This is a genomic window from Streptomyces sp. P9(2023) (assembly GCF_032436795.1).
Taxonomy (GTDB): Bacteria; Actinomycetota; Actinomycetes; order Streptomycetales; family Streptomycetaceae; genus Streptomyces.
In genome coordinates, this window is record NZ_JAUPWM010000008.1 from 53,602 (window position 1) to 280,391 (window position 226,790).

The window sequence follows — 226,790 nt, forward strand, 5'->3', positions numbered from 1 at the left end:
AAGCGCATGGTGGACGCCCAGGAGACCCGCCGCATCCTCGACCGGCTGTACGGCTACGAGGTCTCGCCGGTCCTGTGGAAGAAGGTCATGCGCGGCCTCTCCGCCGGCCGCGTCCAGTCCGTCGCCACCCGGCTCGTCGTCGAGCGCGAGCGCGAGCGCATCGCCTTCCGCTCCGCCGAGTACTGGGACCTCACCGGCACCTTCTCCACCGGCCGCGCCGGCGACCCGTCCGACCCGTCGTCGCTGGTCGCCCGCCTGAACACGGTCGACGGCAAGCGCGTCGCCCAGGGCCGGGACTTCGGCTCCGACGGCCAGCTGAAGACCGCGAACATCCTCCACCTCGACGAGGAGAAGGCGCGGGCGCTCGCCGCCTCGCTCGCCGACACCTCGTTCAGCGTCCGGTCGGTCGAGTCGAAGCCGTACCGCCGCTCCCCGTACGCCCCGTTCCGTACGACGACCCTCCAGCAGGAGGCGAGCCGGAAGCTGGGCTTCGGCGCGAAGGCGACCATGCAGGTCGCCCAGAAGCTGTACGAGAACGGCTTCATCACGTACATGCGTACGGACTCCACCGTCCTCTCCGACACCGCCGTCTCGGCGGCCCGCGCGCAGGTCACGCAGCTGTACGGCGCCGACTACCTGCCGGAGAAGCCCCGCGTCTACGCGGGCAAGGTCAAGAACGCGCAGGAGGCGCACGAGGCGATTCGCCCTTCGGGTGATCGTTTCCGCACCCCGGCGCAGACCGGTCTGACCGGCGACCAGTTCCGGCTCTACGAGCTGATCTGGAAGCGGACCGTCGCCTCCCAGATGAAGGACGCGACCGGAAACTCGGTCACGGTGAAGATCGGCGGCCGGTCGGCCGACGGCCGCGACGTCGAGTTCAGCGCCTCCGGCAAGACGATCACCTTCCACGGCTTCATGAAGGCCTATGTGGAGGGGGCCGACGACCCGAACGCCGAGCTGGACGACCGTGAGCGTCGGCTGCCGCAGGTCGCCGAGGGCGACGCGCTGTCCGCCGACGAGATCACGGTCGACGGCCACGCGACCAAGCCGCCGGCCCGCTACACCGAGGCCTCGCTGGTCAAGGAGCTGGAAGAGCGCGAGATCGGCCGCCCGTCGACGTACGCGTCGATCATCGGCACGATCCTGGACCGCGGCTACGTCTTCAAGAAGGGGACGGCGCTCGTCCCGTCGTTCCTCTCCTTCGCCGTGGTCAACCTGCTTGAGACGCACTTCGGCCGGCTCGTCGACTACTCCTTCACCGCCAAGATGGAGGACGACCTCGACCGCATCGCCCGGGGCGAGGCCCAGGCCGTGCCGTGGCTGAAGCGGTTCTACTTCGGTGAGGGCGAGGGCTCCGGCGCCAGCGGCGGCGCGGCGGACGCCGGGAACGGCGACGGCGACCACCTCGGCGGTCTCAAGGAGCTGGTGACCGACCTCGGCGCGATCGACGCCCGTGAGATCTCCTCCTTCCCGGTCGGCGACGGCATCATGCTGCGCGTCGGGCGGTACGGCCCGTACGTCGAGCGGGGCGAGAAGGACACCGAGGAGCACCAGCGGGCGGACGTGCCCGAGGAGCTCGCGCCCGACGAGCTGACGGTGGCGTACGCCGAGGAGCTGTTCGCCAAGCCGAGCGGCGACTTCGAGCTGGGCGTGGACCCGGTCAGCGGCAACCAGATCGTCGCGAAGGACGGCCGGTACGGCCCGTACGTCACCGAGATCCTGCCCGAGGACACCCCGAAGACCGGCAAGAACGCGGTGAAGCCGCGCACCGCCTCGCTCTTCAAGTCCATGGCGCTCGACACGGTCACGCTGGCGGACGCGCTCAAGCTGATGTCCCTGCCGCGCGTGGTCGGCGTGGACGCGGATGGCGTCGAGATCACGGCGCAGAACGGCCGCTACGGCCCGTACCTGAAGAAGGGCACGGACTCGCGCTCGCTGACGGACGAGGAGCAGCTCTTCACGATCACGCTGGAGGAGGCGCTCGCGATCTACGCGCAGCCCAAGCAGCGTGGCCGGGCGGCCGCGAAGCCGCCGCTGAAGGAGCTGGGCACCGACCCGGTCAGCGAGAAGCCGGTGGTCGTCAAGGACGGCCGCTTCGGCCCGTACGTGACCGACGGCGAGACGAACGCGACCCTGCGGACCGACGACAGCGTCGAGACGATCACGCCGGAGCGCGGCTACGAGCTGCTCGCCGAGAAGCGGGCCAAGGGGCCCGCGAAGAAGACGGCCAAGAAGGCGCCCGCGAAGAAGACGGCCGCCAAGAAGGCCGCGCCGGCGAAGAAGACGGCGGCCAAGAAGACGGCCGCGAAGAAGACGACGACGGCGAAGACGGCCGCGGCGAAGAAGACGACGGCCGCGAAGAAGACGGCGGCGAAGTCGGAGTAGTCCGCTTGTGCGGTGTGTAAGGGGCGGGGGTCATGGACCCCCGCCCCTTACGCGTTCTGTCACAGCCCGACGTTTGTTCGGATGGAGGCCTCGGGGAGTCAGAGGGTCCGGATAGGGTGGACGGATGACGCGAGCAGAGCAGCCAGACTCCGACGTCGCGCTTGTCGCAGACTCCCGGGAGCGCGCCGTACGGGCGCTTTTGCGCCATCAACCGTTGCGACGGTTGTGGAGCGCCCAGTTCGTCGGAGGGACGGCCGACGCACTTGCCGTGCTCGTCCTGGTGCTGCTGGGCTATCAGGTCGCCGTCTCCGAGGGAGCCCTCGGCGGTGGGGCCAGAGGTGCCGCGTTGGCCGTGGCCGCCGTGATCGGCGCTCGATTGCTGGCCTCCGTGGTGTTCGGGGCCGTTCTGCTCGGCCCGCTCACCCAGCTGACCGGGCCCGACGGACCTCTCGACCGGCGCTGGACCATGATCGGGGCCGACGCCCTGCGAATCGCGCTCCTCGTGATCGCGCCCCTGTGGATCGACTGGACCCCGTCCAGCGCCCTGTGGTTCCTGCTCGGCACCGTCTTCGTCGCGGGCGCCGCCGAACGGCTGTCGACCGTCGCCCGCGAGGGCGCGGCCCCCGCGCTGCTGCCCGCGCCGCCCCTGGAGGGCGCCGCCGTGCGCCCGCTGCCGGACCACCTCGACGCGCTGCGCCGGCTGTCGCTGCGTACGGGCTTCCTGTCCGTACCGGCCGCCGCCGCCGCGCTCCTCGGGGCCACCCTGCTGAGCAACCTGCTCGGCGCCGGCATCGACTGGTTCACGCTGCACCAGGCCGCCCTCGGCTCGTACGTCGCCGCAGGCCTGTTCGCCGCCTCCGTCTCCGTCCTCTACTTCATCGAGCTGCCCGGCGGGCAGACGCCGAGGCCGCGCTCGCCGCTTGAGGGCCTGCGCCGCCCCACCGCCGAGAAGGGCCGCACGGGCGCGGTCGGACTGCTCGTGATCGCCTGCGCCACGGTCGCCGGAGCGATCGCCGCCGCGGCCGCGGTCTCCGTCCTGCACGCGTACGACCTCGGCGGCGGCCCGGTCACCTTCGCGCTGCTGATCCTGGCGCTGAGCGGGGCCACCGCCGTCGGCATCCGGACCGCCCCCGCCGTCCTCACCGTGCTCTCCCGCCGCCGGCTCCTCGCCCTCGCGATCGCCCTCACCGGTGTCGCGCTGCTCGCGATGGGCCTCGTGCCGGACACGGCCACGGTGCTGCTGCTCGCCGTCCTCGCCGGGTACGCGGCCGGGGTCGCCGCCAACACCGGCCACACGCTCGTCGACCAGGAGACCGAGGAGGCCCGGCGCCCCCGGGTCACCGAGCACCTGCAGGCCGTCGTCCGGGTCGGCATGGCCGTCGGCGCGCTCGGCGCGCCGCTGCTCGCCGCCGCGATCGGGCCGCACCGGATGGCCTCCGGCTCCTTCGTCTTCGCCCACGGCGGCGCCGCGTTCACGCTGATGCTGGTCGGCGCGCTGCTGCTGCCCGTCGCGGCCCTCGTCCTGGCCAAGACCGACGACCGGGCCGGCGTACCGCTGCGGCGTGACCTGCGGGACGCGCTGCGCGGCGCCGACCCGGCGCAGGCGCCCGCCCCGACCGGCTTCTTCATCGCCCTGGAGGGCGGCGACGGCGCCGGCAAGTCCACCCAGGCCGAGGCGCTCGCCGAGTGGATCCGCGCCAAGGGCCACGAGGTCGTCGTCACCCGCGAACCGGGCGCCACCCCGATCGGCAAGCGGCTCCGCTCGATCCTGCTGGACGTCTCCAGCGCCGGGCTCTCGAACCGCGCCGAGGCGCTGCTGTACGCGGCCGACCGCGCCGAGCACGTCGACTCGCTGGTCAAGCCCGCCCTGGAGCGGGGCGCCGTGGTGATCTCGGACCGGTACATCGACTCGTCCGTGGCCTACCAGGGCGCCGGGCGCGACCTGTCGCCGACCGAGATCGCCCGGATCAACCGCTGGGCGACCGGCGGGCTCGTCCCGCACCTGACCGTGCTGCTCGACGTCTCGCCGGAGGCGGCGCGGGAGCGGTTCACCGAGGCACCGGACCGGCTGGAGTCCGAGCCGCCGGAGTTCCACGCGCGCGTGCGGGCCGGTTTCCTCGCCCTCGCCGCCGGTGACCCCGGCCGCTACCTCGTCGTCGACGCCGCCCAGGAGCCGGAGGCGGTCACCACCGTCGTACGGCACCGGCTCGACCGGATGCTGCCGCTCTCCGAGGCCGAGGTGAAGGCCCAGGAGGAGGCGCGCCGGAAGGCCGAGGAGGAGGCCAGGCGCAAGGCGGAGGAAGAGGCCGCGCGCAAGGCCGAGGAGGAGCGCCTGGAGCGTGAGCGCCAGGCACAGCTCGCCAAGCTCCGTGCCGAGGAGGAGGAGCGCAAGCGCCAGGAGGAGGAAGAGGCGCGCCGCCGCGAGGCCGAGCGCCAGGCCGAGGAGGCCCGCCGCCGCGCGGAGGAGGCCCGGCTCGCCGCCGAGGAGGAGCGCAAGCGGCGCGAGGCCGAGGAGAAGGCCCGCCGCGCCGAGGAGGAACGCCGCCGCAAGCAGGCCGAGGAAGAGGCCCGGCTGCGCGCGGAGGCGGAGGAACGCCGCCTGGAGAAGCAGCGCAAGGCCGAGGAGGCCCTGCTGCGCGCCGAGGAGGCCCGACGTCTGGCCGAGGCCGCCGCCGCGAAGGCGGCGGAGGAAGCGGCACGGAAGGCCGCGGCGGAGGCCGCGGCTGCTGCCGAGGCGGAACGGGCCGCGCAGGCGGCGGCTGCCGCTGAGGCGGCGAAGGTCGCCGAGGCCGAGAGGGCCGCGCAGGCGGCTGCGGCGGCGAAGGCCGCGGAGGCGCGCAAGGCGGCTGAGGCGAAGGCGGCGGAGGCCCGTCGTCTGGCCGAGACCGAGAGGGCGGCGCGTGAGGCGCAGGCCGCTCGGGAGTCGGCTCGGGCCGCCGAGGAGTCGGCGCGTGAGGCGCGGGCCGCTCGCGAGTCGGCTCGGGCCGCCCAGGAGTCGGCGAACGAGATCACCGTCCCGACCCCGGTCGTGAAGCCCGAGGCGCGGCGCGACGAGGACGCCGAGGTGACGCGGACCGTGCCCGTCGTGTCGCCCAACGAGGTCACCGTCCCCACGCCGATCGTGCGGCCGGACGCTCCTCGGCCCGAGGAGCAGACCACGGTTCTCCGCCCGGTGCGCGACGCGGAGGAGACGACGGTTCTGCCGCAGATGCCGGCGGCCGAGGAGCCGGCCGCGGACGAGACGACGGTGCTGCCGAAGGTGCCCGCCGCCGACGAGACGGCCGTTCTGCCTCCCGTACGGGACACGAACCCGGCCGACCGGGTTCCGCCGGGCATCTTCCGTGACGAGCCGGACGCCGGGTCGAACGACCGGACGCGCGAGCTGCCCCAGCTCGACGAGCAGGGCCGCCCGAAGCGCCGTTCCGACTGGGCGGAGGAGACCCCGCTCGACGACCTCCCGTCCCTGGCGGACGAACTCCTCGGCCCGCACGACGACGAGAACGACGGCCGCAGGCGGGGCAGGGGCCGCTGACGGGAGGGCAGGCGCCTTCCTGCGGACCGGTGTGTCAGAGGGGTGCCCCACAATGGAGGGCGTACCTGGGCACCTGGGGCGTACCGGAGGAGGGCACATGGCCGTATGGGACGACCTCGTCGGGCAGACGCGGGTCGAGGAGCAGTTGGCCGCCGCCGCGCGGGACGCCGACGCGTTCGTGACCGCCCATGCCGTCGGCGCACCCGAGCCCGGGGCGTCCAAGATGACCCACGCCTGGCTCTTCACCGGGCCCCCGGGCTCCGGCCGGGCGACGGCCGCGCGGGCCTTCGCCGCCGCGCTGCAGTGCGTGAGCCCGGACCGGGCGCTGGGCGGGGCGCCCGGGTGCGGATTCTGCGACGGCTGCCACACCGCGCTCGTCGGGACCCACGCCGACGTGGAGGTCGTCCGCACGGACCTGCTCTCCATCGGTGTGAAGGAGACCCGTGAGCTCGTCCGGCGCGCCCAGCTCTCCCCGGCGGGCGGCCGCTGGCAGGTGATCGTCCTGGAGGACGCCGACCGGCTCACCGAGGGCGCGGGCAACGTGCTCCTGAAGGCGGTCGAGGAGCCCGCGCCGCGCACGGTCTGGCTGCTCTGCGCGCCGTCCCTGGAGGACGTGCTGCCCACCATCCGCTCCCGCTGCCGCCACCTGACCCTGCGGACGCCTCCGGTGGACGCGGTCGCCGACGTGCTCGTACGCCGGGACGGCATCGAGCCCCAGGTCGCGGCGGCCGCCGCCCGCGCCACCCAGGGCCACATCGACCGCGCCCGCCGGCTGGCCACCGACGAGCGCGCCCGGGCCCGCCGGGCCGTCGTCCTCAAGCTGCCGCAGCGGGTCGGCGACGTCGGCGGCTGCCTCAAGGCGGCCCAGGAGCTGATCGACGCGGCCGGCGAGGACGCCAAGCAGGTCGCCGAGGAGATCGACACCAAGGAGACCGAGGAGATGAGGACCGCGCTCGGCGGTGGCCAGGGCGGCCGGATGCCGCGCGGCACGGCGGGCGCGATGAAGGAGCTGGAGGAGCGCCAGAAGCGCAGAAAGACGCGTACGCAGCGCGACAGCCTGGACCTCGCGCTCACCGACCTCACCGGCTTCTACCGCGATGTGCTGACCCTCCAGCTCCGGGCGCGGACCCCGATCGCCAACGAGGACGTACGGGACGCGGTGGAGCGGATCGCCCGCGACACGGCGCCCGAGCGGACCCTGCGCCGCATCGAGGCGGTGCTCGCCTGCCGCGACGCACTGGACCGGAACGTGTCCCCGCTGCTCGCGGTGGAGGCGATGACGATGTCGCTGCGCGACTGAGCGGGGGCGATGGCCAGGGCGCTGCGCGACCGAGCGAGGGGGGACGACGACGGCGCTGCGCGACCGAGCTCTCGGCGGCCGGGCGCGATTGGACACGGTCCGTACTCGTACGGATACGCTCCGGGAATGGACTCCAGGCGTTTGCTCCGTATGTCCGCCACGGCCCTCGCGGCAGCCGGACTGATCCTCTCGGGTTGCACCGGCGGAAGCGATGCCGCCGCACCCGCGGGCCCGTCGTCGGCCACGTCGGCGGCCACACCGGACCCGGCCCTGCGGAGTTTCTACGCGCAGAAGCTCAGCTGGCGCGACTGCGGTGTGCCGAGTTTCCAGTGCGCGACGCTCCGGGCCCCGCTCGACTACGCGAAGCCGGCGGCGGGTGAGATCAAGCTCGCCGTCTCCCGGATCGCGGCCACCGGCCCCGGGAAGCGCCTCGGCTCGCTCCTGGCCAACCCGGGCGGCCCCGGCGGCTCAGCGGTCGGGTACCTCCAGGGGTACGCGGGCATCGGCTACCCCGCCCCGGTCCGCGCCCGGTACGACATGGTCGCCGTCGACCCGCGCGGGGTGGCCCGCAGCGAACCCGTCGAGTGTCTGACGGGCCCGCAGATGGACACGTACACCCAGGTCGACCAGACCCCCGACGACACGACCGAGACCACCACCCTGACGACGTCGTTCAAGGGTTTCGCGGCGGGCTGCGCGAAGCGTTCGGGGGCGGTCCTGCCGCATGTCTCCACGGTCGAGACGGCCCGTGACATGGACATCCTGCGCGCCGTGCTCGGCGACCAGAAACTGAACTACGTCGGCGCCTCGTACGGCACCTTCCTGGGCGCCACGTACGCCGAACTCTTCCCCGGTCGCGTCGGACGGCTGGTCCTGGACGGGGCGATGGACCCGTCACTGCCCGCGATCGACCTCAACCGCGACCAGACGGCCGGCTTCGAGACCGCGTTCCGCGCCTTCGCGGCCGACTGCGTCCAGAAGCCGGACTGCCCGCTGGGCACGGACTCCGTCGACGCGGCCTCCGACAACCTGAAGGCCTTCTTCCGTACGGTCGACGCCGAACCGCTGCCGACCAACGAGAGCCGGAAGCTCGGCGAGTCCCTGGCCACCACCGGGGTGATCGCGGCGATGTACGACGAGGGCGCGTGGCCGCAGCTGCGCGAGGCGCTGACGCGGGCGATGGGCGGCGAGGGCTCGGGTCTGCTGGCCCTGGCCGACGCGTACTACGAGCGCGAGGCGGACGGCACGTACGCGAACCTGATGTTCGCCAACGCCGCCGTGAACTGCCTGGACCTGCCGGCGGCCTTCACCGGCCCGGCGGACGTCGAGAAGGCGGTCCCGTCCTTCGAGAAGGCGTCCCCGGTCTTCGGCGAGGGCCTCGCCTGGGCGGCCCTGAACTGCGCCTACTGGCCCGTCCCGCCGACCGGCAACCCGCACCGCATCACCGCCGAGGGCGCGGCCCCGATCGTCGTCGTCGGAACCACCCGCGACCCGGCGACCCCGTACAAGTGGGCCCGTTCCCTCGCGGACCAGCTCTCCTCCGGCACCCTCCTCACGTACGAGGGCGACGGCCACACGGCGTACGGCCGCGGCAGCGACTGCATCGACTCCGCGATCAACACCTACCTCCTCGCCGGCACACCCCCGAAGGACGGCAAGCGCTGCACGTGAGGGGTGGCGTGGACCACGTGGAGGGTGGTCGGGAGCACCCCTGGAAACTGTGTAGACTTGGCGAGGCCGCTGCGCCCAACATGGGAACGCACGGCATGCCGCCTTAGCTCAGTTGGCCAGAGCAACGCACTCGTAATGCGTAGGTCTCGGGTTCGAATCCCGAAGGCGGCTCTGTAGAAGCCTCAGGACTCACTCGCCGTGACCTGGGGCTTTTGCTTTTCCTTGACCGAGGAAGGCCCCTCCGAGTTGATCTCGGAGGGGCCTTCCTCATGGTCTGCGTGAGCGATGGGAACGCCCTGGGAACATGCCGTCAGGCGGCGTCCTGGTCGGGAACATCCCGGTGTTCACCGGCGTCCCCTCCGTCCTGCTCCTCCTCGTTCTCCGCTTCCGCTGCCGCGGGCTCGTTCTCCGCCTCGGGCTGCGGGATCACGCGCTTGCGTGCGCGAGGCACAACGGAGACGGTCGCTTCGGCGGCCTCGCGCTCGACCTCTGCCAGGACGGTGGTGTAGATGTCCGAGGTGACGCGGATCGAGGAGTGCCCGAGCCTGCGCTGCACGGCGACCATGGCAACACCAGCGCGCAGGGCGAGCGTTGCTGAGCCGTGCCGGAGGTCATGCAGCCGGATCGGCGGAAGATCGGTCTTCTTGTAGAGGCGTTCGAAGCGGTCGGAGAAGTACTGCGGGTGGTACTCCGTACCGTCCTCAAGAGTGAAAACCCGGCCGCTGTCGGTCCATTCGCCCGTGGTTTCGAGCCACTCGTTCTTCTCGGCTTCCTGGCGGGCGCGCCACCAGCGCAGAAGGGCGATCGTGTCCTCGTCCAGAGCGATGTCGCGGATGTTGTCGGACTTGGGGGTGTCCTCGTGCGGCTCGTACGCGACAGTGACGATCTCCTCCGTGATGTGGATCACGCCGGCGTCGAGGTCCACTTCCGCCCAGGACAGGGCGCAGGCTTCACCGCGGCGCAGGCCGAGGAAGGCGATGACGACCCACAGCGGGTAGAGCCGGTCGTAGACCACGGAGTCGAGGAACGTGCCGGTCTGCTCTGGCGTCCAAACCATGACGGGGGAGGGCTTCTTGCCTGTCTTGCGCCACGCTTCGACGCGGGCGGGGGTCCACTCCAGGGCCTTGGCCTTGCGTATGCGAGGCGTCTGGACCAGGGCTGCCCAGTTGTCGGTGATCATCCGGCGCTTGCGGGCGTCTTCGAGGGCTGAGCTGAGCGCCATCTTGATGCGGTGCTGTGTCGCGGGACCGGTTTCGCGGCGCGGGAGCGCGAGGGCGGCCTTCAACGCTGCCTTGGCTTCGATCCAGGTTTTCCTGAGCTGCGGGTCGCGAGGGGCGATGGCGTCGCGCCAGGCTGCGTGCGCCTTCTGCTCGGCCTCGCGGCCCAGTTGGGCCGCCTCCTGGTTCTTCTCCTTCACCTTGTTCTCGGCCTGGATGGCGGCGAACATCTCTTCTATGTGGCGGGGGCGCAGCTCGCGGAGCTTGATGTGCCCGAGGTGCGGCGTGAAGTACAGGCGCAGGTAGTCCTCGTAGCCGTTCCTGGTGGTGGCCTTGAGGTCGTGCTGGTTGTCGAGCCAGCGGCGCAGATACTCACTGACGGTCTCGTCGGACAGGACGTCGACTCCCGCCTGTGCGTCCCGGTAGACCTTGGCTGCTTCGGCGGCTGCCTTCTCCTGGGTCTTGAACCCGCCCTTCTTGGCTCGGCGACGCTTGCCGCCGGGGCCCGCGGGAATCTCGATGGAGTAGTACCAGGAACCGTGGTCACGCCGCTTGAGCTTGGGGCACCGCTTCTCCAGGTAACCGATCTTGGGGGAGCCATCCTCGTTGAGGATCGGTTTGCCTGCCTTGTCGATGAGTGGGCCCTTGCAAGCGCACCGCTGGTAGGTCTTGTCCTTGAACACGGGTCTCCCCTGGGCGGCTGGCTGGCTGCCAGCGATCGTGCGGATGGTGTGGATCTCGGCGTGCAAGATCGTTCTCCATCTTGCTGGGGCTGTCGGACACTGTTGTAAAGTCAGCTTCAAGTTGGCGCGGGGGAGATTGCGACCAACGAAATGACTGCTCAGGAAGCGGGCGGGCAGGCTTCGGCCGGAGCGATGGGTCTGGAGGAGCTGTTGGCTCTCCCGGCCACGGTCAACGTGACAACTGCCGCGCGTGCTCTGGGAATCGGCCGCGACAAGGCGTACGAGTTGATCCGCACAGAGGGCTTCCCTGTCCGGACGCTCGCGCTGGGCGGCACGGTCCGGGTGCCGACGGCGGAGCTGTGGAAGGTCCTCGGCGTGGAGCAGCGGCGGCGGGGTACCGGGGTGAGTGCGTGATCGGCATGTGCGATGTTGAGGTGTTCGTTTGTTTCTACAACCGTGTGACCTATCTCGGGTAAATTAGTACGAGCCAGGGGGTCGGCAGAGGGGCGAGAGATGGCAAGGCTGTACGGCTTTGAGGACATGGCGTACCGACGGGTGCGCGAGAGTGAGGCGGAGGTCCTGCGGGCCGCCGCCTCCCGGCGTCTGCTCCAGCAGAGTTACGACGCCATCGTGGAGTGGATGAACGCCGAGGGGCATCGCACCACGCGCGGCGGTCTGTGGAGGCCGGCGGTGCTCGCATCCGTCCTCGATCACCCGGCCATCGCCGGTTGCGAGGAGGACGAGAACGGCAACCTCATCGAGACGGGCGGCCCCGCGATCATCCCTTTGGCGGACTTCAAGGCCATCCGCGCCATGCGCCGCACAGGGCGGGCCGAGCAGCGTGAGTACCTGGTCCCTGGTGCGCTCGGCGTCTGCGGCCTGTGCGCCTGCGCGCTGGGGGCCTCGCCCACGGCCGCAGGCACTCGCGGCTACCGGTGCTCACCCAGTACGGCACAGCACCCAGGAGGGTGCGGCAGGGTGCGCATCATGGCCGACCTGCTGGAGACGTACCTGGCGGAGCACGTGCTGGCGGAGTTGGCCAAGCCGGAGGTCAGCGCGCTGATCAGCCAGGCGCGAGACGAAGTGCTGGCCCAGGCAGCTGCCCTGCGCAAGGAAGCAGCCGCCGCGCGCAGTCGGCAGAACAAGCTGGGAGAGGACTACGCGAGGTCGCCGGACATCACGCTCAAGACGTTCCGGTCGGCTGACCAGGAACTCAAGCAGATGGTCCGCGAGAGCGAAGCGCAGGCGCGTTTCCTGGAGCAGGTCAAGCACGTGCCTGTGGGTGATGTCCCGAACCTCGTGCGGTGGTGGAAGCACGCGCCGATGAACGCGAAGACGGGTGTCCTGGTCCTCATGCTGGAGCAGGTGGCGGTGTACCCGGCCGCGTCCAGGGGCTCGCGCACCGTGGACGCTGACCGGGTGGCACTGCGGTGGCGTCAGTGGGGGGTTGCAGAAGAGAGCAAGGAGTCTGCTTAGACCTTGCTGCCCGCGTTCCGTTGGCTGAGCTTGACGCTGACCGTGGCCATGGTGAGGCCGATGGCCACGCACCCGATGCATAGCCCCGCCAAGGCGGGGCTGATGGCGTTTTCCCAACTGAGGGGCCAGGCGTGGCCGTTTTCGTACGCGAGCAGGTAACTGCCCCGGCTGATGGTGTAGGCGACGCCGAATGCGGCCCCTGCCGACGCGATGGCGAGTCCGTTAGCAGCGGGGCGTCCCTGGCGCCGGATTTCGCGGGCGAGCTTGCTGGAGCGGAAGGTGACCTCCGCGCCTGCGGCGGCTGAGGCCCCGAGGTATGTCAGGAGATAGAGCCGCACATCGCTGCTTTCCGCGTACGCGGTGGACAGGTCCTGGTGCACGGTGTCGGCGCGGTGGAACTGCCAGATCATGAGCCCGACGACCGCGCACGCGAACCCGAGGCGCAGGGCGATGCCGGCGTGGTGTGCCGTGGAGTACTCCCAGTCGATGATCATGATTTGGAGGCTCGCGCAGAAGATGACCGCCGCCACGTCTGACACGAGGGAGGACACCTCGTTGGAGGCGGCGATGCGGTCAACTGCGTCGGCGATTGTGGGGATCGCCAGTAGCGAGCCGAGGAAGCAGGCCGTCAGGGCAGCCAGGTGGGCCCGGCGGGCTATGCGGTAGGTGGACTTGTGGCGGCGTTCGTATGCGCAGCGCAGGGATATGGCGGTACTGAGCGATGTGAGCACCACGCAGAGGCCGAAGATCGGGCCTTCCAAGAGGTTCAGCGTCCTTCCAAGTAGTCCGCTGCCCGCTCAGCGGCTTCTTCCAGGCTCAGTCGGCGACGCGGTCGCCCCTCGCGGGGCTGGTCGACGCCGGGGGGAGGTGGGGGGATCGCGGGGACATCTTCAGACAGTCCCGCGCGACGACGACTCTCCCGGAGCATCGTCATGATTTCTAGAATGTCCTGCACCTCAAGGCCCTGCATTAAACGTATGACTTCGCGGGCTTCGGGCCGCTCCACGAACACGGTGAGCGCCGCGAGGTCGTCCCACTCCCGTCCGGGCAGCAGGAAGGCGGCCGGGGCGTCGAGTGCCTGGGCGAGAGCGGCGACCGTAGACGACGTGGGGTTGCTACTGGTGCCGTTCAGCAGGCTGTTGACCTGACCGTGTGAGAGACGAGGTTTGCGCTGGCCTGCCTGTGCGCTCGCATCTGCAACGTCGCGGGCGCTGGGGGTGAACCCGTCGGGGTCGCGGCGCAGGCGCAGCAGGGCGAGCAACTTCGCGCTCAGGCTCAGCGGTTGGGGCCGGTCAGGGGTGTCTGCCATATCCGTCTTCTCTGGCCGTGTCGTATGCTCGCCGCAGGTGACTGGCCGGTAACAATCGTCCTTGGCTCTACAGTACCCCCTGGTCGGAGGGGTTATAGGGTTCATCGGACAGTTTCTCGGGGAGCGGCCGGCTGTTGTGTGGCGGGCACCGGCGCGCTCCCGCGCCTGACTTGGGCGGGCGCGCCGAGGGAGTCGTATCTGGGCGGGCGAAGGCGGCGCGCACGCCGTTCACGGGAGGAATCGCATGTCCGAGCTTGATGAGCAGTGGATCGCCGAGTTGGCGAAGAAACCCTCGCAGATGCTCCGGGGTGGAGCAGGTCCGGGGGCGCTCAACGAAGCGCGCAAGGTGCTGGAGTGGCAGGCCCTGATGCATCGACGGAAACAGGGCCCGAGCGCGCAGGAGGATGACGGCTGATGAGCTGTCGGGCGACGCCGCGCCCGTCTCCATCGAGATAGATGACATTCTCTAGGTCGTGTTGTAAGTTCTGACGTGCCGGTGCGGGCACAGCAGCCGCAGGACCCCGCATCTGGCAGCGTCGTGATGAGCGACGTCCTTCCCTGCTCCTCGCGGGTGGCCGACCCCCCGCGCCCCGCCCGCGAGGAGCTGGCCGTATCGGTGCGGTCGTTGGGGTGCGTGATGGGAGTGGAGCCCGTCGTGGTCGTGAGGCCATGGCGGGCTCGCTTCATGTCCGGGCTCAGCCCTCTTCGCACCCCCCCCGCCCGAGGTGCGCGCGGCATCCGCCGGCGCGCGGCCCGCAATTCAAGGAATTGAATTCCTGAAATTAAAAGGAATTCCCTCTTGAATTGGCGGTAATTGGGATTAAGATATAAGTGTAAGAACAAAGGGAAAACCCCAAAGGAATGGTTTTCCGGAATGAGAAAGGCGCGGGAATAATGTTCGCAGACCTCCAGATTGACCAGATCGCCGCCAACCCCGGGCAGCCCCGCAAGTTCTTCGACGAGGACAAGCACAAGGAGCTGAAGGGCAGCATCGAGGAGAACGGCCTCCTTCAGCCGGTCGTCGTCCGGCCCGTCGAGGACGGCGACACCCCCTACATGCTGATCGCGGGCGAGCGCCGGTGGCGGGCCTGCAAGGCCGCCGGCCTGACCGTCATCCCGGCGAACGTCCTTGAAGACACCGACGACGAGAAGGCGTACGTCCTCGGCATCGCCGAGAACGTCGGCCGCGCCGACATGACGATCATGGAAGAGGCCGGAGCGTACGCCGACCTCAAGGCCGCAGGCTGGGAGCCCCTGAAGATCGCCAAGCAGTTCGGCAAGACCGAGACGGCCATCAAGTGGCGGCTGGGCCTGCTCACCCTGCGCAAGGAGGTCGCCGAGATGGTCGACCGGGGCGAGATCAAGAACAACCTTGCCTGGCACATCGCCCAGCTCAACCCCGGCAATCAGATGGTCGCCGCCAGCCGCTACGTGCGCGGCGACTTCGACTCCGAGGCCGAGGCCCAGCACTTCGCCAACGCGCTCAAGATGATGGAGCAGCAGACCTCCTTGACCAACGAGAAGGCTCCGAGCGCCGAGGAGACGGAGAAGCGCAAGAAGCAGAAGGCCAAGGCCAAGGACGGGCTGGGCAAGGCAGAAGAGGTCCTGCTCCCCCTGCTGGAGGAGCTGGCGGAGAAGAAGCCGGAGGACCTGGCCGTCATCCTCGGCGACGACCTGTCCCGCCACATCAAGGTGGTCGGCAAGCTCTACAGCCAGGTCCAGCTGGTCCGGAACCTCCTCAGCAAGGCTCAGGGCATCCAGCGGGCCATGGCTGAGGAGTTCAACAAGAAGGCGCTGGAGGTCCAGCAGGAAGCGGCCAAGGAGAAGCGGGAGGCCAAGAGCGACCCGAAGCCGGAGGCCCAGCCGAAGCCGGTCGCGAAGAAGGCGGCGGCCAAGCCCGCGGCCAAGCCTTCAGGGGCTGCGCGCACACAGAACCGCCCGGCGGCCGGGACGGCAAGCAAGACCACCCCGGCGCGCAAGGTCCCCGCTCAGAAGAAGGTGGAGCCCACCGCCGAGGTGGCCAAGAAGGCGGAGCCCGCGACGGCGAAGTGAGACGGAGGGGGCCCGGCACGGGCCCCCTCCCTTCTTCTCTCCACAGCGGAGGGCGCGGCCTGGGGGACACCCGGCCGCGCCCTCCGCCTGCCGCTCCTCCGGAGCAAGCATTCAAGGCACCTAATTCCCGCCACCGGAATTCGATGAAATCAATTCCGGTGGAATATGTACCAGGTTGCTGAATTCCAATAAGATATAAGCAAGGAAAGGGAAATTCCCTCACAGGTTAGGGGTAAGAAATGACGGAAAAGGCAACACTGGACTCCGTTGGAATTCACCAGGTCAGGCCGGAGTACGTGGACTGGAAATCAAAGTCGGCCCACCCCGGGATCCGTCAGATCGCCGCCCACCTCTCGCGCCTCCTGGCGGAGTCGAGGGAACTCGTATCGGGCCCGGCCTCGGAACTGGTCCTGGACGTGGAGGAAACCACGGCATCGCAGTACTCCAACGAGACCAACCGGGTCCTCCGCGTCACGGCCGACTGCGAGGGCGGACCGGTGGCCTTCGATGTCGTCATGCAGCTCGCGGCCCCCACCTCCTTCACGTCCCCCTACAGGTAAGTGGCGTAGCCGGTCTGGCGTACCAGCCAGACCGGCCAGCGTCGTCGGTCAAGCCGGGCCCGCAGGGGGAGTCCTCCCTGCGGGCCCGGTGCCGCTCGGGCCCGCTCGGGTCCGAGCGGATGGCGCCGAAGGAATCCGGGCCCGCCGGCACCGCCGCGCACGCCCGGTCGCTGAGCAGCACGAAAGGAACAGCTGCGTGCTAACCCTGTTCACCAACCGCTATCAGGCGTACCAGCCCCCGCAGGGGGTGCCGGTGCGCATCACGCTGGGCGCTCCCCGCTTCAAACTCCCCTACTCCCTCACCCATGCGGTGCGGGAGCTCGCGCCACGTAGGGACTACCTCTCCTTGCCCGAGCCGGAGTTCACCAAGTCGTACCGAGCGGACCTTGACCGGCTCGGCCCCGCACGGATCGCGGAGCGGCTGAAGGAGATCGCAGAAGCGGAGAGTGATCACAGGCTGGTCCTGCTCTGCTTCGAAGACCTGTCCAAGCCGGCTCTGTGGTGTCACCGGCGAACCTTCGCCTCCTGGTGGAAAGACCTCACGGGTGACGAGGTGCGGGAGCTGTCCCCCATGGTCGACCAAGGCACCTTGATGTGAGCGGTGGAACCGTACTCGCTAGATAGATGACATTATTTCAAGGGGCTCTGTGCTCCTTGTGTTAGGTTCCAGCACAGCGCCCGGCCCGGCACCCCCCAGGCCGGGCGTTGCCGTTTCGTGCCAGCCGCCCAGGAGGCGAGAGATGTTCCAGGGCACCATCCCAGGCCCCATGCGCGCCATCGTGCGCGAGACCGCAGACAGGTGGCCGCGCGGTGAGGTCTACGTCCCGTGCTGCGGGAACTTCACCATCGAACGGTCCCTGGCCGGCATGGGGTTCGCGCTCCACTCCTCGGACGTGTCCATCTACACCACCGCCATCGGCCGGTGGCTCACCGGACAGCCGGTCGGCATCCAGCTCCGCGAGGAGAGCACGGATCAACTCGGCTGGCTCGCAGACTCCTTGGACGACGGCGTGGGCACGGTGGCCGCGATGATGCTGGGCACGCGCTTCCTCGCCAGCGTCGGCCGCGAGGGGCTGTGGCATCAGCGGGTGGTGCGCTCCTACCGGGACCAGTGGAAGGCCAAGCACGCCGAGACTGTCGAGCGGCTGTCGGGCTCGGATGTGGCTCTGGCCTCCTATGAGGTGGAGGACGTGCGCAGCTGGTTGAAGAAGGTTCCGGCGGACGCTCCGGTGTGCTCCTTCCCTCCCTTCTACGGTGGCGGGTACGAGAAGCTGTACGAGCCGCTGAACGAGCACTTCACCTGGGATGCGCCTCAGTACGAGCCGCTGTCGGATGCCGATGTGGTGGATGTCCTCGGCGTGATCACCGACCGGCCGTACTGGCTCACCGCCTCGAACCACGACGTGCCGGAGTTGCAACCGTTCTTGCGCGGGGTCATCAAGGCCACCCCGCGTGCCGCTCCCTTCTACGTCTACGCCTCCGAGGCCCCGACGCGGGTCGTCTCGCCCCGACAGCCGATCGAGCCGGTCACCGCTCCTCGGCTGCGGGGTGGTGAGGAACTGGGCGGGCCGCTGTCGCTGGCGTTGCTCAAGCCGGGCCAGTTCAACGCGCTGCGCTCCCGGTACCTCAACCCGCGCATCGCGCCCGGTGCAGCGAACCTCGCGGTCGCGGTGAAGGACGGCGGCGGCCGGATCTTGGGCGTTTTCGCGATGGCTCCGAGCACCTTCGTTCCCGACGAGGCGTATGTGCTGTCCGACTTCGCTGTCGCGCCGACCGACTACGCCCGGCTGTCGAAACTCATCGTCCTCGCCGCCACCAGTAGCGAGGCGCAGCGCCTGTGCCAGCGGGCGTTCTCCCGGCGGATCAGGACGGTGGCCACGACGGCGTTCAGCAACAACCCGGTCTCGATGAAGTACCGCGGGCTGCTGCGGCTGACGAAGCGCGGCCCGTCGAACGAGGAGGGCTGGAAGTACCAACTCCAGTACCGGGGCGCGATCGGTGAACACAGTCTCGCCGAGGCCCTGGAGCAGTGGGCGAAGCGGTGGGGCGCCCGTGACACGACGACGCAGACAGGAGTCTGATCATGGAGCAGTCCACGCCGCTCGCCCCGCCGCAGATGGTGGAGGGCGATCCGCGCGCGCTGACGCTGCTGGACATCAACGCGCGGTTTCTGCCGCACGAGCAGTTCCGGCAGTTGGTCGCGAACGTCAAGAGGGATGGCCACCTGACCTCGACGCCGCTGGTGTGGAACGACACCGAGAGCGGGCGGCTGATCGTGCTGTCCGGGAATCACCGGACGCTTGCGGCGATCGAGGCCGGCCTGTCCACGATCTGGTGGATGCAGATAGACGAGCCCCTGCCCCGCCAGCGGCAGATCGCACTCCAGCTCTCCCACAACGCGATTGCGGGCCAGGACGATCCGGCGATCCTCAAGGAGCTGTACGACGAGCTGGAGAACGTGGAGTGGCGGCAGTACACGGGCCTGGACGACAAGACACTGGACCTGCTGGAGAAGGTGGACGTCTCCAGCCTTGGTGAAGCGAACCTCGACTTCGCGTCCGTGCAGTTCATGTTCCTGCCCGATGAGCTGGAGCGCGCTGAGGCAGCCTTCGATGCCGCACGGGCCACGGGCTCGGCGGATCAGCGGTGGGTGGCGGCTCTGGAGCAGTACGAACCGGTCCTCGATGCGCTGGAGACGTCACGGGCCGCGTACAAGATCGGCAACTCGGCCACCGCCCTCGGCGTGATCCTCGCCGTGTTCGAGCGGCACCTTGGCGAACTGGCCGAGGGCTGGTTCCACGCCGCCTCCGGTGAGCCGAACCGGAAAGGAACCGCGCCGCTGGAGACGGTGTTCGGCGTGCGGGAGATCCCCGTGGAGACCGCGGCCATCGTGCGGGCCGCGATCGACCGGTTGGTGAAGGACGGCAGCGTGCCGGCGTCCGAGCCGTGGCGTGCCCTGGAAAACCTTGCTGGCCAGGGGTGCTAGTAGGGCCGTTGGCCAGGAGGTGAGCGGTGGCTGAGGGCCCCGTTGAGCCCTGGGAGCGGCAGAGCGGTGAGTCCCCCCAGGCGTTCGAGGCGTTCGCCGCATACCGCGATCTCGGCCCCGTACGGAGTCTGACGAAAGCGGCACGCGAGTTGGATAAGTCCCGGACCCTGCTGGGCCGCTGGTCGCGGCAGTACGCGTGGGTGATGCGGGCGAGTGCGTACGACCGCGAGCAGGACCGAGTGTTCCTGGCGGAACAGCAGCAGGCGCGTCGTGATATCGCCCGTCGGCACGCCAAGTTGGCGCAGGCGTTTCTGGGTAAGGCGGTCGCCCGGCTTCAGGGTCTGGACCCGCGCGAGCTGTCGCCGGGCGAGCTGCTGCGGTACTTCCAGGTCGCCGCCGAGATCGAACGTCGGGCGGCTGGCGAGGAACCGGCGGGCGCGGTGGCGCAGGACAGCGCCGATGGACCTGACCTTGGGTCGCTGAGCGATGAGGACCGCAGGAGTCGCATGGATCTGCTGCGCCGTGAGCTGGAGCGGCGCCTGGCGGAGGACTGTCGATGAGCCGCGGGTGGGCGAAGCGGCGTGCGATCGAAGGTCTGTCTGATCCGGGCGTCATGAGCCTGGACCAACTCAAGTCCGAGGTCACCGCGCTGCTCCGCGCCGACGAGCTGTCGGCGCGCAGGTGGGCATGCGAGGTACCGGACTGCGACGGACTCCCGCACGAGGGATGGCGGCACCATCACGCCCGCGCGGCGCAGCGCCAGCCGTCCTGGTTGTGGACGGTGTGGATGCTGCTCACCGGCCGTGGCTGGGGCAAGAGTCGGACGGCGGCGGAGGCGGTACGGGCGTGGGCGCAGACGCCGGGATTGCAGATCGCGGTGGTAGCGAAGAACGCCACACTGGTGCGCGACATCTGCTTCGACTCCCCGAAGTCCGGTCTGCTGTCGGTGTTCCCGCCCGACGAGGTGGCGAAGTACAACTCGTCGCTGGGCGAGACGACGCTCAGGTTGAAGAACGGCACGCTGATACGCGGCTTCGGCGCGGAGACGCCGGACAACCTGCGTGGCTGGGCTTTCGACAAGGCGTGGTGCGACGAGTACGCGGCCTGGTCGCGGCACACCGCGCAAGAGGTCTACGACATGCTGTGGTTCTGCCTGCGTGAGGCGGATACCCCGCAGGTGGTCATCTCCACGACGCCGAAGCCGCTGCCACATGTGAAGCGGCTGGTCGAGCGCGGCCGGGCGCAGGAGAAGAAGGCGCGCACGGGCGGGGAGCCGCCGCGGGTGGTGCTGACGCGCGGGCACATGCGGGAGAACGACGCGAACCTGTCGCAGGCGGCCCGCGCGGAACTGGAGGAGGAGTACGCCGGCACCAGGCTGGGGCGCCAGGAGCTGTCGGGCGAGCTACTCGAGGACGTGGAGGGCGCGCTGTGGAAGGGCTGGATGCTGGAGGTCGAAGGCTTCCGCCCCCGGCCGGAGCACCTGCCGGACATGCAGCGCCTGGTGGTGGCGGTGGACCCGGCGACCAAGAGCCACGAGAACGCGGACATGACGGCCTTCACCGTGGCGGGGCGCGGGTATCCGATTGAGTCGATGTTCGGGGACGACCGGCCTCGCGGGTATCTGCTGCACGCGGAGCAGGACCGGCACACGCCGACGCAGGCCATGAAGCGGGCGGCGAAGCTGTACCACGAGCATCGGGCCGACTGCGTGGTGATCGAGGCGAACAACGGTGGCGACTACCTGCCTGCGTTGCTGGAGCAAGTCGACCCGACGGTGAACTGGCGAATCGTTCATGCGACACGGGGGAAGCGGGCGCGTGCTGCTCCGGCGGCGCAGCTGTACGAGCAGGCGCGGGTACATCACGTCGGTTCGGCTCGGGTCTTCGCGGAGCTGGAGGAGCAGATGACGACGTTCGTCGGGCAGGGCGAGACGGAGGACTCCCCGGACCTGCTCGATAGCGCCGTGTGGGCACTGTGGGACCTGTTCCTCGACCCGACGATGCCGCCACCGCGGGGCAGCGACGACCAGCGTCTCAGTGGACGCAGGTAACAGCCTTCGCGTGATTGAAGCCGACTGGAAATCTCCGGCGCCGAGAGAGGTTGACCATTGCCCGGGACGCGGACCGTGAAGGGAGATCAACTACATTCAACCTGATACCTAGTCCTTCGTGGCGAGCCGCCCTGTGACAAAGACGACGACAATAGACGCTGCGCCGGACGTAATAATGGTCACACCCTCTGCTGTAGCCCCCTGATCAACGAATGCAAGGGCCACCCAGGTGAGAATTCCCAAAGCGATGAGTCCGCTGAGCATTCCGATTAGCGGGTAAATGGTGGGAAGGGTGTGATGCCAGCGCCGGTGTCGCTGGTCCTTTTTCTTTTCCTTCATCAGGTCTTTGTAGACATCGGGCGAACTCTGTTGGATCAGGAGTAGGTCGTTCGGGTCCAAGGCGTCAACCCGGAGTGCGTTGGGCTCATCAGCGGCTGTCAATCTGGCTCCCCCAATTTGGGTCTAGGCTCCTCTTTCACTCCCGCTGGGCCCGGGGAATCTCTCAGAGTGGACGCCAGTCGGCGAGCATCCTCGGCCAGCGTAGCCTCGAAGGGTGGAAAGTCCCCGCGCGCCTTACTAAGATTTCCACTGAATATGTCAAGTGTCGACCCGAGGACCTTGGCAATTCCATGAAAGAATCCTCTGCGAATTGCTGTGACCGGTTCCCCAGCGGTCCGATTGGGGGACTCTACCCCTACAGGCTCCCCCATCTCCCGTTCGCCCATTGGGGTCATTCCAGATTCTTCCGCCATAGTTTCCCCCCTAATGACCGCACCACGTGCGGCTAGTGACCGCACCACGGGCGGCCGAACAGTCCGCATTGCATCCTCGTATGAGGGAAACTCCATTATCTCGACGTATGGGCTGCCGGGCTCATCCTCGCCAATCACTGAGACCACCACATGGGCCTTGTGGACGTTCGGATCTCTCGCTGCGTGTTCACGACCTGCCTCAACGACCAATTTAATCGTGTCGGCAATGCTCTTCGCCGACGTACCTGGGGGAGCCTGCGCTCGGCGTCGGCGGTCACTACCAATGAGCCATCGGGGCGGGGGCGTTTGCGCGCGTACGGTTCTTTTGACGAGGTCCCGCTCGGCGGGCGGTCGGCGGTGCGTTCGAGACTTCATGGTGCATGCTCCCTGAGTGCCCCCTGGCCACGAGTATGCGCTGAAAGAGGGGAAGAGGCTCGCGCCGGTCAGCCATCTGGGTGTGCTGCGCCGCACGCCATGCCAGTGGTCCACCGGGTGGGGAGACCTCCTCGCAGGTACGCTGATCACACGGCGCGGGGCCGTCTACGGGAGGTACCGCCCCCGATGGGCCTGCGCCATTTCATGATCGACGCGTGGTCATGGCTGAACTACAAGCCGGTGATGGCCGATGCCGGCCGCCCAGGAAACCGGGCCTTCCCTGAGCTGGCAGCGACGTGGCTGCCGCCGCACGAGCTGCGCAGGCTCGCGGCGTACAAGGTGTTGGCGGCGTACGACAACAACCAGGCCGGTCAGCTCGCGGCGGCGTCGGGGGATGAAGCGGCGCTGGAGCGGCGCGAGCTGGGCGATGCGGCGAATTTGGTCGATACGGCGCTGGGCTACCTGCTCGGATCGGATCAGCAGATCGTGGTGGAGGGGGCGGAGCACGCCGACGAGGAGGCCCCGAAGCCGGGTGCGACGGAGGCTGCTGCTGCGCAGGAGCGGATGCGGAAGTGGGCTGAGAAGGAGCTGCTGACGCTTCGGATTCAGCAGGCGGAGCGCAACGCGGTGCTGCTGGGCGACAGCGTGTACGTGCTGGCGTGGAATCAGGAGAAGCAGCGGCCGACGCTGAGGGTCTACGATCCGGGGTTCTTCTTCCCGCAGTGGGACGAGGAGCAGGACCAGGACTTCCCTACGCGCGTGCATCTGGCGTGGGAGCTGCCGGAGGACCCGGATGCGGGGTTGAAGGCGCGGGTGCGGCGGGTGACGTACGAGCTGGGCCCGATCTCCGAGGATGACGAGAGCGTGGTGCGGCTTTACCCGTGGGAGCCGGGGCGGCCGTCGAACGTGACGTGCTTCTTGACGGATGCGGAGTGGTTGCTGGAGGACCTGAAGCGCGGGGAGACGCTGGACCGGCTGCCGATGGACAAGGCGGCGTTTCGGGTGCGGCCGGACGGCACGGAGCTGAACCGGTTGGATCTGATGATCGATTTCGTGCCGGTCATCCACATCACGAACACGATCCCCGACGGCGGGGAGCACTGGGGCCGCTCGGCTATCGCCCGCGTGCTTCAGGGGCTGGACGAGCTGGCGGCCACCGACTCGGACAGCTCGGCTGCCTCGGCGACGACGGGCACGCCGATCATCGGGCTCGCGGGTGCGCGGCTGCCGGTGGACCGGGCGACGGGCAGGCCCGAGCAGTTGAAGGTGGAGGCCGGCGCGGTGTGGCAGCTCGGCGACAGCGGGCGCATGGACGCGCTGGATACGTCGCCGCAACTGGCCGAGCTGCGCTCGCGGGTGGAGCACCTGTTGGACCGGATCGCGTCGAACTCTCGTGTCACGGCTGCCGGGTTGGGGACGCTGGACGCGTCGGAGGTGCCGTCGGGGTATGCGCTCAAGCTGGCGCTGGGGCCGTTGGACGCGCTGGTGGGGGCGATGCGGCTGGCCCGGGAGCACAAGTACCGGCTGCTGTTCAAGATGGTGCAGAGGTTGTTCCAGGCCGGGCGCGCTGAGGGGTGGGTGGCCGGGGAGTCGTTCTCGGCGCGGTTGTCGTGGGCGCCGCATACGCCGACGGACCGGGCCGCGGTGCTGGAGGAGGTCGTCCAGGCGTACGGGGCCGGGGTGCTGTCCCTGGAGACGGCGGTGGCGATGCTGATGGACGCGGGTTACCCGATCAAGGATGCGTCGCAGGAGGCGGCGCTCATCCGGGCGAAGGCCGAGCAGGAGGCGGCGGTGCGGATGGCGGAGGCCGCTGCGCGTCGCGGGGAGCCGGACGACGAGGAGGAGCAGGAGGACGGGCGCGATCCCGCGGCCAGGCGCGGCGGTGCTGTGGAGAAGAGGGAGCGGGAGCCGGTGTCGGCGGGCCGTTGACGGGTGCGGTCGCCGGGGTGCGTGTGGGAGCGGGGGGTCAGGCCCAGGTGCCTCGGTCGCGCATCAGGGCGATCTGCGGTTCGGTGACGTGCTTGCGGTACTCGGCGTGGTTGTACGGGGCGCGGTCGGCGTAGAGGTTCGCCGGGTAGATGGGCTGTTCGTACAGGGTGGCGAACAGCTCGGTGCGCAGGTCCTTGGCCCAGTTCGTCCAGGCGGCGGTGGTGCGCTGGCGGCGGAGGGAGGGCAGGTCGATGGTGGCGGTGACGAAGGTGGCGACGCCGCCGTGGTCGAGGTGGCCGATGGTGCGGCCGGTGTGGTCGGTGATGGTGGAGTGGCCGCCGAAGAAGTCGACGCGTTGCCCGTCGGCGCCGGTGTAGGAGGCCGGGTTGGGGGCGAGGACGTACATGGTGTTGTCGAGGGCGCGGGCTCGGTTTTGGATGTCGAAGGCGTTGGAGGCGACGCCGGGCAGTGGGTAGCTGGTGCGGTAGGCGATCTCGCATCCGCCGAGGGCGAGGCCGCGGGCGTTCTCCGGGTAGGACGCCTCGTTGGCCATCATGACGCCGAGGCGGCCGATGGGGGTGTCGGCGACGGGCCAGAACGCGTCGGGGCCGCGCCCGTAGAGTCGAGTCCACTCGTCGAGGACGTCATGCGGGCTGAGGCTGTGTTCCATGGGCGGCAGCGGGGCGAGCTTGTAGTGCCGCAGGACGATCTCGCCGTCGGGGTTGATGACGAAGCCGACGTTGAAGTACCGGTCGGGGAAGGCCGGGTGGAGGGCCTTGGCCTGGGCCATGATGTGCGTGTTGAACTCGCGGGCCCAACGGCCGAGTTCTTCGGTCTCTGCGCCGGGAAGGCTGATGGCGCAGGTACGGGCGTAGGTGGCGTGGTCGAGGTCGTGGATCTCGTCGGTGAAGCCCTGGAGCGCGCCTTCGGGCAGGACGACCAGCCGGACGGGGTGGTCGAGGCCGCCGAGGGAGACGGCGGTGCGGGTGAGGGCGTACAGGTGGTCGAGGTTGATGGCGATGTCGTCGCGCTGCTGGATCTCGGTGATCTCCGGGATCAGGCCGACTGCGGTGTACGGGTCGAGGGTCATGCTCAATGCCTCCTGACTGGTTCGCATCGCCATCCTCGCGCGGTGGTCGGACACGGCCTTGGTGGCGCTGTCGGCGCAGGTGGCTACACTGATCGGCAGCGCGGGGGCGCGCACCAGGAGGAGTTGTATGCTCCGGCCCCTGCCGACTCGCAGCCCTGTCGGCTATCGCCGTGATGGGCGGCCGATCTTCCCCATTCTCGGGGCCTCGTCGGAGGACGAGACGAACGAGCACCTGGACGACGCCGACGACGGCGGCGGCCAGGAGCAGCAGGTCACCGTGACCCAGGATCGCCTGGGGAAGATGCTGACCAAGGAGAAGGCCCAGGGTGAACGAGCCGCCATCAAGCGCCTGTTGTCGACGCTCGGATTCGATACGCCGAAGGCGCTGACCGAGTTCGTCGCCGTACAGCGCGAGGCCGAGCAGGCCGCGCTGACGGAAGTTGAGCGACGCGAACAGGCCGCCTCTGAGAGGGAGTTGCAGGCCGCGCGGCGAGAGGAACTGGCGGCTGAACGTGAGCGTGCCGCTCTTCGCCGGGCCGCGCTGGTGTCGCTCGGCGCGGAGGGCGACGACCTCGTGGACGCAGAGCGGCTGCTTGCCGTCGATGACGAGGACGCGGACGAGTCGCAGATATCGGCCGCGGCGGAGGCGCTGCGGTCGCGGCGCCCGGAGCTGTTCGGCGAGGTACGCAGGCAGGTACCGGCGGCTCCGGACGGAGCTCCGGCCGGACGGGGCCCGCAGCGCACGACGCCGGTGAGACGACCGGGTTCAGCCGGTCTGGAGATGGCGCGTCGGCGCGGGCTCGTACCGGCCGCCGAGTTCAGCGACGCCCGCTGATACCAAGGCAGTTGGGGGACCACGCCCCCAGAACTTCGTGGACGGCACCGCCCCCATGGGCGGTGTGCGGACAGTTACCGCATTCGTCCATGGAGACACAGCGTGACCATTCAGCCTGTTACGACGTCCGAGTACGTGACCGCCAACCGCGAGTGGCTGGCGGCACTGCACGGCACGGACTCGACCGACACGATCACCCTCGACCTTTCGCTGTTCACCGAAGGCGTGCACTACCAGTGCGGTGACGGTTGCGACCCGTACGGCCGGGTCTTCTCCGGCGTACCGGTCGGCAAGGTCGCCGAGTCGAAGCTGTGGGGACCGTACGACCCGGAGGCGCACTGCGGCCGTCAGGTGCTGCGCGGCTTCGTGGTCGCCGAGGCACCGTTCGCTCCGGGCCAGACCCGGGTACCGGCCGCGCTGCTGTGGCACGGCGCGGTGAAGGCGTCGAAGGTGCCGGGCGGCATCGACCTGTCGCAGCTGACGTGGCACCCGCGGGCCGCGCAGATCCGCTTCGTCTGAGCGGGGCCTGAGCTATGACGATTCAGGACCTGTTGAAGGACGTCGCGGTCGCGGACCTGACGACGTTCGCCCGTGCGATCCCGTCGCCGAAGGACTTCCTGCTCACCCGGACGATCTTCCCGACGCTGGAACTGCGGGAAGTCAAGTGGCGCACGCGAGACTCGGGCCGGTACGTGAACGTGGCGAAGTACCGGGCGTTCAACGCGTCGGTGCCGTTTGCCACACGTGAGGCGTGGCAGACCTCCCGTGAGGGTGCGCTGCCCGCGCTGGGCCAGAAGCTCGTGGTCTCCGAGCAGGAGCAGATCCTGCTGGAGGCGTCGCACGGCTCGGACCAGGACCGGCTGATCGAGCTGCTGTATGACGATGTCGAACGGCATGTGGAGGCGATCCGCTCCCGGCTGGAGCTGGCCGCCGGCGACGTCCTGGCCGACGGGAAGTTCGAACTGGTGCAGGAGAACGGCCTGACGCTGGAGGTGGACTGGAACGTCCCGGCGGAGAACATGCCGGTCGCCGCCCGCCCGTGGTCCGATCCGGCGTCCGATCCGATCGCTGATGAGCTGCGGTGGATCCAGCACCTGGACGACATCGGCGCTCCGGAGCCGGAGATGGTCGTGTCCTCGCGGAAGGCGTTCAGCTATCTCGCGGCGAACAATGCCTACAGGGCGGCGTACTACGGGTCTGTGAATCCGTCGACGACGCCGACGGCGACGCTCACCCCGCAGCAGATCAACGTGGTGCGCGGCAACTACAGCCTGCCGCCGATCACCTTCTACAAGGCCCAGGTGCGCGTCGACGGCAAGCCCCGCAAGGTGCTGCCCGAAGACCTGTGGATTCTGGTGCCGCCGGATCGCGAGAAGTGGGGACAGACGCAGCTCGGTGTGACGGCCGAGGCCCTGGTCCTGTCGCGCGGCACGAACCCGGAGATCATCCGGGAGGAGGCCCCGGGCCTGATCATCACCCGCGGTGTCCAGGATGACCCGGTGCAGATCTACACCAAGGGCGCCGCGGTCGGCATGCCGGTGCTGCACACCCCGGACGCACACATCGTCGCGAAGGTGCTGTGATGCCGCGTCTTGTTGCTGCCGTGTACGTACAGGACCCATCCACGCGGGAGGAGCTGATCCTTCTGCCCGGAGAATGCCCTGATCCGGAGCTCGCCGCGCTGGTGACGAACCCAGACGCCTGGGACGTGCCACCCGACGACTGCGAGCCAGAACCGGAGCCGATCGCGGTGGGGGAGCCCGACCCCACCGCGGGGAAGGGCGAGCAGGAGTCGGAGCAGGCGGAGGCCGGCGGGGGTGGCGGCGCGAAGAAGTCGCCACCGCGGCGGGCTCGCTCGTCGGCGTCGTCGTGATCGTTCGTACGGCCCGGTACCAGGGAGGCTCCCCGGTGCCGGGCAGTACTTCGTGTGGAGAAGGAGGACGAGGACCTGGTGGACGAGTTCCAGCGGTCGTGGCTGCTGGCGCAGCTCGGGCCGGACACTGACCCGGCCGACCTGGAGCGCCGGTTCTTCCGGCTGCGGTCGGTGAGGGCGGTCACCCTGGAGGTGCTGGGCGAGCGGCGCGCGAAGCTCCTCGCCGACCCGCTGAAGGTCACCGTTGACGGCGTGGTAACCATGGACATGCAGGAGAACCTGCGCGGCATCGAGCGGCAGATCGAAGTCGTACGACAGGTGCCTGCGCCGGACGATCCGCAGGACGAAGGCGAGGCGAGCGAGGCACTGGCGGCGACGTGGCTAGTGCCGACCCGCCGCTACAGATAGTGCCCGGCGTGGGGCCATTTCGTGCAACGCACCGAGAACATGCTGAGGCTGCCCGCGGTGTTGTCGGCCACCGCCAAGCCCAGCATTCGCTTGAGCGCCGAGCCGATCGCTCAGCGCGCCTTCGGGACTGGACGGAGGAGGAGTTGCTGCCGCTGTGCATACCAGCCGCCTAGCGGCTGGTATGCACAGCTCGGTTATGGGCAGCCGAGTGATTCCTCGGCGACCTACGGACCACTGGCACGGCACACCGGTCTGTACCGTCCAGTCACCATTCCATGGCCGCGAGGGCAGTTGCCCCGCATCCGGTCTTGGCTCAGGCTCCCACTACCAAGGCCAGTAGCCCCAGCCCACCAGCCCGAACAGGAGAGATACACCCGCCGCGATCACCGGCGAGACGTACACCGCCAAAACGGTGCGCCCGCCGATCTGAACGTGCACGCCCTCACGCGGCACGACCGAGGCCGCTCCGGCCGGAACGTCCGGGATCAGACCGTTGGCAGCCGGAATCCCGGGGGATGACTCCCCACTAGAAGGTGTGCCATGGTAGGCGGTCACGAGATGTCCCTTCCTCGAAGCGCAGCCACCGTCTCCCCGGCCTAGGAACCTGAAGACGGCGGCGCGCGACACTCGAGTCCCCCCGGATCCGGGAGGACGCAAAAAGGGCCCCACCATTGGCATGGTGGGGCCCTCATTGCTGCGGTGACGCTATCGGAGGTGGAGGGCAAGAGCAAGTTCGGCTTCCGCGTATGTCGGTCCGTCACATCGCGGCGCTGAACGGCGGGTTGTCCCCAGCAAGGATCGTCTGGGGAACCCCTGGACCGTCGCATCGTTCGTGATCAACCTCGCCCCTGCAGCAGAAACGCCATCAGCGCGCCGGCCACGTCGGGGCCGAAGCCGTGGCCGCGCGCCTCGGGGATGAGAAGAACGTCGATGCCGCCATCCCTTCCACCCTCGCACGAGTACTGCGCGTACCCCACTGGTCCGCTGGCGGCCAGCACAAGGAACGACTCCACCTCAGGCCGGAGGCGCCCCACGTACTTGGCAGCTACTTCCTCACGGGCCAATGGCGCACCGCCCCAGTGCTTAACGAAGGCGGAGTCGGCGAACCAGCCCGCCAGCAGGTCGAGGTCCTGCTCGCCCACGGGGACGAGGCGTGTCAGCTCCCCTTCGATTGACATCGCGGTGGGCATCCGGCGACTCCTGGTTTCGAGAACACGATGGGACCACCCCACCGTAGGCGCCTCAGCGGTCGCGACCGTCCCGTTAGGAGGTCCTTAGCCGAGGACGATCCCCTACTATCGAACACATGTTCTTTTGGGAGTCGCCCGCTCACCACCCTGTCATCGCTCCAGTCGAGGTTCCGCCTCGCGCCGAGCACGAAACCGTCGGCGTACGGACCGACGTGTACCCGGACAGGCACGAGCCAGCGGTATGGATCTGGGTCGACTCCGCGTGGACCCTGGCGACCATTCGCGCGCAGCACCGATACCCGGACGGTGTCCTCGAACTCCAGGTGTGCCTGCCCAACGACATTCCCGCTCGTGAGCGCACCTACAGGTGGGGGCCTGGCGTACTCCTCGCCCATCCTGGCCATCGAGCTACCCGGCTGCCCGGCCTATCTGGAGCGGGGGCTGGGTGCGTCTGATGGCCGGGGCAGGCGCACGTGGATGACGGGCAGCTCGCCAGGGTCAGGGAGTACATGGCTGGCTGGAGGCACCGAGATGGCCAGTTGATCGGGATCTTCGCCATGCAGCGCGAAGACGTGCTGCCGTTCACCGGGTCCTAGCCAGGGTCAGCGACGAGCAGCTTCCGGAAGTCCAGCCGTAGCGCGCTTTCGGCGACGGAGAAGGGTCAGGGCTGCTACCGCTGCGAGGGTCATCCACGCCTTGCCGAGGATCTGTCCCGGCAGGTACTCGAAGGAGTCGAATGCAAGCTTGAGGAACAACAAGCTGTCCGAAAGCAAACCGACCGCGTTCGAGGCGAGCATCGCGATCAGCAGGCCACGTTCCCGCAGAGGCTCATAGACGGCGAAGTCCATGCTTTCGGCGACCACGAAGGCCGCAGCTGATGCCATCGCGAGTGCGGGGTCAGCAAGGAAGTACGACAAGACGGTGCCGATGGCTATCGCCGCGAGGACCGCCCTGCGGCCGGCCGCCTCCCGTGCAAGGTCACGGAGGACGAGGGCTAGTCCGACCATGTAAACCCCGGCTGGGGCCGCGTAGCCGAAGCCCACTGGGACGGCTCCGAAGTGTGTAACAGCAAGATTGGCCGCGGGAATGGTGGCCACGTAGGCAACCAGCGTCGCGATACCGGCAGGAGCGGGGACGTTCACGATCTTCTCTCTGTCTGGTGAAGCAGGAGTTGCACCCAGTCCCCTCCGTGAGCGGACGGCGGGGCAGGCGCCCAGACAGTACAGCCCATGCCACTGACAACAGGAGTGAGCCCAGCCCTCAGGACTCTGGCCAGGAATCGCTCCCACGCCGAGGTCGCACACAGACCGTGTAGGCCACCGGATCGGCCTGCTGCAGCAGACGGACGGCGGGAAGACTGATGAAACGCTGCAGTTCACCCAGCTCTCGCTATCTCGCTGCGGCGACCGGCCAGAGCGGCTGCCGGAATCTGACGGCCTCCTGCACCTGGCCCGCCCGGCTCTAACGCAGGTGTTCTTTCGGCCGTCTTCAATCGCCGCCTACGACTTCAGACAAGATCAGGCGTGCCGCGTTTGCCTGACATTGTCCCTGTACTTCACGCGAGCGGTAGCTCCAAGGAGCCCCTCCCTGCGCCAATTTCGAATGTGTATACGAATATCGCTATTAGTCCGTTGACCTTGTTGTCAGTGGTTCCCTCTAAGCTCATCGACGTTGGTATACGAGCAGGTGGGGGCGAGAAGAAGGATGTCTTCAGGCTTCGCGATAGGGCACCTCGTCGAGTTCACAGCGGCTCCGGGGGTTGGCCGAGTAGGAGCCATAGACGGCGACATGCTGCGTATCGACTTCTTCGAATCAGTAGCGGAGGAGGTCGTCCACTCCCAGCATGTGCCGGCCAAGAGTTGCTGGCGCGCCCGGCTCGAACCCGAGACACGGGTCTACTGGCGCGAACCGAGCACCGGAGACTGGCTGGCGGGCCGGGTGACGGGAGAACACCTCCCGGAATACTTCATCCAAGTTCCCAACAAGATGTGGAACGAGCGGGCGAGCGAGCGCGACCTCCGGGTGCGCTGGGACCGCCCCGTCCGCGACCCCCTCCAAGTCCTAACGAGCGGCGGCAACGAGTCGGGGTACTTTCGCGACGCTCGGCTGCCCTTCCTGCAAGATCTCGTAGCCCAACGAGCCGCCTGCGCGAACATGGCGGCGCTGCTGTCCTCAGCTGCCGAGATTTTTCCGCATCAGGTCCGGGCAGCCATGACCGTGCTCTCCGATCCGGTACAGCGATACCTCATCGCCGATGAGGTCGGCCTGGGGAAGACCATCGAGGCCGGCTTCGTCATCCGCCAGACGCTTCTCGATGATCCGCAGGCACAGGTAACCGTCATCGCCCCTGAACCGCTTCGGCGCCAGTGGGACAAGGAACTCCGCAATAAGTTCTTCATCGACGACTTTCCGTCAGCCCGGATCGTGATCACCTCGCACGAGACGCCGGAGAAGTGGTCCGCCTACCACGACAGTGCCCTTGTCGTCGTGGACGAGGCGCATGCGCTGGTCCAGGACAGCGGCGAAAACCTCACGCCCTACCGTGAACTGGCCGCCTTGGCGCACGCTGCTCCCAGGCTTCTACTGCTGTCCGCGACCCCTGTGACTTCTCGCTACACCACTCACCTCGGGCTGCTGCACTTGCTCGACCCCAACCTCTACAGCTGGGACGATCGCGAAGCCTTCGAACACCGCTATGCCCTGCGCGCCGAGTTGGCGGACAGCGTCTATGCCCTGGACGCCACCTTCACCTTCCTGCTGAGGTCTACGCTTGACGACATCCGACGGCTCCTCCCCCAGGACCCCGGATTCGAGAATCTTGCAGCTCGGGTCGTCGAGTGCCTCACCGAGGACGATGACCTCCGTGACGGAGTGGAAGCCGACGGTCTTTCCCTGCGCGTAGAGGAGCTACGAGGGCACATCAGTGAGACGTACCGCCTGCATCGCCGGGTGATCCGGCACCGGCGCGACCAAGTGGCGCTTCCAGACGACGAAGACGAAGAGAGCGAGCCCTACGCCGTCCGCGGCCGGGAACGCCCGCAAGTTCTCACCCTGCCCTCCACCTTCGACGCCGTCGAAACCGCCCTCGTGGAGTGGCGCACCGGCGTGTCGGATCACTTGCTCGATGCCGGCCTCGAAGGCGAGACCACCGTCTACGGACGCATCCTCAGCGTCCTCGCCTCCCGAGCAGGCGGGCCCTTCGATGACTTCGCCGACACTTTGCGCTGGCGCGTAAACGGAGACGCTCAAGCGGCACAACGAGCCGGTCTCAGTCCTCAAGAACGAGCCATGCTCGCCGCCCCCACCCTCATTCCTGCAGAGGGGCAAGCACTCCTCGAACTTGAAGGGCAACTCAACGACACAGAAGGAAAGCAGCGGGTGAAGGCGGCGGTCAACGCCCTCATCCCGACGCTGAATCGCGGTGGGCGGATCGTCGTCTTCTGTGGTCCGGGGGCACTGGCGCACCAACTCGCAGCGCGCCTAGGCGGTTTGTCCCGGAACGCGCAGGTTGAGGAGCACACCCGCCGGATCGGCGCAGCAGCTTCCGAGGACGCGGTCACAAAATGGCGCACAGCGGCGGGCACGTCGGTCCTCGTCGTCGACGACACCGCCGAAGACGGACTGAACCTTCAGGTCGCGAATGCCATCGTCCATGTGCGCCTGCCGTGGCACCCAAACCAGCTTGAGCAACGAATCGGACGAGTAGACCGCTATCGCAGCGCCGAGTCCGTCAGCCAGTCTGATGCCGCCAGCCAGTACGTGCTCAGCGTAAGCGCCGAGCACGAAGCTCTCGGCACAGCGTGGCTGGACCTGCTGCTCGACGGCTACAACATCTTCTCGAAATCGGCGTCGACACTGCAGGACGCCATCGCAGAAGGCCTCGACGCCGTCTGGGCCGACGCACTGCAAAACGGCCCTGCCGGGCTCGCATCCGCACAGCAGCGCGTACAGGATCAGCTCCTCGAAGCACGCCAGCAGATCGAGAAGATGGACATGCTCGAGGCCATCTACCTCGACGCCGATGGCCAGGACAACACGGCCAAGGCCCTCAGGGATCTGGAAGTGAACTGGAAGGACATCCAACGCGCTGCCTTCCAGTACACGAGCGAAGGATCCGGCGGCATCAACATCCGACGCTCCGCTCACAACGTCGGCGAAACCGTCTTCGACCTCGTGGAGTCCCGGCCGCATGTGCCACCGCGTCTGTACCTGGCACAGACTGCCGCGCTGACTCCGGCCGTGACGCGGGGAACGTTCAACCGGTCAAAGGCTCTGCGCTCCCCAGGCACCCGGGTGTTCCGCATCGGCAACCCCTTCATCGACATGCTCTCCTCGCTGAGCGCCATCGACGAACGCGGCCAAGCCACAGCCTTCCAACGCGTTGACCCCAGCCACGCAGGGGATCCAGAACCCTACTTCGGCTTCGACTTCCTTGTTGAGGCCGATATTTCGGCAGCAGCAGAGACGATGACCAACCCGGAAGAGGTGAGCCGGACGTTGCAGCGACAGGCTGACCTTCTTCTTCCACCGTTCACTCGCCGAGTGTGGGTGCGGGCAGGGAGCACCGAGGCGTTGACGCTCGCCACGGCGCTCGAGTGGCTGAACAGCCCTTACGACAACCGGAAGTGCCGGAACTTCAACAACCAGCGGGTTCGTGAGCTTGTCGGCATCTTCGGCGGCTGGTCGGAGTTCCAGCACTCTGCTGAAACCGCCGAGAAGGTCGCGCGCAACGAACTCTTCCGCGTCACCGACCTGGCGGCGCTCTGCACCGAAGCCCAGGAACGGGCTCGCCGGCGACTTGCCGTGACCCGGGCCCAGGCAGAGGCACGGAGGGCTGCTGGACGTCTCCTGCGCGATACCGAGAGCCAACTGGCCGACGTGAACACCGCCAGTCTGCTCATCGACGGACTCACGCAGCCGAACGTACAGCTCATGTCCGCTACGTGCATTGTCCGCGGGGGAAAGGGAGCCCAGCGTCATGCGTGACAGTTGGACCGGGGCTCAAGAACTCTTTGACACCTGGCCGTTGGTTCCCCCGACGTCCGAGGACACGGAATACCGCGGAACTCTGCGACGCCTCAAGGACACCCTCGAAGGACTAATGGAACGCCGGTCTTCATGGCGTGACGTGGCAGCACTGACACGACAGATCCTCCTTGAAGCCCAAGCACACGGAAACAACTTTGGCCTCGAAGTCCCGCTCGGCGCACCGCTGCCCACACGGCTGCAGTGGGAACAACTCCACTGCCACGCCCTCCCAGCTGGTCGTCGCGTCCTGGTCACAGCCCGACCATGGCACCCCGACGTATCAGACCAGAAGGCCACCGAGGCCGCTGAGCACGACTTCCAGCAGATTCACCTCGGAGAGAGCCTCCATCAACATCTTGCATTGGAGCCCTGCCCAGCCGACCCCTTCTGGATCCAGGCTCTCGGCGAGGACTACGCCGAGTACAAGTCGATCGGCCAACGCCAAGCAGCACGTGCCGTAGCACTCGCAGAACCGGGCAGCACTGTGATCGCCTGCCTGCCGACCGGCCACGGAAAGACTGCACTCGTGCAGGCTCCCGCGCTCCTCTCAAGCAAGCGCAGCGGCGTGACCCTGGTTGTTGTGCCAACGGTTGTGCTCGCCCTGGACATGGAACGCCGCGCCCAAGAGTTGCTGAGCGCCCGCGGCCGGCAGAGCCCTACTGGCCGCTACGCCTACATCGGCAACCTGGACGAGAACCTCAAGCAGCAGTTGCGAGAAGACATCCGGTCTGGCAACCAGCGGCTGGTCTTTACGAATCCTGAATCGCTCGTGTCCGGCCTGAAGTCCGCTCTCGAAGACGCTGCCGAGGCAGGCCACCTGCAGTACTTCGTCGTCGACGAGGCGCATCTTGTCGAGCAGTGGGGCGAGGGATTCCGGCCTGAGTTCCAAACCATGTCCGTCCACCGTCGTACCTGGTTGAGCACCGCCCCTGCAGGGCGTGAACCCGTCACCGTCTGTATGAGCGCGACACTGACCGAACAGCAAGTGACCACGCTCGAGAAACTCTTCGCAGGGTCCAAGCCCGCTGAGATCGTCTGGGGCGCCCAGCTGCGCCACGAGCCTAGCTACTACATCGACGACTTCACGGAAGAAGAGGAACGCACGGAGGCAGTCCTTCGTGCCGTCGACCGGCTACCGAAGCCACTGGCTCTGTACGTGACAGAACGGAAAGACGCCCGGGCATGGGCAGATCGCCTACGCACAGCTGGCTACAGGCGAGTCGCCGATGTCGCCGGCTATTCAAGCCCCGACGAACGTCGACAAGCCGTAGAAGGATGGGGCGGCCGCTCCGCCTTGGGGCCCATCCCCACCCAGTACGACATCGTCGTAGGAACCTCAGCCTTCGGCCTCGGTGTTGACCTCCCCGACGTCCGCAGCGTGGTGCACGCATGCCTGCCGGAAACCGTTGACCGCTACTACCAAGAGGTAGGGCGGACCGGCCGGGACGGAAGCCCGTCCGTGGCCTACCTGGCATCGGCCCCCCGAGACCTCCCCGTCGCCGAGGGCATCAACCGGCAGGCGATCATCAGGGCCGACACTGCCTGGTCAAGATGGCGGTGGATGTGGGACGTCCGGGATAAGACGTATCCGCGTCCGCGGCACTACCTCATCAACCTCGACTCGATCCCGGACAACGTCCATGACATCTCCGAGGCCAACCGGGACTGGAACATTCGCACCCTGAACCTCATGCTGCGCGCAGGGCTCATCGAACTCCATGTCCCTGAACCACCCCAGCGGAACGAAGGCGAACCGCGTGCCGTCTTCCAGGAACGCCTCAAACACTTCTACGAGTTGGCGTCCACACATGTCGACGTCTCCATCGCGGACACTCAGACCAACGACGAGGGACACTTCCAGGCTCGCTTCGAAACTGAGCGCCGGCGCTCGATCACTGCTCAGAGGACGGCACTTACTGATCTCCGGACCTTGCTGCGCGGCGATCGGTGCACAGGCGAGGTACTCAGCACCTACTACCGGGTGCAACGAGGCGTAGCCCCGCTGCTGTCGGGCATCAACTGCCGAGGCTGCCCTAGCTGCAGATCGACAGGTCTTCCTACAGACAACGGCTTCTACAAGCTGGCAGGAGACCCCCATCCGCTAGTTCCTGCCCCGACCAGGGCTGGTCGGGATCCTCTCCGGAGTATGCGCGGCACCGCTCCATGCCTCAGCTTGTGGTGGGGAACCGAATCCGAGCGCCAGGTTAATGTGCCCCGGCTTCTGGAGATGTTGGCCCTTCGCGGCATGAACGTGATCGGCGGACCAGGGATCACCTCCCGCCTAGCCGAGACCCTCCAGGAGGATGTGGCACCCCGCCCGATCATCCGTGACACCGACGCAGACCTGCTGCGCTTTTACGACGGCCCCATCGTGTGGGTTCTGGACGATGATCCGTCGTCCCTCGACAGCGTGCTCAGGTCACGCCTTGGTTCACCAGACGTGACGTACCTGATCCACCCACGGGGCATGCCGCATCCAGAGCGGCCCGCCCTGCCCTTCACCGCTCTTCATCCTCAAAACTTCCCCGTCCGGAATGCGTTGGAGTCGTTCTGATGGCCCTGATCAACGTCGACGCTTCGCGCCCTGACCCCATGTGGGCAGTCGTCCGTCTACTGGCCCACTCGAAGAAGCCTGTATCGCTCAACAGCGCACGTGCCCTGTTGAGTCCGCCCACGCTAGCTTCCCGAGAGAAGGACGATGCGTCGGAGATGTTCAGCAAGGCCATCAAGACGCTGCGGGAACTCGGGTTGCTTCACGTTTACGACTCCACCAGTGAGCTGAAGCTTGTCGGACCCGCCGCACCTCTCGACGGCCGCGACTGGGATGCCTTCTCCGCTGCTCTGCGCACCGCCGTGCTCGCGCCTGAACGCAACAGCGGTTTGGGAGACAACGAGGAACAGAAGGAATCCCGAGACCTCACTCGGGCCCTGGCCTGGTTTCTCACCCTGGATCCTATGGAGGCTCCGGTGGCTTGGGAGCAAGCGCAGAAGCTCAGGCAGAACGCTTTGAAGCCGGAGGCCGGCCCCGCCATCGTGAACGCTGAGCGTTGGCGGCCGTTCGGAGACTGGGCTCCCGCGTTGGGGCTCGCTGCCCGCCCCCTCCTCTCTGGGGAAGGCAGTAGTCCATTGACTCCGGACTGCACCGCCGCTGTCAGGTACGTCGCTCAGAGCCTGTGGCGGCCTGGCCAGCAGATTAACGCCGTAGCAGCCGTCCGAAGCATCCGTGAGCACTTGCCAGTGCTGCCGGGCGGCGAATACTCGCGGGCTCTTCAACTCGACAACCCCGGCGACCGTGTGGCCGGCGCTGCCCTCTCCTTTGCACTGCTGCGTGGTAGCGACGAGAAATGGCTCCGTCTGGAACTCGATTCCGATGCCCCTCTAGTACTGCAGGTAGCCGACCCAGAGCAGCCTTCGAGCCCGCGCTACGTAAGCGACATCACGATGCAGGAGGTCCCAAGTGCCTGACTTCCGCGGAAAGGTCTGTTGGGACCCCGCGACTGCCGCCAACACCATCGGCGTCGAGGCCATCTCTCCTTCTCCTGCCGTCTTCCGGGCCACGCACGCTCCTCTGCGGATCCAGCGAGCGCGACTCGATGGCCGCCAACTTGTGCGCGAGGGGCAGCCGGTCGATGAACGGGCGGTCCTTCATGACTTCCTGAATCATGAGTCCAACACCGGCGCGCTGCTCATGCCCATCGTCGGCGAGTCTGGTTCTGGAAAGTCGCACCTCGTCCGGTGGGTGCGCGAGCATCTTGATCTGGTCGACGATCAGCCTGCATCTCGTGAGGTCATCTACCTTGAGAAGCACAGAACAAGCCTGAAGGCAGTAGTGCAAAGCCTGATCGCCCAGGCTGACAGCGATGAACTGAAGCAGTTGAAGGCGGAGATCGACAAGTTCACCGCTGACATCGACGCGTCAGTGCTCGCTCGGCGCCTCATCCATTCTCTCAACGAGACTCTTGTAGCCGAGGCAGGGCGCGGGGTCTCGGGGCCGGCGCGGCAACTCTTCGGCCCTCAAGGACTCGGGGCACTTCTTGACGATCCGCACGTCAGTGAATTCATGCTCAGGCCGGAGAAGTTTGTTCCTCAACTGGCCACCTACCTCCTGCGGGACCGTACCAAGGGGGAAGGAGATCGCCCTCCGAAGTTCACCGTTCATGATCTCCCGCTGGACATCACTGGCGTCAGCAAGGCATCAGCCCTAGCGAAGAAGTGGGTTCAGGTCCTCAGTTCCAAGGCCGAACTTCAGGAGGTCGCGATCGACCTCCTGAACGAGCACTTGGAGACTGCGATTAACCGGAGTTTCAACCTGGGCATGGGGCGCCTGCTAGAAGCTATGACCCTTGTGCGGGAGGAGTACCACCGGCAGGACAAGGAGATCATTCTTCTCATCGAGGACTTTGCCCTCATCCAGGGTGTTCAGAAGGACCTGCTCGACGCCATCGTGGAAGCGGCCCACCGCGAAGGCTCCACCCGCCTGGCCCCCATCCGCACCCTCATGGCGGTAACCACCGGCTACTTCCGTGACTTGCCGGAAACAGCCCTCACACGCGTACGGGCGAATCTTGGCTACGCCTACGACCTGGATGTGCCGTTCAGCCAGGAAGACACCGGCGAAGAGGCGATCGCCGCATTCGTGGGCCGCTACCTCAACGCCGCCCGTGTCGGCAAGGATCGACTGGACCAAGAAGGCGACGCAGAGCCGACGAACGCATGCGACGAGTGCCCCCTGCAGGCTCGTTGCCACGATGCGTTCGGGGCATCCGCTGACGGTTACGGGCTGTACCCCTTCAACAGGTCGGCCCTGACCCGCGCGGTCCACTCGACTGCTTCGAAGGACGAGCCGTGGGCGTTCGTTCCTCGAACCGTTTTGGGAAGCGTGGTACGGCCAGTCCTTATTCAGCACGCTAGCTCGCTGCGGAAGGGAGAGTTCCCGGACTCTTCCTTCTCCGAAGGATTCCCTACTGCTGAGATCGATCAGCCCCTCAGCACAGCCGTGCAGCAACTCGTCGAGCGCAGCGATCCTGTTGCCGCCGACCGGCGCAAGCGGGTACTTGAGTTCTGGGAAGATGCAGCCGCTCGGGGCATTGAAATCGACCCCACGGTGCTGGAGGCGTTCGCCCTCAGCCCTATGGCGGCCGAGTCTCCGGTGCTTCCTGAGCAGCCGCGACGTACTGCAGAGCCTTCCCGGCAATCCAGCACCTCGTCGAGCACCGCCAAGACGGAGGACAAGACCTATCCACCGTCGGTGCAGCGGAGCCTTCAGAACATCGAGGAATGGGTAACCCGCGGCGACGACCTCAAGCAGGATCATGCTCGGACGATCCGCACAGTCGTTGCCACTGCGGTGGCCCAGCGGTACCGGTGGAATACACCGCTCATGCAGGCGCAAGCCAGTGTGAAGGACAAGGGTTGGCCGAACAATGCCACCGTCGTCAGCATCGAAGGCTCCGCGGTCGCAGGCATCAGCGGTGCTGACAGCGCCCCCATCCAGTTCAAGCGGAGCGCGACGAACAGTAGGTTCTTCCAAAGCCTGATCCGTGCGCAATACGGGCTGGATCAGGTCCGTGGGGAGGACGTCCGGAGGCTGGCCACCGTCGCCGAAGAGCACTCCCGTGCGTTGGCAACCAGAGTTCAGCGCAACTTGGAGGTCACAGACGACGACCTCGTGGTCGGCCTGCGCGCATCCCTTCTGGGAGCGGTTCTTGCGGGCCGCGCCTGGCCTGGCATGAGCATCGAGGAGTTGCTGGCATCTGCAGTGGACGACGGCGAGAGCTGGAAGGGCGCCGGCACTATGTCGAGGCCTGAGCGGTGGACTGTTGCACTCAACCAGCACCTCGCTGCGCGCAGCGCCCTGGTTAAGCGCATCCGCACCGGGGTCGGCATCTCGCAGGGCAGCAGAGGAGCCGTGGGCATGATCGATGCTGCCCGGGCAGTCCCTCTGCTGGAGCAGGCAGCCGCCAACTGGTCATGGGAAACACCAGTGAGCACCGTCCCGGAATGGATCAAGCCTGCAGTCAAACCGTTCGTTTCATGGCCCGCCCTGATCGACGGACAGATCACGATGCTCAACGATCTGCTCCGCGACATCCGACTGCGGCAACCGCGCAGCACCCCAGGGAAGAACACCCTCGCCAGCATCAAGTCTGCCGTTGACCGGGCCAGGGAGGTCAGCTTGTCGCTGTCTACTCAGCGAGCGCGCGATCTTGATTCGCTCCTTGAGCAGGCAAGTGCCGTGGAGTGGTCCACGATCTCCGCGCTGGAGGATGAACTGGGGCGTTGCCACGACGACGACCGTCCAGAGGCGTCCCTTTTCACTGCACGCATCCGCACGGCCGCCCAGGACCGGGGATCCTCCATCGAGGTGGTTCGGAACCTGCTGTATGTCGCTGATGAGTGGCTCGACGAAGCCCTGAAGGGTGCTGAGATGCGGGCAAGTTCTTCGGCCGCCAAGAGCGCCGCCGATGGCGTACAGGAACTCGTTGCCGAATGGCGTTCTCTGGTAGCCGAAGGGGTTGATGGCCAGTGACCCAGATGTCCGTGTACGAGAAGGCAAAGCTGCTTGAAGATCACGCCTCGCGCATCGCGGATGGCGAAGAGTCCCAGCGTCAGGCAACCCGGGTTTCAACTCGGTTGATGGAGCTTCGGTCCCAGCTCAATCAACTGCGCTCCCAGTTGGCCGTCACTCAAGCTCTGCAGGCCCGTGGCGCGGGCCTGGACATCGACCTGTCCGGCATCGATGACGGGAGAGCGGGCTTTGAGCGCAGCTTGGGGCCCAGCGGTCTGCCCTCCAATCAGGTGTTCAACACGGCGAAGAAGAAAGCACAGGTAGTTGCTGATCGTCTTGGGGAAGCGAATCAAGCCGCTTGGTCCGTGTGGACGGGACAGCTACTCGAGGAGCTGCCCGTAGCGCGGATCTCGATGCTTCTCGATCCAGGGGCCGAGAAGCAGGCATCCGCCCGCCATGCCGAACTTGAGCGCGTGGCAAGGGGCAAGGCATCCAAGGACGCCATCACCACCTTTGCCGTCACGCATGCCGGCTTGGCTGAACTACTTCAGGACGCTCAAGACCCGCCTCAGGCACTAGCCGTTCTGCTGGATCGGCTGCGCGAGCAGTCCGGTCTCACGCTACGCGACATCACTGACGAAGAGATCGCGCTCATCCGTGAATACGGGATGGATGCCCACATCAGCCTGAAGAGGAAGGGCTCGTGAACCAGCGCAGCATGGACCAGGACTTCACCAATGAGCTCCTCAACCGCTTGGAAGACCTTGAACTGCCATTGCTCTCGTGGGGCGTGACGGAGGGTGCGCTCTCTGAGGACGACGTGGTCGAATGTATCGAGTCTGTTCTCAGCGAACATCCGAAAGCCCCGGAGAACGTCTCACCTCATGACGTACTCCAGGAGATGCGCGGCCTCGCCCTGGTCTGGAAGGTGCCCTGGCCGAATGACGGGCCAGCGCGCTATCGCACTCGATTCGCCGAGTCGCTTCGGCTCACAGCCGGACTTCGCCAGCTCTTCCGTCCTCGGGGCGACTGGGCAGACGAGGCACCGAGTGGATGGTGGCGTCAAGGAAGGCGCCTTGTTGCCGATTATCGGCTGCACACGCGCTACCGGCGCTACCCCAAACGTGACATCTCCGCCTCAGCGGCGCTCAAGGAGTTGGGGACTTCGCCTAGTTGGGGAGGCCTCCAGGACCAGGTAGCAAAGGCCTATCTGGGCGGAAAGAGCTTGGCAGGCTTCCAATTGGAAGCGACCCAGGCCGTCTATGAATCACTTGCCCACCAGGACAAGTCCAGCGGAATCATTGTCGGGGCCGGCACCGGCAGCGGCAAGACACTCTCGTTCTACCTGCCCGCGTTCGCCGCGATGGCAGCACACGCTCCGGGCAGCGTCCACACTCTGGCCCTGTACCCGCGTACTGAACTGTTGCGCGACCAACTCAAAGACGCCGTCACCGAAGCCAGCAAGGTTGAACAGGCGCTTGCGCAACAGGGGAGGCGCTACCTTCGCATTGGCGCTCTCTATGGAAGCACCCCGAACGACTCCAACGATCCCCGACGGCTAGCCGCGGGCAGGGGATCAGGTCGTTGGAAGCGGTTCCAAGACGGGTTCATTTGCCCCTTCCTTCCGTGCCCCAACGACGAATGCGAGAACGGTGAGTTGGTGTGGTCCGATCAGGACCGCGCGGCCGACATCGAGCGGCTCGTCTGCTGGCGCTGCCAGCATGAGGTGCCGGACGGGCGGCTTGCCCTCACTCGTAAATCCCTGCGGAGCAGTCCACCCGATCTGCTGTTCACGACGACCGAAATGCTGAACAACTGCAGCGCGGACAGCTTCCTCGAAGGCCTTCTAGGCTGGAGAGGCGGGCAGGTTCCTTCGCTGATGCTCCTCGACGAGGTTCACACCTATTCCGGCGTGCATGGTGCCCAAGTCGCCTACCTGCTTCGCAGGTGGCGTGAGGCAGCCCGCAAACCTGTCACGTTCGTTGGCCTGAGTGCCACGCTTCGCGACGCCAAAGAGTTCTTCGCCCAACTCGTCGGCCTACGCCTCGCCGACATCGACTCCATCGCTCCGTCCGAGGACAGCATGGTGGAGGAGGGCCGCGAGTACGCGCTGGCCCTGCGCGGCGATCCGGTGGCAGGGGCCAGCCTGCTGTCGACGTCCATCCAGACCGCGATGCTCTTCGGCCGAGTGCTCGACCCAAGTGACGAGACCTTTCTGTACGGATCCACCGGATTCCTGTTCACCGACGACCTGGACGTCACCAACCGCTTCTATAAGTACCTACGCGACGCGGAAGGCGACCAGGACCACTTCGGTCGCATGAGCCGACGTGGTGAAGTACTTGCCGGGCTCCGCTCACGCGCACGGCCTGAGCCCGAGGCCCGGTACAACGAGGGCCAGTCATGGGATCTCGTGGAGAAGATTGGGAACGAACTCGCTCCCGACCTGCGCATGCACCACTTGATCATTGGTCGCACGTCTTCGCAGGACGCCGGCGTTAACCACAACGCCAGGCTGACTATCGCCACCGCCTCCCTGGAGGTGGGGTTCAACGACCCCCGAGTTGGCTTCGTGCTTCAGCACAAGGCACCTCGCAATGCCGCCTCCTTCATCCAGCGCCGCGGACGTGCTGGTCGTGCTCGGGGGACGCGGCCAGTGACCGTCGTGACCCTCTCTGACTACGGTCGTGATCGCCTCGCCTACCAGGGCTACGAGACGCTCTTCGCACCAGAGGTCGCGGCGATCAAACTGCCTCTGCGGAACCGGTATGTCCTCAAGATCCAAGGAGCCCAGGCTCTTCTCGATTGGGCAGGGCGCCGACTGCGCAGCAAGGGTGTCCGGAATGCAGACCCGCGCAAACTCCTGAAAGCACCGGCGGCGGGAGCAGTGAATCCCCGCTATGAGGCAGAGCACAAGGCCCTCATCCAGGTTTTCGATGAGTTGCTGAACGACAGCCGTGTTCAGGACCAGTTCGCAAAGCACCTCACCAGGGCGCTGCAACTCCCTGCCGACGAAGCGCAGGCCGTGTTGTGGGAACAGCCACGGTCGCTGCTACTAGCCGTGGCGCCCACCGCACTACGACGGCTCAACTCCGGTTGGAAACCACTGGTGACTGACGCTGGCGCCGTGAACGGCGCCATGCTGCCCGAGTACATCACTCGAGCTCTGTTTGAGCCCTTGAATCTTCCAGAGGTCGATCTGGAACTCCCCTTTGACGACGGAGATGGAGCCGTCGAGCCGATGCCGATCGGGAGAGCCCTGACGGAGGCAGTACCCGGCCGAGTCAGCCGACGATTCGGGTACTTGAGCGATGACCATCGCACGTGGCTTCCTCTCCCTTCCGAAGGCAGTGACGTTCTGAATCTCACCCAGTTCGTGAGGGATGGGATGCCCGAGGGCCCTTGGCGGCCCCATGAGCACGGCGGGGCGGAATTCGAGGTCGTCAGGCCGAAGCGGATAGGGCTGGTCGAGCCAGATGGCGACATCATTGACCAGTCGCAGGGCGTCCCGGTGTGGGGTACACAGGTTGTTGTCCCTAACGATGTTCCGTTCGACGAAGGGATGGTGCCGAAACCGTCCCCATGGCAGCGGCGGATCGACGCCGTCAGCTTCGCGGCACACGCCGCTGGGAACCCCGTCGAGGTGCGGCGCATGACGATCGGTGCCGAGTGCACGGTCCGCCGTGAACGCCAGGACAGCGAGAACCAGTCCGTCCGCTACGAACTCCGCGGTAAGCCAGCTGCCCTCGGTTTCCGCCTCGGCGTCGATGCTGCCTGCTTTAGGTTGCGTCCTTTGAACGTCGAAGACCCGGCGGTCAAGCAGTACCTGGCCCAGCCGCAATGGCGGGCCCTTGCGTTCTCACACGCGGTTCAAGAAGATCCAGAACTCGCCGATATCTCGAACTTCTTCCAGCGGGAGCGACTCGCTCAGATCTACCTGACGGCGTTCGCGTTGGCTGGTCTGGCTGCCGAGCGCACGAACGAGGAGATCCGCACGCTCCTCGCGAGTGGTGGCTGGAGCAGGGACCTGGCAAGAATCTTCCAGGTGCTCTATCGCGATGCCGACTTGTCCGAGGAGCACATGGACAATGACCGCCTTGTTGCGGAACTGAGCACACTGGTCACCCACGGCACGGTCATCGCGGCTCTTAACCGAGCAGCTAACCTCCTTGTGATCGAGGACGTGTCCGCTGACACGGCTGACTTGGCGCGGCGGGCCTACCGCGACACCATGGCCGCCGGGATCCGGGCTGCCGCCCAGCGTGCTTGCCCGAACGCGCAAGACGGCGACCTCATCGTCGATGTACTGCCAGCCGACGAACCGGACGGGCTGACGACCATCTGGCTCAGCGAGACCTCCGTCGGGGGCCTCGGCGTGATCGAGCAGCTGATCGACTACTACTCGGCGGATCCTCGACGGTTCTGGGGACTTGTGACGAACAGCCTTGCGCCCAGTGAATTTGAGTATGTGGATGCCACTTTGACGCGTCTCCTCGAGCACGTCACTGAGGAACCAGGCGGTGCCGCCGCACGTGCCATGGCGACACTTCGCGCTAACGTGCCGGCGCAGCAAGCCCAGGACGCACTCGGTGATCTGCGGGAGGCATGGGCTCGATTGGACGGCCCGCCTCGGCATGCGGCAGTCGCGGCCTTGTCCACACGCTTGCTGCGCCCGGGCTCCGGGCCCGACATCGACGCCGCGGCTCTCGCTCTCGTAAGAGCCTGGGCTGCACTCGAAGAGCGTCTGGGGATTGAAGTCGACGCACGCGTCGTGGCCTACGCCGTGGGATCGAAGCAACTCGAACTGCCCGGAGTCCGTTCGCTCAGCGCCGACCAGGTCTTCAGCCTCCTGTGGCCTCGGGGTCACCAGGCTCGTACCCAGGACTTGAAGCACTACCAGCCGTACGCCAAGTCCCCGGTACTGGAACGGCTTCTGGTCCAGGCCGCCCACGATGACCGGCTGCCCGAGGTCGATGTGACGCAGCCTGCCTGGGTTGAGTCCTACTGCAAGCGTCTCGCAGAGACCTCTGCCGTCGATCTGATCTGCCCGGCGGGCAAGGAGCAGTCAATGGCGCAAGCCTTGAAGCAGATTCCTGTCACCCACATTGACCGGGACGTACTGCGCGTCTACGGAGAGGTTTGCGGAATCCTCCGTCAGCAGCACGAACTCCGGGTCCGCATCGAGTTGCGGGAGGCCTCGCAGTGAAGTCCCAGGAACGCACGATCCGCACCGGGCTACACACCACTGTGCGCGTCGACACCATGCTGACCTCGGCTCTGATCGCGGAGTTTATTGCTCCTAGCGATCACTTGTGGCTGGTGTCACCGTGGATCACCGATGTCCAGGTCCTCGACAACAGCCACGGTTCGTACGATGCGCTGTTCGGCGATGTTCCACCACAGAGTTGTCGCCTATCCGATGCCATCGCCCGCATCGCCCACGGTGGCGCGAAGGTCCACGTGGTTACACGCCCCGACGCACACAACGACGACTTCCTGCGCCGCCTCACGAAGGCAGCAGCGCCGGAGCGTGTCCACTTGGCGCAGGATCCGAACATCCACGAGAAGACCTTGTGCGGCAACGACTGGATGCTCAGCGGCTCGATGAACTTCACCGTTCGCGGCATGGCGAAGAACGACGAGAGAGTGACCTACACGGCAGGTAGTGACGCCGCTGCCCAGGCACGCCTGGACCTGGCCGAGCGGTGGGGAGATGCCGCATGACTCAGCCCAAACACTGGACGTCGGAACGTATCCAGGCCTTCCTCAGAGCATTCTTTGGAGCAGGAAACGACGCCTGGCCGGACATGCGCCCGGACTACACTCACAAGGAGCGCACCGAGCCCTTCGTCAGCGTTTTGCTGAACGGCGGCGATGCACCTATCGTCCTGCCGCGGTGGGACGCCGACAGCCAACAATTCGCCATGTACGCCATTGCACGCGACCAGGCTGACGTAACGAAGACAGCTGAGTTGATCGAAGCCTTCGCAGGGCCGACGTACATCTATTGCGACATGGAGCGTGGCGGGCTGCGCCCAGCCCGGCTCAACCCGGATGACCCGGTAGAGCGTGCCATCTTGGACTTCGCCGGCGAGCGCGTGACCTTCAGGCTGACAACCGCGCAGCCCTCGCGTTACCGACAGAGCCTCACCGACGCATTGCTCTTGATGCAGAAGACCTACACAAGCCGCCCTCCTCGCCTGTGGCGTGCAGTCAAACCCATCGGTCGTCTCATTGCGGAGTTCGATGCTGCTCTCGCGGCGGGCGGTGAAGCAGCTTCCCAGGATCTACTCGAGCAGCTGGCGGCGGCCGGTGGACTCACCGCCACGAACCTGGCGCATCTCAGGCTCAAGCGCCTGGATCGCCTCGGAGTGAGCAACAAGGTTCTCGCATTTCCGAACCTGCCGGACATCGTGCACCAGGATCCACCCGCTGCGGTGAAGGCCGCCATTCTCAACGCTGTTTACACGGTGGCCCTCGAGGAGCCTCTCGCTACGCGAGACCTCGACGCGGCTAGAGAGGGTCTCATCGCCCACGGCAGGGTGGTCCCTGAACTGCTTGGCGGCGATCCCCGGTCGTATGGTCCTCAGGCGATGACCGTCGTCTTGCTTGCGGCCGTGATTCTCGATGATGTGACAGTTGCTCGCCGGGCATTGGCGGCCGTCGAGGAACTGGATCAGGCGCCCCAGATCGCGGCGCTCGTTCTGAGTGAGGCCGAGCGTCTGGCGGCTATGCCGGTTCCTGATGCGAGGGACGAAGCATCCTCGAAGGTACCCCCTGACGCTAATGCAGGCGTGCCCGTCGAGTCTTGGCCAGAGTTGTTCTCTGCGCTTGCTGATGGAAGCCCGGTGGGCAAGCAGGCCGTCGAAGACGAAGTGTGGGCGCTGTGGCCCTCCCCGGCGCAGAACGATGACGTTCTGGCGGAGTTCTTGGACGGGTTGAGCGATGGCGCGGCGGGTGAACTGTGGCGTGCTGTTGGTTCGTTCCTCGATGCCGTGGGTTACGACGAGCCGGCGCCGAAGAGCGCGCATGCCTTCATCCGCAATGCCGTGGCCTTCGGCCGCTACGGCCCGGGTGATCTGGCTGTGCTGCAAGCTCTGATGGACATCGCTCTCCGGGCCTCGCCCGCCGCCGACACCTACGGAGAGATCCTCAAGGACGTTAGCTCGGAGTGCAGTCGGTGGATCGCTCCCGAACGGGCCTCGGCCGCCTTGGACTTCGTTGACCGCCTATTTCTTGCTGCGTGCCCTGACGTAGACGCCCGTGAGAGATTGTGTGTCGATCTCCTCGCACCGTTGTCCGTTCACCGGCACCGCCTTGCGGAAGCTGACCTGGCCTTCGCGCAGCGGCTCACTCATGAACTTGGCCTGGACGGTCTCGATTGGGCTGTCCCCGCAGAGGAGGGTGTGCAGGATGACCCCCTGGCGTCGATGCCACCTTCGACGCTGCTCCTGTACTCCCTGGACGAGGCGGTACTTACCCGGTGCCGGGAGGAGTTGCAGAAGATCGCTCCTGCTGTGAAGGTCGCGACTGCCTATGACCACGTTGGCACGCCGCAGTTGCGAGAGAAGGCTCGCAGGGCGGACGTGGTCGTTCTAGCGACGCGTTGCGCCAAGCACGCCGCCACCGGCTTCATCACTCAGCACACTGGCAATGACGTGCCGATCGAGTACGCGAATGGCAGTGGCTCGGCGTCTCTCCTGCGCGCAGCAGAGCGAGGTCTACGGCGCACGATCGCCGAGAGGGTCTGACGCACTGGTGGTCTCCCCGAGCTGTTCGGGGAGACCACCAGATGATGCCGCAGAACTTGGCTACTTGCTGACTAGGGCCTGCAGGTGGGTGCTGAGCAGCCGCACGTCGTTGGCCGTGTTCTGGAGACCGTTCCAGCTGCGTTCCTGGCCATCCGAGAACTTCCACGTGCCGGAAGTCCAGGCCACGTGCTTCTCGAGTCGGCGCAGGGTGATGCGGGTCTTGTCCCAGTTGACCTTGTCGAAGGGGACGCCTGTGGTGAGTCGGTCCATGACATAGCCCATGGCCTGGATGCCCACACCATGGGTCAACCTCGACTCCTTGGGAGGCTTGTTCCACGCATCCTCGAAGAGGTTCTCCACTGCCGTCCAGAAGGACAGAAGGTGCGCCAGCATCGCGTCCTCGTCCCCGGTGCCGTCCTCAGCGTTCCGGTACTGGTACAAGGCGCCCTCGTAGATGCTGTGCTCCAGCATCCTCAGAATGCTGTTGTCCTTGATATTGCCGGTAGGCGATGTGGGGCTGCTGATCCTTCCGCAGAACGGACCGTCCCCCATATTCAGCAGGACCATGATCTTCGCAGCGAGCTGGCGGCGCGCGTACGAGCGCGGCAACTTGCCAGTGGTTTCCGGCAGCAGTTCGTACACGAGCCCCTTGGGCAGTGGCTTAGTCGAGTTGACCAAGATGAACTGCGACCGCTGCTCTTCCTGAGAGGCGATGAAGCCCACAGCTGCGACGGGGAACTCTGCGAGGTCAGCATCCCTGATGGCCGCACTGCGCTGCTGACCGTCCACGAGCCAGGCCGGCTTCTCTTCGTCAGGCAGCGACTCGTCGACCGGGATGATCAATTCGCCGGGGATGGAGTAGCTCACACTGCCGCCGCGGACCGCGGGTTCGAACGTGACGCGATCATCGAAACCGAGAACCAGGGCGTTGGGAAGCATCGCCCCCTCGGACTCAAGGTAGCGCCGGATCGAGCGGATGTGGCTTTGGACCTCAGGCCGCTGATACCCCTGCAGCTTCTTCTGGCTGTCGCGGCGGATGCGCGAGACGGCGGCAAAGTCTTCCAGCTTCTTGCCGTCGACAGCGAAGCAGTAGATCTCCTTGTCGCCTTGGAGCACCTTGAGGGCGGGAACCTTCAGAACGTAGCGGTCGGCCACATCATCTCCTGTTTAAGTTGCTTTGAGTGCTATGCGCGATCTGGGCGATTATGTGAGCGGCAGCTTGCGCATCTTGGCTTCGAGTACCGTCATGTTATGGAACCCGCGACGCTTATTTCGCTCTGTTCCACGGAAGATAACCATGTCGATCTTGTGCTTCTTGCAGAGTTCGCATCGACAGTGCTCCCAAGGGCGGTCGACAAGGGTTTCCCTGTAGTGCTCGACCTTCTTCAGTTTCTTGTCGTCACCGAGGAGGGCTTGATAGGCGTACAAGGCATCCATGACCTCCTGCACGTCGAAGTTCTCGTCGGCTTCATACTGGCGCAGCAGTTTGAGGCATTCACGTTCGGCCTTAATGGCCGCCGACTGCGACACCACTCCTGCCAAGATCAGCCGCTTAAGAGTGGGGTTCCCGTCCACCTGGGGAACTCTGATAGCCAGGTATGACCGGTCGGCGGCGTGGTAGTTGTTCTTCTCGTCCATAAAGGCTTGCCGGAATGCTGATGTACTGTCGAAGCTGGTGACGTGATACTTTACGAAGCGTTCCATGCTGTCGATACGGGTGATTCCAAGGAGGTGGAACCCGACGCCACTCTTGCGAACTTCAGAGATCCCCTCGAGGCAAGCGAGGATTTCCGGCGTCTTTAGCGGAACCATGCCACCCAGGGCGATCCGCTTGTAGCCCATTTTCTGGAGTTGGGCGACACTGTCCGCGTAGCTGGCCGGACTCCATCCCTGCGCCGCACCAACCGGTTCCAGATGCTGCTTCCTGTCAGTGACCAGGCGATTGTGACTCTTGGTGGCTTCGATGAATTGCTCTGCCAACTCGAGCGAAATCTCGCGACGCTTCACCCATGTCGGATCAACGTCCTTTTCAGAGGCATCAGGTCGATAGCCGAAGATCACATGGTCGATACTGATTCCTGAGTTGAATCGGCACTCCGTGTAGTAGTGGAGAACGTCCTCAACTCTGTACGGGGGGCGCTCTTCATTGATGTAGTTGAAGGATCCGCAGTCGCCGAGGCTTTCCATCGTGTCAGGCAGCCCGAAAAAGGTTCTCACTCCGTCTCGGTAGAGCCGGTCCCTCTGAGGGGCGCTGTACTTCCCAGCCCCCTTAACCGACCCATCCACGATGGCCTTGCTGACCAGTATCCCGTCGTAGGGCGCGGGCTTTACTGCCTGATGGGCATACAGATCGTCCCTCTGCCGATGCCGCTGATCCGGGTACTCATCGTTGATGAAGTCATACCTGGGATAGATCTGATCTTGGCTATCAGGGAAGTAGAACTTCACGAAGCACTCATCCTCGAATCGCGATAAACGCGAATCAGAAAGTTTGACAGGATACTGATATGGCGGGGAGTGTTTTGCAACTCGTTCCAAGGGGTGTTGATTTCAGGCCAGCGCCCCTTGGTCCAATGACAGTGCGGCTTAATGAGCGCCAGTTCAGCCATGACCCTGTCGCTAATATCCGGCGAGTCGATATCGGCATCAAACAGAACTCGCTCCATGACCCGGTCCATGAGACGGCCCAGCGACCTGATTCCGACACCATGCATAAGGCGACTCTTGGCTGGAGGGAGCCCCCAGGCTTCAGGGAAAGTCTCCCTTACTGCAGTCCAGTAGACCACGAGAATCTTCCTAATGGCCGCGGTGTCAGTAGTTCCGTTGGACAGATTCTTGTACGAGAAGAGGACACCGGAAGGTGACAATGATTCAGTGATCGCAGTAATGAGACTGTTGTCCTTGACGACCGTGTCCGACTTCTTATCGGGAGTCGTCGACGCCTGCTTCACGAGCCCCTTGAAAGGCGAGTCACTATCCTGGTTGAGCGCGTTAACGAGGATCGCGGGGAGCTTCCGGGCGGACAGCCTGGTCGGCAGTTGGGTGTTAACTTCCGGGAGGAGTTCGGATACCAAATTGCTCGGAAGTGGAGACACCGTATTGACGCGCAGGAACTGATCGCGCTGGATGTCAAGATCTTCGGTCACGAACCCCGCAACCGTGATCGGCAAGGTGGATCGCCGAGTGAGTGCAAGCGCGCGGCTTCGCTGCTGACCATCAACGATCAGAGCCGGACGAGGCGCGTCCCGCGACTCCGGCAGCGGAATCTCAAGAGTTCCGATGGTTGCCAGTCCGTCGCTTGGGTTGGGGCCGCGACTACCTTTAAACCGCACCGTGGTGGGCAGGGCGAGGATGAGCCCATTCGGGAACAGCACATCCTCACCGTCGAGGTATTCCAAAATTTGCTTAACGTGCTGCTTCTTTTCGGGACGTTGATAGCCGAAGAGCTTGCCAGCCTCATCCCGGGAGATCCGTGCAACATCGGCTACGAGATCGACTTCTCGCGCTTCCAGGGCAAACAGATACAGGGGAATGTTCGGGTTCTGCTCAATGCGCAGGGCTCTGCGCTTGATGAGGTTCTCTGTCACCGTTCCCCCATAGCTCGGATGTACAAGTTGGCGAACCTGCTCTGCTCGCATGCCTGGTTGCCGTCACGCAGAACACGCAGGAGTCGCGACCGCGAGATGCCCGGATGTGACGCGTTCTCTCGCTTGATGAATGCCATGACGTCCTCGTCGGACATCGGCTTCCGGTCGTACCGCTCAGGCTCAGCTACGCCGGAAGCCCACTGCTGCCACGAGTCACGGGTGGCAGTCGAGGTCAGCCTGCCGTCCTCGCAGTGCTCAAGCCATGAGGCGGCCATGCGCACGTTCAGGCTCGTCAAAGTGCCGCCGAGCGTGCGTCGCAGACCCGCGTTGGAGGCGACTCTCTGGATGCCGGGGACCTCCTCGACGCCTCCAACCAGCAGGACCTCGCCCCCAACGCTGGCCAGCGCGTGGATCTCGGCCTTCATGGCGTTTGCGTACACCTCGGACAGGACCATGAGGACCGGACCCTGTCGCCCCAGCTCCTCCAGGGTCTTGCGGCCAGTTCCTTCCTGAAGGTGCCCCCACCACTGGGCGCTGTCAGCCGTAGAGGCGGCGACGGAGTCGGCATGTCGCGTACTGAAGGTCGCCGCGTAGGCAGGCGCCGCCGCCGATACTGACCGGAGGCCGAGGCCAGCCGACGCCACCCACAGTTCCGCTTCAAATCCGACCTTCTTGGCCGTTGCAGTTAGCCGACGGGACTGTGTCCAGTGATCGCCCCGGTAGAGCTCGCTTAGAGGCTTCGCGTTCGAAGCCGTCTCGACGCGCTCTCTCCACGCTGCGGAGCGTTCCTTCACGCTGCCGGCCGGTAGCGATCTTGCATGGAGCGTGGCCTCCGGCACAGCGGCCTTACGGTCCGTGCAAGTGACCACCAACGATAGTTGCCTCACGCAGCTCGACTCCCGACGGCCTTAACTAGTAACTTATCGCGGTTACTCTACCCGTCAGTTTTGGCGCTAGGGTGCACCAGTACACGCAGAGCTAACTAGGGAGCAAGGCATGGGACGTCCCGCGATCGTTCTACTGAGCGGCGGCCTGGACTCGACGACAGTTCTGGCCATCGCCAAGGACCAGGGCTACACGCCGTACGCGCTCAGCTTCCGGTACGGCCAGCGGCACAGTGTGGAACTGGAAGCCGCCAAGCGCGTGGCAGAGACTCAGGGCGTAGCCCGCCACGTCATCGCAGACATCGACCTGCGAGTTTTCGGTGGCTCCGCCCTTACTGCTGATATCGACGTCCCGAAGCACGACTCGCTCGACGATGCCAGCAACAGTGACGCAGACAGCAGCGTGCCCATCACCTACGTGCCGGCACGTAACACGATCTTCCTGTCATTCGCCCTGGCCTACGCGGAGACCGTTGGTGCGAGCGACATCTTCACCGGCGTGACCGCCGTCGACTACAGCGGCTACCCCGACTGCCGTCCTGAGTACATGGACGCCTACGCCAGGATGGCGAACCTTGCGACCAGGGCTGGCCTTGAGGGAACTCAGGAGCTCAAGCTCCATTCCCCCCTCATCGCGATGTCCAAGGCCGACATCGTTCGCGAGGGCCTGCGCCTGGGCGTGGACTACTCCCAGACCTCTAGCTGCTATGACCCGGACGAGCAGGGTCGGGCCTGCGGCCGTTGCGAGACTTGCCTGCTCCGCCTGAAGGGCTTCGCTGAGGCTGGTACCACTGACCCCGTGCAGTACCAGGGCGTCTGAGAATGACCTATCTGGTCAAGGAGATCTTCTACACCTTGCAGGGCGAAGGGAGCCATGCGGGCCGGCCCGCTGTCTTCTGCCGCTTCTCGCGGTGCAATCTCTGGACAGGACTTGAGAAGGATCGGCATCGGGCGATCTGCCAGTTCTGCGATACCGATTTCGTTGGAACTGACGGCGAAGGTGGCGGCCGGTTCGCGTCCCCTGATGACCTTGCCCGAGCCGTCGAGCAGGCGTGGCCTTCAACCTCCGCGGAACACCGCTTTGTGGTGTGCACCGGCGGCGAGCCGCTCCTGCAGCTTGACGAGGCAGCCATCGAAGCTCTGCACGCCAGGGGCTTCGAAGTTGCGGTGGAGACGAACGGCACCCGCGTACCGCCACAGGGCATCGACTGGCTCTGCGTCAGCCCGAAGATCGGCTCTGACCTGGTCGTCACAAGCGGCGACGAGTTGAAGCTCGTCTACCCGCAGTTGGGCGGAGACCCGGGCCAGTTCGAGCACCTCGACTTCCAATTCTTCCGCCTCCAGCCCATGGACGGGCCCGACGCAGAAGCCAACACCCGGGCCACAGTCGACTACTGCATGAAGAACCCGCGCTGGATCCTCTCTCTCCAGACGCACAAGTATCTGGGAATTCAGTAATGGAAATCTTTCGCGAGTTCACGTTCGAAGCAGCGCACCGCCTGCCCAAGGTTCCAGAGGGCCACAAGTGCGCGCGCCTGCACGGCCACTCTTACAAGGTCATCGTCCATGTAGAGGCTCCCGTCGACCCCGAGGCTGGCTGGGTCATGGACTTCGGCGACGTCAAGCGAGCCTTCAAGCCGCTCGAAGCTCAACTGGACCACTACTACCTCAATGAGATCGAGGGCCTTGAGAACCCGACCAGCGAGGTTCTCGCGCGCTGGATCTGGGAGCGGCTGCAGCCGACGCTGCCCGCCCTCTCAGCCCTCACCGTCCGCGAGACGTGCACATCCGGTTGCACTTATCGGGGCGAGTGAGCATGCACGACATTCAGAATGAGACTGACTCTCGGGGCATCGAACTCGATCAGGTCGGCATCAGTGGCCTTCGCTATCCCGTGTACTTCGAGGACGGCTACCTCCGTCAGGACGGCATCGCGGACATCGCAATCACCGTGCGGCTCCAACACGACCGCCGTGGCACGCACATGAGCCGCATGGTCGCCCTCGCGCACGACCACCTTCAGAGGTTCGACCCCCGGCAGTTGCCGCAGGTCCTCAAGGCCGGAGCGGATCTGCTGGATGCGCCCGCGGTTACTGTGACGGTGGCCATGCCTATCAGCACGACCGTTGTAGCGCCAGCCAGCGGCCGTGAGTCGAAACAGGTTCACGACGTCCGTATCGAAGGGCACTGGGACAACGGTGACGTGACCGTGGTAACGGCAGTGACCAGTGAGGTCACCAGCCTCTGTCCATGTTCGAAGGCAATCTCCGACTACGGTGCGCACAATCAGCGCAGCCGGATCACGCTCAACGTGACGGGCCAGGGAGACTCCCCATACCCCCTGCCGGTCCAGAGCGCCGTGCGGTTGTTGACGTCCTCCGCTTCGGCGCCTGTAGTGCCTTTGGTCAAGCGCGCAGACGAACGTGTCCTCACCATGCAGGCGTACGACCACCCTGTATTCGTTGAGGACATGGCCCGCGACGTCAGCCTTGCGTGCCGGGATCGAGGCCTTCGCCACTCGGTGCGCATCCGCAACCTCGAAAGCATCCATAGCCACGATGCTGTCGCATACGTCGCTGGATAAGACCGATCCACCACCGCTCGTCGGTGTCGGGAACTCGGGAACTGCGAGAGAGACCACCTGCGGACGAGGAGCACGGCAGGGCTACCAGGGGGAGGCGCCGTTGCGGAGGTAGCGTGGCCGACCGTCTGAGAGGGCGGCGAGAGCTGCTTCGAAGCGGCGGGTAAGCCGTGGCCGCAACAGTGTTCCGGCTTCCGTGGGGGAGAAGAACGCGAGCTCGGCAAGCTCTTCGTCCTGCGGCCGCAGCGCGCCAGCCGCTTCTTCGTCGATGATGCCGCCGTCGAAGATGAACGCCAGCTGGTCGTCCCACGGCCCGTGCGGCCCCACCCAGTCCACGACCAACTCCCCCCGCAGAGTGACGTGGAGTCCCAGCTCCTCCTTCAGCTCTCGGACTGCTGCCTCCTCGGGAGGTTCGTTGGCCTCGACCATGCCGCCGGGCAGATCCCATGCGGGCTTGTACGTGGGGTTCACCAGCAGAACGTGGCCTTGGCCATTGCGCAGCAGGACATCGGCGGAGACGCGCTTGCGGGCCTGGGTGGCGTTGCCCTCGGCCAGGTAGGCGTTCCAGGCGGCTGGGTCTGCGGGTGTGGGCCTCATGGAAGGGTGCCTCCGCTGTGGGGCGTGATGATGTCGGCCAGCAACAGCATTCTGGCCCGTGCCGCGTCATCGAATCGAGCCAGGAAGTCACGCACGGGTGGGTAATCCCGGTGGAGCTCCAGCATGGCGCGCAGTTCGTCGAGTTGGTGGACGACTCGGATGGAGCTGAGGTTGGGGCTCATCGTCAGCAGCGTGAGCCCGAAGTGGACGGCGGCGTCGAGGTCGGCGCGGTGGACGTGGATGCCGACGAGGGTGATGCGGCTCAGTGCCAGTGACCGTGCCCGGCCGTTCTCCCGGAGACTGATTGCCTGCTCCGCATGGGCGAGAGCCTCGGCGTACCTTTCCAGGTCCCGCATGACCAGGGCGGCTTCACTCGCGAGCGCGGCGGCGTCGAACGGGCTGATCCACGGATGTTCTGCCTCCACCGATGTTCCGAGAACCGTGTGGGCCGTGTCGAGTGCGCGCACCGCGGAGTCGTGCTGCTGCGTGGCGGCGAGGGCCCGGGCATGCATGGTGTGCAGCCTTGCGGTCAGCGACGGGATCCGCCGACCGTGGGCCAAATTTTCGAGGCCGGTCCGAGCCAAGTGCGCCGCCTGGGCCGGATCACCTGTCTGGAGGGCGAGATGGCTGCTGCTCGCCGCGATGTTGGCCGCCAAGGTCAGGTCGCCCGAGGTCCGGGCGAGGGGCAGGGAACGGTCGAAGTGCTGCTGGGCGAGTTCATCGCGTCCTGTGTCATGGGCCATCCAGCCGGCCATTTCGGTGAAGGCCGCGGCGGCCGCGAAGATCTGAAGCCCAGAGCGGGCATCGACGAGCCGCGGTCCAACGTCGTTGTGCAGATGGCGGACGACGGCTCCGTACAGCCGGCCGCCGCCCGCTTGCCGGTCTGCATCGCGGAACGCATCCATGGCGGCCAGGTCGTCACCGTTCGGCGGTATCTCCACAGACTTCTGCGGTGTCGGGGCTTGGGGTTCCCATGAGCGGCGCGCGAGCCCGAGCAGGTGGCCGGGAATCTGGAGGGCGTCGGCGATCTGCTCGAAGACCGAGAGCTTCTCCACTCGGCTCTTGCCGTTCATGTAGTCGTAGAGTCGCCCCTGCGTGATGTCCACCGCTGCCGCGATGCGGCGGGTGCTGACGCCGCGGTGGTTGAGCAGCCGGAACAGGGCCCCCATGTCGCGCTCCGCACACGCGGCAAGCAGGCGTGGATCACCGAGCAGCCCGGCGACGACCTCGCGTAGATCCTGCTGCTGTCGGCCCTTCAAAAGTGCCCCCTCTTAGTGTATTTCGAGGTTATGACCCATGAGGACGCGGTGACTCCATCTTGGAGTCACTGGCTGGAGTCACATGGGGCCCGGGTCACGGCGTTGACTTATGTTCTGCCGGCCCGGAGCGAGAGAACCGCAGCGTTTCTGCTCCGGTTGGCTGCCAGATCGGCGGTCCCGCCCCCGTGTCCCCCGTCGGGGACGGGGCCGCCCTCGTCCCTTTCGGAGGCGTCCGCCATGCCCGCCATGCCTACGCTCGTCACCCGCTTCGACATCACGGGCACCAGCAGCGAGGTTCCTGCTGCCCGGCGCGCGATCGTTGAGAAGACCCGGGCGTGGGGCGTCCCCCTGGACGACGACACTGCCTGCACTGTCGGTGTTGTGGCATCCGAACTGGTCACCAACGCGGTCGTCCACACCACCGGGGCGGTAACTGTCTCGCTGTATCACCAGCCCGGTCGCCTCCTGATCGAGGTCCTCGATACCAGCAGTGATGCCCCGCTGGCACACGAGGCAGGTGTCGGGGAGGAGCACGGCCGTGGCATGGAACTCGTCGGCGCTCTCGCCGCCAGTACTGGCTGGCAGCACGTCGAGCGCGGCAAGCGCGTGTGGGCCGAGATCGCGGTACCGAAGCCGCCCCCACTCTTGCGTGCTGCCGTCTTGCGCCGGTACTTCACAGCGCGATCAGGACCGTGCGTCCACCGCGTGCTGCAGCCGTTTCTTCCCAGCCATCGGGCCGAGACGACGTACCGGCCGCAGCCCAGCGGCCTTGACTGGGCGGGGTATGACCCGTCGCCCGGGTCGGGCCGCTGGCGGCGGAGGGCAGTTCCTCAGCCCTCCGTCGCCTAACCGGTGAGGGTCTGTCTGCACCACGGCACCACGGATGCGCCCGGCTCCGCATCCACCCATTGCGCAATTCCGACGCACCGCGTCTGCGGAGCCTGATGCGCAGACGGTCGAGCTCGACTCGCCTATGAGGAAGTCGTGCTGTCCGCTGCCGTGTGAACGAAGTCATTGTGGATTCGCTCGAGTACGCCGTGCAGTGACTTCCACGGGAAGGGATCCGATTGATCGGCTGGCAGTATGCGCACACCCCACTCGAGCAGGGACTGCAGGGAAGGTTCGTACAGCGGATGTCCCGCCAGGCTGGAGTTCGTCCACGGCACCGCGACCACCGGGACCTGAGCCCCTACAGCCTCGGCAGTCACCGCGAGGGCCAGAGTGTCAGCGATCCCCGCGGCGAGCTTGGTGATCGTGTTGAACGTTGCCGGCGCGACAACGACCGCGTCTGCCTGCGGTAGTGCCACAGGGTCATCTGGGTCGAAGTCCCAGCGCACCGCCTGCCCCGAGCACTGTTCGGCATGGCCAATGTCCAGGAATCGACGCCCCACCGGACTGGGGACGATGCACGGATCCCATCCGGCCGCCCGCAGCGCGGACGCGAAGTCGGGGAGATCCCCGGTAGGGCGTGTTCCACAACCCACAAGATGCACCACTGGACGCATACGAAACCTCTCCCTGTCGGCGTTGATCTTGCCATCCGGACCGCCTCAAACTCCGGCATAGGGGAGCATCACAGCGGCCTATGGTGTGTGGCATCTGACGCGTACATGTATCACTGCGCGGTACGAGAAGGAGACCTGCGTGCCAGAGACCAACGAGACGCTGCACAACCGTTTCATAGAACTGTCCGGGCTTCCGGAACGGGGCCGGGTGGTTGACCTGGGCTGTGGCGCGGGCCCGGCCCTGGCAGCCTTCGCGAGACGCTTTCCGCAGGCGCACCTCACAGGTCTCGACCGCTCTGAGCAGGCGTTGGACACGGCCCGCGAGCGGCTGCAACACCGTTCAGGCATCGTGGAGTTAGCTTCCGTAGATCTGCGAGAGAAGCTGCCGCTTGCCGAGGCGAGCGTGGATGCGGTGATCTCGTCCAACCTTCTGGAGTGCCTGCCCGACCCGGCGCAACTACTGAAAGAGATCTGGCGAGTGCTGTGGCCAGGCGGCCGGGCGGTCTTGTCCCATTCGGACTTCGACGCGATCGTGATCTCCGGTGTCCCTGTCGACCTGGACCGCAGGGTCGGCCACGCCTTCGCCGACGACGCTCCACCGTGGATGGATAGCTCTGACGGCAGGATCGGTCGCAAGCTGCCCGGCTTGGTCCACGCATCACCGCTTGTCCGGACGCATGTGGAGACCGTGGTGACGTCCTCGACTGAATTGACCGGCCACGCAGCCCGGCGTGTCGGTGATATCCGGGGAGCGTTGCGGTCCACCGCCAGACGAGGACACGGCACGGTGGGGCTGGACGAGATCGACAAGTGGTACGACGCGGTTCAACAGGCGGCCGATGCTGGGGACTTCTTCTTCGCCGAGACGGCAGTGGTTGTCGCAGCTCATGCCGTCTGACGAGCTGCGGGCTGCTCGTCCACGGCGTCCAGGAGTGTAACCAGCGGCTGGTTGTCACTGCGGAGCTCCGCATCCCAGTCGGTCAGAACCTCTTCAAGCGCATCGGTGTAGTACCGAATGGCCGCGGTGATGCCGTAGCGGTTGTACGGGGCAGGTGCTGAGGTGAGTCTTGTGGCCCATGCATCCCAGCGGCTTCCGCCGAAGCGGTGGTGGTCCGTGCCGGTGTCGCGGTCGCGTAGGAGCATGGCAGCCACGAGCACGTGCCGGGCGAGCTGCAGCGTGAGGTGGGCACCCGTTTTGGCGGCCGACCCGTGCGCACATCGGGCATGGCGCACGACGCTCACCCGAGCGATTGAACAAACCTCATGCGTGACGCGTCCTGGATACCGATAGTGGCTGCATGGATCCGGTTGTCGTTGCCCGCGCCGTTGTAGAGGAACGTCATCCTGCCGCTCTAGCGGCGTTTCTGGGGGGCAGCGTGCTGACGGAGCACCGCACGGCCTTGTCCGACTTGGACATCGTGGTGTTGTTGCACGGTCTGCCGGCTCCGTACAGAGAGAGCCTTCAGTACGGGGACTGGCCCGTGGAGCTCTTCGTGCACACCGAAGAGACCTGGCACGCATTCGTGGACCGGGAAATTCGCAAGCGCCGGTCCCCACTGCTGTGGATGTGCGCGGACGGCAAGCTGCTCTTCGACGTGGATGGGCTCGGTGAGCGTCTGGCTGCCGAAGCCAGGAAGCTGGCCCTCGCGGGTCCACCTGCGGCGACAGCGGAGGAGATCGAGGACTTCCGCTATTCGATCACGGATCTCCTGGACGATCTCGCTGGGTGTACCGATCAGGGTGAGCGGCTGTTCATCGCCTCAGAGCTGGCGAGACGGACAGGCGAACTGGCGCTGGCACTCGGCGGGTCATGGGGTGGTGGCGGGAAGTGGCTGGCACGTCGCCTCGATGACACGGCACCTGGCCTCAATGCGCGCCTGCACCACGCTGTCCGTGAGGCGTTGAACGGGCAGACCGAAGCCCTTGCTGGCGTCGTTGAAGACGTCCTGGCCCCTGCTGGCGGACGACTGTGGATCGGGTATCGGCGCAGTGGAACTCCATGACTGGCGGGGACGGCTGCGGTGACCCCGATCGACACCGTAGGCGGCTCGTCGGCTCTACCGTGGAGCGATGGCTGAAGCTGTGCAGGGTCGCGCTCCGTTCCAGGTGGTGGTGCTGCCGTACCGGCAGACTGAGGGAGAGCTGCTCTACGCCTTGTTCCGTCGCCTGGACGGCGCCTCCTGGCAGGGTGTGGCTGGTGGTGGTGAAGCGGGAGAAGCACCATTGCAGGCTGCCAGGCGAGAGTTGTCCGAGGAGACAGGCCTGCGGCGCCCGAGATTCATCTCGCTTGACTCGCAGGCGACAGCCCCGGTGCTGCACGTCACGGGTGGGTTCACATGGGGGCCTGACGTCCTGGTGATTCCCGAGTACGCGTTCGGTGTCCGAGCCGACTCAATGGAGTTGGTGTTGTCCAGCGAGCACACCGAGTACGGCTGGTTCTCCCTCGACTCGGCCATGTCGGCGGTGCGTTGGGATTCCAACCGCACCGCGTTGTGGGAACCTGACCACCGTCTCCGCCACGGCGGGGTGCCCCGAGAGCCGTGAGGGCCATGGGGACGGCGAAGCTGCTTCGCCGTCCCCATGGCCCTGACGGCTGTGGCCCCACCGCCCGATGAAGCCGATCCTGTGATCTTCAGGCGGGCGAGTGGCCCACGGCCTGTCTGATCGCGGTGTCGATGCGGGTCAGTGCCCGTTCGCGGCCAAGGACCGCGACTGACTCGAACAGTGGCAGTCCGACGGTTCGGCCTGTCACCGCGACTCGCACTGGGGCTTGCGCCTTACCGAGCTTGAGCCCGTGCTCAGCGGCAGTCTCCTCCAGCCCTGCTTTCAGCGCGTCTGCGGTCCACTCCGTGTCGGCCCAGCGGTCCCGGGCCGAGCGCAGGATCGAGTCCGCACCCGGCTTCATGGCCTTCGCCAAGGACGCCTCGTCATACGGCGGCTGATCGAGGAACAGCCAGTCCACGTACTTGGTGATCTCGCCCAGCACTGTCAGCCGGGTGTGCGCCAGGCCGGCCACCGACCGGAATACCGTCTCGTCGAAGTCGCCCATGTCCCAGGGGGCGTGCGGAGCCTGCAGCCATGGCCTGCATGCGGTGATGAAGTCTTCCGCGGTGAGGTTGCGAAGGTACTCGCCGTTGAACGCGGCGAGTTTCTTCACGTCGAAGAACGCGGAGGACTTGGTGACGTCCTCAAGCCGGAACAGGGCTTCGAGTTCCTCATAGGGGAGGATCTCGACGTTGTCGCCTGGCCCCCAGCCGAGCAGCATCAGATAGTTGACCATCGCTTCGGGCAGGTAGCCCTCAGCCAGGTAGTCCTCGAGCGCGACCTTGTCGCGGCGCTTGGACAGCTTCTGCCGCTTCTCGTTCACGATCACCGGCAAATGCCCCCACACAGGCGGCGCGGCACCGAGTGCCTCCCACAGCAGCTGCTGCTTCGGGGTATTCGACAGGTGTTCCTCGCCGCGGATGACGTGGGTGATGCGCTCCTGGATGTCGTCCACGGTGTTGGCCAAGATGAACACGGGGGTTCCGTCACCGCGGGCGATCACGAAGTCCTCAATGGCGTGATTGGGGAACTCGGTGCGTCCCCGGACAACATCGTCGACGACCGTCATGCCTTCGTCTGGGGTCTGGAAGCGCAGGGCTCGTCCTGGTTCGAGAGCCATGCCACGGTTGCGGCAGAACCCGTCGTACCCCAGGTGCTGCGAGCCGGTGCGTGCGATGACCTGGTCTCGGGTGCAGTCGCAGTAGTATGCGCGGCCGACATCACGGATGCGGCTGGCCGCTTCCCGGTGGGCATCGGCGTTACGTGACTGGAAGTACGGGCCTTCGAAGGCGGGATCCTTGTCGCTGATGCCGATTGCTGTGAGCGCGCTGATGATGCCGTCTACCCATTCGGGCCGGTTGCGTTCGGTGTCGGTGTCCTCGATGCGCAGGACGAAGCGGCCCCCCTGCTGCTGTCGTGCCAGTACCCAGTTGTAGAGGGCGGAGCGGGCACCGCCAACGTGGAACATACCGGTCGGCGAGGGGGCGAAGCGCACACGCAGGGGGCTGGACATGCCCGGCAGCGTAATTGGGTTATTCGTCGGCTCGCTCCTGATTTTTGCGGCGCTTCACGTCGCGGCAGCGCCGCGGGCCATGCGTATGTTCGGCAATCTTCCTTTCCAGAGCTCTTGCTCGCCGGTGGGCGTGAAGCCGTAGCGTTCGTAGAAGCGGATGGCCCGCTCGTTGTAGGCCGTCACCCACAGGCGTATGGGTGCGTCCTCTGCCCAGTCGAGGAACTCGCTCATCAGCTGGCTTCCGGTGCCGTGGCCTTGCGCTTCGTTCAGGAGGTACATGGGTCCGAGAGTGACCCACTCGTCTCTGCGGCCGCACATGAGCCCGACGATCTCTACCGTGGAGCGAACGGTACGGCAGAAGAGCCGATCTGGCTGGTTATTCGCTTCCTGAATGAACTCCCGCCACTGGGCAATGCCCTCAGCGGTGGTCGTGGAGCCACGGTGGTCTCTGATCCACGCTTCGTCGATCCCGGCCTCTTTGTTGGGGTATGTCTGGAGCCAGGCTTTCAGCTGGATCTGGCTGATCGCTGCGGCGTCACCGGTGTGGGGTGATTCGATCAGGTGAGTCATGGACCTCTGCCTCTCTTCGGACGGGACCAGGAGGGGCCCTTCGAGCATCCAGCAGCCTTGAGAGATCGGTTGGCGGGGGGAGCTGACAACCTGGGCTCGGCGGTTGTTGTCAGCGAACGTCTTCCGATCAGAGCTTCCAGTCGCGCCGGGTTGCCAGCCAGCGCATAGTGACCTCGCCGCACCAGGTCTGGTGCTGGCGAATGTGGGGCGACCAGTCCGCCGGGGGCTGTGCGCCGGAGACGATGAAGAAGCCCGCGAGGGCGGCCAGAGCCGCGTCGAGCTGCTCGCCATCGACTCCGTGGGCGGTGGGGTGCTCTGCGAAGAGAGTGGTGGCGTCGTGGCCGTCGGCGCGTGCGGTGGCCAGGAGTAGTACGAGGTCAAACCAACTCGCTCCGAGGCAGGGCCAGTTCCAGTCGCAGATCCAGGCAGCGCCTCCCGTGTCGATCAGGACGTTGTCCTGACGTAGGTCATGGTGGAGGACTGCATCGCCGGCCACGGCTTGTCGCCAGTGGGATTCCAGTTCGGCCAGGGCGTCGAGCCTGTCGGTCGGCACCCATTCCGGCAGGATGCTCGGGCTCGTGGCGCCGCCGGTGAGGTCACGCCAGTGCGCGAAGTCAGTGCCGTCACCAATCGCCTTGAGCCCGACCTTCTGGAGTGCCGCCGAGGGCGCGGAGAGCGCCTCGGCCTTGATCGTGCAGGCGTCGAGGGTCGAGGCAAGCTCGTCAGGCTTCCAGGGAGCGGCGGGCATGCGTCCGCCATCGACCGCGTCGAAGCCAAGGACGATCCATCCGTCTTCCGTCTCCTGGGTCCACCGCAGGCGGGGGGCCGGAACCTTGATCGGCAGGGCCTGGTTGATCAATGCCTCGCGCTGGTAGCAGTCGGCGATCACCGCGTTGTCGTTGGCGTTGACCGCCTTGACGAACTCGGACTCGCCAGGTCCACGGAGCACGGCGGCGAAGCCGCTGGTGAACCCGCTTCCGGCGCTCGGCCCTGCGTCCACCACACCGCCCAGGCGTCGCGAGATGAGCCTGCGGATGTGCTGTGGAAGATCGTCCCAGCGTGGGCGCACGGCCGTGGCGCTGTACTGAAGGCGCGGGGTGATGATGTTCGGCATTCGGTCAGGGTGAGGGAAGTACGTGGGTCTGCGCGACGGATTTCTGGCGCGCATCTGGCAAGGTCCACCCGGTGGTGGCTAGTACCTCGCTTGCGATCTGGAGGACGGATCGGCCGTCGGTCATCACCCGCACGGTGTCCGCCGGTGCGTGCTCGTCAAGGAGCCGCGCCTTGTAGGCGCTGCGTTCGCGCTCCTTCTCGAGCTCCGAGCCGAGTTCCCGGCCAGCCAGGCGTTCGTGGGCTGTGGTGTCGGATGCGGTGAGCAGGACCCGTACGAGCCTCGGTTCTGTTCCCATGACGCGCTTGAACATGGTGGCTGCCTCGGGCAGCACGCTGGCGGTGTGCGTGTAGATGAGCCGGCGATAGCCGAGCTCCTCGTAGTTGCCCCAGATGGAAGCGAGGTTGCGTTCGACGATGGCCGAGCGGTGTGGGTCGCCTTCAGGTGCTGGGTGTACATGGCCGAGGAAGTCTCCTTCCAGGACCACGTGGGCGACCTTCGCAGTGCGTAGCTGCGCAGAGATCTCCCATCCCACCGTCGTCTTTCCGACGCCGGCGCGTCCTCCGATCAGCAGCACCTCGCATTGCTTCATGCGGGAAGAGTGCCAGAAGCGGCGCGTCGAGCCCCGCCTTCAGGCCGATATTCATTCGACAGTCGTGTCCTCAACCCGCTTTCCTGGCCGGGAACTTGTCCCCATGGCAAAGGGTAGACATGTCCAGCAGAGTGCTTTCCTCAACACAGGTGGAAGAGTTTCTCGGGAATGGCTTCACGCGGGTGGAGGGAGCGTTTTCTACTGAGGTGGCGGCCGAGTGCCGTGCGATCTGCTGGCAGGAGACGGGCTGTGACCCCAACGATCCCGCGACGTGGACGGAGCCGGTGATCCGGCTGGGTTCCTGCGCTCAGGAGCCCTTCCGTACTGCTGCGAACACTCCCCGGCTCCTGGGGGCATTCGACCAGCTTGTGGGGGCGGGCAGGTGGCTACCGCGCAAGAGCATCGGGTCCATTCCGATTCGGTTCCCCCACCCTCGGAGCCCCGGTGACGACGGTTGGCACATCGATGGCAGCTACCACCCCGAGGAGCCGAAGAGTGGCCCTCCATGGGTGAATGTCCGCTCGCGCGGCCGTGCGCTGCTCATGCTGTTCCTGTTCTCCGACACCGCGGAGAACGACGCTCCCACTCGGATCCGTGTGGGCTCGCACCTGGACGTCCCCTCACGTCTGGAGGCCGCCGGGGAGGATGGGATGAGCACTGGCGATCTTGCGGCTACCGGCTTGTTCGAGGCGACCGCAGACCTGCCGCAGGTCCTGGCCACGGGCGAGGCGGGCGACGTCTATCTGTGTCATCCGTTTCTGGTGCACGCTGCCCAGCCGCACTGCGGGACATCCCCGCGATTCCTTGCCCAGCCGCCGCTGTACCCCGCGGCTCCGTTCCAGTTGGAGCGTGCCAACGGCGGCTACTCGCCCGTGGAACTCGCCATCCGAAGGGGGATGGCAGGTAGGGCTGCCGGCAGATAGACGTGCCGCAGGCCAAGCGGCGGCGGGCGTCGATGCTGGTTCCCGACGCCGCTTCTGCCTCGGGCCCACTGCTCAGTTCGTCAGTGGTGTGCGTCGCCCAAGTCTTGGGCTCCGCATTCTGAGGTGCCGGGGTCAGGAGACTGCTTGGAGAGGCAGGGCCGGCGCGAGCTGGGCAGGAAGAAGCATCGGTCCTGTGAGTTCGGCGGGTGCGTCCAGGCCGTCCAGGAGCTCGATGATCCGGTCGATGTTGGTGAGGCGCCGCTGCCCGGACTCCAGCATCGACAGGAAGGGCTGGCTCAGCCTCGTCAGGAGGGCCATGTCCTCCTGACGGAGGTGGCCGCGTTCTCGTACCAGTTGGCAGAGCCTGCCGAAGTTCCGCTGAAGTAGGGCGTCTTTAACGTCTTGGTGGGTCCAGACCTCGGCGGGGACAGAGGGGTGCGCTGGCAGAGCTGCTGTCTTGCTGCGGTTGCAGCCGGAACAGACGGTGTCGCTGTTGTACCGGCTCAGGCGGCACCGGCACGTCGTGCACCGGCGATGACCCCACGTTGTTGCAGCTACCTCGGTGGTTCGCGGCCCCGACACTGTGATCGTCTCCCTTGCCGAGTGTTCAACTTTGGCTCCGGCCAGTGCTCCGCCGGTGTGGGTCCCATCACATCTGCGATCGGTGCCGCGGAGTATCACTGGTGCTTGGTGAAGCCGCTCATCATCCGGCGACGTGACTTTTCAACATCCGCTTACACATGGGTTCGCACGGGGCAGACTTAGAGTCCCGATCATGGTGAGTAATGGGCAGGCGGTAGTCGTGGCGAAGAGGCGCGCGGGGTGGCGTCCGGACCAGCTTCGCGCCATGCGCGAAGCTCATGGTCTGACGCTTGAGGGTGCCGGTGAGCGGCTACGTGAAGTGGCCCGCGCTGCCGGGCTCACTGTGCCGGCAGCGAACTTTCAGACGCTGTGGCAACACGAACAGGGCGAGGTCTACCCAGGTCCTCATTACCGTCGGGCTTACTGCCTTCTCTACCGGGCCACCGAACCCGAGTTGGGGTTCCGGAAGGCGCTGCCGGGTGAGCAGACTCAGCTGAAGCTCACCCCGGCCGGGGTGGAGCCACTCGGCGACCACGTCCTGGCCGTCGAGCGCGCGGTGTTGCAGATCGCTCCGGGTGACAGCACCAACAGCAATGGTCAGGAAGTTCAGCAGCGGATCATTGATGCATGGAAGCGTCGTCACACTGGCGGTGACCCGAATCGGCCCACGCTGTTGATGGTGGGGGGATTCGCCGGAAGCGGGAAGTCGGAGTTCTCGCGGTTCATTTCCCGGCTCACCGGGTGGCCGGTCCTCGACAAAGACCCCATCACCCGTCCGCTCGTTGAGCGTCTACTGGTCGAGATGGGAAGCGACCCCAATGACCGCCACTCCCCGGTATATCGGGAGAAGGTGCGGCCCTTGGAGTACCAGTGCTTGCTGGAGACCGCCTACGCCAACGTCGACTGCTCGATCAGCACGGTGCTCACCGCGCCATTCGTCGCTGAAGTGAGCGACGTGCAGTGGATGCGCCGGCTGATCAACCGCTGCGAGGCGCGGGGCGTGACTGTGGCGGTCATCTGGATCCAGTGCGACCTGGAGACCATGCACGAGTACATCAGCTTTCGTTCCGCGGCCCGCGACAGCTGGAAGTTGCAGAACTGGGACGAGTACGCCTCCACGCTCGATCCGGAACTACGCCCAGCGGTGCCGCATTTGGTTGTCGATAACCGTCTCGGAGCGGCAATATCGCTCACTGATCAGGTGCGGCAAATCTTCGGGACGGTGTTCGCATGAACCAGGGCATCCTGCTGTACGGTCCACCCACATCGGGGAAGGACACGATCACTGCGGCGCTGTGCGAACTCAACCCTGCCTATGGCGCATTCGAGCGTTTGAAGATCGGTAGCGGCCGTACCCGTGGCTATCGGATGGGTTCCGCCGATCAGCTCACAGAGATTGAGGAACGCGGGGACGTCATCTACCGTAATGACAGGTACGGCAACATCTACCTCGTGGACCGTCCGGGCCTGGTCGAGGCCATGCAGGACGGGCGCATTCCTATCCTGCATCTCGGCCAGGTTGCCGGCCTTGAGGCGGTGGTGGACGGATTTCTGGCCTCGTGGACGAGTGTGTTGCTGTGGTGTTCGCGGGAGAGCACCGAGGTCCGCTCCAAGGGGCGCGACGACAGCGACACTCAGGCCCGTCTGGCCGCCTGGGACGCTACGGCCAAGGACATCAAGGCCAGCCCGGAGTTCTCGTGGGACCTGCGGCTCGATACCGACACAGTTTCTCCCACAGAGGCGGCGAAAGAGATTGATCTTCTGATTCGCCGCAGCCTTTGACGGCGGGCGAACCGCCGGGAGGCGCTACGGTTCGTCGTGCTCTCCGAAGTCGTGGTCGACGTGCAGGAGTGAGAGTGCCTCGGCGATGGTGAGTTCGCGCTCTCGGGCGTCCGACCACTGGCTGAGGACTTGGCTGGCTGCACGCATCAGGTCATCTGGCAGCCCGACTTCCCTCAACAGGGCTGCGGCATCGTCGAGTTCCGGGCCCCAGCGCCAGGCCCGGGATGCTGTCTTGGGAATGTAGCCGGTCTCCGTCAGGTAGCTGCCGCCCCGTTTCCCGGCGATCTCGAGGAGTTCGTCGGCAACGCCGCTGGCATCGGCGACGCCGTAGGCGAGCGCCGCCAGGACGCGGGAGGCCTTCTGGTAGCTGGAGTACGCCAGCTTCAGTGCGGATGCCGCTCCCGCCTCGGCGCCCAGCACTTTGGTCTTCACGTCAGTCGCGGCGAACAGTTCCGTGGCCTTGTCGCAGCCGTGGGGGTCTCCGGACAGATACAACGTGGGCTGCTTGCCTCCCACCGGCGGGGAGCCGACCACCGCGCCGTCAACGACAACGGCGCCGGGAAGCAGTTCTGCGATAGTCCTGACGCGGTGTGGCGTGATCGCATTCGCTTCGATGTACAACCGGCCATCGAACCCGCCGGCTGCGACGTGCTGTGCGACATCCACCGCGGCAGCGGGCGGACACAGAGACAGCAGGACATCGGCGCGCGCCACCAGTTGCCCGAGGTCCTGCACTCCTTCGAGACCGGCGCTGTCGGCGCGGGCCCGGGACCGACTGCTGCGGCCGTCCGTGCACCACAGCACTCGCACGTTCTGTCCGACTAGCTGGGCGCCGAAAGCGGCGCCCATGCTGCCAGGGTGCAGCAGCCCAACAGTGATCGATTCAGAAGCCATCACGATGTCCTCTCAGCTCACGGTGGTGAGCAGCAGATCGATCGCCTGCCGTACGTGGGTGGTGAAGTGGTCCGGGGCTATGTCGCCACCGGGCCATGACCTACCGCCGCTGATCCAGATAGTGCGTAGTCCGGCCGCGTTACCGCCGCGGATGTCGGTGTCCACTCCGTCGCCCACCATCCAGCCACCGTGGGCAAGATCGGCACCGCAGGCAGCCGCTGCCTTTTCGAAGATCGCTATTCCTGGCTTGCGTACACCAGCGGTCTCGGAGGTGCACACCGCGTCAACGTGATCGGTGATACCCGCGCCGGCCACCTTCGCGGTCTGGATGTCGCTCGCACCGTTCGTGGCGATGACGATCTTCCAACCGGCGCGTCGAAGTATGGACAGCCCTTCGAGCACGTGAGCGGGGCAGGTGGCCGAGCAAGCCATGTGGCCCAAGTAGTCGCGCCACAGCGCCGCAGCCGAAGGGGCGAGACCGTACTGGTTGCGGATCGCTTCGAAGGTCTCAGGGCAGGCACGCTCTCGCACGAAATGGAGCAAATGCAGTCGGGCATCGTCGTCCAGGGCGTACTGCGCGGAGAAGGCCGAAACCCAGTCTGACAAGGGGCCTTGGCGATCAACTAGTGTGTTGTCAAGGTCGAAGATCACCAGCCGCTGCATGGAAGCAGACCCTACGGGATCCATGAGCACGCGAGACAGGCGACCGTGTCGCACGGTCTCCGGAGTACCGGACATTGTTCGTCAAGCCCTGCCCAGCAAAGGCAGCCCGTCAGCCGGGAAATGGTGAGGGCACGGGCTTGCCTTCCAGTAGGACGCAATGCTTGAGCAACTAAAGTTGAAACTTTTCGGTGAGGGCACTTTGCAACCCTGCCGTGGCGGGATCTAGTGGCCACTGCCGATCGACGTCGCGATTATGTGCAATCGAAGAAAACTCGGGACGACCACGGGAATCTACGCGAGCAATAACGGGACGCTGGTGGGCAGAGTTGGTGGCGTGACTCTTCGCCAGGACCGCTGGGTCCAGATCACCTAGCGAGAATCCTTTCGCCGCTATCCGGCATTCGAGATCTCGAATGGTAGGTCCTGGGTTCGCGCAGAGTTCGTCATAGCTCACGGCTACAGTTCTTTCGCTGGGGAGCTCCAGTGCTTTCCCATAGAAGCGGCGCCAGATATTTACCCTTGCGGCTTCGTCCTCACCAGCCCACGGGCGACCACCATCGAACGAACGCCGCAAGCTCTCCACGACTCCACGCGGGTGTCGTAGCATAAGAACAAATAGCGCGTCCGGAACATCACCTGCCAGGTCTTTGCCAAGCAGCAGGTTCCACGGAGAATGGTCCAGATAGAATTCGCAACTTTCCTTTACGGCCACCGACTGAGCGAATTCGAGCGCATGTGTTCGCAAATCGTCAAGGTAGTCGTTCAAGAAGCGTCCGGGAAATCCCTCAAATTCGCGCGGCGCGATCTTGCGCGCAAAATAGAAGGCATTGAATTCGCCCAAGTCGCAGACTCTTTTCGAGCTCCCCAGATATCTACCCATCATCGTTGTTCCACTACGAGGGCTCCCCAGGACGAGGACTGCGCGTGGCGTTCCAACTGCCGGCATCATCGAACTCCTCTCAGCAGGTGAGGCCGCGAAGCCTCCAGGGCGCGCCTGATCCCGCATGGCCGTGGCCTGCGAGAGTGACCTTCCAACTCACAGCCAATCACAGCAAGCTCGTGCGGTGATATCACGGTGGTGATTTGGTTTCGTAGCGACCAACGCGCACCCTAAGGGCACCCGGCGGAAGGAATGGGGGTCGTCTCCTCCACCGCTCGACAACCACTGATTCCGTGTTGCTCCGGCGCAGCGGTCATGGCGAACTGTGCACAGGGCCGGGAAACACATGATTCCTCTGCCGGACTCGCCGGCCGCATCTCAGATATTCGATCCCGAAGAAGGTCTGCTGCATGCTCATACTTTCGGCCAACATGGAGGTTCAGAATCGTGGCTAGTCGACGTGAGGCGGTAGTCGCGCCAATCCCCTCAAGCGATGACATTCCGTTCGCATACCAGGTTATCGCTCGCGTGGCGCCCCGGCTGGGCATTGAGTTGGAGCTTGAGCCGTGGGGCGGCGAAGCTGCCCGGCTCGGGTTCCCAAATGGGCAGATCGCCTACTTTCGCCATGGCAACCTCGATATCAACCGCTCAGGTAGTGCCGACCTCGCTCGGGACAAGTACGCATGCGCGCACTTCCTCGCTAACGCTGGTATCCCAGTTCCATCGAGCTTCCCGATCCGCGCACTTGACGAGGTAACGAACGAGAGGCTAGAGAGCTTTGTTGCGCAGCACTCTTGGCCCTTCGTCGTGAAGCCCAATAGCCGCTACGGCGGCCAGGGAGTCGAGAAGGTCGACAACATGCCGGCCTTGCGTTACGCCGTGAAACAGGCGTTGCACATAGACAAGATCGCGCTGGTTCAACCTTTCGTTCGGGGCCAAGATGTCAGAGTCGTGGTGCTCGATGGTTCACCGATCGCAGCGTACAGCCGTATCCCGCCGGTGCTGATTGGTGACGGCAGACGTGCGATTCAGCTACTCCTCGAAGACTTGTATGCCGATGCCGATGGTGAGCCTGCCGGGCTGGCAAAGCGGCTCCCAGATCACGATGAAGCCTCAGCCCGGCTGGCGAGACGGGAGGGTGGGCTGCATCGTGTACCTGGCAGCGGCGAGCACGTTCCCCTCACGGACGCCGCCAATGTCGCGACCGGGGCGGACGTAGTCGACCTGTCTCAGGAACTCCCGGCGGATGTGCTGGCCTTGGCGGTCAGCGCGGCCCAGGCTGCGGGACTGCGCCTGGCCGGGGTGGACCTCCTGGTCGACCTCGGGATGGAACAGTCCGACCTCGCCCACTCCCGGGCCCACCGCAATGTGACGGACGATGGCCTCGGCGACGGACAGTGCGTCGTCTTGGAGATCAACAGTGCCCCTGAGCTCGACGGCTTCGCCTCGCTCGGCGACAGCCAAGCCGCTCTCGTTGAGCATCTGTACGAAACGATCCTGCTGGAAATAGGCAGATAGGCGACATCCAATTCCAGAACTGCCCGCCTGGTGAACTCCAGGCCCCGCCCGGCCTGTTGCGCGCTACCCTCCCTGTCCATGGCGGACCGATCCGGAGCCTGCATCAGCGGCTGGTGGGGGCCGAGGCGTCGAGGGTGGCTGCCTGACGCCGGGCAGTAACCGTCGACGTCGCCGGGCACTGGATCTCCGAAATTGGTGCCACCAAGGGTGCACAACGACCGCCGGTCGCAACAATCTCACCGCAGCCGTGCCAAGTGGCTTCCACAGGGCGGAAGATCCTACGAGCTCACCCCCCGACCGGTTTGCGCAGGGCGAGCGGTCGGGGGCATCTGCCCCCGCGGCTAGTTGTCCAGGCTGACCGGCATCAGCATCGAGAACGTGTTCTCGGTGTCGGATCGGCGAATCGCCAGGGGCGCGGTGGGAGCGCCGAACTCCAGAATCAGTTGGTCTCGGGCCCCGGCAGCGAGCGCGTGCAGCAGGAACTCGCGGTTGACGGCGACGTTATTCGGGTCGTCGTCACCGTCCTCGCAGACAGTCACCGAGCCGTCGGTCGCCACCTTGAGCACGCTGAGGTCGCAGGGCACGCAGTCCTGCTTGCGTACCTCGCTTGCCCGGACAGGGCCAGTCTCCAGCGCCTCACGGAAAGCCGGCACATCGACGAGTGACCGGCGCCCTGCTGGCAGGCGGACGAGGCGACGGTAATCGGGGAAGTCGTGATCGAGGCACTGCCCGGCCGCCTGCCGGTCACCGGTCTCCAACGTCATCCGGGCACCGTCCACGGCGAGTTGGAGGGGCTCCTCGCCATTCAGCAGCGCGCGCATCGCGTCGGCAAGCGGGATGGGCACGGTGACCTGCACGCGGGACCCGCCGTGCCCGGCGGTAGCGGCATGCGCGACAGCCATCCGGTACCGGTCGGTGGCCACGACTTGGAGTGATTCGCCCTCGATGTCGAACAGGACACCGCCGAGCATGGGCAGTTCCGGGTCGGTACTGGCGGCGAACCGGACCGCGTCCAGGGCGGCGGCCAGCTCGGGTGCGGAGACGGCCATCCGGACTGCGTCGGTGTGGAGCAAAGCCATGGGATTCTCCCTGCGTTCGAGTATTGCTCGGACCGCGGAGAACTCAATGCGGGCATCGGACAGCCCCAGTTCAAGACGGCACAGGTGCGCCTGAAGCAGCTTGCGCACCAGGTCAGTGTCCGCACTGGACCAGCCCGCCAGTACCAGGCGAATGTCCGCCAGCGGCATACCGGCCCGGCGCAGCCGGGCCAGCAGCTGGGCCTCTTCCAGCTGTTCGGGGCCATACCAGCAATAGCCGCTCACCGGATCCACCCAGGCCGGGGCCAGCACACCGGCACCGTCGTAGAACCGCAGCGCGCTCACGCTCAGTCCGCTGTCCTGGGCCATCTCACCGATACTGCGCATCTCGCTCTCCACGCCCAGAACTCTGAGCTCTCGACCAGGTCGAGAGTCAACCTCAGTCGGCCAACTCGAACACCGAGAACAGTGTGCGGGTTCGGAGACCGCCAAGGGGGACTAGGAGGCCGCGAGCTCCTCACTTCCAGTTGTGCTGCAAATGGCCCCTGCGTCGGCTTCACGCAGGGGCCACATGAACTGGAGCGCCGGGGACGAGTCAGCTGGGCTTCACCAGAGGGAACAGGATGGTTTCGCGGATATTCTTGCCTGTGAAGGCCATGATCAGGCGGTCGATACCCATGCCCATGCCGCCCGTGGGGGGCATGCCGTATTCCAGGGCGCGGAGGAAGTCCTCGTCGAGTTGCATAGCTTCCGGATCGCCGCCCGCGGCGAGCAGGGATTGCTCCGTGAGGCGTCGGCGCTGCTCGATGGGGTCGACCAGCTCCGAGTAGGCGGTGCCCAGTTCGGCGCCGAAGCCGATCAGGTCCCACTTCTCCGCCAGGAGCGGCTCGGAGCGGTGCTGACGGGTCAGCGGCGAGGTTTCGACCGGGTAGTCCATGACGAACGTGGGCTGCATGATCGTGTGCTCGACGAGTTCCTCGAACACTTCCTGAACGAGCTTGCCCTGCCCCCACTTGGCGTCCCAGGCGACGTCACGGGCGTCAGCGAGCTTGCGGACGTCCTCGATTGGGGTGTGCGGCGTGATCTCCTCACCGAGGGCGTCCGAGACCAGCCCATAGACGGTTTTGCGCGGCCACTCAGCGAGGCCCAGGTCGTACTCCGCGTTGTCGTGGACGACCGTGGTCGTGCCCAGGGCGGCCACGACGGCCTGCTGGATCGACCGCTGGGTGAGGTCGGCCATGTCGTTGTAGTCGAGATAGGTGCCGTAGGTCTCGAGCATCGTGAACTCGGGGTTGTGCGTGGAGTCCGCACCCTCGTTCCGGAAGTTCCGGTTGATCTCGAAGACCTTCTCGATGCCGCCGACGACGAGCCGCTTCAGGTACAGCTCGATCGCAATCCGGAGGTACATCTCCATGTTGTAGGCGTTGATGTGGGTCTTGAACGGTCGCGCCGCCGCGCCGCCGTGGATCCGCTGGAGCATGGGCGTCTCGACCTCGAGGTAGCCCTCGGAGTGCCAGAAGTCCCGGATCGCCCGCACGGTGTCGCTACGCAGGTGGGCCATCTTGCGGGACTCGTCGTTGACGATGAGGTCGAGATACCGGTAACGGACACGCGCCTCGGGATCGGTGAGGCCGGCGTGCTTCTCCGGTAGGGGGCGGAGGCACTTCGACGTGATCGCCCAGCTCTCCGCCATGATCGACAGTTCGCCACGCTTGGACGAGATGACCTCGCCGGTCACGCCGATGTGGTCGCCGAGATCTACGTCGTGCTTCCATGCGTTGAGCGCCTCCTCTCCGACGCCCGCGAGGGAGATCATCACCTGGATGTCGGCGGTTCCGTCACGAAGAGTGGCGAAGCAGAGTTTGCCGCCGATCCGCGACAGCATGACCCGTCCCGTGATCCCGACCTTCTCCCCGGTCACGGTGTCGGCTTCCAGCTGGGGGTATTTCCCCCGGACTTCGCCGATGGTGTGCGTGCGCGGGTAGGTCACCGGGTACGGTTCGATGCCGTTCTCACGGAGTCGCGCCACCTTCTCCAGACGGACACGCATCTGCTCCGGGGCGTCCTCGTAGATCTCGTCACTCATGGCACAAGGATAGGCGGAAACGCTCTGCGTCTTCGCCGTGGTTAACGGTCTCCTGCACGGCCAAGACCAGCTTCTGGACAGCATGTTGGCCACCGCTTTGACTGCTCGGAGCCTCCGCACGGTTTGTCACCGTCGAAGCTTCGGCGTCTTCCAGCAAGCCGAAACGGCTCACCCGTGGGTCGAGTGAGGTGGCGCGAGAGATCAAGACTGGCTCTGAACAGGTCAAGCGGCACTTCCCGCGTAGCTATTCAACAATTCCATGAGTTCAGGTGCCTGCGACGAGACGTCGTTGATTCGTTCGAGGAGCCCGTCAATCTGCTCGCTGGTGTGCATGGCTGACACAGTGAGACGGATACGGCATGTCTCCGGGGAGACCGCTGGCGGGGTGACGGCGACGCACCAGTACCCCTTGTCGAGCATCAGCTCCTCGAACTTTGCCGCTGCGTGTGGTGTCCCCATGTACAGGGGGACGATGGGCCCGTCGCCGGATGGGTGGATACCCATGCGGGCCAGGCCAGTTCGCAGTCGACGCACGTTGGCCCAGAGGGCTTCGCGGACTCCCGGTTCGCTTCGAAGGATGCGCAGGGCCGCTATGGTCGCTGCCGCCTGCTCTGCCGGCAGACTTGAGGTGAAGCGGTAGCCTGAGCTGAAGGTGCGGAGCATTGCGATCGTCCGCTCATCACCCAGAACCGCTCCTCCCATGCCCCCGAAGGCTTTGCTGAGGGTGGCAACTTGGACGGGGATGCGGCCGGTGAGGCCGAAGTGGTTGGCGGTACCAGATCCGTCGGCACCGTATACGCCCGTGCCGTGAGCGTCGTCCACCAAGAGGACCGCTCCGTGCGCATCGCACAGTTCGACGAGGCGGGGGAGATCCGCCAGGTCGCCGTCCATGCTGAATACCCCCTCTGTGACGACGAGGATGGCGCGGCCCCGGTATGCGGCGAGGATGTCGGCCAGGTGGTCGGCATCGTTGTGCCGGAATCGAACCCGTTCTCCAGAGGATTCTCGTGCGCCCATCTGGATGCTGCGGTGACACATCTCATCGTAAATCACCACTGGTCGGCTGCTGGGCGACGGGGATCCATACCAGCGGCGCGCTAGTTCACCGGCATCGAGGATGCCGTGGACAGCTGCGATGTTGGCCAGCAGTCCGGTTGCGGTGATGAGAGCCGACGGCTGCTTCTTGAACTCGGCGAGCTGGTCTTCGAGTTGTTCGAGTAGGCCGAGGTTGCCGCCGAGGCGGCGGGATTCGCTGGTGGCGTGGGTGTGCTCGTGCAGTGCTTGGGTGGCTGCGGCCTTCACTTCGGGTCGGTGGTTGAGGCCAAGGTAGTTGTTCGAGCAGAAGGAGACCACGGTGCTGCCGTCGTGGAGGCGTACGTGCGGTGTGGGCAGAGTCTCGCTCCGGCGCTCTGGCGGGAGAAGTCCGCGGCCGGCCAGCCAGTCATGGGCGGTGTGAAGGTCGGAGAACAGCGGTGGTGTGTTCATATGGCGAGCCTCAGGCTGGAGGTCACGGTGAGCAGGGGCGCGGCAAGGAAGCCGTCTTGATGACGGGCGGCGAGGTCAGTGGTCCAGCGAAGGAGCTCGTCGTCCTCGACTCGGAAGCTGTCCTCTCCATGGCGTGCTAGGACTCCGCGCGTGGACAGGTCTGCTAGCGCCTTTCGGCAATGAGGGGCTTCGAGTTCTGTGAACCTGCGATAGCCGGGATGGACGCCGAAGCCACCGCTGGGGTGGTCCTTGTCAAGGATGCGGGCCATGACGTCGTCGGCGTCGAAGTCCCGGCCACTGAGGTCGGGCAGGCAAAGGGCCACGATGGTGGACCATGCTTGCCTACGCAGTCCCGCGAGGACGTCTCTGTTGCCGGCTACGTGTCGGCTGAAGGCCAAGGCGCCCATCCAGGCCAGGTACCAGGTGTCCTCGCTGCTGTTCCAATAGGAGTCGCCCAACTGCTGGGGAAGCAGCGGTTCTCCGTTGATCACTGGGATGCCGCGGCCTGCTGCTGCGTCGTGTGCCTGGTCGACGGTGAAGTATTCGCCGGGGTACCGGAAGTCGGGGCGCATCCCATGCTGGTGATGCAGGCTGCGGTAGTCGTCGATGAAGCTGCTCAGGCGGTCAAAGAGCGCGTCGTCAGGCCTCGTGCCAGCGGGGAGGATGACGTTGACGTCGATGTCGCTGTCTCCACGGACGGCGGCCCCGAAGGGCAGGCTTCCGCTGGTGAATGCCACTGCCGCCTCGGGCAGGTGGAGTTCGACCAGCTTGCCGAGTTGCTCGTGGATCCTGTCGGCCTCTTCCACATCGATGATCTCGTGGTGCATCACAGGTCCCCCACCGCATTGTTGACGAACAGCGTCTCGACGCAGGCCTGCGGAGGAAGCTGAATTGCCGCGACTGTCAGTTCAGCGATGGACTCAGGATCCATGAACTCCTTCTTCTCTTCGGGCTGCAGATGGTCGTACGAAGGTGTATCGACCGAGCCTGGCTGGACACTCGTCACCCTGATGCGGCGTGGCCGGAGCTCGTCGCGCATGCTTGCGGCGAAGCCCTCCAGCGCGTGTTTGGAGGCGCAGTACAGGGACCAGTCGGCGAAGCCCCTGCGGCCTGCGATGGAGGAGACGAAGGTGACCACTGCCTTGCCGTCACGCAGCAGAGGCGTGAACGCCTGGGTGGAGAAGATCGACCCGGCGACGTTGGTGTCGAAGAGTTCGTCGTACTGGGCGCGGCTGGCGGAGCGAAGTGGGGTCGGGTAGCCGACTCCTGCGCACAGGATCAGCGCATCCACGTGTTCAGCGGAGGTTGCCACAGCGTGAGCCGACTCGTTGACGGCGTCGAGATCACGAACATCGACATCGTGCGTACGGCAGCCATCGTGATCGGCGTGGACGTAGTTACTGGCCCGCCTGGCAAGGATGTGGACGTTCCAGCCGAGGTTGAGTAGCTGGGTGCTGATTGCCTCGCCGATTCCGAGGCTGCCTCCTGTGATAACCGCGACACGCTTGGTGGTTTGGTTCATCACTAGCCTCCGGTCAGGTCCTCTTGGATGGACTGGCATAGGTCGTCTACGGCAGAAGCGATCCGCTCCGGAGTGCTGGTGAACACATCACCGTGGCGGTTGTGATCCGAGATGACGAGCAGGCATCGCACCTGGTGGCCGGCGAGAGCGGCGGCGGAGAACAGGTGGGCACTCTCCATGTCGACGCAGTCAGCCGCACCCGTGAGCTGCTCGTGGAGAAGCGTGGAGTCGGCCAAGCATCCGACCGTTGCGGCAACTGCACCGGGCGCCAGCGGCTTGGCCGGATGGCTACGGCTGTGGAGCGATAAGTCCGAGGGGCAGGGCTGCTGGCCGGACACTCCGCTAGAGGGGTCTGCGATAAAGGCAGACACCGGATCCACGGTGGCCCCGATCGGTTGGTTCCGCAGACCGCCTGCCAGGCCGACGAACGTGATCCGCGTCGTTTGGGGAAGGGCGAAAACGATGTCCTTGGCCGCAGTTCCTTGAGGAACGTGTACGACGGCAGCATCCCCGAGCAGGGAAGTACGCCACCACCCGTCACGCTCCGTTCCACCACGGGCTAAGGCTGTGTGGATGGTACGGATGGGGGTCAAGACCACTTCGGGACCGAGCCAATCGCAGCCGAGCAGCGTCATACGTGCCCGCCGCCGCCACTGCTCGTCCGGCACCTGCACCGTGCTGACGACGAGTCCTCCCTGTCCGGTCATGACGAGATCACCGGCAGTGAGAGCATCGGAAGCGGGCAGGCTGTGGCCAATTCCCGGACAGGGCTCATCATGGCTTCCACACCCGCGCACAACTTGGTGAAGGACGCTTCCTCCAGGTTTCCCAGACGGAACCGGTCCGGGTCCAGCTTGTAGAGCCATGAGCACGTGGACAGGTCCCCGTTCGGCGCCACGAAGAACACCGACTTTCCCGCTGGGCACCCCTCGACATCGCTGGGCTGCGGCTTTCCGAGGCTGTGATCGATCTGCATCCCGAGCTGCTCGTACTTCGCCTGGAGTTCCGTGAGCTCATCGAACAGTTTCTGCTTGCGCCCGGCGGGCAGCGCCAGCTCCGGGTGACGCGCCGCTCGCCCCGCGGGGAACACCGAGTTGATCACCAGCGCCTCAACGCCCATACGGGCCATCTCGGCGCAAAATTCAGCTATGTGATCGACGTTCCCGGGGTGGACAACATGGGATACCCGAACGGGAACTCCAGCAGCGAGGAGTCGTTCAACAGCAGCTATAGCCCTGTCGAATGATGCCGGCTTAAGGCGCACGAGCGCCTGAGACTCCCGGTTGTGTCCGTCTACGCTCACGGTTATTCGACGCAGCGCCGTCCCGGACAGAGCATTGGCGACTTCCTGGGTGATGAAGTAGCCGTTCGTGTTGGCATAGACTTCGGCCACTTTCGGGTCGATGGCGCCGATGATGTCAACGAGATCGTCCCGGGCGAACGGTTCGCCTCCGGTCAGGTAGATCTCGGTCACTCCGGAAGAGGTCATCTCCCGTACGGTGTCGAGAAAGCGGGGGGTGCTGAGATCGTCCGTGCGGGAGATCTCCGGTGAAGAGTCTGACAGGCAGTGCTTGCACGCCAGGTTGCAGTAGTTGGTGGCTTCCCAAACAACCGTGGCACCCGCGGCAGGGGGGCGGAATCGGCAACGATCCCCGGCTGTCTTAGTCATACTTCTCCCCTTTCAACTGCTTCGATCCCAAGGGCCGCGTTACTGAGCACGGCTTGTTCGAACCCATCCGTTTCCGGGCGCTGACGGTGATGCCATGCCGCGCACTGGACCGCCCATAGGGCGATGGCGCCGGCCATGCGGTCAGCCAGGAGCATCCCTGTTCTCTCTTCCATCATCAGCCGCCCCTGCCGCAGTAATCCCAGGCGCATGGTTTCTGGCAGTCGCACGGAAGGCGTCAGGCATAGGGCCGCGAGATCATGCAGTGGATCTCCGGGCCCGTAGAACTCGTAGTCCAACAGCCACGCCCGTGGCTGCCCAGGATCGACAAGTACGTTGGGCGGGGTGGCGTCCCCATGGCAAGGAACTCGCACCGGGTTCTGTATCGCCCTGCGAAGTGCTGGGGTACTGGCTGGCGCGTGAGAGGCGAGAGCTTTGCCCAACTCGGCTTGCAATTCACTGATTTGAGGTGGCGGGTCATCCGGCCACGGGCCAGGGAGGCCTACGGAGGAAACCATCACCTCCAGCACTACTTGCATCCATCTGGCAGGGTCGCCGGCCGCTGGGTCGTCGAGCCTCACGCCGGGGAGCTCCTCCATTACCAATGTCGGCGGATTGCGGCGATGCCCCAATACGCGCGGAGCAAGACCGTCCGGCATCTGTTGCAACGCGCGCAGCTCCCGCTCATACGGGCCCGAAGCGGCGTACCGCTTGACGTACCTTGCAGCCTTCGTCCCCGCACTGCTCGCTCCGGGTACGCGCCAGAGCGAACGTCCCGACCGGTCAACACGGACGGGTATCCATCCTGCGGCGCACTCGTCCTCGCTCGAGATTTCCACCGAGCCCATGTCCACAGGAAACTCCTCGACTACACATTTGATGCATGAAGGAAAATTCCACTGGCGCTATAACGGCTCCAGGCGGCCGTGCGGTTCACCGTGCTGCGGCAACTCTGCTTGACCTAGGGTGAGTTGGCACATCACACCCGTGATATCACTCTGGCAATGCGCCGCACCGAGAAGGCGTACGCCAGCTCGGCGAGCTGAGGTCGACGCCCGTTCCGCAGGCCAGAGTCGCGTTAGCTCGTGGCTGCAAGATCAAGCTGGTGAGCTCGGGTGGGGCCTGTAGGCCGTCGAGCATGCAGACGATCTTGTCGATGTTCGTGAGGCGACGCGTACCTGATTCCAGCATCGACAGGAATCCCTGACTCAGTCCGGTTAGCGTGACCATGTCATCTTGGCGGAAGTTGCCGATCTCCCGTACGAGGGTGCAGAGAGCCCCGAAGTCCCGAGTCTCTAGCGCCTCCTGGACGCGCCCATCCGCCCACACTTCCGGCGGCACGCAAAGTGGCACCAGGGGCGAGTCGCCAGGGGCTCGAAGGCATCCACTGCAGCGGGTCTCACGGTTGTAGCGGCTGAGGCGGCAGCCGCACCGAGAGCATCGACGGTCGCGCTCGGCGATCACGTCGGTCCTGGCAGTGAGCTCTCTCGGCACATTCGGCATCCCCTCGTCGCTGTCAACCAGGCAGGCTTTGCGTTGAGCCGGAAGCGTTCACTCCCCCTGCAGCCGCGAGCTCAGGCCGGGGACGAACACCCCCTCTCGATCGACACTCTGTAGCCGGACGGTTACCTTCAAAAGGGCGGACACGGGGGCACTCTGTGTGCCCCCTCTCTGTCCTCACGGTCTGCAGGCGTGGCGCGAGGCATGCGTGCAAGACTCGGCAGGAAGGGACGTCTGACGGCTTCGTGGAGGGCACAACATGATCGACGACCGTCCCCGCTGGGCGCAGCGCATGGAGTCTGAGCGTGCCGCCCGCGGCTGGAGCCCTCTCGACGCCGCCCGCGCCATGCGCGCCCATTCGGACCATGAGCTGCCGGACGAACGGACGCTCGCGCGATCGTGGCGCCGCTGGGAAGCCGGAACGGTCGAGCCCCGAGACCACAAAGCTCTGATCTCGGCTGTCTTCGGCACAACCACCCACGCGTTCTTTCCGATGGACCATCGCCGGGATGGAAACATCGAGGTGCTGGATGTCTCAGGCATGGACACCGTCGAGATCGTGGCCCGGTTGCGGGCTTCGGATATCGACGAGGCCACCCTGGACGCGCTCCGCATCACGGTCGAACAGGCTTTGCACGGAGTACGCCTACATGCCTGGCGACCAGCTGTTGATCGAAGGCAGAGCATGGCTCAACCGCGTGGTCAGCATGCAGCACCAGCGGCTCACACTCGGACAGCACCGTGATGTCCTGTCCCTCGCAGGAATGCTTACCTTGCTCGTGGGCTGCGTGGAGTACGACAGCGGGGGCGCAGCCCGCACCCATGCGGAGGCCACCCGGCAAGCAGCCCTGACTATCGGACGCGAGGTCGGACACGCCGGTATCCAAGGGTGGGCACATGAGATGCGAGCATGGTTCGCGCTCACGACCGGAGACATGCGCGGCGTCATATCCGCAGCCGATGCTGGCCTCGCCGTCGCGCCCGCTGAGTCCGTCGCCGTCCAGTTGCTGGCGCAGAAGGCCAAGGCGTGGGCCAGGCTCGGCGACAGGCGCCAGACTGAAGTCGCGCTCGACGCCGGCCGCACCCTCCTGGAATCCATGCCTTATCCGGAGAATGTCCAGAACCATTTCGTAGTTGATCCCGGAAAGTGGGACTTCTACTCCATGGACTGCTATCGAAAGGTCGGCGACAATCAGATCTCTGAGACCTTGGCACGTGAAGTTCTGCGAGCCGGGGTGGACTTTGACGGGGCCGAGCGTTCCCCGATGCGCAACGCCGAAGCGCGGATCACCCTGGGCGTCGTCGCTGCTCGGGAAGGCGACCTAGAAGTAGCCCTCGCCTATGGTGATCAGGCGTTGCGGGGTGACCGACAGTCCCTTCCTTCGCTGGCCATGGTCGCCAGTGACTTGGGTGCAGTTCTCACCCAGCGATACGGCAGCGACCCTCAAGCGCGAGAGTTCATCCAACATATGCGTTCTCTGGGTTCACGCTGATTAGACGTAAACTCAATGTCGTCGCATTCGCCTCAGATGGCAGAGGCGCTCGCTGCGCTGCCGATTGCGGAATCCTCGAGAGTCTTTCGAGCCGTTTCTGCCTCGCTCCACGAGAAGTCGTACAACGCGAAGTCGCTGACCGGACGGTACCCAATCCGTTGGTACAGGCCGTTGCTGGTGGGGTTGGCCAAGTCCGCGAACAGAACGACCTCTGCCGCGCCCGCAGCCAGCGCGGCCCGGCTCACTTCGACTACCACGGCTCCCGCGTATCCACGGCCGCGTAGGTGGGCCGGGGTGTAGACAGGGGCCACCCTGATCTGGCCAGCGACCATCGGGGTCGCGCCTGCCATTGAGACGAGAGTGCCGTCCGGGGTCTGCCAGAGCATGACCCGCCCGGAAGCGATGCGCGTGTCGGCCCAGGAACTCGAGTCCGAGGAAGCGACTCCCCCGATGGCGTCGACGAACTCCTGGTGCCAACACATGAGTTGCTCACGATCCTGTTCGCCGGCAACTCGCCCCCAGCCCGCCGGGGGCGGCCCCGGCAACGTAAGGACACCGAGCCGGTACAGGCGCTGCCGCTCGTGGAGCAGTGGCGTCATGCCCATGTGTCGCTGCCATGCCTCGGCGAAGGAGGTGGCGGTGTCGTGGTCCGCGCTGACCCCGGGGAGGAGGTGGCCAGAGTTCGCCAGGTGAGCGGCGAGGGCGTCGGCCTCATCAGGGGTGAGCGGGGTGAGCACCAGGCGGCGAGGTGGGGTGCGGAAGAACGCCGCGCGGACCTCGCCCTCTCGTTCCAGCCAGCCGAAAATGGGAGCCTCGGCACCGTACGCGTCCATTCCACGCTCACGCAGGGACTCGGTCACCGTCAGCGGAATGGTGTGGAGCGCAGGGCGTGACTGCAGGAAGTCTCCGGCTTGGTCGAGAAAGCCGTCGATATCTTCGGTGAGGTGCCACTGCCCCGGACCCATACCTCACGATCGCTCGCGCTGTCGACATGCGCCCGCCGGATTCCGCCGGTCAGGTGACAGGGCCCAGCAGACGCGCCGGAGCCGCTCCCACAAGCTGTGGCGGCTCCGCCGGCCGCAATATCGGGCCAGTGAGTTCGAGAGGGACCTTCAGGCCAGCAAGAAGTTGAACAATTCTGTCTATATTCGTGAGGCGGCGCGCGCCCGTTTCAAGCATTGACAGGAACGACTGACTCAGGCCGGTCAGCGTGACCATGTCATCCTGTCGCAGGTGCCCGAGGGTCCGCACCAGGGTGCAAAGCCTCCCGAAGTCTCGCTCTGCCAGGGCTAACCGGACTTCTGGCACGTTCCAGACTTGCTCAGGCACGCGGAGGGTTACCGGTGCAGTCGCGTGCCGCCCTCGGAGGCAGGAGCTGCAGTAGACCTCCTGGTTGTATCTGCTCAGTTGGCAGTCGCACTCCTTGCAGCGGCGCGTGCGCGCGGTAGTCCCGAGCCCCTCGGCGGTGCGCAGTCCTGACACAGGTATCCACTCCTTGGTGACCTGGTGCGATGCCGTGCGCTGCGACGGCCACAGGAGCCGGTCAGCGTCTGACCGTTCCCATTCGTGGCCGTACGGTGGTTCACGAGCGCAGTTGGTGGTGCACCAAGGCTGGGCCCAGTCAAAGCGAAGGACCCGGACAGTCTGTCCGGGTCCGATTTCCCGTGTCCTGAAGGTTATTGATTAATCGTCAGCTAGTGCTTCTCTCCACCTCGGCCAGCACGGCTTCCCACGGGTACCGGCGCCCCGGCATCCCGGCACGCGGCTCGGCGAGTGGCCACACCTCGTCCCCGTAGATCAACCGAACTCCCGCATCATGCAGGGCCTTCACGTGCCTCTCCCATGCGGGGTGCCGGGCGTGGGCGGCGTTCACCCGCGGCCAGACGACAACTGGCAGATCAAGGGTCCCGATAGCCTCGTTCAGCTGAGTCAACGCCTGGTTGTCCGAGATTCCCAAGGCGAGCTTGGCGATGGTGTTCGCGCTCGCGGGGGCAACGACGTAGCAGTCCACCGGAGGATGCGGGCGCGTGTCCCCAGGCAGTCGCGGCTCGGTCCGTACGGGCAGGCCCGTCGACTTCTCGATCCTGGCGGCCTCTCCACTAGAACGGAGCCATTCGCCTGCGGTCGGCGTGAGTGTAACCGCGACAGTCCAGCCGCGTTCGAGGGCGGGAACCACGAGCCCCGTCCTCAGTTCCTCGACTCCGCCGGCACCCGACCCCACAACTCCCAGCACCTTGCCCTGCATCAACCTCACTGCACCGCCCTGCACCGTTGGGCCATGGCCAGCAACTCGGACGAACGGCTGCCGCCAGTGACCGGGGATTGCTTCCTCAAATCACGAAGAGTCTCCCGCACCCGCGGATTGTTCCGCACGAGCTGCGGCGAGGTGCGCTCGGCCTCACGCAACTCGCTCAAGGCGTCGTCGACACGTCCGCTGAGACACAGGGCCCGGGCATAGTCGATGCGGTGGGACACCACGCGTTCCGGCGGCATGTGATCGACGTCGATGTTCCCGTTGTCGATGACGTACGGGATGTTGTCCAGGTCCAGCTCGATCGAGACTCGGTGCAGTTCGACGTTCGTCGGGCCGAAGCAGGTCTGCCAGTAGTTCTCGTCGGAGCCGAGCCGATCAGCCAGCCCTGCCGCTCGTTCAAGCAGGGAGCCGGCCGTGGTCCTGTCCTGGTGGCGCGCCGCGGCCACCGCCGCCCGTAGGTGAATCATGCCAAGCAGGCTCAGTGCGGCGGGGTCGTCCTCGTCGACTTGGCGCACGAGCCAGGCCGCCGCGGTGTCGCCCAGCTCGAGTGCGTCCTCATAACGTCCGTTGGCCAAGAGCGCGTGGGTACCGGAGCGCGCGGCAGAGACTAGTGACAGCGGATCTTCGGACTCGTCGGCAGCGCGCATGGCGCGCTCGGCCGCGAGCCATGACAGGTCGGACTCACCGATCTTGGCGAGGGTGGTTGCCGCCAGATGGTGCGTACGGGCGGAGACGACGAGGCCGCGGCGCCGCTGATCTCCGTGCGGGAGGTCTTCGAGCTCCTGGGCCGTCCGGAGCAGACCCGGGAGCGCGGCGATGACGTCCCCGAGTACGCCTGCTTGGTAGTCACCCCAGCTGCGTTCCACGACTGTCTGCGCTTGCTCCGGCCTGGGCAACTGCCTGTCGGCTGTCGGCCCGAACAGCAGCTTCGAGAGACGGCGGGGGCTCATGAGCGCATCACGAACAGCCGGCACGTCGTCCATGTGCTTCTGATCGTCCTCCATGAGGAGGGGCTGCCCCATCAGGTCGCCGAGTGGGACGCGCAGTACGCGGGCAAGCTCGGCGAGCTTGTCGATCCTGGGGGCCTTCCGCACGCCTCGCTCGATTTTCGACAGCCAATCGGTACTGCGCCCAACGAGCCCTGCGAGCACGGGCTGTGTATAGCCTCGGCGCTCGCGGTAGAACGCGATCCGCTCTCCGATGCTGAGGTGATCCCCAAGACCCCGCATGTGGCCTGCCTCCCCGACTCTCGGTCTGCAATTCACGGTAGCGGCCGACCAGATCCCGGGATCAGGGAGTGATTCGGGTTGGTGGTGCCGGGCTCAGCATCCGCTTGCGCGTCAGGGGCAGGCCGGACACTCTGTCCGGCTTCGAGAGGTTCGGTGGATATCTGCTCGTACGCGAGACCTAGTTTCGGGACCGTGAGGGTTCGCCAAGTGCACTGGTTCCGCAGCGGTTTTGGCCACGATGGTGTTGTACCGGAGCCGAGGGTATTTCGGTGGTTGCTGTCGTGCCGAACCGCCACAGTGTGAGGATGACCGTCTTCTATCTGGTGCAGCATGCGGAAAAGGAACGCCTGCCCGGTGACCCAGGGCTGACCAAGCTGGGACGACAACAGGCTGCCATGACTGCCAACTGGCTACAGCGTGCTGGTGTGCACGCGATCGTCAGCAGCCCGTTGCGGCGCGCTCGCGAGACTGCATCGTTCATTGCCTCCAGCACCGGCCTGCGTGTTCAAGAGGACGCCCGCTTGCGCGAGAGGATGAGCTGGGACGGAACCCAACCCCTGGATAGCTTCCTGGCGGACTGGGCCACCTCGGTGAAGGACCGGAATTTCATGCCTGTTTCCGGTGACTCCTCTTACGCTGCCGCAGAGAGAATGCGCGCCTGCCTGGTCAACTTAGCCGGGGAGCCGGGACCCATTGTCATCGTGACCCATGGCGGAGTCACGGTGGATTTGTTGCGCACCTTGATCGGTGACCTCGCTGTGCCAGCCGAGTTGATGCAGAACGGCGTCCCCTCCTGCGCGATCACCACGCTGGATCACCTCTCGGTGGTGAGTATCGCCTCGGTCGCGCACCTGGAATGACCAGGTTGCCGGTTCCGCCGCGTGACTCGCCAACGTCGGCGAACAGCACGGGGTAACTGCAGCAGGTGGCGCCAGGCTCGCCAGGCCCCGTCTTGAGATGGTGGCCGCATCAGCAGATGCCGCTTTCACCCCGGTTGCCGTCTGTCTTACCCTGCCCGAACCGTCAGCTTCTCAATGGACGTTCGAAGTTTCGAGACGTCTTCCAGGCTGTCGATGGTGATGTCAGCCCCTGCGGCTGCAAGTTCGTCTCCCGTGGTCTTGCCCGAGGCCACGCCGATGACCGAGGCGCCGCCCTCAATGCCTGTGCGGACGTCCTCGAGGGAGTCTCCGATGATCACGGTGTTGGCGTGGGTGAAGGCCGTCCCGTGCTTGGCCTGGGCACGCTTCTGCGCGATGCCGACGAGCGCGGGCCGGTGGTGGTCGTCGGAGGCGAACCCGCCGATGTCGGTGTCGAGGTAGACGTCGAGGTTGAAGGCCGCGAGCTTCAGCAGCGCGTTCGGCTTCAGGTTGCCGGTGACGGCCGTCGGCACCCAGTGCTCGTGCTCGTGCACGGCTCGGAGTGCGGCCTGCGCGCCGGGCATGAGGATGCCTTGGCTGCAGAGGTCTTCTGTATGGGCTGCGAGCCGTTCGGGCAGCAGTTCCACCATGCGCGGCAGCAGCTCTGGGACCTTCTCCTCCGGTATGCCGTTGTCCAGGAGCAGGGAGCGGATGGCGAGGGGCATGGTCACGCCGGTGCCGCGCGCCGGCAGGCGCTCGGCAGGGCGACCTACCACTTCAGCGAACGTCTCGCGGTACACCTGGCGGTCGATGTCGCCGACGTAGAGCAGTGTGCGGTCAATGTCCCAGAGGATGAGAGTCTGCCGCTCTTCGATGTCGATCATTCCTCTTTTCGCGGCAGGTCGTGCTGCGGTGACCGCGTTGCGTAGTGTGCCAGTCGAGTAACTGTGGGGCGCGAGCAACTCAGTGCGCAGCGCCGAAGGTGAGCAGGGGCACATCGTAAAGCGCGGGGTTACGCGGCCGGGTCATGGTCGGCGCGACGACCTCGACCACGAAGAGCTCGCTGAGGAACTGGACCTTGGCGCTCAGTAGGTGGCTGGTGCGGCCGTCAGCCGATTGTGCCTTGAGCCCGGCGGAAACGTGGATATGCGGGAGGACTCCGCCGGTTTCCGGATCGTGGGCGAGGGTGCCAGCGCCGAATGCCTCGACATTGGTGACGTACGTCTTGGCCCAGACCGGGGCGTCGGGGTCCTCCAACTTCTCGCAGGCTCCGACGATTTCTGCTTCGGCGAATGCGCCGATGAACGAGGGAACGTAGCCCTGGCGTATCCCGTTCTCGCGGCAGAACACGGAGAGCGTGTCGAAGAAGTCCTCGCCGTGGTCGAAGGTGACGCCGAAGGTACGGCCGATGGTCAGTTCGTGGGCACGCATGCGGGAATCCCTAGAGTCTGAAGGCGGGCTCTTGAGCGGCGGTCATTCCGCGAAGGTCGCGAATGCATCGGTGATCGTGCTGTGGTCGGCGTCCTGGGCGAGCAGCGCATGGAGCAGGAGCCTCGCCTGGTACGGGCCAAGGCCGTCGCCCGGGATGAGACCGCGGCCGATAAGGTCCTTCTCCGATCCGGGGAAGCTGTACGTTCCGGTCAGGACGGGGCCGTTGCCGATGCGCGAGGCGAGTACCACAGGAATACGCGAGGCCAGTTCACCCAGTGCCTCGACGAGCGGCTGCGGGACGTGGCCAACGCCGAAGGCAGCAACAACGAGGCCGTCGCACTGGCCGCCCCACGCGTGCAGCAGGGTGCCGTCGTCGCCGAGGCTAACGGTGTACAGGCCCACGCGCGCGTCACGGGTCGGCGGCTGCACCACACTGCGTCGGCGTGGCAGGGGCATTGTCAGGCGTACACGATCTTCGGTCACGCGGCCGATGGGGCCGGTGCCTGGTGAGGTGAAGGCTGCGGGGCTGGTGCTGTGCGCCTTGCGGACGTGCCGGGCCGCGTGGATCTCGTCGTTCAGGAGGACCAGAGCGCCGGCTCCGCGTAGCTGGGGCTCGGCTGCGGCAAGAATGGCTGCGTACAGGTTGGCAGGTCCGTCGGGTCCGGCCATGGTGGGGTTGCGCATGGCGCCGGTGACGATGAGCGGCTGGTCGCGGCTGTGGTGGAGGTCGAGGAAGAACGCGGTCTCCTCAATGGTGTCCGTGCCCTGCGTGATCACGACTCCGTCAATGTCGCCACCATCGAGGTGCTTGTCGATTGCCGCACTGAGTTCGGTGAGGTCGTCGAAGGTGAGCGAGGCGCCGGGGACTCGGCGGAATTCGTGAACACGCAGATGGATGCCGCGGTGGTCCAGGCCGGGGACGGCTGCGAGGAGGTCCTGGGCAGACAGGGCTGGTACGACACCTCCGGTCGTCGGGTCGGTGGTCATGGCGATGGTGCCGCCCAGTGAGTAGACCGCCACCGTTGTTGTCGCGCCGGCCATTGCCTCAACTTCCCTTCCGTACCTGCCCGCTCGCATTTCAGTGGATCTCACTCGATGGAGATCGTTTGGTCCAGGTTATCGGGTCTCCTCGGGATGGCCGCCAGCCTCGGGCTGCAATTCAGCGGCCACGTAGGAGCAGGCGATGTCCAAGGCATCGAGGCTGAGGTGGCGGCTGCGGGGTCTGGCCAGCCCTGTGGTGCCCTCGGCTGCGAGCTGTCGGCAGCGGCGGGTCAGCCACGGGCGGTCGAGGCCGAGGTAGTCCGCGGTTGCTGCCAGCCGTTGTCCAGGCGTCGATCCTGCGGTGATCGAGTGTGCCTGCGCGTGCCCGGTAAGGTCGGTGAACGTCCTCAGCATGGGAGCTGCGGCGGCCAGAGCGGTCTGGGGTGAGGGCTCGGCACGCACCCAAGTAGCGATGGCGGCGCGGTGTCCGGGGACCAGTACGAAACCGTCCGTCTGCTGGAGGTCTGGCTCGTCGGTGAGCCAGGTTGTGACGCCGTACGACTCCATTAATGCGAGCGCGAGGAACAGCAGAACACGCTCGTACGTGGGCGAGGCAGTGATCTCGGAACGGGGGACGCAGAAGGCGCGCCCGACCCCGCTGTGGGCCCGTCTGGGAGCCATCTCCTGGAGGTAGCGGTGCTTGTGCTGGAAGATCAGCCACGTCGCGGCCTCTTCCCCGCGCTGTTCGCGGGTCCAGAAGACCGGGTCGTCGGCCAGTGCGTCGCGCTGTTCGAGGATGAACGAGGCACACATCTGGGAGCCGACGAGCATCTGCGATCCGTCGGCGAGGCTGTCTCGGGCGGGCAGCGTGCCGTTGTCTTCTAACGGGGGCTGCGGTGGAGGAGCCAGCAGGTCGTGGAGGGCCGTGTCGTCGCCAAGAATGGCGGAATCGAACCCCGCTACAGCCCACAGGATTCCGTAGGTGAGGTCGTCGAGTTCGTACGCCGCGGGGATAACGAGGAAGCCGCCCGCCTGCTGCCGGTCGCCTTGGCGTGCGTCCATGACGAAGTGCCGTCGTGTCCCGTCGACGGTGCGGGAGGTGGCGAGCAGTGCCCGGAGCGGCATCCGGCTCCATGCCTCGGTGTCCGTGTTCGGCGAGAGCCACAGCGTGTTGCCGCGAAATGAGGCGGCCGGTCTGGTTAGCGCGGGCAGCACCGTGGGAGCGAGATTGCGGCCGCCGGGCAGGAGCAGGTGACCTGGTCCCTCTGTGAGCGTCTCACCGGTGTCCAGGCTTACAGGTGGCTGAGCCCGGCGAGGAAGCGGCAGTGGAGAGATCTCGGGAGGTACCCCGAGGCCGGAGAGGAACTCGGCGATCTTGTCGATATTGGTGAGGCGTCGGCGCCCTGCTTCTAGCATGGAGAGGAACGCTTGGCTGAGGCCCGTTAGTTGAGCAACGTCGTCTTGGCGCAGAGATCCATGCTGGCGGATTAGGCGGGCCACCTGGCTGAAGTCCCACGATGCCAAGGCTTGTTGAACATCGGTATTTCGCCACACGTGTTCTGGAACGGAGGGAGTGGCTTGGGGCAGGTTGTGTGAGCGGAGGCACGCCGAGCACAGCGTTCCGGAGTTGTACTGGCTTAGTCGGCAGCCGCACCGTTCACAACGTCGCGGCGACTGCGCAAGCACTTCTGTCTCCCCGATTGAACGCGGGCCTTCTGCCCCAACTACCCCTGGTGAAACTGAAATCACTCCAGTGATATCACCTGAGCAATGTGCGCGCCGCGCGTTTTCCCACCACTCTGGGGGCTCCCGCAGTGCACAGCACCGACGAATCATTCAGGAACGGATCTTTCGGGCGGGCGCATGCTACTTGCGCTGCAGACTCAGCTATCCCTGATCTCGGCCACCGGAGTCCAAGGTGCTTTCGGCCTTACGCGTACGGATGGATCAGCCCTTACTGCGGATGCCCCAGTGGCATCCGGCGGTGCAGCACCAATCGCGCCGCGGCAGGCACCTCCGCCTGGAGGTCCGCTGTGGTCGTTAGCTTCTCCGCCGTCGTGCTCCTGGGCGTGATCGTTTTCCTCCTCATGAAGAAGGCGGGCCTGAACGTCGCGCACGGCATCGTGTGCATCCTGTTCGGCTTCTTCCTGGCCAGCAGCTCTGCGGCACCGAGCATCAAAGAGGGCGTGCAGGGCGCGGTCGAGCTGATCGCAAAGATCGACTTCTAGGCCGACCGTCGGGGCATGGGCGCGGTTGTTGGCTCCCCTCCCTTCCCCCCCATGCCCTGACGGTCTTTCCACCACCGGACGTGACCCGAGGACTTTCGATGATGCCGATACCCGATGTGCCTGCGCGCCGGGCGGTGATCCTCGCCACCGCTGCGGCGCCGCTGGGGGCCCAACGCCTCTCACTGCCCACGCTGGACGGCAAGAGCGCAGTTCAAGCGCGAGGGGAAGCCTCGCTCGTCGGGGCTCAGCAGCTCGCCCCATCTGTGGAGCACGCGAGACAGGAGGGCCATGGGTAGGCACAGACCTGCCCTCGACCGGCATCCGGCCCGGGACGACGCCGCCCTTCGTAGGGTGATCGAGGATGCTGCGATGGGTCGCTGGGAAGGAGCTCGCGAGCTCCTGGCCTCGACGGGGGCCGACTGGGACAGACGGATCTTCCGCCTGCAGGTCCTCGCCCGTATCGGAGTGCGGTTGACGTTCGCCGACACATGGGCGCAGGCAGAACCTCGCTCCCCTCACGCTCTGGCTCTGCTGGCCAATGTATTGGCCTTGAGGTCGATGGCCGACGGCCCGGGGCGGGGGCCCACCGAGGGGATGCAGCAGGCGTGGAACACGTGCGATGCCGCCGCCGACGCCCTGCCGAACGACCCATCTCCCTACGTTGTCATGCTCGCGTTGACGCGCTTCCATTCGCCGCCCCGAGACCGCGAATGGCGCGCGACGGTGAAGCAAGTGTGGAAGCAGGTACTCGAGTGCGATCCCTGGAATCGGGAAGCGCACCACGAACTGCTCACCTACCTCTTCCCCTCCTGGCACGGCACAGGCGGCGAGGTCTTCCACTGGGCGCAGGAACGGTGCGCCCACACCCCCCGAGGGCTGCCGCTGCACGTGCTGCCGCTGGTCGCACTCGCTGAATCCCACCGCCTGCGCATGGAGGTTGACGGAGACCGCTACGGACTGACCGTTCACCCGTGGACGGACAACCCGTCGACCGGGCAGGCGTGGGAGAACTGGTGGGACTGCCGGGCGCCCAAGCGACCGCACGCCGCCTTCCACGAGGACGCCAACTACCTGGCGCACGCCTTGTCGTTCGCGGGACGGCATCTGGAAGCCGCAGATGTCTTCGACGCCATCGGCCCATACGCAACTGATGTGCCGTGGAGCTACTGCGGCGACGCCGCGACGCTGTTCAACCGACATCGCACCTGGGCGGTCAAGGCGTCTGCACCGTAACGCCTTCGAGGGCAATATCCGCAACACCGCCTGTCAACCCACCAGTTACGACGAAGAGAAGAAGGGCCTCGCCATGCCATTGGACATACCAAGCGTCACGCCATCGGAAGAGGAACGTCTCGCAGAGCTCGGCATCACCCAGACCCTGGACCGCTCCATGTCGGGCCGGCAGAACTTCGCCGTCTCGTTCACCATCATCAGCATACTGAGTGGCTGCCTGACCATGTACGGGTTCGGCATGAACACCGGCGGCCCCGCGCTGATCATGTGGGGCTGGGTGCTTGTCGGCCTGATGACCCTGTTCGTCGGCCTGGCCATGGCGGAGGTCTGCTCTTCCTACCCGACATCCGCCGGCCTGTACTTCTGGGCCCACAAACTCGCTCCCCGTAAGTCCGCTCCGGCCTGGGCCTGGTTCACCGGCTGGTTCAACACCCTCGGCCAAGTCGCCGTCACCGCTGGCATCGACTTCGGCGCCGCATCGTTCCTCAACGCCTACCTGAACCTTCAGTTCGGGTACGCCGCCACCCCCGGCCACACCATCACGCTCTTCGGCCTCATCCTCCTACTGCACGCCGCCGTGAACACCTTCCGGGTGCGCATCGTGGGCTTCTTCAACACCGTCTCCGTGTGGTGGCATCTGATCGGCGTCGTCGTGATCGTCGGCGCGCTCCTCGCCATTCCCGACACTCACCAGTCACCCGGGTTCGTGTTCACCGAGTTCGTCAACAACACCGGCTGGGGCTCCGCCGTCTACGTGGCCCTCATCGGCCTGCTGATGGCCCAGTACACGTTCACCGGCTACGACGCTTCCGCCCACATGACCGAGGAGACGAAGAACGCCTCCGTGGAGGGTCCGAAGGGGATCGTCCGGTCCATCCTCGTCTCCTGGGCGGCTGGCTTCGTCCTCCTCTTCGGCCTGACGTTCGCCATCCAGTCCTACACAGGCTCCCTCGAGTCCGAGACGGGAGTGCCGCCAGCGCAGATCTTCATGGACGCCCTCGGCGCCAGCACCGGCAAGATGATGCTCCTCATCGTCATCGGCGCCCAGCTGTTCTGCGGCATGGCATCCGTGACCGCGAACTCCCGCATGATCTACGCCTTCTCCCGCGACGGCGCGCTCCCGTTCTCCACCGTGTGGCACAGACTGCACCCCGGCACCCGGACGCCCACCAACGCGGTGTGGCTCGCTGCCGGCAGTGCGTTCGTCCTCGGTCTGCCGTACTTGTACAACGTCACTGCGTACGCCGCCGTCACCTCCATCGCGACGATCGGTCTCTACATCGCCTACGTCGTCCCGACGTTCCTGCGCCTGCGCCAGGGCGAGGACTTCCACCGGGGTCCCTGGCACCTGGGCCGCTGGTCGACGCCCATCGGTGTGATCGCGGTGGCCTGGGTCGTGGTGATCACGGTCCTGTTCATGCTGCCCCAGCTCGCCCCGGTGACCCTGGAGACGTTCAACTACGCGCCCGTCGCCGTCGGCGTGGTGCTGGCCTTCTCCGGCACCTGGTGGCTCGTCTCTGCCCGCAAGTGGTTCCTCAACCCGAACCACCCACGGAACACCGCGCCCCTCGCCCCCGTGCGGCAGAGGGCGGTCCGGTGACGCGCAGGTTGATCATCTGATGTCCCGGTAGGCGGGCCGTCTGGCCTTCACGGCGCCGAACCGCGGGGTCAACACACGCCAGTTGGATGATGCACAATCCCATCTCGAGGTGAGGTGCGTTCCGCCCATCGGGCAGCAGAGCCTGCGGAGCGGCGAGCGGCAGAAGCCGCTCCGCAGGCTCTGCTGCCGTGTTCGTGAGATTCCTCGTGGCTGGATCTCGCAGTTCCTTCAGAGGAGCTGCGCTTCGCTGCTCCCGTCTTCGCCAACGGACTGCTCGGTTCGCCCGTCCTCTTCGCCATATCGGCTGCTCCCGTATCGGCATCCGCTAAGCCCACCGGTGTCCATCCGAACGAACGTCGCAATGAGAAGGGCTAGTTCCATGACCGCACGTCCCGGCACCGTTCCTGCCAGATTCACCCCGGCCCACCTCCGCATCCTCGCCAAACTGGCGACCGGCGCCAGCAGCGCGAGTGCGGCCCTCGACTTGGACATCACCACCGGCACCTTGGGGACACAGGTACAGGCTATGGGCCGCCGGGCCGGCGTCAGCGGGCGCGCCCCGCTCCTCCACACCGCTTACCGCACCCAGCAGCTGCGGCGCCCCGAACAAGCCGTCTTCGACGGTGTGCTGGACGACAGCGAGCTCCAGATGGTGCAGCTGGTCGCTTCTGGGGCTTCAGTCCAGGAGATCGCTGACGCTTGCCGGATCTCCCGTGACACTGCAAAGGTCCGCGTGAAACGCTTGCGGGACCGGGCGGGGGCCGAGAACGATGTCCATCTCGTCGCGCAGGGCTGGCGCTATGGGTGGATCGACGAGTCTCTCACGGTGAAGCCTGCGGGCTTTCTCGGCGCAGTTCCAGTTCGTGGATGACGTCCCAGCGGTAAGCGCGGCCTTCACGACGGAGTTCTACCAGCTGGACTCGCTGAACGGGAACGTCCACGGAGTCGAGGGCGCGCAGGGGCCGCACGGCGTCGCGCACGATGTTCGCGGGCATGCGGCGGTTGCTGTAGCCGATGCCGATGTGCGGTCGAAGAGCTGACGTCGGCTTCTTCGGCGGTAGCCCGACCTCGGCACCGGCCCGGCCGAGGGCCGCGTGCAGCTCGATGGTGGGGTTCCACGGGGCGACGCTGTAGCGGATCGCACCGCGGGATGCTGTGAGCGGCACCGCACGAAGGGTGAAGGCCGCAGACCTTTCCTCGCGCGCAGTAGCGATCAACCGGTCCAGCTGGCTGGGTGCGACCTGTTCGACGGGGCCGATGCGTCCCAGCGTCAGGTGCAGGGCATCTTCGTCGACATCATCGAATCCGAGGGCACGGAGTTCCCTCTGGCACTGACGTGCATGGTTGATGAGGGGGGTCGCGTCGGGGAACGTGAGCATCCAGTAGTAGGCGCGGGTCGAGGAGGTCCAACCGGGCCGGTCCCAGTGGTTGGTCATCTCCTCGACGTTGGTGAACGCGGCCCAGTCGTGGTCCGCGATCACCGATGCGTCACTGGTGCTGGGTGGAGGGGTGGGAGGGAATGCGCCCGGGTCTGCCGTGAGCTGCATCCGCTGCCCCTCTCCTGTGCTCCGTCGGGTGTGACATTTTGGCAGACTTCGCGAGGTCCCTCGTCTGGGGGGCGGACTGCCAGGAGCGTAGGGCGTCGGCGTACTCCCTGACGACGGCTACGTCTTTCCACTGGGTGGCCTGGGAGTGAAGTTCGCCTGCGCGCTGCACCACGGAGCGGATCGGTGGTCCGCCGCCGGCCTCGAGGACCTGTCGGCCCAGGACCATGGCGTGCTCGATGTCCGGGCGCGGGCCTGCCAGGAGGGCGGTGGCGACGTCCAGGCGGACGAGGGCCTGGCTCCAGGCGGAGTCTGACTGTTCGACGAGTTCGTCGATCTGGTCGGCATATCCGAGTACGCGTGGGGCGTTGGCGAGCGCGACGTGGACGGTCGCGGCGTTGGCCAGCGTCCGGGCCCTGCCGTAGGGCTCGAAGGAGATGCAGGAGGTCAGTCCCGCGGAAACGGTGTGCCGGCTGCTCAGGTCTTCTGCTGCTGCGATCGCGCGCTCGGCGCCTGCGCGGTCTCCGAGCTTGCCCAGGGCCCTGGCGAGGCCGTTGGACTGGAGTCGGATGGCTTGCGGATGGGTCGGGGCGATCGCAAGTCCCGTGTCGGCCCACTGAACGGCCTGGTCGTAGTGGCCCGCGTAGTAGGCGTTGAGCGATCGCGTGCCGTGTGTCCACATGATGAGCTCATGGTCGGCGATCTCCTTCGCCAGTTCCTCAGCCTCTGCGCAGTAGGCCTCGGCCAATGCCTCCCGGCCAGCGTTCACGGCCATATAGCCGAGCAGTCCGGAAGCTTGGGCGGCGAGCCGGAAGAGGGCCTCGCGCTGCCGGGGCGGCTGTCGCCCGTCCAGCCGGTCCTGGATGAAGTTGCGGAGGTCGACGGCTTCGGGAGCCAGGCGTTGAGGGCCTTCGGTCTCATAGCGGTCGACGAGATCCGTCACGCCTTGCTCCAGGAGCGCGACCGTCGCGGGATCAATGTTGGAGGTGGTGGTGGCGCTCAATCTCTTCGCGATGTCCAGCGGGTTCTCCCACGCTGGAGCGGGTATCAGGATCGGCTGCGCGCCGCGGGCCCGAATCCCATTCGGGGCGGTGGATCCCGGGACGGGGATCGGCGCGATGTGCGGGGGTACGTCCATCTGCTGAAGGACAGTGATGATCTTGTCGATGTTGACCAGACGACGTGCGCCTGACTCGAGCGTTGAAAGAAACGACTGGCTCAGGCCCGTGATCGCCGACATGTCTTCCTGGCGCAGGGAGGCGATCTGGCGGATCAGCCGGAAGGCTGCACCGAAGTCCCAGGCGGCCAGGGCCGCGGACACATCTCGGCTCTCCCACACATGATCTGGCACCCTCGGCGACGCTGCGGGCTCGTTGCCGAGGGACCTGGTGCACGCGGCGCATCGCACGTCGCTGTTGTATCGGCTCAGGGGACTGCCGCACCGGGTGCATCGCCGCCCTTCCTCGTGTGCCACTGCTGCCTCCCGCCAGAGCCGAGATCCTGGTCGGGGATCTTCGTTGGGCGCAATCACCCCAGTGATATCACCAGGCGGATGTGCGAACGCGGGCTTTCCGCCACATCCTTGAATGCCCGTCACCGCAGAAGACAGAGCACGTAGACGGCACCTGGCACCGGCCTGTTCGGCTCGCTCAGAGCCCGCCCGGGTTGGATTGTCAGTGGCGGTTGGCAAGCTACATACCCACGAGACGGCACTATGCGTGATCAATGGATCACGCATAGTGATGCGATACGGCTTCGCATAGGGGAGGACGTACCACTGTGACCGACATGCCCGAGACGGTCCACCGCTTGGTGGCTTCGGTGACCAGCAGCTTCCACGTCGTCGCCGATCACTCGTCACCCGGCGATGGACGGCCTTTCGTGTGGGAGGTCGAAGGCCCGGGCGGACGACGGTGGTTCGCCAAACTGAATCCCCGAGGCCCCAAGCTGCACCGCCGTGAAGTACACGCCTATCAGCACGGCTGGACCGCCGCGCTCGGAAGGGACCGGGCTCCCGCTCTGTGCGCCGTGGACAACGAAGAGCGCGCCATCGTGATCACCGCGGTCCCTGGTCGGCCCATCCGCCACCTCCGGCTGGATGCGAAAGAGGAGCAGGAGGCGTACCGCCAGGCCGGGCAGCTTCTCGCGCGACTCAATGCCGCAGAGATTGGAGAGCCCGAGTCTGCCGCGAGCACAGGACGCTGGGATGAGAGCGTCGAGAAGATGCTCGTCAGCGCCGCCCTGTACTTGGGTTCTGACTACGTGGCGGTGCTTCGCTCGATTACCAAGGACGCCCCTGCCGAGCTGAACCGCGTGGTGTCGCACGGGGACTTCATGCCCCGGAACTGGCTGTGGGATCAAGCCGAACAGCGGCTGAGGATCATCGACTTCGAGCGGACCTGTATCGAGTCGGCCGTGTGGCGGGACTTCCCCCGCCTGCGCTACCGCATCCTGTGCGGCCGGCCCGATCTGGAAGCGGCGTTCGAAGCAGGCTACGAGCGCACACTCACCGCCGATGAGCGCCACGCATGTTCCGCGTACGCCGCACTCGATGCGGTGAGCGCCCTGCGCTGGGGCATCGAGCACCACGACATTGAATCCGTCGACGAAGCCCACACCATGTTGCGGCACCTTCAGGATGAGCACCACGCCCGCGTCCGGAGGGGCAGGAGCCGATGAGCGCGTTCACCGGCACAGCCGACTATTACCGGGAATTTAGGCCGGGATTCCCCGATGAAATCGTCATGCTGCTCGATCAAGTCGCCCCGACCGGCTCGCATCGACGACTGCTCGACATAGGCACTGGCCCTGGTCTCGTCGGCGACGGCGTACTCGCCGAGGACAACGCCTTCACAGTGCTCACCGCGCGCCGCCCGACCTCACGCGAAGACCGGTGAACGGCATGCACGACGGGGACTGGGAAGAGGAACTGACGGCTGACATGCTCGCCGAGCGGTACGGGTTCACGGTCGAGGCGGTCGAGCGGGTACCGATGGGCACCGACACCGTCAATCGACGGGTTCTGACATCCGATGGCCGGCGGCTGTTCGTGAAGGAGTACGCGTCGACGGCCGACTTGGACGCTGCGCGGTCGGCCTGGGACATGTCGGAGTTCTGCCGGGCGGCTGATCTTCCTGTACCAAGGGTCTGGCCTGACCGTGACGGCGACCTCATTGCCTTGTCCGAAGGCAGCGCGTGGGCCGTGGTCGACGAGGCTCCCGGCAGGGTGGCCACGACTGCAATGAGCGTGGCGCGCGCGGAGCACATCGGCATGGTGCTCGGGCGCATGCACCGGGTGCTGGCCGCCTACCCCCTGCCGAAGCTCGTGCAACAGTCACGATGGCGAACCGGATCCGTCGAAGACGCCCTGGCCAAGTGCAGCGCCGTATCGGCAATGGCGAGGCGGAGAGGTCACGGCAATCTGGCGCAGTTGCGTGAACAGCTCGACCAGCGCCGCCAGGACCTCACCAAGCACGTCTGCCGCCTCCGGGCCGGGCTGCCGGAGGAACTGGTGGAGCAGGCTCTGCACGCGGACTTCACTCGCCCCAACATGCTCGTGCTCACCGATGTCGTCACCGGCATCATCGACTTTCGCAGCGCGAGAGCCTTCCCCTCGTGGGAGTTGGGGCGCGCCGCCTTCGACCCCCGGACGGTCGCCACCGGCGACCAGTGGGCGGCCTGCGCGACGGCGATGGTGTCCGCCTACCGCTCAGAGAACCCCAGCCTCCCGCTGCGCGATGTCCTGGCGTGCCTTCGGATCGCGCTGCTCTACATGTTGTTCAGCTTCTACGGCGCGACCACCAGCGAGTACGGCCTGCCGCACGAGGCAGAAGTCGACCTGCAGCGGCACTGGCAGGACCGGCTGGTCGCCATCCGCCGCCTACTGGACAACTTCGACGACCTCGAGGACGCGCTCAAGACTGCGGCCGATCGCCCCGGGGACCGCCGATGACCGACGACCGCGAGCGGCTGGCTGACGATCCGCGCTTCCGGGATACCCACTTCGTGGTCCTCGACTTCGAGGGCACCACTCCCAAGGGCTTGCCTCCTGAACCGATCGAAGTCGCTGCCTTGGGGCTCAAGCACGAGCCGGGCAAGGGCCCAGTGCGCAGCGGCTTCTCGTTCGAGTCGTTCATCAAGCCGCCGCCTCATGCACCGGTCCAGCCGCTCGACGTCGCGCAGACCGGCATTACGCCTGCGGACGTCGCCGACGCCCCTCGCGCTTCCATCGTGCTGCGCGCGTTGGACGCTGCGCTTCCTGAGCGTCCTGTGCTGCTGGTCGCTCACCATGCACCGGTTGAAGCCAACATCATCTACGCATATAGGGAGGTGTGCCCGCGTTTGGTCTACACCCGGATCGTGGACACCCGGCTGCTCGCCAAGCATCTCAAGCCCGAGTTGCCCGTGTACGACCTTGATTCGCTGCTGGCCCACTACGGGATTCCGCAGCCTGAGAGCCGGCACCGGGCTATGGACGACGTTACGGTCACCGCCGCCCTCTTCCGCGCCCTGCTGACCGAAGCTGCCCGGCACCACAAGGTCACCAGCGTCGCCGAGCTCGTCCGCGTTGCCAGCCGGACGCCACGCGCCGCCCAGCCAACCCAGCTCGAACTGTCCTGACCGCCGCCAACTCCCCAAGGAACCTCCCGTGCCCGAGCTCAACAGCCCACTCCCTATCAGCACGCCGACGATGGAGGAGGTGCGTGCGTACGATGCCGCACAGCCAGCCCCTCTGTTCTCCGCCACGGGTTTGGTTGTGGACACACGTGACCGCGTGCTGTTGCTCAGCCCCTCATACAAAGATCACCTGGAGCTGCCGGGCGGGCTGATCGCCGACACTGAATCGCCCGAGGAGGGACTGGCCCGGGGGCTGAAGGAGGAACTGGGCCTGGCCGTGCCGGTCGGTCGACTCCTGGCGGTGGACTCCGCTCCGTCCGCCGACCTGGGACGGTCAGCGGTGATGCACCTTCATCTGGTCGGCCCGCTGGACGAGGATCAGGTCGCAGAGATCTCGTTCCCTGGCGGCGAGATCATTGCGCCGAACTGGTATGAGCCCGAGGAGGCTATCGCGCGTCTGCCGGAGCCACTCGCTGCGCGACTGCGTGCGGGCCTGTCGGCGTGGTGCATCGGGTCGGTAGCCCACTTGGTCGATGGCCAGGTCCAGCCCGGCTCACCCTCGGGGCTTGCCGCGCAACGGCGGGCCGAACTGGAACGTGCGAACCTCCTTGATGCGGCTTCACGCCGGGCAGTTCGGCCGAAGGTGCTGGCCGGGTCGACCGTGCTGTTCACCGACGCAGCCGGACGGGTCCTGCTGATCCAGCCCACCTACCGCACGGATGGAGGGTGGGAGCTGCCGGGCAGCGATGTGGACAGCGATCTCGGGGAGAACCCGAGGCAGGCCGCACGCCGTGCAGTCCGCGAACAGCTCGGTCTGGACGCCCCGATGGGTCGGCTGCTGGCGACGAACTGGGCGAACAAGACCCCCCACCCTGCGCAGGTCGGGTTCACCTACAACGGCGGGGTGCTCGGCGAGGCTGACCTAGCGCGGATCCGTACCGACACCGCGGGGATCCGCCAGTGGCGCCTGGCCGAGTTGAGCGAGGTGGCATCCGTGGTCGCCCACCCGCTGTACTCGCGTATCGAAGCCTGCCTGTCCGCGCTGCACGAGGCCGCCGGCCCGCTGGAGCTGTATGGGGGCGTCCCTTGGGCCTGACACCGCCAGCCTGCCCAAGCCGGAACAGACAGGAGCATCGATGACGAAGCAAAGTTCGCGTCCCGACGATGCGTCGTCTGCGGAGCCCTCCGAGTCAGAGCGTCTGCTCTTCGGCGGCCCTCTGCGCTACGACCTCGGCTGGAATAAGCACCAAGATGCCTTCCTTCACCTGGGCTTACGGTCGATGGTGACGCGGCTTCCACATCTGCTCGTCACTACAGGCCAGTTGGCTTGGCAGGCGGATAAGCACGCTTTGCGTCTGGTCGCGTGCGCGGAGATCGGTCGGGGCATCAGCCAGGCGGTCGGCCTCATCGCTGTGAACCGGGTTCTCGGCCATATCCTCGGCGGAGGCACCACATCCGAGCGGTTGACGGAAGCCGGACCGGCCTTGGCCGTTGCCGCGTCCGCCGCTCTGGTCGGCGCAGTGCTGAGGGCTCTCTCTACGGCAGGCACAGGCCAGTTGGAGCCGAAGGTCGAACGCGTCGCCACTGAGCGATACTTGGAGCACACCGCCAACGTCGAGTTGGAGGCTGTCGAGGACGACGAGTTTCACAAGCTCCTCGACAGCGCGCAGTACGGAGCTGGATCCGCCCGGCGCATGGTGAAGTACGCGCAGAACGTCATCAACGCCTTGATGTCGCTGATCGCCGCGGCGGGGGTTCTTGGGATCCTGCACCCCGCGCTTCTGCCTCTGCTCGTTGCGATGACGCTTCCCAGCGCATGGGCCACGCTGTCCGTGGCACGGCGCCGCTATATGTCCTTCCACGCCTGGTTGCAACATTCGAGGGCCGGCCAGCTGATCAGCCGCCTGCTGATCTCCACTGAAGCGGCGCCCGAGATCCGTGTCCACAACGTCGGCCCGTTCCTCCTGCACCATTTCCGGGCCATGTCTCAGTCCCAGGAAGGGGAACAGAACAGGCTCGCGCGGCTCGCCGCTCGCACAGGTCTGATAGCCGCCGGATGGACGGGCCTTGCCACTGCTGCCGCGTACGCCACCCTCGGCGGACTGCTGTGGACCGGGGCCATGGCTCTCTCCGTTGGTGGCACCGCCGTCCTCGCCATCCGCACCGGGTCCTCCAGCCTGGAAAGCCTCGTCAACCAGGTCGGCTTCATGCACGAGGAGAGCATGTTCGTGGGGGATCTGTATGAGCTCTGCGATGAGGCGACGAAGCGAGCGATCCCGATCGGTGGGTTGCCCCTCCCCAAGAAGCTGAAGCAGATCACGTTTGAGGACGTGACCTTCACTTACCAGGGTAAGGACGCCAAGCGGGCCCTCGACGGCGCGAGTCTGACCATCCCCACGGGGAAGATCGTCGCGCTCGTGGGTGAGAACGGCAGCGGAAAGACCACATTGATCAAGTTGCTGTGCGGTCTGTATCAACCGGATTCAGGTCGAATCCTGTGGAACGACGTCGATGCCGCGCAGGCCGACAGGCAAGAGCTGGTCTCCCGTGTCGCAGCCGTGGGCCAGGACTTCTATCGGTGGCCATTCACAGCAGCAGTAAATGTCGCCATCGGCCGCCCCGAGACCGCCATGACGGACGATCGCCTGGAAGTCGCTGCCCGATATGCCGGCGCCGAGGAGCTGATCTCCGAGCTGCCAGGCGGATGGAAAACGCTGCTTGCCCGCGGGTACAAGGGGGGTCACCAGCTCTCGGGCGGCCAATGGCAGCGTCTGGGACTCGGCCGCGCGCACTACAGGCAAGGCGAGATCCTCATCGTCGACGAGCCGACCTCGGCACTCGACGCGAAGGCGGAGCAGGAACTCTTCGAGAAGATCCGTATCCTCGCCGACGCCGGACAGACGGTCATTCTGATCACGCACAGACTCGGCTCCGTGAGGGCAGCAGACTTCATCCACGTCCTCGATCACGGCCGGGTCGTGGAGTCCGGCACCTTCACGGACTTGTTGTCCGACGAGGTGGATGGCCCCAAGATCTTCCGAGGCCTATACCAACTTCAGGCGGCCCAATACGCAACTGAGGCTCCTGCTGTCTCCTCCCAGAACGGACACGCCCAAGCTCAGGGCTCGGCGAAGGGCGGGCTCCAATGACCGCTGCTGCTCCCGTCGCCGGATCGATGACGACCGGCGCCATCAACGGTTACTGCACCCATGAGTCTCGGCAGCAACTTGCACGTCGCCAGCGGTGAAGCGGACAGGGCCATCAACTGTAGGTCCCCGTTTGGGCGTCGTGGTGGTATGAACGTGTGTCAGGGGTGGCATGACGTGGCGTGATGGCGTCGCCCTACCTGCATTTCCCCCGCCCAGCCCCAAGTCCGGCACTGCCGACGAGCGCCGTCGTCCCTCGGAATTCGACGTCGAGGCTGTCCGACAGTCGCCCTAACGTCGGTTGAATGGATCACAACGACACGTCTCAGCACCACGTACGGATCACCGCCCACGGAGACACGGCCACCGTCGAGATCGACGGCGACCCGGTGGATCCGCGCGCTGTCGGCGCCTACACCATCAGCCAGATAGTGGGCGAACCCGCGCACGTCCTCATGCATGTCACCGACCGTGGAAGCACCCGGTGGTCGGGGATGGCGCGCGTCTCCGTCGCCGACGTTCCTGATCCGGGGCCGGCTGCCGCGGCATTCCTCGACGCCATCGACGCTCAGGCTCTGGAGCGAGCGGCATTGGCCAGGACCGACCTCGGTACCGGCCCGCATTCCCTGACGCAGGCCATGCTCACCCAGCTCGGGGAGTGGGCCCGTGGCGTTTGACGTGGATGGAGCGCGGCGCGTCGTCGGCCGCATCCTGGACGACAAGCTGGAGGCATGGCGCGACAGCGGCGGCCGCGCGGACGACTACCTGGACGAGACGACCGGCAAGCTGGTGCCACCGGCACCGGACGAGGTCCTGATCTGGGACGGGCTCGGCGCGGTGATGCCGCTGGGGCGTCCGGCGATCACCAAGCCGCTGGGCGGCTCGATCGCCCAGGAGCCGCCGACCACCGACTACCAGGCAGTGTTGCCTGTCCAAGCTCCAGATCTGCGGCCCGACGACGTGATCCGCGTCGCCGGGTCCGTACGGCCGGGAGGGCCGCGTGACCCGCAGATGGTCGGCCGCCGCTTCCGGGTGTCGGACAGGAACGTCGGCACCTACAGCGTGGTGCGCATCGTCCGGGTGCAGGTGATCGACTGATGGCCATCGCGAACCCGCATCCCGACGCCACGGCGTTCCGTGACCCGATCGCGCTGGCCGCCGCGCTCGCACGGATGGGCCCGGCCGCCCGCGCTCGTACGCGCACGATCACCCGGCACCACGCGATGCTTCTGCGCGTCCGCATCCAGCGCCACGCCTCCGGCCGACCGGGGCCGCGAGTGATCACCGGCCAGTACCGCGCCTCGTGGGACGTACGGATGAGTACCGGCGGCGGGCAGGTGACGGCGGAGGTGTACTCCAACGCCCCGCAGGCGAGACGGCTGGAGTACGGCTTCGTCGGTGTCGACTCCCTCGGCCGCCACTACCGGCAGCCGCCATTCCCGCACGTCGAGCCCGCATGGCGGCAGACACAGCCCGGCTTCATCCAGGCCCTGGCGGACGGAGTCCTGCCATGACCGCCCCGCGACGCCTGCCCGTCACCCGGGCACTCGCCGCCCTCATCGCGAAGACCACCGGCCGGCCATGCGGCATCGGCGAACTCCCACGTACTCGGGACGAGTCCGGCGACTGGAAACCCGCCCCCGCCCCGTACACGATCCTCGACTCGCTGCCGGGAGAGTTCAGCGGTCCACCGCTGTGGAACTGGCACGCGGACGCGGCCTGGACGTACCAGGTGACCTCGGTCGGCGAACGGGACGACCAAGTGCAGTGGCTCGCCGACCGAGTACGCCATGGCGTCGTCGGCCGCTCCGACGACGAATGGGCCCATGACCTGCATGTTCCCCAAGCCCGCGTGATCGACCGGGAGTTGGATCACGACGCCGGAGGGGAGCCCTCCGTGTCGGCGGCAGGCGCTATCGTGTCCTACGTGCAGCGGATCACGATCACCGTGACACCCGCTGCTGCATAAACGTTTCCTCACCGCGGAGGCCCGCGCGGACGCTAGGCCCCAGGCCAGGCGAACCCCCTTTGAACCTCAAGGGGCAGGGCCTCGGCACGGGACACTGCCCCAGAAGTGGGAGCGGACCTGTGTCCCCGAAGAAGCCTGCCACCCAGACCCGATTCCTTCGGCGCGGCATCTCCAAGATCTACTGGCTCAAGCAGATCAGCGACCCGAAGTGGCCGTCGCGCAAGGAGATCAGCGAGCCCAACCGGTTCGACCTCACGAGCGCAGTCTCGGACATCGAGGGCTGGGCGCTGGAGAACGACCCGATCGAGACCCCCGACATGGGCTCGACGTTCAACTCCTCGATCCCGGGCAACGACAAGGCCGAGAACAGCTCGCTCACCTTCTACGAGGACCGCCACTCGGACGAAATCGAGCAGCGCCTGCCCAAGGGGGCCAAGGGCTACGTCGTCCTGCTGCGTAAGGGCGACCTTCCCGGCTCGCGTTCGGTGGACGTCTTCCCCGTACAGGTCGCCACCCGCGCCGCGACGTACTCGACCGGCAACGAAGCGGCCAAGTTCAAGGTCGACTTCACCATCACCGACGAGCCGTCCCTGGACGCGGTGGTCCCCGAGGCGTTCCATACGCTCCCGAAGCCGCCCGAGGACTGCGACGACGACCACGACCACGACCACGGTGACCACGACGGGGACCACGTGGACGTCACCGTCGTGAGCGCGACCAAGACCACCGTCCACGAGCACAGCGAGGACTGACGGTGTCGCGCCCCGCACCGGCCACGCGCCCGTCCCCTCCCCGCGGTGAATCGCCGACGGAGGGGGCGTGGGCGGCCAAAATGGACCGCCTGCGCCGCCGCGCCCGGCCGCAGAACAAGCTCCGCGTCTGCGACGACGACCAGCTCAGAACTCGGGTCGAGGCCGCCGAACAGGACGCCCAGCGCGCCCGGTTCATCGCCGAAGCCACCCCGGACGACGAGCTGGCGGCGCAGCGCGCCGTTGAAGCGGAAGCGACCGCCGAGACGGTACGCGCCGAGTTGGACGACGCCTCGGACTTCCTGACGTTCCTGGCGCTGCCGCGCCCGGTACTCGAGGAGCTGATCGCCGCGCACCCGCCGACCGAGCAACAGGCGGAGGAGGGAGCGGTGTTCAACCCGGACACCTTCCCCGCCGCGCTGATCTCGGCGGCGTCGTTCGACGGGATGAGCCAGGACGAGGCCGCCGAGCTGCTCGCCAGCTGGTCGGCGCCGGACGCCAACCTCCTGTGGGAGGCCGCCTGGCAGGTCCAGCAGGAAAGCCGGGTCGACCTGGGAAAAGGCTGAGCCGTGACGCCGGACTGAGGGCCGAGCTGGAGCTGTGCGAGAAGTACCGCATCCCGCACTCCCAGCTCCTCGGCGGCGACGGCCGGTGGACGGCTCTGGACCGGGCGAAAGCCCTGGCCTGGGCGGAGTGGCAGCGCGCGGTGTGCCCCGAGTGCCACACCCGGCTGGAGGAGTGGGACCAGGGGCGCGGCGGCGACCCGCACGCCTACGTCACCGACACCCTGCGCTGCCCCGGCTGCGAGCTGATCGAGCAGGAGCGCGACCACGTCCCCGGCGACCGCTCCGGCTACGGCGTGAAGATCCAGCTCCTTCCCCGCCACCAGCACCGCGACCACACCTGATCCAACCCGCACGATGTACGTAAGGAGCACGGCGGTGGCCGGGTTCACCCTGACCGTGGCGATGCGCGCCGAGGTCCGCGACCTGATCGCGGGAACTCGCGCTGCCTCCGGCCAGATGCGCACCCTGGCCGACCGCACCGACGCCGCCAACCGCTCCCTCGCCCGCCTCGACGCCAACGGCGCTCGCCTCGCCTCCCAGTTCGCCGCGCTCAACCGCTCCACCCGCGCGGCCGTCGGCGAACTGAACCGGATCTCCGCCCGCGCCGCAGCCGCACGCGCCAGCCTGCGCGCGGCCGGAGACGACGGCGCCCGCTCCATGTCCCGGCTGCAACGCGCCATGGCCGGCGCGGGCAAGCGCGGCGTCTCCGCCACCAACATGCTCGCGGGCGGCAGTCTGCTGCTGGGTGCGGGCGAGATGGTCCAAGAGGGCAACCGCTACCAGAAGCAGATGAACCTGTTCCGGGCGGTCACCAGCGCCACTGCCGGACAGATGAAGCGCGCTTCGGTGATGGCGCAGGAGCTGGGCAACGACCTGAGCCTTCCGGGCTCGACCGCGGCGGACGCGGCCGAGGGCATGGTCGAGCTGTCGAAGGCAGGCTTCCGCGCGGACCAGTCCATCGACGCCGTCCGCGCCTCGCTCCAGCTCTCCGCAGCTGCTGACGTCAACGCCGCAACGTCGGCGAAGTACTTGGGCGACATCATGGACCAGTACGGTCTCGGTGCTGATCAGGCTTCGCGGGCCTCGGACACGCTGGCCGCCACCGCGAACAACGCCTCCGGCTCGATCACCGACATCTACTACTCGATGCGGTACGCCGGACCGGTCGCCAACGCGCTCGGTGTCTCGCTGCAGGACACCGCCGCCGCAGTCGGCATGCTCGGCAAGAGCGGCATCCTCGGGCAGACGGCGGGCACATCGCTCAGGGGCATCTTCGCGAACCTGGCCGCGCCCACGCCGAAGATGCAGAGCGCGCTGAAGGACCTCGGCATCGACGCCTGGACCGCGCAGGGACAGTTCCGTGGCCTGCGCGTGGTCATCGACGGGCTGTCGAAGGCCGAGCACAACCTGTCCCAGAAGGACTTCACCGCAGGCGTCACCAAGGCGTTTGGCAAGCCAGCGTTGAGTGGCGCGGCGGCGCTCGCGCACCAGGGAACCGAGTCGTTCGATGCCCTCTCCGTGGCGGTACGCCAGACCGGGGCCGCTGCTTCCATCACCGCCTCGCGTGGCCAGGGCCTGACCGGTGCGATGACGCAGCTGCGCACCCAGGCCAAGCAAACCGGGCTGGCGCTGTACGAGGGCATGGCCCCCGGCCTTGAGTACGTCACCCGGCTGCTCACGCGTGGGATGGCCGGAGCGACGCCGTACCTGACCACCGCGCTGGAGTACGGTCGCAACCTCGCGATCCTGTACGGCCCGGAGCTGAAGGCGAAGGCGGGCTCGGGCCTGGGCGGCCTGATCGACGAGGCTAGCGGACTGCTGGGGCCGCTCAGGGAGATCGGCGAGCACAGCCTCGCCACCGGCCTGAACCTGCTGATCAACGCAGCCCGCACGCTCGGCGATGTCCTGCGCAACGCAGCCGACGGCGCGGAGCCCGTACTGGCGGCAATCTCGGGCCTGGGCAAGGACGGGGGTGCTGCGGCCGGCACGCTCGACATCATCGCCACCGTTGCGAACGCGGCCATGGACGCGGTGTCGGGTCTTTCCGCTGTCCTGGTGCCGATCGGGCACGTTGTGGGCGGGCTGGTCAGCGCCTTCGGCGCGCTGCCTGCCCCGATTCAGTCGGCGGCCCTGGCCATGCTGCTGTTCCGCAGGGCGCAGCCCGGTCTGACCAGTCTCGCCAACACGGTCACTGGTCCCGTGCGCAGTGGATTCCAGAGCATGGCCCAGCAGATGCGAGTGCAACAGACCCTCGCCGCTGCCACGGGTGCGTCTGTGAGCAGGTACGGCGCGGCGTGGGCCGCCGTTCAGGCGCGCGTCGGCTTCCTGGGGAACATGACGGCCGCGTTCCGCAGTGCGAACGGCGCGGGCACCACCTTCACCGGCACCCTCAACGGCATGAGCCGCGCGGCCGGCTCCGGCCTGCGTTCGGCGCTCGGCGGTGTGACCAACGCGCTCGGCGGCCCGTTCGGGGTCGTCATGGCGGGCGTAGCGGTCGGCCTTGGAGTGCTCGCCGCGCGGCAGCAGAAGGCGGCACAGTCGGCGGCCGAACATCAGCAGCGGATCTCCTCGCTCACCTCGGCTCTGCGTGAGTCCGGGGGGCAGATCGATAGCAACGTGCGCAACCAGGCCGCGCAGGCTCTGCTCGACACGAAGACTGACCAGGGCCAGCTCACGAAGGTCATGTCGGAAGCCGGAGTGCCGCTTGCGTCCCTGACGGACGCCTACCTCGGGCAGGGCACGTCCCTGGACGCGTTGCAGAAGAAGCTCCAGGCCACGGCGGATACCCACAAGGTGTGGAAGGACCAGGCGGGCGGCAAGGCGACCGTCCAGGACTACTCGCCCGTCGGTCAGCGGTACAAGGACGCCGCTGACGCCCTCAGCAACGTCAAGGGCGAGATGGCCGAGTCGGTCAAGAACGCCAAGGAGCTGGCGAAGGCCACGCGCGGCGCCGGCGACGGCACCTCGGCGTACGACCGGCTCAAGACCGCGGTCGGCGGGCTGGCGGATGAGACCGCCGACGCCGACACCCGCACTCGCTCACTCAAAAGCGCCCTCGACCTGCTCTCGGGCGGCCAGATCTCCCTCCAGGCCGCGAAGGCGAAGGTCAACAGTGCCGTCCTTGACCTGAAGGAGGGCGGCAAGAACGTCAATCAGAAGGAGGGCTACGGCGGCAGGCAGCTGGTCAACCAGGACAAGACCCTCAACACCACGACCCGCAACGGCCAGCAGCTGTACACCCAGCTCACCGCCCTGTCCGACGCGGCGGCCGACGCCTCGGTGGCCACCTACGATCTGGCGCAGCGCAACGGCGAGGCGCTGCCCGAGGCGCTGGCCAAGGCCCGCGGGGAGATGAGCCGGGCGCGCGCCGAGGCGATCCGGGCCGCGCGCAGCTACGGGCTGACCAAGACACAGGCCGAGGGCGTCGCTGACAGCCTCGGCCTGCTGCCCTCCAAGGTGTCGCTGCTGCTCCAGACCAAGGGTATGGACAGCACGCTCGCGAACCTGATCGCGGTCCAGGCGGAGTTCCACCGGCTGCCGAAGCAGCGGACCATCAAGGTCGACTCGCTGAGCGATGGCGCGCAGAAGAAGCTGCGCAGCCTCGGCTTCACCGTGAAGACGGTGCCGGGCACCCGGCAGATCAAGATCACTGCGCCGACCGCCGGGGCGAGGAAGAACCTGGACGGGCTGATCGACAAGCTCGGCCGCACGCCGAACTCTAAGAACGTCCGGGTCTCCGCGCCGACCGGGGCCGCGATCAAGAGCCTGGAGGCGGTGCAGGCGAAGATCCGGGCAACGCCGGGATCGAAGTCCGTGACCGTCCGCGCCCCAACGGCGCAGGCGCGTAAGGAGTTGGAGGCGCTGGGCTTCCGGATCGAGAAGGTGCCCGGTTCCAAGAACGTCAAGGTCACCGTCCCGACCGGCGGAGCACGCAAGGCGGCCGACGACATCCAGGGCCGCATCAACGCGCTGCGCGGCAGGACGATCCCGATCTTCACCTCGCTGATCCGCAAGCCGTCGTCGCATGACAAGGACGCCAACGGCATCCCCGACATGATCCAGAACCCCAACTACAAGGGGTTCAACCAGGCCAACGGCGGCGTCGTGGAGTACTACGCCGACGGCGGGGTCCGGGAGGGCTCTGCCCGTCCGCGCCGGCGTGAGCAGCACGTTGCGCAGATCGCACCAGCTGGATCGTGGCGCATATGGGGTGAGCCGGAGACTTTGGGCGAGGCATATGTACCCCTTTCCCCTGCAAAGCGCGCACGGAGCAAGGCAGTTGTGGAGGACGTCGTCGGACGCTTCGGCGGCCAGGTCGAGTGGTTCGCCAACGGCGGCGTCACCGGCCGCACCGGTCGCGACTACGGGCCGGTGGTGGCCGGCTCGTTCAAGCGCGCCAAGGGCGCAGCAGCCATGGCCGATGTCGTGCGCCGCTTCGACATCCGCACCGGCGGCGACAGTGCCCGCGGCCGGGTGGTCGATGCCCGTGCGGGCGGGCGTGTCCAGGTCGTCGTCGTCCGCGAACAGCAGCCGCTGATCGGCACCATGCCGGTCACCGTCAGCGACAGCTCAGCAACCCCCGAGCAGATCGGCACGGAAATGATGCGCAACCTGCGCAACGCCCAACGCGGCGGGAGAGTCGGATGAGCACACCAACCCAGCACAAGGCCCCGATCGACCTCGCCCCGTGGCAGTTCGAGATCGGCGGCGTCGTCCTCGGTAAGGGCACCCGCATACCCATCGGCAATATCGAAGGGCTCGGCTCACCCGGCGTCCGTGCACAGGATGTGGACAACCCGACCGGCGACGGCACCCACCCGGGCCAGGATTTCTACGGGCCGCGGACCGTTCGCATCGAGGCTGGCATCAAGACCCCGGGCGATCCGACCGCAGCCGCCGACCTCCTCGCCCGCCTGGAGCTGGCCGTCGATGACCCGGCCGCCCGCACCCGCCCCGAGGGGCGGGCCGTGCTGCGCGGCCGCTGGCCCGGCCACGGCATACGCCGTCTGCACGGGCGGCTGCGCCGCATGGAGGCGACCAGCACCGCCAACGCCGTCAGCGGGTGGATTCCCCTGGACATCGAGTTCGCAGCCCTCGACCCGCGCTGGCACGCCGACACGCCTTCCCATCTTGCGCTCGCACTCGACCAGGCCGGCGACCACAAGGACGACGACCCCAGCCTCCCGGCGCCGCTGTGCGCGCCCGCCGGCTGCGGCAGCGCCGACCCCGACGACCGGCCCGGATGGATCACCAACCACGGCAACGTCTCGGCCTGGCCCAGCATCCGCATCCACGGCCCGGTCACCAACCCGCGCATCTGGAACACCGCCACCGGCCGCGTCCTCGAACTCGGCCTGGAGCTGCGTGCCGGGGAGTGGGTGGAGATGGAGACCCGGCCCGGCACCTGCTGGGCCCTGCGCAACGGAGTGACCAACGTCGCGAACGACCTCACCCCCGCCTCGCGCCTCGACCTGTTCGCCATCCCGCCGGGCCGCTCGGAGATCGGCTGGAGCGCGGAGGACCCCACCGGCACCTGCCGACTCGACGTGTCGTGGCGATCGGCGTACACCGCCCTGTGAATGGAGCAGCAGTGACTCTCGTCCAGCCCCCGATGATGGTGCACGGCGGCAACCACCCAGCGCGTGCGATGCGCCTGATGATCCGCGATCTGGCGCGCGGCCGGCAGGGCGTAGCCGAGGCCGGGGACCTGAAAGTCCGGCCCCTGGAGGCACCCGGGCCGGGTGTTCGCGTCGGCGACGGATCGGCTCTGATCCACGGCGCACGGCCCTGGCAGGGTGCCTACACCCAGAGCAACATCGGCGACGCCGTGGTGGACGTCCCGCCTAGTGGCCCGTTCGCCCGTACGGACCTCCTGGTCCTGCGTATCGAAGATCCTGAATTCGAGGGCGAGCGTGACCCGCGCACGCAGGACATCGGCTACTTCCACCTGATCAAGGACATCGGCAACGAGGCGACCCCTGCGCCGCGTGGCATGACGGCCATCCCGCTGGCGCGGATCACTTTGCCCCGTAACACCGCGGCCGTCACCGCGGAGATGATCACGGATCTGCGGCGGATAGCTAACCCGCGCACCGAGCGGACCCTGCGCACCGTGCACCCCGACAACACCGAGAAGGTGCCCGGCAAGCATGGCCACTGGGCGGCCTGGCCCAAGGATGCGGCCTGGGACGTGAACGTGCCGACGTGGGCGACGAAGGCCACCATCGTGATCACCCTGTCGGGTCTGCGCGCGGAGGCGGGCAGCATCTACGCCGAGCTGCGCATGCGCCTGGGCGAGCGCAGCTCCAAGCCGACCGTCGTGGACGACGACGGCACGACCACGCGCCGTGCGACCGTCGTGCTTGCCGACACCCTCGCCGTGCCGCCCGCCTACCGGGGCACGCGCCAGCACCTGGTCGTGCAGATCAACCAGATCGACAAGTACGGCGACGGTGACCTGTCCGTGGCCAAGGGCACCACGGTGACGGCCGACATCGAGTTCACGGAAAGCCCGGTGTGATGCCCGACTACCGCTACATCGTCGCCCGCGCCGCGACCGGAGAAGTCCTGCACTGGAACCTGCCGTTGAGCGAGGTGGAGTTCGGGCCCGAGATGTCCGGGCCCGGCTCGCTCAGTGCCACCCTGAGCCCGACGTTCGCCCGCCCCCTGAACGACATGCTTGACGCCGGAAACGCCGTGATCCTCGCCGAGCGAAACTCCAAACTCCTGTGGGGCGGGCTGATCTGGCGCGCGGAACCCCAGGGCCCGAAGCTCCCCATCGAAGCCGCCGGGTTCACCAGCTACCTGCACCGTCGCTTCGACCTGCACGGCAACCTGGGCGGACGTGGCCCCTACATCGAGGCCGACCCGTGCACCGTGATCCGTGACGTGTGGGCCTACGCCCAACAGCAGCCGGACGGCGACCTCGAGGTCGCCGTGGACGACACCAAGTCGCAGGCCAAGACCGGCACGGCGAAGGACCCCTACGACATCCCCCGCTGGGATGCCCGCAACCTCGGCGAGATCGTCGACGAGATGGCCGACATCGATGACGGCCTGGAGTGGTCCGAGACCGTGGCATGGCGCGGGCGCCGGGCCGAGCGGCGCATCATCCTCGGCGCACCGAAGCTCGGCCGGCGTCGCGAGGACCTGACGTTCACCACCGGCGCCAACGTGGTCGGCGAACCCCAGGTGATCAAAGATGCCGACGAGTACGCCCAGTGGGTCGTCGGCCTCGGAGCGGGCGACGGCAAGAAACGCAAGATCGCCATCGACGGCGTCCGCAACCAGCGTCTGCGCCTGGAACACAAGCTGGAGACCAGCGAGAAGGACGAGACCAAGCTCAAGCAGCGCACCCGCCGCGAACGCCTGGCCCGGCACATCCTGCCCACAATCACAGAACTGGAGATCACCGATCACCCGGCCGCGCCGATCTCGTCGCTGCGCATCGGCGACGACGTACGCATCCGGCTGCACGAGCCGCACACCGCCTACGACGGATGGAACCGCATCGTCGGCTGGACCGTACGGCCCGGGCAGGGCGAGACCCCTGAGCGCGTGACGCTGAAGCTGGAACGCACTGTGAAGCCCGCCGACAGCGCGGATGAGGCGGAGGAGAAGTAGATGCCGGACACGATCGCCACGCTCGCGCGCCGCCTGGCCCGACTGGAGCGGCGGGTGACGGTGCTGGAGCGGGCCCGGCGCGCGCCGTACCCGCCGTGGCGTGACCTGCCGCTGACTGGCGACACGGCAGTTCCGGACTCCGTACAGCCGCCGCAGATGCGCGCCAACCTGTGGGACACGCTGGAGTTCAGCGGCCGGATCGGTCTGCCAGGTGGACGTGCGGTGGACGAGTCAGTCGTCGCTTTCCTGCCGGACGGCTACTGGCCAGCCGTGCCTCGCACCGTCCCGGTGGCCTCCGATGCGAACCGCCGAGAACTCCATCTCGACATCAGCCCCGAGGGGAGGATGACCCTGCGGGTGCAGGACGGCGGCAGCGTGAAGGCCACCTGGCTCAGCCTCGACAGCGCCTCGTGCCGCATCGACGGCGACGACGAGTAAGCGCCCACCAGCAGCAACGACGCGGCTCGCTGTGTCAGCTGCTGGGTACCATGACGACCGGGTGACCCTCCACCCAACGCTTCGCAGCCAACTCCCCGAGGGACCGGCCCAGACCCATGGGTCCGGCCATCGCCATACGGCGCAGGGGAGAAAGGCGAAGCGAGCGTGGCAACCCCTTTGAGCGCGGACAAGTTCCTGTCCGTGCTGAAGCACGCGGGCCTCGGTGTCGTCGAGCACGGCACATGGCGCACGCACAACCGCAACACCCACGGCAACTGGGGCCCCATGAACGGGGTCATGATCCACCACACCGGCCCCTACTCGTCCGAAGCCGACATGGTGGACCTGTGCCGCGTCGGCTACCAGGAACTTCCCGGCCCGCTGTGCCACGGGGTGATCGACCGGTCCGGCGCGGTGCACCTGGTCGGCTACGGCCGAGCGAACCATGCGGGCATGGGCGATACGGACGTGCTGCTCGCTGTCATCGCGGAGAAGGAGAAACTCCCGCGCGACAACGAGGAAGACACGGACGGCAACCGGCATTTCTACGGCTTCGAGTGCATCAACTCCGGCAACGGGAAGCAGCCCTGGCCCACGGCGCAGCTGGATGCGATGGCGCGCGCCGCGGCCGCGATCTGCCGTGCCCATGGATGGAACGAGCACAGCGTCATCGGGCACAAGGAGTGGAAGCCGTCCAAGCCCGACCCCGCCGGCATCGACATGGACGACTTCCGGGCCCGTGTCGCCAAGCACCTCAAGGACGACGGCAAGCCGCCCGGCAAGCCGAAGCCTGACCCCAAGCCCAAGCCCAAGCCCGATCCGAAGCCGAAGCCGAAGTATGCCGCCTACCCCGGCAAGGACTTCTTCCGCGACGGACGCTCCTCGCCGGTGATCGCGGCTATGGCGAAGCGGCTGGTCGCCGGGGGCTGCGATTCCTACGAGACCCGGCCGGGCCCGGTCTGGAACGACGCGCACCGCCGCTCGTACGCGGCCTGGCAGATCAAGCGCGGCCATCACGGTGCTGCCGCCGACGGCATCCCGGGCCCGGAGACCTGGGCCAAGCTGCGCGTCCCGCATCCGGCCGGCGCTGCCGAACCGACACCCGACCAGCACGAGCAGGAGAAGCCCGACCCCATGCCGCAGGCCCTCGCCGACGTCGCCGAACGCACGATCGCCACCTACCTCCAGTCCGTGCTGGGCCTGATGGCCGCGTCCAGCACCACCGACCTGGTGTCGCTGTCGGCGTGGCAGGCAGCCGCCGTCTCCGCGATACCCGCGGCCCTGTCGGCGCTGAAGTCCACCCTGGGCACGGTCCTCGGGAGGCCGGGTACCGCCTCCTGGCTGCCCCTCAAGCGCGACCCGGCCACCCCCGTCCGCTGACCTCGCCACGAGAGAAGGAGAAATCCCGTGCCGGAGGGAGAGGTTGCACTGGCCCTGGCCGAGCTGCGCAGCGCGCTGGAGGTCGGTCTGGCCAGGATCGACGGGCAGCTCGCGTTGCTGGTGCAGCGATCCGACCAGACTGACAAGGCCGTGGAGGACCTGGAGGCGAGGGTGGCGTCCCTGGAGAAAGGGCGGTGGCCGCTGCCGACCATCGCCGTCCTCGCCAGCATCACCGCGGTGGGGCTGACGCTGTACGCCGTGCTCAGGGGCTGAAAGCCGAACCCTCCCAACTTGACGAGGGGTTGTCCGACCCTCCCAGTAGCGTTGGCGGCACATACGTGTCTTCCTGCGGCCTGGGGGTCTTCATGGATACAGAGCACCTGATCGTCACCGACTTGGAAGTGGACACCGCACTCGCGGAACTGTCGGTCCCGCCGGCCCTCCGCGCCGTGTGGCAACTTCTGTCGGAATCCGACATACGGCTGGACGAAGCGGTCGCCCTGGACGTGCCGGACGTCGAACTTGCTGATCGCCTCGTCGTCCTCCATGACACCAAGGAGGGCGGCACGTACGAGTCGGGGATCACTGACGCCACCGCCGCGGTGCTGGCCGAGCTGATCGGCTCGCGGCCGAGCGGCCCGGTGTTCGCCGTCGATTCGCGCCGTCTGCGCAAGGAAGAGGTCGCGGCACGGTTCCGGCAGATCACGGGCAAGAGCGTCCACGCCCTCAGCTTCACCCGCCAGGCACGCCGGCACCGCAGTACTGCACGTCCCCAGCTCGTCGCGCGCACGCAGAACGACGAGGAGACCGCGGCCCCCGCGTAGCGCGTGCACGACCGGTACCCAGCAGACGAAACAGAACAGCCCCCGCCGGAGCAGGGGCCGTTCAGGTCCTCTTGGAAAAAGACCACTGCCCACGATAGCAGGGCCCTGAGCGGCGCCGTGCGGTGCGCGGCTACCCTTCCGTCGGCACGCGAAGGCGAGAGAGCGAAGGACAGGGCGATGACTGCGAGCAAGCCATGGCTGGTCGGGCACCAGGAGTTCGCTGCCCTCTACGGGGTGGAGGCGAAGAGGGTGGCGAAGTGGCTGAGCCCGAGCCTGGCCACCCTGGACCCCGCGACCGCCATCGTCGTCTCCGGTGTCCGCTACTGGCCCATGGGCTTCGCCTGCCGCTACGGGAACACCACCCCCCGGTTCAAGCAGATCCACATGCGGGTCAAGGAACGGCTCATCGCAGAGCAGGGCGAGGGCTGGGAGGCCGACTCCCGCGACCAGCTGCCCCCGATCGTCGGCCAGCAGGAGATCATCGAGCTGTTCCACCTGCCGTCACAGGGCAACCTCGCGACGGCGATCGCCACCGGGCGCTTCCCGGAGGCCGACTGGCTGCTGTCCGGATCGCGGCTGTGGCTCCTGGACACGGTGATCAAGGCCGTGCCCGCGCTCCGCGAGAGCGCCCGCAGCCTGCCGTGGGAGCCCGACGAGACGGTGGCCGAAGCCCTGCGCACGGGCACCTACGACGGTCCCGGCTCCGTCATCCTGACCCGTGGCCGCCACGCCCGGAAGGGCCCCTGACCTGCGCAAACACTGTACGTAGAGCCTGTAGGGGAATAAGATATACGCATACCCCTTCGGGGGTGCCGATCCCCACTCATACAAGGAGGCAACGCGTGCAGATCATGCACACCCCCGGCGGCGATGCCGTCGCCGTGATGAAGGCGAAGGAACTGCTCCTGACCGAGGTGGCGCTGATGGCCTACGTCGCCGAGAATCCGGACTCCAACCTCGCGGTCCGCGTGATGCGGGACGTCGTCACCGCGAGCGAAGAAGCCGAGCGGTGCGCGGAAGAAGCCGCCGAGAGCGCCGGGGCCGCAGCGTCGGCCTGATGCCGCAGGCGTGAAGTCGCGCCTCTCGATAGCGGGGTTGATCATCTGCCCTTCGTCCCTCAAGATGTGAGACACGATTTAGATCGGTCATTGAGGGGGCGGGGTATGGCGGTCGTCCAGGACGAGATTCCTGGCCTGGTGATTCACACCGTGCGGCAGCCCGACGGTCACGAGGCGACGATCCAGGCGCAGTTCGAGGCGTTCCACCAGCTCAACCCCTGGGTCCTTCGGGCCCTGGAGAGCCTGACCGCCGACTACCTCGCCCGCGGCGCCCGGCGCGTCGGCATCGGGATGCTCTTCGAGGTCCTGCGCTGGCGCTACGCCACCGCTACCGAAGGCGACGACGAGTTCCGCCTGAACAACAACTTCCGCTCCCGGTATGTCCGCCTGCTCATCGAGCGGCACCCGGAGTGGACCCCTGCCTTCGAGGTGCGCGCGCTGCGTACCGACTGAACCGATCCTCTTGGAGAAAAAACAGTGAACGACCAACAACCCAGCGAATCCAAAGCCATCGAGGGCACCGTCGTGGAGGCGGCCCCGAAGGCCGCTCCAGCCAGCGGAACGAGCGCCATTGTTCTGCGCGCGGACCAGGACGAGTTCGACCACAAGCAGCTGAGCACGCTCGCGCTGCTCAGCCCTGGACTGTCCGCTGCTCCCCGCGGTCACCTGGCGATGTTCTTCCACTACTGCGTCCGTACCGGGCTCGACCCGTTCGCCCGGCAGATCTACATGATCGGGCGCACGAACTGGAAGGCGGAGAAGGACCCCGACGAGCCGGAGAAGACCTGGACGATCCAGACCGGCATCGACGGTTTCCGCGCCGTGGCACACCGGGCGGCGGCGAAGGCTGGAGAGGCCATCTCCTACGAGGACACCGTCTACTACGACTCCGAGGGCAAAGCCCACGAGGTGTGGCTCTCGAAGGCGTATCCGACCGCCGTGAAGGTCACCGTCCTGCGCGGGCAGGCGCGCTTCCCGTTCATCGCCAAGTGGGACGAGTTCGCCCCCACGTACTACGACCGCAAGCAGAGCGCGTACGTGGTGGCGAAGATGTGGCAGCAGATGCCCGCCCACATGCTGCGCAAGTGCGCCGAGGCCGGTGCGCTGCGGATGGCCGCACCGCAGGACCTGTCCGGGGTGTACGCGGACGAGGAGATGGAGCACGTCGACGCCGAGGCCGTGGCCGGCGTCGCCGAGGACGCCGCCCAGCGCCTTCGTGCCGCCGCCGGGCTGGAAGACGCCGACCGGGACGACAAGGACGGCGCCGCCGCCGACGAGCTCGCCGAGGACCCGGCCGACAAGAAGCAGCGGGCGGAGCGAAAGCCAGCGCCGAAGAAGCGCACCACACCGCGCCAGCAGCCCGAGCCCGACCAGGCCGAGGAGCCCCCAGCCGCGCGCAAGCGTGCTGCTCCCCGGAAGCGGACCGCGCCGGACAAGGACAGCGCCGCCTCCTGACCCCTTCCCGATCCGGACGGGTGCCGCCCGCTTCGCGGCGGGCGGCCCCTTCTTCTTGGAGACCTGAATGACCATCATGGCCGAGCGTCCCGTCAGCCTGTGGCCTGCGGCCCACAAGGCCGACGCGCGCCGCCCCCGCTCCCTGCAAACCAAGATCGGAGCCAGCGACACCGTCTGTGCCCGCCGCGCCGGATACCTCCTGCACGGGCGCACCCCCACCGACGGCGGCGAGAAGCGCAAGGCGATCCTGGGCACCTGGCTGCACGCCGGAATCCTGGCCGCTGCTCGCGAGGAGTTCGGGTGGATCATCGAGCGCCGTGTCGAGGACGAGACGATCCGGGGACACATCGACGCCGTCCAGTTCGACGGCGACACCGCCGCGCGCCTGCCGAGGCGGCTGCGCCCCAGCCTCCCGGCCCAGGAGACGACCGTCGAGGACGTGAAGACCAAGAGCACGTATCAGTGGGACAGCGTCCTGCGCTACGGGGCCAGCGACGCCGAGATCCGCCAGGTCCTGCTGTACGCGGACCTGCTGCGCAGTGAGGGGTTCGCCGACGTCGAGGGGCAGCGGCAGCTCGCCCGCCTCGGGCCGGTCGACGTGGGGCGTATCCGGTTCCGGTTCATCAACCGCGACAACGGCGACGACCATGTCCAGGAGATGGCGTTCAACGCCGAGCGGGCCAGCGGCGCGCGGTGGTGGGTCCAGCAGGTGAGGGCAGCTGCGACGCCGGAGGAGCTGCCGCGCACCTTCGAGGGGCCGGGCCTGTCTGCCATTTGCGATCACTGCCCGTTCAAGACGGCCTGCTGGGGCAGCGTCGCTGCCGGGCGCCGTCCGCAGAGCATCCTCATCCACGACGACGCCGACCGTGCAGCCGCGCTGGAGGAGTACGTCGAGGTCACTGCGGAGATGAAGCCGCTCAAGGAGCGGTTGAAGTTCTTGCGGGCCAAGCTGGATGGCTCCGATGCGGGCGTCTATGGCGACAACGTGCTGACGTGGAGCGGCGGGAACCCCATCAAGGTCGATGACGTGGACGCCATGGCCGTGCTGTACCGGCGGGCCGGTCTTGAGGTGCCGATGGCGCCGGACGCCTCAGCGATGAGGGCGCAGCTCAAGGCTGCGGGCATACCCGTGCCCGTACGGCTCGACCACGACAGGCGCACGTCGGTGAGCATCAACGTCAGCCTGCGCAAGAAGCCCTGAGGCCGCGAACCGGTAGGGGCAGGGCGGTTGTTGGCCCTGCCCCTACCCCAGTGCGCCCCCGAACGCACGTGACATGGAGAGGTGCCGGTGAGCATCCAGTTGATGGTGGTGGCGGCCTATCTGCCCAAGGAGGTGATCAACCAGACGCAGAAGTTCGTGCTGATGAAGATTGCGGACTCTGCGGACGATCAGACGCGTCTGGCGCGGCCGGGGCTGGAGCGGATGATGGCCTGGGCCGGCGTGGGGGAGAAGCAGGTCATCGCGGTCGTGACCGAGCTGGTCGGGCTCGGCCTGGTCGAGCGGGTGGAGGTCGGGCGTGTCGGCCGCCGTGCCGAGTACCGGGTGTTTCCCGACGGTGTTCCTCCGATCCCCAGTACGGAGGAGCTGATCGAGCGGCGCCGCGTGGCGCAGCGTGCCCCGAAGAACCCCCGGCTGGCACGTCAGGTCGAGCATCGCAGGCGGCCGTCTGCGGCGGCTCGCACCCAAGATGATGTGGCCGCGCGGGAGGAAGCACGCGACGCGGCGCAGGGCGCTGCCGAGGGAGGGTTCCCCCAGGGGAACCCTGGAGACGGGGAGGGGAGGGTTCCCCCACGGGAACCCAGTGGGTTCCCCCAGGGGAACCAAGAGGGTTCCCCCAGGGGAACCCCTTCTCTTCCTTCTCCTTCCTCTTTCCTTCCTATCCCCCCTACCCCCACAGCGGACGCTGCGGGGGAGCCCGCCGCGGCCAGGCACGAACAGCAGCCGGGCGGCTGCCCGAAGCACCCGGAGCCGGTGGGCAACTGCCGGGGGTGCGGCACCAACCCGCGTGCCGGTCGTGAGCAGGCGCGGCGTGACGCGATCCAGGGCGAGCACGCCTCGCAGCAGCAGTGGCTGCGGGAGTTCTTCGCCGAGCGGGCGCGGCGAGTTGCCGCGTCGGACCCGCAGGCCGAGGAGATGGCGCGCAAGCGGGTGCGGGAGTTGGCCCGCATGGGGCGTGAGCGCGGGCCCAACACCCGTTGCAAGTAGGTGATTTCGGTGATCACCAACATTGACGCCCTGGCGTACGGGATTAAGATATAAGTATCTAGTTCGGAACTCACCGGACTCAACCTCTTGGGAGAGCCCATGAACACCCTGACCCTCGACCCCGTCGCCTACGTCGTTGTGGCCGCAGTCGTCCACGGCCCGAACGCCGATCCCATCCTCGGCGAGGGGCTGTTCTGCTCCATCGACTGCGCCGCACACGAGGTGCGCGACCTGGCCGTGGCCCTCGGCCTGCAAGAGCGGGGCGCGACGTTCCTCGCCCGGCATGAGGGCCGCCCCGTCGGCATCGCAGTCACCCGTGGCGGCCGGATGTGGACGGTGGAAGTCCACTCGACGCACGAGCTGGCCAACAACGGCTAAATCCGTCTCCTGAGATAGGAGACATTTTCCAGTCGGTGGACGCCTCATGTGGGTGTCCAACGGCAACGCCCCTCTTGGAGAACGACATGACCATCGCGGCACTGCCCGACCACAACAACCTCACCGACCCGCTGTGGCAGAAGCTGTTCTACGGCTACCGCCACGTCATCACCCCGCTGCGCCGCAACGGCTGGACGACCGACGTCGAGCTGTGCGGGGGCGAGTACCACGTCCGGGCCGACCTCGGCGACGGCACCGAGCTGATCATCGCCTCCACGCATTCGCTGCCCGTCGACCCCAGCGAGGTGGACGGCTGGACAGTGGTGCGCCAGGGCATCGACCACCCTGACGTGCACACCGCCCTGTACGACTCCACCCCCGACGGCCCGCAAAGCCACCACGGGACCAGCCTCACGCCGATGTTCGCCCGCATCGACGCCTTGGACGCCTGCGCAAGCCCGGACCGCCTGTGGGTCTCGGCCTCCACCGTCACCCCCCACGGCGCCACCCACCACCAGAGCGGCCCCCTCGAAGCGCCGGGCGGAGCCATGGCCCGCTTCTTCGACTGGTCCCACCACCTCCAGCACGACGGCTGGCGGCTGGCGATGGCAGCGGAGCAGGACAAAGAGCACGAGCCGCTGGCGATCTACGAACGCGACCGCCACGTCACGCTCCTGCGGCTCACACCGCACCATGACTGACCCCGCCTCCGGCCCCTTAGCGGCCCGCGCACAGCGAGGCGAGCGCCAGTGACCGTCCTCCTGGTCCTCGACGCGTTCGGCCTCCTTGCTCTTGCGGCGTTCATCGCCCTCGGCGTCGAAGACGCCCGCCAACACCGCGCCTTGGGCGCCTTCGACGAGTCCTGACCCCACGGCTGCCCGGCCTGAACCGGGCCGGGCAGCCCCTTCCCTCTTGGAGACCAACCCCTGTGCCCCGCGCCATATCCCTGCTCTGCGGAGCAGGCGGAGACGCCACCGGCCTGGCCGAAGCCGGATACGAGCCGATCCTCGGCATCAACCACTGGCAGACCGCCATCGACACCTTCGAGCTCAACCACCCCGGCGCCAAGGCGCGCTGCGCCGATGTCCGCAACTACCCCATGCGCTGGCTGCCCCAGGCGCTGATCCTGTGGGCCAGCGTCATCTGCACCGAGATCAGCCCCGCCGGCGGGCGCAAGCGCCAGTCCGACCCCACCCAGGACGCCCTGTTCGAGGAGGAGGAGCAGTGGCGGGAGCTGCCCCAGGAAGCGTTCGAGCAGACCCGCGCGACCGCCTGGTGCGTGCTCCGCGCCGCTGAGGCCAAGCGGTACCCGGCCATCGTGGTGGAGAACGTCACCGAGTTCATCACGGACTGGATTCTGTTCCCGGAGTGGATCAGGGCCATGCGCAAGCTCGGGTACCGCGTCCAGATCGTCTCGGTCTCCTCCGCGCACATCGGCTCCGAGACCAACCCGTACGCGCCGCAGTGGCGCGACAGAATTTATGTGGTTTTCACCCTGAGCGGCGTACGGCGGCCGGACCTCAGCCCGCGCCCGCTCGCGTACTGCGTCGAGTGCGGCCGGGACGTCCGTGCCCGGCAAAGCTGGCGCAACGACAAGGTCCGTGTCGGCAAGTACCAGCAGCAGTACGACTACCGGTGCCCCAACAACCGCTGCGGGCACGCGCTGGTGGAGCCGTACGTGCGCCCCGCCGCCGACGTGATCATGTGGGACGACATCGGCCAGCGCATCGGAGACCGTGCCCGGCCGCTGGTGCCGAACACGATGAAGCGGATCGCGTCCGGGCTGGAGAAGTTCCCGTACGCGCCCAGCGTCATCACTCTTACCCACGGCAAGGACGGCACCGACCGGGCGTTCGACCCGCACGAAAGGCCGCTGCCGACCCGCACGGCGAAGCTGGGCGAAGCCCTGCTGGTGCCGGTCGGCGGATCGTGGAACGAGACGGCCACCTCGGTCGGCGCACCCATGCGCACCCGCATGACCCGCGAGAGCGAAGCCCTGGTCACGGTCGACCCGGCCCCGTTCATCGTGGAGTTCCGCAACAACTGCGACGCGGCACCGGTGGACAACCCGCTCAGCACCCTGAGCACCGCCCGCCACCACGGCCTCGTCGTGCCCGACGGCGTGGCACGCGACCGGGCCCGCAACACCCTGGTCATCCCGTACCGCAAGAGCGCGCCGAAGACCGCGGCCCAGCCCCTGCACACCCTGAGCACTCGTGACTCGGCGGCCGTGGTGCGCACCGCGCCCGACATCAACGACTGCTTCTTCCGCATGTTGCAGCCGCGCGAGCAGCTGTCGGCGCAGCGGTTTCCCGAGACGTACCAGGTCGTCGGCTCCAAGGCCGCCCAGACCATGCAGGCCGGCAACGCCGTGAGCGTCAACGTCGCCCGCTGGATCGGCGAACGCCTCAAGCCCGTTCTGGCCTGACCCCACCGAGAAGTAAGGAATCAGCACCATGACCCCCGCAGCAGCGGATCACCTGGCCATCGTCAAGCAGCAGCGCGAGGAACTGCACGCTCAGTACAGGCGGATCGAGAAGGTGCACGCCCTGGCCGTCCTCGATCACCTGGCCGCCTACCTGCGCGACGCCTGCCCGGAGGCCGTCTACATCACCTTCGCTTACTACGGCAACACCCGGACGCTGGACCTGAACGGAGTGCTCGGCGCCCAACCCAGCCCCTTGGGCGCGTGCCCCTGGCTGTGGGACGGCAGCGACGAGGCACACCCGCTGGCCGAGATAGGCGAGGACATCGAGTTCGACTTGGCGTCGGCGCTGGCCCCCTATGACTCCCCGGCCTGGGCGTGCGTCAGCCGGAACTCCGCCAGCGACGGCAACAGCTGGCTGCTGGAGCTTCCGCCGCCCGACCGCGCCGCGCGCATCGCGGAGCTTGTGCGCGGATACCACCCGGAGGCGACCGCGCTCGTGGTGGACGGGCGCAGCGCGGGCGGGTGCGTCCTAGAGGTCGTCGAGGGCGTCACCGAGGACAGCTCCGAAGCCCGTACCCGCCGACGCTGGCCGCGCGAGTGCGACGACGCCATCACCCGGCTCGTCGCCCAGATCTTCGCGCTGCCCGAGCTCGCGGACCGGCATCTCGTGCCGACCTACGGCCTCTACGCGCACGGGGACGGCAGGGGCTCCAGTGACCTGGTGCGCCTGCTGCCGCTGCCGCCGACTGCGTAGCCGCAGCCCAGCGGAGAGCACCTGATGAGTGGCACCGAGTGGGTCAGCGAAGCGCCATGCGTGGGCGACCCGCGATTCACGATCCGACCGACATGGCCCGCGTTCGCGAGCGAACTGCCCCAGCTGCTGCTGCGGATGTGCCAGGGCTGCCCCTTCCGTTCGGAGTGCATCGAACTCGTCCTGCCGCGCCAGACCCGGTTCGACGGAGTCTGCGGTGGCCGTCTGTTCGTCAACGGCCAGATCTACGCGACCTGCCAGAGCGCAGACCCCGACGAACTCACCGAACACGGCACGTACATCGCCCACGGCACGGAGGCCGGAGCCCGCGCCCACAACCGGCTCGGCGAACCGGCCTGCGCGTGGTGCCGGGAAGCCGGGCGGATCGCCCAGGCCCAGCGGCGCGCGAAGAAGCGTGCAGAGCGCACCGACCATCCCAACCCATCTCAAGGAGAATGATGTTCACGATCCAGGCGGACGCGCTGTCCGCCATCCTCGACAAGGTCGCCCCCCACCGCCCCTCCGGGCCAGACATGGAGCACCTGGACATGGTGCTCCTCGACTGCAACCGCGGCTGGCTGCACGCCATCGCTGGCGGAGACCGCACCCTCGCAGTCGCCCGCACGACCGTCGCCGGTTCGCACTGGACCGCACCCCTCGCCTTCGACGACGCCTCCGCCCTGCGCGGCTGGCTGGAGTCCTCCGACCACGTCCTGGTGGAGCACGTCCTGGAGGACGGGCGACAGCTGCTGCGCTTCTCCGAAGGTTCGGCTCAGACGACGGTGCCGGTCGCCACGTACATGGCCGACCTGCCCTGGCGCACCCTGCTGCGCGCAGAGGCTGGGCCCCCGTCCTACGAGCGCGGCCCCGTCCGGCTCAGCGCCGCAGACCTCGCGCTGTGGGAGCACGCCGGCGAGGAGGTCGAGGTGCGGCACGCCGCCCGGCGGGCTGCGCTCGTCGTCACGGCGGGACCGGACTTCATCGGATTGCAGATGCCGCGCCCCGGCCACCGCAGCGTGAACGCCCTGGACGCGTGGACTACATCGGTCCGCTCGCGGCACTTCCTGTACGAAGGGGTGCCCTACGAAGTCGGGGGCCTCTATATGGGCGGCCTGGGGGCGGTGTGGCGGGTGGTGGCGCGGCCTGCCCCCGGCGAAGAGCCCGTGGTCGTCAGCGCGGATCGATCCGGCGTGGTGCTGCCGCTGGCCGCCGTGCTCAAGGTCGGGGCGCCTGATGCCCATGGCGGTGTGATCACCTCCCCTCAAGATAGGAGACATTGATGAAACAGAGCGAGTTGCTGTGGGTGTCGCCGCCCGGCCACCGGGCCGCCACAGACCCCGAAGACGACCCGGGTGTTGGCCTGAGCGCCCTCCCGGCCGCGTGGCGCGCCCCGCGGCACCCCCGCACCTCACCCAGCCCAACCTGTCGCCCCTGCACACGAATCGAGAGGAATCCCCAGTGAACAAGGCCCAGCTCGTCGAAGCCGTCGCCGCGCAGACCGGTGGCCGTGCCAAGGCGGCAACTGCCGTGGACGCCGTACTCGACGCCATCGTCCGCGCTGTCGTCGCCGGAGACACCGTCTCGGTCACCGGCTTCGGCAGCATCTCGGCCCGCGACGTCCCGGCCCGCTTCGCCCGCAACCCGCAGACCGGCGACCGGGTGAAGGTGCCCGCCACCCGCGCCCTGCGCTTCCGCCCCGGCGCGAAGTTCAAGGACCTCGTGGCCCGACGCGAGCCGCTCCCCGCCTCCGGCAACAGCATCCAGAAGGCCCCCAAGACCCCCCGCCCATAACCCCGTACGACGGCGTGCCGCCCCGGCCTCGGGCCGGGGCGGCCCTGCCCCCGAAGGAACTCTGATGAACGACCCTGTCGGAACCGAGATAGCAGCCACCGCGACGTGGCTGGAGGAGCACGCGGCACCCGGCGCGGCCACCGTCCTGCGCCGCGTCGCCCGTCAACGTGACCAAGCGCGAAGGGATCTGGCAGCCGAACGCTCCCGCCCCACAGCAGCGCCCGCCGCGCCTCAACAACCCCAGGAGACCCGGCAGAGCGCGGATGACCACCCCAGCGTGCCGTCCGCCCCTGAGGCCGCCCGCGTCATCGCGATGCTGCGCACGGACCTGGCCCGCTTCCAGGCACTGGCCGAACGCGCGGGCTGGGTACCCGACGGCGGCAGCAAACGGCTGTGGCGCTGGCGCGAAGGCTGGTGGGAACTGGGCCACCGCAAGAAGAACCCGAAGGACGGCTACCACGACACCGGCTGGTACCTGTGGGGTCCCGACGGCAGCTTCGGCGAGTGGGTCGCGCCCCACAAGGCAGACGCGATGACCGACGCCGACCGGCTCATCACCCAGCACCTCGCCGCCACGGCGGAGGTGAAGCCGTGACCGGCCAACTCGAACTGCTCACCGCCCGCGACGCGCACGGCCCGGACCCCGTGCCCGACCTCGCCGCAGCCGACAGAATCATTTTCAGCAGCAGCGGAGGCAAGGACAGCCAGGCGGCGCTCGACGAGGCGGTACGACTGGCCGACGAGGCCGGCGTGCGCGACCGCATCGTGGTGCTGCACTGCGACCTGGGCGTCACGCCCCGTGGGCACACCGTGGAGTGGCCGGGCACCCTCGACCTTGCACGGAAGCAGGACGAGCACTACGGGCTGCCCTTCGAGGTACGGCGCGCGGCCCGGTGGGCCTCCCTCGTCCACCGCATCCGCGCGCGCGGCCGGTTCCCCAACCTGTTCAACCGCTACTGCACCGGCCTGAAGCGGGACGTGTCGCGGACGTTCATCACCGAGCAGGTCAAGGCGCTGGGCATCACCGGCCGCCCGGCGCGGATCGTGCTGGTCCTTGGCCTGAGGGCCGAGGAGTCGCGGGCCCGCGCGGGCAAACCCGCCGTGGAGCTCGACCGGCGCGCGAGCAGCGGACGCCGCACCGTCACCCTCTGGTACCCGGTGCTGCGCTGGAGCACCGCCGAGGTCTGGCAGCGCATCCGCGAAAGCGGCGTCCCCTACCACTGGGCGTACGACCAGGGCATGTCCCGTCTCTCATGCAGCCTGTGCGTCCTGGCATCGATTCCGGATCTGACCTGCGCCGCGCGCCTGCGCCCCGAACTGGCCCAGGAGTACGCGGACCTGGAAGAGGAGTTGGGCGAGCCTTTCCGCCGCGAGCTGCCGATGGCCGAGGTCATCCGGCGGGCCGGGACGGCGGCATGACGGCCCTGCTCCAGAGCGCGCCCGTGACCCTGCCCAGCGTCCAGAGCGCGGGGGAGTGGCAGCCGCGCGTCATCGGCCTGGACCTCTCCCTGACCTCCACGGGCATCGCGGGCACGGACTGGGCGTTGGCGGCTCGCCCCGGCAGGCGGCGTAGCCATGAGCGGATGGACTGGCTGTGCGGGCATATCGCTGACGGCGTGGACGGCGCCGACCTGGTGGTGGTCGAAGGCGCGGCCTACGCCCAGGGCGCGCAGGCCGGGCACCACGAACTGGCCGGACTGTGGTGGCTGGTGACCCAGTACCTGTGGCGCCACCGCATCCCGTACGCCGTGGCCAACCCCCATCACCGCACGATCTACGCCACCGGCCGCGCGAACCCGGCCCAGGACTACCCGCGCAAGGAGCGGTCGCGGGTCGCCAAGGGGATGGTGCGCAGCGTGGCTGTCGAGCGGTATGGCGTCGAGTGCGAGGGGCCCGGCCGGTACGACCAGGCGGACGCCACGGTTCTCGCGCAGATGGGCCTCGACTGGCTCGGCTACCCGACCGTGCCGGTGCCGGACACCCACCGGCGGGCGCTGGAGGCCGTGCGGTGGCCGGAGCTGATCCCCGTCGCCGCGAATTAGGGAATTGAATTCCCGGAATCAATTCGAATTCAAAAGAGGTAATTCTTGCATTCGCGGTATTTGGGATTAAGATATAAGTAACAAGTTCGGAAATACCGGACGGAACGGAGGAGGAAATGAACGGCTGCCCCTGCGAGTGCAACAGCGGCGGCTTCTGCGGCGGCTGCGGCCACGCCGGATGCGGCGGACGCCGCCGCTAAGCACCAGCAAGCACCAGGTCACACCCCGCGCCCCCGGCCCATCGCCGGGGGCGCACCCATACGCGCAAGCGTCCTCTTGGAACGAGAACACCCCATGACCCACAGCCGAGGAATTCAAACCCTCTCCGAACAAATCGGCGTAGAGCCCGACCACGTCGCTCACGCCCTCCGCCTCGCCTCACGCACCTTCGCCGCCATACAGACCACCCACTTCCGGGACATGACCGCAGACCAGTTCCGACGCCTCATCGGCAGCGACCGCCACGCCGTCGCCATCGTCGCCAACCTCGCTATGCGCCATGCCAAGCGCATCGAGGACGCCCAGATCCTGATGAGCGTCTACAAGGCCAGCTCGGGCATCGCTCCCCACCGCCCGGTCATCCGCAAGGGCGTCGGCACGCTGCCCGAGTACCGCGACCACGCCTACGTGCGGCAGGCCATCCACATCCTTCAAGCCGCCGACCTGCCGCCCATCCACACGGACGGCACCCACGAACTCCGCCCCGGCTTCCAGGTCATGCCCGGCTGCGACGACCTGCCCGGCTGGCTCTTCATCGCGCCCGACCCAGACGCCGAGGCCCGCACCGGCTTCGCCGGCGGGCGACTGGGCTACCTCGCCGTCATGCGCTGGGCCGGATGGGGCGTCATCACCGAACCCCTCACCGACGACCACCTGTGGGCCGTCTGCCACCCCGACTACCGGAACAACCCCTTCCCCTCCTGACCGCGCCCGCTCCCGGCCCGCCGACCAGCGGGCCGGGATGGGCCGAACGAGAAAGGCCACCAGCACCGTGAAGTTCCCGGTAGACGACGACATGCTCACCGCCTGGTCCACCCTCCTCGGCCTCACCAAGGAGCAGTCCAACGACGTCCTGCGCGACGTGGAACATGCCCTGCGGCGCGGCTACGCCTTCCGGCCCCTGGCCGTACGCCACCTCAGCTTCGAGCAGGTCACCGCGGACATGGACGTCGACGAGCTCGCCCTCATGTACCTGACCTTCGGCCTGCACCGCGCAGGCCAAGACGAGCTGGCCGACGACGTGATGGCCCGCGCTCTGGCCCCCGCCACAGCCCCCCGCCGCACCCTCTGACCCCACAACCGACAGCAACACCGCCGCCCCGGCCGCGCGCCGCGCACCGGGGCGGCCCCATGCGCGCAGACAGGAGACCCATGTCCGACGACGAACTGTTCGTCCCCCGAGCGGCCACCCCCGCCGCGCGGCCGGTCCCGGCCTGGGCCAAAAAGAGCCCGCCCAAGTCGAAGGCCGCCGTACGAACCGCACCCAAGGTCGCCGCACGGAAGTACCTCGCACCCAGCGACCCCCACGAGCACGCCCGAAAGATCGCCGAGAACGTCATCGACGCCTGGTACCAGAACTTCGGCGGCAGCAGCATCGACATACCCCTCGGCACCGTCGCCGCGCTCGCGCTCCTGCGCAACGTCCCCGGCCTGGCCGACTGGATACTCAACCTCCAGCCCCACGAACTCCCGCAGTTCTTCAAGGAGATCTACCTCGGCTACTGGGTCAAGCGCCCGGACCTGATCAACCGCGCTCTGCGCCTGCACGACTGGGCATGGAACCCCGACCCTGACAAACAGCAGCTCCGCGCCGTGCACGCGGTCACCCACCGCGCCATCAACACCGGCCTGCTGGACCTCACCGGCCACGACGACCCGTACCTACGCGCGGAGGCCGACGTCCTCAGCCCGCTGCTGACCGGCCTGCGCCACAAGAGCGACAAGAAGTGGCGCGGCGAGTACCACACGCCGGCGTGCGTCACCGACCTGATGGCCCGAATCCTCGTGGACAAGGACTTCGCCGGACCGGACATGTCCATCCGTGAACCCGCCGTCGGCTCGGGGACCATGTTCCGCTCCGTCGCCCAGCGCCTGCGCGACCTCCAGCTCAACCCGCACGACTACACCTGGTACGGCAACGACATCGACTCGCTCTCCGCAGCGTGCGCCGCCGTCAACACGATCATCTGGGACCTCGGCCCACGCGCCCTCATCGGCTGCGCCGACTCCCTGGCACCGGAAGACGACTACGCCAACACCGTCGAAGAGGCCAAGGACGCCTTCGCGCAGCGCGACCGCTACATGGACACCGCGAGCGCCATCGCCGCCTCCCGCCGCGCCTTCCGACTCATCGACGAGCTGACGGCCTCCAAGGAGAAAGCCTCCGCATGACCGAAGAGCACGACCTCGCACGCCCCCGCGCCACACCCGCATCACGCACCCGCAGGCCATCGTTCGCCGCTCCCGACGAGACGCGTACCGCGCACCCACTCGACCAACTCGCCCCACATCTGGAAGCGCCCTGGACCAAGGAGGACACCGACACCCCCGACCGCACCACGCTCTACACCCACCCCGAAGGCCACCGCATCGGCCTGCGCGTGCAACCCGGCGACCTGATCATCCAGACCTGGATCACCGCAGGCCCCGACCTGCCGCCCATCCCCGCCGGCACCGCCGAGGAGAAGGCCGCAGCCCAGGCAGCCAACGACGCCCGCGTGCAGCCCGGACGCACCTGGCACGCCACCGTCCCCACCCGCCACACCGACGACCTCCCTACAGCCGTCGCCAGCGTCGTACGCGAACGGCTCATCCCCGCGCTCACCCACAAGCCCAGGGGCGTCCACACCGCCACCTACGGCCCGAAGCGGAAGCCGGAGCCGACGGCGGAGGCGAAGACCCCACCGGCCAAGAAGCGCCGCGCCACCACCACGAAGAAGAAGGAAACCCAGAAGTGAACATCCCCGACAACAAGCTCACCATCAGCAGCTTGGCCAACCTCGCCGAGATCTTGCCGTTCATGCTCGGGCACTACCCCGACGACAGCATCGTCTTCCACTGCCCCGGCCCCAACTTCGTTGACGGGCCGAGCATGACCTGCCCCCTGCCCGACGACCCCGCCCACTGGCAGCAGGTCGCCGAAGCCGCCGCCTGCAACTTCATGCACTACGCGCAGCGCAAGGGCCAGGGCCTCCACTGCGACATCATCATCTACCTCTGCCGCGAACCGCGCCCCGGCCAGAGCGCCGAGGAGACCGCCGAACTCCTGCGGCCCGTAGCCGACTGGCTCGTCGGTGCGCTCACCGAACACCGCGGAACCCCCCAACAGACGCTCGGGCTCGTCGCAGGCCGCTGGTGGGCATTCGAATGCGACCTGCCCGGATGCTGCGAAGGCGAACCGCTCCCCGCCCTCGATGACCCCAACAGCGCCGCCGCACAGCTCATCCGGCTCGGCTACTCACCCGGCCGCCGCACCAGCGACATCGCCAAAGAGTTCCAGCCCGCCGACTCCGACCACACCACCCACCAACTGGAAGCCCTCGACAACGAGGGCACGGCCTGGGACGCCCAGTGCGCAACGTCGGAAGGGCAAGACGCCGCGCTCGACGCAACCCACGTGCTCCTCGAATCCGCGATGCGCGCCTTCCGTAACGGCGCGACCGAACTCGCCGACGACATAGCCGCCCGGCTCATCCACGGCCTGCACGACGACTGGGCCCGAGACCACGGCGTCGAATTCGCCGAAGACGACGACCTGCCCCACGCGCGTCGCCTCTGGGCCTTCCTCGCCCGCCGCTGCATCCCGCCCTACGCCGACGCAGCCGTCCCGGCCCTCACCTTGTTCGCCTGGGTGGCCTGGCGGCAAGAGGACATCATCGCCGCTCGCCTCGCGCTCAAGCGGGCCCTGACCATCGCGCCCGAGTACGACCTGGCCGACACCCTTCACGACGCCATCAACAGCGGAGCCGACCCACAAGGACTGCTCGACATCGCCCGCAAGACCCGAGACGAGCGACTGGCTCGCGACCACGCCACCGCCGGCACCTACGTCAACTGAGCCAACTGGCGGCCCCAGCGACCAACCGGGGCCGTCCCGATCTGAAAGACCCAAGCATGACCACACCCACCAAACCCGTCGGCGCAGTCGCACACCACACTGCCTACCTTCCACGGTTCTGGGACAAGACCCAGGACGTCCGAGACGTCTGGTCTATCGACTATGGCCACCCCGGCTTCACCCTCCACACCCCGCCCGAGCCCACCCGCGACCACCAGCCCACCGTCATTACCCGCCGACGGAACCAACCCGCTCCCCAGCACCCCGAGGAGACCTGGGCCTACCTCCACCGCGGGACTTGCCTCGGCTGTACCTGGGAAGGCCCGGACCGCCGAAGGACCGACGAAGCAGTAGAGGACGCTCACGACCACACCCACCCGAAGTGGCGGACCTTGCCGCCCCTCCCCGAACGGCGCGGCCGGCACTGGCTCACCCATGCCACGCGCCTCTACCCGGACAACTGGTTCGACAACGGCGGACCGATCCGCACCATCCGCACGGGAATCGAGAAGCGGCACCTGCCGGGGGCGGCCCCAGGAGGCGGCTACGACCTCGCGGTGGTGCCCGAGAAGCGGGTGCGGCCAGCGGCGATCAACGACCCCCTGCCGCTGGACACCGGCGCAGCCGAGGCAGCGTGATCGACGTGGACTCCATCACCTGGCTCCGCCCCGAGTTCAAGGGCCGAGAAGACGAACTGATCAGCCTCGCCGCCGGAGGCCACCTCGTCGGCGTCAGCCGCTCCGCCGTAAGTAACTGGGCGAAGCGCCATGCGGACTTCCCGAGGATCGCGCTGCTGACGGGCATCGGCGACAGACGCATTAAGTACGTCCCCCGCTCCGAGTTCCTCGACTTCGCCCGCGTGCAACTGAACAAGAAGCGCGGCTCCGGCCGCCCGACGGCACCCCGCCGCCCCACGGCACTCCTGCGAGCTGAGGAGGTCGCTCACGCCGAACGCCAGATAGCCCGGCTCAGGGAACTCGAGGCGCGGCAAGCAGCGACCTTGGCCAACACCCGAAGGGCCCTGAAGAAGCACAAGGCACGGCTCGAACGCGCCAAGCAGCGTCTTGCCGAGGAGGTCGCCGCAGTCCACCGCCTCGAATGCACGGAAGGCACGTCCCGCGCGGACCCTGCAGCATCACCGGATGGACGTGACGGCGGGGTAGTCTGTGAGGATGCGGCTGACCTGCGAAAACGGTCACCGGCTCCGCCCCGGGCACAGGGGAAGTGAGCTCGCGTTCATCCCGATGCAGGTGCGAAGCTCCCCAGATCGACCCTCCACTCCAACCAGCGACGCTGCCGTTCAGCACGGTCCTGGGGCCGGAGTACGGGAACGGATGGGAACCCTGTGGGAACGGAAGGACCAGGAACGATGCGGCAAGGCACAGCGAGGGCAGGCACCCGCATCCGTTCTGACCTGCAACTTTGCCTAGGATCAGGCCATGTGGATCAAGATCATGATGATCATGTGCTGACTCGTAATGCGTAGGTCTCGGGTTCGAATCCCGAAGGCGGCTCTGTAGAACCCCCAGGACTCACTCGCCGTGACCTGGGGGTTTTGCTTTTGGGGTCACGTGGAAGCCATTCCTGAGGATCGCGGAGGTGCTTCGGCGTGAACGCCAGGGGCGCGCGCCATCAGCCGGCGCGGAGAGCGGCGGCCGACTCTACGAGTCCGTCTCGCTCAAGCCGATCAAGGACGTCACTCGCAGCGCCAGGCGGCTTTCGCCAGGAGTCGGCGATCTGCTGGACGGCTGCGAAGACTCGCTGACGATCCAAGTCGATCTGGGCCAGGACGAAGTCGTCTGCGCTAGCTGCTTCGCGTTCCACGCTGTGAGGGTCTCTTGGGGAAAGTCCTTGAGGTTGTTGGTGACGATGAGTTGAGCCCGGGACTTGACGGCGGCAGCGAGCACGTGCCGGTCGTCAGCGTCTGGCAGTTCCAGCACTGCCTCCAGGGGTTCGTAGTCCTTGACGAGGCAGTCCCGGACGGCGCGCATCATCAACTCCCGTGTGCGGGCCAGTTTCGTTGGATCAAGCTCAGGTCTGTTGGCCTGGAGGTTCCGGAACACTTCGTCCAGGATCCGATCAGTCCACTTCGCCCGAACGAGCCCGGCCTGGGCTATCCGGATCAGCAGGTCGCGCAGTGTGCTTGGGTACAGAACGCAGGCGTCGTAGACGACGGTGAACGCCACGGGATCAGATCAGCCCCATCTCCTGGTCCAGGGCCGTGAGTTCGTCTGCGGCCGCCCGGCGCTTCTGATCGTCCTGGCGCTGGTACTCAATCAGCGACTGTGCCTTGATGCGGCGGTGTGTGCCGACCTTTCGGTAGTCGATCTCACCAGCCTCCAGCAACCCGATCAGGAACGGCCGAGACACGTTCAGCATGTCGGCGGCCTGCTGTGTGGTCAGCTCCGCGTGCTCGGGAACGATGGAGACTGTGCGGCCTGCTGCCATGTGGCTCAGCACTGTCGCCAGGAGCTCCACTGCCTCACGGGGCACCTCAAGATCCGGTTCTCCGTCCTCGATCCTGAACCGGATCCGGTCCGGGGGGAGCTTCGGGGGCCCGCGTGGTGCCCGGAGCCGGCCCGGGCGGCATGGGACGGGAGAGGACCGCGTCGCCCTCTGTGGGGGTCTCGGCTGCGGAGTGTCCCGCGGCAAAAGAGAAGGATCGGGACGGGCGCGGAGTCTACCTGTGCGGATGGATTCGGTGAGCGGGTTTTCCCAACCTGGTGTCGGGGCGGCAGACTGGGGTCAGGTCCGGCCCTGTCCCGCCGGTTGCGTCCCGTCGTTCGAGGAAGCCGCTGACACCCGTGAGTGACGATTCCCTGACCCCGCCCTCGGCTGTGCCGTCAGCCTCTGTGCCCCTGGGCTCCGCGCCTCCGGGTTCGACGTCCCCGGAGGACGGAGACGAGGACGCTTTCGGGATCGATGCCTTCACCCTCGACGACCGGCTGCGGCTCTTCCACTTCGCGGCCGCCGAGAAGCGTCACGAGTACCTGTGGCTCCTGCGTGCCTTCGAGAGGGGCCGGGCCAATTACCAGGTGCTGCTGCACGCTTCCGACGCGACTGCCCTGGTGGGCAGGCTTGTCGCGGACCATCCAGGGGCGGCCGTGGGCGACGTACAGCCGCTGTTGGACGCGCTCGCCGAGTGGCGGGTCCTGGACCGCAGTTACGACGGGACGCGGGCGGCGAACCTGGCGGAGTACCGCAACCGGCACTACGTGTACCAGTTCACCCAGGCCGGATACCGGGCCTACCGGGCGGTGGAGGACGTGCTCGGCGCCGCCCTGGAGGACGCGCAGCTCTCCCGGCTCGTCTTCCCCGACATCCTCGCCGACCTGGCCGCGCTTGCCGAGGCGAACGCCGCGGGCGACGCCGAGGAGGTCTACCGGAAGCTGGGCCGCCTGGACTCCGTGCTGAACGAGATGGCGCAGCGGGCTGCCCGCTTCTATCTGATGCTCGGCGACCTGGCGCGGACCAACGACGCCCGGCCCGAGGTGTTCCTCGCGCACAAGGACGCGCTGCTCGCGCATATGCGGGAGTTCACCGCCGAACTCGGGCGATACGCCCCGCTGCTCGCCGAGGCGGTGGAGAAGGCCGCTGCCAGCGGCGTGGACCGGATGGTCGAGTACGCCGCGGAGGCCGACGACCGGCTCTTCCGGACCCCGGCCGCCCGTCTGGACGACTGGCGGCAGCGGTGGGGCGGCATCGTGCACTGGTTCGGGGAGCGTGAGCACAGCGAAGCCGAGCGGCTGCAGGACGCCACGGTCACCGCGATCCGCTCGGTCCTCGCGCTGCTGCGGCGGGTCACCGAAGCACGGCGGGGCGGAGTCAGCCGGGAGAGCCAGCTGCGCCACCTCGCCCAGTGGTTCACCTCATGTGTCAGCGACGACGACGCGCACGCCCTGTTCCAGGCGGTGTTCGGGCTCGGTGCGCCCCGTCACATAGCCGTCCCCTATCCGGACCCCGAGCTGATTTCCGGGCGTACCTCGTGGTGGGAGGCCGAGCCGGTGGAGCTGGCCCGCACGCTGGTGCAGTCCGGCCGCACTCCTGCCCTCAAGGGGCCGGGACGCATCGAACGCAACGACGCCGAGCGGGCCCGGCTGCGGTCCGCGCAGATCAAGGAGCAGGCCGAGCGCCGGGGGGCGGCTGTCGCGCTGGCCCGCGACGGCGCGTACGGCAGGGTCCTGGACGAGGCCGAGACCCGCGCGCTGCTCTCCCTCATGGACGTGGCGCTGGCCGCACGGGTGCCGGTCACCCGGGGGGTCGCGGGGCCGACGGCCTCAGGCTCGGCGCACGGAGTGCGGCTCACCCTCGTCCCGACGGGGCCCGGCGAGGAGTTCACCACGGTGCACACCGTACGTGGCGACCTGCACCTGGACGGACTGCGCCTGGAGGTCACCGGATGAGCACCCGCGTCGCCGAGAACGTATCGGCCCTGGAACTGGCCGATTACCAGAAGGCCGTACGTCTCGTGCTGCGGCATCCACTGATCACGCCGGTGTACCCGGATGGCGGCGCGCTGGCGACCGTGCGGCGCTGGGCCGAGCAGTTGCGTACCGATCTGATGGAGGTGCTCGGCTACCGGCTGATCACCACTGCCGACACCGCCCGCCTCCAGCGTGCGCAGGACCAACTGGACCCCACCCGGCCCGCGCTCAGCCGGTCCGGTCGCCCCTTCGACCGGCGCCGCTACGCCTACCTCGCCCTCACCCTGGCCGTGCTGGGCCGACACGGCGCGCAGGTCGCGCTCGGCGAACTCGCCGACGCCGTCGCCGCCGACGCCGCCCGCATTGACGGGCTCGGCCTGGACACCGGCCGCAAGCACGACCGGGACGCCTTCGTCGACGCCGTCAGCTGGCTCACCGAACGTGGCGCGCTGCGCCTGGCCGACGGCTCGGCCGCCTCCTGGGCCGCTGATCCGGAGCGGGCCGAGGCGCTGTACGACATCGACCGGGAGGTGCTCACCGCCGTCCACCAGCCCACCCGCGTCCTCCAGCACGTCACGTCGGTGACCGCCTTGCTGGACTCGGCAGGTGCGCGGAGCCTGTCCGAGGGGCGCCGGGCCCGGCGGCTCTCCGCGTCCCGGCGGGCGAGGCGCCTGGTCCTGGAGCACCCGGTCGCCTACTACGCCGACGCCGACCCCGAGCTCACCGGCCAGCTGCGTGCCCCCGCGCTCGCCGAGGACCTCACCCGCCTCACCGGCCTCACCGTCGAGCGGCGTGCGGAGGGTGTCGCCCTGGTGGACACCTCGGGACGCCTTTCCGATACACGGTTCCCCGGCGGCGGCACCGTCGCGCAGGCCGCCCTGCTGCTCGGCGCGCGGATCAGCGAGGCCGCGGCGCGCACCGGGCGGCACGCGCCCCAACTGCTGCCCGTGCCGAGTGCTGCCGAGCGCCTCGCGGACCGGGCCGGCCGGATCGACCTCGCTCTTCCGGCGCAGGGTGTGTTCGAACAGGCCACGGCCGACTGGGAGGACGCGTCGGAAGAGGCGGAGGGGGAGAGCGATGCGCCGGCCGCCCCGGAGGTCCGCTATCCCTTCGTCACCACCTCCTGGTTGCGCGCCCGGACAAAGGAGATCACCGAGCAGTACGGTGCCGGGTTCGCCGCCGACCTGCGCGGCGACCCCGACCGGCTCCTCGACCAGGCATTGGACCTGCTGGCCACCATGTCGCTCGTCGTGCGGGTGGTGGGCGGGGTTCTCGCGCTGCCGCTGCTGGCCCGCTACCGCGGCGTGACGGCTGAGGTGAAGGGGCGCCCCCGCCTTCGCACCATCCCGAGCCCCGGGAGCGCCGAAAGCCCCCGAGCAACGGCCCCCGACGCTGCCCCGTTCCCCGCAGACGACGTGAAGGACCCCGCCCAGTGAGCACCTCTCCCACCGACCTTCCGCCCCGGTTCGTGCCCACCCGCGCCGGGATCGTCAACCTGTGGGACTACCGCGACGAGGAGTTCTCCTTCGCCGGCGGCTGGCTGGTGCTGCGCGGCCCCAACGGATCCGGCAAGACCAAGGCCCTCGAAGTGCTCTTCCCGTTCGTCCTTGACGGGCGGATCGACCCCAAGCGGCTCAACCCGTTCGCCGCCGAGGACCGCACCATGAAGTCCAACCTGCTCTTTCGCGGGCAGGAGGGCGCGCTCGGCTACGTATGGATCGAGTTCACCCACCGCACCACGGGGCAGGCAGTCACCTGCGGCATCGGTCTGCACGCCCAGAAGCACCGGGACACCCCTGCCCGCTGGCACTTCGTCGCCGACGGCCGCGTCGGCGAGGACTTCTCCCTGCTCACCGACGACGACCGGCCGTTGACGAAGAAGCAGCTGGCAGCCGAACTCGCCCCGCTGAGCGCCGAGGTGATCGTCTCGGCCACGGACTACCGCACCGCCGTCGACCAGCGCCTGTTCGGCCTCGGCCGGGAGCGCTACGAACAGCTGCTCACCCTCATCCTCACGCTGCGCCGCCCCCAGCTCGCCAAGAACCTCGACCCGGCCAAGCTCTCCGACACGCTCACCGAGGGCTTGCGCCCGCTGGACGAGGACCTGATCGGTGAGGCGGCCCGCTCCTTCGACGACATGGAGTCCGTGCAGCGCACCCTGGAGGGCCTGGTCGCCGCCGACGAGGCCACCCGGTCCTTCCTCGCGGCATACTCGACGTACCTGCGGGTCAACGCCCGCGTCGCCGCCGACAGGCTCAGCGCGCGGCGGGCCGACAGCGGCGAGCGTGAACGCGCCCACGCCACGTCGGAAGCGGATCTCGACCAGGCCCGAGAGCAGCGCGAGGCGGCCGGAGCACGGGCCGACGAGGCCGAGGCCGCGCTCGCCGCGCTGCGCGCCCGCCTGGAGCAGCTGCGCTCCTCAGCCGCCTACCAGGCCGTCGAGCAACTCGCCGATCTGGAACGCCTGGTGCGCACCTGCGAACAGACCGCCCGGCAGGCCACCGCCGAGCGCGAACGCCGCACAGCCGCCACCGGCCGGGCCCGCGCCGAGGCCGAACGCGCCGGGCAACTGGCCGCCGAACTCGCCACCGCCGTCAGCGCCTCGGCCGCCGCCCTCGCCGACCACGCGCACCGCGCCGGAATCCCCTGGACCCCTGCCGACGCTGTCCCCTCGGCTCTTGCCGAACGCGCCTCGGCCCGCGCCGCCGCCCGCCAGGAAGACGTACGGGCGGTACGGGCCGCCGCAGCACACCTGCGGGACACCGAGCACGGCCGGGACGCGGCCCGCGCCGGACAGGAGCGCGCCCAGGAGACGGCCCGGGCCGCCGAGACTGAGGAGCGAGCGGTCCAGGGCGCGCTCGGCGCCGCCCACACGCGGGCCCGGGAGGAACTTCGGCGGTGGCGGGACCAGTACGGTCAGCTGCTGCCCGAAGGCGCCGCCGAACTGCTCGCGCAGGCACTCGATGCCGCCGCCGAACCGAACGGCCAGGAAAGCGGTAACCCCGTACTCACCGACCTGTTCACCGAGGCCACCGCCGCCGCCGTCCAGGGCTTGCGTGACCGGCTCGCCGCCGTGCGCGGCGAGCGCGGCGCGCTGGAGGCCCGCCGGGCCGAGACCGAGGCCGAGCGGACCCTGATCGCCGCCGAACACGACGACGCACCGCCTGCCACCCGCGGCCGCACCGCCGACCGTGACAGCCTGCAAGGCGCTCTCCCGTTGTGGCGGCTGGTCGACTTCGCGGACGGCCTCGACGATACGGAACGCGCGGGAGTGGAGGCGGCCCTGGAGGCCTCCGGCCTGCTCGACGCGCTCATCACCTCCGACGAGCCCCCCACCGGTGACGGCGACGGATACCTGCGTGCCACCGCCCCCGTCGACGGCCCCAGCCTCGCCGACCTGCTGCGCCCCGAGACCGGTACGCCCATCCCGGCCGCCCGGATCACCGCCGTACTCGGGTCGGTCGCCGTCGCCGACACGGCGGGCGCGGCCACCGCCGTCTGCCCGGACGGCCGCTACGCCGTCGGAATCCTCATCGGCTCCCACACCAAACCGCACGCCGAGTACGTCGGTGCCGCCGCCCGGACGCGCCGCCGCGCCGCACGCATCGCCGCCTGCGACACCATCCTGACCGAACTAGCCATCCAACTGGAGGAGTTGGCGCAGGCCGGGTTCGACTGCGAGCAGAGCCTTCAGGAGTACGACACCGCTCGCGCCGCCCTGCCCCGTACTGCCGCCCTCGCCCCGTACCTGCGAGCACTGGACCGCGCCGTTGCAGCCCTGCGCGCCACCCGCGCAGCCGCGGATGCCGCTCAGTCCGTCTACGACGAGACGCAGGCCGCCTGCGCGGTCGCCGTACGTGCCCTGCACCGCGCCGAGTCCGAGCATGGCGTCACCGCCCAGGACGTCGACGGCACCGAGTCCGCCACGCGCGCCTTCGAACGGGAGGCGGGCGAACTGGCCACCCGGCGTCGAGAGCACCTCCGGCAGACCGAGACAGCCACGGCCGCCGCCGACCGGCTCACGGCCGCCGCCGAGGACGAGGAGGCCGCCGCCGAGGCCGAACGCGCCGCCCGCCGCCGCCACGGCGAGGAGGCCGCCGGACTCCAGGCGCTGCGCGAGGCCGTCGGCGCAGAGGCGCGGCAGGTCATGGCACGCGTCGAGGAGACCGAGAGCAGCCTGGAGGCCGCGGCGCGGGAGACGGACGCCGCCCGCGGTGTCAGGGACGAGGCGATCGGCCGCCTGGCCGCCGCCGAGGCTCGGCGCACCGCCGCCGCCGAAGCGCTGCGGGTCGCCGTCACCGAGGAGAAGGACACCGCCCGCGGTCTGGCCCCGTACGCGGCCCGCGAACTCATCGACATCCTGCGCTGCCCGTCCGGTCTGGCCTGGCCCGCGCAGGAGGCCGACTGGACGGGCGAGAGTCTGCCGCCCGCCGCCGTCACCGTCCACGAGGCGATCCTGACCGCCACGCGTGAACTCGCGCCCACCGAGTCCAGCGTCAAGCAGTCCGTCACCCGTCTCACCACGGCTCTGGAGGATCTGCACGCCCATCTCGCCGCCGCCGGACAGGACTACCAGCCCGCCTGGGACAGCTCCAGCGGCGTCATCACCGTCACCGTCGCTGACGAACAGGGCCCGCTGCCCATCGCCTCCTTCGCCGAGAAGATCGCCTCCCACCGCCGCGACCAGGCCGAACTCCTCTCCGACTCCGAGCAGCGCATCCTCGAGGACGCCCTGCTCACCCGCCTCGCCCAGCAGATCCACGACCGCACCGTCGACGCCCGTGACCTGATCCGCCGCATGAACACCGACATGCGCGAGCGCCGCATGTCCTCGGGCACCACGGTCGGCGTCAGCTGGCTCCTCGCCGACGGCCTCGACGACGAACAGCGTGCCGTCTGCGCCCTCCTGGACGCCGACGCCGCCCGCCTCGGCCCCGAGAAGCTGGCCCGCATGCGCACCCACTTCGCCGCGCAGATCAAGAACGCCCGAGCCCGGCAGCGCGAGGCCCCCTACCGGCAGTTGCTCGCCGAGGTCCTGGACTACCGGAGCTGGCGCCAGTTCGCCTTCCAGCTGGTACGCCCCGGCGGCGCCGAGGAACGCCTCACCCGCGCCCGGCACAGCCGCCTCTCCGGCGGCGAGCAGTCCGTCTCCCTGCACCTGCCGTTGTTCGCCGCGGCGCATGCCATGCTCAACTCCGCGCACCCCGACGCCCCGCGTCTGCTCGCCCTCGACGAGGCGTTCGCCGGCGTCGACGACACCGGTCGCGGCGAACTCATGTCACTGGCCGCCCAGTTCGACCTCGACCTGTTCATGACCGGGTTCGACCTGTGGGCCGTGCACAGCGCGGTGCGTGCCGCCGCCCACTACGACCTCGCGCACTCCGCCGTCGACCACACCGTCTCCGCGCTCCTGCTCCTGTGGGACGGCGAACGCCTGCACGCCGACGACAGCGGCACCCTGAGCAGCATGCTCGGCTCACCAGGTAACCGCTCCGTAGGCCGGCAGGAACGGAAGGTCCAGGAGGCCCAGCTTGTCGACTGACAGCCAGCCGACCCCGCCGTCGCACACCGAGCTCCGCGAGGAAGGCTGGCGGCGCCTGCTCGCCGCCGCCCGCCGTCGCCTGGAGCGCACCGGCGGCACCCTCTACGGCGACATCGGCCTCACTTCCCCCACCGAGGCCGAACGCCGCATCGTCATCGGCGTCACCGGCCGGTACCGCCCCGAGACCGCAAGACGCCTCACCATCCCCCTGGCCGACCTCGACGCCTACCTGCATACGCGCTACGGAACCGGCCTGCTCCAGACCCTGGGCCGCCTGCACGGCCCGCTGCGCGACCGCCCCGCCGAGCGCGCCGACGAGGCGGCCGCCGGTGCCCGGGCCCTCGCGGCCGCGCAGGCCTCACCTCTCGCCGAGCAGGGCTGGTACCCGGCCTGGCTGGAGCGGATCGCCGCCGACGGCACCCTCACCCGCCTCCTGCGGCGAGGCGACGCGGCACTGCTCCAAGCCGCCGTCCGGGTCCTGGAGAAACTCCCCGGAATACGGGGCGACGCGGGCCGAAGCCCCCTGCCCCTGCCCGTCCTCGCCGAGTGGGCCACCGGCGACACCAAAGCGCTGCTGCCTGGCGGCCCGCTCGAACAGCTCGTCCTGCGCGCTCTCGCCCAGCGCACCGCCGCAGGCGACGGGCAGCCGGTCGGGGCCGTCCCCCGCGACCGGGCCGGGCGCCGTGCCCTGTGGGAGAGCGCCGGAGCCGTCGCCGACGACCTCGCCAGCCAGGTTCTCGTCCTCAACATCGGTGCCCGCGGCGACGATGTGGTCTGCGACTGGCTGCGTGACGCCGCCGGCTTCGGCATCCCCTTCCGCCTCACCCTCCACCAGCTGACGACTGCTGCCGTCGTCCCCGCCGCCCGCGAGATCCACGTCTGCGAGAACCCGGCCGTGCTGCGCGCGGCCGCCGCCGAACTCGAAGACCGCGCCGCCGCCCTGGTCTGCACCGAAGGCATCCCGTCGGCCGCCTGCCACAAGCTGCTTGATGCCGCCGCCCGGTCCGGCGCCCGCCTGCACTGGCGCGCCGACTTCGACTGGACCGGCCTGCGCATCACCGCCGCCGCGGTGGCGCGCCACGGCGCCCGGCCCTGGCGCATGAGCACCGCCGACTACCGCAGCGCCCTGGCGGGAGGCGAGTCGACTCCGCTGACCGGACCGCCCGCGCCCACCCCCTGGGACCCCGACCTCGCTTCCGCCCTGCGGGCATCGGGCCAGGCCGTCATGGAGGAACGCCTGCTGACCGCACTCCTCTCGGACCTCGGCTGACGCGCTTGGTGTCGGCAAGCGTGCGGCGAAGCCCAGCCCGGTGTTCGAAGGCCACCACGGGTGTCGAGCCGCTCGACGGACCGGAGCACGCAGAGGGCCGTGCCGGGGTCAGCGTGCCGGACGAGCGGTTCTACTGGCGGGTCGAGCAGGCCGCGACCGGTGTTCCGCTGGTGTACACCTACGTTCTCGACCCTGCGACTGGGGCGTACCGGGAAGGGGACGTGTTCACCGGAGTCGTCAAGGTTTCGGCTCCATGCCCGGTGGAGTTCGACCTCGGCCAGATCTGACCTCATGCTGGGCAGTTGAGGGGCAGCCCCACGTGCGTGAGCGCCGCGTGAGCGGACGGGGTGGCACAGGGTGGATTGGGCGGCACGCGGGTGCCGGGCCGCACCTTGCTGACCTGGGGAATCAGGATTCGGCGGCACGGCCCGGCATCGGCCGGGATGATCTTGTGGGGCCTCGTAATGCGTAGGTCTCGGGTTCGAATCCCGAAGGCGGCTCGGATCAGCCCCAGGACTCACTCGCCGTGACCTGGGGCTTTTTCATGAGCGGATCCGGCGACGGAGTCGAGCTCGGGCTGTCCGGCTGTCCGGCCGTCCGTGGTCTCAGTTCTGGTCTCCGCCGAGGCGGTGACCTGGTGGCCGGACCGCGCCGGCCCCGGTACGGAGACCGCGCCGACGGCCGGTTCGACTGCCTGTCGCCGGCCGTCGCCGGTCACAGGAACGCGGAGATCGCCGCCGCGCTGCACCTGGCCCGGCGCACCGTCGAGACCCATCTCGCCCAGGTCTACCGCAAGTTGGCCGTCCGCGGCCGCCTCCAACGGGCGGCGGCCCTGGCGGAGGAGTGACCTGATCGACTGCCGTACGTCGCTCGCCCGGTGGCACCCGTCACACAGCCCGCGGTAGCCAGCCCCGTTGGACCGCTCGGGCGCCGGCTTCGAAGCGGCTTCGGGCGCCGAGGCGGTCCATGAGGACCGTGGCGATGCGGCGGGCCGTGCGGTGCGAGACGCCCAGGCGCTTGGCGATTCCCTCGTCGGTGTGGCCCTCGGCCAGCAGCCGCAGGGTCGCGGCTTCCTGGTCGTCGAGTTCGCCCTCGTCCCGGCGGGGCGCCTCGCCCAGCGGGCGGGCGTTCGCCCACACCGTCTCGAAGAGGGCGCACAGCGCCGTCAGGACGCCCTGCCCGGTGAGCACGACCCCGCCCCGTCCGCTGTCGTCGCTGTCGACGGGGATGACCGCGGTCGTCCGGTCCACGACCGTCATCCGCAGCGGGAGCGTGGCGACCGTGCGGACCTGCCCGCCCAGCTCCGTCAGCCACGTCGCGTGCGCCACGCTCGCCGGGCTGTTGCGCACGCTCTCCAGATAGATCGTCCGCATCGTGACGCCCCGCGTGAGGAGCCGTTCGTTGAGGGGGCGGGAGGCCGCCATGTTCGCCTCCGTCTGAGGCCCGCCGGGCGCGAAGGCCATCACCTCGGTCCGGACGTCCTCGGTGAGCACCGCGAGCCTGGCCCGGATCTCGTCCACGGAGGCGAGGTGCTCCACACCGACCGGCGGATCGGCCGGTCGCAGGTGCTCGTACTCGGAGATCAGCCGTTCCGCCGCCGCCCGGGCCGCGGCGAACTCCGCCTGGCGCCGCGTGAGCAGGTACTCCAGGCCGATCTCCGGCCTGACCGCGCGCGGCGGCCCGGCGGCCGAGGCGTCGCGCGGGTCCCCGGCGGGGTGCCGGGCGAGGGACAGCTCCGCGAGCCGCCGCCATGCCGCGCGGACGGAGTCCTCGGGTACGCCGAGCCGTTCGGCCAGCGCGGACGCCTCGATCCCCGGGTCGGCCAGCATCGCCCGGTAGACGGCCTCGGTCGGCGCGTCCAGTCCCAGCAGTTCGAGCATGCGTCCCCCTCCGTCCGTCCCGCCACGTCCGTCCCCCTACGTCCGCCCCGTCATTATCGGCGCCGTGGCCGGGACCGTACGTATGGCCCGATTGGGCCAGGACCCAATCCGGCCACCCGGAAGCCTTCCTGTCCTTGTGACCAGCGGGGATGCTGTCATCACGTGTGATCCGTGTGATCACAGGGATCACACGGAGGCGACCATGCTTGAGCTCCTGAAGGACCGGACGTACATCCGGTACTGGCTGGCCGTCGTCGCCTCCTTCCTCGGGGACGCCATCACGAAGATCACCCTGATCTACGTCGTGGCCACCGAGACCGACGACCCCGTCCTGTACGTCTCGCTGGTCGTCATCGCCCAACTGCTGCCGTTCGGCGTCCTCGGCGCCTTCGTGGGCTCGCTCGCAGACCGGCTGCCGGCCCGGTTCCTCATGGTCGGCTCCGACCTGGTCCGGATCGTCCTCGTCCTCGCGATGATCGCCGTACGCGACTCCCCGCTGCTCCTGCTGGTACTGATCCTGCTCAGCGGCATCGCCAAGGCCTTCTTCGAGACCGCCCGCATCACGGCGATCCCGCTGATCGTGCGGGGGCACAGCATCCCGACGGCCGTCGCCCTCTTCCAGTCGACCAACCACACCCTGAACCTGATCGGCCCGGCGCTCGGCGGACTGCTCATCGCCTTCGGCAGCGTCACCTTCGTCTTCGTCCTCGACGCGGCGACGTTCGCGATCTCGGCCGTACTCCTCGGCGGCATGACCGTGCTGCGTGAGGTGCCGGTGAAGGGCGCCGGCAGCGGGCGGGAGGGGTACTGGAAGTCCCTGCGGACCGGGGTCTCCGGGGTGCTCGCCGTACCGTCGCTGAAGTTCCTGGCCGTCGTCATGGTCCCGGTGATGCTGGTCCTCGGCCTGTTCACCACCAACCTCAACTCCCAGCTCCTCACCGTCTTCGAGCTGCCCGCCACCGGATACGGCCTCGCGCAGGCCACGTTCGGTGCGGGCAGCGTCATCGGCGCGCTGACCGGGCCGCCGCTGGTACGCCGGTTCTCCGACCGCACGCTGCTCATCGGCTCGATCGTGCTGTTCGGCGCCTCGCTGCTGCTGCTCGCCCCCACCGGGGCGGTGTGGGACGGCACCGGCCGGGGCGCGCTCGGCCTGGTCGTCGTCCTCGCGTGGTGTCTGCTCGCGGGGCTCGGCTCCGGCCTCTTCCAGGTGCCCGTCGCCAACACCCTGCTCAGCGACCTCCCGGAGGAGCTGCGCGGCCGCGGTGTCGGCCTGCTCAACGCCCTGATGGTCAACTTCACCGTCGTCGGCGTCGTGGTGGGCGGCCTGCTCGCCGGGGTCGTGGGCATCGCGGGGTCGATCGTGTGGGCCGGTGGCGTCCTCGTACTCGCCGCGCTGCTCCTCCTGGTACAAATCCCGGAACGCGTGCCCGCACGATCACGCCACGATCGCGATCCCTCGGAGAAGTCACCATGAGCACCGCCCCCGAGCGCATACCCGCGCCGGACGAACCGCCCGTCCCTGAACCGCCCGCCGCGGACCAACTGCCCGTCACCGAGCGGACCCGGCTGCGGCGGATGCGCGAGAAGGGCAGCCACCGGCGCGCCGATCTGGACGCGGTCCTCGCCGCCGGGTTCCTCTGCCACCTCGGCGTCACCGTCGACGGCACCCCGATGGTCGTGCCCACCGTGTACGGCACCGAGGGCGACCGGCTCTACCTGCACGGCTCCGTCGCCAGCCGCAGCCTGGTCCAGGCGCCCGACGCCACCGTCTGCGTCACCGTGACGCACGTCGACGGACTCGTCCTCGCCCGTTCCGTCTTCGAGCACGGCGTCAACTACCGGTGCGCGATGGTCTACGGCGTTCCGCGCCTGGTGACCGACCCGGAGGAGAAGCTGCGCGGACTGCGGGCGCTCACCGAGCAGTGCACGCCGGGCCAGTGGGAGTACGCCCGGCAGCCCAGCCGTAAGGAGCTGGCGGCGACCTCGCTGCTCGCCCTCGACCTCACCGAGGCGTCCGTGAAGATCGCGTCCGGACCGCCGGACGACGGTGACGGCCCGGACGCCGAACTGGGCCTGTGGGCCGGGGTCCTGCCCCTCGTCACCACCATCGGCGCCCCGATCGCCGACCCGGTCCTGCCGGCCGGCATCGCACCGCCCGCGCACATAGCCGACCGCGCGGGCCGCGCGATCGGCTAGTCAGGCTCGATCGGCTGGTCAGGTCCGACAGGCTGGTCGGCTCGATCGGCTGGTCAGGTCCGACAGGCTGGTCGGCTCGATCGGCTGGTCAGCCCGACCGGCTGGTCAGGTCCGTTCGTGGCGCTCACTTCCGCCAGAACAGGTGATGCTTCACCCCGCTCGGGCTCGGCACGACCTCCAGGTGGAAGCGGTCGAGCAGCTCGTCGGGCGACTTCCAGAGCCGCGAGCCCGAGCCGATCTCCACGTCCGAGACGGCCACGTGCAGGGTGTCGACGAGGTCGGCGTCGAGGAACTCGCGGATCGTCGCGGCCCCGCCGCCGAGGCGGACGTCCTTGCCCTGCGCCGCCTCCCGCGCCTGCGCGAGGACCGTGGCCGGGTCGGCGTCCACGAAGTGGAACGTGGTGTCGGAGAGCGTGAACGACGGGCGCAGGTGGTGGGTCAGTACGAACACCGGGGTGTGGAACGGCGGCTCGTCACCCCACCATCCGCGCCACTCCAGGTCCTTCCAGGGCCCGCGCTGCGGCCCGAACTTGTTGCGGCCCATGATCTCCGCGCCGATGTTGTTGGCGAAGTCCCGGGTGAGGTAGTCGTCGAGGCCGCGGCTCCCGCCCGGGTCGGTACGGTTCGGCCAGCTCGCCGTGGCACCGGCCCAGGCGAACATGGTCCCGGGATCGGCGTCGCCGAAGGGCCGTTCGAGGCTCTGGTTCTCGCCGGCGCCGAAGCCGTCGCGCGAGACGTTGAAGTTCTGGACTCTCAGCAGCTGTTGCACGGTTCTCCTCCTGTTGCTGTTGATGCCGATGTGCTGACTGCCGGGACTGCGGAAACTCATCGCGAAACAGTTCAGTACCGCTGAACTGTCGCTGTAGTTCTTCTCGCTTGTGCTGGTGCGTCGGGGTGAGGCAGGTTCGCAGGCATGCGATCCGACGACTCGCCCTGGCGCGTTCCCGACTTCCGTACGCTCTTCTCCGCGGCCGTCCTCAGCCAGCTCGGTACGAACGTCGGATACGTCGCCGTCCCGCTGATCGCCGTCGAGGCCCTGGACGCCGGCCCCGGTGAGGTCGGGGCGCTCGCCACCCTCTCCACACTCGCCTTCCTGCTCATCGGCCTCCCCGCCGGGGCCTGGGTCGACCGGCTGCCGCAGCGCCGGGTGCTGATCGTCGCGGACGCGGCCCGCGGACTGCTCTTCGCCTCCGTGCCCGTCGCCTGGTGGTGCGATGTCCTCACCCTCGCCCAGTTGTACGCCGTCGTCCTGCTCAGCGGCTGCGCCACCGTCTTCTACGACGTCACGGGCCAGAGCATCCTGCCCCGCTTCGTCGGCCGCGACGGACTCGTCCCCGCCAACGCGGCCATGGTCAGCCTGATGGCCGTCACCAACGTGGCCGGGCGCGGCGCGGGCGGCGGCCTGGTCCAGCTGCTCACCGCCCCGCTCGCGGTGGCCGGCACGGCCGTGAGCCATCTGGCCTCCGCCGTACGGCTGCTGTGGCTGAAGGAGGCGGCGGGGGCGGCGGCGGTGGCGGTAGCGGCGGGGGAGGCGGTCGGGGCGCCCGCCGCTCCGGACGGCCGGTCGCGTTCGCGTTCGCGTACGCGTTCGCGGGAGCCGTTGCGCGCCCAGATCGCCACGGGCGTACGGCACGTCCTCGGGAACAAGGAACTGCGCGCGCTCGCGCTGTGCGCCTCGCTCACCAACCTCGGCTCGCAGATCCTCAACACGATGATGCCAGTCCTCTTCGTCCGCGAACTCGGGCTCTCCGCCGGTGTCCTCGGGGTCTACTGGGCCGCCGGCGGCCTCGGTCTGCTGCTCGGCGCGCGCTGCGCCCGCGCCGTGGCGGCCCGCTTCGGCTACGGCCGCACCCTCGGCCTCGCGGGGCTGGTGTTCGCCCCCGCCGGTCTGCTCGTGCCGCTCGTCGGCCGCGGCCCGTGGCTGTGGATCGCGGGCGCGGGGTGGCTGCTCGCCATGTTCAAGACCGGGATGGACAACGTGCTCGGCGTGAGCCTGCGCCAGCGGATGACCCCGGACGCGCTGCTCGGCCGTATGAACGCCACCTTCCGTTTCCTCCTCACCGGGGCGCTCGCGGTCGGCGCCGCCGTCTCCGGGCTCCTCGGCGAACTCGTCGGCCTCCACCCCACCCTGTGGGTGGGCGGGGCGCTCCTGGCCACCGCGTTCCTGCCGGTGTTCCTCTCGCCGGTACGCACCCGGCGCACGCTGCCGTCGGAGGGGGCGGACGCGGAGGCTGAGCTGGTCGGGCGGGTGCGGCACGGTCGGCGTTCGGGGACACGGCCGTAGGCAGCCCATCCATCACTTCAGCCCGGCAGGACCTCGACCTCCAGGCGGGCGAGGTGGTCCGGGTCCATCAGGAGGCCGACGGCCGTGACGTGGCCGTCGATCACCGTGAAGGTGAGCACCGCCCGTACCTCGTTCTCGGTCGCCCCCACGACCACAAGCCCCGCCGCGCCGTCCACCAGCGAAGGGCGGAGCGTCCGGGCCCGCTCGGCGAGGCGTTGCGCGACGACCGACGCGCCATGGGCGGTCGTCGCCCCGGCCCGTACCGCCTCGGCGTCCGCCCGGAGCAGTACGTCGGGGTCGAGGAGCTCGTGCAGCGCGTACGCGTCCCCGTCGCGCGCGGCGGCGAGCAGCGCGGCCACGACCTCCCGCTGGCGCGGCAGGTCCGGTTCCGGCATCTCCTCCGTGTCCCGTACCCGGGCGCCCGCCCGGCTCACCAGCTGCCGGGTCGCCGCCGGGGTGCGCTCCACGACCGGCGCGATCCGGTCGATCGGCACGGCGAACATGTCGTGCAGCACGAACGCCACCCGCTCGGCGGGCGTCAGGGTGTCCAGGGCGGCGAGCTCGCGCGGCTGGTCCGTGGCCCACGGATCCCAGGGGTCCGTTCGTTGTGACTCGCGCGCACGCAACATACGGAGACAGACCCGCGCGACGTCGGCCTCGGTATCGGCATCGGCATCGGCATCGGTATCGGTATCGGCGTCGACGGCGGTGCCCGCCTCCCGTACCGCCTCGTCCGCCTCGGCGGAGGAACCCAGCAGGCGGTACGCGATCGCCCGCGACCGTGGTTCCTGCCCCTCGGCCAGGGACGGCGCGCGACCGTCATGACCCACCGCGTGATCGACCACGTGTCCGCCTCTGCCTATGCCTCTGCCTCCGCCTCCACCTCGGCCTCATCAGTCGCCGTGGCCCGGCCCGCCGCTGCCGAAGCCGCCGCTGGAGATGCCGCCCCACTTGCGCTTCTCCTCGCTCGGCGGGTCGGGCGAGGTCTCCGTGCCGCCGCCGTGCTTCAGCTCGTACGGCATGAGGCGGTGCTCGCCGTCGGTGCGGGGCATCTCCTCCGGCCGGCGGTACTCGGACGTCTCGCCCGGCAGGCCGCCCTCGGGGCGGTGCGGATGCTCGTCGGGCTTGGGCGTGGGGGACTCCTTGTCCCGGACCCTCATCCCCAGCCAGAACGCGCCGATCAGTACGGCGACCACGACCAGGCCGCCGAGAACCTGGGCCAGCCCGGACTGCCAGACACCGGCCGCCGTCGTGACCCCTGCGGAATCCACGAGAAAACCGTTCATGCTCCAGAGATACCCAATCTGGGCGAACTGCGACATTCGGAGAGCCTCGAACTCGCACGAACCTCGTACGAACCCGTTTCGAAGGTCATGTGAAACATTTCCCCGGGCCCGTCGCGTCAGTGAGGTGTAGGGCGGTGACCGCGACGGAGGGGAGGGGCATGAGACAGTCCCGCGCGGACGAGTTCCTGGAGTTCGCGGCAGCGAGGACGGGCCATCTGTACCGGTCGGCATGCCTGCTGACCAGCGGGGACACCCATCTCGCCGAGGACCTCGTGCAAGAGACGCTGGGCCGGATGTACGCGCTGTGGGGGCGTGTCCACCGGATCGGCAACCCGGCCGGATACGCGCAGACCGTCCTGGTCCGCACGTTCCTCAGCCACCGGCGGCGACGCTCCGCGACCGAGCGTCCACTCGGTGAGCTGCCCGACCGGGCCCCGGAGGGCGGAGACGACCCGACGCTGCGGATCGCCCTGCTGGACGCCCTCGCGGCGCTCGCGCCCAAGGACCGGGCGGTGGTGGTGCTGCGGTACTGGGAGGACCGCAGCGTCGAGGAGACGGCCGACGTGCTCCATGTGAGCTCGGCGGCGGTCCGCACCCGCTGCACGCGGGCGCTCGGCAAGCTCAGGGAGCGGCTCGGCGGCAGCATCGTCGACTTCGCGCGCCGCTGACCGGCTGACACCTCACCTCACTTCATTTCACTTCACTCACTCATGGACCGGAGACGGTGATTCGGCATGCCTCTGAACGAGGGACACGACGGTTTCGAGGACGAACTCGGGGCGGCGCTGCGCCGTACGGGCGACGGGTTCGCCACGGAGGGCGGCCGCGAGCTGGTGACCGGCGGCCTGGTGCGGGGGCGCCGTCGGGTGAAGCGCCGCCGGGTGGCGGCGGTGACCAGCGGGGTGCTGGCGTTCGCCGTGGTGGGCGTCGGCGGGGTGTACGGCGGTGACCTGCTGCGTTCGGGGGGTGGCGGGCAGGACACCCAGGGCGCGTCGGTCGCCGCGCCGAAGGACAGGACGGCACCGGCGGTGCAGAAGCCCGGAGGGGGGCAGCCGACGATCCCGATCAAGAACCTCGCGGCCGTCCTCCGGGCGAACACCCCGGCCGGCACGTGGACGATCGATGACGAGAGCGGTGTGGGCGAGGCCGTCAGCGGCGTCTACGAGGACGGCAAGGGCAAGGCGGGCGTCTCCGTCGGTCTCTACCGGGCGGGGGAGGGCGGGGAGGCCGGCGCGGACCAGGTGAAGTGCCCGGACAAGGCGTACGTGCCGCACGACGCCTGCACCAGCGAGCGGCTGCCGAACGGCGACCGGCTGATGGTCTTCCAGGGGTACGAGTACCCGGACCGGCGTACGGACACGAAGAACTGGCGGGCGGTCCTGCTCACCCGGGACGGCTTCCTGGTCGACGCGAGCGAGTACAACGCCCCCACGGCGAAGGACTCCGACGTCAGCCGCACGGACCCGCCCTTCAGCCCCGCGCAGCTGAAGACGCTGGTCACGGCGGCGGGTTGGCGCCCGCTGTTCAAGCAGCTGGCGGTGCCGGAGAAGGCGCTGCCCGGGGCGGACCCGGCCGGCGTCCCGCCGCTGGAGCCGGACGGCGAGGCCGTCCAGGCGACCCTGCGCTCGCTGCTCCCGAAGGGGCTGAAGGTGGTCTCCAAGGGCGGCGAGGGCGAGTTCGCGTACGTGGTCGTGAACGACGGCAAGGGCAAGAGCCTCGTCCAGATCAACGTGCAGAACGGTATGTCCGACGTCGCGGCCCAGCTCGCCGCCGGCGGTACGAAGCTGCCCGGCGGGCGGCTGGTGAAGGTGACCAAGCAGCCCGGTGCGATGGGTGGTGCGGGTGTGGTCTGGTGGACGGCCGAGTCCCTCACGAAGTCGGGCTTCCGCGTCGTGGTCTCGGCCTTCAACACGGGCGCCCAGCACGAGCCCGCGACCCGCTCGAAGCCCGCGCTGACGCTGGAGCAGCTGAAGACGATCGCCCTCAGCGAGAAGTGGGCGACGTTCGAGGCGAAGTAGCCGGGGAGGGGACGCCGGGTGGGGCTGTGGGCCGGGCCGGGAAGGCCCGGCCCACAGCCGTGCGGTGGGGCCCGGCGGGCACCCCGAGAGGCGGGGCGATGGGCCGCGCCTAGGCCGCTCTACCGGCAGCCGTGCGGGCGGGGCCCCGGCCCACGGCCACGCGGGCGGCGCCCTGGCCTACGGCTGTGCGGGCGGGGCCCGGCCCGCACCCGCGCCCGCCGGGACCGTCCCAAGGCCCGCCCGCCACGCGCGCCCTGCCGCGCCCGCCGAGAGCCCTGGCCGCAGCCGTACCCACCGCGCCCGGGCCCCCCGCCGTGCCCGTCACTCACAGCCGGCCCGCCTGCCGCGCCCGCCGAGAGCCCTGGCCGCAGCCGTACCCACCGCGCCCGGGCCCCCGCCGTGCCCGCCACTCACAGCCGGCCCGCCTGCCGCGCCCGCCGAGAGCCCTGGCCGCAGCCGTACCCACCGCGCCCGGGCCCCCCGCCGTGCCCGCCACTCGCAGCCGGCCCGCCTGCCGCGCCCGCCGAGGGCCCTGGCCACAGTCGTACCCACCGCGCCCGGGCCCCCCCGCCGTGCCCGTCACTCACAGCCGGCCCGCCCGTCACGCCCGCCGAGGGCCCTGGCCACAGTCCTACCCACCGCGCCCGGGACCCACCTCACTTCGCGTCCGCGTACCGTTCCACCGTCGCCGTCGTGAACGGAAACCGGACCGGGGTCGGCCCGAAGGCGATGCGGCCGGCCTCGTCACCGGCCGTGCGGATCGCCTCCGTCACCGCCTCCGTCTCCTCCGCCGGGCAGTGCACGATCACCTCGTCGTGCTGGAAGAAGACCAGCTCGGCCCGCATCCCCGCCGTCGCGCGGCGCAGCGAGGCGAGCATGAGCAGGGCCCAGTCCGCCGCGCTGCCCTGGACGACGAAGTTACGGGTGAACCGGCCGCGCGCCCGGGCGTTCCCGGAGGCGTAGCCGGGGGTGAACTCGCCTTCCCCGGACCCCGGTTCGAGGTCGGCGCCGCCCTCCTGCGGGATGCCCGCCTCGTCGTCCTCGCCCGCGCCGACGGCGCGCGGGCTGGTTCGGCCGAGCCAGGTCCGGACGAGCCGCCCCTCCTCGCCCGCCTTCGCCGCGTCGTCGACGTAGGCCACGGCGCGCGGGAAGCGGCGCCGCAGCGCGGCCAGGTTCTTCAGGCCGTCGCCGCTGGTCTGCCCGTAGATCGCGCCGAGCAGCGCGATCTTCGCGTGGTCGCGGTCGCCCGAGAACGCCCGGTCGGACAGCCGCCTGTACAGGTCGTCTGGGTGACCGGCGACCTCCATCAGGCCCGGGTCGCGGGAGATCGCGGCGAGGACCCGGGGCTCCATCTGGTCGGCGTCCGCGACCACCAGCCGCCAGCCCGCGTCGGCGACCACGGCGCGGCGGATGACCTTGGGGATCTGCAGCGCGCCACCGCCGTTGGTCGTCCAGCGCCCGCTGACCGTCCCCCCGGGCAGGTACTCGGGCCGGAAGCGCCCGTCCCGCACCCAGTCCTGGAGCCAGGACCAGCCGTGCGCGGTCCAGATCCGGTACAGCTTCTTGTACGCGACGAGGGGCGCCACCGCCGGGTGGTCGATCTCCTCCAACTCCCAGCGCCGGGTGGACCGCAGCCGGATTCCGGCCTGGGCGAAGGCCTTGACGACGTCGGCGGGCAGGTCGGGCCGGACGCGCCGGCCGAAGGCGGCGGAGACCTCGTCGGCGAGCTCGGCGAGGCGCCGGGGCTCGCCCCCGCCCGCGTACCGCTCGCCGAGCAGCTCGTGCAGGAGCTCCCGGTGCAGGTCCGCCCGCCAGGGCAGCCCGGACCGGTGCATCTCGGCGGCGACGAGCATGCCGGCCGACTCGGCGGCCGTGAGCAGCCGCATCCGCCCCGGGTGCTCGGCCCGGTCGTGCCGGGCCTGCTGCTCCGCGTATACGGCGAGGAGGTCCTCGAAGGAGACGGCCGTGGCCGTGGGTCTCGCCTCGAAGAGGGAGTCCTGCGAGCCGGGCTCGGCGGCACGCTGGGGCGGATCGGGCGGTACGGGAGCGTTCCGGAGGCGCGCGAGGGCGGCGGCCGCGGACCGGGGCTCCCCGAGCCGCCCTTCGTGGCCGAGCAGGAGCCCCTCGGCGACCTCGATGTCGTAACACCGCTCGACGCGCACCCCGGCGGCGAGCAGCCGGGGGTGGACCTCGGCGGTGGACCGCCACACCCAGCGGGCGACGCCGGGAAGACGGGACCGGACGGCCTCCACGAGATCCGGCTCGCGCAGGACGGGCCCGGCGGGCAGCCCGTCGGTGCCGAGGGGAACGAGCCGCGCCCCGTCCCCCTCCGCCTCGGCGGCCAGCGCCCACCTCTCGTTCATGGGCGCGAGTCTGACACCCACCACTGACAACACCCGGTCACGCCGCCACCCGGGCCCTACGCCGCCCTGTGGAAGAGCGTCTTTGCCGGCGGTAGCTTCGAGGAACTCGTCGACGCCGGTGAGTCCCGCATCGTCGCAGGCCGGCACAGCGACGGTGGCATCGTCTTCGCGCTCTCGGCTCGCCTGTCCGCCGCACTCGCGGACGTTGAGCGCGGCCGGTTGCGGGACCTCGCCGAGTCGTGGTCCGCGCACTGCGCGGAAGACGGCGAGGTCAGCGACGCCGAGGTCGCCGACGCGATCCTGGGTGACCTGGCCGCTCTCGTCAGCGGCGCCCGACAGCAGAGCCAGGGCGTCTACTGCTGGGTCGCGTAGGGATTCACGGGCGGTCGGACGAGCGGTCGGACAGGTCCTGGCCGGCGGGCTCCCCGGCGAACAGTTCCTCGGTGTCGGTGGCCGTGATCGCGCGGTCGAGCCAGGTGTCGAGGACGTCGGTGTCGGTGCACGAGGAGATTCGCCGGGCGGTGGCCTCGGGGACCTCGATCCCGCGTGCGGCGAGTACACGGAGCACGGCCTCGGCCTTGCCCTTTGCCTCGCCCTCCGCCTTTCCCTCCGCCTTTCCCTTGGCCTCGCCTTCCGCCTCGCCTTCTGCCTTGCCCTTCAGGAACGTCTCCTCGACCAGAGTCCCACGGCCGGGGAAGAAGCTGCCTACGCTCATCAATTTCCTCCAGGTCTTGCGGGCCGGGGTGTCGCCCAGGCCGACTTCGAGCAGTTCCGAGTAGTACGCGACGGAGTCGGTGTCGGCCGTGCCCAGGGCGCGTGCCAGTGCCTCCAGTATTGCGGTCGTGTCGCGATCCCGGCCATGAGTCATTGCGGAGAAGGCCGCCATAGCCAGATTCCGGGCCGCCTCGTCCGGGTTGGTGATCACCGGAACGTTGTCGGGGCCGAGGACGAGGGGACGGGTGGTGACCGAGTGCCAGTGATCGACACCGGCGTCGAACGGGCCGGCGGCCCACCGGGCGGTGCGCCGGTCCTGGCAGACGACGAGAAGCAGAGCCGGCATCCCGTACTTCGCCATCAGGTAGCCGAGGTAGTACATCCAGCTCACCCCCTTGTCCGGGTCCCGCCGGCCCTGCGCCTCGATGGCGAGGAGGAACGCCGTTCCTTCGGAGGGTGTAACCCGCAAGACGCTGTCGACCCGGCGCTCCAGCGGCCGTAATTCGGTCGTGTCCGGCGTCAGCGCCTCGATCGACGCCTTGGGTGCCAGCCCCACACCGAGGATCTGGAAGACCGGCGTCAGCAGCTCCGGCCGGTCCTGGAAGATCCGATGAGAGGCCTCATGCGATGAAGTGACCATGAGGGGAAACGTAGAGGCGCAAACCTCTCTGGCATATGCCCTTAGTTCATGACCACCCCCAGGGGTGGCTACCTCGGCCCGGTGTTGACGGCGGGATCGCGGACGGGGCGGTGACCCGGCTCCGACCCCGGTCACCGCCCCGTTCACCCACCTTCGCCGGTCAGCGCGTCGCGCGCCACGCGGGGAGGGCTGAGGCCGCCGTCGCCACCAGGGCGCAGGTGGCCGCCGTGGCCGCCACCGTCGGCCAGGGGAGGGAGAGCGAGACCGGGGCCGAGAGGGAGGACAGGGCCGCGGCCTGGACGGCGAGGCAGGCCGCCGTCACCGCCAGGCCCAGGACCGCTCCGATCGCCACCGCAAGCGCCGACTCGCCCGTCACGACCCGCAGGACCTGGGCCCGCGTGGCGCCCGCCAGGCGGAGGGCGGTCAGTTCCGGGCCTCGTACCGACGTCGCCATCAGCAGCGTGTTGGCGAGCGCGATCACCGTGTAGGCGAGCGCGATGCCGAGGACCAGGAGCAGGCCCAGGCGGGTCTCCCGGCTGGTCGTCGGGTGCGTCGCGGCCGCCCACGCGTCCACGCTCCGTACCGTTCCGCCCGCCGCCGCCAGCGCCTCTCCGCCACCCCGCGACTCGATCCGGTCCACCACCGCCCCCGGCGCGTTCGCCCGCGTCACGTACGGTCCGTTGTCGCCGGTCCCCAGGGCCAGGACCGCCGCCACCCGCAGCCGCACCGGCCCGCTGCCGTCCGCCCGCCACACCTCCACCGGGTCCCCGACCGTCCGCCGCTCGAACTCCTCGTTCACGACGATCGACCGGTCGTCCAGGTCGGCCACGTCCCCGGCCACCACCGGCAGCCGCGCCAGGTCCGCGAACGCCGCCGGGTCGGCCACCGCCCGCGCCCCGTACTTCACGAACGCCTCCGCCCCGTCCCGTACGAAGACGGACGTGGCGCCCGTCGCCGACGCACCCGCGACCCCCGGTACCGGCCGCAGGTCGTCCCCCGTCACCACCCACTCCGCCCGGGTCTGCTCCCGCGCCTCCGCCGCCTTCGCGCTCGTCACCGTCGTCGCCGACCCCAGCAGCGAGCCGGCCAGGGCGACCGTCACGAGGACCGGCGCGGCGACGGCGGCGGTACGGCGGACTGCCGCCGCGCTGTTCTCCCGTACGAGCATCCCCACCGCCCCCGGCAGCCGCAGCGCCCGCGCCACCGGCCGCACCAGCACCGGGGCCAGCAGCGCGACGCCCGTGATCAGGAGCATCGGCAGGGTCGTGTACGTCTTCCGCTTCAGCAGTTCCGACGGCTCGGTCACGCACGTCCACACCAGCAGCCCCGCCCCCGCGACCAGCAGCCCGCTGCCGAGCAGCGCCCGGCCGAGCGGCAGGACGTCCGTGTCGACGTCCGCCTCGCGCAGCGCCGCCGCAGGACCGACCTTCCCCGCCCGCCGCGAGGCGGCGAAGGCCCCGGCGAGCGCGACCGTCACCCCCGTCCAGAACGCGGCGTGCAACGGCCAGACCGCCCCGCCGATCGCGAACCAGTCCGGTGCCAGTTCCCCCTCCACCAGCACCCGCGCCAGCCACGGCGCGCCCCACGCGCCCAGCACGCATCCGGCGGCCGAGGCCAGGACCCCGACCCCCGCCGCCTCCGCGAGCAGCATCCGCCGCACCTGCCCCGGCGTCGCGCCCGCCGTCCTCAGCAGCCCGAACTCGCGCCGCCGCAGCGCCACCGCGAACGCGAACGTCGACGCCACGACGAAGACCGAGACGAAGGTGGTGACGCCCCCGGCGGTCCCGAGGAGCGAGTTGACGGCGACGAGCGCCTCGGCGTCCCGCTCCGGTTCGGGGTCGGCGAGCCGCCGGTCGTCCCCGGTGAGCACCTGGGCCCGGTCGCCGACGACCGTACGGACCTCGGCGGCGGGGCCGTGGACGCCGACGGCGTCGGGGCCGCCGGCGGTGGTGACCGTCCAGCGGGCCTTCAGCTCGCGCAGAAGTTCGATATCCACAGGCTGTGGACGGTCGAGCCGCCGTGAGACGGTGGCCGTGTCCGGACCCCGTTGTACGTCGACGGTGACCGCGTCCCGCCCCTTCACGACCACGGGCACGGACGCGAACCGCTGCGGCGCGCGCTCGGGCGCGTCGAAGGTGGCGGAGAGGCCGAGGCCCATGGTGGTGAGGAGCCCGACGCCCAGGGCGAGGGCGACGAAACTGCCGAGGAAGGCGGCCCAGCGCGCCCGCAGCCCGGCGACGACGACGGTCAGCACGGGAGGACCTCCGCACCGGAACGGTTCTCCGCGCCGGAACCGGCCTTCGTACCGGCGGAACCGGCCTCCGCGCCGGAACCGGCCTCCGCGCCGGAACCGGACCCCGTACCGGAGTCGGCCCCCGTACCGGAGCCGGCCCCCGAAGCCGCCCCCGTCTCAAGCCCCGCCATCCGCCCCGCGACCCCCTCCACCGTCGGGCCGTACAGCTCGCCCTCCACCCGCCCGTCGACCAGGAACACCACCCGGTCCGCGCGCGCCGCCGCCACCGGGTCGTGGGTGACCATGACGATCGTCTGGCCGTCCCGGTCCACCAGCTCCCGCAGCATCGTCAGCACCTCGCGGCTGGTGGTGGAGTCCAGGGCTCCCGTCGGCTCGTCGCCGAAGAGCACCGCCGGGCGGGTGATCAACGCCCGCGCGATGGCGACCCGTTGCTGCTGCCCGCCCGACAACTCCCCGGGCCGGTGCTTCTCCCGCCCACCCAGCCCGACCTGTTCCAGCGCCGCCCGCACCTCGCCCCGCGACACCCGCCGCCCCGCGAGCCGCAGCGGCAGGGCCACGTTCTGCGCGGCCGTCAGCGAGGGCAGCAGGTTGAAGGACTGGAACACGAACCCGATCCGGTCCCGCCGCAGCAGCGTCAGCCGCCGCTCGCTCAGCCCCTCCAGCTGGACCCCGCCCACCTCGACCGTCCCGGCCGTCGGCCGGTCGAGCCCCGCCGCGCACTGCAGCAGCGTGGACTTGCCGGAACCGGAGGGCCCCATGACGGCGGTGAACGTACCGGTACGGAAGTCCAGGTCGACGCCGTCGAGGGCGCGGACGTCGCGGTGGTGGCGCCGGAGGCCGGTGAGCCGAACGGCGGTGTCGGAGTGGGTCGTTGAGGTGGTTGAGGTCATGCCTCAAGCGAACCGTTTCAGCGTCACCCGATCACGACCACTGGCGGGCGTCTGCGCGGTATGCCTGGTCCTACCCCCGGCCTACCGCTGCCACGAACACCTCAAGCGCGTCCAGCGGCTCCCGCCCCAGCAGCTCCCGCAGGCTGCTCTTGACCTCCGTACCGTCCATGAAGCCGTGCGCGATCGCCGAGTACGCCCCCGTCAGCATCGGGACCTGGAACCCCTCGGCGCCGGACGCGGCGATCGCGGCGCGCGTCTCGGCGAGGGTGCCGGGCAGGTACTCGGCGCCCAGGGCGCGCGCCAGGTCCGCCCCGCCGAGAGGCCGTTCGCCGACGAGCTCGTAGGTGCGGCCGGCGTGCGCCGCCGGGTCGGTGGCGACGGTGACCGCGACCTCGGCGAGGTCCGCACGGGCGACGGCGGCGAGGCGGCCGTCGCCGAGGGGCCCGGTGATGCGGTTCTCGGCGTCCGGGGCCGCGATCCAGGTGAGGAACTCGGCGTACAGCCCGTTCCTCAGCACCGTCCACTCCAGCCCCGACCGCTGGAGCCGCCGCTCGGTCCAGCGGTGGGCGAGGGAGAACGTGAGGTGATCGCCGTCGCCGGAGAGGCTGGTGTAGACGAGGTGGCGGACCCCGGCGGCCTCGGCGGCGGAGATCGCGGCCTCGTGCCGGGCGATCACGGTGTCGTCCTCGCCGTACCCCGCCGAGATCATCAGCAGGGTGTCCACCCCGGCGAAGGCCGCCGGCAGGGTGGCGGGCGCGTCGAAGTCGACGAGCCGGGTGCCGGGCAGCCCGGCGCGGGTGCCGAGGACGACGTCGTCCCGCCCGGCGAGACGCTCCGCGACGAGCGATCCCAGTCCGCCGGATGTCCCGGTGACGAGCAGCATGGTTCCCCCTGGTTTCGTGATCGTGGGCGCTGACACCCATCCTGGAGTGAGCGCGCGGATCATGTAAGGAGGCACATTCATGTACGAGGGGCACACGGAGGTAACCACCGACCCCGCCGACCCGCTGGTCAGCTGTGCGGAGGACTGCGGGGTACGGGACGTACAGGACCGGCTCGGCGACAAGTGGACCGTGCACGTGGTGGTCGAACTGGCGGCGGGGCCACGGCGGTTCAGGGAGCTGCAGCGCCTGGTCACCGGGATCTCGCAGCGGATGCTGACACTCACGCTGCGCCGCCTGGAGCGGGACGGTCTGGTGACGCGGACCGTGTACCCGACGACACCGCCGCAGGTGGAGTACGAGCTGACGGCGACGGGCCACAGCATGACGCACCTGATCAAGCAGCTGATCGACTGGTCGCTGGACCACCGCTCGGTGATCGGCCGGGCGCGCGAGGAATGGGACGCGAAGCAGCCGTGAGCGCTACGGGCGGGAGTGCGGGGACTACGGTCGAGCGGGCCTTCGAGACGGGGCTGTACACGGACGACGACACGGCCTTGGACACGGCGGCTTCGCTGCTCGCGGCGGACCGGTCGGCGGACGCGGAACTGGCGCGCCGGGGCGAGGAGTTCGTACGGCGGGCGTGGGAGCGGGGCTGGCAGCCGGCGGATCTCGTACGGCTCGTGGGGCGGGACCTGGCCGACGAGCACGTACGGCTGGCGGGGTCGCTGATCGCGGCGGAGACGAGCGGATACGACCGCCTGCCGCACCGCTGGCCCGCCCAACTTGCGGAGCTGGACACGACGCCGACCCGGTCGACGGACCGCTTCTCGTCGGCGACGACGGCCCTGGAGCTGTACCGCCTGCTGGTGCGGCTGCCGTCCCTGGAACCGGTGGGCCCGGTGCCGGGCGACGCGCTCCCCGCGCCGGTCGCGGGGGAGCCGCGGATGCTGACGCGGGTACGGGCGCTGCTCGCGAAGGCGGAGGCGACGGGGTACCCGGAGGAGGCGGAGGCGCTGACCGCCAAGGCCCAGGAGCTGATGGCCCGGCACAGCCTGGACGAGGCGGCGCTGGAGTCCCGTACGCCCTCGGGTGACGCGCCCGGGGCGATCCGGATCGGGGTGGAGCCGCCGTACGAGCAGGCGAAGGCGATCCTGCTGGACGCGGTGGCGACGGCGAACCACTGCCGGGCGGTGTGGAACGAGCCGTACGGCTTCTCGACGGTGGTCGGCTTCGAGGTGGACCTGGAACCGGTGGAGCTGCTGTACACCTCGCTGCTCGTGCAGGGCACGGCGGCGATGACGCGCGCGGAGGCGGAGCAGCGGGCGGGTGGCCGGAAGCGTACGAAGTCCTTCCGCCAGTCGTTCCTGCTGGCGTACGCGAACCGCCTGGGCGCCCGGCTCGCGGCGACGAGCCGCCGGGTGACGGCGGAGGAGCCCACGCTGCTGCCCGCGCTGCGCAGCCGGGAGGCGGCGGTCACCTCCCGTACCGACGACCTGTTCCCTCATACCCGTACGACCCGCGTCCGGGCGATGTGGGACGAGGCCGGCTGGACCCACGGCACGACGGCCGCGAACGCGGCGGGGCTCGGCCGGGGGCGGGGTCGGGGCGAGGTCGAGGGTAGGTAAGGGAATTCAGGCGGCGCGGCAGAGGTCGGCGGGGGCGGCGGCGGGGCCGGCGGGGGCCGGGACGCGGACGGTGGCGGCGGCGGGCCGCGACCGGTCCCCGGCCTGCTTCGGGGCCTGCTTCCGGGCGTCCTTGCGGGTGTCCTTGCGGGTGTGCGTCCGTGCGTGCCTGCGCGCGAAGACGACGAGGTGCAGCACCGCGAACCGCGCGGCACCGGCGAGCGCGGAGGCGGAGAGGTAGACGACCTGCTCAAGCACCGTACCGGGCGCGGCCACCAGCTGATGCAGGACGAACATCGCCACGCAGGTCACGGCGTACGCGGCGGCCGCGGACCCGGCCGACTGCACATGCTGGCCCCAGGTCGCGCGCCCGCCCGCGCCGAAGGTGAACCGGGCGTGCAGCTCGGTGGAGAGAAGCGTGGAGACGACGGCGATCAGGGCGTTGGCCAGGGCCCAGGGGAGCCAGGAGGCGAGTCCCGCCACGGCGAAGCTGGAGGCGACCCCGACCCCGCCGCCGCAGAGCGCGAACCGCGCGAAGGCGCCGAAGGCACCGGGTGCGCCCTGCTGCGGGCTCTGCGCTGTCTCCATGATCTCCACCCCACCGCACGCCAGATCCCCATCGGGTCCGGCACCGCGATCGGGTCCTCCGCAGACCTGGCCGCCGCCGCCCTCGCGGGCTTCGACGCCGCGGCCGCCCAGCACCCGGCCTGTCGAGGACGGCCAGGACGGGGGCGTACTCCAGTTGGCGCGCCCAGGTGTCGGCGACGGTCCGCCGGTCGGTGGCGGCGGCCGCGAGCCCGGCGTCGGCAAGGTCGTCGCCGTTGCCGAGGTAGGGCAGGACCAGGGCCGGGTCGACGGCGGTGATCACGGAGGTGAGCCGAAGCCCGGTCTGGCACCACACCCGCCCGTTCCACCCCGAGCGGCTGTACGCCGCCCTTGAGTGCCTCACCTGCGCCGCCGCCCGCAGCCGCGGCAGGTTCTGGCTCGCCGACCGGCCCGACATCCTGCTCCACCGGGACGCGGCGGGCGGCGCGCTCTGCGTCGAGAGCGTCGGCCCCTGGCTGGTCTCCCTGCCCGACGCCGCCTGGGAGATGGTCCCGCCCGTCCGCCGGGCCGCCGCCGCCCTCGACTGGCATCCCGAGCACGGCGACCGCTGCCGGCACCTGGTCTTCACCTCGCCCGGTCTGGACCGCGAGGCGCTCGCCGAGCTCCTCGACTCCTGCCTGCTCACGGAGGCCGAGTACGGTCCCGGGCGGGACGCCTGGCAGCTGCTCGCGTCCGCCTTCGACACCCTCCTGGAGGCCTGACCCGCGCCCCTCCGCCGCCTCTTGCGATACTCGTCGGTAGCGCGCCGGGCCAAGGCCGAGTGCAGGCAGTCGCGTAGTCACTACGCCACCCCGCGTGCACGTGCATCCGCTCGTGCATCTGCTCACGCATGGGCATATGAACACAGCTATGATCCGAGGAAGTTGACACATGCATCAAACACCTCGGGGAGCTACCAGTGCATCATGCGCATCACGCGTACAACGGCATGGCGGCCACGGAGCTCCACGGTGTCGTGTGGCAGAAGAGCCGGCACAGTAACTCCCAGGGGTCCTGCGTGGAGTTCGCCAAGCTGCCGGGCGGGAACGTCGCCGTGCGCAACTCGCGCCACCCGGACGGGCCCGCCCTCGTCTACACGCCTGCCGAGATAGAGGCGATGCTCCTCGGCATCAAGGACGGCGAGTTCGACCACCTCGTGTGACGTACGTACGCATACGGAAGGGCCCCGGCATCCCGCCGGGGCCCTTCCGTATGCGCACATAGGGGAGCGGGCGTCACTCCGGTCCTATCCGGAACAGCGCCCACACCACCTTCCCCTGCAGCCTCCCCGCCAGCGGGTGCCAGCCCCAGCTGTCGCTGAACGAGTCGACCAGGAACAGCCCGCGCCCCGACTCCGCCGCGAAGTCCTCGTCCCCCGCGCGCGTCTCCGGGCTCTTGTGGCTCGGGTCGCGCACCGCGCAGACCAGTCGGCTCGTCCAGCGCATCAGGTGCAGGCGGACCGCGGGAGTGTGCCGGCCTTCGCCCGCCTGGGGCTCCTGGGCGGCGTCCGACGGGAGCGCGTGGCGCAGGGCGTTGGTGACGAGTTCGGAGACGACCAGGGCGACGTCGTCGAAGCGTTCGGTGAGATCCCACTGCGCGAGCGTGGCGCCGGTGAACTTCCGTGCGCCGCGCACCGCTTCGTACGCGGGTGGCAGGAGGCAGGAGGCGGAGGTGGAGACGGCGGCGGGATCGATCGGCGGAAGCCCCTGCCGTAACGGCTCGAGCATGGTCGATCCATTCGTCCCCATGCGAGGCACTCCCGGGAATCGCGGCGAATCGCGGATGTGGTGCGGTTGCGCGGGGTCCATCGTTCCGAATGCGACCACTGGATGCAAGGGCAGATGCACGTGCACGCGCCTGACCTGTCCATGCCCGTGCCGATTCTGTGCATATCTTCTGCCGACTACTTTCGGCTTGCTCAGGAAGTCGCCCTGAACTTGCCGCCTTTCCGTAATCGAATGTGTACGGGCTGAAGCGTTTAGTGGCACAATCCGGGGGCCCGAGACCCGCGAAGGAGAGGCTGGAGCCGTGACCGCAGTCGAATCGAGCGGAGCGAGCGGAAGCGTCGTGCGGCGCATCCTGCTGGGTTCGCAACTGAGGCGGTTGCGCGAGTCGCGCGGCATCACCCGCGAGGCGGCCGGCTACTCGATCCGCGCGTCCGAATCCAAGATCAGCCGTATGGAGTTGGGCAGGGTGAGCTTCAAGGCCAGGGACGTCGAGGACCTGCTCACGCTCTACGGGGTCAGCGACGAGAGTGAGCGCGGCTCGCTCCTCGGGCTCGCCCGTGAGGCCAACGTGGCGGGCTGGTGGCACAGTTTCGGCGACGTGCTGCCCGGCTGGTTCCAGACGTACATCGGCCTGGAGGGCGCCGCCTCGCTCATCCGGATCTACGAAGTCCAGTTCGTCCACGGCCTGTTGCAGACCGAGTCGTACGCGCACGCCGTCGTCAGCCGGGGCATGCCCGGCGCCCCCGCCGCCGAGATCGACCGCCGCGTCGCGCTCCGCCTGGAGCGGCAGAAGGTCCTCGTCTCCGAGCGCGCCCCGCACTTCCACGCCGTCCTCGACGAGGCGGCGCTGCGCCGCCCGTACGGCGACCGGGCCGTGATGCAGGGCCAGTTGAGGCACCTCATCGAGGTCTCCGAGCATCCGCACGTGACGCTCCAGGTGATGCCCTTCAGCTACGGCGGCCACGCCGGCGAGAGCGGCGCGTTCACCATGCTGCGCTTCCCGGAGTCCGACCTCTCCGACGTCGTCTATCTGGAGCAGCTCACCAGCGCGCTCTACCTCGACAAGCGCGAGGAGGTCGCCCAGTACGCGCGCGTGATGGAGCGGCTGGCCGAGGAGAGTCCCGATCCGGCCGAAAGTCGCGATCTTCTCCGAGGACTCCTCCAACTCACCTAGGACGTAAGTACGATGACGCGACATCAGTGTCGCCACGTCACAGTCGCCACAGCGTCCGCCACCGCGGGTTAAGGGGTCTCGTCTCATGTCCTACTTCACCGACCTGGCCCACCAGTACATAGACGGCGAGTGGAAGCCGGGCAGCGGCTCGTGGGACATCATCGACTTCAACCCGTACACCGGGGAGAAGCTCGCCTCGATCACCATCGCCACCGTCGACGAGGTGGACCGCGCCTACCGCGCCGCCGAGCGCGCCCAGCGTGAGTGGGCCGAGACCAACCCGTACACCCGCCGGCTCGTCTTCGAGCGCGCCCTGCGGATCATCGAGGAGCGCGAGCAGGAGATCGGCGACACGATCGTCGCCGAGCTCGGCGGTACGCGCCTGAAGGCGGCCTTCGAGCTGCACCTCGCCAAGGAGTTCCTGCGCGAGGCGATCCACCTGGCGCTGCGGCCCGAGGGCAGCATCCTGCCCTCGCCGGTCGACGGCAAGGAGAACCGCGTCTACCGCCTCCCGGTCGGTGTCGTCGGCGTCATCTCCCCCTTCAACTTCCCCTTCCTCCTCTCCCTCAAGTCCGTCGCGCCCGCGCTCGCGCTCGGCAACGCGGTCGTGCTCAAGCCGCACCAGAACACGCCGATCTGCGGCGGCACGCTGGTCGCGAAGGTCCTGGAGGACGCCGGTCTGCCGGCCGGTCTGCTGAACGTCGTCGTCACCGACATCGCCGAGATCGGCGACGCGCTGCTGACGCACCCGGTCCCGAAGGTCATCTCCTTCACCGGCTCCGACAAGGTCGGCCGCCACGTCGCCACCGTCTGCGCGCAGAACTTCAAGCACGCCGTCCTCGAACTCGGCGGCAACAGCGCCCTGATCGTCCTCGACGACGCCGACGTGGACTACGCCGTGGACGCGGCCGTCTTCAGCCGCTTCGTGCACCAGGGCCAGGTCTGCATGGCCGCCAACCGGATCCTGGTGGACCGCACGCTGGAGGAGGAGTTCACCGAGAAGTTCGTGGCGAAGGTGAAGACCCTGCGCGTCGGCGACCCGGCCGACCCCGCCACCCACATCGGCCCGCTCATCAACTCCCAGCAGGCGGAGTCGGTCTCGGCCGTCGTCGAGCAGGCGGTCGAGGGCGGCGCGACGGCGCTGCTGCGCGGCTCGGCGGACGGCAACGTCGTCTCCCCGACGGTCCTGAGCGGCCTCGCGGCCGACGCGCCCGTCCTGAGCCAGGAGATATTCGGCCCGGTGGCCCTCCTGATCCCCTTCGACGGCGAGGACGAGGCGGTACGGATCGCCAACGACACGCCGTACGGCCTGAGCGGCGCCGTCCACACCGGTGACACGGAGCGGGGTGTACGGGTCGCGAAGCGCATCCACACCGGCATGATCCACATCAACGACGGCACCGTGCACGACGAGCCGATCGTGCCCTTCGGCGGCGAGAAGCACTCGGGCATCGGCCGGCTGAACGGCGACGCGATGATCGAGGCGTTCACCACCCAGAAGTGGATCTCGATCCAGCACGGCCGCAGCCGCTTCCCGTTCTAGGACCGTAGCTGTCCGCAAGGGTTCGTAGCGTGAGGGGTGTCGGAGGGAAGAGCTCGGAAGAAGAGCCCCCCGGCACCCCTCATCCATTTCGTAGTACGGAAGGCGGACACCATGGTTGCTCTTGTTCCCGCAGAGGCCCACGGCGACGAGCGCGGCGCGTTCCTCAACTTCATCGAGGCCCAGCGGGCCGCGATCCGCCGCGCCGCCCTCGGCCTCACCGAGGAGCAGGCGGCGAGCCGCCCCAGCGCCAGCACGCTCAGCCTCTCCGGTCTGATCAAGCACGTGGCCGAGGTCGAGCTGAACTGGCTGCGCCTCGCCCAGCAGGTGCGGAACGAGAAGGGCCGCACCCAGGAGACCTGGGGCGACGGCTTCCGGCTCGTCGAGGGCGAGACCGTTCCGCAGACGGTGGAGTTCTGGGCGGGCGTGGCGAAGGAGACCGAGGAGTTCGTCCGCTCCGTGCCGAGCCTGGACGACACCTTCCCGCTGCCGCCGGCGCCCTGGTTCCCGAAGGACGGCCAGGTCTCGATCCGCTGGATGCTGCTGCACCTGGTCCAGGAGATCGGGCGGCACGCCGGGCACGCGGACATCATCCGGGAGTCCCTGGACGGCAAGGACTCCTTCACGCTGATCGCGGCGGAAGCGGGCGCGTAGGCAGGTGACGCGTACCCTAGTCAAAATTGACTAGGAGGTGTGAGGGTGTCAGCGATCCGGCTTCTTGTCCTCGGCGCGGTGCGCCAGCACGGGCGGGCCCACGGCTACCAGGTCCGTAACGACCTGGAGTTCTGGGGCGCGCACGAGTGGTCCAACGCCAAGCCCGGCTCGATCTACCACGCGCTGAAGCAGATGGCCAAGCAGGGCCTGCTGCGCGCGTACGAGATCGCGCCGAGCACGGCCGGCGGCCCGCCGCGCACCGAGTACGAGGTGACGGACGAGGGTACGGCGGAGTACTTCGCGCTGCTGCGCGAGGCACTGACCACGTACGACCAGAACATGGACGTCCTGTCCGCCGGGATCGGGTTCATCGTGGACCTCCCGCGGGCTGAGGCGGTGGAGCTGCTGCGGCAGCGGGTGCGGGCGCTCGACGAGTGGCGCGCGGCCGTCACCGAGCACTACACCCCCGAGGGCGGCCCGCAGCAGCTCGGGCACATCGGCGAGATCATGCACCTCTGGGTCCACTCCTCCGACGCCGGCAAGGAGTGGACGCTCGGCCTCATCGAGCGGATCGAGGCGGGCGCGTACACCTTCGCGGGCGAGGGTGAGCCCTTTGTGGGGGTGCTCGCCGAGGGCGAGGAGAACCCGTTCGCGACGGGCGAGCCTGATCCGGGAGACGACATCTAATCAAGTTTGACTAATCGATCGACCGCAGCGTACCTTCCGTCGAGTGGTCAAGTTTGACTACTGGGCTTGGAGGCTGGAATGACTGACGCGATCGTCGTCGAGGGAGTGCGGAAGCGGTACGGGGACAAGCAGGCGCTCGACGGCCTCGACCTGGTCGTGGAGCGCGGCACGGTGCACGGTCTGCTCGGGCCCAACGGTGCGGGCAAGACCACGGTGGTACGGATCCTGGCCACGCTGCTGCGGCACGACGAGGGCCTGGTGCGGGTGGCGGGCTTCGATGTCCGGGCGCAGGCCTCCGAGGTCCGGCGCCGGATGGGGCTGCTCGGGCAGCACGCGGCCGTGGACGAGGAGCTGGGCGGCCGGCAGAACCTGGAGATGTTCGGGCGGCTGTACCACCTGGGGGCGCGGCGGGCGGGCGCGCGGGCCGACGAGCTGCTCGACCGGTTCGGGCTCGCCGACACCGGGCGCAAGCCCGTCAAGCAGTACAGCGGCGGCATGCGGCGCCGCCTGGACCTGGCGGCCTCGCTGATCACCGAGCCGGAGGTGCTCTTCCTGGACGAGCCCACGACCGGGCTCGACCCCCGGGGCCGGGGCGAGGTGTGGGAGTCGGTGCGCTCGCTGGTGGGCGGCGGCACGACCGTCCTGCTCACCACGCAGTACCTGGAGGAGGCCGACCAGCTGGCCGACCGGATCTCGGTCGTGGACCGGGGCCGGGTCGTCGCCGACGGAACGGCCGACGAGCTGAAGACGAAGGTGGGCGGCGACCGCATCGACGTCGTCCTGCGGGACGCGGGCCGGCTCGGCGAGGCGGCGGCGCTGCTGCCCGTCCCCGCCGCGGAGGTCAGCGTCGACGCCGACCGGCGGCGGGTCAGTGCGCCGGTCACGGACCGGATGGCGGCCCTCGCCGAGACCGTACGGGCCCTGGAGGCGGCCGGGATCGAGGCGGAGGACATCGCCCTGCGGCGGCCGACCCTCGACGAGGTCTTCCTGCATCTGACCGATGACGAGCGCGAGGGCGAGCACAAGGAGGTGGCGGCATGAGCGTCGCGTACGTGGTGAGCGACTGCTGGACGATGACCCGGCGCGAACTGGCCCACTGGGCGCGGCAGCCGGTCGTGATGGTCGTCGGCCTGGCCTTCCCGATCATGATGCTGCTGATGTTCGGCTATCTCGTCGGCGGCGGCCGTGGGATCGAGGGCGACTACGTCGACTTCCTCGTGCCCGGCATGCTGACGCTGACGATGGTCTTCGGCCTCGAAGGCACGATGACGGCCGTCACGCAGGACCTGAACAAGGGCGTGATCGACCGGTTCCGCTCGATGCCCATGGTCGACGGGGCGGTCCTGGTGGGGCGTTCGGTCGCCGACATGCTCCAGTCCGCGGCTGGCCTGCTCCTGATGGTCGGCGTCGGGTACGCGATCGGCTGGCGGGCGCACGGCGGCTTCGGGGCCTTCCTGGGCGCCGTGGGACTGCTGCTCCTGCTGCGGTTCGCGATGCTGTGGATCGGGATCCACCTGGCGATGGTCGCGGGCAAGCCGGAACTGGTGATGGCCGTACAGATCCTGGTCTGGCCGATCGGCTTCCTCTCCAACGCCTTCGCCTCGCCCACGACCATGCCGGGCTGGCTCGGCACGGTCGTGGAGTGGAACCCGATGTCGGCGACGGCGACGGCGGTACGGGACCTCTTCGGCAACCCGGGCGGCGAACCGGGCCATGTGCTGGCGGCGGTGATCTGGCCGCTGGTCCTGCTCGCGGTCTTCTTCCCGCTGGCGGTACGGCGGTTCCGGCGGCTGAGCGCGTAAGGCGGCATCCGCTTCTCTGCCGTCCGTTTCTCTGCTGTCCGTTTCTCTGCCGTCCGTTTCTCTGTCGTCCGTTTCTCCGCCGTCGGCCCCGGCGCGCTCAGTGGTGGAAGGAGGTGGCCGCTCCCCGGTCGTGGGTCGACGGGCCGGACTGGGCGCGCAGTTCGGGCAGCAGGCGGCGCAGATCCTCGATGAACAGCCCGGCGAGGTCGGCCGAGAAGCCGTTGCGGCAGACGACACGGAGCACGGACAGGTCCTCCCGGTTGGCCGGGAAGGTGTACGCGGGGACCAGCCAGCCGCGCTCCCGCAGCCGGCGCGAGACGTCGAAGACGTCGAAGCGGGTGGTGTCGGCGGCGGTGGTGAACGCGAAGACCGGCAGCTGGTCGCCGTGGGTGAGGAGGCGGAAGTCGCCCATCGCCTCGATCCGTTCGGCGACCCCCCGGGCGACGTCCCGGGTGGTCTGTTGGACCGTCCGGTAGCCCTCCCGGCCGAGCCGCAGGAACGTGTAGTACTGCGCGACGACCTGCGCGCCCGGCCGGGAGAAGTTGAGGGCGAAGGTGGGCATGTCGCCGCCCAGGTAGTTGACCCGGAAGACGAGTTCCTCGGGGAGTTCGGCGGGCGAGCGCCACAGTGCCCAGCCGACGCCCGGATAGACCAGGCCGTACTTGTGGCCGGAGGTGTTGATCGAGGAGACCCGGGGCAGCCGGAAGTCCCAGACCAGGTCCTCGTCCAGGAAGGGGGCGATCATCGCGCCGGACGCGCCGTCGACGTGTACGGGGATGTCGAGGCCGGTGCGTTCCTGGAGGGCGTCGAGCGCGGCGCAGATGTCGGCGACCGGTTCGTACGAGCCGTCGAAGGTCGAGCCGAGCACGGCGACGACGCCGATGGTGTTCTCGTCGCAGAGCGCGGCGGCCGACTCCGCGTCCATGTGGAAGCGGTCGCCCTCCATGGGCACGAGCCGGGCCTCGACCTCCCAGAAGTTGCAGAACTTCTCCCAGCAGACCTGGACGTTGACGCCCATCACCAGGTTGGGGCGGGCCGACCCCGGATAACGGTCGGCGTTCCGCTGCGCCCAGCGGCGCTTGAGCGCCATGCCGGCGAGCATGCACGCCTCGCTGGAGCCGGTCGTGGAGCAGCCGACGGCGGTGGCGGGGTCCGGCGCGTTCCACAGCTGGGCGAGCATGGCCACACAGCGCCGCTCCAGTTCGGCGGTGCGCGGGTACTCGTCCTTGTCGATCATGTTCTTGTCGCGGCACTCGGCCATCAGCACACCGGCCTGGGGCTCCATCCAGGTGGTGACGAAGGTGGCGAGGTTGAGCCGGGAGTTCCCGTCGAGCATCAGCTCGTCGTGGACGAGCTGATAGGCGCTCATGGGCGGCAGCGGCCCGTCCGGGAGCCGGTGGCGGGGCGGCGCCTCGGTCATGCCGCCGACCGGGTTGGCCAGGCCGTAGAAGGGGTTGAGGGCGAGGTGCCGATCGGGCTCGGTCTCGGTCTCGGTCTCGCCGGGACCCTTGTGCAGCGGCATGGGGGATTCCTTCCGGGGTGTTCAGTGCAGGGAGGCGCCCGACTCGTCGAGTTCGAGCTCGGGGCGGCCGGTGACGACCAGCCAGGCGGGCAGGGAGGCCAGACAGAGCAGGCCGAGCATCGCGGGCGAGGAGGCGAGGACGGCGGCGACGAAGAGGCTCACCCAGCCCTGCCGGGTCGTGGCGAGCAGCACCCCGAGCACGCCGGAGGAGATGGCAACGGCGGGGTGGACCTCGGTGACCAGCGCCTGGACGAACAGGCCGAAGGCGACACCGATGAACACGGCGGGGAAGATCCGGCCACCCACGAACCCGCACGAGGCGGCGATCAGCAGGGCGGCGAGCTTGACCACGGCCATCTTCGCCAGCTCGCCCGACGAGTAGGCGCCGATGTTCTCGCTGAGCACCTTGACCTGTTCCAGGCCCTTGAAGAGCGTCAGCTGCCCGCCGAGTGCGCCCAGCAGGCCGAGGATCAGGCCGCCGGCCGGAATCATCAGCATCGGGTGCCGCAGCCGCTTGAAGGCGCGGTGGACGTACGGGAGGCCGTAGCAGCAGAGCAGGCCGAAGAGGGCGGCCGCGGTGGCGATGATCATCGAGGCGAGCAGATCGCCCCACCCCGGGTCGGTCAGCGGGGGCAGCGACATGTCGAAGGTGGGATGCGCCAGCAGGGTCGTGGTCATCGCCCCGGCCCCGGCGGCGACGAGCGGCGCGAAGATCCGGTCCCACAGGGAGCCCTGTCCGTCCGGCTGCCGGGTGAGGGCCTCGGAGATGACCAGGGCGGCGGCGACCGGGGTGCCGAAGAGGGCGCCGATGGTCGCGGCGGAGGCGAGCGCCACCCACAACGCGCCCGGCACGACCGGCAGGGCCTTGCTGCCGAGCCAGTAGGCGAGTGCGACATTGGCCGCGATGATCGGGTTCTCCGGACCGAGACTGACCCCGCCGGCCAGGGTGAGCGTGGCCGCGATCAGCAGCCCGGGGAGGACCGCCGGGGCCATCGGGCTGCCGCCGAGGCCGGTCGACGAAGGATCGGGGCCCGCGTGCCCCGGCATCTTCCAGACGACGAGGCCCACCGCGATCCCGGTCGCGGTGAGCATCACGATCATCCAGAGGGACGAGAAGCCGCCGATGCCCAGGGCGTCCGGAAGGGTGTGCCACAGGACGTGCTCGAACTCTTCGGAGATCCACTCGATCCCCAGGAACAGCAGACTCGCCAGCACGCCCACCACGAGGGCGGGCAGGACCTGCGGCAGCAGGACACGGGCGGGCGACCTCGGGGCGGGGGGCGGGAGTGCGGACGACGGGGTATCGGTGGCCACCGGCCCACCATAAGTGCACAAATGCCGCACAACACCCTGAGAGTTGGGGGTGTCGCAGCCCGAACCCCAGCCCGAACCCCAGCCCGTGAGCCGCTCGCGCCCAGCCGCTCGGACGCTCAGCCGCCCAGCCGCTCAGCCGCTCAGCCGCCCAGCCGCTCGGACGCTCAGCCGATCGGACGCGATCCCCCGTCAGGCCCGAGGAGCGATCACCGCCGCCGTCCCGTACGCGCAGACCTCCGTCCCCACGTCCGCCGCCTCCGTCACGTCGAAGCGGAACATCAGCACCGCGTTGGCGCCGCGCGCCTTCGCCTGCTCCACCAGCCGGTCCATCGCCTGGTTACGGGTCTCCACCAGGGTCTTCGTCAGACCCTTCAGCTCCCCGCCGATCATCGACTTCAGGCCCGCGCCGATCTGGCTGCCCAGATGTCGCGACCGTACGGTCAGTCCGAAGACCTCGCCGATGACCTGCCGGACCTCGTAGCCGGGAACGTCGTTCGTGGTGACGACCAGCACGTCCGGGTGCGGCCCCTGGCCGCCGCCGTACTCCTCGATGCCCATCCGCATCCACCTCCTGGCCACCAGCCTCGGACCGGCCGCCCGGCACCGCATCCCGGAGGGGCCCGGTGGGGGCCGGATGGAACCCGGGGCGGTAAGAATGCGTTGATACTTTGGGGCAGCCGTCGCCCCGCCCCGGGGCAGCCGTCCCCCGCCCCCACCGACCGCAGGAGCCCGGAACCCCGTGAATACGCTTGCCCTCGGACCGAGCTGGCTGGACCCGGACTATCTGATTCAGACCTGGGGTCTGATCGGTGTCCTCGTCATCGTCTTCGCCGAGTCCGGACTGCTCATCGGGTTCTTCCTGCCCGGCGACTCGCTGCTCTTCACCACCGGCCTGCTGGTCACCACCGGCAAGCTGGATTCGCCGCTCTGGCTCGTCTGCACGCTCGTCGTGGCCGCCGCGATCATCGGCGACCAGGTCGGCTATCTCTTCGGCCGCAAGGTCGGCCCGGCCCTCTTCAAGCGCCCCGACTCCAAGCTCTTCAAGCAGGAGAACGTGGAGAAGGCGCACGAGTTCTTCGAGAAGCACGGCCCCAAGTCGCTGATCCTGGCCCGCTTCGTGCCGATCGTGCGGACGTTCACGCCGATCATCGCCGGTGTCAGCCGGATGAACTACCGCTCGTTCATCACCTTCAACGTCATCGGTGGTGTGCTCTGGGGCGCGGGCGTGACCATCCTCGGGGCCTCGCTCGGCAAGATCGACTTCGTGCACAAGAACATCGAGGCGATCCTCATCCTGATCGTCGCGATCTCCGTGGTCCCGATCGTGATCGAGTACCTCCGGGCCCGCTCCCAGTCCAAGAAGGCCAAGGCCAAGGCCCAGGACGACGAGCACGGCCACGACGGCCCCGGCACCCCGAACCCGGGCGGCCGCGGCCGCCACGCCAAGCGCTGACCCCACCGGCCCGAAGGCCCGGAAGACCCGTCAGAAGCCCCTGGTCCGCTTCGCCGCACGCCGCGCCGCCGCCGCGCGCGGGGCCTGCATGAAGAGGCGGGCCAGTTCGCTTCCCAGGTTCACGCCGATCGCGATCGCCAGGGCCAGGGCCGCCGCCTTCGCCAGGTTGGCGAAACCCTGGTCCAGATTGTTCTGGGCGATGCCAAGCACCCCGAAATACGTCGCGGAACCGGGCAGCAGCGGCCCGATCGCCGCCGTCACGTACGGCAGGGACGAGGTGTGGTTGTAGCGGGCGGCCAGCTGGCCGAACAGACCCACCAGGCCCGCCGCCACCGCCGTCGCCATCACCGCCGAGCCGCCCGCCGTCACCGCGATCGACGCGTAGATCACCCACGCGACCCCGCCGTTCAACGTCGCGAACAGCACCGTCGCCCGCGACTGCTGCAACAGGATGGCGAACGTCGCGCACAGCACCATCGCCGCCAGGATCTGTACCACCGGCCGCTCGACCAGGCCGAGCGCCCCCTCCGGGTTCAGCTGCGCGTCGAACTGCACGGCGATGTACAGCACCGACAGCACGCCCACCACGATCGCCACGAAGAAGTACCCGACCTCCAGGAGCCGGGCCGAGGCCGTGATGTAGAAACCGGTCAGACCGTCCTGCACGGCCGCCACCAGGGCACGCCCCGGGATCAGCGCGAACAGGCCACCCGTGATCACCGCCGACGGCCGCAGATCCGCGTGCAGCAGCGTGAGCAGCACCCCCATCGCGGCCGGCGGCATCGCCGCCACCAGGAACTGGTAGAACTCCGGCAGCCCGCGCCCCGCGCACAGCCACGCCAGCCGGTCACCGAGCACCGCGCCGAGCGCCGCCACGAAGAAGACCGTCAGATCACCGCCGAGCAGCACCGAGGCCGCCCCCGCGAGCACACCCGCCGCCGTCGTCAGCACCCAGCCGGGGTACGGGTGCCGGTTGCGCCGGATCTCCGCGAGCCGCCGGTACGCCTCCTCCGGCGTGACGTCGTGCTCCTCCGCGTTGATGTCGGCGAGCAGCTGATAGACCGCCGCGAGCCGGGTGTAGTCGGTGCCCCGCCGCCGTACCGTACGGTTCGCCGTGATCGGGTCGTCGACCAGCGACGGCTGGTGCGTGATCGCGAGCAGCGTGAACGTGACCGTCGGCTCGCACCGGTCAAGACCGTACGAGCGGCAGATCGCGAACATCGCCGCCTCGACGTCCTCCGCGCCCTCCCCGCCCGCGAGCAGCAGCTCGCCGATACGGAGGGTCAGGTCGAGTACACGGCCCACGGCGGGCCCCGCCTCGTCCTCCTTGCGCGGGATCTCAGGCGTCGGCCGGTCACCCACCGGCAGCCGCAGCATCGTCCGCATCCGGTCCTGCCAGGGCGCGTCCGCCGGCAGCCGCACCAGCGGCATCCCGTGGGCGGGCGTGAAAGCGGGCGGCGCCTGCTTCGCCGAGTAGGTCGACGGCGGCGCGAACGCGGAGCCCTCGGGCTCGGCAGGCGGCTCAGGAGCCAGCCCCTCGGGGACGGCGAACTCGGAGGTCGGATGCTCCTCCTCCGGTACCACCGGCTGCTCCACCCCGGCCGGCGCGACGAAGGCGCTGCGCGCCTCGTCAGACTGCGGCTTCCGGTCCTCCGGGCCGTCCGGCTCCGCCACTGTTTCTCGCCCTCACTCCGCGACGCACACGGTCAAGCCCAGTATGGGTGTGCGACGGGACGAATGTGCGACGGGCGGCGCACCAGCAGGTGCACCGCCCGTCACGGATGAATCGGGGAACCCACTCAGTGGGCGCCGCCCTGCGCCTCAAGGCGCTTGTAGGAGGCCTCGATCTCGGCCTCGGCCTCGGCGCGGCCGACCCAGTCGGCGCCCTCGACAGACTTGCCCGGCTCCAGGTCCTTGTAGACCTCGAAGAAGTGCTGGATCTCCAGGCGGTCGAACTCCGACACGTGGTGGATGTCGCGCAGGTGCTCGACGCGCGGGTCCGAAGCGGGGACGCACAGCAGCTTGTCGTCGCCGCCGGCCTCGTCCGTCATCCGGAACATGCCGATGGCGCGGCACTTGATGAGGCAGCCCGGGAAGGTCGGCTCGTCGAGGATGACGAGCGCGTCCAGCGGGTCGCCGTCCTCGCCGAGGGTGTTCTCGACGAAGCCGTAGTCGGCCGGGTAGCTGGTCGAGGTGAAGAGGCGACGGTCCAGGCGGATGCGACCCGTCTCGTGGTCGACCTCGTACTTGTTCCGCGACCCCTTCGGGATCTCGATGGTGACGTCGAACTCCACGGGTGGCTCCTCCTGAATCAACACATGTGAACGCTTGCGGCGACGCGCAGTGATTAAGTGTCCCTCACGCCTGTGTGTGCTCGCGAAAGGGGCTGGTCAGCGATGCCGGAGCCGAGGACCTGGCAGCTCACGGCGTGCTCCGCCGTACTCGGCCTGGCCCTGGCCGCCGGAGCGGCGACCGCCGCCGGCCCGTGGGACAACGGTCAGCGTACGGCCGAGCGCGCCCGGGCGGCCGCCGCGACCCCCACAGGTGGCGTACATCACGCGCCGCCCGCCGCCCCGCCCCGCCCCGCCCCCGCCCCGACCGCCCCCGGAGTGCTCCGCGCGCTCGGGGCGCGGGGGGCCGCGCAGGGGACCGCCCCCGCGGGCGACTTCGCCGCCGTCCTCGTACCGCTCCTCGCCGACCCCGGCCTCGGACCGCTGCGCACCGCCTCCGTCGTCGACGCCACGACGGGGAAGCAGCTGTACGGGGAGGGCGCCACGACCCCCATGACGCCGGCCTCCACCATCAAGATCGCCACCTCGGTCGCCGTGCTCTCGGCCCTCGGCCCCGACCACCGCATCGCGACGACCGCCGTCGCCTCCCCGGACGGCCGCACGGTGACCCTCGTCGGCGGCGGCGACCCCACGCTCGACCGCGCCCGCCTGGAGGCCCTCGCGACCGGCACCGCCCGCGCCCTGAAGGCCCGGGGCGTCACCGCCGTACGCCTCGCCTACGACACGAGCCTCTACCAGGGCCCCGCCCTCCACCCGATCGGCCCGGACCAGAACATCGCCCCCGTCAGCGCCCTGATGCTCGACGAGGGCCGCCTCGACGGCTCCCACAGCGGCATCGCCCCGCGCGCCTCCGACCCGGCGGGCGACGCAGCCACCGCCTTCGCGGACCTCCTCGCCGAGGCCGGTACGAAGGTCAAGGGCGCCCCGGCCCCGGGCCGCGCGCCCAAGGACCCCAAGGCCGCGGAGGCCGCGCCCCTGGCCCGTACCGAATCCGCCCCGCTCTCCGCCCTCGTCGAGCGGACCCTCACCAACAGCGACAACGACCTCGCCGAGGCCCTCGCCCGGCAGACCGCCCTCGCCCGCCAGCAGCCCGCGAGCTTCGCCGGCGCCGGAAAGGCCGTACGGGACGAACTCGCCGCCCTCGGCCTGCCCACGGCCGGCGCCCGCTTCGCCGACGGCAGTGGCCTCTCCCGCGCAGACCGGCTCTCCGCCGCCCTGCTCACCGGCCTCCTCACCCGAGCGGCCGACCCGGCCCGCCCCGCCCTGCGCCCCGCCCTCACCGGCCTGCCCGTCGGCGGCTTCAGCGGCACCCTCAAGAGCCGCTTCGACACCGGCCCCGCCCTCGGCGGAGCGGGCCTCGTCCGCGCCAAGACCGGCACCCTCAAGGGCGTCAACACGCTCGCCGGAACCGTCGTCACCGCCGACGGCCGGCTCCTCGCCTTCGCCTTCCTCGCCGGCCGCACCGACTCCCCCTACGAGGCCCAACCCGCCCTCGACCGGCTCTCCGCCGCCCTCGCCCCCCAAGGCGGAGCCACACCGAACCTGCCCTGATCCGGCGCGAAGAACGTACGGTTGACGCATGACGAGCATCGGTGGAGCCGAGATGGTCGACTGGAATCTCGCGGTCGCGACCGCGACGCGATTTGTGAAGCCGGGCCCCGAGGTGACCCGCGACGAGGCCCGAGAGGTCGTCGCGGAGCTCCGCAGGCACGCCAAGGCATCCGAGGAACACGTCCGGGCCTTCACCCGGATGATCCCCGAGGGCCACGAACCACGGGACACCCCCGTCCTCGTCGTGGACCGGGCCGGCTGGATCAAGGCCAACGTCGCGGGCTTCCGCGAACTGCTCGCCCCGCTCCTCGACAAGATGCAGGAACGCCGCTCGAACACCCCCGGCGGAACCATGCTCGGCGCCGTCGGCGGCAAGGTCACCGGCGTGGAACTCGGCATGCTCCTGTCGTTCCTCGCCTCCCGGATCCTCGGCCAGTACGAGACCTTCGCCCCCGCCACCCGCGACCTGCCCACCGGCGAGAACGGCGGCGGCCGGCTCCTGCTCGTCGCCCCCAACATCGTCCACGTCGAACGCGAACTCGCCGTCGACCCGCACGACTTCCGGCTCTGGGTCTGCCTCCACGAGGAGACCCACCGCACCCAGTTCACCGCCGTGCCCTGGCTCCGCGACCACCTCCAGGGCGAGATCCAGTCCTTCCTCGGCGCCACCGAGGTCGACCCCTCCACCGTCGTCGAACGGCTCCGCGAAGCCGCCCAGGCCCTCGCCGGCGGCCGCCCCGAGGGCGAGGAGGGCGAACCGGGCCCCTCCCTCGTCGAAATCGTGCAGACCCCCGAGCAGCGCGAGATCCTCGGCCGCCTCACCGCCGTGATGTCCCTCCTCGAAGGCCACGCCGACTACGTCATGGACGGCGTCGGCCCCCAGGTCGTCCCCTCCGTCGCCGAGATCCGCGAGAAGTTCCAGCAGCGCCGGGCCCGCGGCGCCTCCCGCCTCGACCTCGCCCTGCGCAAGCTCCTCGGCCTCGACGCCAAACTGCGCCAGTACCGCGACGGCGAACGCTTCGTCCGGGCCGTCGTCGACGAGGTCGGCATGGACGGCTTCAACCGCGTCTGGACCTCCCCCAACACGCTCCCCACCAAGACGGAGATCGCCGCACCGGCCGACTGGGTCGCGAGGGTGCACCGTAAGGCAGACTCCTGAGACAGGTGCGACGTACGACGGAAGATCACACCACCAATCACCCATCCGAGGGACCGTAGACGGAGGGTGGGGCGTGCAATGCTCGGGTAACGGCCAGGTTCTGTCACCATCGACGCACTCTGAGTGACCGAACCCCCTCTTCCGACCGTTAAGACTCCGACCGAGGCACCCCACTCCTTCACGAAGGGCACCGGACATGGGTCCCCATCCTGCGGTCGCGGCGATACGCCTGGCGGTCCGCCGCGTACTCCACGACGTTCTCACCGAGCACCAGACCGACCCCGACGCGCCACCCGCCGCACCCGACAAGCGCCCCCTCGGCCCCTCCCCGGACCGGCCCGCTCCGCTTGTCCTCGTGGCCTGCTCCGGCGGCGCCGACTCGATGGCGCTCGCCTCCGCGCTCGCCTTCGAGGCCCGCAAGCTCGCCGTCCGCGCCGGCGGCATCACCGTCGACCACGGCCTCCAGGACGGCTCCGGCCAGCGCGCCGCCGAGGTCGCCGGACGCATGACCGCGCTCGGCCTCGACCCCGTCGAAGCCGTCACCGTCACCGTCGGCCGCGAAGGAGGACCCGAGGCCGCCGCCCGCGACGCGCGCTACGCCGCCCTCGACGAGGCCGCCGCGCGCCACGGCGCCGCCGCCGTCCTGCTCGGCCACACCCGCGACGACCAGGCCGAAACCGTCCTGCTCGGCCTCGCCCGCGGCTCCGGCATCCGGTCCCTGTCCGGCATGGCCGCCGTCTCCGGCGCCGCCGGCCGCTACCGCCGCCCCTTCCTGGGGCTCGACCGGCAGACCGTCCGCAAGGGCTGCGTCGCCCAGGAACTCGCCGTCTGGGACGACCCCCACAACGCGGACCCCGCCTACACCCGCTCCCGGCTCCGCCACGAAGGCCTGCCCGCCCTGGAGAAGGCCCTCGGCAAGGGCGTCGTCGAAGCCCTCGCCCGTACGGCCCAGCTCTCCCGCGACGACGCCGACGCCCTCGACTCCTGGGCCGCCGACGCCGAGAACGCCGTGCGGGACGAAGCCGGCCGACTCGAATGCGCCAAACTCTTCGGGCTCCCGCCGGCCGTCCGCCGCCGCATCCTGCGCCGCGCCATGATCGCCGAGGGCGCGCCCGCGGGCTCTCTCTTCGCCCGCCATATCGAGGAGGTCGACCGGCTGATCACCGGCTGGCGCGGACAAGGGACCATCAATCTGCCCGGCCGCGTCGAGGCACGGCGGCAGGGTGGCAGACTGGTCATTCGGCAAGGCTGACTGCACAGTCGCAAGCTGCAACGAAAGTGACCCGGGTGAACGAGAAGGACATGGGCACCGACCTCAAGTCGGTGCTCATCACCAAGGAAGAGATCGACGCGAAGCTGGCCGAGCTGGCCGCGAAGATCGACGCGGAGTACGCGGGCAAGGACCTGCTCATCGTCGGTGTCCTCAAGGGCGCCGTGATGGTGATGGCGGACCTGGCGCGCGCGCTGTCCACCCCCGTCACCATGGACTGGATGGCCGTCTCGTCCTACGGTGCGGGCACCCAGTCCTCCGGTGTCGTCCGCATCCTCAAGGACCTCGACACCGACATCAAGGGCAAGCACGTCCTGATCGTCGAGGACATCATCGACTCCGGTCTGACGCTGTCCTGGCTGCTGTCCAACCTCGGCTCGCGCGAGCCGGCCTCCCTGGAGGTCTGCACGCTGCTCCGCAAGCCGGACGCCGCCAAGGTCGCGATCGACGTGAAGTGGATCGGTTTCGACATCCCCAACGAGTTCGTCGTCGGATACGGCCTCGACTACGCCGAGAAGTACCGCAACCTGCCTTTCGTCGGCACCCTCGCGCCGCACGTGTACGGCGGCTGAGGTACCACACCGGGTAAACGGGAACCCGTACCGCCCTCCCGCCGTTGGAGCAAGGGAAGGCGGTCACGGGTCACCTGGCTGAGGTACCGTCCGAAGAACAGCTTTTTCTCATAGCAGCTCTCACAGCAGCATTTACCTACGGGCAGGAGGGACGGGGCGTTCTCGCAGCGCTCCGTATGGATGGACGTGAAGCGATACTTCCGTGGGCCGGTCATGTGGATCGTGCTGGCCGTCCTCGCCGTGGTCGTGCTGATGCAGGTCGTCGGCTCGTCCGAGGGCTACAAGACGGTGGACACCAGCAGGGTCGTCCAGGCGATCAATGACAAGCAGGCCGACCAGGTCAAGCTGACGACCGGTGACGAGCAGGTCATCAAGGTCGAGCTCAAGAAGGGCGCCGACAAGGACAAGTACGGCGGCAGCACCAAGATCCAGGCCAGCTACATCGGCGACCAGGGCTCGAACCTGACCGACACGCTGCAGGAGCAGGCCGCCTCCGGCGACCTCGACAAGGGCTACACCGTCTCCCCGGAGCGGCAGAGCCCGTTCCTGTCGGTGCTGCTCTCGCTGCTGCCCTTCGTGCTCATCGTGGTCGTCTTCCTCTTCCTGATGAACCAGATGCAGGGCGGCGGCTCGCGCGTCATGCAGTTCGGGAAGTCCAAGGCCAAGCTGATCACCAAGGACACCCCGAAGACGACCTTCGCCGACGTGGCGGGGGCGGACGAGGCCGTCGAGGAACTCCACGAGATCAAGGAGTTCCTCCAGGAGCCGGCCAAGTTCCAGGCCGTCGGCGCCAAGATTCCCAAGGGTGTGCTGCTCTACGGCCCGCCCGGTACGGGCAAGACGCTGCTCGCGCGCGCCGTCGCCGGCGAAGCGGGCGTCCCGTTCTACTCGATCTCGGGCTCCGACTTCGTCGAGATGTTCGTCGGTGTCGGTGCCTCCCGGGTCCGCGACCTCTTCGAGCAGGCCAAGGCGAACGCCCCGGCGATCGTCTTCGTCGACGAGATCGACGCCGTCGGCCGGCACCGCGGTGCGGGCCTCGGCGGTGGCCACGACGAGCGTGAGCAGACCCTCAACCAGCTCCTCGTCGAGATGGACGGCTTCGACGTGAAGGGCGGCGTGATTCTCATCGCCGCCACGAACCGCCCGGACATCCTCGACCCGGCGCTCCTGCGCCCCGGCCGCTTCGACCGCCAGATCGCGGTCGACCGCCCGGACATGCAGGGCCGTCTGGAGATCCTCAAGGTCCACCAGAAGGGCAAGCCGGTGGCCCCGGACGTGGACCTGGGCGCGGTGGCACGCCGCACCCCGGGCTTCACGGGTGCCGATCTCTCCAACGTCCTGAACGAAGCGGCGCTGCTGACCGCCCGTTCGGACAAGAAGCTGGTCGACAACCACTCCCTGGACGAGGCGATCGACCGCGTGGTCGCGGGCCCGCAGAAGCGGACCCGGATCATGTCGGACAAGGAGAAGAAGATCACCGCGTACCACGAGGGCGGTCACGCCCTGGTCGCGGCGGCCTCGCCGAACTCCGACCCGGTCCACAAGATCACGATCCTGTCCCGCGGCCGGGCCCTGGGCTACACGATGGTGCTCCCGGACGAGGACAAGTACTCCACCACCCGCAACGAGATGCTCGACCAGCTGGCGTACATGCTGGGCGGGCGCGCGGCGGAGGAGCTCGTCTTCCACGACCCGACCACGGGCGCGGCGAACGACATCGAGAAGGCCACGGCCACGGCTCGCGCCATGGTCACGCAGTACGGCATGACCGAGCGGCTCGGCGCGATCAAGTTCGGTGGCGACAACACCGAGCCGTTCCTGGGCCGTGAGATGGCGCACCAGCGCGACTACTCGGAAGAGGTCGCCGCGCTGGTCGACGAAGAGGTCAAGAAGCTCATCGAGACGGCGCACAACGAGGCCTGGGAGATCCTGGTCGAGAACCGCGACGTCCTCGACAACCTCGTCGTCGAGCTTCTCGAGAAGGAGACGCTCAACAAGGAGCAGATCGCGGAGATCTTCGCGCCGCTCGTGAAGCGCCCGGCCCGCCCGGCGTGGACCGGCTCCTCGCGTCGCACGCCCTCGACCCGTCCGCCGGTCCTCTCCCCCAGGGAGCTGGCACTGACGAACGGCGCGAACGGCAGCGCACCGGTGGACACCACCAAGGTGATCGAGGTCGCCCCCGAGGAGGCCCCGGAGGCCTGACCTCGGCCCCCCGGAATGGAAGCCGCGCCCCCACAGGTTCTAGCCTGTGGGGGCGCGGCACATTTCGCGCCATGATGTTCGGACGGAACGAGGCACAGATGACCGACCCGGTGACGCTGGACGGCGAGGGCACGATCGGCGACTTCGACGAGAAGCGCGCCGAGAACGCCGTACGAGAACTCCTCATCGCAGTCGGCGAGGACCCGGACCGCGAGGGTCTCAGGGAGACGCCGGCGCGGGTGGCGCGGGCGTACAAGGAGCTGTTCGCCGGTCTGTGGATGAAGCCCGAAGATGTCCTGACGACGACGTTCGACCTGGGCCACGACGAACTCGTGCTCGTGAAGGATATCGAACTGACATCGCAATGTGAGCACCATTTGCTCCCATTTCATGGCGTAGCTCACATTGGCTACATCCCGGCGGAAACGGGCAAAATTACAGGCCTGTCCAAGCTGGCGCGCCTCGTCGATGTCTTCGCTCGCCGTCCGCAGGTGCAGGAGCGCCTGACGACGCAGATCGCCGACTCGCTCATGGAGATCCTTGAGGCCCGTGGCGCGATCGTCGTCATCGAGGCCGAGCACATGTGTATGTCGCTGCGCGGCATCCGTAAGCCGGGTGCGAAGACGACGACCTCGGCAGTACGTGGTCAACTGCGTGACGCCACAACACGAGCCGAGGCCATGTCCCTGATACTGGCGCGTTAGTCGCCCCGTGTGGGTGTTCGGCCCACGGCCGGACGTCGGCGCGCGGTGGTGCGTCGGGCGGCATACGTTGCCGGGGAGACCGTAGGGAATTCCACCCCGATGTGGTCTGGCACATCGGGGGCAGGAACCTGCTGGCCGGTGACTACCAGGGGCGCTCTGCTCCATGTCACGGCGTCCCGTGAGGGCAAGGAACTCGACATGGACCTCGGCCTCGCCTCCCACATGAGGGACAGCAAGATCGCCGAGGGCTGGGTCGTCGCCGCGGACCCGACCGGGTACGACGCGTTCCGGTCGTAGGAACGCGACAGGCGCTAGGCCACGGGGGCCGTGCCCTTGCCGTTCTCCTCGTCCTCCGGGAGCTTGCAGACGCGCTCCAGGAAGAGGGCCGCCGCGATCACGGCGAAGCCCGCCAGGACAGAGAAGCCGGCGTAGATCGCCTGGTCTCGGCGGGACGGGATGTCCAGGGAGCCGAGGAGGAAGACGCCCGTGCCGCCGTACATGCCGGCGACCAGGGCGGCCACCAGCGCGCTCGCCTGGCCGAAGACCACCGCTCGGGCCGCCATCAGCGGCTCGACGCCCTTCGCGCCGGGGCGGCGCTCGCGCTGGGCCTTCAGGCGGGCGCGGATGGAGAGGGCCGTCGCGGTCAGGACGGCCGCGATCGACGCGAGGACGATCGGCGCCGCGAGCGGCACGCTCGGAAGGGTGCCGAACGCGTCCCAGAGGCGCGCCGCGCCCCAGGACAGGATTCCGGCCGCGATGAACAGTCCGGCCAGAACCTTGAGCCGCAGTTGTTTCACCGAGTGTCCTTCGTGTCGTCTCGCGGGCGGTCTTCCACGAGCCTAACGACTACTCGGGCAGCCGGAGTTCCAGGTCGGCGCGCGGCACGATCCCGTCCCGGCCGAGCGCCGAGAGGAGGTCCGCGACCGGGCCGAGGCCGGGCAGCTGGGCGTCGGGGTCGACGTCGTGCCAGGGGGCCAGGACGAAGGCGCGCTCGTGGGCGCGGGGGTGGGGGAGGGTGAGGACGGGGTCGTCGGAGACCACGTCCGCGTACGCCACGATGTCGACGTCGATCGTGCGCGCGCCCCAGCGCTCCTCGCGGACCCGGTGGAAGGCCTCCTCGACGGCGTGCGCCCGCTCCAGGAGGGAGCTGGGCGGCAGCGTCGTCTTCACCAGCGCGACCGCGTTCAGGTACGAGGGCTGGGAGCCGGGCTCGACGCCCCAGGGCTCCGTCTCGTACACCGGGGAGACGGCCTTGACCCGCAGGCCCGGGGTGTCCTCCAGGGCGTCGACGGCGCCCTGGAGCGTCTCCAGCCGGTTGCCCAGGTTCGCGCCGAGCGCGATGACGGCCCACTTGGGGTTCGACAGCGTCACGTCGGCGGCGTCCACCGCCTCGACGACGGAGGCCGGTACGGGCTGCACGGTCGGGTCGCTGTGCGTGGCTTTCATACTCGGCTCCGGGTGATGGTGATGGTCACGTCGTCGAAGGGGACCGTGATCGGCGCGTCCGGCTTGTGGACGACGACCTCGACCTCCTGGACGCCGGCGTGCTTGAGGCACTGCTGGGCGATCCGCTCGGCGAGCGTCTCGATCAGGTCCACCGGCTCGCCCTGGACGACGTCGACGACCTCCTCGGCGACGACGCCGTAGTGCACGGTCTTCGCCAGGTCGTCGTCGGCGGCCGCGGGGCGGGTGTCCAGGCCGAGGACGAGGTCCACGATGAAGGTCTGGCCTTCCTCGCGTTCCTTGGGGAAGACGCCGTGGTGTCCTCGGGCCTTGAGGCCGCGCAGCGCGACACGATCCACGCGAATCACTCCTGCTGTCGTAGTTCTTGTGGCCACGCAGCCGGGTGCGGACGGCCGGGTGTCCAGCATCGAATCTACCTGCGAGCACCGACAGCGCTTGCCCACGGGGGTTCGGGCGACGGTCACAGGGGGCTGGGTGCGGCCCCTACCCAGAGCGCCGGATTCCAATCCCCGGCCTCACCCGTACGGCCCCCGAACACCCCCCGGATCCCGTCAGGCGCCGGGCTCCTCGTCCTCCTCGTCGTCCGATTCGGCGAGGACGGGGGAGCCGTGGTGGGACCAGATCTTCCAGCCGTCGAATGTGCGGCGGAACACATTGGTGGCGACCACCAGCTGGCCGACGAGCGGGCCGAGCTCGGCGCCGTCCTCGGCCGGTCCGCCGCTGAGGATGTTCTCGGTGCAGGTGACGACGGCCACGTCGCCGGCGAGGGAGACCTTCAGGTCGGTCAGGAAGAACTGGATGTACTCCGTGTTCGCCATGATCAGCGCGTACGAGCGGAGGACCTCGCCGCGCCCGGAGAGCACGGGCCAGCCCGGGTGGACGCAGCTGATGGGCGTGGCGCCGTCGTCGAGCCAGAGGTCGGAGACCGTCTCGAAGTCGCCGCGCTCCATCGCCTCGTAGAACGCGGTGTTCGCGGCCTCGACCGCCGCGGTGTCGGTCTGGTGGGTCACCGGGCTCCCTCGACGGCCCTGGCGACCCGTACGGCGTCGGCGGTGGCCCTGACCTCGTGGACGCGGACGGCCCAGGCGCCCTCGTGGGCGGCGAGGGCGGAGACGGCCGCGGTGGCGGCGTCGCGTTCGCGGGCGGGCGGCGGCGCGGCGCCGTCGTGGGCCAGGACGTGGCCGAGGAAGCGCTTGCGCGAGGCGGCCACCAGCAGGGGCCTGCCGAGGGCGCGCAGTTCGGGGAGGTGCGCGACGAGGGCCAGGTCGTGCGGGGCGAGCTTGGCGAAGCCGAGGCCGGGGTCGATGACGATCCGCTCGGGGGCGATGCCGCCCTCGACGACGGCGTCCATGCGGCGGCGCAGTTCGGTGCGGACCTCGGCGACGACGTCGTCGTAGACGGCGAGGCTGTTCATGTCCTGGCTGAAGCCGCGCCAGTGCATGACGACGAAGGGGACCTCGGCGGCGGCGACGGAGGGGACCATCGCGGGGTCGGCGAGGCCGCCGCTGACGTCGTTGACGAGTGCGGCGCCCGCCTCGACGGCGGCGCGGGCGACGGAGGCGCGCATGGTGTCGACGGAGACGGTGACGCCTTCGGAGGCGAGGCCGCGGACGACGGGCACGACGCGGCGCAGTTCCTCGTCCTCGTCGACCCGGCTGGCGCCTGGGCGGGTGGACTCGCCGCCGACGTCGACGAGGTCGGCGCCCTCGGCGACCAGGTCCAGTCCGTGCTTGACGGCGGCCGTGGTGTCGAACCAGCGGCCGCCGTCGGAGAAGGAGTCCGGGGTCACGTTGACGACGCCCATGACCGCGCAGCGGTCCCACTCCGGCAGGCCCAAGGCCGTGCCCCGACCGATCGACGTACTCATATGCCCAGCGTAGGGCCCGGGGCGCCGGTCGGGCCCTGCGGGCCTGTGCCGGGCGGTCTCCGCGGGCCCGGGCCGCTCGGGCGACATGGGCGTCCGGCTCACGCCGCGCGGACCTCGCGGTCGGACTGCGGGGCGACGATGTGCGCGCAGGGCCGGGGCTCGGCGGCGGCCCTGCGGAGGGCGAAGGGGCGGGGCAGTTCGAGGTTCACGAAGCCTTCGGCCTGCATGGCGGCGAAGCCGATACGGGGCAGGTCACGGCTCTTGCGGTAGACGACGAAGCGGGGCTCCCAGCGGGGCTGGAACTTGGCGTTGAACTTGTACAGGGACTCGATCTGGAACCAGCGGGAGAGGAAGACGAGCAGTCCGCGCCAGAGCCGCAGGACCGGTCCCGCGCCGATCTTCTCGCCGCGGGCGAGGGCCGCGCGGAACATGGCGAAGTTGAGGGAGACGTGCTCGATGCCGAGGCGCGGGGACTCCTGGAGGGCGGCGACGATGAGGAGCTCGTTCATGCCGGGGTCGGCGGAGCGGTCGCGGCGCATGAGTTCCAGGGACATGCCGTCGGGGCCCCACGGGACGAAGTGGATGATCGCCTTCAGGTCGCCGTACGGGGAGTCCGTGCCGTCCTCGTCCACCTTGTGCGCGGTCGCTATCACCGCGTCCCCGTCGCCCGCCTCGCCGATCCGGCCCAGGGCCATCGAGAAGCCGCGCTCGGTGTCCGTACCGCGCCAGTCGGCGGCGGCACGGCGGACGCGGGCGAGTTCGCCGTCACTGAGGTCCCGGACGCGCCGCACCTTGGTGGTGTAGCCGTTGCGCTCGATCCGCTTCACCATCTGGCGCACGTTACGCATGGCGCGCCCGGAGAGGGAGAAATCCGCGACGTCCACCACCGCCTCGTCGCCGAGTTCGAGCGCGTCGAGGCCGGTCTCGCGGGTCCAGACCTCGCCGCCGGTCTCGGAGCAGCCCATGACGGCGGGGGTCCAGGAGTGGGCCTTGGCCTCGTCCATGAAGCGTTCGATGGCGCCGGGCCAGGCCTCGACGTCGCCGATGGGGTCGCCGCTGGCGAGCATGACGCCGGAGACGACGCGGTAGCAGACGGCGGCCTTGCCGCTGGGGGAGAAGACGACGCCCTTGTCGCGGCGGAGCGCGAAGTGGCCGAGGGAGTCCCGGCCGCCGTGCTTGGCGAGCAGGGCGCGCAGCCGGACCTCGTCGTCCGCGGTGAGCCGGGCGGCGGGGTGTTCGGGGCGGAAGGCGAGGTAGATGGTGGTGAGCGCGGTGAGCATGCCGAGGGCGCCGAGGGAGTAGCCGACGGTCCAGTCGACGCCGCCGCTGTAGCCGACGGGGCCTTCGAAGCCGAAGAGTCCGTACAGGACGTGTTCGAGGCGGTCGGTGAGGCTGGGGCTGCCGATGACGCGGCGCGGGTGGGCGCTGACGATGAGCAGGCCGAGCAGGATCGATCCGGCGCCCATCAGGATGAAGTTGGCGAGCGCCTTCCAGCGGCTGCGCGGGTCGGGCAGGGCGGCGAACTGGCCCCGGTGCCGTACGAGAAGCGCGAGCAGCGCGAGGGAGAGCAGGACGCCGACGACGGAGTGGCGCCAGACGAACTGGGCGAGGCCGCCCAGCGGCAGCAGGACGACGGCGGCCCGCCAGGCGCGGCGCTTGTGGCGCTTGAGGCCGTGGGCGAGGAGCAGGAGGAGGACGCCGGCGCTGAGGGAGAGGGCCGCGGAGAGCGGTCCGAGCGTGCCGGGGAGGATCTCCGCGAAGTCGTGCACCCGGCTGGTCCTGAAGCGCGGGAAGACGCCCGCGGCGATGTCGATCAGGCCGATGAGCGTGCAGGCCGTTCCGACGAGGGAGGGAACCTTCTCGGGGCGTGGTCCGCGCAGAATCCGGCGCGCCCGATTCGGAACCGATCCTGATTTGTCCCCATCTACCGTGACAGACATCGCTTCCCGTGCTTCCCGTGGCTCCGCGAAAGATTCGAATCCGGCGGCCGCGCGGTGGTCAGGGGCGGGGCCGGTCCGGAGGTTTTGCGCCTTCTAGGACGGCTTCGCGGGGGAGCGGGTTCATTCACACCCACAGGAAATTCTCAGGAAGAGGGCTCGGGCGTCTCATGGGTCTCACCAGCAACAAGGTTCTGGCGCTGGCCGTCGTGCTGGCGGTGGTGCTGTTCGCGGCCACGGTCTGGCTGTGGCCGCGCCTCGCCCGGGGGGGCGTACGGGCCGTCCTCGGCCGGATCGGGCTGTTGCTCGCCACCCAGCTCGCGCTGTTCGCCTCGGTCGGCCTGGCGGCGAACAACTCCTTCCTCTTCTACGGTTCCTGGGCCGACCTCTTCGGCCAGGAGCAGGACATGGGGGTCGTCGTCGACCACTCGGCCGGCTCCAAGGACCTGAAGGTCGTCGGCAAGCAGGCGCTGGACGTGCCCGGCGGCTCCAAGCCCTCGGTCGGCGGGCAGATACAGAAGGTCGTGGTCGCGGGCGAGAAGTCGGGCATCACCTCGCCGGCGTACGTGTACCTGCCGCCGGAGTACTTCCAGAAGGGGTACGAGAAGAGCACGTTCCCGGCCTCGGTGGTCCTGACGGGCTACCCGGGCACGGCGGAGAACCTGCTGAAGGGGCTGAAGTACCCGAAGACCGCCTTCCTCCAGGCCAAGGAGAAGAAGATGCGGCCGATGATCCTGGTGATGCTGCGGCCGACGGTGGCGCCGCCGCGGGACACCGAGTGCGTGAACATCCCGGGCGGGCCGCAGACCGAGACCTTCTTCGCGGAGGACCTGCCGAAGGCCGTCTCGGAGACGTACCGGGTGGGGACGAAGGCGCGGAACTGGGGGTTCATGGGGAACTCTACGGGCGGCTACTGCGCGCTGAAGATCGCGCTGCACCACCCGGACAGGTTCTCGGCGGGCGCGGGCTTCTCGGCGTACTACAAGGCGGCCGAGGACGTGACGACGGGCGACCTCTTCCACGGTGACGACAAGGCGCGCAAGCGGGCCGACCTGCTGTGGAGCCTGGACCGCAGGCCGCCGGCCGCGACGTCCTTCCTGGTGACGACGTCGAAGCAGGGCGAGTCGAACCGGACCGGGACCTTCAGCTTCATCAAGAAGGTGAAGTCCCCGGCGAAGGTCTCCTCGATCGTGCTCGACAGCGGCGGCCACAACTTCAACACCTGGAACCGGGAGATCCCGCCGGGCCTGGTGTGGATGAGCGGGCGGCTCAGCGCGAGCTGAGTGTCTTACGGGGTCCGGTGGACGCGGTGTCTTCGGCGGCGGGGTCCTCATCGGCGGGGTCCTCATCGGCGGGGGCCGGGGAGGCGGCGCGGAGGGCGCGGTGCACGGCGGCCGGGGTGAGGACGCCCGCGTACCGGCCGCCCTCGGCCGGGTCGGTGACGGGCAGCCAGCCGGTGTCGTGCTGCAGGAGCGCGGCCAGCGCCTCCCGTAGGGAGGCGCCGAGCGGGACCGGCTCGGGGGCCGGGCGGGTGCGGCCGGGCTCGTCCGCCGAGACCCAGCCCTCGACGCGGCCGTCGGCGTCGAGGACGACGGACCAGGAGACGTCGGGGGAGTTGGGGGAGTTGGGGGCGTCGGGGGAGCCGGGTGCGGTGCCGCCGGGGCGGACGACCGGGACCTCCTCCAGGGCGGCGGAGTCCACGGCGGTGACCGAGAGCCGCTTGAGGCCGCGGTCCGCGCCGACGAAGTCGGCGACGTACGGGGTGGCGGGGGCGCCGAGGACCCGGGCCGGGGTGTCGAACTGCTCGATCGTGCCCTGGCCGTAGACGGCGATCCGGTCGCCGAGGCGGACGGCCTCCTCCAGATCGTGGGTGACCAGCAGGACGGTCTTGCGGACCTGCGACTGCAGGCGCAGGAACTCGTTCTGGAGGTGCTCGCGGACCACCGGGTCGACGGCGCCGAAGGGCTCGTCCATCAGGAGCACGGGCGGGTCGGCGGCGAGCGCGCGGGCCACGCCGACGCGCTGGCGCTGGCCGCCGGAGAGCTGCTCGGGGTACCGGTTGCCGTACGTCTTCGGGTCGAGGCCGACCAGGTCGAGGAGTTCGGCGGCGCGGGCCCTGGCGCGGGCGCGCGGGGCGCCGAGGAGGTGCGGGACGGTCGCGGTGTTGTCGAGGACCGTGCGGTGCGGGAAGAGGCCGACCTGCTGGATGACGTATCCGATGCGGCGGCGCAGCTGGACGGGGTCGATCGCGGATATGTCCTCGCCGGCGAGGAGGATGCGGCCCCCGGTCGGCTCGATGAGCCGGTTCACCATCTTCATCGTGGTGGTCTTGCCGCAGCCGGACGGGCCGACGAGCGTCACCAGTTCACCCTCGGCGACCTCGAAGGAGAGGTCGTCGACGGCGGTCGTGCCGTCCGCGTACCGCTTGGTCACATGCTCGAACCGGATCATGTTCCCCATTCTGACCCCTGTCGGACGGACGTGCGTGAAGGGCGTGTTGCCGCGATGTGGCGGTCCTCGGCGATTGTCGGTGCCGGGGGATAGGGTCGGTCAGACATATGTTCGGCAATGCTGGTGACCGGGGGGAGGGTACATGAGCGCGGCGAATTGTCTGGTGACGAACGACTGGATCTGTGGGGAGTATCTGCGCACGCGCAGTCAGGAGTTGACCGACGCCCTGCTCCAGCACGTGGGCATCACGGCCGTGTCCGTGCTCGTCGGCATCGCCGTCGCCTTTCCGCTGGCGCTGCTCGTGCGGGCCCGGCCGCGGTTCGCCGGGCCGGTGCTCGGTCTGACGACGTTGCTGTACACGATTCCGTCGCTGGCGATGTTCTCGCTGCTGCTGCCGTTCTTCGGGCTGTCCGCCGCGCTGGTGGTGACGGGCCTCGTGCTGTACTCGCTGACGATTCTCGTACGGAACATGGTGGCGGGCCTGGACGCGGTGCCGGCCGAGGCGCGGGAGGCCGCGCGCGGCATGGGGTACGGGTCGGGGCGGCTGCTGTGGGAGGTCGAGTTGCCGCTCGCGCTGCCCGCGTTGATGGCCGGCATACGTATGGCGACGGTCTCCACGATCGCGCTGACGACGGTCGGCTCGATCGTCGGACGGGGCGGCCTCGGCAACCTCATCGAGGACGCGCTGCCGACGTTCTTCAAGGCGCAGGTGCTCGCGGCCTCGGTGCTGTGCGTCCTGCTCGCGGTGGTCGCGGACCTGCTGCTGCTCGGTGTGCAGCGGCTGCTGACCCCGTGGACCCGAATACGCACGGCGCCGGGGGGCGAGTGAGCGGTGGGGATCGTGGCGGACGCCTGGAGCTGGCTGACCACCGGCGCCAACTGGGCGGGCGACGGCGGGGTGTGGCACCGCCTCGGTGAGCACGTGTACGTCAGCGGGGTCTCGCTGCTGCTCGCCTGCGCGATCGCCCTCCCGGTGGGACTGTGGCTCGGACACCTCGGCAAGGGTGGCGCCCTCGCGGTCAACATCTCCAACGTCGGACGGGCGATCCCCGTCTTCGCGGTCCTGGCCCTCTTCATGGTCTCGCCGCTGCGCAACGCGGGGTACGTGCCCACGGTGATCGCGCTGGTGCTCTTCGCGGTGCCGCCGCTGCTCACCAACGCGTACGTGGGGATGCGCGAGGTGGACCGGGCGGTGGTGGAGGCCGCGCGCGGGATGGGCATGTCGGGCGGACAGGTCTTCCGGAAGGTCGAACTCCCCCTCGCCCGGCCGCTGGTCATGACCGGTCTGCGGTCGGCCGCCGTGCAGGTCGTCGCCACGGCCACGATCGCGGCGATGGTCGGCCAGGGGGGCCTCGGCCGGATCATCACCGCCGGATTCAACACGTACGACACCCCGCAGGTGGTCGCGGGCGCCCTGCTCGTGGCCCTGCTCGCCCTCCTGGTGGAGGTCCTGCTGGTGGGCGCGGACCGGCTGCTCGGCCGACGCGCCTGAGAACCGCTTGTAACGAACGAACGCTTGTGACACACGAACGCCGGCGGGCACGAATGCTTGTGACGCACGAATGCTTGTGACGACGTAACACGTACTTCGACGACTGGGAGTGATCTCGTGAGCAGGACCTGGCGTATCGCGGGTGCGGTACTGAGTACGGCGGCGCTGACCGTCTCGCTCGCCGCGTGCGGCGGCGACAGCCTGGAGCAGGGCAAGGCGGGCGGCAGCGGCGGCGCGTCCGGCGCGAAGAAGGGCTCCCTCGTCGTGGGCGCCGCGGCGTTCACCGAGTCCAAGGTGCTCGCGGAGCTCTACGCGCAGGTGCTGACCGACGCCGGATACTCCGCGACCATCACCACGGTGAAGAACCGCGAGCTGTACGAACCCTCCCTGGAGAAGGGCGAGATCGACGTCGTACCGGAATACGCGGCGACGATCGCGGAATTCCTCAATGCGAAGGTGAACGGCCCGAAGGCGACCGAGGAGAAGCCGGTCGCCTCCGGAGACGCCGCCGCCACGGTGGAGGCGCTGAAGAAGCTCGCCGAGCCGCGCGGTCTGAAGGTCCTCGCGGTCGGCGAGGCCGTCGACCAGAACGCCTTCGCGGTCTCCAAGGAATTCGCCGAGAAGAACAAGCTGAAGACGCTTTCCGACCTCGGCGCCGCCAAGCTGAAGGTGAAGATCGCGGCCGGCGACGAATGCGAGATACGGCCGTTCTGCGCGCCCGGTCTGAAGAAGACCTACGGCATCGACGTGACCGGGATCGACCCCAAGGGCGTCGGCACCCCGCAGTCCAAGCAGGCGGTCAAGGACGGCGTGGACCAGCTGGTGCTGACCACCACGACGGACGCCACGGTCGAGAGCTTCGGCCTGGTCTTCCTCGACGACGACAAGAAGCTCCAGAACGCCGACAATGTGCTGCCGGTGGTCAATGCCAAGGACGCCGGATCGCCCGAGATCGCAGCCGCTCTCGACAAGATCACAAAGGTGCTCACCACGGCCGATCTCGCCGAACTGAACCGCAAGGTCGACGCCGAGCGCGCGAAGCCCGCGGACGTGGCGAAGGCCTATCTGGAGTCGAAGGGGCTGGTCACGAAGTAAGGCCCGGTCAAGGGGGATCGGCCCGGCCCTTACCGGGGCTCCGCCGCGACGGCGAGAAGTGGCCAAGAGATTGCCGGGCCGACACCCCATACAGCGCCTACGCACGGTAAATTTCAGGCCATGCCACGTGGACGCCACCGCCATTCACCTCCCCTCCACAAGCTTCTGCCGCCCTCCGCGGTCGCCGGAGCGTCGGTCGTCTGTGCCGCGGGCGCCTGGCTGCTCGCCGATCCCGTGGTGCTGCGGCTGCTCGTGGCCGCCGCGGCGGCCGCCGCGGTCACCGGTGGCGTCATCATGCGCAGTTGGGACCGGAGCGCCGGCCGCAAGGTCGCCGAGCTGACCCGGGCGCGTTCGGCGGACCTGTGGAAGACCGAGGAGCGGATAGCGGAACTCGAGTCCGACCTCGAGGAGTCGCGCGAGCTGCGGGCCAAGCTGGACGCCAAGCTGCGCGCCAAGCGGGTCGAACTCGCCGGACTGCGCGGCGAGCACGCGGCGCTGCTGCGCCGGTACGCCAACGCCGAGACGGAGCGGGCCAGCGCGCTCGAAGGCCGCAGGCAGCTCGCCCTGGAGGCGACCGTCCCAGCCAAGGAGCTGCCGGCCGCCGGATCCACGCCGACGCCGGCCGCGTACCGCCAGGCCGCCGAGGCCCTGCGCGACCTCGCGCGCAACGCCGCCGCCCAGGAGGCCCGCCGCACGGCCGAGGCCGCCCGCAACCGGGATCTCGCCGAGCGCGCCCGGGAGACGGAGGAGCCGCAGGGGAAGCACGCGGCGGCCGCCGGGAGCGAGCAGCACGCTCGACCGTCGACCGCCGTCGTACCCGCCATGCCGGCTGCCGCCGTTCCCGCGGTACGGGCCGTGCCGGCCGCCTCCGCGATCGTCCCCTACGCCGGCCGACGCGCCACGCGCCCCGAGGGAGGCTTCGACTTCTTCGGTACGCAGAAGGAGGCGGCGGCCGCCATCGAGGCCGTGGCCGTGGAGGACGCCGATCTGGCCGACGTGGTGGGCGAGGAGGTCCTCGCGACCGTCGCGCGCCGCGCCCCCGAACAGCGGGCGATCGGCAACGTCATCGACCTGACCGCGCACGACGAGACCGAGCAGCTCGACGTGGCCGAACTGCGCGGAGCCGTCGGCTCTTGACGATCCGGGCGCTCACCGCCGAGGACATGGCCGCCCGCCGGGACGAGTGGATCGCCCTGTGCGCGCAGGCGTTCTGCGGCCCGCCCTGGCGCGAACCCCCGCGCGAGGCGCTGCGGACGGTGGAGCGGCTGTTCGGCATGGCGGCCGCCGGACAACCGGGCTTCCGTTGCGTCGCGTCGTTCGGCGCGGACGGTGAGCTGACCGGCTTCGCCGCCGGCTGGCTCGACACCATGCTGTCGGGCGCGGAGCAGGCGTTCGAACTCGCCGAACTCGTCGTCGCCCCCGCCCACCAGGGCCACGGCCTGGGCCGCGCCCTCCACGACGAACTCCTCGCCCAGGCCCCCACCCCGCGCCTCCTGATGACGCTCGACGTACCGGAGCTGCGGGAGCGTTACGAGCGGTGGGGCTGGCAGGTGGTGGAGCACAGAAGCCCGGAGAAGGACGGCAGGGAGTTCGTGGTCATGCGCGGAAAGCCCTGACCGAGGGATTCACCCGTCGGCCTACGGGCTACTTGTCGATGTCGCCGACGACGAAGAACAACGAACCCAGGATCGCGACCATGTCGGCGACGAGCGTGCCCGGCAGCAACTCGGTCAGCGCCTGGATGTTGTTGAAGGACGCCGAGCGCAGCTTGAGCCGGTACGGCGTCTTCTCGCCCTTGGAGACCAGGTAGTAGCCGTTGATGCCGAGCGGGTTCTCGGTCCAGGCGTACGTGTGGCCCTCCGGGGCCTTGAGCACCTTCGGCAGCCGCTGGTTGATCGGCCCCTGCGGGAGGTCCGCGATCCGGTCGAGGCAGGCGTCCGCGAGGTCCAGGGAGTTGTGGGTCTGCTCCAGCAGGCACTCGAAGCGGGCGAGGCAGTCGCCCTCCTGGCGGGTGACCACCTGGAGCGTGTCCTGAAGCTCCCCGTAGGCCAGGTACGGCTCGTCGCGGCGCAGGTCGAAGTCGACACCGGAGGCGCGGGCGATGGGCCCGGAGACGCCGTACGCGTGCACGGCGGTCGGGGTCAGGACGCCGACGCCCCTGGTACGGCCCCGGAAAATCTCGTTGCCGAGGACGAGCTTGTCGTACACGTCCATCCGCGACCGTACGTCGGCGACGGCCGCGCGCGCCCGGTCCAGCCACCCGGCGGGCAGGTCCTCCTTGAGCCCGCCGACCCGGTTGAACATGTAGTGCATCCGGCCGCCGGAGACCTCCTCCATCACGGCCTGGAGCTCCTCGCGCTCCCGGAACGCGTAGAAGACCGGGGTGATGCCGCCCAGTTCGAGGGGGTACGAGCCGAGGAACATCAGGTGGTTGAGCACCCGGTTCAGCTCGGCGAGCAGCGTCCGCGTCCAGACGGCCCGCTCGGGGACCTCCATGCCGAGCATGCGCTCGACGGCCATGACGACACCGAGCTCGTTGGAGAAGGCGGAGAGCCAGTCGTGGCGGTTGGCGAGCATGACGATCTGCCGGTAGTCGCGCGCCTCGAAGAGCTTCTCGGCGCCCCGGTGCATGTAGCCGATGACCGGCTCGACCCGCTGGATCACCTCACCGTCGAGAACCAGCCGCAGCCGGAGCACGCCGTGGGTCGAGGGATGCTGCGGCCCGATGTTCAGCACCATGTCGGTGCTCTCCGCCGCCCCGCCGATTCCGACCGTCGTCTCCGTCATGGGGACAGTATCTCCCGCGCCGGATCCGTTGTGGGCAGCCGTCCCGCCCCCGTTGTGGGCAATCGTTCCGCAGGGCGGAACGGGTGGGCACAACCCACGGGGGGGCCTTGTCATGCCCCTCGCCCAGGGCGGTGCCTTGTCATGCCCCTCGCCCAGGGCGGTGCCCTGTCATGCCCCTCGCCCAGGGCGGTGCCTTGTCATGCCCCTCGCCCAGGGCGGTGCCCTGTCGTGCCTCCCGCCCGGGGGCGGTGCCCCGTCAGCTCCCCCCGGGCGCGGCGCCCCGTCAGCCCGGGACCCGTCGCGTCAGCCACAGAAAGTCGCCCAGGCCCCCGCGCGCGGTCAGCTCGGCCGCCTCCCCGGCCGCGCCGAGAGCCCGCACGTACGCGGCCGGATCACTCGTCGCGAGGGACAACGACGGCCGCTCCCCCCGCACGCCCAAGCGACGCAGCGCCTCCCGTTGCGTCACCACCTCCCCGCCGGCCAAGGCGACCGCGTCCATCGCCACATGCGCCGTGACGTCGCACGACCCGTCCGGCACCGCCGCGACCTCCCGCCCGCCCCGGAACCCCGTCAGCGTCCCGAAGGGCGGCCTGGACTCCCGTAGGTGCCCGTAGTCCACCGCCACCGCCCGCCCCGCCGCCACGCGGCCGACCGCCGCCTCCCACGCCTCGTCCCGGGGCCGCCCGATCTCCGCCCTCCCCCAGACTCCGTCCGGGGGGACCGCCATCTCGCTTCGCTCGCCGGGCTCCGTCAGCGGCCACCACCGCGCCAGCCACTCCGCGTCCGCCCCCTCGACGGCCCGGCCGAGCCGCTCCGCCCCGTCTGCCGCCCGCACCTCGACGTACCGCACGACCCCCGACTCGTCAACGCACGCCACGTCCACCGGCACGTTGTCGAGCCACTCGTTCGCGAAGAGCAGCCCGCGCACGCCCTCCGGCACCCGGTCCGTCCACTGCACCCGGGGGTCGAGCCCGGCCGGCCGGGCCGCGCGCTCGACGCCGTACGCCCGTACCGGAAGCCCCAGCGCGGAGGCGGCCGACAGCACCCCCGTCACCAGCTCGCCCCGCCCCGCCCCCACGTCCACGAAGGAGACCGGATCCGAGCCGAGCTCCGCCCCCAGCTCCTCCGCCACCTCCGCCAGCAGCCGCGCGACCGCCCCCGCGAAGAGCGGACCCGCGTGCACCGAGGTACGGAAGTGACCGGCCGGGCCCTCGGGGCGCAGAAAGAACCCCCCTGGGCCGTACAACGCCTGCTCCGTGGCCTCGCGCCACCCCTGCCACTGACACGTCTCATCCGTCACGAGCCCAGTCTCCACCTTGGGGAGTACGGGCCTCGCGTCAAGGATCGACCCCACGGTTGACCCCTGCACCTATCCGCTTTCCCTACGCTGGGTTACGTGCAGCGCCTCTACGACTTCATCCGCAGACACCCGACGGGCGTCGACAGCTTCTGGGCCGTCGTCCTCTTCGGGCTCTCCCTGCTGTGGGTGGGCTCGTCCTACCCGGCGGTCGACAACGCCGCCGCGTACGGCGTCCTCGGCGCGCTGTTCAGCCTGGTCGTCGCCCTGCGCAGACGCGCGCCCGAGAAGATGCTCGTGCTGACGGTCGTCCTGGGCGTCGCCCAGCTCGCCTTCGGGCTGCTGCCGTTCTTCGCCGACTTCGCGATGCTGGTGATCATCTACACGGTCGCCGCGCACGACGGCCCCCGCTGGGCCTCCCGCCTCGCCCTGGCCGGCGGCCTCAGCGCGGCGACGCTCGCCCAGCTGCGCTGGCCGGAGCAGGAGGAGATCAACTCCACGATCGCCCGCGTCTTCTTCACGATCATCATGACCGTGCCGTTCGCCCTCGCCTGGGTGCTCGGCGACTCCCTGCGCACCCGCCGGGCCTACTTCGCGCAGCTGGAGGAGCGGGCCTCGCGCCTGGAGCAGGAGCGCGAGGCGCAGGCCAAGGTCGCGGTCGCCGCCGAGCGCGCCCGGATCGCCCGCGAGCTGCACGACGTCGTCGCGCACAACGTGTCGGTGATGGTCGTCCAGGCCGACGGCGCCGCCTACGTCCTGGACGCCTCGCCCGACCAGGCCAAGCAGGCCCTGGAGACCATCTCCTCGACGGGCCGGCAGGCGCTCGCCGAGATGCGCCGGCTGCTCGGCATCCTGCGCACCGGCGAGCACAAGGAGGTGGGGGAGTACGTTCCGCAGCCGGACGTCGAGCAGATCGAGGACCTGGTCGAGCAGGTCAGGAGCGCCGGTCTGACCGTGGACTTCCGGATCGAAGGCACCCCGCGTCCGCTGCCGAGCGGCGTCGAGCTCACCGCGTACCGGATCGTGCAGGAAGCCCTCACCAACACCCGTAAGCACGGCGGTCCGGACGTCGGCGCCAGCGTCCGTCTGGTCTACTTCGACGACGGTCTCGGGCTGCTCGTCGAGGACGACGGTCGCGGTGCGACCCACGAGATGTACGAGGACGGGGGCGCCGACGGCCGGGGCCACGGCCTGATCGGCATGCGGGAGCGGGTCGGCATGGTCGGCGGCACCCTGGACGCGGGCCCGCGCCCCGGGGGCGGCTTCCGGATCAGCGCCCTGCTCCCCCTCAAGCCCGCCCACTGACGACCCCTAAGGATCTTCATGTCCATCCGCGTGATGCTCGTCGACGACCAGGTGCTGCTGCGCACCGGCTTCCGCATGGTGCTCGCCGCCCAGCCGGACATGGAGGTCGTGGCGGAGGCGGGCGACGGCGTGGAGGCGCTGGAGGTGCTGCGGTCGACGGCCGTGGACGTGGTGCTGATGGACGTCCGGATGCCCAAGCTGGACGGGGTCGAGACGACCCGGCGGATCTGCTCGGAGCCCGACGCGCCCCGCGTCCTGATCCTGACCACCTTCGACCTGGACGAGTACGCCTTCTCCGGGCTCAAGGCGGGCGCGAGCGGCTTCATGCTGAAGGACGTGCCGCCGGCCGAGCTGCTCGCGGCGATCCGTTCGGTGCACAGCGGGGACGCGGTGGTCGCCCCGTCGACGACCCGCCGCCTCCTGGACCGGTTCTCGCCGATGCTGCCGTCGTCGGGGAAGGAGCCGCAGCACAAGGAGGTGGAGCGGCTCACCGACCGGGAGCGCGAGGTGATGCTCCTGGTCGCCCAGGGCCTGTCGAACGGCGAGATCGCCGCCCGGCTCGTGCTGTCGGAGGCCACGGTGAAGACCCACGTCGGCCGCATCCTGACCAAGCTGGAGCTGCGCGACCGCGTGCAGGTGGTCGTGCTCGCGTACGAGACGGGCCTGGTCCGGGCGGGCGGCGGGGCGGGCTGATCCCGGCCGTGCTGCTGTGGATCAACGGCCCGTTCGGGGGCGGGAAGACACAGACGGCGTACGAGATCCGGCGGCGGCTGCCGGGCAGCGTCGTCTGCGACCCGGAGCACATCGGCTTCGGTCTGCACCGCACGCTGCCGCCCTCCCTGAGGGGCGACTTCCAGGACCTGGGGGCCTGGCGGCAGGGCGTGTACGAAGTGCTGGACCTGGCACTGAGGCGGTACGAGGACGGTCCGGTCGTCGTCCCGATGACGCTCGTGGAACCGGCGTACTTCGAGGAGACCGTCGGCCGGCTGCGCGAGGCGCATGGCGCTGACCGGGTGCACCACGTCGCGCTGCTCGCGGAGCGGGAGACGGTCCTGAAGCGGCTGACCGAGCGGGGGCTCGGGCGCGGTCTGAAGCGGGAGAGCTTCGCGGTGGAGAAGTTGGACCTGTGCCTGGAGCGCTTGGAGGGGCCGGAGTTCGCGCACCACCTCCGTACGGACCGGCTGACGGTCCCGCAGGTCGCGGACGAGGTGGCGCGGACGGCGGGGCTGCGGCTCGCACCGAACTCGGACGGTCCGCTGCGGCATCGGCTGCGCCGGGCCCGGGTGGGTCTCTCCCACCTCAGGTTCGACTGAGCCGCTCGGCACGGTTCGGCCGCGCTAGCGCAGGACCGCCTCCAGGAAGTCGCTGCCCAGGCGGGCGACGACGGTCACGTCCAGCTGGTGCATGACGTACCGGCCGCGGCGCTGGGTGGTGAGCAGCCCGGCCTTCCTCAGGACGGCGAGGTGCCGGGAGACCTCCGGCGCGGTGATGCCGTACGCGTCGGCCAGTTCGCTCGTCGTGTACGAGGCGCGGGCGAGGTTACGACACATCCGCAACCGCATCGGGTGCGCGACGGCCTCCAGACGGAGCTTGACCGTCTCCACGGGCGCGGTGCCGGCGAGTTCGCCGGTGGAGACGGGGTACTGCACCACCGGCCGCCAGCCCGGCGCGTGCAGGGCGAAGAGGTGCGGCCGGCCGAAGGCGGTCGGCAGGAACGTGACCCCCGAGCCCTGGGCGGTCGTACGGCCGTGGACCAGCTTGTCGACGACGAGCCGGGTGCCGTGGGCGTCCTCCTCCACGCTCATGGCGGGGGAGACGGCCGTGACGGCCTCGGCGAGGCCCTTGTGGCGCAGCAGCTCGGTCTTGTGCCGGGCGTCGGCCGCGAGCTGCACGCGGACCCGGCCCCAGGTGTCGGCGAAGAACGCGTCGTCGCAGTCCTCCATGAGGCGGCGGATCCACGCGCGCGTGCCGGGCGGATCGGCCAGCATCCGCTCCACGAACGCCGCCTGTCGCGGACCGCGCGCGGCGGCCAGGTCGAGGATGCGGCGGCGGGCCGCCGGGTCGACGAGCGGGGACGGCAGGCCTTCGCCGTACTGGCTGTTGCACGAGATTTCCAGCGCCGCGCCGACGAACTTCTCGTCGTCCATCCGGTCGAGGTCGTCGAGCTCCTCGGCGAGCGTCCCGCGCGGCTCGGCGGGCAGCAGGAAGTCGGACCGGGTGGAGCGCCACATGAAGTCGGCCTCGTGCAGCCGGTCGGCCAGCTCGGGCTTGAGACCGGCGGCGGTGGTCGTGGCCCAGGCGTGCAGGCCGGAGTGGTGCGCGGGCTCGGCGAGCGCGTGCAGCGCGGCGCCGAGCTCGGCCAGCGGGGAGGGGCCGAAGACGATCCGCTCGTGCGGCAGCCCGGTGATGTCGATGGTCACGCTCACGCCCCTATGGTGCGGGACGCCGGGCGGGTGCTGTCGCGCCGTTTGACGCGGCCCGTCAATCGGCGCGACCGCGGCCTCCGGGCGGAGCCAGGGTGAGGGCATGAACGCGATGCACCAGTACCTCTTCGACACCTACCGCGCCGCGCAGCACGGCGAGCGGATGCCGCCGCTGCCCGGCACCCACGACGTCGCGACCGTCCGTGCCCTCCGCGACCGCCGCCGCTTCCGCGCGGTCCTCGCCGGCCGGCCGGCCCGGGGCCGGCTGCGGACGGCTCTGAGCCGCTGGGCCCGCCCGAAGGCCTGCTAGGCCTGCTGGGCCTGGGGCAGCAGCGCCAGGAAGTTCCGTACCGCCTCCCGTACGTCCGACTCCGTCCACGCGAGCCCCGGCTCGCCCACCGTCACCTCGGTCATCGCGAGCCCCGGCGGACCGGCCGCGCCCGCGCCGCGCCAGCGGCGGAAGAGGACCGTGTCCGTCGACCCCGTGAGCGCCAGGGAGGCCTTCGTCAGGGCGTCGGGGGCGTACGGGAGCCAGACCTGGAACTGGTGGGTGTGCGGCGGCTCCGGGTGGACGCGGAACCACGGCACACCCGCCTCCTCGAAGGCGGCCCGCAGCCATCCGGCCACCACGCGCGCGTGCGCCACGTACGAGGGCAGGCGCGGCAGCTCCCGCTCCAGACCGCGCAGGGCGGAGACGGCCGCCGGGTACTGCTGGAAGACCTGGCCCCCGTACCTGTGCCGCCAGACCCTGGCCTCCTCCATCACGTCCTCCGGGCCGGCCAGCGCCGCGCCCGAGAGGCCGCCCAGGGACTTGTAGAAGGACACGTACACGCTGTCCGCGAGCCCCGCGATCTCCCGCAGCCCGCGACCGAAGTGCGGGGCGCACTCCCACAGCCGCGCGCCGTCGAGGTGCACCACCGCATCCCGTTCCCGCGCCGCCGCCACGACCTTCACCAGCTCGTCCCAGGTCGGCAGCACGTAACCGGCGTCCCGGAGCGGCAGCTCCAGCATCAGCGTCCCGAACGGCTCCGTGTGGCCCCGTACCTCCTCCGCCGTCGGCAGCCTGGGCTCGTCCGTCGGATGGACGGTCCGCAGCCCGCTCACCGACCCCAGCGCGCCGCCCTCGTGGACCTCGGGGTGCGAGAGCGGGTGGAGGGCGACGACCGGGCTCCCGGTCCGCCCGGCCCAGCAGCGCAGCGCCACCTGCTGGGCCATCGTCCCGGTGGGGAAGAACACCGCCGAGGGCAGCCCGAGTTCCTCGGCGACCCGCCGCTCCAGCTCTTCGACGAGTCCGTCGCCGTACGCGTCGAGGGGGCCGCCGTCGTCCTCCGCGTCCGTCGCCCAGGCGGCCAGCTCCCGCAGGCGGCTCCCGACCGTGCCCTCGACCGGCGAATGCGCCAGCGTGCGCCCCGCACCGCCCCACACCGTCGCCTGGTGGCGCCGCGCTTCGGCCGTGTCCATGTCGCCGTCCATGTCCCCGTCCATCGGCTCGTCCGACCGGCCGCTCATGCCTTCGTCCACGTCTTCGTCCATGGGCCGATCATCACACCGCCGCCCACACCCTGTGGACAGTCACGGAGGAGGACGAAACGCTGGCGTAGCATGACCAGAAATCGTCCGGTACCCCCCGCGGACTGGAACGGAAGGCCGTTGCCGCGTGAACCATCCAGCTGACTCCCGAGCAGAACCCCGAGCGGAGGACCGACCCGCGCGACTCACCGTCGGAGTCGTCGGAGCGGGCCGGGTGGGCCCCGCCCTCGCCGCCGCGCTCCAGCTCGCGGGACACCGCCCCGTCGCCGTCTCCGCGGTCTCCGACGCGTCCGTCCGGCGCGCCGCCGACCTGCTCCCCGACGTGCCGGTCGTGCCGCCCGCCGAGGTGCTCGCCCGGGCCGAGCTGGTCCTGCTGACCGTTCCCGACGACGCCCTGCCGGGCCTGGTCGAGGGGCTCGCCGAGACCGGTGCCGTACGGCCGGGACAGCTGCTCGTGCACACCTCCGGGCGGTACGGAGTGCGGGTCCTGGACCCCGCGCGCCGGGCCGGCGCCCTGCCGCTCGCCCTGCACCCCGCCATGACGTTCACCGGCACGTCGGTCGACGTGCAGCGGCTCGCCGGCTGCTCCTTCGGGGTGACCGCGCCCGTGGAGCTGCGGCTGGCCGCCGAGGCCCTGGTCATCGAGATGGGCGGCGAGCCCGAGTGGATCGCCGAGGAGTCCCGCCCGCTCTACCACGCGGCCCTCGCCCTCGGCGCGAACCACCTGGTCACGCTGGTCGCCCAGGCCATGGACCTGCTCCGGGCGGCCGGGGTCGCCGCCCCCGACCGGATGCTCGGCCCGCTCCTGGGCGCCGCCCTGGACAACGCCCTGCGGTCCGGCGACGGGGCGCTCACCGGCCCGGTCGCGCGCGGGGACGCCGGTACGGTCGCCGCTCATGTCGCGGAGCTGCGCAAGCACGCGCCCGGCACCGTCGCCGGGTATCTGGCGATGGCCCGCGCGACCGCCGACCGGGCGCTCGCGCACGGCCTGCTCAAGCCCGAGCTCGCCGAGGACCTGCTGGGTGTGCTCGCCGACGGGGAGACCGCCCGATGACATCGACGACCTTCGCCCTGGTCCGTACGGCGGACGAACTCCACGCACTCCGCCGTACGGTGACGGACACCCCTGAGGTGGCCGGAAAGCGCCGCACCGCCGTTGTCATGACCATGGGCGCCCTGCACGAGGGCCACGCCACCCTCGTCCGTACGGCCCGTGAATACGTCGGACCCGACGGGTTCGTCGTCGTCACCGTCTTCGTCAACCCGCTGCAGTTCGGCGCGGGTGAGGACCTCGACCGCTATCCCCGGACCCTCGACGCCGACCTCAGGACGGCCGAGGACGCCGGCGCGGACGCCGTCTTCGCGCCCTCCGTCGACGAGGTGTACCCCGGCGGGGAGCCACAGGTCCGGATCAGCGCGGGCCCCATGGGCGAGCGCCTCGAAGGCGCCTCCCGGCCCGGCCACTTCGACGGGATGCTCACCGTCGTCGCGAAGCTGCTCCACCTCACCGCCCCCGACCTGGCCTTCTTCGGCCAGAAGGACGCCCAGCAGCTGGCCCTGATCCGCCGGATGGTCCGCGACCTGAACTTCCCGGCGGAGATCGTCGGCGTGCCGACCGTCCGCGAGGCCGACGGCCTGGCCCTGTCCAGCCGTAACCGCTTCCTCTCCGACGGCGAGCGCCGCACAGCCCTCGCCCTCTCCCGCGCCCTGTTCGCCGCGAGCGACCGGCTCTCGGCCCAGCACGCGCTACGCGCGCGTGCCGCCTCCCTGCCCGGCGCCCAGAACCGGGCCGAGAACCGCGCGGAGGCGCTCTCCCGGCTCGGCGAGGCCCGGGCCGCGGCAGACGCCCACGCGGTCGCCCAGGCCTCCGAGGGCGGCGGCGCCGGAGCCGTACGGGCCGCGGCCCGCGCCGTCCTCGACGAGGCGGCGAAGGCCGAGCCCCCGCTCACCCTCGACTACGTCGCCCTGGTCGACCCCGCCGACTTCACCGAGGTCGCCGACGGCCACGACGGCGAGGCGCTCCTCGCCGTCGCCGCGCGCGTGGGCAGCACGCGGCTGATCGACAACGTCCCGTTGATGTTCGGATCCACCATCGGAGCCACCAAGTGACCGGAATACGGCTGCACGCGCCCGAGCCGGGCTGGTCCATCGACGCCGACGTCGTCGTGGTCGGCTCCGGAGTCGCCGGGCTGACCGCGGCCCTGCGCTGCACCGCCGCCGGGCTGCGTACGGTCGTCGTCACCAAGGCCCGCCTGGACGCCGGCTCCACCCGCTGGGCGCAGGGCGGCATCGCCGCCGCGCTCGGCGAGGGCGACACCCCCGAGCAGCACCTGGACGACACCCTCGTCGCGGGCGCCGGGCTCTGCGACGCCGAGGCCGTCCGGCTGCTCGTCACCGAGGGCCCCGACGCCGTCCGGCGGCTGATCGCCACCGGCGCCGACTTCGACAAGACCGCCGACGGCGAGATCGCCCTGACCCGCGAGGGCGGCCACCACCGCCGCCGGATCGCCCACGCCGGCGGCGACGCGACCGGCGCCGAGATTTCCCGCGCCCTGGTCGAGGCGATACGGGACCGGGGCGTGCGCACCATCGAGCACGCGCTCGTCCTGGACCTCCTGAAGGACGCGGAGGGCCGCACCGCGGGTGTCACCCTGCACGTCATGGGCGAGGGCGAGGAGGACGGCGTGGGAGCCGTCCACGCCCCCGCCGTGGTCCTCGCCACTGGCGGCATGGGCCAGGTCTTCTCGGCCACCACGAACCCGGCGGTCTCCACCGGCGATGGCGTCGCGCTCGCCCTGCGCGCCGGAGCCGAGGTCTCCGACCTGGAATTCGTCCAGTTCCACCCGACGGTGCTCTTCCTCGGCGCCGGGTCCGAGGGCCAGCAGCCGCTGGTCTCCGAGGCGGTACGGGGCGAGGGCGCCCACCTCGTCGACGCCGACGGGGTCCGGTTCATGCTCGGGCAGCACGAGCTGGCCGAGCTCGCCCCCCGCGACATCGTCGCCAAGGCGATCACGAGCCGGATGCAGGAGCAGGACGCCCTGCACATGTACCTGGACGCGCGGCACTTCGGCGCCCAGATGTGGGCCACGCGCTTCCCCACGATCCTGGCCGCCTGCCGCGCCCACGGCATCGACCCGGTCACCGAGCCCATCCCGGTCGCCCCAGCGGCCCACTACGCCTCCGGCGGAGTGCGCACGGACCTGACCGGCCGGACGACCGTCGCGGGCCTCTACGCGTGCGGTGAGGTGGCCTGTACGGGGGTCCACGGAGCCAACCGGCTCGCGTCGAACTCACTCCTGGAGGGCCTGGTCTTCGCCGAGCGGATCACCGACCGGATCGTCGCCGACCTCACCGGGGACGGGAACCGCGAGGCGCGGCCGCCGGTCACGTCGCCCCACGCGCGCGTGATGCCGGTGCTCGCGCCCAAGGTGCGCGCCGACATCCAGCGGACCATGAGCGCGGACGCGGGCGTACTGCGCTCCGAGGAGAGCCTCCAGCGGGCGTCCGGATCCCTGCGTGCTCTCGCCCTGGACGCCGTCATGAACCACCTCGCCGACTCCGTCGAGCCCTGCACCGAGGCCTGGGAGACGGCCAACCTCCTGGAGGTCTCCGAGGCCCTGGTGACGGCCGCCCTCGCCCGCGAGGAGACCCGGGGCTGCCACTGGCGCGAGGACCGGCCCGACCGGGACGACGACCGGTGGCGCCGCCATCTGATCGTGAGCCGCGCCCCCGACGGCGAACTGGCGGTCCGTCCCACCGCCACCGCAGACTTTCCGCCCGTAACCGTCGATGTCGCCGACGCATCCAAGGAGCCGCAGCCGTGAGCACGCCCGAAGAAGCACGTCCGCAGCCCGTGGACGTCCCCCTCATCCAGATCAGCGCCCCTTCCGAGGACACCGGCGGCTGCGGTGACGGCTGCGGCTGCGCCGACGAGGTCTACGAGAGCGGCCTCGACCCGGCGCTCGCGCAGCTGCTCGCCGACGCCGGCCTCGACCCGGTCCAGGTCGAGGACATCGCCCACCTGGCCATCGAGGAGGACCTCGACGGCGGCGTGGACGTGACGACCGTCGCGACCGTCCCCGAGGACGCGATCGCCACCGCCGACTTCACCGCCCGCGAGGCGGGCGTGGTCTCCGGCCTGCGGATCGCCGAGGCCGTGCTGTCCATCGTCTGCACCGACACCTTCGAGGTCGAGCGGCACGTCGAGGACGGCGACCGGGTCGAGGCCGGCCAGAAGCTCCTGAGCGTCACCACCCGCACCCGCGACCTGCTCACCGGCGAGCGCAGCGCGCTGAACATCATGTGCCGCCTCTCCGGTATCGCCACCGCCACGCGCGCGTGGGCGGACGTCCTGGAGGGCACCGGGGCCAAGGTGCGCGACACCCGCAAGACCACGCCGGGGCTGCGCGCCCTGGAGAAGTACGCGGTGCGCTGCGGCGGCGGCGTCAACCACCGCATGTCGCTCTCGGACGCGGCGCTGGTCAAGGACAACCACGTGGTGGCCGCCGGTGGCGTCGCGCAGGCCTTCAAGGCCGTACGGGAGCAGTTCCCGGACGTGCCGATCGAGGTCGAGGTCGACACGCTGCACCAGGTCCGCGAGGTCCTGGACGCGGGCGCGGATCTGATCCTGCTCGACAACTTCACCCCGCTGGAGACCGAGGAGGCCGTCGCCCTGGTCGCCGGCAGCGCGATCCTGGAGTCCTCCGGCCGCCTCACCCTGGAGAACGCGGCGGCGTACGCGGCGACGGGCGTGGACTACCTCGCGGTGGGCGGGCTCACGCACTCCTCCCCGATCCTCGACATCGGCCTCGACCTGCGCGACGCCTCCGAGGCGGCGGTCTGATGCTGCTCACCATCGACGTCGGCAACACGCAGACCGTCCTCGGCCTCTTCGACGGCGAGGAGATCGTCGAGCACTGGCGCATCTCCACGGACCCGCGCCGCACCGCCGACGAGCTGGCGGTCCTGCTCCAGGGCCTGATGGGCATGCACCCGCTGCTGGGGGTGGAGCTCGGTGACGGCATCGGCGGCATCGCGATCTGCTCGACCGTCCCGTCGGTGCTGCACGAGCTGCGCGAGGTGACGCGGCGGTACTACGGCGACGTCCCGGCGGTCCTGGTGGAGCCCGGCATCAAGACGGGCGTCCCCGTCCTGACGGACAACCCCAAGGAGGTCGGCGCGGACCGCATCGTCAACTCGGCGGCGGCGGTCGAGCTCTACGGGGGCCCGGCGATCGTGGTCGACTTCGGCACGGCTACGACGTACGACGCGGTCACGGCGCGCGGCGAGTACGCGGGCGGGGCGATCGCGCCGGGCATCGAGATCTCGGTGGACGCGCTGGGCGTCAAGGGTGCGATGCTCCGCAAGATCGAGCTGGCCCGTCCGCGCAGCGTGATCGGCAAGAACACGGTGGAGGCGATGCAGTCGGGCATCGTCTACGGGTACGCGGGCCAGGTCGACGGCGTGGTGTCCCGGATGAAGCGCGAACTCGTCGGCCCGGACGGCGACCCGTCCGATGTCACGGTCATCGCGACAGGCGGCCTGGCCCCGATGGTCCTCGCCGACTCCACGGAGATCGACGAGCACGAGCCCTGGCTGACGCTGATCGGCCTGCGCCTGGTGTACGAACGCAACGTCGCGCGCATGTAGGGCGGGGGCGGCGCCCGTGCGGGAGACAGAGCGCCGCCACACCGAGCTGATCGGTAAACGAAATTTGTCCGATTAGCACGTATCGTCACCCCATGCCCACGCCATACGGATCCCGGGGCGGCATGGCGTTCAGCGCGGACGAGCTGCGTGTGCTCCGACGCGCCCTTGCCACCGCCCTCAACCCCGCCCCCCTTCAGGACGAGGACGTCCAGGACTGTCTGCGCCTCGCCGAATCCGTGGACGACACCGTCCGCGAGGCCGGTCGGCTCCGTGCGTTCCTCCTCGCCGACCTGGCCCTGTACCGCGAGGCCCTGCCCGGCTCGCTCACCGGCTATCTGGAGCTCCTCCAGGACGCCCTCGGCGCGGGTTACGACCCAGGGGTCGACGACCTCGCCGCCCTGCGCGCCCTCCGGGCCAACCCCCGGGCCGCCGGCCTCCTGGCACGCTGCCAGGTCCTCGCCGAACGCTCCGTGCGCGCCCGCCTCGCCCGCGTCTCCCAGGCGGCGGCGCCCACGCCCGTACCGCCCGTTCCGGCGCCGGCCTTCCCCGCGCCGGCCTCCCCCGTCTCCGCCTTCCCCGCGCCGGCCTCCCCCGTCTCCGCCTTCCCCGCGCCGGCCTTCCGTGCACCCCCGGCACCCCGCGCCCGGCTGCTGCTCGCCCTCCCCGGCGGCCGCGCCGCCGACGAGCCCAAGCCGTCCACCCCGAAGCCGCCCGCCCCCACCAAGCGCCCGGCGCCCAAGCCCTCCGAGGTGTTCCCGCCGCGCCGACGCCCCGTACCCCCGCCCCCGCCCGAGGAGCGCGCCGCCGGATAGCTACTCTGGACGCCATGGACTACGTATCCGCTCTCCTGCCCCCCGTCGTGATGGCCGTGTTCTTCAGCATGCTCGTCGTCACGATCGTGAAGAGTCAGGGCGGCCCCAACAAGGCCAAGGAGGACGCGGCCGTGGACGCCGCCCTCGCCCGCGCCGAGGCCACCCGCCAGGCGGACGGCGCGGCTTCCTAGTCCGCCCGGCCCCACCCGCGTCGAAGGACGTACGACCGCTTTCAGGTCGTACGTCCTTTTTGTTGCGTTTCCTCCGTCAATAGTCTGCCATTCCCGCTTCGCGGACTATGGTGGCGGTGTGCCCCGCCAATTGGGAGAGCTCGAAGACGCCGTCATGACACGCGTCTGGCAATGGAACCGGCCGGTGACCGTCCGGGAAGTCCTGGAGGATCTCCAGCAGGAACGGTCCATCGCCTACACCACCGTCATGACGGTAATGGACAATCTCCACCAGAAGGGCTGGGTGCGCAGGGAAGTCGACGGGCGCGCCTATCGATATACCGCGGTCTCCACGCGCGCCGCCTACTCGGCCGCACTCATGAACGAAGCCTGGGCCCAGAGCGACAACCCCGCGGCCGCCCTCGTCGCGTTCTTCGGCATGATGTCGAGCGAGCAGCGCGACGCCCTCAACGACGCGATCCGCGTCGTCGGCTACAACGCGCCGGAACCCCCCGCCCCACCTGCGGCGGAAGCCGGCGGAAGCACGTCTCCAGCGGCCACCGGGGGCACCGACGGGCCCGCCGGAGAGGGTGCCGGAGCCCCCGGCGACACCGGGCGATAACGTCCCCCCATGCCGTCGTCCTCCACCGCTTCAAAAGCCGTCACCGTTCGTCGCGCCCGCACCGGTGATGTCGCCGCCGTGCGCCGCCTTGTCGACCCGTACGTCCGCCGGGGGATCCTGCTCGACAAAGCGCCCGTGACGCTTTACGAGGACATCCAGGAGTTCTGGGTCGCCGAACGCGACGAGGACGCCGTCGTGGTCGGCTGCGGCGCACTCCATGTGATGTGGGAAGACCTCGCCGAAGTGCGTACTCTCGCCGTCGATCCCGAGTTCAAGGGCGCGGGTGTCGGACATCACGTGCTCGACAAGTTGCTGCACACCGCCCGTTGGCTCGGGGTGCGCCGGGTATTCTGCCTGACCTTCGAAGTCGACTTCTTCGCGAAGCGCGGCTTCGTGGAGATCGGTGAGACTCCGGTCGACGGAGATGTGTACAGCGAGCTCCTGCGTTCCTATGACGAGGGTGTCGCCGAGTTCCTCGGTCTCGAACGAGTGAAGCCGAACACCTTGGGCAACAGCCGGATGCTTCTGCACCTGTGATCGTAACGATCGCTCTGATACCCACACCGGAACCCACTCGGAACCTCTATGTCCGAATCGCGCACGTTTCCCGCACCGGCGGGCTTCTGAACCTCTCCCAGGGGTTTGTGTTTTTCCGGGAAAAGCGGTTTCCTTTCCGCGTAACTGCATTTTCGATGAAAGGAAATCCGGTGGCACAGAAGGTTCAGGTCCTTCTTGTCGACGACCTCGACGGCGTCGAGGCGGACGAGACCGTGACGTTCGCGCTGGACGGCAAGACCTACGAGATCGACCTCACCACCGCCAACGCGGAGAAGCTCCGTGGTCTGCTCGAGCCGTACACCAAGAGTGGTCGGCGCACCGGTGGCCGCACCGCCGGTACGCGGGGCAAGGGCCGGGTCGCCCCCGGTGCCGGCCCGGACACCGCGAAGATCCGCGCGTGGGCCAAGGAGAACGGCTACAACGTGAACGACCGGGGCCGCGTCCCGGCGGAGATCAAGTCGGCCTACGAGGACGCGAACCGCTGACGAGTCGGCTGCTGAGCAGTCAGCAGCCGGGCCCGATGGCACTCCGCCGCGGCGGTGGCCACGAGCCGTACGAGACAGGGGGCGGCCTCTTCGGCCCGCGCCGCGGCCCGCAGGGCCGGCAGCGAGGACTCCACCTCGCGGCCCGGCTCGGGGGCACGCAGCCACACCGCGGCGCCCGGCCCGCCGGAACCGCTCCATCCTGGGGGAACGGGAGCGGTCATCCGGCCGCCGGCGCCCCGCGCGGTGAGGTCGAGGGCGATACCGCCCCATTCCAGCCAATCCAGCAGTCCCGGCAGCTCCTCCGCGCTTCCCGCGGCCACCAGGAGCAGCATCCGCCGCCCCGCCAGGGCCACCGGCCCGGTGGCGCCCGCGCCCGTCCTGCGCAGCACCGCGCGACCGGCCGCGGCGGGCAGCTCCAGGACGTCGAACCGGAGCCCCGTCACCAGGCCCACCGGCGGGCCGGCCACGGTCGCCCAGCCGAGCCCCTCCTCGTACCACCGCGCCGTACCGCCGTCGAGCGGCGAGCGGGGCGGCGGCACGCGCCGCGCGGTGGAGGACATGTCCGGCGAACGCCCCCGAGGGCCCCTTGGTTACGCCGTCGCTGACCCTCCGTGCTTGATCCACTGCGCACCGTGTCCGTGATGGGGGCGTACGGGTGCATTCGGCAGCGCAAGGATGTTCGCCCGTAGCGGAGGGAACCGGGGTGTGCCGCATGGAGTGTCAGTGCCGGCGGGTAAGACATTCCTAGTGAGGAGGGACGACTCGCCGGGTTTTGCGTCTCACGTTCGCCATCGGCGTACTGGCAGCGCGGGTAACTGCTTGGCCTGCGGGAACATCGTCTCGCACCATCGAGTTGGAGCATTTGTCGGCTGTTCGGCAGCAGGTCTCCCCACGGACAAGGGGGTGATCCGGACGGATGTCGGCAGTTGGAATGAGCGGTCCCCGCTTGCGGGACTAAGCTGCGGAAGGACAGGGAGGGGATCGACCCCTAACTGACTGACCGCTCTGAGGAGCGATTAACGATGTTCGAGAGGTTCACCGACCGCGCGCGGCGGGTTGTCGTCCTGGCTCAGGAAGAAGCCCGGATGCTCAACCACAACTACATCGGCACCGAGCACATCCTCCTGGGCCTTATCCACGAGGGTGAGGGTGTCGCCGCTAAGGCCCTGGAGAGCCTCGGGATTTCGCTCGAGGCGGTCCGCCAGCAGGTTGAGGAGATCATCGGGCAGGGGCAGCAGGCCCCGTCCGGCCACATCCCCTTCACCCCGCGTGCCAAGAAGGTCCTGGAGCTGTCGCTCCGCGAGGCCCTCCAGCTCGGCCACAACTACATCGGCACGGAGCACATCCTGCTCGGCCTGATCCGCGAGGGCGAGGGCGTCGCCGCCCAGGTCCTCGTGAAGCTGGGCGCCGATCTCAACCGGGTGCGGCAGCAGGTCATCCAGCTGCTCTCCGGCTACCAGGGCAAGGAAGCCGCCACGGCCGGCGGTCCTGCCGAGGGCACCCCCTCGACGTCCCTGGTCCTCGACCAGTTCGGCCGCAACCTCACCCAGGCGGCCCGCGAATCCAAGCTCGACCCGGTCATCGGGCGCGAGAAGGAGATCGAGCGGGTCATGCAGGTGCTGTCCCGCCGTACGAAGAACAACCCGGTTCTCATCGGCGAGCCCGGCGTCGGCAAGACCGCCGTCGTCGAGGGCCTGGCGCAGGCCATCGTCAAGGGCGAGGTGCCCGAGACCCTCAAGGACAAGCACCTCTACACCCTGGACCTCGGCGCGCTGGTCGCCGGCTCCCGCTACCGCGGTGACTTCGAGGAGCGCCTGAAGAAGGTCCTCAAGGAGATCCGTACCCGCGGCGACATCATCCTGTTCATCGACGAGCTCCACACCCTGGTGGGTGCGGGTGCCGCCGAGGGCGCGATCGACGCCGCCAGCATCCTCAAGCCGATGCTGGCCCGCGGTGAGCTCCAGACCATCGGTGCGACCACGCTGGACGAGTACCGGAAGTACCTGGAGAAGGACGCGGCCCTCGAGCGCCGCTTCCAGCCCATCCAGGTCGCCGAGCCGTCGCTGCCGCACACGATCGAGATCCTCAAGGGTCTGCGCGACCGCTACGAGGCCCACCACCGGGTCTCCATCACGGACGAGGCCCTCGTCCAGGCCGCGACCCTGGCCGACCGGTACATCTCGGACCGCTTCCTGCCGGACAAGGCGATCGACCTGATCGACGAGGCCGGCTCCCGGATGCGCATCCGCCGGATGACCGCGCCGCCGGACCTCCGCGAGTTCGACGAGAAGATCGCCGGCGTCCGCCGGGACAAGGAGTCCGCGATCGACTCCCAGGACTTCGAGAAGGCGGCGTCTCTCCGCGACAAGGAGAAGCAGCTGCTGGCGGCGAAGGCCAAGCGGGAGAAGGAGTGGAAGGCCGGCGACATGGACGTCGTCGCCGAGGTCGACGGCGAGCTGATCGCCGAGGTCCTCGCGACCGCCACCGGCATCCCGGTCTTCAAGCTGACCGAGGAGGAGTCCTCCCGCCTGCTCCGCATGGAGGACGAGCTCCACAAGCGCGTCATCGGCCAGAAGGACGCCGTCATCGGCCTCTCGCGGGCGATCCGTCGTACGCGAGCCGGTCTGAAGGACCCGAAGCGTCCCGGTGGCTCGTTCATCTTCGCCGGCCCGTCCGGTGTCGGTAAGACCGAGCTGTCCAAGGCGCTCGCCGAATTCCTCTTCGGCGACGAGGACGCGATGATCTCCCTCGACATGTCGGAGTTCAGCGAGAAGCACACGGTTTCCCGGCTCTTTGGTTCCCCGCCCGGATACGTGGGCTACGAAGAGGGCGGCCAGCTCACCGAGAAGGTGCGCCGCAAGCCGTTCTCCGTCGTCCTCTTCGACGAGGTCGAGAAGGCCCACCCCGATATCTTCAATTCCCTTCTCCAGATCCTGGAGGACGGTCGCCTGACCGACTCCCAGGGCCGGGTCGTGGACTTCAAGAACACGGTCATCATCATGACGACCAACCTCGGGACCCGGGACATCTCGAAGGGCTTCAACCTGGGCTTTGCCGCCCAGGGCGACACGAAGTCCAACTACGAGCGGATGAAGGCGAAGGTCAGCGACGAGCTGAAGCAGCACTTCCGCCCGGAGTTCCTGAACCGTGTGGACGACGTCATCGTCTTCCCGCAGCTCACCGAGTCCGACATCCTCAAGATCGTCGACCTGATGATCGGCCGGGTGGACGAGCGCCTCAAGGACCGGGACATGGGCATCGAGCTCTCCCAGGCCGCGAAGGAGCTGCTCGCCAAGAAGGGTTACGACCCCGTCATGGGCGCCCGGCCGCTGCGCCGGACGATCCAGCGCGAGGTCGAGGACTCGCTCTCCGAGAAGATCCTCTTCGGCGAGCTGCGCCCCGGTCACATCGTGGTCGTGGACGTCGAGGGCGAGGGTGAGGAGAAGAAGTTCACCTTCCGCGGCGAGGAGAAGTCGGCCCTGCCGGACGTCCCGCCGATCGAGCAGGCCACGGGCGGAGCGGGCCCGAACCTCTCGAAGGACGCGTAAGCGTTCAGGATCGCGTGACAGGGGCGGCCCCGGACTCGGAAGAGTCCGGGGCCGCCCCTTTTTCATGTGCGGAGTTCGACGGTGGGGGAGAGGTGCTCGGTGCCGGTGAATCGGGCGCCGCCGGCGTACACGTAGTTGAGCCGCTGCAGCGAGGCCAGCGGCGAGAGGTCGTGGGCCTGAGGGTCGGGGAAGCCCCAGAGGAGCAGATGTTCCAGCTCGGGGAAGGCCCGGCCGATCACTGCGAGGGGCGCGGAGGCGCGTTGGCAGTCCACGTGCAGCGTCTTCACCGGCAGCCGCACTGAGCGCGGCATGTCCCACATCGCCACGTCGGACATGGAAAGCACCGTGAGCATGCCGAGACTCGTCAGCACCCGCCAGTCCTCCGGGGTCAACGCGGGGACACTGCCGAGGGTGAGCTCCCTGAGGCCGGTCAGGTGGCGGAGAACCCCGAAGCCTCCTTCGGGGTAGTCGACCAGGGTGAGCAACTCCAGCTCGTTGTCGACGGGGAGCGACTCCAGGACCCGGACGAGGGACCCCCGCGTCTGCAGGCTCTTGGCGCTGCCGATTGTTTCGCTCAGCACCCAGCGGTCCACCAGGGCCTTCGCCGCCAGGTAGTCCTGGAAGGTGCGGTGCACGAAGTCGACCGTCTCCTCGGTCGGTTCGCGCAGGAGACCGCTGCGGTGGAGAAGGTGCGTGAAGACCGCTCCCGGGTCGTATCCGGCCGCCTCGGTGATGGCCGGCACCGCCTCCCGTACGACCGACTCCGCGTGTGAACGGTCCATCGTCGTGCGGCCGTTGAGGGTCAGCCAGTACGCGATCCGCTGGATCAGCTGGATCTGCGGGGCCTCGCCCAGCTCGATCCCGTACGGCGTGGCCATGTCCCGCTCGCGGTCCCGGCGGGTGAGGAGCATCGAAAGGGCCGCGTCGTACAGCGCCTTCCTACCGCGCGGCAGAAAACCCCGGCGGTTGCGGTGCAGGGCGCAGATCAGTCCGCACATCAGCGGGTTGGTGGCGAGCTGGGCGACCTCGGAGGTGGTGCGCAGGGCGTCCAGGAGGGGCTGCTCGTACGGTGCTGCCTCCGGCCCCGCCGCCCGGTGCCAGCGGCGGACGAAGGTGGCTACCTCGGCGGTGGACATCGGGGCGAGGGTGAGCTCGGTGAAGCCGTCGGAGGCCAGCCAGTCGTCGCGTACGGCGGTGGGGCGGGAGGTCACGAGCCAGCGGTTGCCGCCGTAGGAGTCGAGGAGGTCGCGCAGCCAGCGGCGGGCGCGCTCCCGCTCGGCCTCGGGGATCTCGTCGATGCCGTCGATCAGGACCAGGCCGCGCCCGGCGGCGAGGACCCGGTCGGCCCAGCCCTCGGGCGGGGAGAGCGGGCAGCCGACGGCGGCGAGGAAACGGTCGGGGGCGGGCAGCCGCTCGCCGTGCCGGGTGAGGGTGCGGAGGGGCAGGACGAACGGGATCCGGTTACGGAGGTACGCCATGTCGTCGGCCAGGTCCGCGCGCGTGGCGGAGACGGCCAGCCACTGGACGAGCGTCGTCTTCCCGGAGCCGGCGAGCCCGCGCAGCAGCACTTTGTCCTCCTGGGCGAGGGCTTGGTCGGCGCGGCCGCCCGCGTAGGTGAGGGCGTGGTGCGCCTCGTTCCTTTGACGCAGGAGTGCGCCTTCTTCCGGGGAGCCCGGGTCCATCAGCACGCACGCGTTCTCGATCTCGGCCAGCAGCGCCCAGCCCTTCGCCGCCATCAGGTCGGAGAACGTCCCCGTCGCCTCCAGCGACAGGTAGGCCACGTCCAGCGGCCACTTCTCCGGCGAGTCCCGCAGGTCCACCCCGTAGATCGTCAGGCTGCCGTGCTTCTTCGCCACGTACGCGAGGTAGCGCCGCTCGAACGCCGCGTCCCGCGCGTCCAGCCGGGGCGTACGGCGGATGACCTCGTCCACCTTGGCCGTCAGCTCCGCCTGGCCCCGGGTCTGCTCCACCAGCGACCGGGCCACGAACGTCGACCGCTGGGTGAAGAACTCCAGGATCTGTACGCAGGCCCACTCCGTGAGCGAGTCGAGGAAGAGGACGGAGTCCGTCGACAGGCCGTCCGGGGCCGGGGCCGCCGTGCGCAGGGCGCGGGCCAGGGACGGGGCGCCGAGGCTGACCGCCTGGACGTCGTCCATGTCGAGGTCGCCGAGGGCGAGCAGGGTCGTGGCCAGCGCATCCGTCAGCGCCTCGGTCTCGTCGGCGGGGAACGGGGGCTCGCCCGGGCCCGCCACCGAGCGCTCGACCAGCGTCGCGGCGAGCCTGCGGACGTCCTTCGCCGTGAGCGTGCGCTTCTCGCCGCGGAAGGAGACGAGCCCCGAGAGCCGGACGGGCTTGCGCGCACCGGTCAGGCCGGCCCCCGGAGCGCCTCTGACCAGGAGTTTTCGTACCAGTGGGCCCATCGCCGTCGAAGCGAGTCGCAGGCCGATGAGTGCTGGATCCACGTGCGTCCCCCGAAGCAGCCGTGCTCGCTGACCAATCGTCGTCAGCGTAGTCGTGGACGGCGTTCGACAGGCCTTGGTTGCGTGACCCAGGTCCCATTGCCGCACCGCCCGCCGTGACAAGGCGCACAGGCGTTTCGAGGGGTACTAACCGGAATAGTGCTGCCGTTTGGTGTTCTTTCGGGACGTTCAGGGCGCTCGCGCCGGGACTTTGGCCCCGAAGGGACCCGAACCGTGCCGGAAGTGGCCTGTAGGTCCGTTTCGGGCGGCTCCACGTGCGGATAAACCGCTTCTCTTGGGTCGGTTTGTCCGATTTCGTGGATGGGGGTCCGGGGTCGTCAAGAGTTGAACACCCCTGCCCACCACTACGACGCAATGTCGTAGATGGGGGGTTTTACGCCGGATGGGGGTCCGGGTTACCAAGGATGAGCAACAGCCCGCCCGGCGCACCGCTCGCGTCGGGTCCCGTTCTGTCCGGAGGTTTTCCCCCGTATGTCGAAGCGCGTTATGAACCCCGCCGCCCGAGTCGCCGCCGTCGCTCTCGCCACCGCGGGTCTGGGAGTGTCGCTGGTGGCCGGAGCAGGGTCCGCCTTCGCCGCCGAGGGCAAGGCCACCATCGCGACTGCCGCGACCGGTGCGTCCGCTGCCGTCGCCGCGCAGGCCGATGCCCAGGCCCACGCCGCCACTGCGAAGCTCGCGGCCGCCCAGAAGGCCGCCGCCGCGAAGAAGGCGGCCGCCGCGAAGAAGGCGGCCGTCGCCAAGACCGTCAAGGTCAAGGCCGCTGCGGTCGCCGCCAAGAAGGCCCCCTCCTGGGTCAAGCCGGTCGGTGGCTACACCCTGACCGCCAGCTACAACCAGGGCGGCGCCATGTGGGCCAACAAGCACTCCGGCCAGGACTTCGCCGTCCCGCAGGGCACTCCGGTCAAGGCCGTAGGCGCCGGCACCGTCGTGAAGGCCGGGACGAACGTCGACGGCGCGGCTTACGGAGTCGCCGTCGTCGTCAAGCACGCCAACGGCAAGTACTCGCAGTACGCGCACCTGTCGAAGGCGCAGGTCACCGTCGGCCAGAAGATCGCGGCCGGCCAGAGGATCGCCCTGTCCGGCAACACCGGCAACTCCTCCGGCCCGCACCTGCACCTGGAGATCCGTAAGACTCCGAACTACGGGTCCTCGCTCAACCCGGCCGCGTTCCTGCGCTCCGTCGGCGTCAGCATCTGACCGTAGACGCGTAAAAAAAGCCTACGGCGCGTGATGCGCCTGGCTCAGCAGATCGAGGGCGACCTCGAGGACGGCTTCGTGCTTCTCCTCGGTGTCGCCCTCGACGTTCTGCATGAAGAACGTGCCCGCGTGCAGCGTGAAGATCGCGCTGACGCACCGCACCCGGTCGGCCATCGCGAAGTCCTGCTCCTGCACCAGGCCCGTCAGCTCGATCATGCGCTCCTTGAACGTGAGCCCGATGCTCAGCTCACGCACCGTGGCCTGGTTCTCCTGCATGAAGCGGAAGAGCGGGGCCGCGTCGAGCAGCGCCCGCTGGTAACGGCGCAGGACCTCCCGGCGGGTCTCCAGCGTGCGCGGCTGTGTCCGCGCCCACTCGATCAGCTCGTCCATGGGGCGGGTGAGGTCCTGGAAGAGCCCGATGAGGATGTCTTCCTTGGTCTTGAAGTGGTAGTACAGCGCGGCCTTCGTGACGTCGAGCCGCTCGGCGATCTCACGCAGTGAGGTCTTCTCGTACCCCTGCTCGGCGAAGAGTTCGAGAGCCACGTCCTGGATGCGCTGGCGGGTGTTGCCTCTGGCCATGGTCTGCTCGCTCCCACACACTCTTACTTACTTGACGCCCGGCTAGTTACACGTCTACCTTCCCAGTGTAGTAACTAGCCGGTCGGCAAGTAAGCACCCAGGCGGGTGCCGGGAGCAGGGGACATGACGACGACACCCGAACCGAAGACGGCCGAGGGGGCGGAGCAGCAGCCGCGCAGCGTCCGCGTCGTCCTCCTCGCCCTGATGATCGCGATGCTGCTCGCGATGCTCGACAACATGATCATCGGCACCGCGATGCCGACCATCGTCGGCGAGCTCGGCGGCCTGGCGCACCTCTCCTGGGTGGTCACGGCCTACACCCTCGCCACCGCCGCCTCCACCCCGATCTGGGGCAAGCTCGGCGACATGTTCGGCCGCAAGGGCGTCTTCCTCACCTCGATCGTGATCTTCCTGATCGGTTCGGTGCTCAGCGGCATGGCCCAGGACATGGGCCAGCTCATCGGCTTCCGCGCCGTCCAGGGCCTGGGCGCCGGCGGTCTGATGGTCGGCGTCATGGCGATCATCGGCGACCTGATACCGCCCCGTGAGCGCGGCAAGTACCAGGGCATGATGGCCGGCGTGATGGCCCTCGCCATGATCGGCGGACCGCTGGTCGGCGGCACCATCACCGACCACTGGGGCTGGCGCTGGTCGTTCTACATCAACGTGCCGCTCGGCATCGTCGCCCTCGCGATGGTCTCCGCCGTGCTCCACCTGCCGAAGAAGGAGCGCGACCGCTCCACCCGGATCGACTTCCTCGGCGCCGGGCTGCTGACCGTCGGCATCACCGCGATCGTCCTGGTCACCACCTGGGGCGGTACGGAGTACGCCTGGGGCTCCGCGACCATCGTCGGCCTCTCGGTCACCGGTGTCCTCGCACTCGCCGCCTTCCTCTGGGCCGAGACCCGCGCCGCCGACCCGGTCGTCCCGCTGCACATCTTCCGCAGCCGCAACTTCACCCTCATGTCGGTGATCGGCTTCCTCACCGGCTTCGTGATGTTCGGCGCCGTGCTCTTCCTGCCGCTCTTCCAGCAGTCCGTGCAGGGCGCCTCGGCCACCAACTCCGGTCTGCTGCTCCTGCCGATGCTGCTCGCGATGATGGTCGTCTCGCTGGTCTCCGGCCGGATCACCACCAACAGCGGCAAGTACAAGATTTTCCCGATCATCGGTACGGCGCTGATGGTGGTCGGTCTGTTCCTGCTCGCGCAGATGGACACCGGCACCTCCCGCCTCACCTCCGGGATCTACATGGCGGTGCTCGGCGCCGGCATGGGCTTCCTGATGCAGATCACGATGCTCGTCGCGCAGAACAGCGTCGAGATGAAGGACATGGGCGTCGCCTCCTCCTCGACCACCCTCTTCCGTACGCTCGGCTCCTCCTTCGGCGTCGCGATCATGGGCGCGCTCTTCACCAGCCGCGTCCAGGACGAGATGGCGGCGAGCGGCGGCTCCGCGCTGACCCAGCAGTCCGCCCAGCTCGACGCGGCCTCCCTGGCGAAGCTGCCGGAGGAGCTGCGTGAGGCGTACCAGCACGCGGTGGCCGCCGGCACGCACTCCGCCTTCCTGGTGGGCGCGGCGATCGCGGTCGTCGGCTTCGTCCTCGCCTTCCTGGTCAAGGAGGTCGCCCTGCGCGGCGCCGGACCGGAGAAGAAGCCGGAGGCGGACGGCGCGGAGGCGAAGGTCGCCGAGGCGGTCTGACTCCGACCTGCCTGTACGCGAGAGGGCCCCGGCGCACGCACTGTGCCGGGGCCCTCGCGTATGTACGTACGTAGGTCAGTCCACGTACGTAGGTCAGTCCGCGAACTTGATCATCGGGAAGCTGCCCGTGTTCGTCGGCGCGTGGTCCGGCAGCCAGAGCACCGCGATCGCGCCGCCCGCCCCCTCCGGAGTGCCCTCGGGAGCGGCGTTACGGAACGTGAGCCGCGCCCCGAGAACCCGGGCCTGCCCCGCCGCGATCGTCAGGCCGAGCCCGTGCCCCTGCCCCGCGCGGTCGCTCGCGCCGGTACGGAACCGGCTCGGGCCCTCGCGGAGCAGCGCCTCGGGGAAGCCGGGGCCGTGGTCCCTGACCCGTACCACCCGGCCCTCGACCGTGACCTCGACCGGCGGCTTGCCGTGCTTGGCCGCGTTCGCGAGCAGGTTGCCGAGGATCCGCTCCAGGCGCCGCGGGTCGGTGCTCACCCAGGACTCATGCACCACGTGCAGGATCACGTCCGGGTCGAGCGCCCGCACCCGCCGCTCCACGAACTCCCCGAGCGCGATCTCCTGCAGCTCGGCCCGCTCGGAGGCGCTGTCGAGCCGGGCGACCTCCAGAACGTCCTCGACCAGCGTCCGCATGGCCTGCGCCCGGTCCCGTACGAGTTCGGTGGGGCGCCCCGGCGGCAGCAGCTCGGCCGCCGTGAGCAGCCCGGTCACCGGGGTGCGCAGCTCGTGCGCGATGTCGGCGGTGACCCGGCGCTCGGCCTCGATCCGCTCCTGCAGGGCATCGGTCAGCGCGTCCACCGCGCGGGCCAGCTCGTCGGTCTCGTCGCGGACGACTCCGCCGATCGCGTCCCGTACCCGTACCTCCGTGTTGCCCTGCGCGACCCGGCCGGCCGCCGCCGCGGCCTTGCGCAGCCTGCGCGAGAGCTGGCCGCCGATGAGCACACCGAGCGCGCAGCCGCCGAAGACGACGGAGACGGACCCGATGATCAGGGCCCGGTCCAGGTCCTTCATGATCGTCGCGCTGCGGTCGGCGAACGGTATGTGCAGGGACAGCACGTCGCCGTTGGCCAGCGGCACGGCCGCCCAGACGTCGGGCGGGCCGCCGTGGCTGTGCTCCTGGACGTACGTGCCGCGCCGCTTGTCGCGCATCAGCTGGTCGAGCTGGGGCGGCAGCATCGGGTCGTTGATCTTGGTGCCGAAGCGGGGCTCCTTCGGCTTGGAGCTCTCGTACATCCGCTGCGCGAAGAGGAGCCGCTCCATCTGCACCTCGCGCGCGTTGTCGAGCATCGAGACCCGGGCGGAGTTGTGCACGACAAGGCTCAGCGTGACCGCGATCAGGGCGCCCACGGCCGCGATGGCGACGGCGATCTTCCAGCGGACGCCGGTACGGAGGGTGGGCGGCTTCACCTACGGACCTGCTTCTCGGGCTTCTCGGGCTTGTCAGGCATCGGGATCAAGGGTGCTCATCCCTTGAGCTTGTAGCCGAAGCCGCGGACGGTCTCGATCCGGTCCTGGCCGATCTTGGTACGCAGCCGCTGCACGTGGACGTCCACCACCCGGGTGTCGCCGCCCCAGCCGTAGTCCCAGACCCGCTCCAGGAGCTTGTCCCGGGACAGGACCGTGCCCGGCGCGGACGAGAACTCCAGCAGCAGCCGCATCTCGGTCGGGGTCAGCCCCACCGGCTCGCCGCCCCTGCGGACCTCCATGCCCTCGGTGTCGACCTCCAGGTCCCCGAAGACGAGCAGTGGGCCCTGGAGCGACTCGCCCTGCCCCTGCTCGCCGGCCGCCGGACCGCCGGCGTGGCCGAAGCGGCGAAGGACGGCCCGGATCCGGGCCACCAGCACGGACCCGTCGAAGGGCTTGGTCACGTAGTCGTCGGCGCCGGCCTCCAGACCGAGGACGACGTCGATGGAGTCGGCGCGCGCGGACAGCATGATCACGGGCACGGTCGACTCGTCACGGATACGGCGGCACAGACTCACGCCGTCCATCCCCGGCAGCATCACGTCGAGCAGCGCGATGTCCGGCCGGTCCGCCCGGAACGCCTCAAGGCCCGACAGACCGTCGGGCATGGCGGTCACCACGAAACCGTCCCGCTCCAGCGCGAGCTGGGTGGCCTCGCGGATGACGTCGTCGTCCTCGACGAACAGCACATGGGTCTCGGCCATGACGCGCCCTCTCACTTCACCGTTCCTGTTCAGCTGCCGCTCGGTTCGGCCGTCGCGGGGCCGTCGACGCCACCGTCGCCGACCGCGCGGCTGTAGTCGTTGCGCACCCAGTCGTGCTGGGAGAACTTGT

General features: G+C 68.9%; 217 protein-coding genes, 1 tRNA gene and 2 pseudogenes (2 of these 220 only partly in view). 145 read left to right on the plus strand and 75 right to left on the minus strand.

The window, feature by feature from the left end; all coding sequences use genetic code 11:
• The 5 genes from topA to Q5762_RS14095 form a co-directional block, all read left to right on the plus strand.
• Nucleotides 1-2,385, plus strand: partial view of a type I DNA topoisomerase gene (gene topA, locus Q5762_RS14075; protein ID WP_315892401.1) — the 3' portion only. Its footprint begins 450 nt before the window's first position; 2,385 of the gene's 2,835 nt are visible here — the last part of the coding sequence; its start codon lies off the left edge, out of view; it ends in the stop codon at nt 2,383-2,385.
• A 124-nt stretch (nt 2,386-2,509) separates the two neighbouring features.
• The gene (tmk, locus tag Q5762_RS14080; RefSeq protein WP_315892402.1) at nt 2,510-5,917 is read left to right on the plus strand and encodes a dTMP kinase; all 3,408 of its coding nucleotides are present in this window, start codon (nt 2,510-2,512) and stop codon (nt 5,915-5,917) included.
• A gap of 97 nt (nt 5,918-6,014) precedes the next feature.
• A complete protein-coding gene (locus Q5762_RS14085) occupies nt 6,015-7,217 on the plus strand; it encodes a DNA polymerase III subunit delta' (RefSeq protein WP_315892403.1) in 1,203 nt (400 codons plus the stop codon).
• Nucleotides 7,218-7,343: 126 nt separating this feature from the next.
• The gene (locus Q5762_RS14090) at nt 7,344-8,888 is read left to right on the plus strand and encodes an alpha/beta hydrolase (RefSeq protein WP_315892404.1); all 1,545 of its coding nucleotides are present in this window, start codon (nt 7,344-7,346) and stop codon (nt 8,886-8,888) included.
• Nucleotides 8,889-8,985: 97 nt separating this feature from the next.
• Nucleotides 8,986-9,059: transfer RNA gene (locus tag Q5762_RS14095), tRNA-Thr, on the plus strand.
• 139 nt (nt 9,060-9,198) lie between these two features.
• Here the strand turns inward: Q5762_RS14095 and xerC are convergent.
• Entirely contained in the window at nt 9,199-10,854 is a 1,656-nt protein-coding gene (xerC, locus tag Q5762_RS14100) for a site-specific integrase (RefSeq protein WP_315892405.1), read from the minus strand.
• 84 nt (nt 10,855-10,938) lie between these two features.
• Between xerC and Q5762_RS14105 the strand changes: the two genes are divergently transcribed.
• Together Q5762_RS14105 and Q5762_RS14110 are read left to right on the plus strand one after the other, a co-directional pair.
• Nucleotides 10,939-11,202 carry a DNA-binding protein gene (locus Q5762_RS14105; protein ID WP_315892406.1) on the plus strand — a complete coding sequence of 88 codons (264 nt, stop codon included), beginning with the start codon at nt 10,939-10,941 and terminating at the stop codon, nt 11,200-11,202.
• A gap of 99 nt (nt 11,203-11,301) precedes the next feature.
• Nucleotides 11,302-12,264, plus strand: coding sequence for a recombinase family protein (locus tag Q5762_RS14110; protein WP_315892407.1), 963 nt, complete (start codon nt 11,302-11,304; stop codon nt 12,262-12,264).
• On the opposite strand, the gene Q5762_RS14115 is transcribed toward Q5762_RS14110, so the two are convergent.
• Nucleotides 12,261-13,025 carry a hypothetical protein gene (locus Q5762_RS14115; RefSeq protein ID WP_315892408.1) on the minus strand — a complete coding sequence of 255 codons (765 nt, stop codon included), beginning with the start codon at nt 13,023-13,025 and terminating at the stop codon, nt 12,261-12,263. The genes Q5762_RS14110 and Q5762_RS14115 overlap by 4 nt on opposite strands.
• A 5-nt stretch (nt 13,026-13,030) precedes the next feature.
• The gene (locus Q5762_RS14120) at nt 13,031-13,573 is read right to left on the minus strand and encodes a hypothetical protein (RefSeq protein WP_315892409.1); all 543 of its coding nucleotides are present in this window, start codon (nt 13,571-13,573) and stop codon (nt 13,031-13,033) included.
• A 244-nt stretch (nt 13,574-13,817) separates the two neighbouring features.
• On the opposite strand from Q5762_RS14120, the gene Q5762_RS14125 reads away from it, so the two are divergent.
• The 8 genes from Q5762_RS14125 to Q5762_RS14160 all read left to right on the plus strand — a co-directional run bounded on the left by Q5762_RS14125 (nt 13,818) and on the right by Q5762_RS14160 (nt 21,221).
• Complete coding sequence (locus Q5762_RS14125) at nt 13,818-13,988, plus strand: hypothetical protein (protein ID WP_315892410.1); 171 nt, start codon at nt 13,818-13,820, stop codon at nt 13,986-13,988.
• Nucleotides 13,989-14,467: 479 nt separating this feature from the next.
• On the plus strand, nt 14,468-15,625 hold the full coding sequence (locus Q5762_RS14130; RefSeq protein WP_315892411.1) for a ParB/RepB/Spo0J family partition protein: 1,158 nt from the start codon (nt 14,468-14,470) through the stop codon (nt 15,623-15,625).
• Between the two features lie 296 nt (nt 15,626-15,921).
• Entirely contained in the window at nt 15,922-16,185 is a 264-nt protein-coding gene (locus Q5762_RS14135; protein ID WP_315892412.1) for a hypothetical protein, read from the plus strand.
• 196 nt (nt 16,186-16,381) lie between these two features.
• Nucleotides 16,382-16,783, plus strand: a complete 402-nt coding sequence (locus Q5762_RS14140) for a hypothetical protein (RefSeq protein WP_315892413.1) — start codon at nt 16,382-16,384, stop codon at nt 16,781-16,783.
• Nucleotides 16,784-16,925: 142 nt separating this feature from the next.
• Nucleotides 16,926-18,266, plus strand: coding sequence for a hypothetical protein (locus tag Q5762_RS14145; RefSeq protein ID WP_315892414.1), 1,341 nt, complete (start codon nt 16,926-16,928; stop codon nt 18,264-18,266).
• A gap of 2 nt (nt 18,267-18,268) precedes the next feature.
• On the plus strand, nt 18,269-19,171 hold the full coding sequence (locus Q5762_RS14150; RefSeq protein ID WP_315892415.1) for a ParB/Srx family N-terminal domain-containing protein: 903 nt from the start codon (nt 18,269-18,271) through the stop codon (nt 19,169-19,171).
• 26 nt (nt 19,172-19,197) lie between these two features.
• On the plus strand, nt 19,198-19,731 hold the full coding sequence (locus Q5762_RS14155) for a hypothetical protein (protein ID WP_315892416.1): 534 nt from the start codon (nt 19,198-19,200) through the stop codon (nt 19,729-19,731).
• A 53-nt stretch (nt 19,732-19,784) separates the two neighbouring features.
• Nucleotides 19,785-21,221: a terminase large subunit domain-containing protein gene (locus Q5762_RS14160; RefSeq protein WP_315892417.1), complete on the plus strand. Its 1,437-nt coding sequence runs from the start codon at nt 19,785-19,787 to the stop codon at nt 21,219-21,221.
• A 108-nt stretch (nt 21,222-21,329) separates the two neighbouring features.
• Here Q5762_RS14160 and Q5762_RS14165 read toward each other — a convergent pair whose 3' ends face one another.
• A complete protein-coding gene (locus Q5762_RS14165) occupies nt 21,330-21,662 on the minus strand; it encodes a hypothetical protein (RefSeq protein WP_315892418.1) in 333 nt (110 codons plus the stop codon).
• Between the two features lie 872 nt (nt 21,663-22,534).
• On the opposite strand from Q5762_RS14165, the gene Q5762_RS14170 reads away from it, so the two are divergent.
• On the plus strand, nt 22,535-24,277 hold the full coding sequence (locus tag Q5762_RS14170; protein WP_315892419.1) for a hypothetical protein: 1,743 nt from the start codon (nt 22,535-22,537) through the stop codon (nt 24,275-24,277).
• 37 nt (nt 24,278-24,314) lie between these two features.
• On the opposite strand, the gene Q5762_RS14175 is transcribed toward Q5762_RS14170, so the two are convergent.
• Nucleotides 24,315-25,367 carry a nitrilase-related carbon-nitrogen hydrolase gene (locus tag Q5762_RS14175; RefSeq protein WP_315892420.1) on the minus strand — a complete coding sequence of 351 codons (1,053 nt, stop codon included), beginning with the start codon at nt 25,365-25,367 and terminating at the stop codon, nt 24,315-24,317.
• Between the two features lie 127 nt (nt 25,368-25,494).
• Here Q5762_RS14175 and Q5762_RS14180 point away from each other — a divergent pair, with 127 nt between their 5' ends.
• The 5 genes from Q5762_RS14180 (at nt 25,495) to Q5762_RS14200 (ending at nt 28,483) form a co-directional block, all read left to right on the plus strand.
• Nucleotides 25,495-26,202: a hypothetical protein gene (locus Q5762_RS14180; protein ID WP_315892421.1), complete on the plus strand. Its 708-nt coding sequence runs from the start codon at nt 25,495-25,497 to the stop codon at nt 26,200-26,202.
• Between the two features lie 102 nt (nt 26,203-26,304).
• Nucleotides 26,305-26,721, plus strand: coding sequence for a head decoration protein (locus tag Q5762_RS14185; RefSeq protein WP_315892422.1), 417 nt, complete (start codon nt 26,305-26,307; stop codon nt 26,719-26,721).
• Between the two features lie 14 nt (nt 26,722-26,735).
• A complete protein-coding gene (locus tag Q5762_RS14190) occupies nt 26,736-27,785 on the plus strand; it encodes a major capsid protein (RefSeq protein ID WP_315892423.1) in 1,050 nt (349 codons plus the stop codon).
• Entirely contained in the window at nt 27,785-28,075 is a 291-nt protein-coding gene (locus Q5762_RS14195; RefSeq protein ID WP_315892424.1) for a hypothetical protein, read from the plus strand. Before Q5762_RS14190 ends, Q5762_RS14195 begins: the two co-directional genes overlap by 1 nt.
• A 54-nt stretch (nt 28,076-28,129) precedes the next feature.
• Complete coding sequence (locus tag Q5762_RS14200; protein WP_315892425.1) at nt 28,130-28,483, plus strand: hypothetical protein; 354 nt, start codon at nt 28,130-28,132, stop codon at nt 28,481-28,483.
• A gap of 836 nt (nt 28,484-29,319) precedes the next feature.
• On the opposite strand, the gene Q5762_RS14205 is transcribed toward Q5762_RS14200, so the two are convergent.
• Together Q5762_RS14205 and Q5762_RS14210 are read right to left on the minus strand one after the other, a co-directional pair.
• A complete protein-coding gene (locus Q5762_RS14205) occupies nt 29,320-29,673 on the minus strand; it encodes a GNAT family N-acetyltransferase (protein WP_315892426.1) in 354 nt (117 codons plus the stop codon).
• A 602-nt stretch (nt 29,674-30,275) separates the two neighbouring features.
• Nucleotides 30,276-30,815, minus strand: coding sequence for a VUT family protein (locus tag Q5762_RS14210; protein WP_315892427.1), 540 nt, complete (start codon nt 30,813-30,815; stop codon nt 30,276-30,278).
• A 562-nt stretch (nt 30,816-31,377) separates the two neighbouring features.
• On the opposite strand from Q5762_RS14210, the gene dpdE reads away from it, so the two are divergent.
• The 8 genes from dpdE to dpdD are packed head-to-tail and all read left to right on the plus strand — an operon-like array spanning nt 31,378 to nt 48,960.
• Nucleotides 31,378-34,659: a protein DpdE gene (gene dpdE, locus Q5762_RS14215; RefSeq protein WP_315892428.1), complete on the plus strand. Its 3,282-nt coding sequence runs from the start codon at nt 31,378-31,380 to the stop codon at nt 34,657-34,659.
• Nucleotides 34,652-37,255 carry a protein DpdF gene (gene dpdF / locus Q5762_RS14220; protein ID WP_315892429.1) on the plus strand — a complete coding sequence of 868 codons (2,604 nt, stop codon included), beginning with the start codon at nt 34,652-34,654 and terminating at the stop codon, nt 37,253-37,255. The genes dpdE and dpdF overlap by 8 nt, the downstream gene beginning before the upstream one ends.
• Nucleotides 37,255-38,166 (plus strand): protein DpdG, encoded by a 912-nt coding sequence (gene dpdG / locus Q5762_RS14225; protein ID WP_315892430.1) that lies wholly within the window; start codon nt 37,255-37,257, stop codon nt 38,164-38,166. The genes dpdF and dpdG overlap by 1 nt, the downstream gene beginning before the upstream one ends.
• Nucleotides 38,159-41,230, plus strand: coding sequence for a protein DpdH (gene dpdH / locus Q5762_RS14230; protein ID WP_315892431.1), 3,072 nt, complete (start codon nt 38,159-38,161; stop codon nt 41,228-41,230). Before dpdG ends, dpdH begins: the two co-directional genes overlap by 8 nt.
• The gene (locus Q5762_RS14235; protein ID WP_315892432.1) at nt 41,227-41,916 is read left to right on the plus strand and encodes a hypothetical protein; all 690 of its coding nucleotides are present in this window, start codon (nt 41,227-41,229) and stop codon (nt 41,914-41,916) included. Before dpdH ends, Q5762_RS14235 begins: the two co-directional genes overlap by 4 nt.
• Nucleotides 41,913-46,415 carry a protein DpdJ gene (gene dpdJ / locus Q5762_RS14240; RefSeq protein WP_315892433.1) on the plus strand — a complete coding sequence of 1,501 codons (4,503 nt, stop codon included), beginning with the start codon at nt 41,913-41,915 and terminating at the stop codon, nt 46,413-46,415. The genes Q5762_RS14235 and dpdJ overlap by 4 nt, the downstream gene beginning before the upstream one ends.
• Nucleotides 46,412-46,933, plus strand: coding sequence for a phospholipase D-like domain-containing protein DpdK (dpdK, locus tag Q5762_RS14245; protein WP_315892434.1), 522 nt, complete (start codon nt 46,412-46,414; stop codon nt 46,931-46,933). Before dpdJ ends, dpdK begins: the two co-directional genes overlap by 4 nt.
• Nucleotides 46,930-48,960, plus strand: coding sequence for a protein DpdD (gene dpdD, locus Q5762_RS14250; RefSeq protein WP_315892435.1), 2,031 nt, complete (start codon nt 46,930-46,932; stop codon nt 48,958-48,960). The genes dpdK and dpdD overlap by 4 nt, the downstream gene beginning before the upstream one ends.
• A gap of 60 nt (nt 48,961-49,020) precedes the next feature.
• Here the strand turns inward: dpdD and dbpB (Q5762_RS14255) are convergent, their stop codons facing one another.
• Genes dbpB (Q5762_RS14255) through Q5762_RS14270 form a run of 4 tightly spaced genes read right to left on the minus strand, consistent with a single transcriptional unit; the run spans nt 49,021 to nt 53,341 of the window.
• Nucleotides 49,021-50,115 (minus strand): DGQHR domain-containing protein DpdB, encoded by a 1,095-nt coding sequence (gene dbpB, locus Q5762_RS14255; RefSeq protein ID WP_315892436.1) that lies wholly within the window; start codon nt 50,113-50,115, stop codon nt 49,021-49,023.
• Nucleotides 50,116-50,163: 48 nt separating this feature from the next.
• Nucleotides 50,164-51,408: a tRNA-guanine transglycosylase DpdA gene (gene dpdA / locus Q5762_RS14260; protein WP_315892437.1), complete on the minus strand. Its 1,245-nt coding sequence runs from the start codon at nt 51,406-51,408 to the stop codon at nt 50,164-50,166.
• The gene (dbpB, locus tag Q5762_RS14265; protein WP_315892438.1) at nt 51,405-52,547 is read right to left on the minus strand and encodes a DGQHR domain-containing protein DpdB; all 1,143 of its coding nucleotides are present in this window, start codon (nt 52,545-52,547) and stop codon (nt 51,405-51,407) included. The genes dpdA and dbpB (Q5762_RS14265) overlap by 4 nt, the downstream gene beginning before the upstream one ends.
• Nucleotides 52,544-53,341 (minus strand): hypothetical protein, encoded by a 798-nt coding sequence (locus tag Q5762_RS14270; protein ID WP_315892439.1) that lies wholly within the window; start codon nt 53,339-53,341, stop codon nt 52,544-52,546. Before Q5762_RS14270 ends, dbpB (Q5762_RS14265) begins: the two co-directional genes overlap by 4 nt.
• Nucleotides 53,342-53,543: 202 nt before the next feature.
• Here Q5762_RS14270 and queC point away from each other — a divergent pair, with 202 nt between their 5' ends.
• Genes queC through Q5762_RS14290 form a run of 4 tightly spaced genes read left to right on the plus strand, consistent with a single transcriptional unit; the run spans nt 53,544 to nt 56,015 of the window.
• Entirely contained in the window at nt 53,544-54,251 is a 708-nt protein-coding gene (queC, locus tag Q5762_RS14275; protein WP_315892440.1) for a 7-cyano-7-deazaguanine synthase QueC, read from the plus strand.
• Nucleotides 54,252-54,253: 2 nt separating this feature from the next.
• Nucleotides 54,254-54,889: a 7-carboxy-7-deazaguanine synthase gene (queE, locus tag Q5762_RS14280; RefSeq protein ID WP_315892441.1), complete on the plus strand. Its 636-nt coding sequence runs from the start codon at nt 54,254-54,256 to the stop codon at nt 54,887-54,889.
• A complete protein-coding gene (gene queD, locus Q5762_RS14285) occupies nt 54,889-55,245 on the plus strand; it encodes a 6-carboxytetrahydropterin synthase QueD (protein WP_315892442.1) in 357 nt (118 codons plus the stop codon). Before queE ends, queD begins: the two co-directional genes overlap by 1 nt.
• 2 nt (nt 55,246-55,247) lie before the next feature.
• Nucleotides 55,248-56,015, plus strand: a complete 768-nt coding sequence (locus Q5762_RS14290) for a GTP cyclohydrolase, FolE2/MptA family (protein WP_315892443.1) — start codon at nt 55,248-55,250, stop codon at nt 56,013-56,015.
• A gap of 81 nt (nt 56,016-56,096) precedes the next feature.
• On the opposite strand, the gene Q5762_RS14295 is transcribed toward Q5762_RS14290, so the two are convergent.
• Nucleotides 56,097-56,609 carry an NUDIX hydrolase gene (locus tag Q5762_RS14295; protein WP_315892444.1) on the minus strand — a complete coding sequence of 171 codons (513 nt, stop codon included), beginning with the start codon at nt 56,607-56,609 and terminating at the stop codon, nt 56,097-56,099.
• Entirely contained in the window at nt 56,606-57,868 is a 1,263-nt protein-coding gene (locus Q5762_RS14300) for a helix-turn-helix transcriptional regulator (RefSeq protein ID WP_315892445.1), read from the minus strand. The genes Q5762_RS14295 and Q5762_RS14300 overlap by 4 nt, the downstream gene beginning before the upstream one ends.
• 246 nt (nt 57,869-58,114) lie before the next feature.
• On the opposite strand from Q5762_RS14300, the gene Q5762_RS14305 reads away from it, so the two are divergent.
• On the plus strand, nt 58,115-58,717 hold the full coding sequence (locus Q5762_RS14305) for an ATP-binding protein (RefSeq protein WP_315892446.1): 603 nt from the start codon (nt 58,115-58,117) through the stop codon (nt 58,715-58,717).
• A 122-nt stretch (nt 58,718-58,839) separates the two neighbouring features.
• On the opposite strand, the gene Q5762_RS14310 is transcribed toward Q5762_RS14305, so the two are convergent.
• Nucleotides 58,840-59,373: a flavoprotein gene (locus tag Q5762_RS14310; protein ID WP_315892447.1), complete on the minus strand. Its 534-nt coding sequence runs from the start codon at nt 59,371-59,373 to the stop codon at nt 58,840-58,842.
• A gap of 139 nt (nt 59,374-59,512) precedes the next feature.
• On the opposite strand from Q5762_RS14310, the gene Q5762_RS14315 reads away from it, so the two are divergent.
• Nucleotides 59,513-60,271, plus strand: coding sequence for a methyltransferase domain-containing protein (locus Q5762_RS14315; protein ID WP_399495139.1), 759 nt, complete (start codon nt 59,513-59,515; stop codon nt 60,269-60,271).
• On the opposite strand, the gene Q5762_RS14320 is transcribed toward Q5762_RS14315, so the two are convergent.
• A complete protein-coding gene (locus Q5762_RS14320; protein ID WP_315892449.1) occupies nt 60,259-60,615 on the minus strand; it encodes a hypothetical protein in 357 nt (118 codons plus the stop codon). The genes Q5762_RS14315 and Q5762_RS14320 overlap by 13 nt on opposite strands.
• A gap of 56 nt (nt 60,616-60,671) precedes the next feature.
• Between Q5762_RS14320 and Q5762_RS14325 the strand changes: the two genes are divergently transcribed.
• Nucleotides 60,672-61,376: a nucleotidyltransferase domain-containing protein gene (locus Q5762_RS14325; protein ID WP_315892450.1), complete on the plus strand. Its 705-nt coding sequence runs from the start codon at nt 60,672-60,674 to the stop codon at nt 61,374-61,376.
• A 67-nt stretch (nt 61,377-61,443) separates the two neighbouring features.
• Nucleotides 61,444-61,917, plus strand: coding sequence for an NUDIX domain-containing protein (locus tag Q5762_RS14330; protein WP_315892451.1), 474 nt, complete (start codon nt 61,444-61,446; stop codon nt 61,915-61,917).
• An 88-nt stretch (nt 61,918-62,005) separates the two neighbouring features.
• Here the strand turns inward: Q5762_RS14330 and gltX are convergent, their stop codons facing one another.
• The 4 genes from gltX to Q5762_RS14350 form a co-directional block, all read right to left on the minus strand.
• A complete protein-coding gene (gene gltX / locus Q5762_RS14335; RefSeq protein WP_315892621.1) occupies nt 62,006-63,385 on the minus strand; it encodes a glutamate--tRNA ligase in 1,380 nt (459 codons plus the stop codon).
• 99 nt (nt 63,386-63,484) lie between these two features.
• Complete coding sequence (locus Q5762_RS14340) at nt 63,485-64,000, minus strand: GNAT family N-acetyltransferase (protein ID WP_315892452.1); 516 nt, start codon at nt 63,998-64,000, stop codon at nt 63,485-63,487.
• Nucleotides 64,001-64,127: 127 nt separating this feature from the next.
• Nucleotides 64,128-65,114: a phosphotransferase gene (locus Q5762_RS14345; RefSeq protein ID WP_315892453.1), complete on the minus strand. Its 987-nt coding sequence runs from the start codon at nt 65,112-65,114 to the stop codon at nt 64,128-64,130.
• Between the two features lie 4 nt (nt 65,115-65,118).
• Complete coding sequence (locus Q5762_RS14350) at nt 65,119-65,703, minus strand: hypothetical protein (protein ID WP_315892454.1); 585 nt, start codon at nt 65,701-65,703, stop codon at nt 65,119-65,121.
• Between the two features lie 119 nt (nt 65,704-65,822).
• Here Q5762_RS14350 and Q5762_RS14355 point away from each other — a divergent pair, with 119 nt between their 5' ends.
• Entirely contained in the window at nt 65,823-66,626 is an 804-nt protein-coding gene (locus Q5762_RS14355; RefSeq protein ID WP_315892455.1) for a phytanoyl-CoA dioxygenase family protein, read from the plus strand.
• 132 nt (nt 66,627-66,758) lie between these two features.
• Here Q5762_RS14355 and Q5762_RS14360 read toward each other — a convergent pair whose 3' ends face one another.
• Nucleotides 66,759-66,980 carry a helix-turn-helix transcriptional regulator gene (locus Q5762_RS14360; RefSeq protein ID WP_315892622.1) on the minus strand — a complete coding sequence of 74 codons (222 nt, stop codon included), beginning with the start codon at nt 66,978-66,980 and terminating at the stop codon, nt 66,759-66,761.
• Between the two features lie 421 nt (nt 66,981-67,401).
• Between Q5762_RS14360 and Q5762_RS14365 the strand changes: the two genes are divergently transcribed.
• Both Q5762_RS14365 and Q5762_RS14370 read left to right on the plus strand, forming a co-directional pair.
• Nucleotides 67,402-68,442: an AAA family ATPase gene (locus tag Q5762_RS14365; protein ID WP_315892456.1), complete on the plus strand. Its 1,041-nt coding sequence runs from the start codon at nt 67,402-67,404 to the stop codon at nt 68,440-68,442.
• On the plus strand, nt 68,439-68,990 hold the full coding sequence (locus tag Q5762_RS14370; protein WP_315892457.1) for a guanylate kinase: 552 nt from the start codon (nt 68,439-68,441) through the stop codon (nt 68,988-68,990). Before Q5762_RS14365 ends, Q5762_RS14370 begins: the two co-directional genes overlap by 4 nt.
• Before the next feature lie 24 nt (nt 68,991-69,014).
• On the opposite strand, the gene Q5762_RS14375 is transcribed toward Q5762_RS14370, so the two are convergent.
• The 3 genes from Q5762_RS14375 to Q5762_RS14385 all read right to left on the minus strand — a co-directional run bounded on the left by Q5762_RS14375 (nt 69,015) and on the right by Q5762_RS14385 (nt 71,553).
• Nucleotides 69,015-69,884 (minus strand): DUF1932 domain-containing protein, encoded by an 870-nt coding sequence (locus Q5762_RS14375; RefSeq protein ID WP_315892458.1) that lies wholly within the window; start codon nt 69,882-69,884, stop codon nt 69,015-69,017.
• A 12-nt stretch (nt 69,885-69,896) separates the two neighbouring features.
• Nucleotides 69,897-70,547, minus strand: coding sequence for an HAD family hydrolase (locus Q5762_RS14380; protein WP_315892459.1), 651 nt, complete (start codon nt 70,545-70,547; stop codon nt 69,897-69,899).
• Between the two features lie 169 nt (nt 70,548-70,716).
• Complete coding sequence (locus tag Q5762_RS14385; RefSeq protein WP_315892460.1) at nt 70,717-71,553, minus strand: sulfotransferase; 837 nt, start codon at nt 71,551-71,553, stop codon at nt 70,717-70,719.
• A gap of 402 nt (nt 71,554-71,955) precedes the next feature.
• Between Q5762_RS14385 and Q5762_RS14390 the strand changes: the two genes are divergently transcribed.
• Nucleotides 71,956-72,945 (plus strand): ATP-grasp domain-containing protein, encoded by a 990-nt coding sequence (locus Q5762_RS14390; protein WP_315892461.1) that lies wholly within the window; start codon nt 71,956-71,958, stop codon nt 72,943-72,945.
• 341 nt (nt 72,946-73,286) lie between these two features.
• On the opposite strand, the gene Q5762_RS14395 is transcribed toward Q5762_RS14390, so the two are convergent.
• The 8 genes from Q5762_RS14395 to Q5762_RS14430 all read right to left on the minus strand — a co-directional run bounded on the left by Q5762_RS14395 (nt 73,287) and on the right by Q5762_RS14430 (nt 81,589).
• Nucleotides 73,287-74,369: a MerR family transcriptional regulator gene (locus tag Q5762_RS14395; RefSeq protein WP_399495167.1), complete on the minus strand. Its 1,083-nt coding sequence runs from the start codon at nt 74,367-74,369 to the stop codon at nt 73,287-73,289.
• A gap of 208 nt (nt 74,370-74,577) precedes the next feature.
• On the minus strand, nt 74,578-76,068 hold the full coding sequence (lysX, locus tag Q5762_RS14400) for a bifunctional lysylphosphatidylglycerol synthetase/lysine--tRNA ligase LysX (RefSeq protein WP_315892463.1): 1,491 nt from the start codon (nt 76,066-76,068) through the stop codon (nt 74,578-74,580).
• A 222-nt stretch (nt 76,069-76,290) separates the two neighbouring features.
• A complete protein-coding gene (locus Q5762_RS14405; RefSeq protein ID WP_315892464.1) occupies nt 76,291-77,553 on the minus strand; it encodes an aminotransferase class I/II-fold pyridoxal phosphate-dependent enzyme in 1,263 nt (420 codons plus the stop codon).
• Nucleotides 77,550-78,380: a hypothetical protein gene (locus Q5762_RS14410; protein ID WP_315892465.1), complete on the minus strand. Its 831-nt coding sequence runs from the start codon at nt 78,378-78,380 to the stop codon at nt 77,550-77,552. The genes Q5762_RS14405 and Q5762_RS14410 overlap by 4 nt, the downstream gene beginning before the upstream one ends.
• The gene (locus tag Q5762_RS14415) at nt 78,380-79,075 is read right to left on the minus strand and encodes an SDR family oxidoreductase (protein WP_315892466.1); all 696 of its coding nucleotides are present in this window, start codon (nt 79,073-79,075) and stop codon (nt 78,380-78,382) included. The genes Q5762_RS14410 and Q5762_RS14415 overlap by 1 nt, the downstream gene beginning before the upstream one ends.
• A 2-nt stretch (nt 79,076-79,077) precedes the next feature.
• Nucleotides 79,078-79,782 carry a hypothetical protein gene (locus Q5762_RS14420; RefSeq protein WP_315892467.1) on the minus strand — a complete coding sequence of 235 codons (705 nt, stop codon included), beginning with the start codon at nt 79,780-79,782 and terminating at the stop codon, nt 79,078-79,080.
• Nucleotides 79,779-80,744 carry a radical SAM/SPASM domain-containing protein gene (locus tag Q5762_RS14425; protein ID WP_189468234.1) on the minus strand — a complete coding sequence of 322 codons (966 nt, stop codon included), beginning with the start codon at nt 80,742-80,744 and terminating at the stop codon, nt 79,779-79,781. Before Q5762_RS14425 ends, Q5762_RS14420 begins: the two co-directional genes overlap by 4 nt.
• Nucleotides 80,741-81,589 (minus strand): aminoglycoside phosphotransferase family protein, encoded by an 849-nt coding sequence (locus Q5762_RS14430; RefSeq protein WP_315892623.1) that lies wholly within the window; start codon nt 81,587-81,589, stop codon nt 80,741-80,743. Before Q5762_RS14430 ends, Q5762_RS14425 begins: the two co-directional genes overlap by 4 nt.
• Before the next feature lie 911 nt (nt 81,590-82,500).
• Here Q5762_RS14430 and Q5762_RS14435 point away from each other — a divergent pair.
• Nucleotides 82,501-82,986: a hypothetical protein gene (locus tag Q5762_RS14435; protein WP_315892468.1), complete on the plus strand. Its 486-nt coding sequence runs from the start codon at nt 82,501-82,503 to the stop codon at nt 82,984-82,986.
• A gap of 43 nt (nt 82,987-83,029) precedes the next feature.
• On the plus strand, nt 83,030-83,734 hold the full coding sequence (locus Q5762_RS14440) for a hypothetical protein (protein ID WP_315892469.1): 705 nt from the start codon (nt 83,030-83,032) through the stop codon (nt 83,732-83,734).
• Between the two features lie 32 nt (nt 83,735-83,766).
• On the opposite strand, the gene Q5762_RS14445 is transcribed toward Q5762_RS14440, so the two are convergent.
• The 3 genes from Q5762_RS14445 to Q5762_RS14455 all read right to left on the minus strand — a co-directional run bounded on the left by Q5762_RS14445 (nt 83,767) and on the right by Q5762_RS14455 (nt 87,217).
• Entirely contained in the window at nt 83,767-84,699 is a 933-nt protein-coding gene (locus tag Q5762_RS14445) for a GNAT family N-acetyltransferase (protein ID WP_315892470.1), read from the minus strand.
• A 725-nt stretch (nt 84,700-85,424) separates the two neighbouring features.
• Nucleotides 85,425-85,979, minus strand: a complete 555-nt coding sequence (locus Q5762_RS14450) for a flavoprotein (RefSeq protein WP_315892471.1) — start codon at nt 85,977-85,979, stop codon at nt 85,425-85,427.
• A 5-nt stretch (nt 85,980-85,984) separates the two neighbouring features.
• Complete coding sequence (locus Q5762_RS14455; RefSeq protein WP_315892472.1) at nt 85,985-87,217, minus strand: helix-turn-helix transcriptional regulator; 1,233 nt, start codon at nt 87,215-87,217, stop codon at nt 85,985-85,987.
• Nucleotides 87,218-87,522: 305 nt separating this feature from the next.
• Here Q5762_RS14455 and Q5762_RS14460 point away from each other — a divergent pair, with 305 nt between their 5' ends.
• Nucleotides 87,523-88,077: a histidine phosphatase family protein gene (locus Q5762_RS14460; RefSeq protein ID WP_315892473.1), complete on the plus strand. Its 555-nt coding sequence runs from the start codon at nt 87,523-87,525 to the stop codon at nt 88,075-88,077.
• Nucleotides 88,078-88,223: 146 nt separating this feature from the next.
• Here the strand turns inward: Q5762_RS14460 and Q5762_RS14465 are convergent, their stop codons facing one another.
• From Q5762_RS14465 to Q5762_RS14480, 4 genes are all read right to left on the minus strand, one after another.
• Complete coding sequence (locus tag Q5762_RS14465; RefSeq protein WP_315892474.1) at nt 88,224-88,958, minus strand: haloacid dehalogenase-like hydrolase; 735 nt, start codon at nt 88,956-88,958, stop codon at nt 88,224-88,226.
• A 79-nt stretch (nt 88,959-89,037) separates the two neighbouring features.
• Nucleotides 89,038-89,505: a DNA-binding protein gene (locus Q5762_RS14470; protein WP_315892475.1), complete on the minus strand. Its 468-nt coding sequence runs from the start codon at nt 89,503-89,505 to the stop codon at nt 89,038-89,040.
• Between the two features lie 42 nt (nt 89,506-89,547).
• Nucleotides 89,548-90,546, minus strand: coding sequence for an asparaginase (locus tag Q5762_RS14475; protein WP_315892476.1), 999 nt, complete (start codon nt 90,544-90,546; stop codon nt 89,548-89,550).
• Between the two features lie 75 nt (nt 90,547-90,621).
• Complete coding sequence (locus Q5762_RS14480; RefSeq protein WP_315892477.1) at nt 90,622-92,010, minus strand: helix-turn-helix transcriptional regulator; 1,389 nt, start codon at nt 92,008-92,010, stop codon at nt 90,622-90,624.
• A 509-nt stretch (nt 92,011-92,519) separates the two neighbouring features.
• Here Q5762_RS14480 and Q5762_RS14485 point away from each other — a divergent pair.
• From Q5762_RS14485 to Q5762_RS14500, 4 genes are all read left to right on the plus strand, one after another.
• Entirely contained in the window at nt 92,520-92,714 is a 195-nt protein-coding gene (locus Q5762_RS14485) for a hypothetical protein (protein ID WP_200688470.1), read from the plus strand.
• Nucleotides 92,715-93,065: 351 nt separating this feature from the next.
• Nucleotides 93,066-93,947, plus strand: a complete 882-nt coding sequence (locus tag Q5762_RS14490) for a hypothetical protein (RefSeq protein WP_315892478.1) — start codon at nt 93,066-93,068, stop codon at nt 93,945-93,947.
• A 73-nt stretch (nt 93,948-94,020) separates the two neighbouring features.
• Entirely contained in the window at nt 94,021-95,547 is a 1,527-nt protein-coding gene (locus Q5762_RS14495) for an amino acid permease (protein WP_315892479.1), read from the plus strand.
• A 379-nt stretch (nt 95,548-95,926) separates the two neighbouring features.
• Nucleotides 95,927-96,418: a LuxR C-terminal-related transcriptional regulator gene (locus Q5762_RS14500; RefSeq protein ID WP_315892480.1), complete on the plus strand. Its 492-nt coding sequence runs from the start codon at nt 95,927-95,929 to the stop codon at nt 96,416-96,418.
• Here the strand turns inward: Q5762_RS14500 and Q5762_RS14505 are convergent.
• Together Q5762_RS14505 and Q5762_RS14510 are read right to left on the minus strand one after the other, a co-directional pair.
• Nucleotides 96,369-97,028, minus strand: a complete 660-nt coding sequence (locus tag Q5762_RS14505; protein WP_315892481.1) for a 2'-5' RNA ligase family protein — start codon at nt 97,026-97,028, stop codon at nt 96,369-96,371. The genes Q5762_RS14500 and Q5762_RS14505 overlap by 50 nt on opposite strands.
• Nucleotides 97,029-97,035: 7 nt before the next feature.
• Complete coding sequence (locus Q5762_RS14510; protein ID WP_315892482.1) at nt 97,036-98,412, minus strand: helix-turn-helix transcriptional regulator; 1,377 nt, start codon at nt 98,410-98,412, stop codon at nt 97,036-97,038.
• A 467-nt stretch (nt 98,413-98,879) separates the two neighbouring features.
• On the opposite strand from Q5762_RS14510, the gene Q5762_RS14515 reads away from it, so the two are divergent.
• The 44 genes and pseudogenes from Q5762_RS14515 (at nt 98,880) to Q5762_RS14730 (ending at nt 135,797) form a co-directional block, all read left to right on the plus strand.
• On the plus strand, nt 98,880-99,770 hold the full coding sequence (locus tag Q5762_RS14515; protein WP_315892624.1) for an aminoglycoside phosphotransferase family protein: 891 nt from the start codon (nt 98,880-98,882) through the stop codon (nt 99,768-99,770).
• Nucleotides 99,767-99,988, plus strand: a complete 222-nt coding sequence (locus Q5762_RS14520) for a hypothetical protein (protein WP_315892483.1) — start codon at nt 99,767-99,769, stop codon at nt 99,986-99,988. Before Q5762_RS14515 ends, Q5762_RS14520 begins: the two co-directional genes overlap by 4 nt.
• 5 nt (nt 99,989-99,993) lie before the next feature.
• Complete coding sequence (locus Q5762_RS14525) at nt 99,994-101,043, plus strand: phosphotransferase (RefSeq protein ID WP_315892625.1); 1,050 nt, start codon at nt 99,994-99,996, stop codon at nt 101,041-101,043.
• Nucleotides 101,040-101,711 (plus strand): 3'-5' exonuclease, encoded by a 672-nt coding sequence (locus Q5762_RS14530; RefSeq protein WP_315892484.1) that lies wholly within the window; start codon nt 101,040-101,042, stop codon nt 101,709-101,711. Before Q5762_RS14525 ends, Q5762_RS14530 begins: the two co-directional genes overlap by 4 nt.
• Before the next feature lie 28 nt (nt 101,712-101,739).
• Nucleotides 101,740-102,804: an NUDIX hydrolase gene (locus Q5762_RS14535; protein ID WP_315892485.1), complete on the plus strand. Its 1,065-nt coding sequence runs from the start codon at nt 101,740-101,742 to the stop codon at nt 102,802-102,804.
• A 40-nt stretch (nt 102,805-102,844) separates the two neighbouring features.
• Complete coding sequence (locus tag Q5762_RS14540) at nt 102,845-104,857, plus strand: ABC transporter ATP-binding protein (protein ID WP_315892486.1); 2,013 nt, start codon at nt 102,845-102,847, stop codon at nt 104,855-104,857.
• 302 nt (nt 104,858-105,159) lie between these two features.
• Entirely contained in the window at nt 105,160-105,531 is a 372-nt protein-coding gene (locus Q5762_RS14545) for a hypothetical protein (RefSeq protein WP_315892487.1), read from the plus strand.
• Nucleotides 105,521-105,952 (plus strand): DUF6093 family protein, encoded by a 432-nt coding sequence (locus Q5762_RS14550; protein ID WP_315892488.1) that lies wholly within the window; start codon nt 105,521-105,523, stop codon nt 105,950-105,952. Before Q5762_RS14545 ends, Q5762_RS14550 begins: the two co-directional genes overlap by 11 nt.
• Nucleotides 105,952-106,368, plus strand: a complete 417-nt coding sequence (locus Q5762_RS14555) for an HK97 gp10 family phage protein (protein ID WP_315892489.1) — start codon at nt 105,952-105,954, stop codon at nt 106,366-106,368. Before Q5762_RS14550 ends, Q5762_RS14555 begins: the two co-directional genes overlap by 1 nt.
• On the plus strand, nt 106,365-106,823 hold the full coding sequence (locus Q5762_RS14560; protein WP_315892490.1) for a hypothetical protein: 459 nt from the start codon (nt 106,365-106,367) through the stop codon (nt 106,821-106,823). Before Q5762_RS14555 ends, Q5762_RS14560 begins: the two co-directional genes overlap by 4 nt.
• 119 nt (nt 106,824-106,942) lie before the next feature.
• The gene (locus Q5762_RS14565; RefSeq protein WP_315892491.1) at nt 106,943-107,575 is read left to right on the plus strand and encodes a hypothetical protein; all 633 of its coding nucleotides are present in this window, start codon (nt 106,943-106,945) and stop codon (nt 107,573-107,575) included.
• An 80-nt stretch (nt 107,576-107,655) separates the two neighbouring features.
• Nucleotides 107,656-108,138: a hypothetical protein gene (locus Q5762_RS14570; RefSeq protein WP_315892492.1), complete on the plus strand. Its 483-nt coding sequence runs from the start codon at nt 107,656-107,658 to the stop codon at nt 108,136-108,138.
• Nucleotides 108,081-108,479 carry a hypothetical protein gene (locus tag Q5762_RS14575; RefSeq protein ID WP_315892493.1) on the plus strand — a complete coding sequence of 133 codons (399 nt, stop codon included), beginning with the start codon at nt 108,081-108,083 and terminating at the stop codon, nt 108,477-108,479. The genes Q5762_RS14570 and Q5762_RS14575 overlap by 58 nt, the downstream gene beginning before the upstream one ends.
• A 34-nt stretch (nt 108,480-108,513) precedes the next feature.
• Nucleotides 108,514-112,785, plus strand: a complete 4,272-nt coding sequence (locus tag Q5762_RS14580) for a phage tail tape measure protein (protein WP_315892494.1) — start codon at nt 108,514-108,516, stop codon at nt 112,783-112,785.
• Nucleotides 112,782-113,717 (plus strand): phage tail domain-containing protein, encoded by a 936-nt coding sequence (locus tag Q5762_RS14585; protein WP_315892495.1) that lies wholly within the window; start codon nt 112,782-112,784, stop codon nt 113,715-113,717. Before Q5762_RS14580 ends, Q5762_RS14585 begins: the two co-directional genes overlap by 4 nt.
• 11 nt (nt 113,718-113,728) lie before the next feature.
• Nucleotides 113,729-114,658, plus strand: a complete 930-nt coding sequence (locus Q5762_RS14590) for a hypothetical protein (RefSeq protein WP_315892496.1) — start codon at nt 113,729-113,731, stop codon at nt 114,656-114,658.
• Nucleotides 114,658-115,761 (plus strand): hypothetical protein, encoded by a 1,104-nt coding sequence (locus Q5762_RS14595; protein ID WP_315892497.1) that lies wholly within the window; start codon nt 114,658-114,660, stop codon nt 115,759-115,761. Before Q5762_RS14590 ends, Q5762_RS14595 begins: the two co-directional genes overlap by 1 nt.
• Nucleotides 115,762-116,199, plus strand: a complete 438-nt coding sequence (locus Q5762_RS14600; RefSeq protein ID WP_315892498.1) for a hypothetical protein — start codon at nt 115,762-115,764, stop codon at nt 116,197-116,199.
• A 165-nt stretch (nt 116,200-116,364) separates the two neighbouring features.
• On the plus strand, nt 116,365-117,579 hold the full coding sequence (locus Q5762_RS14605) for a peptidoglycan-binding protein (protein ID WP_315892499.1): 1,215 nt from the start codon (nt 116,365-116,367) through the stop codon (nt 117,577-117,579).
• A 27-nt stretch (nt 117,580-117,606) separates the two neighbouring features.
• Nucleotides 117,607-117,852, plus strand: a complete 246-nt coding sequence (locus tag Q5762_RS14610) for a hypothetical protein (RefSeq protein ID WP_315892500.1) — start codon at nt 117,607-117,609, stop codon at nt 117,850-117,852.
• Nucleotides 117,853-117,944: 92 nt separating this feature from the next.
• Complete coding sequence (locus Q5762_RS14615; protein WP_315892501.1) at nt 117,945-118,403, plus strand: hypothetical protein; 459 nt, start codon at nt 117,945-117,947, stop codon at nt 118,401-118,403.
• 177 nt (nt 118,404-118,580) lie between these two features.
• Nucleotides 118,581-119,150 carry a hypothetical protein gene (locus Q5762_RS14620; RefSeq protein WP_315892502.1) on the plus strand — a complete coding sequence of 190 codons (570 nt, stop codon included), beginning with the start codon at nt 118,581-118,583 and terminating at the stop codon, nt 119,148-119,150.
• A 95-nt stretch (nt 119,151-119,245) separates the two neighbouring features.
• Nucleotides 119,246-119,461 (plus strand): hypothetical protein, encoded by a 216-nt coding sequence (locus tag Q5762_RS14625; RefSeq protein ID WP_315892503.1) that lies wholly within the window; start codon nt 119,246-119,248, stop codon nt 119,459-119,461.
• Between the two features lie 105 nt (nt 119,462-119,566).
• Nucleotides 119,567-119,914, plus strand: coding sequence for a hypothetical protein (locus Q5762_RS14630; RefSeq protein ID WP_315892504.1), 348 nt, complete (start codon nt 119,567-119,569; stop codon nt 119,912-119,914).
• A gap of 24 nt (nt 119,915-119,938) precedes the next feature.
• Complete coding sequence (bet, locus tag Q5762_RS14635; RefSeq protein ID WP_315892505.1) at nt 119,939-120,916, plus strand: phage recombination protein Bet; 978 nt, start codon at nt 119,939-119,941, stop codon at nt 120,914-120,916.
• Nucleotides 120,917-120,983: 67 nt separating this feature from the next.
• Nucleotides 120,984-122,117 carry a PD-(D/E)XK nuclease family protein gene (locus Q5762_RS14640; RefSeq protein WP_315892506.1) on the plus strand — a complete coding sequence of 378 codons (1,134 nt, stop codon included), beginning with the start codon at nt 120,984-120,986 and terminating at the stop codon, nt 122,115-122,117.
• An 87-nt stretch (nt 122,118-122,204) separates the two neighbouring features.
• Complete coding sequence (locus tag Q5762_RS14645; protein WP_315892507.1) at nt 122,205-123,122, plus strand: helix-turn-helix domain-containing protein; 918 nt, start codon at nt 122,205-122,207, stop codon at nt 123,120-123,122.
• A gap of 99 nt (nt 123,123-123,221) precedes the next feature.
• On the plus strand, nt 123,222-123,500 hold the full coding sequence (locus tag Q5762_RS14650; protein WP_315892508.1) for a hypothetical protein: 279 nt from the start codon (nt 123,222-123,224) through the stop codon (nt 123,498-123,500).
• An 86-nt stretch (nt 123,501-123,586) separates the two neighbouring features.
• Nucleotides 123,587-124,201: a hypothetical protein gene (locus tag Q5762_RS14655; RefSeq protein ID WP_315892509.1), complete on the plus strand. Its 615-nt coding sequence runs from the start codon at nt 123,587-123,589 to the stop codon at nt 124,199-124,201.
• Between the two features lie 227 nt (nt 124,202-124,428).
• Complete coding sequence (locus tag Q5762_RS14660; RefSeq protein ID WP_315892510.1) at nt 124,429-125,928, plus strand: DNA cytosine methyltransferase; 1,500 nt, start codon at nt 124,429-124,431, stop codon at nt 125,926-125,928.
• Nucleotides 125,929-125,956: 28 nt separating this feature from the next.
• A complete protein-coding gene (locus Q5762_RS14665) occupies nt 125,957-126,682 on the plus strand; it encodes a hypothetical protein (protein WP_315892511.1) in 726 nt (241 codons plus the stop codon).
• Nucleotides 126,683-126,706: 24 nt separating this feature from the next.
• A complete protein-coding gene (locus Q5762_RS14670) occupies nt 126,707-127,138 on the plus strand; it encodes a hypothetical protein (RefSeq protein ID WP_315892512.1) in 432 nt (143 codons plus the stop codon).
• Nucleotides 127,135-127,959 (plus strand): hypothetical protein, encoded by an 825-nt coding sequence (locus Q5762_RS14675; RefSeq protein WP_315892513.1) that lies wholly within the window; start codon nt 127,135-127,137, stop codon nt 127,957-127,959. The genes Q5762_RS14670 and Q5762_RS14675 overlap by 4 nt, the downstream gene beginning before the upstream one ends.
• Before the next feature lie 178 nt (nt 127,960-128,137).
• A pseudogene (locus tag Q5762_RS14680) lies at nt 128,138-128,455 on the plus strand (HU family DNA-binding protein); the annotation flags it as partial.
• A 79-nt stretch (nt 128,456-128,534) separates the two neighbouring features.
• The gene (locus tag Q5762_RS14685; protein ID WP_315892514.1) at nt 128,535-129,065 is read left to right on the plus strand and encodes a hypothetical protein; all 531 of its coding nucleotides are present in this window, start codon (nt 128,535-128,537) and stop codon (nt 129,063-129,065) included.
• Nucleotides 129,062-129,889 (plus strand): phosphoadenosine phosphosulfate reductase family protein, encoded by an 828-nt coding sequence (locus tag Q5762_RS14690; RefSeq protein WP_315892515.1) that lies wholly within the window; start codon nt 129,062-129,064, stop codon nt 129,887-129,889. Before Q5762_RS14685 ends, Q5762_RS14690 begins: the two co-directional genes overlap by 4 nt.
• On the plus strand, nt 129,886-130,512 hold the full coding sequence (locus Q5762_RS14695) for a hypothetical protein (RefSeq protein WP_315892516.1): 627 nt from the start codon (nt 129,886-129,888) through the stop codon (nt 130,510-130,512). Before Q5762_RS14690 ends, Q5762_RS14695 begins: the two co-directional genes overlap by 4 nt.
• Before the next feature lie 294 nt (nt 130,513-130,806).
• Nucleotides 130,807-131,436, plus strand: a complete 630-nt coding sequence (locus Q5762_RS14700; protein WP_315892517.1) for a hypothetical protein — start codon at nt 130,807-130,809, stop codon at nt 131,434-131,436.
• Nucleotides 131,437-131,503: 67 nt separating this feature from the next.
• Nucleotides 131,504-131,803: a hypothetical protein gene (locus Q5762_RS14705; protein WP_315892518.1), complete on the plus strand. Its 300-nt coding sequence runs from the start codon at nt 131,504-131,506 to the stop codon at nt 131,801-131,803.
• An 80-nt stretch (nt 131,804-131,883) separates the two neighbouring features.
• A complete protein-coding gene (locus Q5762_RS14710; RefSeq protein WP_315892519.1) occupies nt 131,884-132,903 on the plus strand; it encodes an N-6 DNA methylase in 1,020 nt (339 codons plus the stop codon).
• Nucleotides 132,900-133,469 carry a hypothetical protein gene (locus Q5762_RS14715; RefSeq protein WP_315892520.1) on the plus strand — a complete coding sequence of 190 codons (570 nt, stop codon included), beginning with the start codon at nt 132,900-132,902 and terminating at the stop codon, nt 133,467-133,469. The genes Q5762_RS14710 and Q5762_RS14715 overlap by 4 nt, the downstream gene beginning before the upstream one ends.
• The gene (locus Q5762_RS14720) at nt 133,466-134,569 is read left to right on the plus strand and encodes a DUF4192 domain-containing protein (protein ID WP_315892521.1); all 1,104 of its coding nucleotides are present in this window, start codon (nt 133,466-133,468) and stop codon (nt 134,567-134,569) included. The genes Q5762_RS14715 and Q5762_RS14720 overlap by 4 nt, the downstream gene beginning before the upstream one ends.
• Before the next feature lie 56 nt (nt 134,570-134,625).
• Nucleotides 134,626-135,207: a DUF6349 family protein gene (locus tag Q5762_RS14725; protein ID WP_315892522.1), complete on the plus strand. Its 582-nt coding sequence runs from the start codon at nt 134,626-134,628 to the stop codon at nt 135,205-135,207.
• A gap of 5 nt (nt 135,208-135,212) precedes the next feature.
• Nucleotides 135,213-135,797 (plus strand): hypothetical protein, encoded by a 585-nt coding sequence (locus Q5762_RS14730; RefSeq protein WP_315892523.1) that lies wholly within the window; start codon nt 135,213-135,215, stop codon nt 135,795-135,797.
• 433 nt (nt 135,798-136,230) lie between these two features.
• Here the strand turns inward: Q5762_RS14730 and Q5762_RS14735 are convergent, their stop codons facing one another.
• Both Q5762_RS14735 and Q5762_RS14740 read right to left on the minus strand, forming a co-directional pair.
• Nucleotides 136,231-136,755 (minus strand): PIN domain-containing protein, encoded by a 525-nt coding sequence (locus Q5762_RS14735; RefSeq protein ID WP_315892524.1) that lies wholly within the window; start codon nt 136,753-136,755, stop codon nt 136,231-136,233.
• 4 nt (nt 136,756-136,759) lie between these two features.
• On the minus strand, nt 136,760-137,047 hold the full coding sequence (locus Q5762_RS14740) for a helix-turn-helix domain-containing protein (RefSeq protein ID WP_315892525.1): 288 nt from the start codon (nt 137,045-137,047) through the stop codon (nt 136,760-136,762).
• Between the two features lie 326 nt (nt 137,048-137,373).
• Between Q5762_RS14740 and Q5762_RS14745 the strand changes: the two genes are divergently transcribed.
• From Q5762_RS14745 to Q5762_RS39980, 6 genes are all read left to right on the plus strand, one after another.
• Nucleotides 137,374-138,972, plus strand: coding sequence for a TIGR02677 family protein (locus Q5762_RS14745; RefSeq protein WP_315892526.1), 1,599 nt, complete (start codon nt 137,374-137,376; stop codon nt 138,970-138,972).
• Nucleotides 138,969-140,429, plus strand: a complete 1,461-nt coding sequence (locus tag Q5762_RS14750) for a TIGR02678 family protein (protein ID WP_315892527.1) — start codon at nt 138,969-138,971, stop codon at nt 140,427-140,429. Before Q5762_RS14745 ends, Q5762_RS14750 begins: the two co-directional genes overlap by 4 nt.
• Nucleotides 140,426-144,535 carry a TIGR02680 family protein gene (locus tag Q5762_RS14755; protein ID WP_315892528.1) on the plus strand — a complete coding sequence of 1,370 codons (4,110 nt, stop codon included), beginning with the start codon at nt 140,426-140,428 and terminating at the stop codon, nt 144,533-144,535. Before Q5762_RS14750 ends, Q5762_RS14755 begins: the two co-directional genes overlap by 4 nt.
• Nucleotides 144,525-145,805: a TIGR02679 family protein gene (locus tag Q5762_RS14760; RefSeq protein ID WP_315892529.1), complete on the plus strand. Its 1,281-nt coding sequence runs from the start codon at nt 144,525-144,527 to the stop codon at nt 145,803-145,805. Before Q5762_RS14755 ends, Q5762_RS14760 begins: the two co-directional genes overlap by 11 nt.
• Before the next feature lie 20 nt (nt 145,806-145,825).
• A complete protein-coding gene (locus Q5762_RS39975) occupies nt 145,826-146,092 on the plus strand; it encodes a hypothetical protein (RefSeq protein WP_399495160.1) in 267 nt (88 codons plus the stop codon).
• Nucleotides 146,093-146,349: 257 nt separating this feature from the next.
• Complete coding sequence (locus Q5762_RS39980; RefSeq protein ID WP_399495161.1) at nt 146,350-146,652, plus strand: helix-turn-helix transcriptional regulator; 303 nt, start codon at nt 146,350-146,352, stop codon at nt 146,650-146,652.
• A gap of 40 nt (nt 146,653-146,692) precedes the next feature.
• On the opposite strand, the gene Q5762_RS14775 is transcribed toward Q5762_RS39980, so the two are convergent.
• Complete coding sequence (locus tag Q5762_RS14775; RefSeq protein WP_315892530.1) at nt 146,693-147,685, minus strand: helix-turn-helix transcriptional regulator; 993 nt, start codon at nt 147,683-147,685, stop codon at nt 146,693-146,695.
• 202 nt (nt 147,686-147,887) lie between these two features.
• Here Q5762_RS14775 and Q5762_RS14780 point away from each other — a divergent pair, with 202 nt between their 5' ends.
• The gene (locus Q5762_RS14780) at nt 147,888-149,159 is read left to right on the plus strand and encodes an MFS transporter (RefSeq protein WP_315892531.1); all 1,272 of its coding nucleotides are present in this window, start codon (nt 147,888-147,890) and stop codon (nt 149,157-149,159) included.
• Between the two features lie 101 nt (nt 149,160-149,260).
• On the plus strand, nt 149,261-149,881 hold the full coding sequence (locus Q5762_RS14785) for a pyridoxamine 5'-phosphate oxidase family protein (RefSeq protein WP_315892626.1): 621 nt from the start codon (nt 149,261-149,263) through the stop codon (nt 149,879-149,881).
• A gap of 124 nt (nt 149,882-150,005) precedes the next feature.
• Here the strand turns inward: Q5762_RS14785 and Q5762_RS14790 are convergent, their stop codons facing one another.
• Nucleotides 150,006-150,650, minus strand: coding sequence for a dihydrofolate reductase family protein (locus Q5762_RS14790; protein ID WP_315892627.1), 645 nt, complete (start codon nt 150,648-150,650; stop codon nt 150,006-150,008).
• A gap of 144 nt (nt 150,651-150,794) precedes the next feature.
• Between Q5762_RS14790 and Q5762_RS14795 the strand changes: the two genes are divergently transcribed.
• Entirely contained in the window at nt 150,795-152,165 is a 1,371-nt protein-coding gene (locus tag Q5762_RS14795; protein ID WP_315892532.1) for an MFS transporter, read from the plus strand.
• Nucleotides 152,166-152,182: 17 nt separating this feature from the next.
• Here the strand turns inward: Q5762_RS14795 and Q5762_RS14800 are convergent, their stop codons facing one another.
• On the minus strand, nt 152,183-153,010 hold the full coding sequence (locus tag Q5762_RS14800; protein ID WP_315892533.1) for an RNA polymerase subunit sigma-70: 828 nt from the start codon (nt 153,008-153,010) through the stop codon (nt 152,183-152,185).
• Between the two features lie 48 nt (nt 153,011-153,058).
• Nucleotides 153,059-153,682 carry a DUF6479 family protein gene (locus Q5762_RS14805; protein ID WP_399495162.1) on the minus strand — a complete coding sequence of 208 codons (624 nt, stop codon included), beginning with the start codon at nt 153,680-153,682 and terminating at the stop codon, nt 153,059-153,061.
• On the opposite strand from Q5762_RS14805, the gene Q5762_RS14810 reads away from it, so the two are divergent.
• A complete protein-coding gene (locus tag Q5762_RS14810; RefSeq protein WP_315892535.1) occupies nt 153,610-154,119 on the plus strand; it encodes a SigE family RNA polymerase sigma factor in 510 nt (169 codons plus the stop codon). The two genes, Q5762_RS14805 and Q5762_RS14810, sit on opposite strands and share 73 nt — an antisense overlap.
• Before the next feature lie 66 nt (nt 154,120-154,185).
• On the plus strand, nt 154,186-155,469 hold the full coding sequence (locus Q5762_RS14815; protein WP_315892536.1) for a hypothetical protein: 1,284 nt from the start codon (nt 154,186-154,188) through the stop codon (nt 155,467-155,469).
• Between the two features lie 656 nt (nt 155,470-156,125).
• Here Q5762_RS14815 and Q5762_RS14820 read toward each other — a convergent pair.
• On the minus strand, nt 156,126-157,832 hold the full coding sequence (locus Q5762_RS14820) for a bifunctional 3'-5' exonuclease/DNA polymerase (protein ID WP_315892537.1): 1,707 nt from the start codon (nt 157,830-157,832) through the stop codon (nt 156,126-156,128).
• Nucleotides 157,833-158,051: 219 nt separating this feature from the next.
• Here Q5762_RS14820 and Q5762_RS14825 point away from each other — a divergent pair, with 219 nt between their 5' ends.
• Entirely contained in the window at nt 158,052-158,204 is a 153-nt protein-coding gene (locus Q5762_RS14825) for a hypothetical protein (protein ID WP_315892538.1), read from the plus strand.
• Between the two features lie 4 nt (nt 158,205-158,208).
• Here the strand turns inward: Q5762_RS14825 and Q5762_RS14830 are convergent, their stop codons facing one another.
• From Q5762_RS14830 to Q5762_RS14845, 4 genes are all read right to left on the minus strand, one after another.
• Nucleotides 158,209-159,186, minus strand: a complete 978-nt coding sequence (locus Q5762_RS14830) for a hypothetical protein (protein ID WP_315892539.1) — start codon at nt 159,184-159,186, stop codon at nt 158,209-158,211.
• A gap of 160 nt (nt 159,187-159,346) precedes the next feature.
• Nucleotides 159,347-161,440 (minus strand): FtsX-like permease family protein, encoded by a 2,094-nt coding sequence (locus tag Q5762_RS14835; protein WP_315892540.1) that lies wholly within the window; start codon nt 161,438-161,440, stop codon nt 159,347-159,349.
• Nucleotides 161,434-162,330, minus strand: coding sequence for an ATP-binding cassette domain-containing protein (locus Q5762_RS14840; RefSeq protein WP_315892541.1), 897 nt, complete (start codon nt 162,328-162,330; stop codon nt 161,434-161,436). The genes Q5762_RS14835 and Q5762_RS14840 overlap by 7 nt, the downstream gene beginning before the upstream one ends.
• Before the next feature lie 70 nt (nt 162,331-162,400).
• Nucleotides 162,401-163,213: an NAD(P)H-binding protein gene (locus Q5762_RS14845; protein ID WP_315892542.1), complete on the minus strand. Its 813-nt coding sequence runs from the start codon at nt 163,211-163,213 to the stop codon at nt 162,401-162,403.
• Nucleotides 163,214-163,292: 79 nt separating this feature from the next.
• Here Q5762_RS14845 and Q5762_RS14850 point away from each other — a divergent pair, with 79 nt between their 5' ends.
• The gene (locus Q5762_RS14850) at nt 163,293-163,691 is read left to right on the plus strand and encodes a helix-turn-helix domain-containing protein (protein WP_315892543.1); all 399 of its coding nucleotides are present in this window, start codon (nt 163,293-163,295) and stop codon (nt 163,689-163,691) included.
• A complete protein-coding gene (locus Q5762_RS14855; RefSeq protein WP_399495164.1) occupies nt 163,670-164,839 on the plus strand; it encodes a DUF2786 domain-containing protein in 1,170 nt (389 codons plus the stop codon). The genes Q5762_RS14850 and Q5762_RS14855 overlap by 22 nt, the downstream gene beginning before the upstream one ends.
• Nucleotides 164,840-164,845: 6 nt before the next feature.
• On the opposite strand, the gene Q5762_RS14860 is transcribed toward Q5762_RS14855, so the two are convergent.
• Complete coding sequence (locus Q5762_RS14860; protein ID WP_315892545.1) at nt 164,846-165,424, minus strand: hypothetical protein; 579 nt, start codon at nt 165,422-165,424, stop codon at nt 164,846-164,848.
• Here Q5762_RS14860 and Q5762_RS39985 point away from each other — a divergent pair.
• Nucleotides 165,419-166,143: pseudogene (locus Q5762_RS39985) on the plus strand (GTP-binding protein); the annotation flags it as partial. The gene Q5762_RS14860 and the pseudogene Q5762_RS39985 overlap by 6 nt on opposite strands.
• Before the next feature lie 227 nt (nt 166,144-166,370).
• Nucleotides 166,371-166,583, plus strand: coding sequence for a DUF397 domain-containing protein (locus Q5762_RS14880; RefSeq protein ID WP_315892628.1), 213 nt, complete (start codon nt 166,371-166,373; stop codon nt 166,581-166,583).
• Nucleotides 166,584-166,656: 73 nt separating this feature from the next.
• On the opposite strand, the gene Q5762_RS14885 is transcribed toward Q5762_RS14880, so the two are convergent.
• Nucleotides 166,657-167,169, minus strand: a complete 513-nt coding sequence (locus tag Q5762_RS14885) for an ATP-binding protein (RefSeq protein ID WP_315892546.1) — start codon at nt 167,167-167,169, stop codon at nt 166,657-166,659.
• Between the two features lie 280 nt (nt 167,170-167,449).
• Here Q5762_RS14885 and Q5762_RS14890 point away from each other — a divergent pair, with 280 nt between their 5' ends.
• The 6 genes from Q5762_RS14890 (at nt 167,450) to Q5762_RS14915 (ending at nt 173,005) form a co-directional block, all read left to right on the plus strand.
• Nucleotides 167,450-168,322, plus strand: a complete 873-nt coding sequence (locus Q5762_RS14890) for a helix-turn-helix transcriptional regulator (protein WP_315892547.1) — start codon at nt 167,450-167,452, stop codon at nt 168,320-168,322.
• Nucleotides 168,323-168,407: 85 nt separating this feature from the next.
• Nucleotides 168,408-169,865 carry an aldehyde dehydrogenase family protein gene (locus Q5762_RS14895; protein WP_315892548.1) on the plus strand — a complete coding sequence of 486 codons (1,458 nt, stop codon included), beginning with the start codon at nt 168,408-168,410 and terminating at the stop codon, nt 169,863-169,865.
• A 111-nt stretch (nt 169,866-169,976) separates the two neighbouring features.
• Nucleotides 169,977-170,516, plus strand: coding sequence for a DinB family protein (locus Q5762_RS14900; RefSeq protein ID WP_315892549.1), 540 nt, complete (start codon nt 169,977-169,979; stop codon nt 170,514-170,516).
• A 45-nt stretch (nt 170,517-170,561) separates the two neighbouring features.
• Entirely contained in the window at nt 170,562-171,203 is a 642-nt protein-coding gene (locus Q5762_RS14905) for a PadR family transcriptional regulator (protein WP_315892550.1), read from the plus strand.
• Between the two features lie 78 nt (nt 171,204-171,281).
• Nucleotides 171,282-172,244: an ATP-binding cassette domain-containing protein gene (locus Q5762_RS14910; protein ID WP_315892551.1), complete on the plus strand. Its 963-nt coding sequence runs from the start codon at nt 171,282-171,284 to the stop codon at nt 172,242-172,244.
• Nucleotides 172,241-173,005, plus strand: a complete 765-nt coding sequence (locus Q5762_RS14915) for an ABC transporter permease (RefSeq protein WP_315892552.1) — start codon at nt 172,241-172,243, stop codon at nt 173,003-173,005. The genes Q5762_RS14910 and Q5762_RS14915 overlap by 4 nt, the downstream gene beginning before the upstream one ends.
• Before the next feature lie 97 nt (nt 173,006-173,102).
• Here Q5762_RS14915 and Q5762_RS14920 read toward each other — a convergent pair whose 3' ends face one another.
• The 3 genes from Q5762_RS14920 to Q5762_RS14930 all read right to left on the minus strand — a co-directional run bounded on the left by Q5762_RS14920 (nt 173,103) and on the right by Q5762_RS14930 (nt 176,399).
• Nucleotides 173,103-174,527, minus strand: a complete 1,425-nt coding sequence (locus Q5762_RS14920) for a glutamate decarboxylase (RefSeq protein WP_315892553.1) — start codon at nt 174,525-174,527, stop codon at nt 173,103-173,105.
• A 21-nt stretch (nt 174,528-174,548) separates the two neighbouring features.
• Nucleotides 174,549-175,841, minus strand: a complete 1,293-nt coding sequence (locus Q5762_RS14925) for an ion channel protein (protein WP_315892554.1) — start codon at nt 175,839-175,841, stop codon at nt 174,549-174,551.
• Between the two features lie 189 nt (nt 175,842-176,030).
• Nucleotides 176,031-176,399, minus strand: coding sequence for a YbjQ family protein (locus Q5762_RS14930; protein WP_315892555.1), 369 nt, complete (start codon nt 176,397-176,399; stop codon nt 176,031-176,033).
• A 181-nt stretch (nt 176,400-176,580) separates the two neighbouring features.
• On the opposite strand from Q5762_RS14930, the gene Q5762_RS14935 reads away from it, so the two are divergent.
• A complete protein-coding gene (locus tag Q5762_RS14935; protein WP_315892556.1) occupies nt 176,581-177,294 on the plus strand; it encodes a VTT domain-containing protein in 714 nt (237 codons plus the stop codon).
• Nucleotides 177,295-177,324: 30 nt separating this feature from the next.
• Here Q5762_RS14935 and Q5762_RS14940 read toward each other — a convergent pair whose 3' ends face one another.
• A complete protein-coding gene (locus tag Q5762_RS14940) occupies nt 177,325-178,968 on the minus strand; it encodes a threonine/serine exporter family protein (protein WP_315892557.1) in 1,644 nt (547 codons plus the stop codon).
• Between the two features lie 125 nt (nt 178,969-179,093).
• Complete coding sequence (locus Q5762_RS14945) at nt 179,094-179,588, minus strand: inorganic diphosphatase (protein ID WP_003968257.1); 495 nt, start codon at nt 179,586-179,588, stop codon at nt 179,094-179,096.
• A 102-nt stretch (nt 179,589-179,690) separates the two neighbouring features.
• Between Q5762_RS14945 and dacB the strand changes: the two genes are divergently transcribed.
• From dacB to Q5762_RS14980, 7 genes are all read left to right on the plus strand, one after another.
• A complete protein-coding gene (gene dacB, locus Q5762_RS14950; RefSeq protein WP_315892558.1) occupies nt 179,691-181,136 on the plus strand; it encodes a D-alanyl-D-alanine carboxypeptidase/D-alanyl-D-alanine-endopeptidase in 1,446 nt (481 codons plus the stop codon).
• A gap of 28 nt (nt 181,137-181,164) precedes the next feature.
• A complete protein-coding gene (locus Q5762_RS14955) occupies nt 181,165-182,295 on the plus strand; it encodes a zinc-dependent metalloprotease (protein WP_315892559.1) in 1,131 nt (376 codons plus the stop codon).
• A 196-nt stretch (nt 182,296-182,491) separates the two neighbouring features.
• Entirely contained in the window at nt 182,492-183,547 is a 1,056-nt protein-coding gene (gene tilS, locus Q5762_RS14960) for a tRNA lysidine(34) synthetase TilS (RefSeq protein WP_315892560.1), read from the plus strand.
• A 50-nt stretch (nt 183,548-183,597) separates the two neighbouring features.
• Nucleotides 183,598-184,137, plus strand: coding sequence for a hypoxanthine phosphoribosyltransferase (gene hpt, locus Q5762_RS14965; RefSeq protein WP_132917781.1), 540 nt, complete (start codon nt 183,598-183,600; stop codon nt 184,135-184,137).
• A gap of 180 nt (nt 184,138-184,317) precedes the next feature.
• Nucleotides 184,318-186,339: an ATP-dependent zinc metalloprotease FtsH gene (gene ftsH / locus Q5762_RS14970; RefSeq protein WP_315892561.1), complete on the plus strand. Its 2,022-nt coding sequence runs from the start codon at nt 184,318-184,320 to the stop codon at nt 186,337-186,339.
• Between the two features lie 98 nt (nt 186,340-186,437).
• On the plus strand, nt 186,438-187,043 hold the full coding sequence (folE, locus tag Q5762_RS14975; protein ID WP_315892629.1) for a GTP cyclohydrolase I FolE: 606 nt from the start codon (nt 186,438-186,440) through the stop codon (nt 187,041-187,043).
• 138 nt (nt 187,044-187,181) lie between these two features.
• Entirely contained in the window at nt 187,182-187,340 is a 159-nt protein-coding gene (locus Q5762_RS14980; protein WP_315892562.1) for a hypothetical protein, read from the plus strand.
• Between the two features lie 14 nt (nt 187,341-187,354).
• Here the strand turns inward: Q5762_RS14980 and Q5762_RS14985 are convergent, their stop codons facing one another.
• The 6 genes from Q5762_RS14985 to Q5762_RS15010 form a co-directional block, all read right to left on the minus strand.
• A complete protein-coding gene (locus tag Q5762_RS14985) occupies nt 187,355-187,840 on the minus strand; it encodes a DUF3180 domain-containing protein (protein ID WP_315892563.1) in 486 nt (161 codons plus the stop codon).
• A 49-nt stretch (nt 187,841-187,889) separates the two neighbouring features.
• Nucleotides 187,890-188,489, minus strand: coding sequence for a 2-amino-4-hydroxy-6-hydroxymethyldihydropteridine diphosphokinase (folK, locus tag Q5762_RS14990; RefSeq protein ID WP_315892564.1), 600 nt, complete (start codon nt 188,487-188,489; stop codon nt 187,890-187,892).
• On the minus strand, nt 188,486-188,845 hold the full coding sequence (folB, locus tag Q5762_RS14995) for a dihydroneopterin aldolase (RefSeq protein ID WP_315892565.1): 360 nt from the start codon (nt 188,843-188,845) through the stop codon (nt 188,486-188,488). The genes folK and folB overlap by 4 nt, the downstream gene beginning before the upstream one ends.
• Nucleotides 188,846-189,058: 213 nt before the next feature.
• Nucleotides 189,059-189,517: a nuclear transport factor 2 family protein gene (locus Q5762_RS15000; protein WP_315892566.1), complete on the minus strand. Its 459-nt coding sequence runs from the start codon at nt 189,515-189,517 to the stop codon at nt 189,059-189,061.
• Entirely contained in the window at nt 189,514-190,374 is an 861-nt protein-coding gene (gene folP, locus Q5762_RS15005; protein ID WP_315892567.1) for a dihydropteroate synthase, read from the minus strand. The genes Q5762_RS15000 and folP overlap by 4 nt, the downstream gene beginning before the upstream one ends.
• Nucleotides 190,375-190,472: 98 nt before the next feature.
• A complete protein-coding gene (locus Q5762_RS15010) occupies nt 190,473-192,314 on the minus strand; it encodes a phosphatidylglycerol lysyltransferase domain-containing protein (RefSeq protein WP_315892568.1) in 1,842 nt (613 codons plus the stop codon).
• Between the two features lie 167 nt (nt 192,315-192,481).
• On the opposite strand from Q5762_RS15010, the gene Q5762_RS15015 reads away from it, so the two are divergent.
• A complete protein-coding gene (locus Q5762_RS15015; protein WP_315892569.1) occupies nt 192,482-193,594 on the plus strand; it encodes an alpha/beta hydrolase-fold protein in 1,113 nt (370 codons plus the stop codon).
• On the opposite strand, the gene Q5762_RS15020 is transcribed toward Q5762_RS15015, so the two are convergent.
• Nucleotides 193,581-194,762 carry an ATP-binding cassette domain-containing protein gene (locus Q5762_RS15020; RefSeq protein WP_315892570.1) on the minus strand — a complete coding sequence of 394 codons (1,182 nt, stop codon included), beginning with the start codon at nt 194,760-194,762 and terminating at the stop codon, nt 193,581-193,583. The two genes, Q5762_RS15015 and Q5762_RS15020, sit on opposite strands and share 14 nt — an antisense overlap.
• Before the next feature lie 142 nt (nt 194,763-194,904).
• On the opposite strand from Q5762_RS15020, the gene Q5762_RS15025 reads away from it, so the two are divergent.
• The 5 genes from Q5762_RS15025 to Q5762_RS15045 all read left to right on the plus strand — a co-directional run bounded on the left by Q5762_RS15025 (nt 194,905) and on the right by Q5762_RS15045 (nt 198,965).
• Nucleotides 194,905-195,591: an ABC transporter permease gene (locus Q5762_RS15025; RefSeq protein ID WP_315892571.1), complete on the plus strand. Its 687-nt coding sequence runs from the start codon at nt 194,905-194,907 to the stop codon at nt 195,589-195,591.
• Between the two features lie 3 nt (nt 195,592-195,594).
• Nucleotides 195,595-196,254, plus strand: coding sequence for an ABC transporter permease (locus Q5762_RS15030; RefSeq protein WP_315892572.1), 660 nt, complete (start codon nt 195,595-195,597; stop codon nt 196,252-196,254).
• A 117-nt stretch (nt 196,255-196,371) separates the two neighbouring features.
• The gene (locus Q5762_RS15035; RefSeq protein WP_315892573.1) at nt 196,372-197,349 is read left to right on the plus strand and encodes an ABC transporter substrate-binding protein; all 978 of its coding nucleotides are present in this window, start codon (nt 196,372-196,374) and stop codon (nt 197,347-197,349) included.
• 120 nt (nt 197,350-197,469) lie between these two features.
• Nucleotides 197,470-198,486: a hypothetical protein gene (locus Q5762_RS15040; protein WP_315892574.1), complete on the plus strand. Its 1,017-nt coding sequence runs from the start codon at nt 197,470-197,472 to the stop codon at nt 198,484-198,486.
• The gene (locus Q5762_RS15045) at nt 198,483-198,965 is read left to right on the plus strand and encodes a GNAT family N-acetyltransferase (protein WP_315892575.1); all 483 of its coding nucleotides are present in this window, start codon (nt 198,483-198,485) and stop codon (nt 198,963-198,965) included. Before Q5762_RS15040 ends, Q5762_RS15045 begins: the two co-directional genes overlap by 4 nt.
• Nucleotides 198,966-198,993: 28 nt before the next feature.
• Here the strand turns inward: Q5762_RS15045 and Q5762_RS15050 are convergent, their stop codons facing one another.
• Both Q5762_RS15050 and Q5762_RS15055 read right to left on the minus strand, forming a co-directional pair.
• The gene (locus tag Q5762_RS15050) at nt 198,994-200,136 is read right to left on the minus strand and encodes an NADH-quinone oxidoreductase subunit D (RefSeq protein ID WP_315892576.1); all 1,143 of its coding nucleotides are present in this window, start codon (nt 200,134-200,136) and stop codon (nt 198,994-198,996) included.
• Between the two features lie 283 nt (nt 200,137-200,419).
• Entirely contained in the window at nt 200,420-201,436 is a 1,017-nt protein-coding gene (locus Q5762_RS15055) for an SAM-dependent methyltransferase (RefSeq protein WP_315892577.1), read from the minus strand.
• Between the two features lie 96 nt (nt 201,437-201,532).
• On the opposite strand from Q5762_RS15055, the gene Q5762_RS15060 reads away from it, so the two are divergent.
• Genes Q5762_RS15060 through Q5762_RS15070 form a run of 3 tightly spaced genes read left to right on the plus strand, consistent with a single transcriptional unit; the run spans nt 201,533 to nt 204,051 of the window.
• Nucleotides 201,533-202,738, plus strand: a complete 1,206-nt coding sequence (locus Q5762_RS15060) for a sensor histidine kinase (RefSeq protein ID WP_315892578.1) — start codon at nt 201,533-201,535, stop codon at nt 202,736-202,738.
• 18 nt (nt 202,739-202,756) lie between these two features.
• Nucleotides 202,757-203,431, plus strand: a complete 675-nt coding sequence (locus Q5762_RS15065) for a response regulator transcription factor (RefSeq protein WP_315892579.1) — start codon at nt 202,757-202,759, stop codon at nt 203,429-203,431.
• A gap of 8 nt (nt 203,432-203,439) precedes the next feature.
• On the plus strand, nt 203,440-204,051 hold the full coding sequence (locus Q5762_RS15070; protein ID WP_315892580.1) for an AAA family ATPase: 612 nt from the start codon (nt 203,440-203,442) through the stop codon (nt 204,049-204,051).
• A 24-nt stretch (nt 204,052-204,075) separates the two neighbouring features.
• On the opposite strand, the gene Q5762_RS15075 is transcribed toward Q5762_RS15070, so the two are convergent.
• Nucleotides 204,076-205,164, minus strand: coding sequence for a DUF5937 family protein (locus Q5762_RS15075; RefSeq protein WP_315892581.1), 1,089 nt, complete (start codon nt 205,162-205,164; stop codon nt 204,076-204,078).
• A gap of 100 nt (nt 205,165-205,264) precedes the next feature.
• On the opposite strand from Q5762_RS15075, the gene Q5762_RS15080 reads away from it, so the two are divergent.
• Nucleotides 205,265-205,471 carry a hypothetical protein gene (locus tag Q5762_RS15080; RefSeq protein ID WP_315892582.1) on the plus strand — a complete coding sequence of 69 codons (207 nt, stop codon included), beginning with the start codon at nt 205,265-205,267 and terminating at the stop codon, nt 205,469-205,471.
• Here Q5762_RS15080 and Q5762_RS15085 read toward each other — a convergent pair.
• Nucleotides 205,468-206,670, minus strand: a complete 1,203-nt coding sequence (locus Q5762_RS15085; RefSeq protein ID WP_399495168.1) for a threonine aldolase family protein — start codon at nt 206,668-206,670, stop codon at nt 205,468-205,470. The two genes, Q5762_RS15080 and Q5762_RS15085, sit on opposite strands and share 4 nt — an antisense overlap.
• Nucleotides 206,671-206,818: 148 nt before the next feature.
• Between Q5762_RS15085 and Q5762_RS15090 the strand changes: the two genes are divergently transcribed.
• From Q5762_RS15090 to Q5762_RS15135, 10 genes are all read left to right on the plus strand, one after another.
• Complete coding sequence (locus Q5762_RS15090) at nt 206,819-207,745, plus strand: DUF2520 domain-containing protein (protein ID WP_315892583.1); 927 nt, start codon at nt 206,819-206,821, stop codon at nt 207,743-207,745.
• Entirely contained in the window at nt 207,742-208,800 is a 1,059-nt protein-coding gene (gene panC / locus Q5762_RS15095) for a pantoate--beta-alanine ligase (RefSeq protein ID WP_315892584.1), read from the plus strand. The genes Q5762_RS15090 and panC overlap by 4 nt, the downstream gene beginning before the upstream one ends.
• Nucleotides 208,797-210,515 (plus strand): L-aspartate oxidase, encoded by a 1,719-nt coding sequence (locus Q5762_RS15100; protein ID WP_315892585.1) that lies wholly within the window; start codon nt 208,797-208,799, stop codon nt 210,513-210,515. Before panC ends, Q5762_RS15100 begins: the two co-directional genes overlap by 4 nt.
• Nucleotides 210,512-211,534 (plus strand): carboxylating nicotinate-nucleotide diphosphorylase, encoded by a 1,023-nt coding sequence (gene nadC / locus Q5762_RS15105; protein WP_315892586.1) that lies wholly within the window; start codon nt 210,512-210,514, stop codon nt 211,532-211,534. The genes Q5762_RS15100 and nadC overlap by 4 nt, the downstream gene beginning before the upstream one ends.
• Nucleotides 211,534-212,340 carry a type III pantothenate kinase gene (locus Q5762_RS15110; protein WP_315892587.1) on the plus strand — a complete coding sequence of 269 codons (807 nt, stop codon included), beginning with the start codon at nt 211,534-211,536 and terminating at the stop codon, nt 212,338-212,340. Before nadC ends, Q5762_RS15110 begins: the two co-directional genes overlap by 1 nt.
• A gap of 122 nt (nt 212,341-212,462) precedes the next feature.
• Complete coding sequence (locus Q5762_RS15115; RefSeq protein ID WP_315892631.1) at nt 212,463-213,152, plus strand: hypothetical protein; 690 nt, start codon at nt 212,463-212,465, stop codon at nt 213,150-213,152.
• 14 nt (nt 213,153-213,166) lie between these two features.
• On the plus strand, nt 213,167-213,343 hold the full coding sequence (locus tag Q5762_RS15120) for a hypothetical protein (RefSeq protein WP_315892588.1): 177 nt from the start codon (nt 213,167-213,169) through the stop codon (nt 213,341-213,343).
• Between the two features lie 118 nt (nt 213,344-213,461).
• Nucleotides 213,462-213,944, plus strand: a complete 483-nt coding sequence (locus Q5762_RS15125) for a BlaI/MecI/CopY family transcriptional regulator (RefSeq protein WP_315892589.1) — start codon at nt 213,462-213,464, stop codon at nt 213,942-213,944.
• A 9-nt stretch (nt 213,945-213,953) separates the two neighbouring features.
• The gene (locus Q5762_RS15130) at nt 213,954-214,481 is read left to right on the plus strand and encodes an amino-acid N-acetyltransferase (protein ID WP_315892590.1); all 528 of its coding nucleotides are present in this window, start codon (nt 213,954-213,956) and stop codon (nt 214,479-214,481) included.
• 170 nt (nt 214,482-214,651) lie between these two features.
• Nucleotides 214,652-214,987: an Lsr2 family protein gene (locus Q5762_RS15135; protein ID WP_315892591.1), complete on the plus strand. Its 336-nt coding sequence runs from the start codon at nt 214,652-214,654 to the stop codon at nt 214,985-214,987.
• On the opposite strand, the gene Q5762_RS15140 is transcribed toward Q5762_RS15135, so the two are convergent.
• The gene (locus tag Q5762_RS15140) at nt 214,966-215,547 is read right to left on the minus strand and encodes an SCO3374 family protein (RefSeq protein WP_315892592.1); all 582 of its coding nucleotides are present in this window, start codon (nt 215,545-215,547) and stop codon (nt 214,966-214,968) included. The two genes, Q5762_RS15135 and Q5762_RS15140, sit on opposite strands and share 22 nt — an antisense overlap.
• A 462-nt stretch (nt 215,548-216,009) precedes the next feature.
• Between Q5762_RS15140 and Q5762_RS15145 the strand changes: the two genes are divergently transcribed.
• On the plus strand, nt 216,010-218,535 hold the full coding sequence (locus tag Q5762_RS15145) for an ATP-dependent Clp protease ATP-binding subunit (RefSeq protein ID WP_315892593.1): 2,526 nt from the start codon (nt 216,010-216,012) through the stop codon (nt 218,533-218,535).
• Between the two features lie 62 nt (nt 218,536-218,597).
• Here the strand turns inward: Q5762_RS15145 and Q5762_RS15150 are convergent, their stop codons facing one another.
• Nucleotides 218,598-220,997: an NACHT domain-containing protein gene (locus Q5762_RS15150; protein WP_399495165.1), complete on the minus strand. Its 2,400-nt coding sequence runs from the start codon at nt 220,995-220,997 to the stop codon at nt 218,598-218,600.
• Nucleotides 220,998-221,486: 489 nt separating this feature from the next.
• On the opposite strand from Q5762_RS15150, the gene Q5762_RS15155 reads away from it, so the two are divergent.
• Nucleotides 221,487-222,212: a M23 family metallopeptidase gene (locus tag Q5762_RS15155; protein WP_315892594.1), complete on the plus strand. Its 726-nt coding sequence runs from the start codon at nt 221,487-221,489 to the stop codon at nt 222,210-222,212.
• Nucleotides 222,213-222,233: 21 nt separating this feature from the next.
• Here Q5762_RS15155 and Q5762_RS15160 read toward each other — a convergent pair whose 3' ends face one another.
• Nucleotides 222,234-222,791, minus strand: a complete 558-nt coding sequence (locus Q5762_RS15160; RefSeq protein WP_315892595.1) for a helix-turn-helix domain-containing protein — start codon at nt 222,789-222,791, stop codon at nt 222,234-222,236.
• A 123-nt stretch (nt 222,792-222,914) separates the two neighbouring features.
• On the opposite strand from Q5762_RS15160, the gene Q5762_RS15165 reads away from it, so the two are divergent.
• A complete protein-coding gene (locus tag Q5762_RS15165) occupies nt 222,915-224,489 on the plus strand; it encodes an MDR family MFS transporter (RefSeq protein WP_315892596.1) in 1,575 nt (524 codons plus the stop codon).
• A 93-nt stretch (nt 224,490-224,582) separates the two neighbouring features.
• On the opposite strand, the gene cseC is transcribed toward Q5762_RS15165, so the two are convergent.
• The 3 genes in view from cseC to Q5762_RS15180 are tightly spaced (at most 56 nt apart) and all read right to left on the minus strand, a layout consistent with a single transcriptional unit that may run on beyond the window.
• The gene (gene cseC / locus Q5762_RS15170; protein ID WP_315892597.1) at nt 224,583-225,899 is read right to left on the minus strand and encodes a two-component system sensor histidine kinase CseC; all 1,317 of its coding nucleotides are present in this window, start codon (nt 225,897-225,899) and stop codon (nt 224,583-224,585) included.
• A gap of 56 nt (nt 225,900-225,955) precedes the next feature.
• Entirely contained in the window at nt 225,956-226,660 is a 705-nt protein-coding gene (gene cseB, locus Q5762_RS15175) for a two-component system response regulator CseB (RefSeq protein ID WP_315892598.1), read from the minus strand.
• Nucleotides 226,661-226,689: 29 nt separating this feature from the next.
• Nucleotides 226,690-226,790: the 3' portion of a hypothetical protein gene (locus Q5762_RS15180; protein WP_399495166.1), read on the minus strand. 658 nt of this gene lie beyond the right edge of the window; 101 of the gene's 759 nt are visible here — the last part of the coding sequence; the start codon falls outside the window, past its right edge; the stop codon is at nt 226,690-226,692.

Bases quoted from the DNA above. Each gene is read 5' to 3' on its own strand.
- tmk (WP_315892402.1), top strand. From the start codon at position 2,510: ATGACGCGAGCAGAGCAGCCAGACTCCGACGTCGCGCTTGTCGCAGAC.
- Q5762_RS14085 (WP_315892403.1), top strand. From the start codon at position 6,015: ATGGCCGTATGGGACGACCTCGTCGGGCAGACGCGGGTCGAGGAGCAG.
- Q5762_RS14090 (WP_315892404.1), top strand. From the start codon at position 7,344: ATGGACTCCAGGCGTTTGCTCCGTATGTCCGCCACGGCCCTCGCGGCA.
- Q5762_RS14105 (WP_315892406.1), top strand. From the start codon at position 10,939: ATGACTGCTCAGGAAGCGGGCGGGCAGGCTTCGGCCGGAGCGATGGGT.
- Q5762_RS14110 (WP_315892407.1), top strand. From the start codon at position 11,302: ATGGCAAGGCTGTACGGCTTTGAGGACATGGCGTACCGACGGGTGCGC.
- Q5762_RS14120 (WP_315892409.1), bottom strand. From the start codon at position 13,573: ATGGCAGACACCCCTGACCGGCCCCAACCGCTGAGCCTGAGCGCGAAG.
- Q5762_RS14125 (WP_315892410.1), top strand. From the start codon at position 13,818: ATGTCCGAGCTTGATGAGCAGTGGATCGCCGAGTTGGCGAAGAAACCC.
- Q5762_RS14130 (WP_315892411.1), top strand. From the start codon at position 14,468: ATGTTCGCAGACCTCCAGATTGACCAGATCGCCGCCAACCCCGGGCAG.
- Q5762_RS14145 (WP_315892414.1), top strand. From the start codon at position 16,926: ATGTTCCAGGGCACCATCCCAGGCCCCATGCGCGCCATCGTGCGCGAG.
- Q5762_RS14150 (WP_315892415.1), top strand. From the start codon at position 18,269: ATGGAGCAGTCCACGCCGCTCGCCCCGCCGCAGATGGTGGAGGGCGAT.
- Q5762_RS14160 (WP_315892417.1), top strand. From the start codon at position 19,785: ATGAGCCTGGACCAACTCAAGTCCGAGGTCACCGCGCTGCTCCGCGCC.
- Q5762_RS14170 (WP_315892419.1), top strand. From the start codon at position 22,535: ATGGGCCTGCGCCATTTCATGATCGACGCGTGGTCATGGCTGAACTAC.
- Q5762_RS14175 (WP_315892420.1), bottom strand. From the start codon at position 25,367: ATGACCCTCGACCCGTACACCGCAGTCGGCCTGATCCCGGAGATCACC.
- Q5762_RS14180 (WP_315892421.1), top strand. From the start codon at position 25,495: ATGCTCCGGCCCCTGCCGACTCGCAGCCCTGTCGGCTATCGCCGTGAT.
- Q5762_RS14190 (WP_315892423.1), top strand. From the start codon at position 26,736: ATGACGATTCAGGACCTGTTGAAGGACGTCGCGGTCGCGGACCTGACG.
- Q5762_RS14195 (WP_315892424.1), top strand. From the start codon at position 27,785: ATGCCGCGTCTTGTTGCTGCCGTGTACGTACAGGACCCATCCACGCGG.
- Q5762_RS14205 (WP_315892426.1), bottom strand. From the start codon at position 29,673: ATGCCCACCGCGATGTCAATCGAAGGGGAGCTGACACGCCTCGTCCCC.
- dpdE (WP_315892428.1), top strand. From the start codon at position 31,378: ATGTCTTCAGGCTTCGCGATAGGGCACCTCGTCGAGTTCACAGCGGCT.
- dpdF (WP_315892429.1), top strand. From the start codon at position 34,652: ATGCGTGACAGTTGGACCGGGGCTCAAGAACTCTTTGACACCTGGCCG.
- dpdG (WP_315892430.1), top strand. From the start codon at position 37,255: ATGGCCCTGATCAACGTCGACGCTTCGCGCCCTGACCCCATGTGGGCA.
- dpdD (WP_315892435.1), top strand. From the start codon at position 46,930: ATGACTCAGCCCAAACACTGGACGTCGGAACGTATCCAGGCCTTCCTC.
- queC (WP_315892440.1), top strand. From the start codon at position 53,544: ATGGGACGTCCCGCGATCGTTCTACTGAGCGGCGGCCTGGACTCGACG.
- queE (WP_315892441.1), top strand. From the start codon at position 54,254: ATGACCTATCTGGTCAAGGAGATCTTCTACACCTTGCAGGGCGAAGGG.
- queD (WP_315892442.1), top strand. From the start codon at position 54,889: ATGGAAATCTTTCGCGAGTTCACGTTCGAAGCAGCGCACCGCCTGCCC.
- Q5762_RS14290 (WP_315892443.1), top strand. From the start codon at position 55,248: ATGCACGACATTCAGAATGAGACTGACTCTCGGGGCATCGAACTCGAT.
- Q5762_RS14295 (WP_315892444.1), bottom strand. From the start codon at position 56,609: ATGAGGCCCACACCCGCAGACCCAGCCGCCTGGAACGCCTACCTGGCC.
- Q5762_RS14305 (WP_315892446.1), top strand. From the start codon at position 58,115: ATGCCTACGCTCGTCACCCGCTTCGACATCACGGGCACCAGCAGCGAG.
- Q5762_RS14310 (WP_315892447.1), bottom strand. From the start codon at position 59,373: ATGCGTCCAGTGGTGCATCTTGTGGGTTGTGGAACACGCCCTACCGGG.
- Q5762_RS14325 (WP_315892450.1), top strand. From the start codon at position 60,672: ATGGATCCGGTTGTCGTTGCCCGCGCCGTTGTAGAGGAACGTCATCCT.
- Q5762_RS14330 (WP_315892451.1), top strand. From the start codon at position 61,444: ATGGCTGAAGCTGTGCAGGGTCGCGCTCCGTTCCAGGTGGTGGTGCTG.
- gltX (WP_315892621.1), bottom strand. From the start codon at position 63,385: ATGTTCCACGTTGGCGGTGCCCGCTCCGCCCTCTACAACTGGGTACTG.
- Q5762_RS14340 (WP_315892452.1), bottom strand. From the start codon at position 64,000: ATGACTCACCTGATCGAATCACCCCACACCGGTGACGCCGCAGCGATC.
- Q5762_RS14345 (WP_315892453.1), bottom strand. From the start codon at position 65,114: ATGCCGAACATCATCACCCCGCGCCTTCAGTACAGCGCCACGGCCGTG.
- Q5762_RS14350 (WP_315892454.1), bottom strand. From the start codon at position 65,703: ATGAAGCAATGCGAGGTGCTGCTGATCGGAGGACGCGCCGGCGTCGGA.
- Q5762_RS14355 (WP_315892455.1), top strand. From the start codon at position 65,823: ATGTCCAGCAGAGTGCTTTCCTCAACACAGGTGGAAGAGTTTCTCGGG.
- Q5762_RS14365 (WP_315892456.1), top strand. From the start codon at position 67,402: ATGGTGAGTAATGGGCAGGCGGTAGTCGTGGCGAAGAGGCGCGCGGGG.
- Q5762_RS14370 (WP_315892457.1), top strand. From the start codon at position 68,439: ATGAACCAGGGCATCCTGCTGTACGGTCCACCCACATCGGGGAAGGAC.
- Q5762_RS14375 (WP_315892458.1), bottom strand. From the start codon at position 69,884: ATGGCTTCTGAATCGATCACTGTTGGGCTGCTGCACCCTGGCAGCATG.
- Q5762_RS14380 (WP_315892459.1), bottom strand. From the start codon at position 70,547: ATGCAGCGGCTGGTGATCTTCGACCTTGACAACACACTAGTTGATCGC.
- Q5762_RS14385 (WP_315892460.1), bottom strand. From the start codon at position 71,553: ATGCGGGATCAGGCGCGCCCTGGAGGCTTCGCGGCCTCACCTGCTGAG.
- Q5762_RS14395 (WP_399495167.1), bottom strand. From the start codon at position 74,369: ATGCGCAGTATCGGTGAGATGGCCCAGGACAGCGGACTGAGCGTGAGC.
- lysX (WP_315892463.1), bottom strand. From the start codon at position 76,068: ATGAGTGACGAGATCTACGAGGACGCCCCGGAGCAGATGCGTGTCCGT.
- Q5762_RS14405 (WP_315892464.1), bottom strand. From the start codon at position 77,553: ATGAACACACCACCGCTGTTCTCCGACCTTCACACCGCCCATGACTGG.
- Q5762_RS14410 (WP_315892465.1), bottom strand. From the start codon at position 78,380: ATGCACCACGAGATCATCGATGTGGAAGAGGCCGACAGGATCCACGAG.
- Q5762_RS14415 (WP_315892466.1), bottom strand. From the start codon at position 79,075: ATGAACCAAACCACCAAGCGTGTCGCGGTTATCACAGGAGGCAGCCTC.
- Q5762_RS14420 (WP_315892467.1), bottom strand. From the start codon at position 79,782: ATGACCGGACAGGGAGGACTCGTCGTCAGCACGGTGCAGGTGCCGGAC.
- Q5762_RS14425 (WP_189468234.1), bottom strand. From the start codon at position 80,744: ATGACTAAGACAGCCGGGGATCGTTGCCGATTCCGCCCCCCTGCCGCG.
- Q5762_RS14430 (WP_315892623.1), bottom strand. From the start codon at position 81,589: ATGGGCTCGGTGGAAATCTCGAGCGAGGACGAGTGCGCCGCAGGATGG.
- Q5762_RS14435 (WP_315892468.1), top strand. From the start codon at position 82,501: ATGATCGACGACCGTCCCCGCTGGGCGCAGCGCATGGAGTCTGAGCGT.
- Q5762_RS14445 (WP_315892470.1), bottom strand. From the start codon at position 84,699: ATGGGTCCGGGGCAGTGGCACCTCACCGAAGATATCGACGGCTTTCTC.
- Q5762_RS14450 (WP_315892471.1), bottom strand. From the start codon at position 85,979: ATGCAGGGCAAGGTGCTGGGAGTTGTGGGGTCGGGTGCCGGCGGAGTC.
- Q5762_RS14455 (WP_315892472.1), bottom strand. From the start codon at position 87,217: ATGCGGGGTCTTGGGGATCACCTCAGCATCGGAGAGCGGATCGCGTTC.
- Q5762_RS14460 (WP_315892473.1), top strand. From the start codon at position 87,523: ATGACCGTCTTCTATCTGGTGCAGCATGCGGAAAAGGAACGCCTGCCC.
- Q5762_RS14465 (WP_315892474.1), bottom strand. From the start codon at position 88,958: ATGATCGACATCGAAGAGCGGCAGACTCTCATCCTCTGGGACATTGAC.
- Q5762_RS14470 (WP_315892475.1), bottom strand. From the start codon at position 89,505: ATGCGTGCCCACGAACTGACCATCGGCCGTACCTTCGGCGTCACCTTC.
- Q5762_RS14475 (WP_315892476.1), bottom strand. From the start codon at position 90,546: ATGGCCGGCGCGACAACAACGGTGGCGGTCTACTCACTGGGCGGCACC.
- Q5762_RS14495 (WP_315892479.1), top strand. From the start codon at position 94,021: ATGCCATTGGACATACCAAGCGTCACGCCATCGGAAGAGGAACGTCTC.
- Q5762_RS14500 (WP_315892480.1), top strand. From the start codon at position 95,927: ATGACCGCACGTCCCGGCACCGTTCCTGCCAGATTCACCCCGGCCCAC.
- Q5762_RS14515 (WP_315892624.1), top strand. From the start codon at position 98,880: ATGCCCGAGACGGTCCACCGCTTGGTGGCTTCGGTGACCAGCAGCTTC.
- Q5762_RS14520 (WP_315892483.1), top strand. From the start codon at position 99,767: ATGAGCGCGTTCACCGGCACAGCCGACTATTACCGGGAATTTAGGCCG.
- Q5762_RS14525 (WP_315892625.1), top strand. From the start codon at position 99,994: ATGCACGACGGGGACTGGGAAGAGGAACTGACGGCTGACATGCTCGCC.
- Q5762_RS14530 (WP_315892484.1), top strand. From the start codon at position 101,040: ATGACCGACGACCGCGAGCGGCTGGCTGACGATCCGCGCTTCCGGGAT.
- Q5762_RS14540 (WP_315892486.1), top strand. From the start codon at position 102,845: ATGACGAAGCAAAGTTCGCGTCCCGACGATGCGTCGTCTGCGGAGCCC.
- Q5762_RS14545 (WP_315892487.1), top strand. From the start codon at position 105,160: ATGGATCACAACGACACGTCTCAGCACCACGTACGGATCACCGCCCAC.
- Q5762_RS14555 (WP_315892489.1), top strand. From the start codon at position 105,952: ATGGCCATCGCGAACCCGCATCCCGACGCCACGGCGTTCCGTGACCCG.
- Q5762_RS14560 (WP_315892490.1), top strand. From the start codon at position 106,365: ATGACCGCCCCGCGACGCCTGCCCGTCACCCGGGCACTCGCCGCCCTC.
- Q5762_RS14570 (WP_315892492.1), top strand. From the start codon at position 107,656: ATGGACCGCCTGCGCCGCCGCGCCCGGCCGCAGAACAAGCTCCGCGTC.
- Q5762_RS14585 (WP_315892495.1), top strand. From the start codon at position 112,782: ATGAGCACACCAACCCAGCACAAGGCCCCGATCGACCTCGCCCCGTGG.
- Q5762_RS14595 (WP_315892497.1), top strand. From the start codon at position 114,658: ATGCCCGACTACCGCTACATCGTCGCCCGCGCCGCGACCGGAGAAGTC.
- Q5762_RS14600 (WP_315892498.1), top strand. From the start codon at position 115,762: ATGCCGGACACGATCGCCACGCTCGCGCGCCGCCTGGCCCGACTGGAG.
- Q5762_RS14615 (WP_315892501.1), top strand. From the start codon at position 117,945: ATGGATACAGAGCACCTGATCGTCACCGACTTGGAAGTGGACACCGCA.
- Q5762_RS14620 (WP_315892502.1), top strand. From the start codon at position 118,581: ATGACTGCGAGCAAGCCATGGCTGGTCGGGCACCAGGAGTTCGCTGCC.
- Q5762_RS14630 (WP_315892504.1), top strand. From the start codon at position 119,567: ATGGCGGTCGTCCAGGACGAGATTCCTGGCCTGGTGATTCACACCGTG.
- Q5762_RS14640 (WP_315892506.1), top strand. From the start codon at position 120,984: ATGACCATCATGGCCGAGCGTCCCGTCAGCCTGTGGCCTGCGGCCCAC.
- Q5762_RS14650 (WP_315892508.1), top strand. From the start codon at position 123,222: ATGAACACCCTGACCCTCGACCCCGTCGCCTACGTCGTTGTGGCCGCA.
- Q5762_RS14655 (WP_315892509.1), top strand. From the start codon at position 123,587: ATGACCATCGCGGCACTGCCCGACCACAACAACCTCACCGACCCGCTG.
- Q5762_RS14665 (WP_315892511.1), top strand. From the start codon at position 125,957: ATGACCCCCGCAGCAGCGGATCACCTGGCCATCGTCAAGCAGCAGCGC.
- Q5762_RS14670 (WP_315892512.1), top strand. From the start codon at position 126,707: ATGAGTGGCACCGAGTGGGTCAGCGAAGCGCCATGCGTGGGCGACCCG.
- Q5762_RS14675 (WP_315892513.1), top strand. From the start codon at position 127,135: ATGATGTTCACGATCCAGGCGGACGCGCTGTCCGCCATCCTCGACAAG.
- Q5762_RS14685 (WP_315892514.1), top strand. From the start codon at position 128,535: ATGAACGACCCTGTCGGAACCGAGATAGCAGCCACCGCGACGTGGCTG.
- Q5762_RS14695 (WP_315892516.1), top strand. From the start codon at position 129,886: ATGACGGCCCTGCTCCAGAGCGCGCCCGTGACCCTGCCCAGCGTCCAG.
- Q5762_RS14700 (WP_315892517.1), top strand. From the start codon at position 130,807: ATGACCCACAGCCGAGGAATTCAAACCCTCTCCGAACAAATCGGCGTA.
- Q5762_RS14710 (WP_315892519.1), top strand. From the start codon at position 131,884: ATGTCCGACGACGAACTGTTCGTCCCCCGAGCGGCCACCCCCGCCGCG.
- Q5762_RS14715 (WP_315892520.1), top strand. From the start codon at position 132,900: ATGACCGAAGAGCACGACCTCGCACGCCCCCGCGCCACACCCGCATCA.
- Q5762_RS14725 (WP_315892522.1), top strand. From the start codon at position 134,626: ATGACCACACCCACCAAACCCGTCGGCGCAGTCGCACACCACACTGCC.
- Q5762_RS14750 (WP_315892527.1), top strand. From the start codon at position 138,969: ATGAGCACCCGCGTCGCCGAGAACGTATCGGCCCTGGAACTGGCCGAT.
- Q5762_RS39980 (WP_399495161.1), top strand. From the start codon at position 146,350: ATGAGCGGATCCGGCGACGGAGTCGAGCTCGGGCTGTCCGGCTGTCCG.
- Q5762_RS14775 (WP_315892530.1), bottom strand. From the start codon at position 147,685: ATGCTCGAACTGCTGGGACTGGACGCGCCGACCGAGGCCGTCTACCGG.
- Q5762_RS14780 (WP_315892531.1), top strand. From the start codon at position 147,888: ATGCTTGAGCTCCTGAAGGACCGGACGTACATCCGGTACTGGCTGGCC.
- Q5762_RS14785 (WP_315892626.1), top strand. From the start codon at position 149,261: ATGCGCGAGAAGGGCAGCCACCGGCGCGCCGATCTGGACGCGGTCCTC.
- Q5762_RS14795 (WP_315892532.1), top strand. From the start codon at position 150,795: ATGCGATCCGACGACTCGCCCTGGCGCGTTCCCGACTTCCGTACGCTC.
- Q5762_RS14810 (WP_315892535.1), top strand. From the start codon at position 153,610: ATGAGACAGTCCCGCGCGGACGAGTTCCTGGAGTTCGCGGCAGCGAGG.
- Q5762_RS14805 (WP_399495162.1), bottom strand. From the start codon at position 153,682: ATGCCGACCGGTACAGATGGCCCGTCCTCGCTGCCGCGAACTCCAGGA.
- Q5762_RS14815 (WP_315892536.1), top strand. From the start codon at position 154,186: ATGCCTCTGAACGAGGGACACGACGGTTTCGAGGACGAACTCGGGGCG.
- Q5762_RS14820 (WP_315892537.1), bottom strand. From the start codon at position 157,832: ATGAACGAGAGGTGGGCGCTGGCCGCCGAGGCGGAGGGGGACGGGGCG.
- Q5762_RS14830 (WP_315892539.1), bottom strand. From the start codon at position 159,186: ATGGTCACTTCATCGCATGAGGCCTCTCATCGGATCTTCCAGGACCGG.
- Q5762_RS14840 (WP_315892541.1), bottom strand. From the start codon at position 162,330: ATGACCTCAACCACCTCAACGACCCACTCCGACACCGCCGTTCGGCTC.
- Q5762_RS14845 (WP_315892542.1), bottom strand. From the start codon at position 163,213: ATGCTGCTCGTCACCGGGACATCCGGCGGACTGGGATCGCTCGTCGCG.
- Q5762_RS14850 (WP_315892543.1), top strand. From the start codon at position 163,293: ATGTACGAGGGGCACACGGAGGTAACCACCGACCCCGCCGACCCGCTG.
- Q5762_RS14855 (WP_399495164.1), top strand. From the start codon at position 163,670: ATGGGACGCGAAGCAGCCGTGAGCGCTACGGGCGGGAGTGCGGGGACT.
- Q5762_RS14860 (WP_315892545.1), bottom strand. From the start codon at position 165,424: ATGGAGACAGCGCAGAGCCCGCAGCAGGGCGCACCCGGTGCCTTCGGC.
- Q5762_RS14880 (WP_315892628.1), top strand. From the start codon at position 166,371: ATGGCGGCCACGGAGCTCCACGGTGTCGTGTGGCAGAAGAGCCGGCAC.
- Q5762_RS14885 (WP_315892546.1), bottom strand. From the start codon at position 167,169: ATGGGGACGAATGGATCGACCATGCTCGAGCCGTTACGGCAGGGGCTT.
- Q5762_RS14895 (WP_315892548.1), top strand. From the start codon at position 168,408: ATGTCCTACTTCACCGACCTGGCCCACCAGTACATAGACGGCGAGTGG.
- Q5762_RS14900 (WP_315892549.1), top strand. From the start codon at position 169,977: ATGGTTGCTCTTGTTCCCGCAGAGGCCCACGGCGACGAGCGCGGCGCG.
- Q5762_RS14910 (WP_315892551.1), top strand. From the start codon at position 171,282: ATGACTGACGCGATCGTCGTCGAGGGAGTGCGGAAGCGGTACGGGGAC.
- Q5762_RS14915 (WP_315892552.1), top strand. From the start codon at position 172,241: ATGAGCGTCGCGTACGTGGTGAGCGACTGCTGGACGATGACCCGGCGC.
- Q5762_RS14920 (WP_315892553.1), bottom strand. From the start codon at position 174,527: ATGCCGCTGCACAAGGGTCCCGGCGAGACCGAGACCGAGACCGAGCCC.
- Q5762_RS14930 (WP_315892555.1), bottom strand. From the start codon at position 176,399: ATGGGCATCGAGGAGTACGGCGGCGGCCAGGGGCCGCACCCGGACGTG.
- dacB (WP_315892558.1), top strand. From the start codon at position 179,691: ATGCCGGAGCCGAGGACCTGGCAGCTCACGGCGTGCTCCGCCGTACTC.
- Q5762_RS14955 (WP_315892559.1), top strand. From the start codon at position 181,165: ATGACGAGCATCGGTGGAGCCGAGATGGTCGACTGGAATCTCGCGGTC.
- tilS (WP_315892560.1), top strand. From the start codon at position 182,492: ATGGGTCCCCATCCTGCGGTCGCGGCGATACGCCTGGCGGTCCGCCGC.
- hpt (WP_132917781.1), top strand. From the start codon at position 183,598: ATGGGCACCGACCTCAAGTCGGTGCTCATCACCAAGGAAGAGATCGAC.
- ftsH (WP_315892561.1), top strand. From the start codon at position 184,318: ATGGACGTGAAGCGATACTTCCGTGGGCCGGTCATGTGGATCGTGCTG.
- folE (WP_315892629.1), top strand. From the start codon at position 186,438: ATGACCGACCCGGTGACGCTGGACGGCGAGGGCACGATCGGCGACTTC.
- folK (WP_315892564.1), bottom strand. From the start codon at position 188,489: ATGAAAGCCACGCACAGCGACCCGACCGTGCAGCCCGTACCGGCCTCC.
- folP (WP_315892567.1), bottom strand. From the start codon at position 190,374: ATGAGTACGTCGATCGGTCGGGGCACGGCCTTGGGCCTGCCGGAGTGG.
- Q5762_RS15010 (WP_315892568.1), bottom strand. From the start codon at position 192,314: ATGTCTGTCACGGTAGATGGGGACAAATCAGGATCGGTTCCGAATCGG.
- Q5762_RS15015 (WP_315892569.1), top strand. From the start codon at position 192,482: ATGGGTCTCACCAGCAACAAGGTTCTGGCGCTGGCCGTCGTGCTGGCG.
- Q5762_RS15020 (WP_315892570.1), bottom strand. From the start codon at position 194,762: ATGATCCGGTTCGAGCATGTGACCAAGCGGTACGCGGACGGCACGACC.
- Q5762_RS15025 (WP_315892571.1), top strand. From the start codon at position 194,905: ATGAGCGCGGCGAATTGTCTGGTGACGAACGACTGGATCTGTGGGGAG.
- Q5762_RS15040 (WP_315892574.1), top strand. From the start codon at position 197,470: ATGCCACGTGGACGCCACCGCCATTCACCTCCCCTCCACAAGCTTCTG.
- Q5762_RS15050 (WP_315892576.1), bottom strand. From the start codon at position 200,136: ATGACGGAGACGACGGTCGGAATCGGCGGGGCGGCGGAGAGCACCGAC.
- Q5762_RS15065 (WP_315892579.1), top strand. From the start codon at position 202,757: ATGTCCATCCGCGTGATGCTCGTCGACGACCAGGTGCTGCTGCGCACC.
- Q5762_RS15080 (WP_315892582.1), top strand. From the start codon at position 205,265: ATGAACGCGATGCACCAGTACCTCTTCGACACCTACCGCGCCGCGCAG.
- Q5762_RS15085 (WP_399495168.1), bottom strand. From the start codon at position 206,670: ATGAGCGGCCGGTCGGACGAGCCGATGGACGGGGACATGGACGGCGAC.
- panC (WP_315892584.1), top strand. From the start codon at position 207,742: ATGACATCGACGACCTTCGCCCTGGTCCGTACGGCGGACGAACTCCAC.
- Q5762_RS15110 (WP_315892587.1), top strand. From the start codon at position 211,534: ATGCTGCTCACCATCGACGTCGGCAACACGCAGACCGTCCTCGGCCTC.
- Q5762_RS15115 (WP_315892631.1), top strand. From the start codon at position 212,463: ATGGCGTTCAGCGCGGACGAGCTGCGTGTGCTCCGACGCGCCCTTGCC.
- Q5762_RS15120 (WP_315892588.1), top strand. From the start codon at position 213,167: ATGGACTACGTATCCGCTCTCCTGCCCCCCGTCGTGATGGCCGTGTTC.
- Q5762_RS15130 (WP_315892590.1), top strand. From the start codon at position 213,954: ATGCCGTCGTCCTCCACCGCTTCAAAAGCCGTCACCGTTCGTCGCGCC.
- Q5762_RS15140 (WP_315892592.1), bottom strand. From the start codon at position 215,547: ATGTCCTCCACCGCGCGGCGCGTGCCGCCGCCCCGCTCGCCGCTCGAC.
- Q5762_RS15145 (WP_315892593.1), top strand. From the start codon at position 216,010: ATGTTCGAGAGGTTCACCGACCGCGCGCGGCGGGTTGTCGTCCTGGCT.
- Q5762_RS15155 (WP_315892594.1), top strand. From the start codon at position 221,487: ATGTCGAAGCGCGTTATGAACCCCGCCGCCCGAGTCGCCGCCGTCGCT.
- Q5762_RS15160 (WP_315892595.1), bottom strand. From the start codon at position 222,791: ATGGCCAGAGGCAACACCCGCCAGCGCATCCAGGACGTGGCTCTCGAA.
- Q5762_RS15165 (WP_315892596.1), top strand. From the start codon at position 222,915: ATGACGACGACACCCGAACCGAAGACGGCCGAGGGGGCGGAGCAGCAG.
- cseB (WP_315892598.1), bottom strand. From the start codon at position 226,660: ATGGCCGAGACCCATGTGCTGTTCGTCGAGGACGACGACGTCATCCGC.